The 230,686-nt window shown below is 49.1% G+C and carries 170 protein-coding genes, 1 tRNA gene and 7 pseudogenes (2 of these 178 only partly in view); 55 read left to right on the forward strand and 123 right to left on the reverse strand.

Annotated elements, in window-relative coordinates; genetic code table 11:
• The 4 genes from PKOR_RS01465 to PKOR_RS01480 form a co-directional block, all read right to left on the reverse strand.
• On the reverse strand, nt 1-763 hold the 5' portion of the coding sequence (locus PKOR_RS01465) for a serine hydrolase (RefSeq protein WP_046308756.1). The gene continues 113 nt to the left of window position 1, outside the view; the window shows 763 of its 876 coding nt (coding positions 1-763); it begins with the start codon at nt 761-763; its stop codon lies off the left edge, out of view.
• Nucleotides 764-877: 114 nt separating this feature from the next.
• A complete protein-coding gene (locus tag PKOR_RS01470; RefSeq protein ID WP_046308757.1) occupies nt 878-2,446 on the reverse strand; it encodes a SusD/RagB family nutrient-binding outer membrane lipoprotein in 1,569 nt (522 codons plus the stop codon).
• A 12-nt stretch (nt 2,447-2,458) separates the two neighbouring features.
• The gene (locus PKOR_RS01475; RefSeq protein ID WP_046308758.1) at nt 2,459-5,503 is read right to left on the reverse strand and encodes a SusC/RagA family TonB-linked outer membrane protein; all 3,045 of its coding nucleotides are present in this window, start codon (nt 5,501-5,503) and stop codon (nt 2,459-2,461) included.
• Nucleotides 5,504-5,837: 334 nt separating this feature from the next.
• Nucleotides 5,838-6,836, reverse strand: coding sequence for a quinone oxidoreductase family protein (locus PKOR_RS01480; RefSeq protein WP_046313913.1), 999 nt, complete (start codon nt 6,834-6,836; stop codon nt 5,838-5,840).
• A 131-nt stretch (nt 6,837-6,967) separates the two neighbouring features.
• Between PKOR_RS01480 and PKOR_RS01485 the strand changes: the two genes are divergently transcribed.
• A complete protein-coding gene (locus PKOR_RS01485) occupies nt 6,968-7,474 on the forward strand; it encodes a GNAT family N-acetyltransferase (protein ID WP_046308759.1) in 507 nt (168 codons plus the stop codon).
• A gap of 54 nt (nt 7,475-7,528) precedes the next feature.
• Here PKOR_RS01485 and PKOR_RS01490 read toward each other — a convergent pair whose 3' ends face one another.
• Entirely contained in the window at nt 7,529-8,755 is a 1,227-nt protein-coding gene (locus PKOR_RS01490) for a S8 family peptidase (protein WP_046308760.1), read from the reverse strand.
• A 393-nt stretch (nt 8,756-9,148) separates the two neighbouring features.
• On the opposite strand from PKOR_RS01490, the gene PKOR_RS01495 reads away from it, so the two are divergent.
• Nucleotides 9,149-9,919 carry a peptidylprolyl isomerase gene (locus tag PKOR_RS01495; RefSeq protein ID WP_052738664.1) on the forward strand — a complete coding sequence of 257 codons (771 nt, stop codon included), beginning with the start codon at nt 9,149-9,151 and terminating at the stop codon, nt 9,917-9,919.
• A gap of 82 nt (nt 9,920-10,001) precedes the next feature.
• Here the strand turns inward: PKOR_RS01495 and PKOR_RS01500 are convergent, their stop codons facing one another.
• Nucleotides 10,002-12,071, reverse strand: coding sequence for a M13 family metallopeptidase (locus PKOR_RS01500; protein ID WP_046308761.1), 2,070 nt, complete (start codon nt 12,069-12,071; stop codon nt 10,002-10,004).
• Between the two features lie 155 nt (nt 12,072-12,226).
• Between PKOR_RS01500 and PKOR_RS01505 the strand changes: the two genes are divergently transcribed.
• A complete protein-coding gene (locus PKOR_RS01505) occupies nt 12,227-12,670 on the forward strand; it encodes a hypothetical protein (RefSeq protein ID WP_046308762.1) in 444 nt (147 codons plus the stop codon).
• On the opposite strand, the gene PKOR_RS01510 is transcribed toward PKOR_RS01505, so the two are convergent.
• Both PKOR_RS01510 and PKOR_RS01515 read right to left on the reverse strand, forming a co-directional pair.
• Nucleotides 12,659-13,345: a TIGR04283 family arsenosugar biosynthesis glycosyltransferase gene (locus PKOR_RS01510; protein ID WP_052738665.1), complete on the reverse strand. Its 687-nt coding sequence runs from the start codon at nt 13,343-13,345 to the stop codon at nt 12,659-12,661. The two genes, PKOR_RS01505 and PKOR_RS01510, sit on opposite strands and share 12 nt — an antisense overlap.
• A gap of 152 nt (nt 13,346-13,497) precedes the next feature.
• Nucleotides 13,498-15,960, reverse strand: a complete 2,463-nt coding sequence (locus PKOR_RS01515) for a S9 family peptidase (RefSeq protein ID WP_046308764.1) — start codon at nt 15,958-15,960, stop codon at nt 13,498-13,500.
• Between the two features lie 330 nt (nt 15,961-16,290).
• Here PKOR_RS01515 and PKOR_RS01520 point away from each other — a divergent pair, with 330 nt between their 5' ends.
• The 3 genes from PKOR_RS01520 (at nt 16,291) to PKOR_RS01530 (ending at nt 19,423) form a co-directional block, all read left to right on the forward strand.
• The gene (locus tag PKOR_RS01520; RefSeq protein WP_046308765.1) at nt 16,291-17,031 is read left to right on the forward strand and encodes a hypothetical protein; all 741 of its coding nucleotides are present in this window, start codon (nt 16,291-16,293) and stop codon (nt 17,029-17,031) included.
• A 1,203-nt stretch (nt 17,032-18,234) separates the two neighbouring features.
• Nucleotides 18,235-19,011 (forward strand): hypothetical protein, encoded by a 777-nt coding sequence (locus tag PKOR_RS01525; protein ID WP_046308766.1) that lies wholly within the window; start codon nt 18,235-18,237, stop codon nt 19,009-19,011.
• Nucleotides 19,012-19,087: 76 nt separating this feature from the next.
• Entirely contained in the window at nt 19,088-19,423 is a 336-nt protein-coding gene (locus tag PKOR_RS01530) for a (2Fe-2S) ferredoxin domain-containing protein (protein ID WP_235337117.1), read from the forward strand.
• Nucleotides 19,424-19,434: 11 nt separating this feature from the next.
• Here the strand turns inward: PKOR_RS01530 and PKOR_RS01535 are convergent, their stop codons facing one another.
• The 3 genes from PKOR_RS01535 to PKOR_RS01545 form a co-directional block, all read right to left on the reverse strand.
• A complete protein-coding gene (locus PKOR_RS01535) occupies nt 19,435-20,700 on the reverse strand; it encodes an RNA-guided endonuclease InsQ/TnpB family protein (RefSeq protein WP_084694687.1) in 1,266 nt (421 codons plus the stop codon).
• Nucleotides 20,701-20,846: 146 nt separating this feature from the next.
• A complete protein-coding gene (locus PKOR_RS01540; protein WP_046308767.1) occupies nt 20,847-21,383 on the reverse strand; it encodes a ferritin in 537 nt (178 codons plus the stop codon).
• A 187-nt stretch (nt 21,384-21,570) separates the two neighbouring features.
• Nucleotides 21,571-21,921: a hypothetical protein gene (locus PKOR_RS01545; RefSeq protein ID WP_046313922.1), complete on the reverse strand. Its 351-nt coding sequence runs from the start codon at nt 21,919-21,921 to the stop codon at nt 21,571-21,573.
• Nucleotides 21,922-22,039: 118 nt separating this feature from the next.
• Between PKOR_RS01545 and PKOR_RS01550 the strand changes: the two genes are divergently transcribed.
• Nucleotides 22,040-22,414, forward strand: coding sequence for a cupin domain-containing protein (locus PKOR_RS01550; protein ID WP_046308768.1), 375 nt, complete (start codon nt 22,040-22,042; stop codon nt 22,412-22,414).
• Nucleotides 22,415-22,512: 98 nt separating this feature from the next.
• On the opposite strand, the gene PKOR_RS01555 is transcribed toward PKOR_RS01550, so the two are convergent.
• On the reverse strand, nt 22,513-23,268 hold the full coding sequence (locus tag PKOR_RS01555; protein ID WP_046308769.1) for a LytR/AlgR family response regulator transcription factor: 756 nt from the start codon (nt 23,266-23,268) through the stop codon (nt 22,513-22,515).
• A 134-nt stretch (nt 23,269-23,402) separates the two neighbouring features.
• Nucleotides 23,403-24,509 (reverse strand): sensor histidine kinase, encoded by a 1,107-nt coding sequence (locus tag PKOR_RS01560; RefSeq protein ID WP_046308770.1) that lies wholly within the window; start codon nt 24,507-24,509, stop codon nt 23,403-23,405.
• A 482-nt stretch (nt 24,510-24,991) separates the two neighbouring features.
• On the opposite strand from PKOR_RS01560, the gene PKOR_RS01570 reads away from it, so the two are divergent.
• Nucleotides 24,992-25,561, forward strand: coding sequence for a DUF1579 family protein (locus PKOR_RS01570; RefSeq protein WP_046308772.1), 570 nt, complete (start codon nt 24,992-24,994; stop codon nt 25,559-25,561).
• 68 nt (nt 25,562-25,629) lie between these two features.
• Here the strand turns inward: PKOR_RS01570 and PKOR_RS01575 are convergent, their stop codons facing one another.
• On the reverse strand, nt 25,630-25,977 hold the full coding sequence (locus PKOR_RS01575; RefSeq protein ID WP_046308773.1) for an MGMT family protein: 348 nt from the start codon (nt 25,975-25,977) through the stop codon (nt 25,630-25,632).
• Between the two features lie 195 nt (nt 25,978-26,172).
• Between PKOR_RS01575 and PKOR_RS01580 the strand changes: the two genes are divergently transcribed.
• The 6 genes from PKOR_RS01580 (at nt 26,173) to PKOR_RS01605 (ending at nt 35,536) form a co-directional block, all read left to right on the forward strand.
• Nucleotides 26,173-27,306 carry an efflux RND transporter periplasmic adaptor subunit gene (locus tag PKOR_RS01580; protein WP_046308774.1) on the forward strand — a complete coding sequence of 378 codons (1,134 nt, stop codon included), beginning with the start codon at nt 26,173-26,175 and terminating at the stop codon, nt 27,304-27,306.
• A gap of 265 nt (nt 27,307-27,571) precedes the next feature.
• Nucleotides 27,572-30,673, forward strand: a complete 3,102-nt coding sequence (locus PKOR_RS01585) for an efflux RND transporter permease subunit (protein WP_046308775.1) — start codon at nt 27,572-27,574, stop codon at nt 30,671-30,673.
• Nucleotides 30,674-30,795: 122 nt separating this feature from the next.
• Nucleotides 30,796-32,067, forward strand: coding sequence for a TolC family protein (locus tag PKOR_RS01590; RefSeq protein ID WP_235337121.1), 1,272 nt, complete (start codon nt 30,796-30,798; stop codon nt 32,065-32,067).
• A 93-nt stretch (nt 32,068-32,160) separates the two neighbouring features.
• Nucleotides 32,161-33,438 (forward strand): MgtC/SapB family protein, encoded by a 1,278-nt coding sequence (locus PKOR_RS01595; RefSeq protein WP_046308777.1) that lies wholly within the window; start codon nt 32,161-32,163, stop codon nt 33,436-33,438.
• Nucleotides 33,439-33,631: 193 nt separating this feature from the next.
• Nucleotides 33,632-34,933, forward strand: coding sequence for a sugar MFS transporter (locus PKOR_RS01600; protein ID WP_046308778.1), 1,302 nt, complete (start codon nt 33,632-33,634; stop codon nt 34,931-34,933).
• 156 nt (nt 34,934-35,089) lie between these two features.
• A complete protein-coding gene (locus PKOR_RS01605; RefSeq protein WP_046308779.1) occupies nt 35,090-35,536 on the forward strand; it encodes a DUF2892 domain-containing protein in 447 nt (148 codons plus the stop codon).
• Between the two features lie 95 nt (nt 35,537-35,631).
• On the opposite strand, the gene PKOR_RS01610 is transcribed toward PKOR_RS01605, so the two are convergent.
• The 17 genes and pseudogenes from PKOR_RS01610 to PKOR_RS01690 all read right to left on the reverse strand — a co-directional run bounded on the left by PKOR_RS01610 (nt 35,632) and on the right by PKOR_RS01690 (nt 58,727).
• The gene (locus PKOR_RS01610; RefSeq protein ID WP_046308780.1) at nt 35,632-36,498 is read right to left on the reverse strand and encodes a sugar phosphate isomerase/epimerase family protein; all 867 of its coding nucleotides are present in this window, start codon (nt 36,496-36,498) and stop codon (nt 35,632-35,634) included.
• Between the two features lie 66 nt (nt 36,499-36,564).
• Nucleotides 36,565-37,458: a hydroxypyruvate isomerase family protein gene (locus PKOR_RS01615; RefSeq protein ID WP_046308781.1), complete on the reverse strand. Its 894-nt coding sequence runs from the start codon at nt 37,456-37,458 to the stop codon at nt 36,565-36,567.
• A 17-nt stretch (nt 37,459-37,475) separates the two neighbouring features.
• Complete coding sequence (locus tag PKOR_RS01620) at nt 37,476-38,735, reverse strand: nucleoside permease (RefSeq protein WP_046308782.1); 1,260 nt, start codon at nt 38,733-38,735, stop codon at nt 37,476-37,478.
• 34 nt (nt 38,736-38,769) lie between these two features.
• Nucleotides 38,770-39,522 carry a 3-keto-disaccharide hydrolase gene (locus PKOR_RS01625; RefSeq protein ID WP_046308783.1) on the reverse strand — a complete coding sequence of 251 codons (753 nt, stop codon included), beginning with the start codon at nt 39,520-39,522 and terminating at the stop codon, nt 38,770-38,772.
• Between the two features lie 2 nt (nt 39,523-39,524).
• Entirely contained in the window at nt 39,525-40,010 is a 486-nt protein-coding gene (locus tag PKOR_RS01630; RefSeq protein WP_046308784.1) for a c-type cytochrome, read from the reverse strand.
• Between the two features lie 34 nt (nt 40,011-40,044).
• Entirely contained in the window at nt 40,045-41,100 is a 1,056-nt protein-coding gene (locus PKOR_RS01635) for a sugar phosphate isomerase/epimerase family protein (protein WP_046308785.1), read from the reverse strand.
• A gap of 10 nt (nt 41,101-41,110) precedes the next feature.
• The gene (locus tag PKOR_RS01640) at nt 41,111-42,268 is read right to left on the reverse strand and encodes a Gfo/Idh/MocA family protein (RefSeq protein WP_046308786.1); all 1,158 of its coding nucleotides are present in this window, start codon (nt 42,266-42,268) and stop codon (nt 41,111-41,113) included.
• 177 nt (nt 42,269-42,445) lie between these two features.
• Nucleotides 42,446-43,009, reverse strand: a complete 564-nt coding sequence (locus tag PKOR_RS01645; protein ID WP_046308787.1) for a gluconate 2-dehydrogenase subunit 3 family protein — start codon at nt 43,007-43,009, stop codon at nt 42,446-42,448.
• 61 nt (nt 43,010-43,070) lie between these two features.
• On the reverse strand, nt 43,071-44,537 hold the full coding sequence (locus PKOR_RS01650; RefSeq protein WP_046308788.1) for a Gfo/Idh/MocA family protein: 1,467 nt from the start codon (nt 44,535-44,537) through the stop codon (nt 43,071-43,073).
• A 158-nt stretch (nt 44,538-44,695) separates the two neighbouring features.
• The gene (locus tag PKOR_RS01655) at nt 44,696-46,375 is read right to left on the reverse strand and encodes a GMC oxidoreductase (protein WP_046308789.1); all 1,680 of its coding nucleotides are present in this window, start codon (nt 46,373-46,375) and stop codon (nt 44,696-44,698) included.
• A 317-nt stretch (nt 46,376-46,692) separates the two neighbouring features.
• Nucleotides 46,693-47,457 carry a hypothetical protein gene (locus PKOR_RS01660; RefSeq protein WP_148561606.1) on the reverse strand — a complete coding sequence of 255 codons (765 nt, stop codon included), beginning with the start codon at nt 47,455-47,457 and terminating at the stop codon, nt 46,693-46,695.
• A gap of 165 nt (nt 47,458-47,622) precedes the next feature.
• Nucleotides 47,623-50,322, reverse strand: a complete 2,700-nt coding sequence (locus PKOR_RS01665; RefSeq protein WP_046308791.1) for an alpha-L-rhamnosidase-related protein — start codon at nt 50,320-50,322, stop codon at nt 47,623-47,625.
• A gap of 450 nt (nt 50,323-50,772) precedes the next feature.
• Nucleotides 50,773-52,296, reverse strand: a pseudogene (locus PKOR_RS01670) (IS1182 family transposase); the annotation flags it as partial.
• A gap of 114 nt (nt 52,297-52,410) precedes the next feature.
• Nucleotides 52,411-54,414 (reverse strand): tetratricopeptide repeat-containing sensor histidine kinase, encoded by a 2,004-nt coding sequence (locus PKOR_RS01675; RefSeq protein WP_046308792.1) that lies wholly within the window; start codon nt 54,412-54,414, stop codon nt 52,411-52,413.
• Between the two features lie 360 nt (nt 54,415-54,774).
• Entirely contained in the window at nt 54,775-56,433 is a 1,659-nt protein-coding gene (locus tag PKOR_RS01680) for a glycoside hydrolase family 32 protein (protein ID WP_046308793.1), read from the reverse strand.
• 44 nt (nt 56,434-56,477) lie between these two features.
• Nucleotides 56,478-57,365, reverse strand: coding sequence for a carbohydrate kinase family protein (locus PKOR_RS01685; protein WP_046308794.1), 888 nt, complete (start codon nt 57,363-57,365; stop codon nt 56,478-56,480).
• Between the two features lie 21 nt (nt 57,366-57,386).
• On the reverse strand, nt 57,387-58,727 hold the full coding sequence (locus PKOR_RS01690; protein ID WP_046308795.1) for a sugar porter family MFS transporter: 1,341 nt from the start codon (nt 58,725-58,727) through the stop codon (nt 57,387-57,389).
• A gap of 625 nt (nt 58,728-59,352) precedes the next feature.
• On the opposite strand from PKOR_RS01690, the gene thrA reads away from it, so the two are divergent.
• From thrA to PKOR_RS01725, 6 genes are all read left to right on the forward strand, one after another.
• A complete protein-coding gene (gene thrA / locus PKOR_RS01695; protein WP_046308796.1) occupies nt 59,353-61,803 on the forward strand; it encodes a bifunctional aspartate kinase/homoserine dehydrogenase I in 2,451 nt (816 codons plus the stop codon).
• Between the two features lie 23 nt (nt 61,804-61,826).
• The gene (locus PKOR_RS01700; RefSeq protein ID WP_046308797.1) at nt 61,827-62,786 is read left to right on the forward strand and encodes a homoserine kinase; all 960 of its coding nucleotides are present in this window, start codon (nt 61,827-61,829) and stop codon (nt 62,784-62,786) included.
• Between the two features lies 1 nt (nt 62,787).
• A complete protein-coding gene (thrC, locus tag PKOR_RS01705) occupies nt 62,788-64,083 on the forward strand; it encodes a threonine synthase (protein ID WP_046308798.1) in 1,296 nt (431 codons plus the stop codon).
• A 156-nt stretch (nt 64,084-64,239) separates the two neighbouring features.
• The gene (locus tag PKOR_RS01710) at nt 64,240-65,307 is read left to right on the forward strand and encodes a phosphatase PAP2 family protein (protein ID WP_046308799.1); all 1,068 of its coding nucleotides are present in this window, start codon (nt 64,240-64,242) and stop codon (nt 65,305-65,307) included.
• Between the two features lie 33 nt (nt 65,308-65,340).
• Nucleotides 65,341-65,835: a GNAT family N-acetyltransferase gene (locus tag PKOR_RS01715; RefSeq protein ID WP_046308800.1), complete on the forward strand. Its 495-nt coding sequence runs from the start codon at nt 65,341-65,343 to the stop codon at nt 65,833-65,835.
• 556 nt (nt 65,836-66,391) lie between these two features.
• On the forward strand, nt 66,392-68,941 hold the full coding sequence (locus PKOR_RS01725) for a PAS domain-containing sensor histidine kinase (RefSeq protein ID WP_071843101.1): 2,550 nt from the start codon (nt 66,392-66,394) through the stop codon (nt 68,939-68,941).
• 67 nt (nt 68,942-69,008) lie between these two features.
• On the opposite strand, the gene PKOR_RS01730 is transcribed toward PKOR_RS01725, so the two are convergent.
• The 12 genes from PKOR_RS01730 to PKOR_RS01785 all read right to left on the reverse strand — a co-directional run bounded on the left by PKOR_RS01730 (nt 69,009) and on the right by PKOR_RS01785 (nt 94,716).
• Nucleotides 69,009-71,441, reverse strand: a complete 2,433-nt coding sequence (locus PKOR_RS01730; protein ID WP_052738667.1) for a glycosyl hydrolase family 95 catalytic domain-containing protein — start codon at nt 71,439-71,441, stop codon at nt 69,009-69,011.
• 67 nt (nt 71,442-71,508) lie between these two features.
• Nucleotides 71,509-72,195: a GDSL-type esterase/lipase family protein gene (locus PKOR_RS01735; RefSeq protein WP_046308803.1), complete on the reverse strand. Its 687-nt coding sequence runs from the start codon at nt 72,193-72,195 to the stop codon at nt 71,509-71,511.
• A gap of 42 nt (nt 72,196-72,237) precedes the next feature.
• Entirely contained in the window at nt 72,238-72,954 is a 717-nt protein-coding gene (locus PKOR_RS01740) for a 3-keto-disaccharide hydrolase (protein ID WP_046313928.1), read from the reverse strand.
• A gap of 121 nt (nt 72,955-73,075) precedes the next feature.
• Nucleotides 73,076-75,049: a c-type cytochrome gene (locus tag PKOR_RS01745; RefSeq protein ID WP_046308804.1), complete on the reverse strand. Its 1,974-nt coding sequence runs from the start codon at nt 75,047-75,049 to the stop codon at nt 73,076-73,078.
• 18 nt (nt 75,050-75,067) lie between these two features.
• On the reverse strand, nt 75,068-76,891 hold the full coding sequence (locus tag PKOR_RS01750) for a 3-keto-disaccharide hydrolase (RefSeq protein ID WP_158453729.1): 1,824 nt from the start codon (nt 76,889-76,891) through the stop codon (nt 75,068-75,070).
• Between the two features lie 84 nt (nt 76,892-76,975).
• The gene (gene galB / locus PKOR_RS01755) at nt 76,976-79,447 is read right to left on the reverse strand and encodes a beta-galactosidase GalB (RefSeq protein WP_046308805.1); all 2,472 of its coding nucleotides are present in this window, start codon (nt 79,445-79,447) and stop codon (nt 76,976-76,978) included.
• 158 nt (nt 79,448-79,605) lie between these two features.
• Complete coding sequence (locus tag PKOR_RS01760; RefSeq protein ID WP_046308806.1) at nt 79,606-80,991, reverse strand: hypothetical protein; 1,386 nt, start codon at nt 80,989-80,991, stop codon at nt 79,606-79,608.
• A 91-nt stretch (nt 80,992-81,082) separates the two neighbouring features.
• Nucleotides 81,083-82,675, reverse strand: coding sequence for a RagB/SusD family nutrient uptake outer membrane protein (locus tag PKOR_RS01765; protein WP_046308807.1), 1,593 nt, complete (start codon nt 82,673-82,675; stop codon nt 81,083-81,085).
• 18 nt (nt 82,676-82,693) lie between these two features.
• Nucleotides 82,694-85,747: a SusC/RagA family TonB-linked outer membrane protein gene (locus PKOR_RS01770; RefSeq protein ID WP_235337123.1), complete on the reverse strand. Its 3,054-nt coding sequence runs from the start codon at nt 85,745-85,747 to the stop codon at nt 82,694-82,696.
• A gap of 100 nt (nt 85,748-85,847) precedes the next feature.
• The gene (locus PKOR_RS01775) at nt 85,848-88,709 is read right to left on the reverse strand and encodes a TIM-barrel domain-containing protein (RefSeq protein ID WP_084694689.1); all 2,862 of its coding nucleotides are present in this window, start codon (nt 88,707-88,709) and stop codon (nt 85,848-85,850) included.
• A gap of 357 nt (nt 88,710-89,066) precedes the next feature.
• Nucleotides 89,067-93,260 (reverse strand): hybrid sensor histidine kinase/response regulator transcription factor, encoded by a 4,194-nt coding sequence (locus tag PKOR_RS01780; protein ID WP_071843102.1) that lies wholly within the window; start codon nt 93,258-93,260, stop codon nt 89,067-89,069.
• Between the two features lie 265 nt (nt 93,261-93,525).
• Complete coding sequence (locus PKOR_RS01785) at nt 93,526-94,716, reverse strand: hypothetical protein (protein WP_148561607.1); 1,191 nt, start codon at nt 94,714-94,716, stop codon at nt 93,526-93,528.
• A 225-nt stretch (nt 94,717-94,941) separates the two neighbouring features.
• Between PKOR_RS01785 and PKOR_RS24950 the strand changes: the two genes are divergently transcribed.
• On the forward strand, nt 94,942-95,127 hold the full coding sequence (locus PKOR_RS24950) for a hypothetical protein (RefSeq protein WP_046308811.1): 186 nt from the start codon (nt 94,942-94,944) through the stop codon (nt 95,125-95,127).
• Between the two features lie 111 nt (nt 95,128-95,238).
• On the opposite strand, the gene PKOR_RS01795 is transcribed toward PKOR_RS24950, so the two are convergent.
• From PKOR_RS01795 to PKOR_RS01830, 7 genes and pseudogenes are all read right to left on the reverse strand, one after another.
• Nucleotides 95,239-95,709, reverse strand: a complete 471-nt coding sequence (locus PKOR_RS01795; protein WP_046308812.1) for a hypothetical protein — start codon at nt 95,707-95,709, stop codon at nt 95,239-95,241.
• Nucleotides 95,699-96,511: pseudogene (locus PKOR_RS01800) on the reverse strand (RHS repeat-associated core domain-containing protein); the annotation flags it as partial. The pseudogene PKOR_RS01800 and the gene PKOR_RS01795, both read right to left, overlap by 11 nt.
• A 440-nt stretch (nt 96,512-96,951) precedes the next feature.
• Nucleotides 96,952-97,818: a tyrosine-type recombinase/integrase gene (locus PKOR_RS01805; protein WP_071843103.1), complete on the reverse strand. Its 867-nt coding sequence runs from the start codon at nt 97,816-97,818 to the stop codon at nt 96,952-96,954.
• Entirely contained in the window at nt 97,811-98,728 is a 918-nt protein-coding gene (locus tag PKOR_RS01810) for a tyrosine-type recombinase/integrase (RefSeq protein WP_046308814.1), read from the reverse strand. The genes PKOR_RS01805 and PKOR_RS01810 overlap by 8 nt, the downstream gene beginning before the upstream one ends.
• 146 nt (nt 98,729-98,874) lie before the next feature.
• Nucleotides 98,875-101,469: a hypothetical protein gene (locus tag PKOR_RS24315; protein ID WP_052738670.1), complete on the reverse strand. Its 2,595-nt coding sequence runs from the start codon at nt 101,467-101,469 to the stop codon at nt 98,875-98,877.
• Between the two features lie 55 nt (nt 101,470-101,524).
• Nucleotides 101,525-102,355, reverse strand: coding sequence for a HEPN domain-containing protein (locus PKOR_RS01825; RefSeq protein WP_046308815.1), 831 nt, complete (start codon nt 102,353-102,355; stop codon nt 101,525-101,527).
• On the reverse strand, nt 102,352-103,032 hold the full coding sequence (locus tag PKOR_RS01830; protein ID WP_046308816.1) for a hypothetical protein: 681 nt from the start codon (nt 103,030-103,032) through the stop codon (nt 102,352-102,354). Before PKOR_RS01830 ends, PKOR_RS01825 begins: the two co-directional genes overlap by 4 nt.
• A 134-nt stretch (nt 103,033-103,166) precedes the next feature.
• Here PKOR_RS01830 and PKOR_RS01835 point away from each other — a divergent pair, with 134 nt between their 5' ends.
• Nucleotides 103,167-103,568, forward strand: coding sequence for a helix-turn-helix domain-containing protein (locus tag PKOR_RS01835; RefSeq protein WP_235337126.1), 402 nt, complete (start codon nt 103,167-103,169; stop codon nt 103,566-103,568).
• Between the two features lie 170 nt (nt 103,569-103,738).
• Entirely contained in the window at nt 103,739-104,134 is a 396-nt protein-coding gene (locus tag PKOR_RS01840) for a hypothetical protein (RefSeq protein ID WP_046308818.1), read from the forward strand.
• Nucleotides 104,135-104,267: 133 nt separating this feature from the next.
• On the opposite strand, the gene PKOR_RS23280 is transcribed toward PKOR_RS01840, so the two are convergent.
• On the reverse strand, nt 104,268-104,678 hold the full coding sequence (locus PKOR_RS23280; RefSeq protein ID WP_052738671.1) for a hypothetical protein: 411 nt from the start codon (nt 104,676-104,678) through the stop codon (nt 104,268-104,270).
• Nucleotides 104,679-104,715: 37 nt separating this feature from the next.
• Nucleotides 104,716-105,552: pseudogene (locus PKOR_RS01850) on the reverse strand (RHS repeat-associated core domain-containing protein); the annotation flags it as partial.
• Between the two features lie 566 nt (nt 105,553-106,118).
• On the opposite strand from PKOR_RS01850, the gene PKOR_RS01855 reads away from it, so the two are divergent.
• Both PKOR_RS01855 and PKOR_RS01865 read left to right on the forward strand, forming a co-directional pair.
• A complete protein-coding gene (locus PKOR_RS01855) occupies nt 106,119-106,529 on the forward strand; it encodes a helix-turn-helix domain-containing protein (RefSeq protein ID WP_235337130.1) in 411 nt (136 codons plus the stop codon).
• Between the two features lie 795 nt (nt 106,530-107,324).
• Nucleotides 107,325-108,589, forward strand: a protein-coding gene (locus PKOR_RS01865) for an IS3 family transposase (RefSeq protein WP_415837351.1) whose coding sequence is annotated in 2 segments (ribosomal slippage) — nt 107,325-107,694 and nt 107,694-108,589 — 1,266 coding nt in all. Because the reading frame shifts where the segments join, the coding sequence is not laid out codon by codon here.
• Nucleotides 108,590-108,817: 228 nt separating this feature from the next.
• On the opposite strand, the gene PKOR_RS01870 is transcribed toward PKOR_RS01865, so the two are convergent.
• The 5 genes from PKOR_RS01870 to PKOR_RS01885 form a co-directional block, all read right to left on the reverse strand.
• Nucleotides 108,818-109,402 carry an SMI1/KNR4 family protein gene (locus PKOR_RS01870; RefSeq protein WP_046308821.1) on the reverse strand — a complete coding sequence of 195 codons (585 nt, stop codon included), beginning with the start codon at nt 109,400-109,402 and terminating at the stop codon, nt 108,818-108,820.
• A 15-nt stretch (nt 109,403-109,417) separates the two neighbouring features.
• Nucleotides 109,418-115,654 (reverse strand): DUF6443 domain-containing protein, encoded by a 6,237-nt coding sequence (locus tag PKOR_RS01875; protein WP_046308822.1) that lies wholly within the window; start codon nt 115,652-115,654, stop codon nt 109,418-109,420.
• A 61-nt stretch (nt 115,655-115,715) separates the two neighbouring features.
• Nucleotides 115,716-118,949, reverse strand: coding sequence for a hypothetical protein (locus PKOR_RS01880; RefSeq protein WP_148561608.1), 3,234 nt, complete (start codon nt 118,947-118,949; stop codon nt 115,716-115,718).
• A 247-nt stretch (nt 118,950-119,196) separates the two neighbouring features.
• Nucleotides 119,197-119,325: a hypothetical protein gene (locus PKOR_RS25815; protein ID WP_262501847.1), complete on the reverse strand. Its 129-nt coding sequence runs from the start codon at nt 119,323-119,325 to the stop codon at nt 119,197-119,199.
• Between the two features lie 904 nt (nt 119,326-120,229).
• Nucleotides 120,230-120,694 (reverse strand): JAB domain-containing protein, encoded by a 465-nt coding sequence (locus PKOR_RS01885; protein ID WP_046313944.1) that lies wholly within the window; start codon nt 120,692-120,694, stop codon nt 120,230-120,232.
• A gap of 437 nt (nt 120,695-121,131) precedes the next feature.
• Between PKOR_RS01885 and PKOR_RS01895 the strand changes: the two genes are divergently transcribed.
• Nucleotides 121,132-121,422 carry a transposase gene (locus PKOR_RS01895; RefSeq protein ID WP_046308825.1) on the forward strand — a complete coding sequence of 97 codons (291 nt, stop codon included), beginning with the start codon at nt 121,132-121,134 and terminating at the stop codon, nt 121,420-121,422.
• A pseudogene (locus PKOR_RS01900) lies at nt 121,422-122,285 on the forward strand (IS3 family transposase); the annotation flags it as partial. The gene PKOR_RS01895 and the pseudogene PKOR_RS01900, both read left to right, overlap by 1 nt.
• Here PKOR_RS01900 and PKOR_RS01905 read toward each other — a convergent pair.
• On the reverse strand, nt 122,282-123,796 hold the full coding sequence (locus tag PKOR_RS01905; RefSeq protein WP_200897413.1) for a type IIL restriction-modification enzyme MmeI: 1,515 nt from the start codon (nt 123,794-123,796) through the stop codon (nt 122,282-122,284). The pseudogene PKOR_RS01900 and the gene PKOR_RS01905 sit on opposite strands and share 4 nt — an antisense overlap.
• A gap of 334 nt (nt 123,797-124,130) precedes the next feature.
• On the opposite strand from PKOR_RS01905, the gene PKOR_RS01910 reads away from it, so the two are divergent.
• The gene (locus tag PKOR_RS01910) at nt 124,131-125,447 is read left to right on the forward strand and encodes an ATP-binding protein (RefSeq protein WP_046308827.1); all 1,317 of its coding nucleotides are present in this window, start codon (nt 124,131-124,133) and stop codon (nt 125,445-125,447) included.
• 50 nt (nt 125,448-125,497) lie between these two features.
• Here the strand turns inward: PKOR_RS01910 and PKOR_RS01915 are convergent, their stop codons facing one another.
• The 23 genes and pseudogenes from PKOR_RS01915 to mltG form a co-directional block, all read right to left on the reverse strand.
• Nucleotides 125,498-126,304: an NARF domain-containing protein gene (locus PKOR_RS01915; RefSeq protein WP_046308828.1), complete on the reverse strand. Its 807-nt coding sequence runs from the start codon at nt 126,302-126,304 to the stop codon at nt 125,498-125,500.
• Between the two features lie 29 nt (nt 126,305-126,333).
• Nucleotides 126,334-128,469 (reverse strand): ThiF family adenylyltransferase, encoded by a 2,136-nt coding sequence (locus PKOR_RS01920; protein ID WP_046308829.1) that lies wholly within the window; start codon nt 128,467-128,469, stop codon nt 126,334-126,336.
• Nucleotides 128,462-129,421, reverse strand: a complete 960-nt coding sequence (locus PKOR_RS01925; RefSeq protein ID WP_046308830.1) for a nucleotidyltransferase domain-containing protein — start codon at nt 129,419-129,421, stop codon at nt 128,462-128,464. Before PKOR_RS01925 ends, PKOR_RS01920 begins: the two co-directional genes overlap by 8 nt.
• Nucleotides 129,422-129,510: 89 nt before the next feature.
• Nucleotides 129,511-129,648 (reverse strand): hypothetical protein, encoded by a 138-nt coding sequence (locus PKOR_RS25185; protein ID WP_179223094.1) that lies wholly within the window; start codon nt 129,646-129,648, stop codon nt 129,511-129,513.
• A gap of 1,057 nt (nt 129,649-130,705) precedes the next feature.
• Nucleotides 130,706-130,963, reverse strand: a complete 258-nt coding sequence (locus PKOR_RS25450) for a tyrosine-type recombinase/integrase (protein WP_235337140.1) — start codon at nt 130,961-130,963, stop codon at nt 130,706-130,708.
• A 33-nt stretch (nt 130,964-130,996) separates the two neighbouring features.
• Nucleotides 130,997-131,854, reverse strand: a complete 858-nt coding sequence (locus PKOR_RS01930) for a site-specific integrase (RefSeq protein ID WP_235337142.1) — start codon at nt 131,852-131,854, stop codon at nt 130,997-130,999.
• A gap of 521 nt (nt 131,855-132,375) precedes the next feature.
• Complete coding sequence (locus PKOR_RS01935) at nt 132,376-132,873, reverse strand: DinB family protein (RefSeq protein WP_046308831.1); 498 nt, start codon at nt 132,871-132,873, stop codon at nt 132,376-132,378.
• A gap of 448 nt (nt 132,874-133,321) precedes the next feature.
• Nucleotides 133,322-133,909, reverse strand: a complete 588-nt coding sequence (locus PKOR_RS24650; protein ID WP_052738672.1) for a transposase — start codon at nt 133,907-133,909, stop codon at nt 133,322-133,324.
• Nucleotides 133,910-134,305: 396 nt separating this feature from the next.
• Complete coding sequence (locus PKOR_RS24655) at nt 134,306-134,614, reverse strand: transposase (RefSeq protein WP_071843104.1); 309 nt, start codon at nt 134,612-134,614, stop codon at nt 134,306-134,308.
• A 180-nt stretch (nt 134,615-134,794) separates the two neighbouring features.
• A complete protein-coding gene (locus PKOR_RS01945; RefSeq protein ID WP_046308832.1) occupies nt 134,795-135,433 on the reverse strand; it encodes a hypothetical protein in 639 nt (212 codons plus the stop codon).
• Nucleotides 135,434-135,770: 337 nt separating this feature from the next.
• The gene (locus PKOR_RS01950) at nt 135,771-136,805 is read right to left on the reverse strand and encodes an IS3 family transposase (RefSeq protein WP_148561611.1); all 1,035 of its coding nucleotides are present in this window, start codon (nt 136,803-136,805) and stop codon (nt 135,771-135,773) included.
• A pseudogene (locus PKOR_RS01955) lies at nt 136,727-136,924 on the reverse strand (transposase); the annotation flags it as partial. The gene PKOR_RS01950 and the pseudogene PKOR_RS01955, both read right to left, overlap by 79 nt.
• 377 nt (nt 136,925-137,301) lie before the next feature.
• On the reverse strand, nt 137,302-137,703 hold the full coding sequence (locus tag PKOR_RS01960) for a hypothetical protein (protein ID WP_148561612.1): 402 nt from the start codon (nt 137,701-137,703) through the stop codon (nt 137,302-137,304).
• Entirely contained in the window at nt 137,700-143,771 is a 6,072-nt protein-coding gene (locus PKOR_RS01965; protein ID WP_046308835.1) for a DUF6443 domain-containing protein, read from the reverse strand. Before PKOR_RS01965 ends, PKOR_RS01960 begins: the two co-directional genes overlap by 4 nt.
• Nucleotides 143,772-143,792: 21 nt before the next feature.
• The gene (locus PKOR_RS01970) at nt 143,793-147,170 is read right to left on the reverse strand and encodes an RHS repeat protein (RefSeq protein WP_046308836.1); all 3,378 of its coding nucleotides are present in this window, start codon (nt 147,168-147,170) and stop codon (nt 143,793-143,795) included.
• A 63-nt stretch (nt 147,171-147,233) separates the two neighbouring features.
• Nucleotides 147,234-147,434: a hypothetical protein gene (locus tag PKOR_RS01975; protein WP_046308837.1), complete on the reverse strand. Its 201-nt coding sequence runs from the start codon at nt 147,432-147,434 to the stop codon at nt 147,234-147,236.
• A 460-nt stretch (nt 147,435-147,894) separates the two neighbouring features.
• Nucleotides 147,895-148,092, reverse strand: a complete 198-nt coding sequence (locus tag PKOR_RS25960) for a tyrosine-type recombinase/integrase (RefSeq protein ID WP_338047509.1) — start codon at nt 148,090-148,092, stop codon at nt 147,895-147,897.
• Nucleotides 148,093-148,098: 6 nt separating this feature from the next.
• Nucleotides 148,099-148,941: a site-specific integrase gene (locus PKOR_RS01980; protein WP_338047510.1), complete on the reverse strand. Its 843-nt coding sequence runs from the start codon at nt 148,939-148,941 to the stop codon at nt 148,099-148,101.
• Nucleotides 148,942-149,167: 226 nt separating this feature from the next.
• Nucleotides 149,168-149,252: transfer RNA gene (locus PKOR_RS01985), tRNA-Ser, on the reverse strand.
• A gap of 116 nt (nt 149,253-149,368) precedes the next feature.
• Nucleotides 149,369-151,207: a DUF4153 domain-containing protein gene (locus PKOR_RS01990; protein WP_052738675.1), complete on the reverse strand. Its 1,839-nt coding sequence runs from the start codon at nt 151,205-151,207 to the stop codon at nt 149,369-149,371.
• 97 nt (nt 151,208-151,304) lie between these two features.
• The gene (locus tag PKOR_RS01995) at nt 151,305-152,282 is read right to left on the reverse strand and encodes a YihY/virulence factor BrkB family protein (protein WP_046308838.1); all 978 of its coding nucleotides are present in this window, start codon (nt 152,280-152,282) and stop codon (nt 151,305-151,307) included.
• Entirely contained in the window at nt 152,282-152,692 is a 411-nt protein-coding gene (locus PKOR_RS02000; RefSeq protein ID WP_046308839.1) for an acyl-CoA thioesterase, read from the reverse strand. Before PKOR_RS02000 ends, PKOR_RS01995 begins: the two co-directional genes overlap by 1 nt.
• 98 nt (nt 152,693-152,790) lie before the next feature.
• Nucleotides 152,791-153,867: an endolytic transglycosylase MltG gene (gene mltG / locus PKOR_RS02005; protein ID WP_046308841.1), complete on the reverse strand. Its 1,077-nt coding sequence runs from the start codon at nt 153,865-153,867 to the stop codon at nt 152,791-152,793.
• Between the two features lie 348 nt (nt 153,868-154,215).
• On the opposite strand from mltG, the gene PKOR_RS02010 reads away from it, so the two are divergent.
• The 3 genes from PKOR_RS02010 to PKOR_RS02020 all read left to right on the forward strand — a co-directional run bounded on the left by PKOR_RS02010 (nt 154,216) and on the right by PKOR_RS02020 (nt 157,832).
• A complete protein-coding gene (locus PKOR_RS02010; protein WP_046308842.1) occupies nt 154,216-155,775 on the forward strand; it encodes an acyl-CoA carboxylase subunit beta in 1,560 nt (519 codons plus the stop codon).
• A 91-nt stretch (nt 155,776-155,866) separates the two neighbouring features.
• On the forward strand, nt 155,867-156,937 hold the full coding sequence (locus tag PKOR_RS02015) for a M42 family metallopeptidase (protein WP_046308843.1): 1,071 nt from the start codon (nt 155,867-155,869) through the stop codon (nt 156,935-156,937).
• A gap of 127 nt (nt 156,938-157,064) precedes the next feature.
• A complete protein-coding gene (locus PKOR_RS02020) occupies nt 157,065-157,832 on the forward strand; it encodes a helical backbone metal receptor (protein ID WP_046308844.1) in 768 nt (255 codons plus the stop codon).
• Between the two features lie 8 nt (nt 157,833-157,840).
• On the opposite strand, the gene PKOR_RS02025 is transcribed toward PKOR_RS02020, so the two are convergent.
• From PKOR_RS02025 to PKOR_RS02040, 4 genes are all read right to left on the reverse strand, one after another.
• On the reverse strand, nt 157,841-158,365 hold the full coding sequence (locus PKOR_RS02025) for an Imm27 family immunity protein (protein WP_046308846.1): 525 nt from the start codon (nt 158,363-158,365) through the stop codon (nt 157,841-157,843).
• A gap of 6 nt (nt 158,366-158,371) precedes the next feature.
• Nucleotides 158,372-159,601: a 3-phosphoshikimate 1-carboxyvinyltransferase gene (locus PKOR_RS02030; protein WP_046308848.1), complete on the reverse strand. Its 1,230-nt coding sequence runs from the start codon at nt 159,599-159,601 to the stop codon at nt 158,372-158,374.
• Entirely contained in the window at nt 159,598-160,635 is a 1,038-nt protein-coding gene (gene aroB / locus PKOR_RS02035; RefSeq protein ID WP_046308850.1) for a 3-dehydroquinate synthase, read from the reverse strand. The genes PKOR_RS02030 and aroB overlap by 4 nt, the downstream gene beginning before the upstream one ends.
• Before the next feature lie 122 nt (nt 160,636-160,757).
• The gene (locus PKOR_RS02040; protein WP_046308851.1) at nt 160,758-161,846 is read right to left on the reverse strand and encodes a bifunctional 3-deoxy-7-phosphoheptulonate synthase/chorismate mutase type II; all 1,089 of its coding nucleotides are present in this window, start codon (nt 161,844-161,846) and stop codon (nt 160,758-160,760) included.
• 223 nt (nt 161,847-162,069) lie between these two features.
• Between PKOR_RS02040 and PKOR_RS02045 the strand changes: the two genes are divergently transcribed.
• Nucleotides 162,070-163,257 carry a proline dehydrogenase family protein gene (locus tag PKOR_RS02045; protein ID WP_046308852.1) on the forward strand — a complete coding sequence of 396 codons (1,188 nt, stop codon included), beginning with the start codon at nt 162,070-162,072 and terminating at the stop codon, nt 163,255-163,257.
• A 195-nt stretch (nt 163,258-163,452) separates the two neighbouring features.
• Here the strand turns inward: PKOR_RS02045 and PKOR_RS02050 are convergent, their stop codons facing one another.
• The gene (locus PKOR_RS02050) at nt 163,453-163,647 is read right to left on the reverse strand and encodes a hypothetical protein (protein WP_046308853.1); all 195 of its coding nucleotides are present in this window, start codon (nt 163,645-163,647) and stop codon (nt 163,453-163,455) included.
• A 147-nt stretch (nt 163,648-163,794) separates the two neighbouring features.
• Between PKOR_RS02050 and PKOR_RS02055 the strand changes: the two genes are divergently transcribed.
• The 8 genes from PKOR_RS02055 to PKOR_RS02090 all read left to right on the forward strand — a co-directional run bounded on the left by PKOR_RS02055 (nt 163,795) and on the right by PKOR_RS02090 (nt 170,048).
• On the forward strand, nt 163,795-164,367 hold the full coding sequence (locus PKOR_RS02055; protein ID WP_046308854.1) for an RNA polymerase sigma factor: 573 nt from the start codon (nt 163,795-163,797) through the stop codon (nt 164,365-164,367).
• A 46-nt stretch (nt 164,368-164,413) separates the two neighbouring features.
• The gene (locus tag PKOR_RS02060; RefSeq protein ID WP_046308855.1) at nt 164,414-165,505 is read left to right on the forward strand and encodes a S1C family serine protease; all 1,092 of its coding nucleotides are present in this window, start codon (nt 164,414-164,416) and stop codon (nt 165,503-165,505) included.
• 157 nt (nt 165,506-165,662) lie between these two features.
• Nucleotides 165,663-166,394: a fasciclin domain-containing protein gene (locus PKOR_RS02065; RefSeq protein WP_084694693.1), complete on the forward strand. Its 732-nt coding sequence runs from the start codon at nt 165,663-165,665 to the stop codon at nt 166,392-166,394.
• 114 nt (nt 166,395-166,508) lie between these two features.
• Nucleotides 166,509-167,120, forward strand: a complete 612-nt coding sequence (locus PKOR_RS23300) for a fasciclin domain-containing protein (protein WP_158453730.1) — start codon at nt 166,509-166,511, stop codon at nt 167,118-167,120.
• Between the two features lie 123 nt (nt 167,121-167,243).
• A complete protein-coding gene (locus tag PKOR_RS23305; protein WP_158453731.1) occupies nt 167,244-167,897 on the forward strand; it encodes a fasciclin domain-containing protein in 654 nt (217 codons plus the stop codon).
• A gap of 155 nt (nt 167,898-168,052) precedes the next feature.
• Nucleotides 168,053-168,589, forward strand: a complete 537-nt coding sequence (locus PKOR_RS02080; RefSeq protein ID WP_046308856.1) for a hypothetical protein — start codon at nt 168,053-168,055, stop codon at nt 168,587-168,589.
• A gap of 367 nt (nt 168,590-168,956) precedes the next feature.
• Nucleotides 168,957-169,388 (forward strand): response regulator, encoded by a 432-nt coding sequence (locus PKOR_RS02085; protein ID WP_052738679.1) that lies wholly within the window; start codon nt 168,957-168,959, stop codon nt 169,386-169,388.
• Nucleotides 169,389-169,439: 51 nt separating this feature from the next.
• Nucleotides 169,440-170,048, forward strand: coding sequence for a DUF4142 domain-containing protein (locus PKOR_RS02090; RefSeq protein ID WP_046308860.1), 609 nt, complete (start codon nt 169,440-169,442; stop codon nt 170,046-170,048).
• Nucleotides 170,049-170,109: 61 nt separating this feature from the next.
• On the opposite strand, the gene PKOR_RS02095 is transcribed toward PKOR_RS02090, so the two are convergent.
• The 4 genes and pseudogenes from PKOR_RS02095 to PKOR_RS25820 form a co-directional block, all read right to left on the reverse strand.
• On the reverse strand, nt 170,110-170,670 hold the full coding sequence (locus tag PKOR_RS02095; RefSeq protein ID WP_046308862.1) for an arylesterase: 561 nt from the start codon (nt 170,668-170,670) through the stop codon (nt 170,110-170,112).
• A gap of 114 nt (nt 170,671-170,784) precedes the next feature.
• Nucleotides 170,785-171,036 (reverse strand): annotated as a pseudogene (locus tag PKOR_RS02100) (ferritin family protein); the annotation flags it as partial.
• A 368-nt stretch (nt 171,037-171,404) separates the two neighbouring features.
• On the reverse strand, nt 171,405-172,199 hold the full coding sequence (locus tag PKOR_RS02105) for an RNA-guided endonuclease InsQ/TnpB family protein (RefSeq protein ID WP_338047522.1): 795 nt from the start codon (nt 172,197-172,199) through the stop codon (nt 171,405-171,407).
• A gap of 262 nt (nt 172,200-172,461) precedes the next feature.
• Nucleotides 172,462-172,590 (reverse strand): hypothetical protein, encoded by a 129-nt coding sequence (locus PKOR_RS25820; RefSeq protein WP_262501848.1) that lies wholly within the window; start codon nt 172,588-172,590, stop codon nt 172,462-172,464.
• 229 nt (nt 172,591-172,819) lie between these two features.
• On the opposite strand from PKOR_RS25820, the gene PKOR_RS02110 reads away from it, so the two are divergent.
• Nucleotides 172,820-174,928 carry a carboxy terminal-processing peptidase gene (locus PKOR_RS02110; RefSeq protein ID WP_052738681.1) on the forward strand — a complete coding sequence of 703 codons (2,109 nt, stop codon included), beginning with the start codon at nt 172,820-172,822 and terminating at the stop codon, nt 174,926-174,928.
• Between the two features lie 95 nt (nt 174,929-175,023).
• Complete coding sequence (gene ggt / locus PKOR_RS02115) at nt 175,024-176,757, forward strand: gamma-glutamyltransferase (protein ID WP_200897414.1); 1,734 nt, start codon at nt 175,024-175,026, stop codon at nt 176,755-176,757.
• Here ggt and PKOR_RS02120 read toward each other — a convergent pair.
• A complete protein-coding gene (locus PKOR_RS02120; protein WP_235337144.1) occupies nt 176,754-177,158 on the reverse strand; it encodes a hypothetical protein in 405 nt (134 codons plus the stop codon). The genes ggt and PKOR_RS02120 overlap by 4 nt on opposite strands.
• 364 nt (nt 177,159-177,522) lie before the next feature.
• Nucleotides 177,523-177,825 carry a hypothetical protein gene (locus tag PKOR_RS02125; protein WP_046308864.1) on the reverse strand — a complete coding sequence of 101 codons (303 nt, stop codon included), beginning with the start codon at nt 177,823-177,825 and terminating at the stop codon, nt 177,523-177,525.
• A 420-nt stretch (nt 177,826-178,245) separates the two neighbouring features.
• Between PKOR_RS02125 and PKOR_RS02130 the strand changes: the two genes are divergently transcribed.
• Both PKOR_RS02130 and lysS read left to right on the forward strand, forming a co-directional pair.
• On the forward strand, nt 178,246-179,274 hold the full coding sequence (locus PKOR_RS02130; protein ID WP_052738682.1) for a hypothetical protein: 1,029 nt from the start codon (nt 178,246-178,248) through the stop codon (nt 179,272-179,274).
• 262 nt (nt 179,275-179,536) lie between these two features.
• Entirely contained in the window at nt 179,537-181,081 is a 1,545-nt protein-coding gene (gene lysS, locus PKOR_RS02135) for a lysine--tRNA ligase (protein WP_046308865.1), read from the forward strand.
• A gap of 70 nt (nt 181,082-181,151) precedes the next feature.
• On the opposite strand, the gene PKOR_RS23310 is transcribed toward lysS, so the two are convergent.
• The 3 genes from PKOR_RS23310 to PKOR_RS02150 form a co-directional block, all read right to left on the reverse strand.
• A complete protein-coding gene (locus PKOR_RS23310; RefSeq protein WP_084694696.1) occupies nt 181,152-181,613 on the reverse strand; it encodes a YtxH domain-containing protein in 462 nt (153 codons plus the stop codon).
• A gap of 227 nt (nt 181,614-181,840) precedes the next feature.
• The gene (locus PKOR_RS02145) at nt 181,841-182,236 is read right to left on the reverse strand and encodes a YtxH domain-containing protein (protein WP_046308866.1); all 396 of its coding nucleotides are present in this window, start codon (nt 182,234-182,236) and stop codon (nt 181,841-181,843) included.
• 238 nt (nt 182,237-182,474) lie between these two features.
• On the reverse strand, nt 182,475-182,813 hold the full coding sequence (locus tag PKOR_RS02150; protein WP_046308868.1) for a YtxH domain-containing protein: 339 nt from the start codon (nt 182,811-182,813) through the stop codon (nt 182,475-182,477).
• 187 nt (nt 182,814-183,000) lie between these two features.
• Here PKOR_RS02150 and PKOR_RS02155 point away from each other — a divergent pair, with 187 nt between their 5' ends.
• The 3 genes from PKOR_RS02155 (at nt 183,001) to PKOR_RS02165 (ending at nt 185,205) form a co-directional block, all read left to right on the forward strand.
• Nucleotides 183,001-183,237 (forward strand): Kazal-type serine protease inhibitor domain-containing protein, encoded by a 237-nt coding sequence (locus PKOR_RS02155; protein WP_046308869.1) that lies wholly within the window; start codon nt 183,001-183,003, stop codon nt 183,235-183,237.
• 22 nt (nt 183,238-183,259) lie between these two features.
• Nucleotides 183,260-183,631: a cupin domain-containing protein gene (locus PKOR_RS02160; protein ID WP_046308870.1), complete on the forward strand. Its 372-nt coding sequence runs from the start codon at nt 183,260-183,262 to the stop codon at nt 183,629-183,631.
• Nucleotides 183,632-183,714: 83 nt separating this feature from the next.
• The gene (locus PKOR_RS02165) at nt 183,715-185,205 is read left to right on the forward strand and encodes a M28 family peptidase (RefSeq protein WP_148561615.1); all 1,491 of its coding nucleotides are present in this window, start codon (nt 183,715-183,717) and stop codon (nt 185,203-185,205) included.
• Nucleotides 185,206-185,302: 97 nt separating this feature from the next.
• On the opposite strand, the gene PKOR_RS02170 is transcribed toward PKOR_RS02165, so the two are convergent.
• From PKOR_RS02170 to PKOR_RS02210, 9 genes are all read right to left on the reverse strand, one after another.
• Nucleotides 185,303-186,118 (reverse strand): enoyl-ACP reductase FabI, encoded by an 816-nt coding sequence (locus PKOR_RS02170; protein ID WP_046308873.1) that lies wholly within the window; start codon nt 186,116-186,118, stop codon nt 185,303-185,305.
• Between the two features lie 81 nt (nt 186,119-186,199).
• Nucleotides 186,200-187,897, reverse strand: a complete 1,698-nt coding sequence (gene recN, locus PKOR_RS02175; RefSeq protein ID WP_046308875.1) for a DNA repair protein RecN — start codon at nt 187,895-187,897, stop codon at nt 186,200-186,202.
• Nucleotides 187,898-188,036: 139 nt separating this feature from the next.
• Complete coding sequence (locus PKOR_RS02180; RefSeq protein WP_046308876.1) at nt 188,037-188,267, reverse strand: hypothetical protein; 231 nt, start codon at nt 188,265-188,267, stop codon at nt 188,037-188,039.
• Nucleotides 188,268-188,339: 72 nt separating this feature from the next.
• On the reverse strand, nt 188,340-189,245 hold the full coding sequence (porD, locus tag PKOR_RS02185) for a type IX secretion system protein PorD (protein ID WP_046308877.1): 906 nt from the start codon (nt 189,243-189,245) through the stop codon (nt 188,340-188,342).
• On the reverse strand, nt 189,238-189,900 hold the full coding sequence (gene coaBC, locus PKOR_RS25965) for a bifunctional phosphopantothenoylcysteine decarboxylase/phosphopantothenate--cysteine ligase CoaBC (RefSeq protein ID WP_046308878.1): 663 nt from the start codon (nt 189,898-189,900) through the stop codon (nt 189,238-189,240). Before coaBC ends, porD begins: the two co-directional genes overlap by 8 nt.
• Entirely contained in the window at nt 189,881-190,441 is a 561-nt protein-coding gene (locus tag PKOR_RS25970; protein ID WP_046308879.1) for a flavoprotein, read from the reverse strand. Before PKOR_RS25970 ends, coaBC begins: the two co-directional genes overlap by 20 nt.
• A 9-nt stretch (nt 190,442-190,450) precedes the next feature.
• On the reverse strand, nt 190,451-190,780 hold the full coding sequence (locus PKOR_RS02200; RefSeq protein WP_046308881.1) for a DNA-directed RNA polymerase subunit omega: 330 nt from the start codon (nt 190,778-190,780) through the stop codon (nt 190,451-190,453).
• Between the two features lie 11 nt (nt 190,781-190,791).
• Entirely contained in the window at nt 190,792-191,616 is an 825-nt protein-coding gene (locus PKOR_RS02205; RefSeq protein ID WP_046308883.1) for an outer membrane protein assembly factor BamD, read from the reverse strand.
• 70 nt (nt 191,617-191,686) lie between these two features.
• Nucleotides 191,687-193,387: an OstA-like protein gene (locus PKOR_RS02210; protein ID WP_046308886.1), complete on the reverse strand. Its 1,701-nt coding sequence runs from the start codon at nt 193,385-193,387 to the stop codon at nt 191,687-191,689.
• Between the two features lie 124 nt (nt 193,388-193,511).
• On the opposite strand from PKOR_RS02210, the gene tilS reads away from it, so the two are divergent.
• Nucleotides 193,512-194,849, forward strand: coding sequence for a tRNA lysidine(34) synthetase TilS (gene tilS, locus PKOR_RS02215; RefSeq protein ID WP_046308887.1), 1,338 nt, complete (start codon nt 193,512-193,514; stop codon nt 194,847-194,849).
• A 181-nt stretch (nt 194,850-195,030) separates the two neighbouring features.
• The gene (gene mdh, locus PKOR_RS02220; protein WP_046308888.1) at nt 195,031-195,972 is read left to right on the forward strand and encodes a malate dehydrogenase; all 942 of its coding nucleotides are present in this window, start codon (nt 195,031-195,033) and stop codon (nt 195,970-195,972) included.
• 147 nt (nt 195,973-196,119) lie between these two features.
• Here mdh and PKOR_RS02225 read toward each other — a convergent pair whose 3' ends face one another.
• The 5 genes from PKOR_RS02225 to mutL form a co-directional block, all read right to left on the reverse strand.
• Nucleotides 196,120-197,127, reverse strand: a complete 1,008-nt coding sequence (locus PKOR_RS02225; RefSeq protein ID WP_262501880.1) for an RNA-guided endonuclease InsQ/TnpB family protein — start codon at nt 197,125-197,127, stop codon at nt 196,120-196,122.
• A gap of 827 nt (nt 197,128-197,954) precedes the next feature.
• On the reverse strand, nt 197,955-200,546 hold the full coding sequence (locus PKOR_RS02230) for a BamA/TamA family outer membrane protein (protein WP_046308890.1): 2,592 nt from the start codon (nt 200,544-200,546) through the stop codon (nt 197,955-197,957).
• Between the two features lie 161 nt (nt 200,547-200,707).
• A complete protein-coding gene (locus PKOR_RS02235; protein ID WP_046308892.1) occupies nt 200,708-201,613 on the reverse strand; it encodes a rhomboid family protein in 906 nt (301 codons plus the stop codon).
• 6 nt (nt 201,614-201,619) lie between these two features.
• A complete protein-coding gene (locus PKOR_RS02240; RefSeq protein WP_046313964.1) occupies nt 201,620-202,399 on the reverse strand; it encodes a rhomboid family intramembrane serine protease in 780 nt (259 codons plus the stop codon).
• 121 nt (nt 202,400-202,520) lie between these two features.
• On the reverse strand, nt 202,521-204,395 hold the full coding sequence (mutL, locus tag PKOR_RS02245) for a DNA mismatch repair endonuclease MutL (protein WP_046308893.1): 1,875 nt from the start codon (nt 204,393-204,395) through the stop codon (nt 202,521-202,523).
• A 422-nt stretch (nt 204,396-204,817) separates the two neighbouring features.
• Here mutL and PKOR_RS02250 point away from each other — a divergent pair, with 422 nt between their 5' ends.
• From PKOR_RS02250 to PKOR_RS02265, 4 genes are all read left to right on the forward strand, one after another.
• Nucleotides 204,818-207,766, forward strand: coding sequence for a serine hydrolase domain-containing protein (locus PKOR_RS02250; RefSeq protein WP_046308895.1), 2,949 nt, complete (start codon nt 204,818-204,820; stop codon nt 207,764-207,766).
• A 75-nt stretch (nt 207,767-207,841) separates the two neighbouring features.
• The gene (bshA, locus tag PKOR_RS02255) at nt 207,842-208,978 is read left to right on the forward strand and encodes an N-acetyl-alpha-D-glucosaminyl L-malate synthase BshA (RefSeq protein WP_046308896.1); all 1,137 of its coding nucleotides are present in this window, start codon (nt 207,842-207,844) and stop codon (nt 208,976-208,978) included.
• Between the two features lie 431 nt (nt 208,979-209,409).
• The gene (gene serA, locus PKOR_RS02260; protein ID WP_046308898.1) at nt 209,410-211,302 is read left to right on the forward strand and encodes a phosphoglycerate dehydrogenase; all 1,893 of its coding nucleotides are present in this window, start codon (nt 209,410-209,412) and stop codon (nt 211,300-211,302) included.
• 17 nt (nt 211,303-211,319) lie between these two features.
• On the forward strand, nt 211,320-212,408 hold the full coding sequence (locus PKOR_RS02265) for an aminotransferase class V-fold PLP-dependent enzyme (protein WP_046308899.1): 1,089 nt from the start codon (nt 211,320-211,322) through the stop codon (nt 212,406-212,408).
• 264 nt (nt 212,409-212,672) lie between these two features.
• Here PKOR_RS02265 and PKOR_RS02275 read toward each other — a convergent pair whose 3' ends face one another.
• Nucleotides 212,673-213,215 carry a DUF7935 family protein gene (locus PKOR_RS02275; protein WP_046308902.1) on the reverse strand — a complete coding sequence of 181 codons (543 nt, stop codon included), beginning with the start codon at nt 213,213-213,215 and terminating at the stop codon, nt 212,673-212,675.
• Nucleotides 213,216-213,374: 159 nt separating this feature from the next.
• Between PKOR_RS02275 and PKOR_RS02280 the strand changes: the two genes are divergently transcribed.
• Nucleotides 213,375-213,722, forward strand: coding sequence for a HesB/IscA family protein (locus PKOR_RS02280; protein ID WP_046308904.1), 348 nt, complete (start codon nt 213,375-213,377; stop codon nt 213,720-213,722).
• Nucleotides 213,723-214,001: 279 nt separating this feature from the next.
• Here the strand turns inward: PKOR_RS02280 and PKOR_RS02290 are convergent, their stop codons facing one another.
• The 10 genes from PKOR_RS02290 to PKOR_RS02335 all read right to left on the reverse strand — a co-directional run bounded on the left by PKOR_RS02290 (nt 214,002) and on the right by PKOR_RS02335 (nt 225,728).
• Nucleotides 214,002-214,883: a ChaN family lipoprotein gene (locus PKOR_RS02290; RefSeq protein WP_046308906.1), complete on the reverse strand. Its 882-nt coding sequence runs from the start codon at nt 214,881-214,883 to the stop codon at nt 214,002-214,004.
• A 91-nt stretch (nt 214,884-214,974) separates the two neighbouring features.
• Nucleotides 214,975-216,333, reverse strand: coding sequence for an ABC transporter permease (locus PKOR_RS02295; protein ID WP_046308908.1), 1,359 nt, complete (start codon nt 216,331-216,333; stop codon nt 214,975-214,977).
• Nucleotides 216,326-217,261 carry an ABC transporter ATP-binding protein gene (locus PKOR_RS02300; RefSeq protein ID WP_476704245.1) on the reverse strand — a complete coding sequence of 312 codons (936 nt, stop codon included), beginning with the start codon at nt 217,259-217,261 and terminating at the stop codon, nt 216,326-216,328. The genes PKOR_RS02295 and PKOR_RS02300 overlap by 8 nt, the downstream gene beginning before the upstream one ends.
• 250 nt (nt 217,262-217,511) lie before the next feature.
• A complete protein-coding gene (gene dnaJ, locus PKOR_RS02305) occupies nt 217,512-218,657 on the reverse strand; it encodes a molecular chaperone DnaJ (protein ID WP_046308910.1) in 1,146 nt (381 codons plus the stop codon).
• Nucleotides 218,658-218,660: 3 nt separating this feature from the next.
• Nucleotides 218,661-219,236 (reverse strand): nucleotide exchange factor GrpE, encoded by a 576-nt coding sequence (locus tag PKOR_RS02310; RefSeq protein WP_046308911.1) that lies wholly within the window; start codon nt 219,234-219,236, stop codon nt 218,661-218,663.
• A gap of 227 nt (nt 219,237-219,463) precedes the next feature.
• Nucleotides 219,464-220,456, reverse strand: coding sequence for a GTPase ObgE (gene obgE, locus PKOR_RS02315; protein WP_046308913.1), 993 nt, complete (start codon nt 220,454-220,456; stop codon nt 219,464-219,466).
• 24 nt (nt 220,457-220,480) lie between these two features.
• On the reverse strand, nt 220,481-221,074 hold the full coding sequence (locus PKOR_RS02320) for an adenylate kinase (RefSeq protein WP_046308915.1): 594 nt from the start codon (nt 221,072-221,074) through the stop codon (nt 220,481-220,483).
• Between the two features lie 125 nt (nt 221,075-221,199).
• Nucleotides 221,200-221,742, reverse strand: a complete 543-nt coding sequence (hpt, locus tag PKOR_RS02325) for a hypoxanthine phosphoribosyltransferase (protein WP_046308917.1) — start codon at nt 221,740-221,742, stop codon at nt 221,200-221,202.
• A 99-nt stretch (nt 221,743-221,841) separates the two neighbouring features.
• A complete protein-coding gene (locus tag PKOR_RS02330) occupies nt 221,842-224,100 on the reverse strand; it encodes a sodium-translocating pyrophosphatase (protein ID WP_046308918.1) in 2,259 nt (752 codons plus the stop codon).
• A gap of 713 nt (nt 224,101-224,813) precedes the next feature.
• Nucleotides 224,814-225,728 (reverse strand): M20/M25/M40 family metallo-hydrolase, encoded by a 915-nt coding sequence (locus tag PKOR_RS02335; RefSeq protein ID WP_046308920.1) that lies wholly within the window; start codon nt 225,726-225,728, stop codon nt 224,814-224,816.
• Between the two features lie 110 nt (nt 225,729-225,838).
• Here PKOR_RS02335 and PKOR_RS02340 point away from each other — a divergent pair, with 110 nt between their 5' ends.
• Nucleotides 225,839-227,086 carry a tetratricopeptide repeat protein gene (locus tag PKOR_RS02340; protein WP_046308921.1) on the forward strand — a complete coding sequence of 416 codons (1,248 nt, stop codon included), beginning with the start codon at nt 225,839-225,841 and terminating at the stop codon, nt 227,084-227,086.
• 141 nt (nt 227,087-227,227) lie between these two features.
• Here the strand turns inward: PKOR_RS02340 and PKOR_RS02345 are convergent.
• From PKOR_RS02345 to PKOR_RS02355, 3 genes and pseudogenes are all read right to left on the reverse strand, one after another.
• A pseudogene (locus PKOR_RS02345) lies at nt 227,228-228,184 on the reverse strand (RNA-guided endonuclease InsQ/TnpB family protein); the annotation flags it as partial.
• 342 nt (nt 228,185-228,526) lie between these two features.
• Complete coding sequence (locus PKOR_RS02350; RefSeq protein ID WP_046308923.1) at nt 228,527-229,489, reverse strand: UDP-glucuronic acid decarboxylase family protein; 963 nt, start codon at nt 229,487-229,489, stop codon at nt 228,527-228,529.
• 7 nt (nt 229,490-229,496) lie between these two features.
• A protein-coding gene (locus PKOR_RS02355) for a UDP-glucose dehydrogenase family protein (protein WP_046308924.1) crosses the window boundary here: on the reverse strand, nt 229,497-230,686 show its 3' portion. It continues 166 nt past the right edge of the window; 1,190 of the gene's 1,356 nt are visible here — the last part of the coding sequence; its start codon lies off the right edge, out of view; it ends in the stop codon at nt 229,497-229,499.

The following is a 230,686-nucleotide window of genomic DNA, read 5'->3' on the forward strand; positions in this document are numbered from 1 at the left end:
CCTCTACTTTATAACTTTCCATCACGGCCACGGCATAAGGTCGCTCGGGCAGCAAGATAATAGCCCACTCCGTCGAAACGCCATTCAAAACACCTGGTTTGAAGGCTATCGGCACATGGCCTGGCAACCTTGTTGCTAACCGGCTTGTCTGGCGATCCGTTTTCTTCAGGATAGAAATGATTTCATCTGAAGTAGTCTTGTTGATAAACTCTCCTTTATAAAGTAGCTGCAGGATTTTAGCCGCATCAGCCGGAGTAGAAAGGTTCTCCTCTCCCCTACCAGAAGCTGCTGAATTGATCATTTTGCGCTGAACCAGCGTTTGCTTTGCACCTAATGACCGTAGCATAGAATTAATTTCTTGCATGCTCACCAGATCAATAAGCGAATTGGTAGCAGTATTGTCGCTCAGCGTAATCATTAGCACACCCAGGTTCCGGATGCTCACCGAAGGCAGGTCCACCAGGTCCTTCAGAATGCCGGTTCCGCCTACTACATCCGTGGCAGCCACTTCACGCTTATCAGAAAGAGTGAACTTTCCCTCATGTGCCTGTTTGTATACGCTCATCAGGATGGGAACCTTGATGGCACTGGCCTGCGGAAACACCACATCAGCGTTGAAAGAGAAGGTATCCCCTGTGGTAAGATCAACAGCCACCAGCCCAGTAATCGCCGGTGATCGGCTGATTAACTCACCCAGCTGTCTCTCTGTTTGCTGCCGCAGCACTTTATGGGCAGAAGTCTGTGCAGTAGCATGTAAATTCATACAAAACAAAATCAACCCGAGGAAAATAGCTGAAATACTCTTCATACTTAAATATAATAAAAAAAGAAAGTCCTCCTTTTCAGGAGGACCTCTAAATCTAACTACAGCTTCAATTTATTCAGGAATGTTCCACCAAAGCGGAGTCAGCAAGCGGTACTGCTCTGAATTATCTCCGATCTGAGCACCATTTCGGTTCTGCTCGTTGGTTTCGTAAACCATGGCCTGTATCCATTGATTCGGATCATTGGCATTGAACACAACCGTGTTGATGTTTGCCGGACGCTGCAGGTAAGGTCCGTAAATCTCTTGGCTGTAGTCCATACGGCGCATATCTACCCATGTCTCAGGGTTCAGGCATTGTGTAATGTACTTCTGACGCATGATATGGCTCAGGCCTTGTGTCAGGTTATTAAAGTGCTGTTCTACACCATTAGCAAGCTGCGCACTCCAATAAGCATTGATTTCATCAGCCGACACGCCCAGTTTGCGCATGTTGGCTTTCACGCCTTCTTCGTAAGCGGCCAATGCTCCAGATGCATCATTAGAGCGTAAACGAGCTTCAGCCTCTATCAGCTTTACTTCAGAATATGTAATGAAAGGGAATGGAGAAGTTGCTCTTGTATAGAACCCGCTGTTTTTAAACTGTCCATAATCATCAACGTCTGTAAACTGACCGGTACCTCCCTGGCCTCCTGCTAAACCTAAGCCTGACTTCAGGCCGCGGTATTGCCCATCAGACGGAGCCGGTTCCATGATACGGCTTATGCGTGGATCCTGGTAATCGGTTTCTGTAACGGGCAGGTTTTGTAACAGGTCCACAAAGAACTGAGTCCAGGTGAAGTAGCGGTTGTTCACCGGATCGGCAGCAGTAAAGCCACCCCAGCTGTACCACGGGTTTTCGTCAGTCTGTTGCCCGCCTTCCAAGTAGGCAAACTCTGCGTCCATACCATCTGCATTAAAGCCATTCTGGGTAGCCTCGATAATCTTCTGGGCATCGTACAGGCTGCTCTTTTTAGACAGATGGTTCAGGTACCGGGCCTTCAATGACCATGCAAAGCGACGCCACTTGTCCACATCCCCTTGATACATGATATCTCCCCCACTGAAGTTCAACGGAGTCTTGTTGTTTGGATTGTCAAAAGCAACAATGGCCTCATCCAGCAGTTGCTGAATGCGCTGGTATACTTCTTCCTGAGAGTTGAAGGTGGGCGTAAGGTTGATCTGAGAATTCCCGTCATAGTAGTCATCTACCACAATTGCTCCGTACTGATCCGTCAGCATACCCAGATTGAGCGCCAGAAGGGTTTTGCCGGCTCCCACAAAATGAGGGTTACCTTCTTTCTCGCCCAGCACAATAAGGTCTACACAGTTAGGCATGGTGAATACGTAGGCGTTTTGCCAGAAGAAATAACTGGCTGTAAACCTCCACGTTTCAGCATTCCTGTTCGAACCTGTTGTAAGGGCTGTAGAGGCGTACTGCGTAACAGCGGCAACTTCTCGGGAGGCCCGCCACATAGACGACCCATTGGAAGTGGTAATGGCACCTACCAATCGGCTATGAGCCGGCACAGAGGTTGGCAGGTTGGGGTCATCATTTATATCCAGATAACTTTCACAAGAAGTATTGAACAGTAAGGTTGTAGCAACTAAAAGCAGCTTTATATTTAAAAATCTCCTTTTCATGAGAAAACAAATTTACAGGGTTAATTTCAATCCAATGTCAAAACCACGGGTCGCAGGAACACCCAGGTTGTCAAAGCCAAACGAACCGGAGCCTCCCACACCGGCACCGCTTCCTGATACTTCAGGATCAACGCCAGAGTAATCTGTGATAAGGACCAGGTTACGGCCGGTAGCAAAAACCTGCAGGTTGCTGATTGGTGTTTTTTCTAGTATTTGCGACGGCAAATTGTAAGTTAAGGTGATGTAGCGCATTCTTAGCCAGCTGCCATCTTCCACAAAATCGTATCCCTGAAAAGGGTAGATTGTTTGGTAGTAGTTCTGATCCAGCACCACACTCTTAGTGTTAGGCTCACCAGTTGACTCTATCACTCCTTCAAATACCCTGGTTTGGCCTCTATCAAGCGTCTTGGTGCTCAGGCCGGAGCGCACCAGCGTGTTTTCCGTAGCGTTGTAAATATCACCACCCACACGAATATCCCACAGGAAGGAGAGTGACAGGTTTTTGTAGCTAAATGTATTTGTGATACCGCCTGTCCAGTCAGGGTTACGGTCACCGATGTACTGCAGCGTAGACTGTACCTGCGGATACCCCTCGTCGTTGAGCAGTAACTGCCCCTGCTCATTTCGCTTCCAAACGTTACCGTTGATGCCAAACAAAGAACCTCCTAAGAAGGCAGCGCCCTGCGCCACAGAGCCAGCTACCCATGCATCTGATAACTCAACACGGTCAAGGGTACCAGGCAGTTCTTTTACAGTGGCTGTGTTTTTAGCAATGTTAAAGTCTAGCTGCCAGGTGAAGTTCTCATTTGTAACCGGCTGCGTGTTCAGCATTAATTCTACTCCTTCATTGTCGATGCGGCCACCATTCATGTAGGCCAAGAAAGCTCCGGAAGATGGAGGTGTTCGGGTTCCAAGTATCTGTTCGTCGGTACTGGTTTTATAGTATGTGAAGTCCAGACCTAACCTGTTGCGGAAGAAGCGAACATCAGCACCTAACTCGATAGAATTTGTGAACTCCGGCTTCAGTGCAGGGTTACCGTAGTAATCATTCGCATTGGAGATAAAACCACGCGGAGCGATGGTAAAGCTGTTGGTAGCAGTAGCAAGCGTTGTTGCCAACACATGCGGAGGAGCGTCCTTGCCTACTCTAGCCCATGACGCTCTTATCTTAGCAAACGAGAGCACACTGCTTCCTGAGATGGCACCCATATCTTCCAGCAGATCTGTTATAACCAGTGATGTGCTTACCGATGGGTAAAAGAAAGAACGAGAGCTGACTGGCAAGGTAGAGGACCAATCGTTTCGCCCGCGGAAGCTCAGGAAGGCAATTCCTTTCCAGTCCAGGTTTAAGTCCCCGAATACACCCACTATCCTGCGTTGTGAGATAGCCTGTGAGATGGTTCTGTCGGTTTGTACCACGTTGTTTATACTTGCAAAACCTGGATCGATGAAGTTACGGCCGTACCAAGTAGCAGTCTGGCGACGGGAATCCTCAGCATTGTGCCCCAAGGTGAGACTTGTATTAAAATCGCCAAATGATTTCTTACCTGTTACCAGCAAGGTAGAGGTTGTGATGCGGTTATTAGTGGTAGACTCCGATATGGCACCTCTTTCCTCACCAACCGTTGTCGTACCAGGCATACGGACACTCTTGAAATTATCCGTATAGTAATCTGTACCTAAACGGTAAGTCACATTCAGGAACTCAAATGGATCATAAATAACCGTACCAACAGCCATAATCCGGTCCACGTCGCTGGTAATTGGCTTGTTTCGGACACTCCAGTGCGGGTTGTCATTAACGCCAATGGTGCGCTGCGTTCCATCCGGGTTCAGGTAAAGACCCATATCATCGTTCAGAGGCCAGTACACAGCACCCATCACACCACTGGCACTACCCTGCGACACATACGTTCTTCCGGTTTTAATGTAGTTGGCCGTACCGCCGATTTTTAGTTTCTCTCCGACTTTGGTATCAGCTGACAGGCGGAAAGAGTTACGTTCCAACGCTGTGTTTTCAACAATACCCCCCTGGTCGAAGTGAGAGGCAGAGGCATAGAATGTGGAGCGGTCATTTCCTCCGCTTACAGATAAGTCATGTTTCTGTGTGAAAGCTGACTTGAACATGCTCTCCAGGTTATTGTACCTGGTTTCATTCGCACTGAAGGCTGGCCCCCAGGATCCCATAGCTGCCGGATCAAAGTCGCCCTGCTCTCCTTGCTTATACACAGACTGGAAGTCCGGAAGCTTGTTCACTTTATCAAAAGAGAAGGTGTTGGAATAGTTGATTTTTGCTTTGCCAGCCGTTCCTTTTTTGGTCGTGATAACCACTACACCTTCCGCTGCCCTTAGGCCATAAAGCGCAGCCGCAGAAGGTCCTTTTAGTACTGTAATACTAGCGATGTCCTCTGGGTTGATATCAATAGCCCGGTTAGAAGCAGGTGCTGTTCCTGCCGAAAGCCCCCCCTGCCCCACTGGCGTGGTATTGTCTATCGGAATACCGTCCACCACGTATAGCGGCTGGTTGTTGCCACTCAGCGAGGTACCACCCCGAATCATCATGATAGCTGATGCTCCCGGAGCTCCTCCTGAGTTTGTTATCTGTACGCCGGCTACCTTGCCTTGCATAGCATTTACAATGTTAGCTTGCTGGGTTTCTGTGATGTCTCTGGTTTGTAGTTCCTGCACAGAGTACCCGAGAGCTCTTTTCTCCTGCTCCACACCAAAGGCTGTTACCACCACCTCTCCTAAGTTCTGCGAACTTTCCTGCAAGGCTACATTGATGGTGGAAGCGTTGCCCACCTTCACCTCTTTTGTCAGAAAGCCAATGTATCGAAACACAAGACTGCTGCCTGCAGGAGCCTGGAGCGTAAACTGCCCGTCTGCATCGGTATGGGTGCCGGTTGTTGTTCCTTTAACCGCCACACTGACACCAGGTAAGGGGTTGTTATCTGCTGCCGAGGTTACCTGGCCGGAGATTGAAACGCTTTGTGCCCACCCTTGCCATGGCATGAAGCTGACATAGGCAAGGAAGAAAAGTAGTAATAGTTTCCTCATAAGTTCTACGTTATAACTTTAACTTTCTAATACTCAGAAATCTATATTACTTAATATTTCAGAACAATGCAGTATATCAGAGGTATTATTTTGAGCTAAAGTGCTCAAAACCTTCACTATTTATATCTGGAATCATGCAGCACGCACCTTAACTCCATAAGTAAACCCGACGCAGGATCTTTGCGTTTACAGCGGCTTTAAAAAACAAAAAGCGGGAGTGCTAGCAGGGCAACTCCCCTGCTGGCATTCCCGCTTCAATGGTGAGTATACTGTTTGTCAAACCCTGCCAGGTAGGCTAGTGTTCATACAGCTCCTACAGGCAATCAATATTTTCTTACTGTACCTTCAGCACAATTTTACCAAACTGTTTACCAGCCTCCATGTAGCGCATAGCCTCTTCGGCTTTCTCCAGCGGATATACTATATCCACCACAGGGTGTATCTCCTTCTCCTCTACAAGTCGTACCATCTGGGCAAAGTCTTGGGCTGTGCCCATGGTGCTACCGTAAATAGATAGCTGCTTCCAGAAAATTTCTGCCGGGTTTAGCTGCCCGATCATTCCCGTAGTGCCACCATACATGCTAATACGACCACCTGGCTTTGCCAGCTTCACTAACTGCACAAAACCCTCGCCGGCCGCGCTGTCAATAATCACATCAAAGCCTCCTGTCTGGGCTTTCAGATCCTTACCCCAGTTCTCCTGCTTATAGTTTATACCTCCGGCAGCACCCAGATCCTGGGCCAGGCCTATTTTTTCATCTGCACCGGAGGTAACCCATACTTCAGCTCCGGCAGCCAAGGCAAACTGTAGGGCAAACAGTGCCACACCACCACCAGCGCCTGTTACCAGCACCCGCTCCCCAGCCTGTAACTGGCACTTTGTAAACAGGGCACGGTAAGCAGTTACTCCAGCCAACGGTAAGGCCGAGGCTTCTTCAAAACTCAGGTGCAGCGGCTTCTGATATAGATTATCGGCAGGTACTTTCACATATTCGGCAAAGGCTCCATCGGCAGGCATACCCAGTATCTTAAACTTCTCAGCATGTGCCCGCGGGTTGTCTCCCCAGTCAGTAGAGGGGTCTACCATCACCTCCTGGTTTAGCCAGATCTTATCAACACCCTCTCCTAGCTCAGTTACTACTCCGGCACAATCAGAGCCAAGTATAGCCGGATACTTCTTTATAAAGTATTTTCCTTTCTGAATCCACACATCCCGACGGTTTAGGGCAGCCGCTTTTACCTGTACTACTACCTCTCCGGGGCCAGCAGCTGGTTTCTCTTTCTCTATGATGGTGAAGGGAGTGTTGATATCGTCTAAGTATAATGCTTTCATAAAATCCGTTTTAGAAATAATACGCACTTATATAGACAAAGATAAGGTTTACAGGCTGAGTTGAAAGGCTACCCTTGGTTGGCATTTGTGCTGACAGCACTTAACTTGCGGGCAACGCCAACATATACCACATGAGCACAAGCAAGCACATACGCCAAGCCACAACTGCCGACATTCCACTAATCATGCAACTGGCAGAAGCCACCTGGGAGCCAACTTACCGCAGCATCCTTACAAAGGAGCAGCTAGATTTCATGTTTGGAGTAATCTACACGGAAGAAGCTTTGCATAAACAGATGCAGCAGGGACAGACATTCTTACTCTTCCATGAGGAGGAAGGCCAGCCAGTAGGATTCGCTTCTTACTCGCTAAAAGACGAAGCAGAGAAAGTATACAAGCTGAATAAAATCTACCTGCTGCCCCAGACCCAAGGCAAAGGCTACGGCAAAGTACTTATACAAGCTGTGGAACAGGAAGTGAGGGAACTTGGCGGAGCTGTACTCGACCTGAACGTAAACCGGTATAACGCAGCTAAAAGCTTTTATGAACGCTGTGGCTATCATGTACACCAGCAGGAGGATATACCAATAGGCCCTTATTGGATGAACGATTTTGTAATGCGCAAAAGCCTGAAATAAAAAAGGGCAGCCATTGGCTGCCCTTTATAACTCACTTTAAACTATGCTCAGAACCTAGCGGTGTGCTATTGGGTCTGCGCTACCGTCTGGATCACCGTTTACATAACCGTCCGTTACTGGTTTACCTCCAGTAAGCAACAGTACACCTGCAACGTGCGGAGAGGCCATAGAAGTACCACTAATAGTATTATATCCACCATCTTTCCAGGTCGATTTGATACTTACACCCGGCGCACAATAATCTACAGGAGGGTTACCAAAATTAGAGAAGCTGGCAAATGTATCTGTAGAGTTCATGGCAGATACAGTAAAGATGTTTGTGTGATTTGCACGAGCCGGAGATGAATTATTGGCATCAGCACCATCATTACCGGCTGCTAGAGCAAAGAAAACACCCTTAGAGGCTGCACTTATCACTGCATCATCCAAAGCCTGTGACACAGGTCCTCCTAAGCTCATATTAGCCACATCACCAGCTTTTGCATTAGCAGCAACATAGTCTACTCCAGCGATAACACCTGAGTACGAACCACTTCCTCTGGAGTCAAGAACTTTTACAGCTACTACAGTGGCATCATATGCTACACCGATCACACCTGTTGTATTGTTTTTAGCAGCAATGGTACCAGCTACGTGAGAGCCATGTCCGTTACCATCATCAGCAGAGTTCGCATCTCTACCGGTTGTAAACACTGTTATACTACGGGCAGCATCTACATTCAAATCTGGGTGGTCAAGGTCGATACCCGTGTCAATTACCCAGGCAGTTTTACCAGCGCCGCTTGCATAGCCTACCCGATCAATTCCGTAAGGAACTTCCTGGGCACCACCGCCACTGCCGCCTGTGCCAGGCTTGGCTAGCATTACTACTCTGTCTGGCTCCACGTATGCTACACGCGGATCTTTGCGAAGCTGCTCAGCCTCTTCTGCAGAAAGCTTTACGGCAATACCCTTCACGGCCTGGCCAAAAGTCTGCTCTACTTTAAAGTCACTGATACCGTTATCAGCCAAGATACTCTTGCTGACTTCGCGTACTGTTTCAATGCGTTGCTGATAGGAAGCGCCATTGCCAAGACGAAGGTTAGCGCCATCTTTATATACAACAATATACTGCCCTGCTATAATTGCACCATTTTGACTTTCTGCCTGAAATTCAGCCATTGGTTCAGCCACATCGCCAGACTCATTATCGCAGGCGGTGAAGGTGCATGAGAACGTTACTGCTGCAGCTCCTAACATAAGTGAGCGCATCACATTTTTGAAATGTAATCTGTTTTTCATGGGGGAAATTTTAAGGTGAATAAAAAGTTATTTATAGGAACAATAATTCCAAACTATTGATATTGGACAACATACACAAATAATTTTATCTAAATATTTATCCACACTATATAGAAATCCCTCCTGTGTTACGCATTAGGTGATTTTACCAGAACAACAGTTGCACGTGTTTTTGATGACTTTGATGTGAGAGCCAATTAGATGGTTAGCTTCCATTTTGAAGAGGACAAACACATTAATACGTGTTTGTATTTAAGCCGGACAACATCAAATCCAACTCATTAGAAAATTACAAATTTTCTAATGCCTTATTTTACCTAATGCACGTTAACAATAGTAGCTATATAGCTAAAAAGAATTATCTTTAACTACAAAGAGAAAAGTAAAAGCACTATGAAGAAACTGTTCTTATCTCCTCTTAGCCGGCCAATGCTATTTGCAGCGTGCCTGCTGCCCCTGTTCAGCTGCAACAAAGGATCTTCTAACGAGACGGATGGTGAGCAAACTGAGGCTGTAGCTGAAGATGAGCAAACACTGGAGCCTTTGACTACTGAGACCGCTGTTGCCAAGTTGGAGGCATATGGCCAAAACAACCAGGATAGCCTTGCAGTGATCAGTACCCGCCATGGCGACATAAAAGTGCGCCTTTATAAGGATACACCATTGCACCGGGCCAATTTTGTGCGCCTTACCAAGGCTGGCTTCTATAACGAGGGTGAGTTTTACCGTGTCGTGGAGGGCTTTGCCATACAGGGCGGCGATTCCGACGAGCGGCAGATGAGTCAGGGCGCTTATAAAATTCCTCAGGAGTTCAACCCTAAGTACATTCACAAGCGTGGTGCACTGGCCATGGCACGCTATGGCGATGACCGAAACCCGGATAAGGAGTCGTCTTCCCATAACTTCTATATTGTTACCGGTAAACCAGTAAGCAAGGACGAGCTACTGGCGTTTGAGCAAAAGCATGGTATCGACTACACGCCTGAGCAAGAGAAAACCTACTTATCAGTAGGCGGTGAGCCTGGCCTGGATACAGAGTATACTGTTTTTGGGGAAGTGGTAGAAGGCATGGATGTAGTAGAGAAGATTGAGAAGGAGCCTGTAGATGCTTCTGACTGGCCACGCCAGGTTGTACCGCACACCATTAAGATCGTAAACGAATAGGAGATCAATTCTTCTGCTAGGCAAAAAAGCAAGAGGCGCTGCAAAACTGCAGCGCCTCTTGCTTTTTTGCTTTATCTTATACTTACCAGATTTTGATTCGCTCCTCTTCGCCACGAACCATAGGCTCACCTTGGTTGCACCCAAACGCCTCGTAAAACTGTGGCATGTTGGCCACCGGCCCGTTGGTACGGAAACGTCCTGGAGCGTGTGGGTCCGTCAGGATCTGTTGGTTTTGTGCCTCATCGCGCATGTTCACGCGCCAGATCTGAGCCCAGGCCAGGAAGAAGCGCTGCTCTGGCGTAAGCCCATCGATGTTACCAGGGTGTGTCTCTACCAGTGCCTTTTGGAGCGCTGTGTAGGCAATGTTTAAGCCACCGATATCGGCGATGTTCTCCCCTAGCGTCAGCTTTCCATTTACATGCAGGTTATCCAGTACAGTGTACTGGCTATACTGATCTACCACGGCGTTGGCTCTGGCATTAAACTTCTCCAGGTCCTCTTCGGTCCACCAGTCTTTCAGGTTGCCCTCAAAATCATACTTGGCTCCCTGGTCATCAAAGCCGTGGGTTAGTTCATGCCCGATCACTGCACCCATACCACCATAGTTCACGGCATCATCGGCGTTCGGATCGAAGAACGGAGGCTGCAGGATACCGGCCGGGAAAACGATCTCGTTCATACTTGGGTTATAGTATGCATTAACCGTAGGAGGCGACATAAACCATTCCTCACGGTCTACCGGCTGGCCGATCTTCCCGATGTTATCACGGAAGGCAAACTGGCTGGCACGCATCACATTGGCCGCATAAGAGTCACGTTTTATCTCAAGGCCTCTGTAGTCTTCCCACTTGTCTGGGTAACCGATTTTAACGGCAAAGGACTCCAGCTTCTGCAGCGCACGCTGCTTGGTCTCTTCTCCCATCCAATCCAAGTCGCGGACGTGCTCCTTAAACGCCTCCTGCAGGTTATGTACCATCTCCAGGGCCTTTTGCTTAGCCTCCGGCGAGAACGTCTTCTGTACGTACAGCTGCCCTAGTGCCTCACCCAGCGCACTGTCTGTAGCACGCAGCACTCGCTTCCAGCGCGGCTGCATCTCCTGCGCGCCGCTCAGCACTTTGCCATAGAAGTTGAAGTTCTCCTGCACAAAATCCTGGCTCAGGTATGGAGCTGTAGTGCGAGTCAAGTGCCAGGTAGTATAGGTTTTCCAGTCTTCCAGGGGCATACTTTTCAGCATCGTGTTTAGCTCTTTGAAGAATGCTGGCTGGCCCACGATGATCTCTTTGGCAGCTGTAGCACCCATACCGCCGAGCAACTGGCTAACCTTCAGGTTAGGATTTTGGCTGGTGAACTCCTGGACAGTCATCTTATTGTAGTTGGCATATGGGTCGCGCAGCTCCACGCGTGCCTTAGAGGCCTTCGCCAACCTTGTCTCGATATGCATCACGGTCTGCGCTTTCTTCTGAGCCGCAGCGGCATCATCACCCAGCAACTGGAAGATGTTCTGAAGGTGCTTTACATACTCTGTACGGATGGTCTTTGACCGCTCATCATCCTTTAAATAATAGTCTCGGTCTGGTAGACCGAGGCCGCCTTGCCCAGCCTGCAGCGCATACTGTGTACTTACCTTGTCATCCTGGGATACATACATACTGAAGTAGCCGCTAATGCCTTTGGTCTTCAGGTCAGCCACCGCTTTGATCAGGTCATCAGCAGTTTTCACAGACAGAATCCTGTCCAGCTCCGGCTTTATCGGGTTAACTCCGGCCTTGTTAACAGCTACTGAGTCCATGCCTGACGCATAAAAATCGCCTACCAGTTGTGTAGCAGAACCTTTGGCAGCCGTTGTGTTAGATGATGCTTCTGTTAGCAGCTCACGCAGCACAGCATTGTTTTTTTCTGCCAGCTCGTTAAAAGATCCCCAACGGCTTTCTGAAGCTGGGATAGGGTTGTTTTTTATCCAACCTCCGTTGGCATATTGATAAAAGTCTACGCAAGGGCTTACGGTGGTATCCATGTTGGCCAGGTCCAGGCCGCGCCCCTCTACAGTTTCTGTCGTGTCAGCTGTACCTCCATCCGTGGTAGAGGAGCTACAACCTCCTAACAGCACACCTACAAGCGCAGCAGAAAACGGCAACAAGTATGTTTTTCTCATAATCTGACAGTTTGGTTAGATAAGCATTTAAGGTACAAACTTTTTGTACTAGTTTCAAAAGTGATACAGCTTATAGATGATCTGTATTCTCATATATCCGAAAAAAGGTTTATCTTAACAGGCACTAAGCAAGTATCCTTGCTGGCAAGCAGAAAATGTTGACCGAGAAACCCAATTATAAAGTTTTAAATAACAGCGACTACTGTGAGTTTGGCTACGATGCTGACCTGCAGGCCTTAGTGCTGACCTATAAGCGCAGTGGTTCCTCGAAGGAGTTCCGGAACAACCATTATGAGCTACTAAAGGTGATGGAGAAGGTACGTGTAAGCCGTATGCTGGTAAACACCCTAGACCTTGGTGCTGTAGCTCCTGAAGACCAGCGTTGGCTAGGTGAAAACATTATTCCTAAAATGGTAAAGTTTGCTCTTGATGGCTACCTATATATTGCTGTGCTAGCACCCGAGAAGAAAATCTTCACTCAGCTAGCTGTAGAAATGATAGAGCAACTCTCTGAAAAAACAGGTATGTACACCAACAAACATTTCCATAGCCTGAGCGCGGCCAAAACCTGGCTTCGGGAGCAGCAGCTACAGTCGTAGCAGCCTTTTACATACCTTAACCAGCCGCTCCTGCGATAAGCCAAGCCTGTACAAAGTATAAATCAAGAAATAACTGCACTGCAGCCTATATACCCCGAGCTGCCTATACTTGCGTGCTGAGGTTATTACCTTTGCTGGCAACACAACAAACGGGGCACACCTGCGCACACGCTCCACAATTTCCTGGTCCTCGAGCAAAAGCAACTGCTCATTAAAACCACCTGCTTTTTCGAACACATCGCGCCGCACAAACAGGCTTTGGTCGCCAAAGCGAACGGCATCTACATCAAACCTGGTGAACCAGGCATTCAGGCGCAGGAACCAGTGCTGAAAGTCGAACTTCAGGCGGTAGCAGCCACTACCGTATCCCTGCATTACCGCCCGTGTCAGTTGCTCCTCAAAATCTGGTGGAGGAAACGTGTCGGCATGCAGGAAGTATAAAATGTCTCCCGCGGCTATACGTGCACCAGCGTTCATCTGCGTGGCGCGTCCTTTCCGCTCACACCCTAGCACTCTTGCTCCTGCCGCTGTGGCTATACGTTGTGTGATGTCTGTACTTCCACCATCGGCCACAATTACTTCTGTTACTGCACTAGTGTGGCTCCGTAAATAGCCTACCAACTCGCCTATTACAGCCTCTTCGTTGTAAGTTGGTATGATGATGCTAAGCTTCAAGGGCAGGAAAGTATAGGTATTGAGGGAAGTACGGTAAATACGTATGAGAGGTACAGCTCAACTCAACTGCTGTAGGCAGCTATGTACATAATCAAAGCAAAACGCCCCGACTGCAGGGCAGCCGAGGCGTTTTATAAGTAGAGATCTGATGCTTATTGCACCGGACGGTTCTTCACGTATTTATCCAACCACTGGTCCATCTCCCACAGCATGTGCAGGATAGACTCTTTGGCGCGGTAGCCGTGGCTCTCGGCTGGCAGGAACACCAGTCGGGTGGTGGCACCGTGGCCTTTCAGGGCATTATAAAAACGCTCACTCTGGATCGGGAAGGTACCAGAGTTATTGTCAGCCTCGCCGTGGATAAGCAGGATTGGCTCATTTACCTTGTTGGCAAAAGAGAAAGGCGACATCTGGAAGTATACTTCCGGGGCATCCCAATACGTACGCTCCTCAGCCTGGAAACCAAATGGCGTCAGGGTACGGTTATAAGCTCCACTACGCGCAATACCAGCAGCAAAAAGGTCGGAGTGCGCCAACAGGTTACCTGTCATGAAAGCACCGTAAGAGTGACCGCCCACGGCCACACGCTTCGGATCGGCCACGCCCATTTTCACCACCTCGTCGATAGCTGCCTTGGCGCTGGACACCAGCTGCTGCACATAGGTATCGTTTGGCTGCGCGTCGCCTTCGCCTACAATCGGAATATCGGTTCTGTCGAGCACAGCGTATCCTTGCGTTACCCAGAACAGTGGAGAGCCCCAGCTGATGCGGGTAAACTCGTAAGGCGAGCTTTTTACCTGGCCAGCAGCAGAAGCATTCTTGAACTCACGTGGGTAAGCCCACAGCAGCATCGGCAGTGGCGCATCTCCTTTTTTATAGTCTTTCGGCAAGTATAAAATGGCAGTCAGGTTCACTCCGTCCTCACGCTTATACTTCAGCATTTGCTTCTGCACACCTTCCAGCTGTGGGTTAGGGTGCGGGAACGTTGTTACCTGCGTCAGCTTCTTGTCGTCAATGTCGCGCACGAAGTAGTTAGGTGGATCATTCTCAGACTCTCTCCTGGTAATAATCTTTTTGTCGTTCAGGTCGATGATATCTACCGGACGCTCATAATATGGCGCCTCTGATCTCCAGAGAATGTTACCCTTCTTTGATTTCAGGCTAAACTCACTCACGAACGGACGGTTACCTTCCGGCGAGCCGCCTTCTGAAATCATGTAAATGTTCTGCTTCTTCTTATCAGTAAGCAATACACTGCGCCCGTACTTGTTCTTGGTGAATACCGGAGAGCCTGGGTCGTTGTAGTTGTCCTCGTAAGAACGCTCGATCAGCACCGTTGCCTTGGCAGGTTTAGATGGGTCAACCAAGATGCTGCGCTCAGTACGCGTTTTCCACCAACGCTCGTTTACGATCGCCATACCTTCGCCCCACATCACGCCACGGTAGCGGTACTTGGTAGCTGCCAGTTTAGCTGGCTTGCCATTGAATGGAGCATCCAGCATATACACATGGTCGCGCACGGCAGCCTCTTTGTTGGCATCTCCGCCATCCTGCGCCTCAGCCCAATACAATGTAGCAGGCTTGTCCGGGCGCCAGCTGTAGCTGCGTGGTCCTTTCGCTACGGCATCAAACGCGATGGGAATATCCTCGGCTAAGGGCAGCTTTGCCAGCTCTTTTACCACTTGGCCGTTGCGGTTCCATACTTCAACTTTGTACGGGAAGTAGTAATGCGGCACCAGGTAAGAGTATGGCTTCTGCATGGTCTCTACCAACAGGTATTGCCCGTCTGGCGATGTCTCCACACTTTTGATGATACCCGCCTGTCCTATCGGCTCCTGCTTTCCGTCCACGCTCACCAGCTTAAGCTGCGTCTGCATATAATAGTCGAACAGCTGCTCATCGTTGCGGTTCTTCAGCAGGTCCTGATACGTGCGCGATGGCTTTGCCTTACCAATGTTCTGCTGCACGGTTGGTCCGGCAGGCACAGTAGAAGCCTTCGGCATTTCGCCACGATTCTCGTCCACAAACTTTACCACCAGCCCTTTGCTGTCAGAAAGCCACTCAAACGGACGACCGCTGTAGGCATCGTTCACCACCGCCTCCGTCAGCTTTTTAGCTTCTCTTGTACCCAGGTCGGCTATCCACAGTTCAATGCCGTTTGCCTTGGTGTTGGTGAAAGCGATATACTTCTCGTCCGGCGACCAGGTAACGTTTGAAAGCTGTGCGTTCTGTGGCAGACCCTTGATCTGAAATTCGTCCGCATTGCTCACCTTCTTCAGCTTTAAGCCATTATAGTAGTAACCACGGCTTGGCCCATTGGTGGCAGGGTTAATGCGCATGCCAGCCAAACGGCTCTCCGGTGCCGACACTTCTTCTATACTTGGGTAGCCCGGGCTTTCGAGCAGCAGCATCCATTCGCCTTTGGCGCTTATACTTACAGATGGTGTGTTAGGCGCTTCAATAATAGATGCAATAGCCTCTGGCGGCCGCTGGTAGCCAATGTTTGTGTCCTGCCCGCCTTGCGCCAGTGCCACAGGCGCGGCTCCGGTTAGAAGCAACGCGCACAGTAGCCGAGAGGCCACACGCTTGGCAGCTTTGCTGTTTGTAAAGTTCATGTTATAGATGATTGGTTAAGGTTAGTTTATGAGTAGACTACAGAGAAAGAAGAGGGTTTAATGCATAATATTAACATTTCTAAATATATTATTCTTTCTATTTATTATCTTAGTGTTATACCATAAATTATTTAACAACCACATACTCCACCACCTACTGTTATTAAAATAAAGATGGAGCTCTACTATAATTCTAAAGTAAGGCTAAGCTACAATTGGGAAATAGCATCAATAAACAGAGGCCAGTAACAGCTGTAGTGCAACTACTAAACTCAATTGATACAAGGGAAATTTTACACTATACAAACTACCATTCTAACCTACTAAGCTATGCTAAACAAAATGCACTCTCTCCTTTGCGGAGCTATCCTCAGCCTCCTCTTTCAGACCAATACCTCTGCCCAGCAACTTTCCAAACTTGAAGTCGGCCAAAAGGAGACCTATGTAGTCGCAGGCAACGTGCTGCAAGTGGATACACTCATCCTGCATGACAAAGCCACCCTGAAGTTTCCCTCAGGGCAGCAAAGCAGCTTGAAGGTAGCTCATGCTGTAATCGGGCAGCAGTGCACGATTACGGCCGCTGGCCAGGATGGCTCACCCGGTCGCCTTAACAACAACGGAGGGGACGGGCAGGATGCAGGCCACCTGCACCTAGAAATGCACCTGGCTAAACTAGGCAGCCTCACCATTGACACCAGAGGCGGCAAAGGCGGGAACGGCTACGTCGGCAAAAACGGCATGAAAGCATCCGCCCCACTGAACGCCCCCAGGACGCGCACCTCAGGAGAAATAGGAACAGCACCAGGAGTGGGCGGCAACGGAGGCAACGTTACGCTTTACTACAGTACTAGCGGCTTCACTCCTATTTTCAACCATAAGGTTGCGCCACAACGCATTAACATATTTTATCAGGCAGGTGTAGTAGGGGCAAATGGTCGTGACGGAACATCTTACTATAAAGATGATAGGGGCAGACCCGGCTTGTCATACTCTCCTCGTAGTAAGGACCACATAGATGGTAAAGTCCAGATCGAGCGTGTAGATGCAAGCGTTAATTCAGGTCCATTCTAATAAGCACATCAGCGACTCAAAGAATGGCATTTGAAGATGCAAATTCCCTTTGGAGAAGCTTTCAAAGTCACTTTATACTTTCGTGAACAGCAATGATGGCCAACTATAGATCCGGAAGACACTCATCGTCCGGACTGAGTAGAGGTAAAAGATGTGGTAGATGGTAAATTACCTTCAAATCCGCTCTCAAATGACTGTAAATAGAAATCCTTGGCCTTACCTGATCGTTTGCATGATTGCTATTACAATTATCCTGCTCCCCGTGCTAACGGGGGTTATCAGAGCCATGATTGAGCGTTTGTATCAGCAATTAGTTTCTACGGATGCGACTATGTACGATACCTCAACGCATATCTATTTAACATGGGCTATACCCTTTTCTATTTTACCTGGTCCTTTTTCCTGTGCGTACTTGTTCCCTACAACTTTATTTACTATAAGGGATATATAGAAAAGAATATATTTAAAAAGCTTCTACTGTTTTATGGGCTGCAGGTACTGATGGGGATTCTACTTCCTTATGCGTCTCTTGTAGACCTTTACCCGGCAAGTGCATATCCTAAAGTGTTGTTTGTACACCTGCTGTTAACTATCACGCTTTGTCCTTTGTTTGACACTCCCATGCCTAAAGGCAGTAGGATTCTTGGGCTACCGAACCATTGTCCTTGTATATCTCCCAAGCTGAAACGGTCTGCCCGACCGCCTTGTTTCTTATATTACTAGCTGCGTTCACAGCCCGGTGCAGGGCATGTTTGCTGCAGCAAAGGTAACAGCCGGCAAGTGCAGGCGGTAGAACATAGGGTAAGACCGAGCCCAACAACAGTAAAGGGATGCTGCACCACATCGAGTGGTTCAAAAAGAAAACCAAATTCATCCCTTGGCTAAAGACCCAAGTGTTAGGGCTTTCTTTGGCATTTTCTCGTAATCTGATTCTAAACAAGATGTTAGCGAAAAGGGAAGCCAGTCCTCCTAATGCAGAAGGCCACTAAATACTCCACAGCACCAATAGTATACTTTCATATCAGCTAATTGTCTGAATCATACCTTTGATACCAATTAGCCAATACCTGCAGGTCAGTTGTTAATGAATTAGTATGATTGCACTTCTTTCTAAGACCAAGCACAACCTGCTGTCGATTTTATGTCACTGCTCCTTAGCATAAGAACATAAACTACTAAACAACAAGAAACCAATGTAATACTATGAAAATCAAGCTACTTCCATTTATACCACTGCTTCTGACTTCGGCTTACACCCATGCACAGAACCTTTCTAAACTTGAGGTTGGTAAAAAGGATATTCATGTTGTAACGAGTAATATCCTACAGATAGATACACTCATCATGCACGACAAGTCTACCCTGCTTTTTCCTAGTGGGCAGCATAATACACTTAAGGTGAAGTACGCTTCTATTGCCGACAACTGTACCATTTCATCAGCTGGCACAAACGGGAAGGCAGGGAAACTAGGCGTAGATGGAGAAAACGGCACAGACGCCGGAGGCCTCGACATTGATGTTCACCTGGTACAGCTAGGTAGCCTAACCGTAGACACACGTGGAGGTAGTGGAGGAAATGGTTACAGAGGTAAAAATGGTAGGAAACCCCGTACAGAAATACATACAAACAAGGTAGATGATGGCAAAGGTGGCGTTACTACCGTAACAACCGAACATATAGTAGACGGAACAGCAGGCGAGCAAGGAACTGCCCCCGGCGTTGGAGGAAACGGCGGCGATATAACATTTCGCTACAGCACAGGCGGGTTTATACCCAACTTTAACCGCAGTGATGCTAAGCGCAGCATATTCCTACTTTACCAGGCAGGAAAGACAGGGAAACCTGGGCGCGATGGCATTTCTTACGGGCGGGGCGAAGGGCGGTATGGTACAGTGCATCAAACACCGGACAAAGAGCGCAAAGACGGCAAACTGCTGATAGAGAAACGAGACTCAAGCGCACCTGCTGCAGCACAATAGCTTAGGCTTTTAAATGTACATCAGTTATGAATATCTACTGATATTACCCTCCCTTTGCTCCCGGCCGAAACTTATCATGCCTGTTTTAGCTTTAACAGGTAGCAACACCGTAACTTTGTACATGAGCAAGCGTTTTGACACACCCGATAAGGTTATTTATGTATGCACTGGCAGTAAGTGCAAGAAGAAAGGCGGCAAAGATTTAGGCAAGCTTTTCAGGAGTATGATCAAGGAAATGGGACTGAAAGGCCAGGTGGAAGTGGTAAAAACAGACTGCACCGACCGCTGCGACTTCGCCCCGGTTACCTGCATACAACCCGATAATCTTTGGACTCCCTACACTGATGAGCTGAAGGCCAAGGCCGCATTTCAGGAACATATATTACAGGCATCGCCCAAAGAAAACCATTGACACTCCCACGCCTAAAGGCAGTAGGATTCTTGGGCTACCTCGCTACTGCGACCGTATATCTCCCAAGCTGAAACGGTCTGCCCGACCGCCTTGTTTCTTATATTTCTAGCTGCGTTCACATCCCTGTCCAAAACATGTCCGTTAGAACAAGTCCAATACCTGTCCGATAGTTTCAGGTCGGTGTTGCGCCAGCCACAAACCCAGCAGTCCTGGGAGGTATGGTTTGGGGCTACCTTCACAAGCTCCCGACCATACCATTTGGACTTGTATTCCAGCATCTGCACGAACCCATGCCACCCAGCATCGCTGATGCTTTTAGCAAGCTTATGGTTCTTGAGCATATGCTGCACTTGCAGGTTCTCTACAACAATCGCTTGGCTCTCGCGAATGAGTTGCGTGGTCAGCTGGTGGTGGAAATCCTTACGTGTATTCCTGACTTTCAGGTGTATTCTGGCAAGCTTTGCGACAGCCTTTCGCCTGTTGCTGCCACCTTTCTTCTTCCTGCTGACCGAACGTTGCGCTTTCCTTAGCTGGTATTGATACTTGTACAGGTGCCTGGGGTTGTCCACCACCTGACCGTCTGAGGTGACCACAAAGGACTTGATACCCATGTCTAGCCCCAACACGTTTGTCACTGGTGGAAGCGGTGCTATCTCCACCTCACAGCACAGGGTCACATACCATCCATCTGCTTCCCTGATCACGCTGGCTGTCTTGATAACCCCCTGCACGTTCTGTGACTTGTGGTATTTGACCTTGCCGATTTTCGGTAGCTGGACTGTACAGGTATTCTCGTGCAGCTTCACCCCCTGCTTGTAGGTGAAGGAGCGATACTGGCCTCGCCTGGCGAACCTGGGGAAGCCTTTGCCTTGCTTGAAGAAGCCATCGTAGGACCTGAACAATCTATCTGTCACCTCCTGTAAAGTTTGTGAGTGCACGCACCCGATCCATTCCACGTCCCTGGCGATAGCAGAGAGCTCTTGCTGCATCTGGTTTTTGCCGATGGAAAGCTGGTGGTTCGAGTAGAGTTGCCTCTTGTAGTCCAGGCAGAGGTTATAGACATACCGGCACGAGCCAAGCCACTGTGCAAAAACCTGTGCCTGCGCCCTGGTGGGTTTGAGTCGGAAGCGGTATGTCTTGATCTGGTTCACTGGTTCTTTTGGCGCCTTGCCCGGTGCAAAGCATGTTTGCTGCAGCAAAGGTAACAGCCGGCAAGTGCAGGCGGTAGAACATAGGGTAAGATCGAACCCAACAAAAGTGAAGGAATGTCGCACCACATCGAGTGGTTCAAAAAGAAAACCAAATTCATCCCTTGGCTAAAGCCCCAAGTGTTAGGGCTTTCTTTGGCATTTTCTCGTAAAGCAACAAAGGCCCCGGAGCATTTCCGGGGCCTTTGTTATGAACGCTTTGTAGCTGAGAGGAATTAATCCTCATATGTATCCTCATACTTGATCTTAGGTACGCGCTTATCTATCTCATAACGGCCAGTGCCTTCTTCGCCAATGACCTCAAACAGCTCGAGTGCACGGCGGGCCACATACTCTTCTTCTATCTGCTCCTTCAGGAACCACTGCAGAAACGAAAAGGTCACGTAATCTTTTTCCTTCTGGCACTTATCGGCAATACGGTTAAACGACTGCGTTACTACAATCTCCTGCTGTAGTGCCTGCTCAAATACGCCTCTGAACGTCTCAAACTCTACCTGGATGTTTGTTACCTCCGGTGATACAGCTCTGCCGCCCATATCAGAGACAAACTTGAACAGGCGCAGCATGTGCTCACGCTCTTCATCTGATTGCTTCTTAAAGTAGCCGGCACTGCAGTCGTAACCATTGCGGTCGCACCAGCTGCTCATGGCCAGGTACATAGCAGAGGCCTCTGCCTCCATTTTGATCTGTTCGTTTAGTACTTGTTCTATAGACTCGCTCAGCGAGGTTCTTAGTCTTAGTAAGTCTTTCATTGGTTTCGGGTGTTTAGGAATAATTGGTGTACACAATGCCCGTAGGCACCTCCTCTTTAATACCATAAGATAAGTGCTTTGGTTGTGTATGTGCAACCAAGCGAAGAAATTCGGAAGAAGTCTAAATAAAAAAAGCACAGCTGAGCCAGCTGTGCTTTGTATTGTATAAAACTCTAAACACTATAGCCTAAACCAGGTCAGCATTCAGGCACTCGTGCAGCATACTGTTTAACTCCAGTATAAAACGAGCACCAGCCAACAGTTCTTTCAGCGCAGACAACTCTGTAAGCGTCAGCACAAAACACCGATCACAGCCACACACCGTCACAATATCAAAATCAGATGCGCGGGAAGGGCTGTTGGCCATGGCATCCAGATCAATACTATCTACTGCATACTTGAGCCTCAGAAAAGCATCTACCTTTAGTACAGAAAGTTCACCTGCAAAATGAAGCAGGATACGGTTTTGGCGATCACACTGGTAAACGGTGCCAGCTTCTGAAGTATAAATCTCGGTTAAATGAGTGGCTGTATGCATGCTGTAGCGTATCTTAGCTGTATCGGCTGAAAGAATGTACTGCAAATCTAACCACTATTTAGAACCAGTCCAAATAAAAGTCAGCTTATTTAGAATTTGTATATATAAGTTAATAAGTATGGAAAACAGCCCCCAAAAAGTAAACCTAGCAGAGAAGTTTAGCCAGTTCTCAGACTATTGGAGCCCGCGTATTGTGGGTGAGCTAAATGGGCAGCAGGTAAAACTGGCAAAATTCATGGGCCCTTTTGAATGGCACCACCACCAGCACGAGGATGAGTTCTTCCTGGTAGTTAAAGGGGAATTTGAGATGCACCTGCGGGATAAGGTAGTAGTGTTACAACCCGGGGAGTTTATGATTGTGCCACGCGGTGTGGAGCACAGGCCAGTTGCAAACCAGGAGGCGGAGGTATTGATGTTTGAGCCTGCCAGCACTGTAAACACAGGCAACCTGCGGGACAGCAAACGCACCAAAACTAACCTGGAGCACCTGTAACTTCTTACTCCTCAAGTTTTACGATAAAGCCACAGCGCTATACGTTGGGTAAAAGCATAGCGCTGTGGCTCTGTAATTTTTGCTCACCTATTTTCTACTCAGTTTTCCAACAGGTTATTTTGGTTGAGCACCTGCAGCACTTCATTTTTATAGAAGCGGCCAATAGGAATCTCATTCTTACCCACATCTACAGCTGTGGCAGAGAAAGCCTGTATCTTATCCAGCGCCACTATAAACGAACGATGGATGCGCAGGAATTTATCGGTTGGCAGTTTCTCTTCCAGGAAAGAGATTTTTTGATAGGAGATAATTTCTTTTGCTTCGGTTTTTACCCGGATGTAGTCCTTTAAGCTCTCTATGTAGAGAATATCGGTCAGCATAACCTTCACCATCTTCTTGTCTGCCTTCAGGTAGATGAAAGCTTCTTTATAGTCAGGTGTAGCAGCTGGTTGGGCTGAGGTAACTACCGGTGTAGGCACTACCGCCGGCACTGCATGTGCCTCTGCTGCCGACACCTTAGAGACAGCTTTCAGGAAACGCTCAAAGGCGATAGGCTTGAGCAGGTAGTCAACCACATTTAATTCGTAGCCCTCTACAGCATAATCCCGGTAGGCAGTAGTGAAGATAACTTTCGGAGGGTTTGCAAGGGATTTCAGGAAATCTATGCCGGTTAACTTTGGCATCTGGATATCCAGAAAAAGCAGGTCGATGTGCTCGCTTTGCAGGCAACTGTAGGCCTCCATAGCATTATTGCAGCGGCATACTAACTCCAGGTTATCCAGCCTCTGGACGAAAGTCTCCAGCACATCCAGTGCCAGCGGCTCATCATCCACAATCATGCAGCGTAATTTCATAGTTAAGTATTGGGTGTCTCTACAAAAGAAGTATGGCAAAGGCCTTAACACCAGTAAATATAAACGCTGCCACCATACAGCACTTACAAATAAGCCGGATTTAAATGCCTTTAGGCTTAGAGCAATTGGATGTGCTATTCAAAAATGATTTCTAACCTGGCTGCATAGCTATCCGGCTCGTCCTCCACCTCTAGCTCGTAACGGCCCTCATATAGCAGCTCCAGGCGGCGCTGCAGGTTCTTAAGGCCAATACCAGAAGCCAGATCGCGGGAAGATTTACTGGCTCTCTCTGCACATTTGCAATTCTCTACGAGAAGTACCAGTTTCTCATCTGTCACCTTCACATCTATCCGTATCCAGGCATCATGCGTTTCGGTGCTTACGCCGTGTTTGAAAGCATTTTCCACAAATGGCAGCAGCATCATAGGAGCGATCTGCTTACCCGCTATACTTCCGGTGGCAGAAAATTGCACCTCCACGCGCTCCCCATACCTTACCTGCTCCAGGGCGATGTAATTTTTAATATACTCCAGCTCCTTGTCCAGTGGTACCATGGCCGCATTGGCATCATGAAGCATGTAGTCCATCAGGCCCGACAGCTTCAGCACTACCTCCGGAGCTTTGTCAGACTTCTTCAGCGTAAGCGAGTAAAGGCTGTTAAGTGTGTTAAACAGGAAGTGTGGATGCACCTGTCCTTTCAGGAATTTTAGCTCTGCTTCCAGCTTGTCCTGTGTCAGGTTGCGTGCCGCCTGCTGATGGCTGTACCAATGCTTCAGGAGCGCAATAACCGCCGTAATGGCCACCACATAGTTGATGTTAACGATGTTCTTCACGAAACGCACCATGGTCAGGCTGTCTTCGGTACAGGTGGTAGGGCAGAAAATCGGATGGATAAGGAAGGGCAGCAGCACAAACTGCATCAAACCGGCAATTGCCCCCATCAGCAGCAGCAAGTACACAAAAAACTCCAGGTAACGCTTCTGCAGCAGATAACGAGGCATCAGGTAATACATGTTAAAGTATACCAGCCCCATTTTAAAAGGAAGCTCCACCAACTCCACCATAAACGCATTATAGTAGTCGTCGATGTAACTGCCATACAGCAGGCCGAAGAATACAACATACACCGTCCAGAAGGCCAGATGCAGCAGCATACGGTTCTGCGTAACGTTACGCACCTCAGGTAAACTCCAGGTGGCGCCGGTTTCAAACGTACTGACGGTACTCAACTTTACTTCCATGATACAAAGGTATACTTTCTGTTACAGCCCACTGCTTAACGTCCTATTGTTTTAGACCGATGGCGAGCTGCTGATGCTTAGCGGCAATTTATACCACCTCAACAGCTATCATCAACAGAATAGTTTATTTTCGAATCTGTTCTGTATTGAGCATTATATCAGAAAAAGTGGCAAACACATACAACTCTCTAGTGGAGCGGAACTTATTGATATTTAACCTCCCTTTCTAGCTGGCGCACAGCAACTTTCCATTCAACAACCACTATATCTACGCTTATTATCAAGTATTTAACTACGTTCATCGGCACTTTCACCAGCGCAAACTCCGCTAATACCAACAAAACAAGCTTAAGTATAATCGTTTTTCCAGTTTGTCTATAACACAAGCAACCTTCCTGCCTTCTTCTTTATCTTTATACTGCTACTCAGACACAAAAAAGTTATGGGCAGCAATGCATTACTACACCAAATCACATAAAACTATGAAAAAATTTATTGTTTCTGTACTGGCAGCGGTGCTGCTGGCAGTAGCCGCACCTGTCACCATGGCCCAAGAGCAGGGAGCAATTACCTCAGCTGAAGCAAATCTACTTCTCCGCAAAATTGCCGGTAACTGGCTGGTAAGCCACTATGCCTGGCAACCCGAAAGCAAAACCTACTACCAGGCTACGGGCAAGGCCAGCGTTAGCAACGCTCATCAAGGCAGCTACTTGCATGAGAAGACAGATGTCATGCAGCCAGATGGTTCTTACCGCCACCGCGAATGCTTCCTGGGGTATTCCCAAGCCAAATCCAGATTTGAGCTGATACAGGCAGATGAGCTTAGCAACAACACCACTTTACTGGTTGGGCAGTGGCACCCAGAGTACAACGCCATTACTTTAGCACCTGTAGACGGCCTGAAGAAAGGCGATGTGAACAGCCAAGAGTATGTGTACCTGTTCCTGCCAGAAGGAATGCTGCTCAAAATTGTCCGCACCATGGATGAGGAAGGCAATTATTTAATCCATAGCCAGGACTACTACGCACCGCAGCGCACAGCTGGCCTATAATTTAAAACAACAACCCTACTCTCCCCTGCCAGCAGTTATGAAACACTGTACTGGCAGGGGATTTCTTTTTAAAGCAGCTCCTTTTGAGGATCCCAGAAAAGCTTATCAAAGTTTACGACCTTATCATTCTCCACGCGTACTCCCTCCTGCTCCAGCCGCTCCTGCATGGCATTTGCACCCTCAAAGTGCTGCTTTCCCGTTAGCATGCCGTTTCGGTTCACAACCCGGTGTGTAGGCACCTGCGAAGCAGAAAAAGGGTGTGCTGCTATCAACGCCCATCCTACCATCCTGGCCGAGCCTTTTGCCCCCAAGTAGCTGGCAATGGCACCGTAAGAAGTAACTCGTCCCCGGGGTATCAGCTGCACCACCTCATATACATTCTGGAAGAAATTCTCCTTGCTATCTTTTTTTGCCATTTTAGGTCTTTACTGTTTAAACCTTCACTATTGTTTTCTGTCTTTTAAATAAGCCTGTTTGTAGCGTTTAATTTACGGTAACTTTTACAGTAGGCAATATTGGCTGTATATTTAAAGCTGCATCCTACTTCCGCCCCGTTACCACCAAGCTAATGTAACGGGTACTTTGAAATTTTAACCTGTGTTAAAACACAAATGAACAAAACCTTAAAAACTATTCTGATTCTTGTAGCCGTTACGGCCATAGGCTACTTTGTTTACAAGCAATTCCCGGCTGAACCAGAGAAGATCGCTAGAGCCGATGGTGGCGGAGGCCCAATGGCGCAGCAGGTAGCCGTGGATGTATACGTTGTTTCACCGAGTGCTTTCCAGAACAGGATTACCACTACAGGCACAGTATTGCCTAACGAGGACGTAGAGCTTCGCAGTGAGATTGCAGGACGAGTAACAGGTATAAATTTCGAGGAAGGTAGCCGTGTGCGTAAGGGCCAGTTGCTTTTAACCGTGAACGATGCCGATCTGCGCGCGCAGCTGCAAAAGCTGGAATCTAACCAAAAGTTGTACCGCGAGATGGAAGAACGCCAGCGCACCCTCCTGGAGAAGGAGTATATCAGTGCGCAGGAGTACGACCAGGTAAGCAATCAACTGGCTACCGCCACTGCCGACATACAGGCCCTGAAGGCTACAATGGCCAAAGCCTATGTTAGAGCTCCTTTTGACGGTGTAATTGGCCTGCGACAAGTGAGTGAAGGTAGCTATGTATCAGCCACCACGCCTATTGCCCGTATTGTGGACGTAAGCCCTGTAAAAATAGACTTTGCCATTCCGGGCCGTCACAGCCAGCAGGTAAAGCAAGGCGACAAAATCAGTTTCACGGTAGAAGGTAACCCGGAAACGTACCAGGCCTCCATCTACGCTATACAACCGAACATCGACCCTACTACCCGCACCCTTCAGATTCGTGCCCTCTTTGATAACAAAAACCAGGAGGTAAAACCAGGAGCCTTTGTTAACGTGAGCCTTGCCCTGAAAGAGTCTGACGATGCCATACTTATCCCGACAGAAGCCATCATCCCAGAGGCTACTGGTCATAAGATATACCTGGCCAAAAACGGGAAAGCAGTGCCAAAGATGGTTAAAATAGGGCAACGCTCAGAGACCCTGATCCAGATTATGGAGGGTGTCACACCAGGCGATACAATCATCCGCTCCGGTATCCTGCAAGTGCGGGATGGTTCTAAACTGAACATCCGTAAAGTGCAGTCTGCCGAGGAAGTATTGGCGACACCAAACACGACACAATCAGGAACAGAGGAAACAGCAGGATAAGAACGCTAACCAAGCGCTAAAAACGTTTATACCTTTGGCTAACAAGCTATTGCAGCAAAATACACAGGAGTAGCCAAATGGAACAGAGGACCAACATGAAGTAACCTACTGCACCTGCAGCATCAGATTAGAGGATAAGCAGGGGAAGACTGAAGCGATGCAGAAAACAAACTTACACACGCTCAACAAGAGGTCAGGAAACGGCTAAAAGAGTTTAGCACTTTTAAACCACATAGCTCCTGCACCAGAACACAGTAAAGACTATATGGCAAGTTTATCAAATATAAGTATCAGACGCCCCGTGCTGGCCATCGTGATGAGTATCACGATTATAGTTTTCGGCTTCATCGGCATTACGTACCTGGGCGTGCGGGAGTATCCAAGCGTAGACCCTCCTATTGTTAGTGTCCGGACTACCTACACGGGCGCCAATGCCGAAACCATTGAATCTGAAATTACAGAGCCGCTGGAGGAGTCCATAAACGGTATTGCAGGTATCAGAACCCTTACCTCTAGCAGTAGCGAGGGCAACAGTAACATTACCGTAGAGTTTAACCTGGATGTAGACCTGGAAACAGCTGCCAACGACGTGCGCGACCGTGTATCCAGAGCACAGCGCAGGCTGCCAGAGGATGCTGAGCCACCTACCGTGGAAAAGGCCGACGCCGACGCCAACCCTATCCTCTTCCTGGGTATCCGAAGTGAGGTGCGCTCGCTGCTGGAGCTCTCAGACATAGGCCTGAACGTGTTTAAGGAGCAGTTGCAGACTATTCCGGGCGTAAGTGAAATCATGATCTGGGGTGATAAGCGCTACGCAATGCGCCTGTGGATGGACCCGGTAAAACTTGCTGCCCTTCGTGTTACGCCCCTTGAGGTGCAAACTGCCCTGCAGCGACAGAACGTAGAGCTCCCATCAGGAAGTATAGAGGGTGCTACGACAGAGCTTTCTGTTAGAACCATGGGCCGTATCTCTACCCCTGAAGAATTCAACAACCTGATAATCAGACAGGATGCAGATCGCCTGATCCGCTTCCGCGACATTGGCCATGCTCAGCTATCTCCGGAAAACGAGAAAACTGTGCTACGCTACAATGGCATCCCCATGATCGGTGTGGTACTCGTTCCGCAGCCTGGCTCTAATCAGATTGAGATTGCAGATGAGTTTTATAGACGCCTCGAGCACATAAAGAAGGATATTCCGGAAGACCTTCAACTGACCATTGGCTTCGATAACTCACAGTACATTCGCGCCTCTATTGCCGAAGTACAGGAGACTATTTTTGTGGCCTTCGGCCTGGTGGTAGTAATAATCTTCCTGTTCCTGCGCGACTGGCGCTCTACACTGATTCCGGTTGTAGCCATTCCGGTGTCCCTGATCGGTGCCTTCTTTATCATGTACGTGATGGACTTCTCCATTAACGTACTGACACTGCTGGGTATCGTTCTGGCCATTGGTCTTGTGGTGGACGACGCCATCGTCATGCTGGAGAATATCTACACCCGTATAGAGGATGGCCAGGAGCCGATGAAGGCAGCAAAGAAAGGATCCGCCGAAATCTATTTCGCTATTATTTCCACCACGGTAGCACTGGCAGCAGTATTTATGCCGGTAGCTTTCCTGGAAGACACCACAGGTCGCCTTTTCCGTGAGTTTGGTATCGTAGTGGCTGGCTCAGTTATTATATCATCTTTTGTCTCTCTCACGCTGACACCTATGATGTCGTCGCGTATCCTGAAGCGCAGAGAAAGACCAAACTGGTTCTACCGTAAAACAGAACCGTTCTTCACCTCTCTTACCAACAGCTATCGCAGCAGCCTTGAGAGCTTTATGCGTGTGCGTTGGGTAGCGTTTATACTTATTGTGGTAGCAGGGGGCACCATCTGGTGGCAGATGTCTACGCTGCAATCTGAGCTGACACCTGAAGAGGACAGAAGCGGACTTCGTATTAACGCCACTGGTCCTGAGGGCGCCTCTTTCGAGTTTATGGATCAGTACATGAATGAGCTGACAGCACTAGTGAACGACTCGGTACAAGGCATCTCGAGCATCACTTCCATGACACGAAACTCGAACTCAGGCTTTATTCGCCTGCGTTTGGTATCTCCAGAGGAGCGTGATAAAACGCAGCAGCAGATTGTAGAGGGTTTACCTGCCCTGATCAACCAGATTCCGGGAGCCCGTGCCTTTGCCTCCGGCGATAAAGGCTTGGGTGGTGGTCGTGGTTCTGGCCAGCCTGTGCAGTTTGTGGTGCAGTCGCAAAATATGGAGAAGCTGCGCGAGATTATTCCGCCTTTCCTGGAGGCTGCACAGCAAGATCCGACCTTCAACTTTGTAGACGTAAACCTGAAGTTTAACAAACCGGAGCTGCGCGTTGAGATTGACCGTGAAAAAGCACAGTCGCTGGGTGTGAGCGTGCGCGATATTGCTCAGACCATGCAGCTGGGCCTGAGTGGCCAACGCTTCGGCTACTTTGTAAAAGGTGGTAAGCAGTACCAGATCCTTGGCCAGGTAGCGCGCGAAAACCGAAGTGAGCCGCTAGACCTGCGCAGCCTGTACGTTAAAAACAGTGCTGGGGAGCTAATTCAGCTAGATAACCTGATCGAGCTGAAAGAGGAAAGTGCATCGCCGCAAGTATACCGCTTTAACCGATTTGCCGCTGCCACTTTTAGTGCCTCACTAGCAAAAGGTAAAACCATAGGCGACGGTATAGAAGCAATGGATGCTATTGCCGATAAGGTGCTGGATGAGACTTTCCAGACTTCCCTTACTGGCCAGTCTAGAGACTTTTCTGAAAGCTCAGGCAGTTTGATGTTTGCCTTCCTGCTAGCCTTAGGTTTGATTTACCTGGCACTATCTGCCCAGTTCGAAAGCTTCCGCGACCCGGTCATCATCATGTTCACCGTACCGCTTGCCCTTTCTGGTGCATTGCTCAGTCTCTGGTTCTTCGACCAAACACTGAATATCTTTAGCCAGATTGGTATGATCATGCTGGTGGGTCTGGTAACGAAGAATGGTATCCTGCTGGTAGAGTTTGCCAACCAGCGCAAGGAAGAGGGCCTTACCAAGCTGGAGGCGGCCACTGATGCTGCTGTATCACGCTTCCGCCCCATCCTGATGACATCGCTCTCCACGATCCTGGGTACCCTGCCAATTGCCCTTGCACTAGGTACAGGTGCTGAGAGCCGTGTGCCAATGGGTATAGCCGTGGTAGGCGGTCTGATTCTGGCAACCGGACTTACACTTTACGTGATTCCGGCGGTGTACTCATATTTCTCATCTGCCGAAGCCAACGTGATACCAGGCAGCAACGACGATGAGCAGGAAGAGCAGCCTAAGAAGCAGCCAGCAGCCTATGCTCAGGTATAGTCTGCACCAGTAAAGGATTTTAGCCAAAGGATTTTAACGCGATAGAACAAGTATAAATGTTTTCATATAGAGCCGCGGCGCTTTTTATTATAGGACTAGCATTATTAATGCCGGGTAAGGCCTTGAGCCAGGAAAAGCTTTCATTGGAACAGGCCATCCGCATAGGTCTACAAAACAACTTCGACATACAGATTGCCACCAAACAGGAGGCTGTTGCGGAAAACAACGTTACCCTGGGTAATGCTGGGTTTTTGCCAGCTATAGATGGTAATGCCCGCCGCAACTTTAGCGAAAACAACTCAAGGCAAGAGTTTCAGACAGGGCCAGACCGAGTGCGCTCAGGGGCTAGCTCTAACAACATAGGTTACGGCGTAAACCTGAACTGGGTGGTTTTTGATGGTTTAGGAATGTTTATTAACCTGGAGCGCCTGAAAACACTGGAGAAATCAGGAGAGCTTTTCACAAAGCAGACGGTAGAAAACACCCTGGCCGATATAACAGCCAGCTACTATGAAGTGGCACGCCAGTCTTTTAAGATACGGGCCCTGCAGGATGCCATTGCCATTTCTGAAGCCCGCGTGGAGATTGCGCAGGCACAGTATGAGGTAGGCGTGAGTGCCAAAGTAGAGATTCTGCGGGCACAGGTAGATTACAATGCCGACAGATCGGAGCTACTGCTGCAGCAGGAATTGCTGCAAAATGCTAAAATCAACCTGAACCAGTTGCTTGGCCGCAGCCCCAATATCGACTTTGAGGTAACAGACAGTATTGTAGTAGACCCTTCGCTTAACTACAGTATAGCCAACAGCAATCTTTACGCTGCAAACCCTCTGTTGCAGCGCCTGCAGCTAGATCGCCAGCTGGCTCATCTTGACATCAGGGCCGTTCGCGCCAGCCGCTTCCCTACTGTTGGCTTTTCAAGTGCCTATAACTTTAGCCGCTCTGAGGCGGAGCCATTGAACGAGTTCCAGGCGCGCTTTAACCAGAACAGAGGATACAACTATGGCCTGACGTTAAGCGTGCCTATTTTTAACGGCTTTAACATCAACCGCCAGGCGCAGAACGCCCGCATAAACCTGGAGGCAGCTGACCTGGAGCTGAAGCGTGAAGAAAACCGCCTGCAGTCCGATCTTGCCCGTGCTTATAGCCAATACGCTAACCGCCTGCAGCTTCTGGAGCTGGAGGAAGTGAACGTGAAGCTAGCACAAGAAAACGCCGAGATCGCACTGGAACGATACAAGCTTGGACTTTTAACAGCCATTGAACTTAGAGAGGCACAGCGTAATGAGCTGGTAGCCTCGAACCGCCTGATCGATATCCAATACCAGGCTAAAACAGCAGAAGTAGAGCTAAAGCGCCTCACCAGCTCACTGGTACAGGAAGGCCAACTATAAGATAACTGACTTCATGTATTTAAGTATAAAAGTATAGCTACGGCTATACTTTTATACTTTTAGGCGGTACCTTCAGTACCCAACCAAAATACGATGGAGTTAGAGCTATTCCAGACACTCGGGATTTCGCTTGGCTTAGGACTGCTGGTGGGGCTGCAACGACAGCATGACCAATCAGAACTGGCAGGGATACGCACGTTTCCGCTCATCACCATGTTTGGCACTATCTCAGCCTATCTGGCACAGGACTTTGGTGGCTGGGTGGTTGCTGCCGGACTACTGAGCTTGGCAGGCCTGGTAGTAGTGGCTAACTTGATGAGAAGCAAAGGGCCTTATGTAGATGTTGGCTTAACCACCGAGGCGGCGGCCCTACTCATGTACGCCATAGGAGCTTACCTGGCACTAGGCAGCGGGACTGTAGCCGTGGCTGTTGGTGCCACAGTTGCTGTGCTGCTTCACCTGAAAGACACCCTCCACAACCTCATCTCAAGGATTGGGCAGAGGGACCTAAAGGCAATCATGCAGTTTGTGGTGATCTCGCTCGTGATCCTGCCGGTTCTTCCAGATGACACCTACGGCCCTTATAATGTACTGAACCCTTACAACATCTGGCTAATGGTGGTACTGATTGTAGGAATTGGCCTCTCAGGTTATTTTGCCTACAAAATCTTTGGCCAGAAAGCCGGAACGCTCTTGGGCGGTATTCTAGGTGGTTTGATTTCCAGCACGGCCACCACGGTAAGTTATGCCCGCCGCACCAAAGACAGCAGCAACACGAGTAGCAACCTGGCTACCCTTGTGATCTTTACAGCCTCAGCTGTATCGTTTGCACGCATCATAACTGAAGTAGCAGTAGTGGCACCAGGTACTGTTGCCACAGTGGCTCCCCCACTTGCAGCTGTACTGCTGCTGATGCTGCTGCTGGGGGCTGTTATGTACTTTTTTAAAAGAGATGAAACAGACAAGATGCCCGAGCAGGAAAACCCTGCGCAACTAAAGATGGCATTAGTTTTCGGAGCTATTTATGCTGCTGTTATCCTTGCTACCTCTTTTGCTAAAGAACAACTCGGTAGTAGTGGCCTGTACATGGTGGCCATCGTTTCCGGGTTAACGGATGTGGATGCTATTACTTTATCTACCTCGCGCCTTATGCAAACGGGCAACCTGGAACTAAACAATGGCTGGCGCCTTATTCTGGTAGCTGCACTTTCAAATTTAGTCTTCAAAGCTGTTTTGGTCGGCCTGCTGGGGAACCGATCTGCCTTTAGCAGAATAGCAGTTCTGTTTGGTATTGTGCTGGTTGCCGGCCTGCTGGTACTTTGGCTGTGGCCAGAAGAGTTTAGCCTCCTTTCCAGCTTAACTGCCCAATAACTCACTAAACCATCACACAGTTAAATCAACCAGCCTGAGCAGTGGGAAAGAATCAATAGAAAGCCGCTAAAGGCATAAAATTTCTCATAAATAAAAGTATATTGCATTCAGAAGCTTAGCTAGTAAAGCTGACCTTTTTCAGGCTTCACACGGTTTATAGAAAGCAAATTACTTTAACCCAATTTCCCACACCATGTCTAACACCTCCCTTAAGTCAAAGCCGACTGCCTCGCCGGAGCTTAATCGCTCGGGCAGTACCAGTGCCATGGCCATTATTGGTGCCTTGTTCTTCATTTTTGGCTTCGTTACCTGGCTAAACTCCCTGCTGATTCCTTACCTGGAGATCGCCTGCCAGCTAACTAAGTTTCAGTCATTCTTCGTGACTTTCGCCTTCTACATTGCTTACCTGGTGATGGCACCTCTCTCCACCCGTACTTTAAAGAAGTTTGGGTTCAAGAATGGTATGTCGGTGGCTTTGATCTTGATGGCAGCAGGCGCCCTGCTTTTCATCCCGGCCGCCATGACACGTATTTATGGTCTGTTTCTGCTTGGCTTGTTTATCATGGGTAGCGGCTTGGCTATTCTACAAACGGCTTCCAACCCGTACATCACGATTGTAGGACCAGCAGAGAGTGCTGCCAAACGCATCAGCATTATGGGTATCTGTAATAAAATTGCCGGTGCACTTGCCCCAATTATCCTGGGCTTGTTCCTGCACCTTGATAATGCAGATAACCTTCGCTCCGATTTAGCAGGTATGACTGAGGTGGACAGAGTAGCCGCCTTGAATGAGATGGCACTTCGCGTAATCCCACCTTATATTGGCATTATAGCTGTGCTTTTGATCCTGGCTTTCTGGGTGTACAAGTCTAGCCTACCAGAAATTGACACAGATGAAGAGGATGAAGCAGTAGCATCATCGAACGTTGGTAAGAATAGCGTATTTGACTTCCCGCACGTACTGCTTGGCGTATTTACACTGTTCCTGTATGTAGGTGTAGAGGTAATTGCTGGCGACTCAATTATCAGCTACGGTGTCTCACAAGGCATACCTCTTACGACTGCCAAGTTCTTTACCAGTGCCACTATGGTGTCGATGGTAATTGGCTACGTCATCGGCATTGTCACTATACCCAAGTATATTAAGCAAGAGAATGCCTTGAAGCTTTGTGCTATTGTGGGCGTTCTTTTCTCTCTAGGTGCCATCTTCACTTCAGGCTATGTCTCTGTTTCTTTTATTGCACTGCTTGGTTTTGCTAACTCGCTCATGTGGCCAGCCATTTGGCCACTGGCTTTGGCCGGTGTAGGCCGCTTTACAAAGGCAGCTTCATCCTTACTGGTGATGGGCATTGCAGGTGGAGCGGTAGTACCGCTTATCTATGGAGCCCTGGCCGATGTTTGGAACTCGCAGCAGGCTTATTGGATCATGGTGCCATGCTACCTGTTCATCTGGTTCTACTCTACTGCAGGACATAAAGTGGGCCGTAAGGTTTAAAAGCTTTAACATTTCTAAAACATACTAGCAATGCCCCGCCTACAAGCGGGGCATTGCCTTTTTATAGCTGGCCCCAAACATGTCCTGGCAGAGCTCTTACCTCCACTATCCATCCCTATCAAACTCATGCCGTATAGTTTAAGAAAAACGAATAGCATGAACAAAATTCAACTAGGACGTACCAAGCAGAGCACTACAGATGCCGTGAACCAAGAGACAGACAGGCAAACCTTAGACAACTTAGACCGCTATGGATATGACGGCCCCGAAGCCATAGAGTACCGGCTAAAGGAGCTGGATAAAGAGTGGGATATGGAGCGGGTAATGGCAGTGAAGGCATCTGTACTTAGTTTAACCGGCCTGGCACTGGGAGCAAAAAAAGACAAGCGATGGTTTGTTTTGCCAGGCCTTGTAGCTTCTTTCCTCCTGCAACATGGGTTACAAGGGTGGTGCCCACCATTGCCTATACTGCGGAGGCTTGGGTTTAGGACAAGAAAGGAGATTGAGGAAGAACGTTATGCCTTGAAGGCCCTAAGAGGAGATTTTAACAGGGTGCTTGGTGCTACAATGCCGGAAGGCGTACTAAACGTCATCAGGTCTTGATGCCTGACACATGCCCCCTTTCCTGTTTAAAATAAAAACGAGGCTGGCCATCACGAACTTTCGTAATAACCAGCCTCGCAAATTTTTAAGAAATTCTACAGCAGATTTTCTTTTACATAAGTATAACTCTGGGTTATACTCTGGAAAGGATCTTTGGAGAAGTTTTCCTGCTCCACCAGTATATGTTTCACTCCTGCTACTTTAGCGTTATTGAAAATCTCTTTGAAGTTGATGGAGCCTGAGCCTACTTCTGTATTGATGGTAGGAGTAGACTTGTCCATGTCTTTCACGTGCCACAGCTCAAATCTACCTTCGTTTTCCTTAAACAGCTTTACCGGATCCAGACCAGCGCGAACTACCCAGTAAAGGTCCAGCTCAAACTTGACAAGATTAGGATCGGTCTCTGATAGCAGGATATCGTATCCAGTCGTATCGCCCAGGTTCTTAAACTCAAAGTCGTGGTTGTGGTAAGCCAAAGTTAAACCAGCCGCATTACACTCCTCTGCTGCCTTAGAAAGGCGCTGAGCCACGTGGCGGTAATCACCGGCCGTCTGACGCAGGTTCTCGCCCAGATAAGGCACTATAATATACTTCATATCCACAGCCTTAGCCGCTTCTATGTAAGACTGCAGGTCCTCATCTTTACCGCTTATGTAGGCATCAAAACCAAAGTGGCCACTAGGTGTGGTTAGTTTATTCTTCTTAAGCAGCTGAGAGAACTCTTTGGGAGTTAAACCCCAGAAACCATTTTCTTTAGAATAGCCATAGGTTTCGACCTCTTTGTATCCGGCCTTAGCAACTTTACCAATAACCCCTTGCACATCCTTAGGCAGTTGCTCGCGCAAAGTGTAAAGCTGTATACCTACGTTCTGATTTGCCTTAGCCATTACGCAGCTTGGTACCAGAAGTACACCTGCTGTCAGTAAGCTTGCCTGCTGCAGAAAATTTCTTCTTGTTGTCATCTATGGTTTTCTTGAGGTTAATTTATTTAGAGAGAAAACTGTTACTGGTTTAAAATTCAAGTTTGACTATACGTCGCATAGCTGGACTGCTTCTTTGAGAGAGGCTATCTTGTCTGGCTGCACAGGTATAAACTCCTGGGCAACATACCCTTTGAACCCTGTCTCTACGATGGCCTTCATGATAGCAGGATAGTAAAGCTCTTGTGTCTCGTCTATCTCGTGCCTACCTGGTACACCAGCTGTATGGTAGTGTGCGATGTAGGGGTGGTTGTTACGAATAGTGCGGATCACGTCGCCTTCGTCAATCTGCATGTGGTAAATGTCGTAGAGCAGCTTGAAGTTCTCAGAACCTAACCGCTTAGCCAGTTCTACTCCCCAGGCAGTGGTGTCGGCTTGGTAATCTTTGTGATCTACCTTGCTGTTTAACAGCTCCATCACCAAAGTTACCTTATGCTTCTCGGCCAGAGGCATTATCTTCTTCAGCCCTTCTACACAGTTGTTCCAGCCTGTCTCATCACTCTTGCCACGCTTGTTTCCACTGAAGCAGATCAGGTTCTTGTAGCCTGCCTTCGCCACCTGCGGAATCATGTCTGAGTAGTTTTTGATGAGCTGGGCATGAAACTGCTTATCGTTCCAGCCATCTTCCAGGTTTATTTCGGCACCGTTGCACATGGTAGACTCCAGCCCATGCTTTTTAAGCACAGGCCAGTCTTTCGGACCTACCAAGTCAATGCCTTTTATTCCTATCTTTTTGGCCTCCACGCACAGCTCCTCTACCGACAGGTCATTAAAGCACCAGCGACACACGGAGTGGTTCACATTTCCCTTCAGTGGCACTGCAGCAGTGGCTTTATCCTGTGCGCAGGCTGCCAAAGAAGGAAGCATACCTGCAGTAGTAAGCGCAGCGGTTCCAGCCAGCAGGCCTTTTAAAGTAGTCCGACGTTTGTTTGAGGGCGCCATAAGCAATACGTTATTAATTAAGATACACTACCAACCTGGCGCTGCTCAGGCGTCTGATTGTAAGCTGTGTTATCAGCTGGTTTTGTCGTGTTTCTGTCACGGAAAACAAGCAGGAAGATGAGCAATACAGCTCCTGCGATACCAGCAGGAATCAACCAAATAGTCTGCCAGTCATGGCCATCGGTCAAAGTATAGGCATCCACAATCATACCTGAAAGCAAAGAGCCTATAAGCATACCAACACCATAAGTTGCCAGTGTGATCATACCCTGAGCAGCACTTTTGAAGCGCTCACCAGCTAGGTTATCTGTATAAATCTGGCCTGTTACAAAGAAGAAGTCGTAGCAGATACCATGTAGTATGATACCACCAATAAGCATCCAGTAGCTTGTATCCACATCGCCGAAGGCAAAGAAAGTATAGCGAAGCACCCAGGCAAACATACCTATGGCCAGCATTTTCTTAACACCCAGGCGCACGAAGAAGAATGGCATCAGCAACATAAACAGCAATTCAGACATTTGTCCCATTGACTGCTTACCTGCGGCAGACTCCATACCCAGTTCGTTGAGGAATGGATTAGTAAAGTTGTAATAGAAAGCCAACGGCACACAGATGGCAACTGAGGAAAGGAAGAACGTCAGGTAAGAGCGGTTTTTCAGAAGCCCGATCGCCTCCAGCCCCAGGATATCACCAAGAGAGGTTGTACCACCGGCTTTTACAGGAGGTGTGTTAGGCAGCGTAAAGCTGAACACACCAAGAATAGCAGAAGCAATAGCGGCCATACGGAAAGTAAGGTCCAGGCTACCGTTTTGCTCCCAGTTCAGCCACCCGATGGTAAGGCCAGCGATAATCCAGCCCAGCGTACCAAGCACACGAATTGGCGGAAACTCTTTGCTTGGGTTCTGCATTTGGCGGAACGACACAGAGTTAACCAATGCCAGTGTTGGCATGTACAAGATCATGTACACCAAAATAGCCGGATAAAAGCTATCGAAGTCTGGTGCCGTAGAGGCATACCACAGCAAAGCAGCACCTAACAGGTGCAGCACACCAAGAATACGCTGTGCCGGAAAGAAGCGGTCCGCTATCAAGCCAATGATAAATGGTGCTACAATAGCTCCAATAGACTGTGTAAGAAAGGCTACACCTACCTGTGTGGCAGAAGTCTCCAGATTAGTAAGCAGGTAGGTACCTAGCGTTACAAACCATGCGCCCCAGATAAAGAACTCCAGGAACATCATGATAGAAAGTTTAATGCGGATCACCGAATTCATGTTTGCTGTGTTTAAGGTTGTGCGATAATAAGGCTTAGAGTCGTTTTATGCGAATGTTGCGGTACCACACGTTGTCACCGTGGTCCTGCAGAGCGATCTTTCCGGAACGGAAAGTGCCCCAGTTAGGCATGTCGGCAAACTTGCTGTTGGCTACTAACTCACGCCAGTTGTCGTCCCACAGGGTAGTTTCCAGCACTTTCTGGCCGTTCTGGTGGAACACCAATTGTCCATTGTTGCTGATGATCTCCACCTGGTTCCACTCTCCTGCCGGTTTCACGGTTTCAGGGCTGCTGGCTATCAGGTCGTAAAGGTCGCCGGCACGGTGCTTGTGTATTTTAGCGTCAGGGTGGCCTTCATTGTCAAGCACCTGCATTTCCAGACCTGTGTTCCAGGTGTAGTCATACTGTGCTGTGTCTTCCTGCACATAAAATATAATGCCGCTGTTCCCGTTCTTGGCTACCTTCCACTCTAGCTGCAGGTGGAAGTTATCATATGTTTCTTCTGTTACAATGTCTCCACCGTCACTGGTTTGCCAGTCTTTCTTGTTAGAAGCATCCAGGTGCAGGGCTCCATCGTCTACCACCCAGGCTCTGCCAACAGAATCTTTGCCATAGGTGTGCCAGCCATTGGTCGTCTCCCCGTCGAAAAGAGAAACCCATTCCTCATTGTCTGTGGCACTGTTTTCAGTAGTTTCAGCTTCTGTCGCCGCAGCCTCGTTTTCTGTATTACCCGACTGGCAGGAAAACAAAGCTGCCAGGGCTAAAACAGAGAGAATATGTTTCTTCATGCTTACTTCTTTAGAGATAGTACATACTTGGCCATTTCTTTGGCGTCGTCCTGGCTAAGGTCTGGGTGAGACGTCATTGGAATCTGCCCCCATACACCGGCACCTCCCTTGATGATTTTCTCTGCCAGGTAATCCACGTTCTTATCGTTGAACTCGTACTTCTCAGCGACCTCTACATAAGAAGGCCCTACCAGTTTCTTGTCTTCCTGGTGGCAGCTAAGGCAGTCTGACATAGCGATCAGCTTAGCGCCTTTCTCATAGTTACCCTGCCCGCCAACAGCTTCGGCTCCTCCGGCGGTGCGGTCGTTGCCAATGTCCATGCGGTTGGTGTCTACCTCCGACTGCCTGGTAGAAGCACTTACAGCAGCACCAGATGTTGAGTCCATTTCACTATCAGCGCTGTACGCACCATCTTCTGTTGTTTCTGATGCATTGTTACAGGCCATTACAAAGGCCAGGCAGCTTAGTAGCAGTAAATTCTTTTTCATTAGTTTAAGAGTAATTCGTGTATTGTGTAGTCTTTTATGATAATCCAAGTACGTTTCGGTTTTTGCTTTCATCAATACCGGAAGCGGCAAAGTCGTCGAAAGCTCTTTCTGTTACCCGGATAATATGATCTTTAATGAAAGGGGCTCCTTCACGGGCACCGTCTTCTGGGTGCTTCAGAGCGCACTCCCACTCCAACACAGCCCAGCCTTTAAAGTCGTACTGCGTAAGCTTGCTGAAAACTGCTTTGAAGTCTACCTGTCCGTCTCCTAGAGAGCGGAAACGGCCGGCGCGGTTTACCCAACCCTGGTAACCGCCATAGACGCCCTGTCTGCCCGATGGGTTAAACTCGGCGTCTTTAACATGGAACATCTTGATGCGCTCGTGGTAGATGTCTATGTGCTCCAGGTAGTCCAGCGACTGAAGTATAAAGTGCGACGGGTCGTAAAGCAGACAAGCGCTTGGGTGCTGGTTCACCTGGTCGAGGAACATCTCGTAAGAGATCCCGTCGTGTAGGTCCTCGCCCGCGTGTATCTCATAGCACAGGTCCACGCCGCAATTCTGGTACTCATTCAGAATAGGAAGCCAACGGTCGCCCAGCTCCTTGAAGCCAGCCTCTACCAGGCCCGCCGGGCGCTGTGGCCACGGGTACACGTAAGGCCAAAGCAGGGACCCACTGAAGGTGACACTGGCGCTTAGCCCCAGGTTCTGAGAGGCTTTGGCTGCATACTTAAGCTGCTGCACCGCCCACTCCTGTCTTGCTTTAGGGTTGTTGCGGTAAGCCTCCGGTGCAAATCCGTCGAACAGTGTGTCATAAGCCGGGTGCACGGCCACCAGCTGCCCCTGCAGGTGTGTGGATAGCTCTGTAATCTGTAGCCCAGCCTCCTGCACCACGCCCTTAATCTCGTCGGCGTATGTTTTGCTCTCGGCTGCTTTCTGCAGGTCTATAAAGCGGGAATCAGTTGTTGGGAGCTGTACACCTTCATAGCCCAGGCCCTTAGCCCATTTACATATTGACTCCAGGCTGTTGAACGGTGCCTGATCCTGAATGAATTGTGCGATGAATATTGCTGGTCCTTTGATCGTATTCATAGTATATGGTTTATAGGCTAAAGTTGATCCATTTCTGCTCAGACCGTCCGGAGGCTATCACGTTCTCAATGAAGGCCATACCACGTACACCTTCTTCCACGCCTGGGTAATCCAGCCACTCTGCCTTAGGCTCCTCTCCTGCCAGATCTGCCTTAACACATAGAGCGAAGTTGCGGTATAGGTTTGCAAATGCCTCCAGGTAGCCTTCTGGATGACCTGCAGGAGTGCGGGTATTGTGTTGTGCGTAAGAACTCACATAGCCGCCTCCGGTGCGCCAGATCTCGGCTGGTTTGTCGAGCCATTTCACCAAAAGAGTGTTCTCGTCGCTCTGCTGCCACTCAACTCCGCCATGCTCACCGTAAACTCGTATCTTCACATTGTTCTCTTCGCCTGCAGCAATCTGTGTAGCCATCAAAACGCCGCTGGCACCGTTGTCAAACTTTAGTAGCACTGCGCCATCATCATCTAGTTGGCGACCTTCCACCACAATGTTAAGATCGGCACACAGCTTAGTTACTGACAGGCCGCTCACATATTCAGCTAAGTTGAAGGCATGCGTCCCAATATCGCCCATGGCACCTGCTTTACCGCTTTTGCTAGGGTCAGTTCGCCAGGAGGCCTGCTTGTTATCGCCTCCCTCCTCAAACTTGCTCAGCCACCCTTGTGGGTACTCTACATATACTTTTCTGATTTTGCCCAGCTTACCTGAGGCTACTACCTGCCGCGCCTCTTTCACCATAGGATAGCCTGTGTAGGTATGCGTCAGGCAAAAGCGCTTACCAGAGGCTTCTGCTACTTTGCGCAGCTCAAGAGCTTCTTCCAGTGTAAAGGTCATTGGCTTGTCCAGCACCACATGAAACCCCTTTTCCAGCGCTAATTTGGCTGGCTCGAAGTGCACGTGGTTTGGAGTTACAATACTGATAACCTGTACTCTTTCATTCTCTGGCAACTGCAGCTCCTTCTCAAACAACTCGTTGTAGGAAGTATACACCCGCTCCGGCTGCAGCCCCAGCTCAAGGCCACTGGCTTTAGACTTTTCGGGATTACTGCTAAAAGCGCCACAAACAAGTTCATAGGCGCCGTCTACTTGCGCTGCAATTCGGTGAACGGCCCCAATAAAGGCTCCTTGTCCACCGCCAATCATACCTAAACGTAATTTATCAGACATGCTATAGTTATATAGTTCAACTCCCGGCAGGAGTACGTTCAATAGTCAATTCAAATATAAAAATACCTCTATGGTTTTAATACTTAAACCTCCTAAAGGTTAATTTAAATTTTGACAGCTGCACCCCTTCCTCTGTATCTGGAAGAAAAGCACAGGTGCAGCCGGTGTGGTAAAGGCTTAGGTTGCCCAGGCTCTGTCTCCTTTTTTGTAAGGCATACAGCCATCATACCTGCCTGGTACCTCTACATAGCGCAAGGCTTGTGTTGCACCTACCTCAGATGTGAAGAAACCGAACATTGTCAGTTCTTTCATCATGCGGAAATAATGGTTAGGCTCTTCCGGCTTTTTAGTGGCCATGTACTCTCTCTGCTCTTTATCTATAGCGGTAAGCAGGGCAGTACGCTGCTTTGCATCCAGCTTCAGAAACTTCTTGCCGAACATCTCCTCGCTTTCCTCATCAATTTTGGAGATACCTTCAATAAAAATATCCTGATCCTCTTTGGTATAGCAATCCTGTACCATGACAGCCATCAGGCTACCCACATCAGCTGCCTTGGCACCTGGCGTGCTGGTGGCAGGCAGGATGGTATCCCCTACCTCGTTCAGGAAAGCTACCTGGTCCTGGTTGAAAAGATCGTTTACCTTAGGTGATTTGGACGTGCAGGATACCAACAGGTCGGCGCTTACCAGGGCACCTCCCAGTATCCAGCTTACAGCACTTAATGCTTCTCTTCTGTTCATAATCTATACTTAACAGCGGTTTTTATCTTGATTATACTTTGCGGCAGGTAAGATGCTCAGGCTATACGCCTAAGGTCCAGCCTGCACGGTAATCCCGTTTTACAAATTTGTTTACTTCGTCAAAGTTGGTCACGCGCATCTGCTCGTTATCCCAAAGCAGTTTAATATCGCGGCCAGGATAATTATAGCCTTCGCCGTTTGTCTTTGGTACACGAATATCAATGCCGCGAATAGCAAGGTTAGCCATAAGCAGAGCCTCTGTTAATGGACCAGCAACCTCGAAAGGTGAGCTAACCTCTTTGTTACCGTGCCCTGCCATACAGGCCTCCACCCACTGGTTGTAGTGGCCTTTCGCACTACCCGGAACACGTGCAAGCTTATGCTTGTCTTTTACCTGAAAACTGTTTGTGCGGCTTGTTGGCAAGAGCTGAGGGTTTTCTGCATAGCAGCCTGCCATCATTTTACCTTTTGTGCCCACAAAGAGAACACCGTTTTCACCGTCACCAAACACCTCACCGGGTTCCAGCTCTTCAGGTCGCGCAGGCTGTATGCCGCCGTCCATCCAATGTACAGTTACCGGACCTTTGGTTTTATCTGTTTTAGGGAAGGTTAGTGTAACGTGGCTGGAAGGAGGACAGCTTTCCGGGAAATATCCCCGCTTAAACTCATCTACATACACGCTGCCTACACTCGCCTGCACATCCTGGGCATACTTCAGGTTAAGCACGCTGAAAGGCGCTTCCACAATATGACAGCCCATATCGCCTAAAGCACCTGTACCGTAGTCCCACCAACCGCGCCAGTTAAATGGCACAAGTTTCTCCACGTAATCGGTGTAGGGAGCAGTTCCAAGCCACAGGTTCCAGTCCAGCTCCTTGGGCACCTCTGCCTTTGCTGCGGGCCATGGTATGCCCTGCGGCCACACCGGTCGGTTAGTCCAGCAGTATACCGTATGCACATCGCCAATAGCTTTGGAATCATACCACTCGCGCAGCTGCCGCACACCATCTCCGGATGCCCCCTGGTTGCCCATTTGGGTAACTACCTTGTAGCGCTTGGCAGCATCGGTAAGCATACGGGCCTCATAAATATCGTGCGTTAGCGGTTTCTGCACATACACGTGTTTGCCCAGCTGCATGGCAGCCATGGCTACCACTGCATGGTTGTGGTCTGGTGTTGATACCGTTACAGCGTCGAAGTTCTTTGCCTCTTTTTCGAAAAGCTCACGCCAGTCTTTATAATATTTGGCGTTAGTAAATTTTTGCCTTGCTTTCTCTGCCCTTCTATCGTCTACATCGCAGAGAAAGCCGATATCAGCTTTACCGCTGTTGAAGACACCGTTCACGTCGTTGCCTCCCATCCCACCGACACCTATACCTGCCACTACCAATCTATCGCTTGGAGCAACATACCCTTTGCCTAGCACATGGCGTGGTACAATAAAGAAACCTGCCGCAGCCAGGGCACCCATTTTCATGAAATTCCTTCTGGAATCTCTAAGAGAAGATTGGTTTTCTTTTTCAGACATAGCTTTCTGTGATAATATGGGTAAAGGAAAGAATGACTTTAAGCAGCATAAAGTATAGAAGGCCCTGCAGCAGCATGTACTCCCACAGAAAGCCTTTCTATACTTTAAGTTGTGTTTATGGTTGCCTGCACTCTTTTAGGGAAGCACCGGCAGCATACTTATATATTCTGACGCTTCAGCTCGCCAACAGCGTGATCTACTGCTCTGGCAGTAAGTGCCATGTAAGTAAGCGACGGGTTCTGGCAACCTGCTGAGGTCATGGCTGCACCATCGGTGATGTACACGTTTGGAGCATCCCACACCTGGTTATTCGCGTTCAGTACCGACGATTTAGGATCACGTCCCATACGTGCCGTACCCATTTCGTGGATACCTTGCCCCATAGCATAGCCTGCGTCGAAGGTGTTCACGTTCTTCAGACCTGACTGCTCCAGCATTTCCTTGGCATCCTCCATCATGTCAATACGCATCTTCTTCTCGTTCTCCTTGATCTCGGCATCGATGGCAAGTACAGGCAAGCCCCACTTGTCTTTCGTGTTTTTATCGAGCGTAACCTTGTTTTCGTGGTAAGGCAGGGTTTCTCCAAAGGCAGTGATACCCATTGTCCATTTTCCTGGTTCGCTAAGCGCATCCTTCAGTTCACCGCCAATGTTCATCTCAGCAATCTCACGGCTCCAGCCTTCGCGGCCAGCGCTACCCTGGTAGCCAAAGCCTCGGATGTAGTCACGCTTTTCGCCGTTGATATTGCGGAAACGAGGAATATAGATACCGTTCGGACGACGGCCGTAATAGTATTTATCTTCGTAGCCCTCTACCTCTCCGGAGGCGCCCACACGGAAATGGTGGTCCATCAGGTTATGGCCAAGCACGCCGCTGCTGCTACCTAAGCCGCCATCCCATACATCGGTGGCAGAGTTCATCAGTATCCAGGTCGTGTTTAGTGTAGAGGCATTCAGGAAGATTACCTTAGCAAAGTACTCGTAGGTTTGGTTGGTTTCAGCATCCAATACCTCCACCCCTTTTGCACGCTTGGTGTCTTTGTCGTAGATTACTTTTGTAACGATGGAGAAAGGACGAAGCGTCAGGTTACCAGTAGCCATTGCTGCAGGCAATGTCGCAGACTGTGTACTGAAGTATCCACCAAACGGACAGCCTAACCAACATTTGTTACGGTATTGGCAGTTTACGCGGTTATGATGTGGCTGCGTGATATTGGCTACACGGCCAATAATCATGTGGCGATTGCCTTTGTAGTGGTCCTGTATGCGCTTGGCAACATCTTTCTCCACACAGTTCATGTCCATCGGAGGCATGAAGTCACCATCTGGCAGGTGTGGAATGCCATCCTTAGAGCCACTGATGCCAGAGAACTTCTCTACATAGCTGTACCAAGGTGCCAGATCTTTGTAGCGGATAGGCCAGTCAACAGCTATACCATCCTTGGCGTTGGCCTCAAAGTCCAGATCGCTCAGGCGGTAGCTTTGGCGCCCCCACATAAGTGAGCGGCCACCAACGTGATAGCCACGGAACCAGTCAAAGCGTTTCACCTCTGTATAAGGACTTTCCTTTTCGTTTACCCAGTACTCGAGGTTTGTTTCCTGTAGCGGGTAATCGCGTCTCAGAACAGGATAGTCCTCAATCATCTGCTGTGTACGACGTCCGCGGTGCGGGAAATCCCAGGGGTGCTTGTTTGCATTTACATAATCTTTCACGTGCTCTATGTTTCGACCACGCTCCAGCATGATGGTTTTTAAACCTTTTTCTGAAAGCTCTTTTGCCGCCCAGCCACCAGATATACCTGAGCCTACAACAATCGCGTCATATACGTTTTCCGCCATAAAATAAGGGTGAATTCTTAACTAAAGTATCTATTGAATAAAGCGCATTACCGCTGGGCAAGCTATCTGGAGATTCAAAACTGTCTCCGTGAACAAGGCCCAACTGTGGGTACATAATTTATCAGAAATCAATATATCTGATCGCTTACATAAAACCAAGTGAGCGATCAGTTTTTCAGGTAATTTATTATCAATTTCTTCTAAAAGATTACTAATAGGTGGGTAAACATCAATTTAACCTTAGTGAATGCAGTAACACATCCTACTAAAACATGTAGGTGTAGCTGATGAGGGACAACGGTTATACTTGTAAAACCTTATAGCTGGAACAGCAGATTGACCTGTAGGATAGACTCGTTCACGTCGCGCAGTCCCACAACGTTATGCCAGTAGCGCCACTCAGTACCGGCGTATACTCTACCGGGCTTGCCCTTCAGGTTACCTAAATCCAGGAAGAGCTGAGGCTGGGTGAGGTATTGTGCGGCACCCGGGCCGCGGTCTCCTATAAAGTCCATAAAGCCCCGGAACCGCAGATGAATTATCTCCGATGCCGGCAGCTTTACATCCCAGCTAGGGGTTATCTGGAACGTGCCGTTATACTCAGAGCCATGCTGCTTGTAGTAATATGTTTCAAGCTGTAGTAAGCCTTGCCCAGGCAGCGCAAATTTAAAAGCTGGCCCCAGCAGGTACACAAAAAAGTCTTCGGTGCCACCAAAGAGTACGTTCACACCTCCTCCCAATAGCACATCGTTTACAGGCCCAAGTCTTACCTCACTACCCGTGGCACGACTCAGGCTCACCTTAGGGTACCACTCAGCATAGAGTGCGGGGCTCTGCAGACTTACATTATTGGAGAGATCGGCAAAGCCAAAGTGCTCAAAAGCCCCTCTCATGCCGAAGTGCTCAAAGGTTATAGTAGCCATGTCACCAGACTGGTTCAGGTGACGGCCATACAGTAACTGCAGGTTAGAGCCGCCTGTGTACATTACCTGTGCCTGTGCGGTACGGCAAAATATCAGCAGCAAAAGCACGGAGAAAAACACCAGCCTTCTGATACCGAGTTGAGTAAAATGTAGGTGCATACAGATGCTTTTTTTGTGAAGGTCCAGAAAATTCTCCTTATACGAAACCATCTGAAAATTGGCACCCTTTGCCATGTCTTCTAATGTCAGGCAGTGCCTACAAATAAATAAGGGTCTGCAAACTAAGCTTGCAGACCCTCTTCTAAATACTGGTGTCTATTTCCCCTACTTGATTTTCACCACACGCATATAATCTACCATCGCCTGGTTTATCTCGCCGTTCATGTTCTCGTTGTGTGGCTCAAAGGTTAGTGACAGGGTGTGCTTTCCTTTCTTCAGAGACACCTCCACGGCATTCGTAAAGCCCCAGTTGTTCCACTCGTCGGTGCCACGCTGAGGCAGCACAATGGTGCCAATAAATTCGCTACCTTTCTTCAGGGTACGGATAGCAGCTTTGTTTTCTGTGTTTATCGGTCCGTTGCCGTTGGCATAGCGGAAGTCTATGGCATACACCCCATCCTCAGGTACAGCAACTTCCACTTTTATACTTGTGTTTTGCTTTTTACTGATCTCGACAAAGCCTGTTCCGGAAAAATCGCGGTACGGAAGGCGAGCTTTGGGAGCAGATTTCTCCAGTTCATACACAAGCTTATACTTGTCTGGCACGACTACCACTGGTTCGCTTCCGAAAGAGGTTACGCCGTTTGCATCAATTGCCAGCACCATATACTCTGCATAACTGTTGGCCTCAACCGCCAGGCTGGTGCTTTCTGTTTTCTCCAGTTCTTCACCGTTCCTGATGACCTGGTAAGCAACAGCACCCTCTACGGCTGGCCAGGTGAGTTTACCAGCAGCATAGGTTACCTTAGGCATATCCGGAGAAGTATAGTATGCAGTGTGGTTATACTTTCCTCCAGTTTCATTGTTAGCCAGTTCAATCTTGATGGTGTGGCTGCCTGTCAGGTCACCTGGAATTTCGGCTCTTTCCAATGACTTGCCATCCATAGTGATAGACTTTATCTCATTACCAAAGCCGCTCATTTCCAAGTTCAGGATTGCGTTTCTGTACTTAACGTTGGAGAGCTTGCGCTCTCCTGCAAAAGCTTTTGGCACAAACGGCTTCAACACCATCTTGTCTACCTGCATATCCATGCCAAAGAACACTTTGTACACCATGCTTAGGTTACCAGCTACGCTCCAAAGCTGCCTGTCGGAGTTGATTTGTGTTCCGGCATAGTCGCCATTGCTAGAGACAAAGTTCTCTTTGTTTGTCAGGAAAAGTGCGGCCGGGCGATAAATGGCACTTATACTTTCGGCAAGTGCCTCTCCGTTGCCAGCTTTAGCTGCTGCCAGGCTCCAGTAGGCTTGCACAAAAGGCCAGATGCCGTTGTTATGGTAAGGCGGTATGCCCGGAATCTGTGGATAGATGCTCGGTGTGCCATAGTCTGTTACAGGTGTGCTGGCTACCACTGTTTTACGACGCGCTTCATCAGCCACACCATACAGTACGCTCAGTGCCTCACCCAAAGCCTCTGCTCTAAGCGACAGAATTTTATAGTTGCGGCCGTACAGGTACTGTCCGTAGTAGCCTTTCTCTGCCTGCCACAGGAGCTTGTTCATGCCTTCTTTTATACCTTCGGCTACCTTTCTGAACTTGGCTGCTCCTTCGCTGTCGTTTAGCAGCTCTGCCATTTGTGCTGCCGCTATATTTGCCTGGTAATGCACAGCGTTTGTGCCCAGGTTCTCCGACTCATAGATATCAGCAGGCTGCATCCAGAGTGGGTAGGTTTGCTCGCGCCAATCCAGGAAGGATGACTCCCCACGCACCATACCAGTTTCTGTATTGTAGGCGTTCTTATAATCCTCTTCCAGCGATTTCTTAATGATGGCATAGGTTTCACGAAGCCACTTCTGATCTCCGGTGGCTTTGTATACTTCCCAGGCAGCCACTGCCCACACCATGCGGTCTGTAGAAACCGGGTAAGCGCCGCCTGTACCTGTATCTTGTACAATGCGGCCATCTTTTACCTTCCGCATCAGGCTGTACATAGACACTTTCGGCTGAAGCTGGGCCATGCCAAGTATAATGCTATAGCTAATGTCACGTGTCCAAACGCCAGCCCATTCCTTTCCAGTTCTGAAAGTACTGTCCGGCTCAATGTCCATCTGCATCTCCTCCAGGGCCATATTGTAGAGGGCATCTACGATCGGGTAATTTGAGGTATACTGCGGAAAAGCGGATATATCCTTTGTTAGCTTCCAGTGCGTAGCAGTGGACTTATCGTCTCCAGGGGCATTAAGCGTGAGGGTAATTTCATAGATGCCGTCACCGTCCGGGTCCTTTAGTTTAAAGCTCTCATTACCGCCCAGGTTGCTAAAGTCCCAGTTAAGTGGCGCGGTGCCTCCGGCAATGTATATCCCTTTAAAGTCTTCCTTGTAGATCCTATCACCGGTAGGTGTAGTATAAGCCCCCTCCTTTTCAAAGGCCCGCAGCATCGGGCGCATATCCAGGCGAACGGTCATCTTGGTGTTCGGAGCCAGGTATACATCGTTTGGTATTTGAGTCTGATCGTTGAACTGTTGCCCAAACGTGATAACAGGTGTCTGGCAGTCACCGCCAAGGCAATTGAAGTGATGGTCTACGCCAGACTTCATTTCGTTGTCGCGGCCGTTGATAGCAAACTTAAACTTGATGCGTGGGCTCTGAAATGCATTAGCAGGGCTTTTGTAATCAGTTATTAGCTCTGTGCGGGAAACTACCCGTGCCACATGCTCGCCCTGCACTACACTATCAGGGTAAATGGCGTAGGCCTCCGACTGCCAAATGGCACCACTGTTAACTTCTGCTCCAGGTTGCTGCGATCTACAGGCTCCCAGTGCGAGTAATGAAAAGAGTATACTTGACTTAAGGGTGATACGATTCATGAGGTGTGGTTTCTAAACAAATGCACCATATACGATACTTCAAAGTATAGGAAGCTTAAAATTACAGCTTAAATAAAAAAATCAAGGCAGTACTACTTTTTGTGGGTGAACATACAACACTGTCCCTAAGCCGAACAGTCTGGTACAGATGCCTCTAAGGTAGAACGAGCGGCTGCATGTTTGAAAATAAATTTACGCTACAAGTTTCCTGTATGATGCAATACACCACACCTATCTTCAAACAGAAGAGGGTGTCCTAAAAGGGCGCCCTCTTTGCGTTTATCCGGTTGCTATTGTTTTTCAGGCGGCCATGTAGAGAACGGCTCGTCTCGGGCTGAAAAAGGCGGAAAAGTGGTCCAGCAAGCAAGCATGAGCCGCGGTCGGCTGTTTCAGCGCGCCAGAGAGGCCGGAGGCGGCCCTTTCCAGCGCCTCTTCGAAGGCTTTTACTCCCTTTCGGGCTACTTTGCGCAGGTTATGGGCCACAGCGGCCAGGCCAAAGTCCACCTCGGCTTTGGCCAGCGTGCGCAACCTAAAGCGGGTGAAGCGGTTGTTGCTCTTGACCTGCCCAAACACGGCCTCGGGCTCAATGGCCCTTTGCCTGCGGTGGCGCACCCCCTCCTCGCTCAACAGTAGCTCCCGGGCCTTTGCCTTCAGGCGCTGGAGCCGGTGGTTGACCTCGATGACTCTGTTGCCCTTGCCCCTGAAGCACTGCCCTCTTAAGGGGCAACTCTCGCACCGGCGGGCCTGGTAGCGGCTCACCTGCGAGACATAACCCAAGTCAGATGTACGCTCGTACTGGCCCACCTGCTCCAGCCGCTGGCCCATGGGGCAGACGAAGAAGTCCTCCTGCTGGTTATAGTACAGGTTAAGCGGATGGAAGATGTCATTTCGGAACTTGCGCTTCTGCTCTTGATGGAAGTAGTTGTACTTGACATAGGCCTGGATCTGCTTATCCTCGAGCCAGGCGTAGTTCTGCTCCGAGCCGTAGCCGGCGTCGGCCACCACTTCTTTTGACTGCTGCTGGTAATGCTCCTGGAACTGCTGTAGGTGGGCAATCAGGGTGGCCGTGTCGCCCGGCCGCTGGTGCAAAGAGAAGTTGGTGATCAGCTGGTTCTCCGAGCTGATCTGCACGTTGTAGGCCGGCTTCAGCTGCCCGTTCTTCATGTGGTCTTCTTTCATCCGCATGAAGGTGGCGTCCTCGTCTGTTTTGCTATAGCTGTTCCTGTCACCGAGCTTCTCTAACTGCTCCTCGTATTTTTGTAGTCGCGGCAGGTGCTCTTTTTCCAGTTTGGCCACCTGCTTGCGGGCTTTCTTGTCCAGCTCAGCCACGTGCTCGTTGAGCTTTTGAATCTCCTCTTTGAGCCGGTGGGCGTCCACCTTCTCGGGCAGCCGCTCCTGGGGCGCTTTCCTGTCTTCTTTGATGGCCTGGCCGATGTCACAGAGCACGCTGCGGATCTTCCGCTCCAGCTTTTCTTTGTTCTTCTCCACTGAGCCCCGCCACACGAAAGTATAGCGATTGGCGGCTGCCTCTATCTTGGTGCCGTCCACGTACTGGGTCTCGAGGCTCACATACTCCAACCGGTGCATCAGGCGCACCACCTGGGCGAAGAGCTCCTGGACCTGGTTTTTGAGGCGACGGCTTCTAAAGTCATTGATGGTGCGGAAGTCGGGGGTGCTGCCGCCCGAGAGCCACATGAAGTGGATGTTCTCTTCCAGGGCCCGGGCAATGCGGCGGCAGGAATAGATGTTGTTCAGGTAAGCGTAGAAGAGCACTTTCAAGAGCATCCGTGGGTGGTAGCTGCTCGTGCCCCCGCCTTTATAGGTGGCTATGATGCGGTCGATGTTGAGCTCATCGACCACCCGGTCCACGAGCCGCACCGGGTGGCCTTCCGGGATGCGGTCTCCGATGCTTTGGGGGAACAGGACCACCTGGTGGCCCGGCTGCTCCTTGAAAACAACGTTGCGCCTTTTCATGCCTACTAAAATAGCAAAAGGCGAATAAATGAAAAAGGGACTGCCCTTTTTGGACAGCCCCTTCCCGCTATCTTAAAGGGACCTGGTTTTTCTTACAAGAAGGTGCAGGGACTGCTAAGCCAACTCCGGCTCCAACTGCACTTCCTCATGGGAGACTTCAATACTAGTTCTTGGCAACGATACAGCAAACACACTTCCCTTACCGTCTTCACTTTGCACACTAATCTGGCCTGAAAAGCTTTCTAAGAGCTCCCTGCACAGCATCAACCCTAAGCCTGTACCTTTCTCACCTGAAGTACCGAGAGTGGTAAAACGCCTCTCTGAAAACAGGTTGGCCACATTAGCCGGCGACATACCTTTACCATTATCACTTACCAGCACCACTACCTTATCGGCTTGCTCTTCTACTTTGAAACTTACCTGGCCCCCCGGGTAGGAGAACTTTACAGCGTTCGTGAGCAGGTTACGCAGCACAAAATTGAGTCTTTCTTTATCTGCAAGCGCTGTGGCACCCGGTGTTACATAATTCAGAAGCTTTACACCTTTATCATTGGCCTGAGACCTGACAAGCTCCATGTTTTCCTCTGCAATCCGGTGCAGGTTAACAGGCTCTACCTTTATACAGGACTCTTCAAGCTGCGCCTTTGCCCAAATCAGCACATTATCAAGCATCGCCATAGCTACATCCATATCTCTGCCTAGCAGGTTAAATATTCGCTTTACATCAGCCTCGGGCAGGGTTCTGGCCTGTGCCAGCCCCAGAATGCTTTTGATTGAGTAAAATGGCCCCCTCAGGTCGTGAGAAATAATAGTAAATACTTTGTTCTTAAAGGCATCATGCCTGCCCAAACGCTCATTTTGCTCCTGTAAAACCTTAGCCTGAGTTGATATCTCATTCCTCTGAGCCGTGATTTCTGCATTTTGTGTCTGCATCAGGTAATGTGCATCCTGCAGTTTTGCATAAGCAGCCCTTTGCCGTTGCCAGCCAAGGAAAAGAACTATCAGCAGTACCAGCATCAAAAGAATGATCGTGCCCTCCAGGATCAACGTATAATGCTGGTACTGTATCTCTGCTGCCTGTTTCTCCTGCTCAGCTTTCAGGCGCTGATTTTCTTGCTCCTTTTGGGCTATTTCATACTTAGCTGTTATCTCCGCCTCTACTCTGGCTCTGCTTTCGTTATCCAGCTCCTCTTTATGCTTTGTGTAGATAGACAGATATTCATAAGACTGCTTGTAGTTATTTAAGGCAGCATAGACCTTCTGCATCAGCAGGGATGCTTCCACTATTTTCTTAGTGGATTCAGTCTTTTTGGCCATGTCAAAGCTCTGCTGAGCATACCTCAGCGCTTTGGCCTTATTGCCCGTTGCCAGGTAGATCTCGGCAATTTTCCCCAGCGCTGCCATTTTGATCATGTCATTCTGAATCTCCTCATTTAAGCTTACTGACTTAAACAAGTAAGGCAACCCATGCTCGGCTTGTCCCAGATGCAGGTGAATGTTTCCGATGTTAAGAAGGCTAATAGCCCATCCTTTTTTATCGCCAGCACCTTCTTGCAGCTTTGTTGCCTGCTTATAGTAATTCAGAGCTGTACTATACTTCCCCTGATCCTCATAAATGTCACCAAGGTTGTTATAGGCACTGCCTAACCTTATTGTATCATTGGCTTTCTGCGCCAACGCTGTTGCCAAAAGATAATGGTTAATAGCCCTTTTAGAATCCTGGATTTTATTGTAGACGTTGCCCAGGTTGATATAAGACGAGATGAGGGTGGCAGTATCATTCAACTGCTTCCCGAGAGCAAGTGCCTGAAAGTAATGTTCCATTGCCTTGCCGTAGTCGCCCATGACCAAGGCAGAATTACCTAAGAGTGTTAAGGCTTTGGCTCTTCCAACTTCGAAGCCAGCGGCGGTTGCCAGGTCATAGGCTGCCTGCCCATACTCTTTGGATTTTACAGCATCGGTAAGTGCATATTGTTTGCTTAAACTACAATTAAGCATCACTCTGGCAGAGTCTGTCTCAGCTTTGGAAAGCTCACCCAGCAAGCTATCTATTAGCTTACTTTGTGCATACAGGCTACCTGAAAAAAGGAGCACTAGCAACAGTAAAGTTATTCTCATACAGTAAAAAAAGAGCGGTACTGCTGCTCACCAAGCTAGCACAAGCACCTAACAGCAAAAAGGCGTAAGAGACAACTCAGGCTAGAACTGCTTATCTAACAAACAACCGGGTACAAATTTAATAAATGGCAGAACAGTTTTCACCCTCTGTTATATTATTTTATACTCTGATAATCAAAAGCATATTAACTAAACAACCCTATAGCACCTTTATACTTGAAGCGGGACAGCCTTTCTTTTACTTCTCCAGCGCTATAGCTTCTAACACTAAAAACGAAAGACCAGGTAAGCTCCTTTTGTATCAAAGAGATTACCTGGTCTTATACATTATTACCCTGCGCTTTACAAAAGGGAAAATTATCACTCCTGTTGGTTCCCTGAAGCGTAGATGGATTTCAGTTCTGTAAGTTTTCCAGAGCTCAGTTTCAACTGTCCTTTATCAGCAATCAGTCTTATTTTAGTAAATTCCTCATCAGGGAAGAATATACTCGTCATTACGGTTCTTCCTTCATCAGCGAAAAGCTCCACGGAGGCTACATCTACCACTAATCGCAAACTAAAAAGTTTGTCTTTAGAGAAGCGAGGAGCATACTGAATGCCTGAGAACTTATCTGAAAAACTATGCTCGCCTGCCTTTTTTCTGTTTATGTAGTACTGCCCTCGGTCCGCATCGTAGCCTATTAGTACTTGCTGATTTCTGCTGTTAGAAAGCTCTACGGCAAATGACTTCTGACTGGCATCTGGCTCCACTTCCAGGCTTAGGTCATAGCTTGAAGATTTGACAGAAAGCTGCTCAGAAATATCTATAGCACCTGATACTGTCTGCGCTTCCAAAACATGAGTTTTGTGATAGATATTTTGTAACTCCTGTACTGGCTTGGAGGCTACACGCAAACCAGCAGGAGTGTTTACCAGCTCCAGGGAACGAGCAACTGTCATGGCGCTTCTCCATTTTTCTGTCGGCACTACATTGGCATAGTCCCAGTTACTCATCCATCCTATAAACAGATGGCGCCCATCCTCTTTGGGTACATTAGCCCAGGTAATGCCCGCATACTGGTCACGTCCGTAGTCCAGCCAAATGCCTTCCTGCCCGTTTACAGTAGCCGCAATGCTCGGTTTTGCACTCAAGTTTGCTTTGAAATCAGGGTCAAGTATAAACTTGCTCCCATTAAAATCACCTACGAAATACTGGGTACCAGACCCTCCGTTTGGTGCACCAGGGTTGATATTTACAATCAGAACCCATTTCTCTTCATTAGTACCCTTTACAGGCATCTTGATTAGGTCCGGACACTCCCAAACGCCACCATGCGCTCCAACATCAGCACCAAAATCACTTCTCAGCTTCCAGTCGAGCAGGTTTTTAGAAGCGTAAAAACTGATATGGTCTTTTACTGCCAGCGTCATAATCCACTCCTGCCCTTTTTCATACCACATCACCTTCGGATCCCGGAAATCCCGTATGCCCGGGTTCTTCAGCACAGGGTTGTTCCTATACTTGGTCCATGTCCGTCCATTATTTAGGCTATAGGCGATACCCTGCGTTTGGTAGTCGTTTCTTCCCGCCTTTTCCGCTTCAGCATCATGATAGGTAAAGATGGCTATAAGGGGAGGATTTTCTGCTGTACCTAAACCAGAGGTATTCTTGGTATCTACCACCGCACTCCCAGAAAAGATCATGCCCAGGCTATCCGGGTAGAGGGCAATTGGCAGGTGCTCCCACCTTACCATGTCTTTACTGACAGCATGCCCCCAATGCATTGGCCCCCACACCGTGCTGTCTGGGTTGTGTTGGTAAAACAAGTGGTACTCGCCGTTATGGTACACCATACCATTAGGATCATTCATCCAACCGGTAGGTGGAGTAAAATGAAACTGCGGCCGGTGAGGCTCATTAAAAGCAACTGAAGCAGTTATGTTATTCATTGCTTCGTCCTGGTTTTCAACTGTTGCCTGATTTGTACCACAGCTGCTTAATACAGCTCCTAAGGCTATCATTACAGATAGTTTATTCATACTCTACTTTCTACTTTAAGCTAGCAGCGCCTGCCCTACTTAAGCTATGATTTAATGAAGGATTTTTCTATTTGTGTCAAATCAATGCGCGGTGTAGCCCCCTTCTGTGTAGCCACGAATGCTCCCGCCATACATGCTTTATCCAAAGCTTTCGAAACAGGCTCACCTTCTAGGTAGAACTTCAGGAAGGTTGCCAGAAAAGCATCGCCGCTGCCTATGGTATCCTCCACTTCCACCTGGTATCCTTGATGCTCCTCATACCCTCTTTCTGACAGCACGGCAGCTCCCTTGTCGCCGCGGGTTACGATAAGCAGTTGAAGGTTAAAATGCTGCTTTAGGGCCTGCATCTGCTCCTGTTCATTGCCTGACCAGCCTAGCCATCCAGTTACCTCGTTCAGTTCCTGGTGGTTCATCTTGGCTACGTCTGCAGCATCCAGCAAGTCCTGTGTGAGCTCCGGAGAGTAGTAGGGCGGCCGCAGGTTTACGTCAAGTACCTTATACTTGGCGAGCTTCAGGTACTGCTGCAGTGTTTTGCGCGAAGTAGAATTTCTGGCAGCCAGGCTACCGAAAATAAATACATCACTTGCCTTTATGAGCTTTGCCGCCTGCTCATCATACTGTACATAATCCCAGGCAACAGGCTCCACAATCTCATAAGTCACTTCCTGCTTGTTGCTGGTATTTGCCTTCACAACCCCGGTTTGGTATAGCTGGCTAGTCTGTATCCATTGTGTGGAGAGGTGTTTCCCTTGCAGGAAGGCGTTTAGCTCCCTTGCTAAATCGTCCTTACCTACACAGCTGATAACTACAGGAGAGTAACCGTAGTAGGTTAGGTGTATGGCAACATTCATGGGTGCACCACCAGGCATCTTTCCACTTGGAAGAATATCCCACAGCACTTCTCCAAAGCATATTATCTGAGGCTGCTTCATGATTGATGTGTATTTGTTAGACTAAATTACCACTCCCTGCGACTCAACTTTCTTTCCGATCTCCTCGAGCGATACACCTTTCGTTTCCGGCATTATTTTCCAGACAAACAGCAGCTGCAGTACCATCATAATGGTAAAAATAAGGAAGGTATTTCCTCCTCCCAGACTGGCTGTAATATAAGGGAACACAAAAGCGATCACAGCGGCCATAAACCAGTGGGTAAAGCTACCCAAGGCTTGTCCGCTTGCCCTTACGCTGTTAGGAAAAATCTCTGAAATGAACACCCATATGACTGCGCCTTGAGAGAAGGCAAAGAATGCAATATAGGCAAACAGGCTTACAGGCACCACCATACCGAAACTCTCGGTGTAGAAGGCCCACGATACCATGCCCAAAGTCAGGATTAAACCAAAAGACCCAACAAGCATCAAAACCCTCCGCCCCACACGGTCAATAAAATTGAGTGCCAACAAGGTAAATATAAAGTTGACCAAGCCCACCCCAGCTGAAGAAAGCAAGGCAGCATCTTTGCCTAGGCCTGTCATCTCGAAAATTCTGGGGGCATAGTAAATAATGGCGTTAATACCAGATACCTGGTTGAACACAGCAAACAAAACAGCCAGCATAACAGGAACACTGTGCTGTTTAGAGAAAAGTCTCTCTTCGGAGGTTCTGTTCTTTCTTTTGTTCCCGGATTCGATGATCGCAGCTAACTCTGCATCCGCTGTGGATGGATCTATCTGGTTTAATACAGCCCTGGCCTCTTCTACAGCCCCTTTTTTAACAGCAAGCCAACGCGGGCTTTCGGGCACCAGCAACACAAGCCCAACAAAGATGGCAGCAGGAAAGCCCTCTACTCCCAGCATCCAACGCCAAGCTGCACTACCTGCATCCTGCAACAGGTAGTTCGACAGAAAAGCTATCAATATGCCAAAGACTATATTAAACTGAAATAAGGCTACCATCCGGCCTCTCTTATTGGCAGGCGCTATCTCGCTGATGTACATGGGGGCGGCCACAGAAGAGGCCCCTACTCCCAGGCCGCCTATAAACCGGAAAAACAGAAATGAGTACCAGTCTGTAGCCAAGGCTGACCCTACTGCTGAAGCAAGGTAGAGCACCCCAATCCAGAACAAGGTGCGCTTGCGGCCAAGCCTATCAGAGGGGTATCCCCCAACCAGGGCACCTATCACTGTACCGATCAGGGCAATCGAAACAGTAAGGCCATGCTGGAAAACATCTAACTGCCATACTTCCTGAATGGATTGTTCTGCGCCTGAAATCACGGCTGTGTCAAAGCCGAACAAAAAGCCTCCCAACGCTACAGCTATGGACCAAAAAAAGACTCTCCTGTTATTCATTGATTGTTTTTCTATGAGTATAGTTTAAGATAAGTACCTGCTCGGGGGAAATACAAAGTTAGAATTATAAACCATTCTTCACTAAGCCTGGGCTACGAAGCCAGTAGAGCAGCTGGCCTTTAAACTGCTACTACATGATGATACGGAAACGAACTTATGTTACTTGTTATAGCAGGTGATAACTTGTATAAGTTACATTATTCAGAACTCTTTTCATAGCTGGCTGTAGCCTTTCGTAAAGTATAAACAGATGAGAAACTGTTTTCAATAATTAGCCACACCGGCACCATGTAATCAGCTACTTTTGGTCCGCATTAATACTGTCATCAGCTTCCCTCAAAATCACTTTTGCATCAAAAAGCTGATAGTTAGATAAAAAAATTAAAAATTACTCTTCTATATTAGAAAAAAGTTACATATTGCACCCATGCAACCTATGAGCAGCAACCTGTTTACAACAATTACAATTATGACGACCGGGATCATTACGATTACCGGAACGACAGGCCATTGCCCATGGGGAACGGAAATTTTTAGTAGAATGAGTTAGAAAAATACTTCATAAACTACAAAAAGGCCTTCCTCAGAACAGAGGAAGGCCTTTTTGTTTTAACCCCTTTACAACATGAAAGTCCTGAAATTCGGAGGTACCTCAGTAGGATCAGCAGAGTCTATAAACTCGTTGGTTAAAATCGTAAAAGAACAGCAGCAAACAAATCAGGCTGTTGCTTTAGTGTGTTCGGCTCTGAGCGGGGTTACAAACACACTGCTACAGCTTGTAACAGAAGCTGCGGAAGGAAAAGAGTTCAGCATTGGACTCAAAACGATTGAGGACCGCCATTTTGAGATTGTGAAGGCATTGCTGGAGGTAAAGTATCAAAATCAGGCTTTACTCGGCCTTAAGCTATACTTTAATGAACTAGAAGAACTGTTAACAGGCGTAAAAGCTCTAGGAGAGGCATCGGCAAGAATACGCGACAGAGTCGTTGCCTATGGCGAGCTATGCTCTAACTATACGTTAACGCATGTACTCAAGCAACATGGGGTAAATGCTGTTTTTGCCGATGCGCGCCAGTTCATCAAGACCGACAGCAACTATGGCAAAGCTGCCGTAAACGAAGCGCTTACCAACCAACTGCTCAGCACGTTTTTTGAGCAGCACCAAGGAGCTACCCCTGTCATTACAGGCTTTATTGCCTCTGACCAGTGCGGCAACACCACTACGCTAGGCCGTGGAGGCTCTGATTATACAGCTGCCCTGGTGGGAGCAGCCATGAGTGCAGCAGAAGTGCAGATATGGACCGATGTGGATGGTTTCATGACAGCCGATCCACGTTTGGTGAAAAAAGCATTCCCGCTCAAGCACTTGTCTTACAATGAGGCTATCGAGCTTTCCTTCTTCGGAGCTAAGGTCGTTCACCCGCCTACCATGCTGCCGGCTATTGCCAAAAATATCCCCCTTGTTGTAAGAAATACCTTTAACCCTACTTTCCCGGGCACAGCCATAGGTGCTCAGCCATCTGTAAACGGATCGCTGGTAAAGGGAATAAGCTCAATACCGGCAGTTAGCATGCTCAGCATACAAGGTGGCGGCATGGTAGGGCACAAAGGCTTTAGTGGCCGCCTGTTCAGTGCATTGGCCCATGCCAGTGTAAATGTGATACTGATCACACAGGCCAGTTCCGAGTATAGCATCACTTTAGCTGTTTCACCAGAGGATGTACCTGCCGCTGTTAAGGCTATAGAAGCTGAGTTTGAGTATGAGCTGCTGACCCAGAAACTGTCCAAGCCTCTAGTAGAGGAAGGCTTTAGTGTAATGGCCGTAGTTGGGGAGAACATGAAGCAGGCCATTGGCCTGTCTGGCAAGTTGTTTAGCGCGCTTGGCCGTAGCGGCGTAAACGTCAGCGCCATTGCGCAGGGCTCTTCTGAGCTTAACATATCTGTTGTGGTAGACAGCGAAGATTTATCCAAGGCTCTGAACTCTGTACACGATGCACTGTTCCTCTCGCCAGTAAGAACACTGAATGTGTTTTGCTGTGGCACCGGCAACATAGGTGCTACCCTGCTGAAACAGCTGGAGCAGCACCAGGAACACCTGCAGTCTAGCCGCCACCTGAAGGTTAATTTAGTGGGAGTAAGCAACAGCAGAAAAATGGTCTGGAACCGGGAAGGCATCAGCCTGACTAGCTGGCAGGAAGAGCTGCTGGAGCAAGGCGAGCAGAGTGAGCTTAGCCGCTTTATCGAGCAGGCTGTAGCGCTCAATTTGCCGAATTCTGTTTTTATAGATAACACTGGCAGCGCAGACGTAGCCAAAACTTACAGGCACCTGTTTGAACAGAGCTTTTCAGTTGTTACCTGCAACAAGATACGTAACTGCGGCTCTTTCTCAGACTATTACAAGGACAAGCAGGTAGTACGAAAGTATGGCGTGGACTACTTCTTTGAGACAAATGTGGGGGCAGGTTTACCCATCATCAACACCCTGCACGACCTGCTCATTAGCGGAGACCGGGTACTGAAGATAGAGGCTATACTTTCCGGCACTATCTCCTTCATATTTAACGAGTATAAGGGTGCCCGAACATTTGCTGAGGTAGTGCGTGAGGCGCAGCAAAAAGGCTTTACCGAACCTGACCCACGCGACGACCTGAGTGGGCTTGACTTTGCCAGAAAGATGCTCATACTTGCCCGCGAAACAGGGTTGCCGGTAGAACTTCAAGACGTACAGATTCATCCTATACTTCCTGAAAACTGCGTTTCTGCCCCTACCGTGGAGGCATTTTACCAGGAGCTTGAAAAGTCTGAGCCGTACTTTGCCAAACTCAAAGACCAGGCCGCTGCAGCTAACAAAGTGCTTCGCTACATAGGCACCCTGGAAGCAGGAAGGGTTAAGGTAGAGCTGCTGAATGCAGGTCCAGAGCACCCGTTCTACAACCTCTCTGGCAGCGATAACATTATCTCCTTCACTACCGACAGGTACCGCCTCAACCCAATGGTAATTAAGGGACCGGGCGCCGGAGCAGAAGTAACCGCCGCAGGTGTTCTCGCTGATCTTGTAAGGGTTGCAGCCCAGTAAAACCACACTAGAAAGTATACTTTATGAAAGGAATAAAAGTATTTGCCCCGGCCACTGTAGCAAATGTTAGCTGCGGATACGATGTGCTAGGCTTTGCCGTAAACACACCCGGAGACGAGGTGGTAATGCACCTGAATGACAGTGGGGAAGTAAGCTTGGACGTTATTGAGGGAGATGAGGGACGTTTGCCTCGTGATCCTGCCAAGAACACCGTTAGTGCTGTAGTTATCAATTACCTAAATCACTTAGGCATAAAACAAGGTGTAAGTATAGCGCTTTACAAAAAGATGCCTTTCGGAAGCGGGCTTGGCTCCAGCTCTGCCAGTGCCGTGGCAGGCTTGGTTGGCATTAATGAACTGATGGGGAAGCCGCTAACGCAAGAGCAGTTATTACCTTTTGCCATGGAGGGCGAACGGTTAGCCTGTGGCAATGCCCATGCGGACAACGTTGCCCCTGCCCTTTTGGGTGGTTTGGTATTGATCAGGAGCTATAACCCGCTGGACGTGGTAAAATTGCCGGTACCTGCAGGCCTGGCCTGCGCATTGGTGTACCCGCATGTGGAGATACCTACCAAAGAGGCAAGGCAGATTTTGAGAACGCATGTTCCGCTACAAGATGCGGTAACCCAATGGGGCAATGTGGCGGGGCTGGTAGCCGGTTTCTGCACAAACAACCTGGACCTAATCAGCCGAAGCATGCAGGATGTTATCATCGAGCCTGTGCGTGCCATGCTTATTCCCTGCTTCAGCGAAATGCGCCAGCTAGCCATGGAACAAAAGGCACTTGGTTTCGGCATATCAGGCTCAGGCCCTTCTGTTTTTTCGCTTTGCAGTAACTTAGATGTAGCCCGCAATGTAACGGCGGCTCTAACCGCTAAACTTTCCGAGGCTGGCATCGACAGCACCGCCTATGTATCTGAAATAAACCTTCAGGGGCCGCAAGTAAAGCATTTACAACCTGCCCTTAGCAAACAGCACCCATAACATGCATTATACCAGCACAAATAAACAGGCTGCGCACGCGCCTCTGCAACAGGCCGTATTAAAGGGCTTGGCCGATGATGGAGGCTTATACATGCCAGCACACATACCTACGCTGCCTGCTTCCTTTTTTGAGCAGCTTCCAAACCTGTCTTTGCAGGAGATTTCTTATACAGTAGCCTCTGCTTTTCTAAATGGTGATGTGCCTGCGGGGGCATTGAAACCCCTGGTCGAGGAGGTTATGAGCTTTGACACACCTCTTGTGGAAGTAGAGCCGGATATCTACAGTTTGGAGCTGTTTCACGGGCCTACAATGGCCTTTAAGGATGTGGGAGCGCGTTTTATGTCGCGCCTGATGGCCTACTTTACAAAAGATAAGCAGGACAAGCTGAAGGTGATTGTAGCTACCTCCGGCGATACGGGTAGTGCAGTGGCAGCAGGCTTCTTCAATGTAGCGGGCATAGAAGTATACATTCTTTTTCCAAAAGGAAAAGTGAGTCCCTTGCAACAAAAGCAGCTTACCACTTGGGGGGGCAATATCACAGCCATAGAAGTAGAAGGCACTTTCGACGACTGTCAGCGATTAGCGAAGCAAGCTCTGGCCGACAAAGCGTTAAACAAGCAGCATGTGCTTACTTCAGCCAACAGCATCAACATTGCGCGGCTTATCCCGCAGTCTTTCTACTATTTCTATGCGTTTGGCCAGGTGCAGCAGCGGGATAAACCTGTAGTTTTCAGCGTACCAAGCGGGAACTTCGGCAACCTTACTGGTGGCCTGCTGGCTGCAGCCATGGGCCTGCCTGTGCATCGTTTTGTTGCCGCCACGAACCAAAACAAGGTCGTGCCCGATTACCTCATGTCAGGAGTCTATGAACCTAAACCGTCGGTGCAGACCATCAGCAACGCAATGGATGTAGGCAATCCAAGCAATTATGCTAGAATGAGTGCTTTATTTGGCGGTGAGCTGGAGCAGTTTCAGCAGCAGATAACAGGCTGTACTTTCACAGATGAGCAAACCAGAAAAGCCATCGGCGATGTGTATCAGCAGCACGGGTATCTGTTAGACCCCCACGGAGCCGTTGCCTACAGTGGCGCCAAGCAGTTCTTGGCTGATAGTGGCGTTCCCGCTACGGCTATATTTTTGGAAACAGCACACCCTGCCAAGTTCAGGGAGGTTATGAACGACACACTGGGAGAAACCATTGCTGTACCAACCAGGCTACAGGAGTTTGCGGAAAAAGAAGAGTACATCGTGCCAATGCCGAACAGTTATGAGGCACTGAAAGAAGTTTTGGTGTAACCAAAGCCTCTAGCATACTAGTCGAAAGGCAGGGGAACCATGCATCAGCAAAAGGTTCTTCTGCCTTTTCTTTTGCTTAAAATTCTGTAGTGCCTTGCGTCTTTTGGAAAAGTGGCCCGTCATCAGGGTGTAAAACAAATAAACACACAAAAGACAATGGAACCTTTAGACATTTTCGCATCTCCACGCCAGGTAAGACAATGGAGACAAGACCGAGAGAAAAGATTAACCACCGAAAGATCAGCCGGCGCTGCGTATTCCAGCCACTGCTGCAATAGGAAAGAAAGACAAGCGGGCAGCAGTTTAGGCAAGCTTTACGCTTTACTACTGCTTCTAACACTGCTCCTGCACCTTCCTGGTGTTGCCCAGACAAGCCAGCAGAAAAGTAGTGTCTACAAATCACTTTCCCCTGCCACAGATCATTACAAATACATTGGTGCAACTGATGCCACGCCCACAGGTGAGCACCTGGACAGCATAAGCTTTCCAGCTAAAGACTTCCGCAGAGGTGCTTATCTAAAACTACGCACGGTGTACCTGGACGTCCCGGTGAAGACTTTCAAGATTAAGCCATACCCGGCAAACAGCTCCGCACAAACCAGAGCAGAATTAGATTTTTTACTAGATCTGCAGCAAAAACGTACCGCTACCGACATAGCCAGAACTGACACCATGGCTGTTGTATACTATGATCCTTTTACTGTGAACCTGCTCGACCCTGACTACAGCCGCAACGTGAATAGCTTGTTCTACATAGGGCGTCCTCTTGGGCCGTGGTTTAATCCTGAGCAGCTACCGGTTACAAAGCAAGTGTTACAGAATGTGATGCAAGATGCGACCTTCTACTTTTTTAGCTTAAAGGCACAGTTTAACAGGCCAAGGCCTTACCATATAGAGCCCCACTTACACAACTTAGAGGCTCCTGGACATGCATCTTATCCGAGTGGTCATTCCTCAGCTTCTTATGTGCATGCCTACCTGCTCAGCCATGTTTTGCCAGCGTATAAGGAGCAGTTTCTGAGCAATGCCTACGACATGGCCTTTTCCCGCGAAATTAGGGGCGTGCACTATCCAAGCGATTCAGAGGCAGGAAAAGAATTTGCTGCGCAATTTGTAGCACAGCTGATGAAGCGTAAAAAGTTTAAAGCTGATTACCTCGCTATGGAAGCAGAAATCAACAAGGCCATGAACGAGTATAAAATTACCTCAACAAAAACTTTTTAAGATCTGTAAACATCACATACTCTATAAAAAGGTATGATACAGATAACATCAATGCTAGCAGAGCATGCAGAGGCTGTTTTAGATATTTATGGAGAGGGTTTACTAACAAGACAAGCCACCTTCAACACCCAGGTGCCATCCTGGGACGAATGGAACAAAGGGCATCATACGTTCAGCAGACTTGTAGCGCTGGAGGCTGGTAAAGTAGTTGGCTGGGCGGCCCTCTCCCCTGTATCAAGCCGGCACTGCTACCGCGGGGTAGCAGAACTTAGTATATACATACGTGCAGCCAGCCGAGGCAAAGGAGTAGGGAACAAGCTTTTGCAGCACCTGATCAGCGATAGCGAAGCTAATGGTATCTGGACTCTCTACTCCGCTACTTTTCCTGAAAATAAAGCCAGCATGAACCTGCAGAAAAAGCATGGGTTCAGGGAAATTGGGTACCGCGAGAAAATTGCTATGCTACATGGGCTGTGGCGCGATACAGTGCTGCTGGAGCGCAGAAGCTGTGCGGTTGGGGTGTCGTGATTTACCTTTTTAAAATCAACTAGAGCTACATACCAAAGCAACTCAAAAGAACACAGCCACTAGTTTGCTCAAGCAACAAAGCATTACCCTATATCACAAAAGATACGCAAGAGCTTTGTCTCCTTCTTACCATATATAAAAAATCAAGAGCCACCCTTAAAAAGTCTTGCCAAGAAACACAGCATTAAAATGAAGTAGTAACACAGGCTAGCCAAACTTGTTAAGTATTAATAACATAGGAAATCAAACCTTAATCTGTTTTAAAACGTTATGCTTAGGTTGCAATAAAAAACACCTAAACCTTATGCGTATTCCCTGTTACAGTAACAGCTGTCTATACTAAGACCTTTGTTCCCACATTGTTTTGCTAGGCAGACAAAATGATCGGCTGAGCACAAAGCACCACATTCTCAACGGAAAATAAATTTTTGTTTACAGAAAATATCGTTCATTTTTGTAGCTGACCCACCACATAACTGCGGTATATTTTAGTTACACATACACGTTCAAGGCCCAATGATTAATTGAGCTAGCGCAAACTTAATTTTACCTTTACATGACTCCTGAGCAGCAACTCAGACTACTAGATAAAATAACAAAGCATTCGCTCGATATTATCTGTTCTATCGATCGGGATTTGTGTTTTACGTATGTGAGCGATGCTTGTCGCGACATACTGGGCTATGAGAGCAAAGAACTTATTGGTCGAAAGATCACAGACATTCTTCTCCCCCAGGATTTCCTCTCCGTAGAGCAAATCGCTCGTGAGTTGATTGGGAGCGGGAAGAAGAATAACATTCCCAAGGTTAATATCCATAAGGAAGGGCATCATGTACACATGCTGTGGTCCGGCGTGTGGTCTGACGAAGACCAGATGTACGTATGCGTTGGCCGCGATATAACAGAGGAAGTACTTACACGGCAGAAACTACAACAGAAGGAAGAGCTGCACCAGGCGTTAATGGAGCACGGGGCCAATGTGACCAAGATGGTTGATGAAGAAGGAAAATTTCTTTACACCAGCGGCTCTGCTCTGTATGAGTTCGGTTATTCTCCTGAACAGTTGGTCGGTAAGAGTGCGTTCTCGCTCATCCACCCAAACGATGTAAGCAAAGTACAGACTTCTCTTTCAGAGCTTCTAACAGGTAAGGACCATGTTACTATCTCTGAGTTTCAATTTAAAGCGGCGGATGGTAGCTATAGATGGCTTGAGGGAGTCTTGAGTAATCAGTTGCATAACCCTAGTGTGAAGGCAATCATCACCACTACAAGGGATATAACAGAGCGTATCGAGACAAGGCAGCGGCTGCAGGAAAGTGAGCAGCGCTACAAATCCCTTTTCGAGAATCACGCTGATGCAATCCTTTTCCAGAACAGAGAGGGACTCATTATTGATGCCAATCCTATAACCCTGACCTTACTAAAGCTGACGGAGCAGGAAATCCTCGGCCGTCCACTTTCAGATTTTCTTCCCGATGAAACCATTCCTATCTGTAACCTGACACTTCAGCAGGCACTGCGCGGTAAGGCTGTAAGGTATGAGTTACCTATACCCTTCGGAGGAAAGGATGTGCCATACTTCGACGTCATTAAGATACCGGTAAATGTTGATGGTGAAATTATAGGAGTATATAGCATACTTCGGGACGTAACCAAAACATACAACTCTAACAGAATAATTGAGCAGCAAGCCTATAAGCTGGATAATATTCTGGAGAGCATTACAGACGCTTTTATTACACTAGACAAAGACTGGCGCTTTAGCTATGTGAATACTGTTTTTGCAAACCAGGAGGGTTATACTCAGGATGAGTTAATGGGCAAAAACATTTGGGAAACCTTCCCGAGTATGATTTCTACTGATTTTCAGAGAAACTGTAAAGAAGCCTTGGAGAGTGGGCAAGCCCGGCATTTTGAGGAAAGCTATCACCATACTGGCAAAGCCTTCAGGTACAGTGTATATCCTTCTGGTGAAGGTCTTTCCATTTACTTTACAGATATAACTGAAGCGCTGCAGACAAAAGAAGAGCTTGAGAAGCTGTCGCTAGTGGCTAGCAGAACAACCAACAGCGTCATAATTACCGACAGGGAGCGCAAGGTTGAGTGGGTGAATGATGGCTTCACCAGGCTGACTGGTTATACTTTAGACGAAGCACTTGGTCATACTCCCAATGAGTTGCTTCAGTATACAGATGGCCTGGATGAGGAAGCCAATAAGGTGATAAACGCAAAACTACTGAAAGGCACTCCTGCTTCGTTTGAGGTCCTGAGTCACAAGAAAAATGGAGAGAAGGTATGGGTATCTGTTGAGGCAACTCCAATACATGATGAGAGCGGAAATCTTGTGCGTATTATCAGTATCCAAACCGATATTACAGCGCTTAAAAAGTCGGAGCTATCGCTGGCACGGTTAACAGAAGACCTGTACCGCCAGAACAGCGATTTACAGCAGTTCACTTACATTGTTTCCCACAACCTCCGCTCGCCCATTGCCAATGCTTTAGGATTATCCACCATCCTGCAGAAAGCTGACAGAAGCTCTGCTACCTATGATACAGCGCTGAAGAACCTGCAGGAAAGTGCCTTGAAGCTAGATACGGTGGTGCGCGACGTAAACACCATTTTATCTATAAGGGATAACAAGCACACGCAGCCCAAGGAACTGGTAGAAATTACAGAGGTATGCCAGCAGGCCTTTTTAAACCTGCAGGAGTCGCTAGAACATTGCGATGGTAAAGTGACTTTTGATATACAGGAAGGATTGAGCGTGAAAGCCAATAAAGCTTACCTGCACAGTATCTTCTACAACCTGATGTCTAATGCCATCAAGTATCGCTCAAGCGAGCGCGCCCTGAACCTACAAGTGAAGTGCTACACATGTCCGGAGAAAGGCGCAGTTATCACTATTTCGGATAATGGCCTTGGATTTGATATGGAGAAGGTAGGAAATGACCTGTTCAAACTTTATAAGCGCTTCCACCCGGATAAGAAAGGCAGAGGCATTGGGTTATACCTGGTAAAAACCCATGTGGAAGCCATGGAGGGACGCATTGAGGTAAGCAGCCAGGTAGATGTTGGCACCAGCTTCTCTATCTACCTGAGCTAACCAACCTATTTTAAAAAGCCGTACTTGGGGCAGGAGTAACTCTGCCATAAGTACGGCTTTCACTATTCTATTTCATACTTATACTCAACTGTACTTCTCGGTTAGCAGGTAGCATTAAGGTAGCGCTTCTGCCTTTTGTTCCGACCTTTCCTGCGTTACCTGCCACTGTTTTTACACTGGCAATTTCCTTTGGCAGCATCATTTCCACCTGTTGCTTTTTACCCGATTGCAGTGTTACGTTTACCTGATTGCCATCCCAGGCCAAGCTCTTCAACTCTACCTGACCGCGCAGCAGCAGCCCCTCAATCTTGCCCTTTTTCCAATCAGGAGGCAAGGCTGGCAAAAGTTTGATAAGACCAGGCTCTGCGTAAGCCAGCGCCCGCATGATAGCCGATGGGTAGCCCCCGCTCAGGTCCATGTTAAACAAGGAGCCGGGATTGTGGTAGGTGGCCATTCCGCTGGTCCAGTAATAGCGGGCCAGCCAGTTAATGAGCTCGGCTGTGGTAGCGGCATCCTCAAGATTTGCTGTTACAAAAGCCATTTGAGCAAGGCCAAATACCATCTCGCCACCATTCTCTTCGCGCCTGAACTTCATGTGTTCCTCCACTACCATGGCTGCGGCTTTCATCAACTCCGGGTTCTGCTTAAAGTCAGGGTCCACTATGTCATAAAGGGCGTAGAGATGCGATATGTGGCGGTGCTGGTGGTTGTCTTTCAGCACCGGCGTGAGCCACTCTTTCAGGGCACCGTCTTCTGCTACCTGGTAATCCGGCATCTTAGTGAGCATAGTCTTCCACACCTTTACCTGCTCCTTGTCAATTTTCAGCTCCTGCGCGGCAGCAATGCAATTACGCAGCAGCTGCTTGGCAATCATCACATCCATGGTGGCGTTAAGAGATGCCTGTGAGCTAGAATTGGAAGGTGTGTTTTCTGGCGAGTAAGATGGATTGAAGACGTACTTTCCGTCCTGGCCTATGGTCACAAAGTCTTCATAAAAAAGAGCTGCTTCCTTCATAAAAGGATAGGCGCGCTCCTTCAAGAACTTGCGGTCTCCTGTATGAAGCCAATAGTCGTAGTAATAGCTGGCCGTCCAGCCTGCGCCACCTGTCCAGAGGCTGAGGCACCAGATAGGGTCGAAGTGATTGTCCCAGCCATGGGTACTGGTATGCGAGGGCACATGGATGCCCCTGGTTCCAAACATGCGCTTGGCGTTGTCGCGGTAGTAGTGCAAGCGTTTGTCGTGGTAATCGAAGTAAGCCAGCAGCAGCTCCGGTGTATTACTCGTCAGCAAAGAGGATATGGCCACCTCCACGTTGCCATCATGGGTAAAGTCGGAGGACCATGGCGGCGTCCAGGAGCCACCCCAGATGCCCTGCAAATTAGGCGGGTTCGTACCGGTAGCACTTATAATGTTATAGCGGGCAGCATCGAACTGCTTTTCTATAGTGGCTGCACTTGCGTTAGCCTGTGCTGTGCGTAGGTTAATGGTTTCGCTGTAAAGGCCTGATCCGGTGCTACCTCCTAAGTCTAGCCGAACGCTTCTGAACAGGTCGCCGTGTACTTTGCTGTGTTTGCTCAACAGCGTCTCGTAATTCTGCGGCATGCTTTCCAGGTACTGCTGCAGCGCCTCTACCTGCGAGTTAGCATAATTATAGTTCGGGCTTATTTTGATCAACAACAGTACCTGGTCGGCATCCTGCACCTGCACCTGGCTGCCTACGGCCTTGGCGCTTCCTCCTTTTGTTATGACACGACCAACGCCTTCGTAGCCTTGCAGACTGCCCTTCCAGCGCTTCTTGTACTCGCTCCTGTATGTAAGCCAGTTGTCTTTAGCTGCTGCTTGAGCGCTTGCAATATTGTTGTTGATGTGCTCCCACTGCGACCACTCCACCGGGCGACGGGCAAAAGACAAGCTGCCGTTGATTTTGCCTGTACCCTTGATAGAGATCACCACCACGCTGTCGGGGCGCGATACAAATACCTTTCGTACATAGGTCCCCTGTCCGTCGGTCCAGGCTACTTTTGCTTCACCAGTTTCAAAATCCACCATCCGCTTATACTTCTCCACATTGGAGGCTGCCATCTGCAGGTTTACATCAAAAGCTGGCACATAAGGGTCAGACCATAGGTGTCCACCATAGCCTTCCTTCAGGCTCTGCTCCACCGGAATCTTCGCCGCTTCCTCATATTTTCCCTCCATAATCAGCTGCCTGATTTCCGGCAGGCGGCTTGCCTGGTCTATAGGGAATTTCGGCTCAGTAGCTGGCAGGTAGAGCAGCGCGTGGTTCAGTATGACGGTCTCATCGTGTGGATGTCCCATCACCATGGCGCCCATGGTTCCGTTACCGCTCAGCAGGGCATGCTCCCAGTTGGGTGCGGGCAACCAGCTTGAGAAACCTCTTTCCGGTTGCTGAAACGGGTCTGTTTGGGCCCATACTGCCTGATGGGCCATACTGCATAAAATCAGGAAAGCAGAAAAGTACTTCTGGAATCGGGTCATCAAATAGGGTGATTATTTCCGGAAGCGGTGCTTCAGGAGTTTGGTTTGGTCTCTTGTTTCAGCTTGCTTAATGGGAGCTTTGGCTTTGATATGCCTCAGCCTTCTTCTTGTTGTTGCTTACCGGGAGCGCTTTGTATACTTCATTGGCTATGAGTGCCGCCCCCGCCTCATTCGGGTGAATGGCATCATATGTCAGGTCTGCCTTGCCCAGAAATGCAGTATACAAGTCAATGGTTTTCACCTTCGTCTTTTTGGCTACTTTTTTTACAGCCGGAAGAATCTCATTTTTCATTGTCTCCTCATTGATGCCCCACTTATCCTCAAACACAGGCAACGGGTAGCACAAGTATACTTTCGGTTTGGAAGGCAGATCCTTGAACGACGCTACCAGCTCAATGTAATTGGGAATAAACTCCTCCTTGAACTGCCAATGTTGCGGTTTTGTATCGTTAGTGCCTAATTTGATGATCACCATATCCGGGTTCCAGGACAGGGCATCCTGGTACTTATGGTCATCCCAGTAGGAGTAGCCACCCTTCTTTAGAAGCGTACGGGCACTGGCACCAAAGTTACGCACCTCATACCCATCGCCCAACAGCTCCTGTAAAGCCTCGGGATATGTTGTCTCCAGTCCGACTCCCTCTGTTATACTGTTACCAATGCAAGCTACTTTTATAGTTGACTGTGCCTGCGCTCCAACAGCTAAAAGCAGTATAAAGCCGAGGGTAAGCAGGGTCTGAATTGATCTTCTCATTTCGTGATGATTGAAGTATAGAATGTCGCCGTAAATGTATGGTTAGAGTTCCCGGATCCAGATATTGCGGAAGGCAACGGGGTTGCCGTGATCCTGTAGGGTAATAGGTGCCTTACCATGAGCCTTATACGCTGGTAAACCAATGTACTCGGTCGGTCCCTTTACCTCCACGTTATTTTGCACCAGCACACCATTATGCAGCACAGTTACACGAGCAGGAGTAAATACAGAACCGTCTTCTTTGAAACGGGGTGCTGTGTAGATAACATCGTACACATTCCACTCGGTTGGTTTGCGCATGGCATTGACCAGCGGGCGGTGCTGCTTGTAAACACTCGCCGCCTGACCGTTAGAGTACGTGCGGTTGTTGTAGGAATCCAGTACCTGCACCTCGTAGCGATCCTGCAAAAAGATACCGCTGTTGCCCCTGCCCTGCCCCTGGCCTTCTACCTTGTCTGGCGCACTCCACTCAATGTGCAGCTGAAAATCACCGAACTCACGCTTGGTAGAGATATCTCCTTTCCCTACCGTAAACTCCCCGTTTTTTACCGGCCAGGTAGCCTCGGTGCCTCCGCTCTTAGCTTTCCACTCAGAAAGGTTTTTACCATCAAAAAGCACAATGGCATCGGAAGGAGGCGCTGTAATATTGGTGCCGGGCGTCACTACGCGAGGCTCAGGCTCCCAAAACTCTGTCATTTCAGGCACCATTTTAGGTGGAGTAGGTACTTTCTGTGCATGTACATCAGAAAAAGATAACATACCTACTGTCGCAACAGCAATGGCGGCTCCTTTGAAGATCGTGTGTTTCATATGAAGGGCAGTGTGAGTACCTTATTTATACTTCCTTTGAGATTAGAATAAGTCTTATACTATACTTTGATTAATCCAGCGAATTGATCCAGGCAGCAATTTTCAGGGCTTCAGCTTCCGGCACCTGCGGCATTGGAGGCATTGGCGTGGCATAGTCTGGCCAGTTCTCAGGTTTCGGGTTATAGATCAGCTCTACAATTTGCTTATTGGTATACTTGCGTTTGGCTATCTCTTTAAATGCCGGACCAACCTGTTTCTTATCGGCATTATGGCAGGCAAGGCAAGTGTTCTTCGCTAGCAGAGGCTTCATGTCATTAAACGTAAGCGCCTCCTTAGCCGCAGCTTCCTTAGGTTTGGCAGGTGTTTTTTTTGCCGCTGTACTTGCCTTTGTATTTGAGGTTGTGGTTTTAGAGGCCACAGCGCTCTGCGACGCAGTGGCGGCTGAACTACGCGTACTTACTTCCTTCAATGCCAGCTTCTCCCCTGCCGGTATGCTGTTAAGGGTATAGTAACCGAATGGATGCACCAAAGTATAGTAATTATTTCTAGCACGTACGCCATCCAGCCTTAGCATGTGAATATAGCCTTCTCGCAAGCCATCTACTACCAGGCGGGCTCTCATGCCATCATCTGACACCTTTACGCCTCTCACGGCTAACTTTTTCTGGTTAACCGGTGGGCTGCCGTATACCGCATGATACTTATAGGTAAAGCTCTCGACAGCATAAGAAGCCAAATCCTCTGCCGACTTTTTGTCTACCGGCGTCGTGAATTCTATCTCAAAACCATCAGGCATGGCCCGTACCATTCTCATCTCGAAAGGCACTTTGCTGTTCCACACCAGGCGCTGCAGCCCCTGATTGGCATCACCCGCCGAACCCCAGCCACGGTTTGTCTCCCCTACAAACAAGGACCCATCGTTAGCCCAGGCCATACGCAGTACACCAGACTGGAAGCTACTGCGAAAATCGAAAGCCATCCCCTGGTACTCCCCGTTCACTTTCTCCAGCACCACCCGCATGATTTTACTTTGCCCCTGGTCGCCGACCAGTAGCTGTCCCTCAAAAGGGCCGAAGTGCCCTTCAGGTATTTTTACAATCTCCGAGTTAGAGATACCATAGATACCATGCGGTAGCCACACGGCAGGCAGCTGCAACTCGGGGAACTGCTTTTTCATGTCGGCCATGGTCACAAACTCTTCGTTTTGCCTGTTCTCCGGCTTCACCGGTTCCCCTCTTTCATTAACCTCGTTGCGAGGGTCCAGTAGTGAAAAGAAGGGCTCCTGCTTGAGCTTTACAGGCGACTGTGGCTGGTCCGTCCAGCGAAGGCCGGCCGGGTGAACAGTAAAGGCACCTTTCTTCACATGCCAGATACCGCCTGAACCTACCCAGTCACCCTGGTTTTCGGCATAGAACAGCTCCCCGTCGATCATACCCAAACCCGCTGGTGAGCGCAATCCTGTAGCCCATGGCTCCATTTTACCGTCTGGTGTAATGCGCAGCATCCAGCCACGCCAAGGCACTAGGCTTTTGGCATGCCACCACGGGTCCGGGAAGCCCAGATTGGTCGACACAAAAAATGAACCGTCGGGAGCTATTTTAGGGCCAAAGCTATACTCGTGGTAGTTGCCTGACAGCGGCCAGGCATATACTGTTTCGAACAGATCGGCTTTTCCATCATTATCGGTGTCGGTAAGTTTAGTCAACTCGCCACGCTGAGCACAGTACAAGGCCCCGTCTTTGAACGCCAGCCCCAACACCTCATGCAAGCCAAAAGCAAACTTGCGGAAGAAAGGCCTTGCGCTGGTCGGGTTTTCTATAATATAAATGTCTCCCCTGCGGGTGGATACTCCCAGGTCACCATTAGGCAAAACAGTTAAACCGCCAACTTCCAGGAGCACACCCTCAGGTGTACTCACACGCATCATCCTAAAGAAATCCTCCTCCATCGGAGACTCCTGCGCCTTTGCTCCTGTGCCCAAGCCTGCTAGCAAGGCGCCAGTCAGCAGCACGTTTCTCAGAAATTTTCTACCTAGATTTTTCATGTGCGATGCGCTTCAGTCTTAGTACAGAATAGAGTAAACCAGCCTCTCACGCACAGGTACCAGCAACTCCTGACGGCCACCGGCATTACGCACAAGTGGCTTGGCTCCGCCTGCATCGTCTATGCGTATATAATATGCCTTCCCATCCACTAGGTACATGCCTTTGCCTGCCTCCTCAATTTTACCTCCCTCCGCCAGCCGGGCATAAAGGTTCGCTGTAGGGTTTTGCACCCTTAGCTCTCGCCGCAGCCCCTTACCGTTCTCCATCACACGAATAGCATCTTGCACCGTGGCACCGTAGGCCTGGTAACTAAAGGTAGGCTCTGCGTTTTGGTCTAAGCGATAGTTCTTATGATGAAAAGTGCTTCCGGTGGTATCTGTCGTCCAGGCCGCCTGCTCTGATGCGAGTTTGGCTATGGTCAGGGTTGGTTTGCCAAAATGATATACAGTGCCCATTGCCTTGGAGGACCCGTCGCCACGCTCATACCACATAGGCGTCGCATCCAGAAAGCCGCCCCGCCACAGCTGTACCAGCGCACCATGATCCATGTCATAGGTGTAGTGCAAGCCGGCTTGGCTGCCTACCGACATGGCATGCGTTACCCTGTAACTGCCCGTATCAACAGGTAGATCAATGAAGCTACGAAGCACAGGCCTTTCGCTTACATCCACTAGTATCGGGTCTACCGCCTCTGTTAAACCAGCATCTTTGTCGCTGATCAGAAACTCCCGAAGGCCAGGGCCAGACACCCTTAGCGCCAGAGCAGGCTGTGCCCAATCCAGGTACTTGGAGTAGAGCAACTCAAACGCTGTTTCGCCTGCAGGCAAGGTGATGGTGCCTTGCCCTTGCTGACCCGTCATAGGCACTACCACCTTATTGTTGATCCGCACCAAGCCCGATCCGCCGGGCGTGGCAACGGTAAAGGTGTAATCGCCAGCTTCCTTAGCCACAAACGTGCCTCGGTAGCGGATCAGGAACTGCTTAGCGATGGCGTCCAAGTTAGAGGTCAGAATACCGGTTGGTCCCTCAGCCTCAGGAGGAATGCTGTCATATTGCGGCTCCTGCTCATACCTGCCGCCATAAATGGTGAAGGTAAGATCCTTTAGCGCTGGCCGCTGTCTGCTGTAAAGGGTTAGGTTAATATTTCGGAAGGCTACGGCGCCATGGTCTCCCTGGAAGCGCAACGGTCCCATGGCCACTTCGTTATTGCCAACGGCGCCACGTGTCGGGCCGAACAGCTCCACGTTCTCATGGATGGCTACTCCGTTCAGTTCCACCCGCAGCAGTTTAGCGTTTTCTGTTTTGTTACCGCTTGCGTCAAAGCGCGGTGCCTGAAAGGATATTTTAAGGTGCTGCCACAGACCGGGTGCGCGCCCAACATTCTGCCGTGGCGCATAGCCCTGAAAACCTTGCTGCCCTCTCGGGCGGCTTTCGTCCCAGCGCTCATATACACCACCATTGCTGCCAGCCGAGCGGTCTGTCGTGCCCCAGTTATCGGCCAGCTGAATTTCATAACGCCCTTGCAGGTATACACCGGAGTTGGAGCCCTTAGCCATCATGTAGTCCAGTTCCAGGTCTATATCGCCATGCTCAAAGCTGGTAAACAAATCCTGCCCCGAGCTTTTTCTGCGCGGCGAGTTTACCAACACACCATCCCCCTCGCGTGTAATTAACTTGTTGTCTTTGTCCAGATCAGCGCGCACGTCACCAGCTATCTGCCAGCTTTTGCCTGGGTTCTGAAACGATGACAGGTCCTTAAGCGGAAGGGTAACTACCTGTCTGGCAGCATCTGCTAGTGCCAGACAGGCTACAAAAGCACATGCCACCATTAAGAAGATCATTTTTTTATACATGACTTAGACCATAAAAGGTGGTAATACCAAAAAGGCACCAGGAGTTTACCTTCGTTACCCCCCTGTGCTCTTTTACTCCTTCAATGTTATAGTTACAGATTCCGACTCAAGACCTTTGGATGTCGCAGTTAGTTTTACCTCACCTGCTTCTTCCTTGGCCTGAAGAATCACCAGGGCTAAACCATTGAACGCAGCGCGTTGATTTGTTTTGAAAGGCTCCATACTGGTTTGTAGACCATTATCTACACCAGCTATAAATGCATTTCCTTCTACGTTAAATCTAACTAAATTGTCAGCTTTAGGCACTACATTTCCTTCTTTATCTACGATTTTAACTGTTACAAAAGAAAGATCTTTGCCATCTGCGTTGATGTTACGACGGTCAGCCTCCAGCACAATTTTGGCTGGTGCTCCGGTTGTTTTAACCTCACGCGTCAGCACCTCCTGGCCTCCTTTTCTGGACACGGCTTTCAGGGTACCTGGCTGGTAAGGGATACGCCACATTACATGCAGGTCATTTCCTTCTTTCTTCTTTGTGCCTAGTGACTTCCCGTTCAGGAACAGCTCCACCTCATCCGCGTTATTGTAGTAAGCCCACACATCTACTGTTTTGCCTGGCTCCCAGTTCCAGTGCGGAAACACGTGCAGCACCGGCTCATCAGTCCACTCACTCTTGTACATGTAGTAAGCATCTTTCGGGAAGCCTGCCAGATCTACCACACCAAAGTATGAACTGCGGGCAGGCCAGCCATAAGGCGTTGGCTCTCCCAGGTAATCGAAGCCGGTCCAGATGAACATACCCGACAGGAAATCATGCTTCTTCATCACCTTCCATGTTTCCTCATGGGTAGAACCCCAAGGCGTACTCACGTTATCATAGGCTGAAACAGTCAGGTCTTTGTTACCATCGGTAAACGGCTCATCCCATTTGTAGGGCCAGCGGCGTATACTATCTGATGGCATATCGTAGTGCCCTCGTGTTGCAAGGGCAGAGGTAGTTTCAGTAGCAATAAATTTTTGCCCCGGGAAAGTCTCCGGAAACTTCTCAAAGTCCTGGTGGTGATAGTTAAACCCCACCAGATCAAGCACACCCGATTGATAAATTGAGTTGTGCGGGTAGGGCTCGTTCAAGCCAGCCGTTATCGGACGCGTCCTATCCAGGCTCTTCACAATGCCAGCTAACTCTTTGGCTATCGGCGTGCCTTCCAGCCCCCACTGCTCTGGAATCTCATTGCCGATGCTCCAGATAAATACGCTTGGGTGGTTACGGTCACGACGTATAAAATCCTTCAGGTCCTGCTCATGCCACTCATCCCACGCAAGGCTGTAGTCATACTTGCTCTTAGACTTCTTCCACATGTCAAACACCTCATCCATCACAATAAAGCCCATTTTATCGCACAGCTCCAGCAACTCAGGGGCAGGAGGGTTATGCGCTGTGCGGATGCCATTCACGCCCATGCCTTTCATTATTTCCAGCTGACGCTCCAATGCGCGGGTATTGATAGCTGCGCCTAAGGCACCAAGGTCGTGGTGGTTGCAAACCCCCAGTATCTTCATTGGCTTGCCGTTCAGCGTGAAGCCTTTCTCCACATCAAAGTTGAAGTAGCGAATGCCTAAAGGCGTCTCATAGTTATCTACTACTTCGCCCTTTTGCTCTACCAGCGTTACCACTCTGTATAAGTATGGATCCTCCACCGACCAGAGCTTCGGGTTATTTACAGTAAGCTCCTGGTTAATTTCGTTTTCAACGCTTTGCAGCTGTACATCCTCTGAAGTTACACGGGCTACCTCGGCACCTGTAGTGTCGTAGACAATGTTGGTCAGCGAGTATGTACCTGGCTGCTGCCCCCGGTTATTAACTTTGGTGCTGATGGTAACTTTAGCCGACTGCTCGCTTACCTCTGGAGTGGTTACGTAGGTACCCCAATGCGCCACATGCACCGGGTTTACCTTGGTGAGCCATACATTACGGTAGATGCCTGAACCTGAGTACCAGCGGGAGTTCGGCTGCTGCGCGTTGTCCACCTTCACGGCAATTACGTTTTGTTCGTTTCCATACTTCAGGTGCGGCGTAAGGTCATAACGGAATGATATGTAACCATTCGGGCGCTTGCCCAGGCTCTGCCCGTTAATCCATACTTCGCTGTTGCTGTATACCCCATCAAAGTCAATGTAGAAGACCTTGCCTTTGTCTGCCTCATCAACTGTAAAGGCTTTCCGGTACCAGCCAATGCCACCCGGCAAAGCGCCACCGCCTGTACCAGCCGGATGCTTTTCGCTAAATTCTCCTTCTATGCTCCAGTCGTGCGGCAGGTTAAGCGTGCGCCACTGCGAGCTATTGAAATTTGGGTCTTGCGCGTTCTGCTGGTCACCTAAATGGAAGGACCAGCCTTTGTTAAAATCAGATTTTTCTCTCACCTGCATCTTTTCCTCTTCGGAAGTATTCAGAACAGATTTACAGGCATAAGCTCCAACAAGGGCTATAAGTATAAGGGCAAACTTAGAGCTATAGGTTAAAACTCTTTCAATTGATTTATTCATTCTCAAAAAGGCTTAATAGCCTCAAGTATAATTGCAGAATAAAGTAGTGGAAGTATAAAATATCACCTACCACTCTTTAAAGACACATGGCATAAGGCATGAAAAAACGCAGGCAGTTCCAAAATTTGAGGAGCTGCCTGCGTTTACCTAACTACACCTTACTCAATTACATAATGAAACGCCAGCCACTCGTCTTTACCGGCATCGTAGCTTGTTCCGAACCAGATTCCCTTCGTCTCATGCTCCCCAGGAAATGCCTTCACGACTTTGATGGTGTTGGAAGTTGGGTTCATCCAGCTTTCCGGGTTCTGAATCAAGGTATTATTGTTTAATGTGATAGTATTGTCTGCCTCGTTGATGGTGAAGGTACCTGTTGTGGTAGTTCCATTCTGGGAGCGCGTATAGTTTTGCGTTCCTCCGAAGCGGTCAAAGCGTATCCACGATCCTGCAGCTGCTGCATCCCAGGAAGCGTTCCAGCCCCAGTCTGCTGAAGAGGCACTGGACTCTGTCCAGCCTTTGCCTGCTGCAATCCAGTCTACCGGATTTCCTGCTGCATCCAGCTTCCATACTCTGCCTGAAGATGGTCCTCCGGTTAGCATGGTCAGTAGCTCACCTGGAGCGAACTCCGGATCAAAACCTTCATCTGGACCAGTTTCTACCGGCTCTTCCGGCACCCAATTATCAGCATACTCCTTAGACACATAATTGTACACCAATAGCGCAGCGCCTTCGCAACTGTTCTTGCGCAGCACCGCAAACTGCATGGAGTTTTCTGTTAGAGACAACAGGCGGATATTACCCCAGTCATCCACACAGCCGTCACGGCTTGCATCATGCAGTGGTGCGGCATCGGTCAGCGACAGGGTTTTAGAGTTTACGTCCAGGAAGTAAGTACCTGTCTCAGTACCTCTGCTTGTAAGCATGGCATGGTTTACAGTAACAAATGGTCCGCCCTTCAGGCTAAAGGTCATGGTGCCATAGTCTCCGGCAGGCATTAGCCAAGTGTTGTCTGCATAAACAGGATTCCAGTTCCAGCAGTCTCCTCCTTCTTCCATACAAGCTCCTTCCCAGCCGTTATCGGTGCCGTAGAAGTATAATGGGCCGTCAAAGTATTTTGCCTCAATGTCCAGTATCCAGGTTTTCTCTTCTCCCACACCTCCAGTCAGAGCTGTCCAAAGTGGGTCGTCCACGTAGTTCAGGTTATCTTCTGTAACCTCAATCGTTACCGGATCCATTTCTACTACTCCACCAGCTGTCATGGCAGAAAACTTAATCACGTACTCTCCCTGGAAGGCAAAGCGAACAGTATCTACGGCACGGTTAGAGCGGCCAGTGCCGTAGTCCCACATTGACACGGTGCCTGGAGTCTCGTTTATCAGGATGACGGTGTTGCCTCCCTCATCAATAGACCTGTCCTGTACTACCCTGAAGTGAATTTCATCCTTGCTGAGCATCCTGCCCAACTCGGGACTGTCGTCCTCGCACGATGTTATCAGGAACACCGGCAAAAGCAGTAGGTACCAAAGTATTTTAAAGCTTTTCATCTGTTATCTTTTTATGTTCAGACAGTACCTCCTGGTTTAGGCAAGCCTATGCCTAAAGCATAGAGGTTTCAATCTCTTTTCAGCACTTCTGTTACCAACCCATGTTCTGGGTTAAGACACCATCAGACAAAGTGATCTCGTTATAAGGTATCTGCTGCAGCCCTTGTGTCTGGCTTATGTTGCTGGCAGAAATAGTCTTTGTCACTTCAGTTCCGCCGTTCAGCAGCGTAGTGGTTTCGGCTATGGTAGCTGCGGCCGTCTCTACTCCCTGGCGCAACAGGTCCCAGTAGCGGTGGCCCTCGAAGGCAAATTCCAGGCGTCGCTCTGTCATTATGTTTTGCTGCGTTACAGCTAATGGCGTGAAGTTATCCTGGTAAGCACGCTTCCGCACCATATCGAAGTATGTCTGCGCATGAGGGCTACCCAACTCGGCTGCCATCAGCAGCACATCAGCATATCGGATAGAGAAGTAGTCCTGGTACTGCCCGATCATGAAGTTGGTAGCACCACTACTCACCGGAACGCTGTTTCCGTTTTCGTCTACCATTGGCGTATACTTCTTATTGTAGTAGCCAGTATACTCCCTTTGCTTCTCCTGATTCACGAAAGGAATTTCTTCTTCCTCAATGGCAATGATGGAGGCTGTTCTGCGCGTATCGTTTTCGCTGTAGGCATTCCACAGCCTTGGGTTCACGGTACCACCACCCCAACCGTTGCCATACGGGAAGTAAGCTTGTTCGCGCATACCCAGCATTACCATCCAATGGTTGCCGTCGGTGTTGCCATCGTAGTCGCTGGTGTAAGTATACCTAACTGAGAAGATGATCTCCTTATTTGTCTCTCCTGCAAAATTTTGCAGAGAAGCTGCTGGCCAAAGTCTGGCAAAGTCCTCTACCAGTCCGTGTCCGCTGCTGGCAATCACATCCTCCAGGTAAGCCAGTGCCTGATCTTTTGTGATAACGCCTGCAAGATCACCTCTTCCGTAATAGCCAGTATAGTATAGGAAAACACGCCCGATTAAAGACTCAGCCGCCCATTTAGTTACACGACCGTAAGTGGCAGGTGACTGTGCCGGGTAAGACACCGATGCAAGGTTCTCAGCAGCAAACTTCAGGTCCTCAGCAATTACGGCGTATACTTCCTCTGGCGCTACCTGTGGTAGATTTTCACGCGATGGCTCGGTCAGCAAAGGAATATTTCCCCACAGCCTTACCATGTCAAAGTATAAGTACGCGCGCAGGAACCTTGCTTCTGCCTCATATGTGGTTCTCAGTTCCTCATTACCTGTCCAATCAATCTGGTCCATCTTGTTGAGGAGCACATTACAGCGATAAACGGCACGGTAGTAGGCTGTCCAGTTAGCACCGAACAGGTTTTGATCTGATGGAGAACGTTGCCTGTCAAACTCGTCGAGCATCTGATAACCAAAGCCATCAGAGTTACCTGTGCCTCCAAAGGTGTTGTCAGACATCACCTCAGATGCTACCGGAAAGCTTACGCCATCGGCCCAGACTACCTGCAGGCCATCGTAGCAACCAACCAGTGCCTTGAAGGCATCGTCAGGTGTTCTGTAAAAGTTTTCTTCAGTGGCTGTTATTATTGGTTCTGCATCGAGAAAATCATCGCCACAGCTCCCCAGGGTAAGAAGTCCTAAAGACAGTACCAGTATATTTAACTTTTTCATACTTCTGTTTTCTAGATGTTAGAATCTGATGTTTGCACCGATCATGGTTGTTCTTGGGCGTGGGTAATACCCCAGGTCTACCCCTTGAGCAAAGCCAATAGAGTAACCAATCTCAGGATCCATGCCGTTGTAGCGGGTAAAGGTGTACAGGTTCTGCACTGATGCATACAGCCTCACTTGCTTGATAAAGCCTTTGTTTAGCAGCTTACCGAAGTCATAGCCCAGCGTTACGTTGCTTATTCTCAGGAAGTCACCGTCGTGGATGTACAGGTCTGAGAAGTTGGTCCAGTTGCGGTTGTCTTCTGTTACACGTGGCATGGTGTTAGATGAACCCGGCCCGTGCCAGCGATCCAGGATGGATGCTGAGTAATTGGCAAACTGGTTGGCCTGGTTACGGTAAGATTGCACGATGTCGTTTCCGGCAACACCTGAGGCTAATACCGATATATCGAAGCCCTTGTAGTTAGCCGACAAAGTCGCGCCAAAAGTATACTCTGGGTTCGGGTTACCGATCATCACTCTATCCTGATCGTTAATGATGCCATCACCATTCTGATCGACAAACTTAACATCCCCTGGTCTTGCATTTGGCTGTATTACCCTGCCCTCGCCTGAGCGGTAAGAGCCAACCTCTTCTTCTGTCTGGAAGATACCTGCTGTCTCAAGACCCCAGAAGTACCCGATTGGGTAGCCGTTCTGTGCTCTGTAGAATTCTAAAGAGTTATCGTAAAGCTGATTGATTTCACCGTGGATGATACCGTCCGTGGTAGGAATCTGGCCTACCTTGTTTTTGTTGTAGGCTCCGTTTACGCCGACAGAGTAGTTAAACTCCCCAATCTTGTCGCTGTAGTTAAGGGCTAATTCCACACCTGTGTTGCGCACATCGCCACCGTTAACATATGGCGGCAGGCCACCTGCTGTGGCAGGCACGCGTGCCTCAATCAGCCAGTCTTTTGTGATCTTACTGTACCAGTCGAATGTAACGCTGATCTTGTTGTTCAGCAGGTAAGCATCAAAACCGAAGTTGGTCTGCTCCGACGTTTCCCACTGCAAGTCCAGGTTGCTCAGGCGGCTTGGGAAAGCACCAGGTGTCAGCAGTGCATCGCCAGGTACCAGGGCACCTTCTCCTGGGCCAAAAGTATAGTTTGTGTTGTTGAAGTTAACCTGAGCCATGTATCTGAACGCAGGAATGTTTTGGCTACCTACCTGCCCCCAGCTACCGCGCAGCTTAAAGTAATCCAGCCACTCTGCTGAGTTTTGCAGGAATGCCTCCTCAGACACTACCCAACCGGCTGAAACGGATGGGAAGTAACCCCAACGGTTATTTGGAGCAAATCTGGAAGAACCATCTGCACGAAAAGTGGTATTCAGCAAATACTTCTCTTTATAGTTGTAGTTGAGCCTTCCGAAGTACGACATTCTTCTGTCCTGATCGTATGGTGCACCTGTCAGGCTGATGTTAACTCCGTCGGCATTAGTGGCATTGCTTAGCCATGCGTGCTCCAGATCGTTGAAGATGAGGTTCGTGTTGCTGCCGTAGATACTGGAGCCGTCGTTCTGGAAAGCAGAAGAACCAATCATCGCCTCAAAACCGTGGTCCTGGCCTAACGTGAAGTTGTAGCTCAGCAAGTTGTCCCACAGCAAGGTTCTACCCTTGTTCAGGGACTGGCTGGCTCTGGTAAAGTCGTTAAAGTTGTAAATCGACAATCTGTAGGTCGGGGTAAAGGAACGGCTTTCGCCTGCCGAATAATCCACCCCTAAACTTGTTCTGAACTTAAGGTTCTTGATCGGCTCAATAGACAAGTAAACATCGCCGAGCAACCTTTGGCTGTTTCTTCTGTTCTGGTTGCTGTACACCATCTGGGCGTAAGGGTTAGCCTCCCCACCACCTGTCCATGCTGCGCCTGAGTTATCCCAGAAGTTGCCCTCCTCATCATACATCGGTACAAAAGGGCTTGTGTTGAAGGCACCTCTTAAGGAGTTGTTATACTGGTTGCCTACACCAATACCGTTGTTGTTGATGTAGGCGAAAGTCAGGTGCTCCCCTATCTTTACCACATCCTTGTACAGGTTGTGTTCAGTGTTGATTCTGAAGTTGTAGCGCTCATAGAAAGAGAGATCCTTGCCACCTACAATACCCTCCTGCGAAGTATAAGAAAGGCCTGTGGAGAAGGAAGAACCTTCAGAAGCGCCCTGGGCACCAAACGAGTAGTTTTGGGTTACAGCGTTATCTACAAACATTTCATCAAGCCAGTTTGTACCCTCGCCCATAGCCGCAATTTCTTCATTCGTAAAGCGCGGCAGCTTGCCTGAGTTAATCATCGCCTCGTTCATGATAGAGGCATACTCACGCGCATTTAGCATGTCGTGCTTCTTGGCCACATTCTGTACGCCGTAGTAAGTATCAAACGTGATCTGTGTTGGCTGGCCGGCCTTACCTGATCTGGTGGTGATGAGTACCACACCGTTGGCCGCCTGCGATCCGTAAATAGCGGCGGAAGCAGCATCTTTCAACACATCGATAGACTGAATATCAGCCGGGTTCAGGAAAGAGATGTCGCTGGTTAGTACACCGTCCACGACATACAGAGGACCGGAGTTACCGATGGTACCCAAGCCACGCACTAATACTCTCATTCCCTCACCAGGCTGACCTGAAGTAGAAGAAATCTGCACACCAGGAGCCTGGCCTTGTAAAGCCTGCAGTGCGTTTGTGGTACTCTGCTTCTGGATTTCCTCACCAGATACCTGCGTGGTAGCACCAGTTACCAGCTTCTTCTGCTGTGTACCGTAGCCAACTACCACTACCTCTTCCAGTGCCTTCACATCCTCACCGAGCGCCACATTTATTTGGCTCCGGTTATTTACGGCTACCTCTTGCGGTACAAAGCCAGTAAAGGAGAAGATCAGAGTGGCATTACCGGAAGGAATCTGCAGCTGATAGTTACCTTCTGCATCAGAAACAGTTCCTTTTGTTGGGTCACTTTTCATGCGCACACTTACACCAGGCAGGCCCATTCCATCTGCACCAGATGTTACCCGCCCGCTGACAGTATGCTGAGCGTAGGCCATACTGCATAGGCAGCATAGCCAGACTAATAGTAAGACTTTCCTCATGGAATTTTACTTTAGGTTAAGTTTTAAAAGTTCATCAATACAGCAGCAGTATTTATCACTGTAGTTTTACAGTCTTAGCCTTACCGGTGTATTTTACTGTTCTCACAGGCTTGGCATCAAACTGAAGCGCTTTAGGGTTGTTTCGGTCTACAAACACCACGTTGAAAGCTCTCTTTTTCAGCATTCCGTCAAACTCACCCTGGCGCTTGCCTATCGTTAATGTTTTAGAGGCTTCGTTATAGGTGATTGGAATGGTCGCAAACTTTCCGTTCTCGTAGTTGTAGTTGGTGTTCTCGTCTTCGTAAAGCTCGAACTTGCCGTCTTTGCCACCATATACATACAGCGTAATAAGGTCGGCAGGCTTCTCGGTGGTGTATTCAATCTCAGGCCCGTATGGAAGTATGGCGCCTTCTTTCACAAAGATTGGCATGCGCTCATAAGGGGCATCGGCATTAACTTCCTGTCCTCCCTGCACATACTTGCCGTCGTACAGGTTGTACCACCCGGTGTTGGCTGGCAAGTATACTTTTCTGGAAGTGGCATGTCGCTCGTATACAGGGTTAATGAGCAGGCTCGGACCGAACATGAACTGATCGCCTATGTTCTGCACTTTCTTATCAGCTCCGAAATCCATGACCAGGGCACGCATAATGGTGTAGTCGTTATGATACACATGACCTGCCAGAGAGTAGATGTATGGCATCAGACGGTAACGCAGCTTGTTATAGTAGACAATAGACTGGTAAGCCTTGTGGTCTTCAGGTGCGATGTTAAACACCTCGCGGTAAGGGTACTGCCCGTGGGCACGGTATAGCGGTGTGAAGGTACCAAACTGATACCAACGGGTATTCAGCTCTCTCCACTCTTCCAGTGCATCTCCTTGTGGCTCTGGTCTATCATACTTATTCTCCACAAAAAAGCCGCCGATATCGGTTGTCCAGTAAGGCAGGCCAGACATAGAGAAGTTTAGACCAGCAGGAATCTGGCGCGCCATCTCCGGGAAAGTAGAGGCAATGTCTCCGCTCCAGGTGGCGGCACCGTAGCGCTGCAACCCGGCAAAAGCCGAGCGTGTCAGGATAAACACGCGCTCGTTCGGGTTCACGCTTCGCTGCCCTTCGTATATGCCTTTGTTATGTACCAACACATAAGCGTTGAAGTACTTATCGGCAGCCCCTAGGTAAGTCGGGTTCATGAGCGTTTTCCGGTGCTCAATAGAAGAGTTGGAAAGAATGTCTGGCTCGGTAGCATCCTGCCACCAGGCATCCACGCCAAGGCTATACAGTTTCTCGCTAAGCAGCTCCCAGAACATCTTTCTACCTTCCGGATTGAAGGCATCGTAAAAAGTAGAAACATATCCCTTCCCGATCCAGTCACGGATACCTTCATTTATACTTGTTTTATAGAGTAGGCCCTTCTCGTCAAACTTCTTATAGGCGTCTATGCCCTCGTAAAACTTAGGCCAGGTAGAAATCATGAAGTGCACATTATACTTGTTATGCAGCTCATCAATCATACCCTTTGGATCAGGAAAGCGCTTCTCATCAAACTCCTGGCTACCCCACTGATCCTCTTCCCAGTAAGACCAGTCCTGCACGATATTATCGATCGGGATGTGGCGCTCACGAAACTCTTTTACCACGTTCATGAGCTCTTCTTGGGTCTTGTAGCGCTCACGGCTTTGCCAGAAGCCCATCGCCCACTTAGGCATTACCTGGGCGTCTCCTGTAAGGGTACGGTAGCCGCTGATCACCTCGTCCATGTTGTTGCCATACACGAAGTAGTAGTCTATCTCATCTCCGGCCTCAGAGGCAAAAGAGAACTTATCTTTATTCTGCTGGCTGATCGGCGTTAAGTAACGCAGCGCGAGGTAAGACTGTCCGCCATCTGGCTTCCACTCTATTCTGAAAGCGTGTTTCTGGCCCTTCTTCAGTTCATGGGCAAAAACCGATAGGCCCGGGTTCCAGGCTTCGCGCCAGTTATCCAGCAACACCTTATTATCAATCCACACTTTTACATAGCCTGAAGAAGGCATGGTAAAATGATGCTCACCTGTTTCATCGCTTTCAATAAAGCCTTCCCAGGTGATGGTGCCTCCCTCCAGAGAGTATCCCTCCGGAAAGTCATCCTGCTGTTGCAGGAACTCGTAGTTGATCTCCTTCTCCTGGCGCACGATAGGCGCTTTACCTGATTTTGGATCAGATATATAAGTAGCGGTCAGAGCGCCCGGCTTCTGATCTTTGGTGTAAAGTTTCAGCTTAGAAATCTCCTGGTACGGCCTTACATCACCAAACTTAGTGATAGAGGTGTTGTCCCAGAGAACACCGTAGTTCCTGCTGGATACCATAAAGGGAACCACTGCCACAGAGTTATACTGCGTTAGGTCTACCTGCCAGCCTCTGTAGTTAAGCAGCCCTGCCTGGTGCTGACCTAAACCATACCAGGCTTCATCGCTGCTCGTGTCAAATGTTTTATGCAGGCTGTAGCTTTTCTCATTGTTCAGGAGCTGCACAGGCTTAAAAGTGTCCTCACCACCATAGTTCTCCTTTAGCACCACCTTACCGTTCTTGTCGTAAAAGGTCACTTCTCCTGTGTTGGCTGCTACTTCTACTTTAAGAGCATCCGTGGTTAACACCAGGTCCTTTCCGTTTTCCTGTATGCGCCACTGCGGTTTGGCTTTTTGCCCATCTACCACCACTAAACTTGGCAGGTCCTCAAACGCACTCTTTGGACTAGACACAACCTGGATAATCTTGTCCGATACAACGCGAAGCTTCACAAACTGAGGATCCCCGGCTGCCTTTTTCTCCAGTTGAACCAGCACTCCGTCGTCCAGCTTCTTAAAGCTCTTAACAGTAGGGCCGCTGAATGAAGAAAGTGAAGCCAATAAGAGTAGGTAAAACGTATTCCTTATTCTCATATGTAAATTGTACTGGTTAAAGTTTGATGGAATATTACCTGTGAGCAGTCACTTAAAATCTATAAGGAAGTAAGTGATTACGCATCTAAGGTAACAGAATGTTAATATCAGGAGGGGTATCAAATGTTTCATAGATGAGAACAACATGTTAACACCCGCTTATACTGGCAATAAAAGCACATTTATCCAGCACAACATGTTACACCAGGAAACATACAGGCAAAAAAGGGTGTGCCCATGATCTTGTCAATAGACCATGGGCACACCCTTTTACAAGTACAAAAGTAAATTATAACGGCTACTTAAAATTGCTGGGCATGAAGCACATCAGGCATAAAAGGACTAAATATTTTGTACTTAACTAATTTCCTCTTCGTACTGCCGCACACTTTCTGCATAAGCCGAAGGCAGCACCTGATACTCCTCCTTAAAATATTTTGTAAAGTATTTCCGGTTATTAAACCCAACCTTATAAGCAACTTCCGACACGGTCAGCTGGCTCTTCTCCAGTAGCCGGGCAGCATGCTGCAGCCTTATCTTTCGGATAAACTCCACAGGGGAGGTTCCGGTGAGTGACACCATCTTTTTATATAGATGAACCCTGCTTATAGCAAGTTCTTTACTCATGTACTCGACTGAGAAGTCTGGGTTTGACAGATTCTCCTCCACTAGCTTGATGGCTCTTTGTATCAGCTTGTCATCTAACGACACAATCTCTTCCTGACTGGTTTGCACACTTATCTTCTTCTCAAGCGCTTTGTGCAGCAACTGGTTCTGTGTAACCAGGTTGTTAACCCGCGAAAGCAAGAGCTCGAAGCTGAAAGGCTTCGTAATATAGTCGTTAGCACCAATGTTAAGGCCTCTAAGCTTTTGCTCCTCTGCAGTATGAGCTGAAAGCAGCAGGAACGGAATATGAGAGGTTCTGGAATCGCCTTTAACCTTTTTGCAGAACTCTAAACCGTCTAATACCGGCATCATCAGATCGCTGATAATAAGGTCAGGCATGTTTGCCAAGGCTTTCTGCCAACCCTCCTTACCATTTGGAGCCTCCAGCACATCAAAGTGTACTTCAAGATTATCCTTTAGGTAAGCCAGAAAATCCTCATTGTCTTCTACAAGCAACAGAACCGGCTTTTCTTTAACAGGCTTCTTCAGAACCTTTTCTTTTACGCTTAACTCTACTTCCTCTAAGCAGGCTACATCCTCTACAGGTACAACACTTTCTGTAACATGCGCTTCCACCACAGCAACTGGTGCTATTTCTTTCATCGGTATCCGGACAGTAAAGCAGCTACCAATGCCCAATTCGCTTTCCAAGCTAATTTGCCCTCCATGAATTTTAACGAACTCGCTCGTAATGGCTAACCCGATTCCGCTACCCTGATTTACCAGGCTAGTGGGCAGATCGCTCCTAAAGAAGCGTTCAAAAACCTTCTCCTGTTCGTCTTTGGCAATTCCTATACCTGTATCCTGCACCTTCAGCTCAAGCATCTTCATTCCCTCTGCCACAGCTTCAGTTTGCAGCACTTTTACTGTTACATCTACCTTGCCACCTTCATTAGTAAACTTAAATGCGTTACTCAATAGGTTAAACAGTACTTTCTCCAGCTTATCCATGTCAAACGAAGTATACCACGAATTGGCATCTGCTTGAAAAGACAGGGAGATGTTTTTTTTCTCGGACAGATCAGAAAAGGACTGCACAGAAGTTTGCAAAAACTTAATCACGTTGCCCTCCGATAGGTGCAGCTGCGCTTCTTCAACCTCCAGCTTCCGGAAATCCAGCAACTGGTTTACCAGGTTCAGAAGCCTTTTAGAGTTGCGGTTCATCATCTCGAACTGCTTTAGCTGTTCGGCATCGGAGGTTGATTTAAGCAGTTTCTCTAACGGAGCCAGTATTAATGCTAGAGGAGTCCTGAACTCGTGACTGATATTTGTAAAGAACCGTATCTTAACTTGATTAAGCTCCTGCATTTGCTGTACTTCCCGCTTCTCCTGCTCACGCAGAAATTTTCGCCTGTTTCGCCTAAGCTCAAACTCCCGTACAGAGTAAAGCAGGCCAAGGCTTAGCAGCACATATAACACATAGGCAGTGGTTGTTCTCCAGAACGGCGCCAGTACGGTTAATTTCATACTGATACCTTCCTCACTCCAGACGCCATCGCTGTTGGAAGCCACAACTCTAAACTCATAATCCCCCGGGTCCAGGTTTGTATAAGTAGCTTGGCGGGTGCCTGGGCTGGTTTCATGCCAGTCTTTGTCAAATCCCTCCAGCTTATATTTGTACCTGATCCTGTCAGGGTGAATAAAGCTAAGCGCGGCAAAGCCTATCGTCAGCACATCTTCGTCATGCTTCAGCTCGATATGAGGCCCCTCTGATAGCGCCTTCGCCAGTACTACACGATCATCCCTCACCTCACCTACCTTCAGGCTTTTATTGAAAAGCTGAAAGTCTGTAAATATTAGCTGAGGCTTCGTGTTGTCTTTACCCAAATCTTCAGGGCTAAAGACATTGAACCCGTTTGGCCCTCCAAAAATGAGTTCGCCTTTAGCTGTCTTAAAGGCCGCATTCTCATTGAAGACTTTACCCTGCAGGCCATCAGTTATATCATAGTTTCGGAAGCTTACCTGCAGCTTACCCGCTGCATCCAGCTGTGGTACTACAGTAGAGACTCCGTTCGGCGTGCTCACCCACAAATTGTGCTCATCATCTTCCAGAATGGTAAGAACTATATTGTGCGGCAACCCATCTTTCTGGGTAAATAGTCTAAAAGATTTGTCCTTTGGCTGGTACAGGTGCAGCCCTTCTGAGGTGGCTATCCATGTATTTTTACGGCTGTCGGTGTGGATGTACAGGATGTTATTACTAGCCAGGGTCTTGCTATCTTTTGGGTTGCTCCGGTAACGCATTGTTTTGCCCGTACGCTTGTCCAGTACGGCTATACCATTATTCCCTCCTACCCAGATGTTCTTGTTGGCATCCTCGGCAATGGCAGAAATATAGCTTAGCTGACTACCTGCCTCGTTTTCACCTAGCTTATACTGCCGAAATGTGCCACTAACTCTATCATACTGGTACAAACCCTGTCCCAGCGTACCTACCCACAGTACACCATCCGAGTCCTCAAAGATCTCCCAGATGTTATCATCTGCCAGACCTTCAGAATTAGCTCCGTTACCTTTAATCCGGGTAAACTTCTCCCCATCAAACTTACTTAAGCCACCAGTATAGGTACCTATCCACAGGTCTTTATTCCTATCCAGCAATAGGCTCACAATAACATCGCTCCCGATACTGTTTGGGTTGTTGGGATCGGACGCATAGCGCGTATACTTGCCGGTTTTACGGTCGAGGTATAACAATCCTCCACCATTGGTACCAATCCAAAGATTACCCTTTTCATCCTCTGCAAAGCGGTTTACATCATCATAAGGCAAACTACCGGCAACTGCAGGCTGGTGCTTGTAATGGTTAAACCGGAACATGTCTTTGTGGTAGATATTCACACCTTTTTTGTAGGTGCCTAGCCAGATGATACCCTCACGGTCTTTGTAAACAGCTTTCAGGCTATTATCTACCAGCGCATTCTCCTCGACAGAGCTGCTTAGCACATAACTTACCTGCATGGTTGACTTATGGATGATATTAATCCCACCATGATCGGTAATCACCCACACCTGCCCCGGCTCTGCCTCTACTACGCCACCCACCACATTGGATTTCAGCCTAAGGTCGGGCGTACTCTTATTGAAATTCGATAAAATTTTAGAAGCCGTTCTGTAGAGGTAAACGCCGTTATTCCGATTAAAAGTGGAGATCCAGAGGTCGTTGTCGCTATCAATGGTTAAGGTAAAGTTCTCTGCCGTTTTCTGATGAGCGTCAACCAAGGCATTAACCCGCTCCACCACCTTCAGGCTACTTGCACTTAACTTCTCCAATAAGCCATTCTGGTGCAGCACCCAATAGTCTCCTTGCCCGTTCTGCCCCATCACAGAAACAGAATTACTACTTAGGCTGCTATTTATGCCAACAGTGTGGCGAAGCTTTGTTACTTTTCTTGATTTGGGACTATACCGCACAAGCCCCTGCCCCGCCTGAATAAACCAGAAGTGTCCTTGTTTGTCCTTAAATATACTCTGTACAGTTCCCTCCTGCAGGCCATACTGCTTTAAGAAGGCAGCAAGGTTACCGGAGGTAAATGTTTCTGTTTTGGGATTGTAGATACTGAGGCCTTTGTAGGTGCTCACCCAAATATAGCCATCAGGGCCTTCATAGAGGTTCTGTACCTCATTATCGTGAATAGATGTGGAATCTTTAGAGTCGTGCCGGAAAGTCGTTATTTGATACCCGTCATAGCGGTTAAGCCCACCTTGCGTCCCGATCCACACATAACCTTTACTATCCTTCAGAAAGCAGGTTATCTGGTTATGCGAAAGCCCGCTGTTTATATCCAGCAGGGAAAATTTGTAACGATCTGGCAGGGCAGCCCTTGTAGCAACATAAGGCACCAGAAACATTATAGCAGCAAAAAGTATTCTAAGGAGACTCATCTTCAGGGCACATACAGCACGTCATTCTAAATATAACCCTAAAAAATGAAATATAGAATATCTTTTACCCTAATCTGCAGAAATCACGCGCAGCCCGAGTTTGATTAGCACCGACACTATGTTAAATGGGTAGTAAAGAACTTAAACCCTCCACTCACATGATGATAATTATAAAGTTAAACTACACATCCAGAGCTATTCATTGAAGCTGTAATGGTTTTACATTGTATATTAAAACCTTAAACATCCTGCTAATTATAGACTGTTACTCCTTTTTCGCCTTCCGCTGTAGATCACTGCCGTAGAGGAAGAAGCCGATCTTGGTCTGCAGGGGCTGCAGGTAAGGCGTCTCGCCACGCTCGTGCAGCAGGTTATACTGCACCAGCCCGTAGCCCTTGACGCGCTTGTAGAAGGTGTAGGTCTTGCCAACGCCCACCGACAAGCCCCTCACCCACTCCTGCCCCACCTCCTCGGTTTGCGTGGCTAGGTTCTGGCGCGGGACCGGGGCGTTGAGATCCTCGTAGTGCGCCCGCACGAAAAAGCCCTTGTACACCTCCACGTCCGTAAAGGCGAAGTAGCCTAGCACTTGATCTGATCCGCTTACATAGGGTTTCTCTTCCACGCTCACTGATAAGCGGTACTGTGCACCCGCCCCTATCGAGAACTTATCGGTGAAGCGCCAGGCGGCATAGGGCCCCAGGTCCACCGTGAAGCGCTCCTGCTTGCCAAACTGCCACTGCGTGCCCACCACCACGCGCTCTTGCCAAGGCTTGCCCTTGAGCGGGTTGAGCTTCAAAAAGCCCTTGGGCATGTCCTTGACGCTCTCCACTTTCTCAAAGCGGCCCTTGTACTTGTCCAGTTCGGCGCGTGCCTTTCGCAGCTCCGCCTCATGGCCGGCGAAGTGGTCACCGGCCGCCTTCAGCGCGCGTGCCTTGGCCACCCCCTGCAGCTCCTCGGGCTTGGGCAGCCCCTGCGCCTGCGGGAGCTGTGGGTTGGCGGCCGCGCTAGAGGCCTGCTCCAGGCGCCCGAGCAGTTTCTCGGCCTCCTCCGGCACCAGCCCCCGCGTCAGTTCCTCCTTGGCACTAGCGATCTGCTTTCGCAGCTGCGCCTCCGTCTCTTTCAGCTCCTGAGGCACCTGCGGGGGGAGCGTGTAGGCCTGCGCCAGACTATCCGCCTTCCGGGCCAGCTCCTTTGGCTCCAGGAGCTGCTGTTTTAGGCTGTCGAGCGCGGCCTCCAGACGGGCCGTGTCTTGAGCTCCTGCCTGCAGGGAGGCGAGGCTATCCTGCCAAAACTTTATATCCGAGAACAATTGCTCCCGTGAGGGGATGGTGGTAGGTAGGCTAGGCTTGACGACTTGCTGGGCTATGGACGAAAGAGGGAGTAAAAGAGTTAGGATAAAAAGGGACCTTCCACAGGTGATGAAGGCCTGGAGCAGGAAAGGGTAAAGGTGTTTCATTTGTTTTCAGTTGAATCCGTTGTTGCAGTAGGATACAGCGACCTATCCGCTTAAGCTTTTAGTGCTTAGCAAGATAAAGAGAATCAAATAGCTTTTCCTCACTTGATGCGCACTTATAAGCAAAAAGCCCTCGGTTAATCCCGGGGGTTGGGGGTAAGATATTCAAGCGCGAAGCCGCTGCGAGCGGAAGTCAAAGCTAGCCAAGGGGGAGAACACCCGGGAGCCATGACTACAAGCCGTCATGCTTCAAACAGAAGCAAGACTGTGGCAAAAGAAGGTTATGTAACCTCCTTTTGCCACAGCGAAATCCATAAGATGACATGGATGAACACTCTCTATCACGATAATGGCTCTTACTATGGTAGTGGCCATTCCTCTGCAAATGAAAACAAGAATGCCCCCTTCCAGTAGTGGATGTTTTTTATTTATTAACCATACTGTCGCCTACTACAATTTCTTATTGAGAAATCATTACTAAAGCTGTGCTAAATAATAGTTTAATCCATACGAAAAGAGAGGTAATTATAAATTTAAGTAGTCCAATATCTTGTCAGTTAAGAAGTCAGAATACTTTTTATTTCTTTTGAATACAAATGAAATAGCCTTGTATGATAGATCGTAAAAAATATACTTTCTTCCATCCTTAAGTTTAAATTGATAATATGGAGGTGATACGAATGGGTAGATTAAAGGAATAAAGTAGCCTACATTTTGAATTGAATCAAACTCTGAGGAATCAACGATTTTATTACCATAATACAAGTTATCGATATGTATCTTTCCTCCTTCTATTGATATGTCAAATGTTCTCGATACAATCCAATTTATCACAAAAGCAATCAAACAGAATAATAGTAGGATGTATAAGTAATTTTCGTTCTCAGTTACGAAATAAGCCACAGCTACTCCTAAACTGAATACCACAGATATTGAAAGAAAGAAAAGTTGCTTTACCTTATTGCTTTCACTCAAAATATATTTACTAATCATCATTATTCGTTTTACTTGTAATCTTAATACCAAATCCTATATTGTATCCAAATCCAGCACCAATTGCAATAGTAGCACCATGGGCAACGCCAACTCTTAAAGTGCTACTTCTTGTTGTTGCGGTTTCCTCTCTCGAAATTTTAGATTCAGCAACGACTCCTGGAACTCCTACTGCTGCTCCACCCTCTTTCTTCGTGCTAACAACTTCTCCTGATTTTGAATTAGTAACCGTTTCCTCTTGATAAGAACCTTCTACACCAAGACCATATACAGGAACACCAACTTTCCCACCTGAGGTAGTCTTAGAAGTGGAAGTTTTATTTAAACGATAACCCTCGTAATTAACTCCATCTTTATCAATCTCAATAGAGAGAGTTGCATGATCTACACTTTCAACATTTATGTCTGCCCCATATCCTTTAATTTCGCCAGCCATTCTTTTACCTACTGTTGTCCCTCCATTTACCTCTACATAAGGAGATGTTTCCAAGTTACTAATAAACTCTCTTGTAGACTCCACTGTTGCTCTAACCACTGCTGTTGCAGCCTCTGTTGCTTTCTTTACAGCATAATTTGTGGCTGTACTAACTAGCTTTCCAATAATGTCATCCCCCCACATGCCATCCGGATCGATAAACCTTATCGGGTTATCAAAGGCATAGTTGTAAGGGCTCCACCTGCGGCCTTTCTCGCCCAGCGGATCCACCACATGCCACCTGCCGATCTGCGCGTCGTACATCCTAGCGCCGTAGTCCATCCAGTTCAGGCCAAGCTCCGCCTGCTTCTCCTTGCCGTTGTACTGGAAGAACTGTGCACCTGCATCAGTTTTTCCCTATGGTGCAACTTCCATTATAGCACACTTTTCCCAAAGAACGTCAGGCCCCTAAAGCCATACTATAAATATAGCACATTTAATATTCATTTGAAAGTAGACCTATATCCCCAAGAATCGGTTAATTTTTCCTGGCCGTTCCAGTACCTGTAGTTCTAAATTCAGCTGATTTAGATCAAGTAATAGATCTTTGTCGCTTGGATACTTCGTTAGTAAATGTTTAACATAATTAATCTCTAGCTGCTTTTCCCTTATTAAATCGTCTTGGCTCATATTCATTATCTGTTTTATACTTTATATCACAGATTCTGGAAAAGTTGGCTCCACAAATAAAATAAAGGCACCCTTCTTTCGAGATATGCCTTTATCTGCCCCAAAACAACATTTTTAAACTTCCAGCTTTCTAATCATCCCTACCCCAACGGGTGATATTTGGCTACAACAGCCTTCAGCTCCTCCAACCCCGCCTGCCTGTACTTCTCGGTGGTACTAGCCTTGCGATGTCCGGCAAACGCCTGCACCACACGCAGGTTCTTCCCTGCTTGGAGCATGTTGGCAATTACGCTTTGCCGAATAGTCTTGGTATTGAGGTTCCGCTCCGGGAAAAGCGGCTTGAAGGTCTCGACCAAATAACTGACGCCTTCCCCGCTCTCCGGCTGGCCCCGCAGGTTGACAAGCAGGCTAGCAGTTTTTGATTTCAGGAGCTTTGGCCGCACTTCCTCCAGATACTCCTGCAACAGTGCTAACTGGCTGGGTTTTAGGGGAAGTACCCGGCTGTTGCTTTTGGGTGTCTCTCCTACGTAAACTGTACTTTTCTGCAGGTCGATATCTGACACATCCAACATCACGAGTTCGCCCAGCTTCAGGGCCTGGTAAATAAGCAGGCTGATGATCACCTTGTTTTTCACCTTCGCGGCTTTATACCTTTCCTCCCGTTGCAGGAGCAGTTCCAGTTCTTCAGAGGTGAAAAGATCCTGAAGCTGAACAGGCAAATCCTGTGCATCCTTCAGGTTCAGATAACGGCAAGGGTGGTCGTGTCTTTGCCCGGTGGCAAGCAGCCAGAAGTAATAGGCTTTCACACTGCAAAGCGCCCGACTGGCTGTTTTGGGATTGCTGTACTTCCTCCGCAGGTAATCTACATAAGGAAGTATCTCCCGGTACGTGGCTGTCCGGGCCCGCTCTTCCGATAGGTATAGCAGGTATAGCTCAATGTCGTGCAGGTAGATCTTAACGGTGGAAGGGGCATGCTGCCCCAGCAGGTAATCCTTAAGCTCAAGCATGTGTTTGTGTGGCTAGGTAAGATTGACTGATGCGGGTATAAAGCTGGGTGGTTTCAATGCTGTTATGGCCCAGGAAATCCCGCACCTGTTCCAGGCTCAACCCGCCTTCCAGCAGGTGCGTGGCGATCGAGTGCCGCAGGTGGTGCAGGCTGAAGTGCTGCGGTAAATTCACCTTTCGCAAGAGGAGCTTTAACTTGCGCCCGTAATCTCCGCCCCGCATCCGGTGGCCGTTAACATTTAACAGGAAAGCCTGGCGGCTGTCTTCGTCCTGCTTCTTTTCATACTGGCTCCGCTCCCGGTAGAAATACTCCTGCAGATCGCGCGCCACCTGCCCGCTCATCGGCACCACGCGCCGCTTTTTGCCTTTGCCCTGCCTCACGTACAGGAGCTGGTTTCGGAACTGCACATCGGAAATGTTCAGCTGCTCGGCCTCCGAGCGCCGCAGGCCGCAGCCGTAGAAGATGGCAAGCATGGCTTTCTCCCGCAAGGTTTCACAGGCACTGTACAGCTGCTTTACCTGCTCCACCGTCAGAACAGTACGCTCCGGTGAGACGGGGCGGGGGAAAATAAGGCCGCTGATCGGATTGGCTGTGATTGTACCCAGCGTTTCCTGATAATGGAAGAACAGCTTGAGCGTATAGAGGTGCTGCACAACAGTGCTGGTGCTCAAACAGCCCACCCGCTGCTGGTTGGGCCGTTCCAACAGGTACTGGTAGTGCTCCTTGATGTGCTTCGGCCTGACACTCTCCACGTCGGTTATGCCCTGCTGTTCCAGCCAGTGCAGGAACTCCCGCAGGCTGGAAGGTTGGGATTTGCAGCTGGATGGATTATACCCCAGGCGGCGTAAATGTCGGGAGAATTCCCGCACCAGCCTTTGAAATCCAGGTGTATGAAGCGGTAAGTTTTTCATAGGCTATCTCGTTTTTTTGGAACACGGAACACCAGCAACAAAAACAGGGCTGCTTTGCCATACTGGCGCTTTTTGTTACTTTCTGGCGTTCCATCTGGTGTTCCCTGGCGTTCCATCTCTTCTGTTTATGGTCGTAGCTGTATCTGCTAAAGGTTTTCCAGCTGTCTTGATAGGCTGCTCTTAACCCGCTCCCTGATAACTTCCATGTCGTCCCAGTAGGTTATCCTGTACTTGTAGCCACGGTTAGCAAAACCGAACTGCTGCACGTATTCCAGCCTGATCAGCTGATGCAGGTAACGGTGCTGCTGTGTCTTGCTCACACCTGTGGCTGCACGTACCTCGAAGCGGTTGAACTCATAGTCGCTGCCTTTCATTTGCACGAACTCCTTCAGCTGCTCAAAGAACTGCCGCAGGCTTCCGTCCAGCTCGTCCACCTTCAACACGATGCTCTCAAAGAGTATCTCGCAGGCCGCTCGCATGTCTTCTTTCTCAGTAATAAGCCTCCCCTGTCCGTCCTTCTTCCGACGGTACTGGTTGAGCAGGGTCACCTGCCGCACGATGCTCTGATACATTTCATTCAGCCTCCTGATTTTGTGGGCCTCCTCCGGCAGCTCCACTTTAGTGGCGTATGGGTTGATCACCTGGCTGGGCTGCAACAAACGCACGCAGTTCTGTATGAATTCAATTGCCCCCTGCTCCTGCTTTTCGTCCATTTCCCCGGCAGCCCTGCTGTTCTGGTAGCCAATCACTCGCCGGGTCTGCTCCCGACTCTCGTCCACCGCCACCAGAAAGCAGCGGCTGATGTTGTCCTCATAGTACTCGCCCTTCGTGGTGCAGGCCAGGCTGGCGATGGGGCCTTTCACCATCCGCTCGGTGGAGCGGATATAGCCGTCCTCGGATTTTGTGGAGGTTGAGCTGATCAACACGTCATTGCTCTGCAGCTCCCGGAGCGCCAGCTGTGCCTCTTCCTTCAGCCCGTCCACGTCCTCAAAGCAAAGCAGCTTATTTTGCAGGTCATATTCCCCGTAGTTGTAGAAGCTGGTCTGCGTTACCCTCGTGAACCGCTTTACATCCTCAGGCGGCATCAGCGTGCTGATGATCTTGAGCAGCCTGGTTTTGCCCGAGCCGCTGCTGCCCTGGATCAGGCCGTGCAGCGGCTCGGGCATTTTATAGGAGGTGGCAAGCACAAATAAGAAAAGGCGGTTCTCTTCCTCTCCTACCACACCAGCCCCACCTATTAACTCGTTGAATCGGTTCAGAAGATCTTGCTGCTGCATGAACCGGATACACTCCTTTGCCCTTGCTTCCGGCACGCGCACGACTGGCTGCGCCTGTTTGGTTTGCCCCTTCTGCAGGTACTGGTCGCGGTAGCTTTCCAGCAGGCTGGCAAGCAGCATCAGGTCCTGCTCGGTTTGATCGCGGCTGTGGCCCAAAGCTTCCATTACAGTATCAGCCGTGCTGGAAAGCTGCTTGTACTCGTACAGGTCCAGTTTACAACGGTAGTCCCGGTGCCCGCTGATAACCTGCAGCGAGATCTTCAGGCTGTCGAGCTGGGACTTTACGCCACCCTTCACAGCGTAGATAGCGGCAAGTCCGGTAAAGAGGATGTTATGGGGGTTTTCGGTATTGAGCTGACAGCCTTCTCCTTCTTTTGCGGCAGCAGTTGGCGTAAGGTTTAGCTTTTCCCTTACAGGCTCTGAAGTAAGTACAGACTTGTTTTTAATCAGGTGAACCAACGCATCTGGGCCCTGCCCGTTTACCACGTACTTTACATTCTCTTTAGCGGATATACCTGTTGTGCTGAACTTTATACCTGGCTGCAGCTCTTGCAGCAGGGTCCTACACCTGGCAATTTCTTCTTCCCCTGACTCACCGTCACAAGAGAAAAAGATGATTTCCTCCAACTGCGGAAGGTTGTTTATTGTCTCCCGGAGTTCTTCCGTGATGCGGTCGCAGGCAAGTATACTATAGCTGGCGATGATCTCCTCGCTCATCAGCAGCCTGGCAGCGTCCGGTATTGAAGTAGCAAGTATAAGATGTTTGGCTTCTGAATCAGGATAGTGCGGGTAAAGCCCCTGCGGGTCCTTCAGGTATAATTCTTTAGGTCCTGCTTCATTGGCTATACTGTGAAAGTACAGGCCGCTGATCTGGTTGTGCTTGTCCCGGAGCGCAAAGGCCAGGCATTGCTTACCAAAGGGGCTGTAAGCTTTCTCCCCCGTTCGGCTATTGGTCTGCCCCTTATCGAGTAAAAGCCCCACTTGCAGACAGTTTTCGATCAGTGTTTTTTCCTTCCGGCTGCCGTGGTGGAATTGTCCCGAGTTATACCCTATCTCTAACTTCGTGTGATCCAGGCCGTGGTGCTTCAGGTATGCTTTGGCGGGAGCGCTGTTATGCACCGCGTTTCTAAAGTAGGTGAACATCTCCAAAAGAAATTCCTCCCTGCTCAGCTTTGTGGCACCCTTTGCTTCTCCGTTGATCATAGCTTTGGCTTTCTCTATCGCCTTGTTTCGGGAACAGTTCTCCATGTGAAGTATAAAGTCAATCCCGTCCAGCTTTTTACCCTTCGTCTGACAGTCGGGGAAAAGGCAGCAGGCTGTTTGGGTTTTATAGTGGAGCTGCAAGCTGAAAGACGAATCTTCGTGGAAAGGGCAGTGAAGCCGCTGCTGTTTGTCGGGTTTAAGTCCGTAGTGGTGCAGCACCCTGGAAAGGGTGAGGTGGGATCTGGTTTCGTCTGTTTCCATGATAATCTCGCTTGTAGTTATAATATGCTGTAAGAGAAGGAAGCACAGAGTTAAGCTATTCGAATAGCCTTACCTTCTCCTCAAAAATCTGCTTTACCATTTCCTGCAGCTGCTTCACACGCTTAAAGAGCTCGTCTATCGTGACTGTGTAAAACCTGTATTCCGGTTCGTAGCGGGATTTCAGGTAGGCCTCATCCAATAGGTGCACCAGTTGCTTTTCTTCAGGTGTGTCGCGCGGAAAGACGGAGCTTAACTGCGGGGCAACACGGCGACTGTACCGGATAAGAGCCTTGATCGAATGGGTGCGCGTATCCTTTTCCATCAGCGAAATCAGGATTGCCCTGTAGGTGAGTTCTGCTGCCTGATGCAGCAGGAACGGTATTATTGCAGCATTGTCACAGCTGCGGGCACAGTCATAAAAAGCTTGCCCTCTGCCGTATCTCACCCTGAAGGTTTTCAAGGCAGTCTCCCTTATTATCGGGTACAGCTCCAAAGGCGTGGAGGGAAGTGGCTCGCTACCGTCGTCATAGACCAGGTTACATGGAGTGCAGGAAAGCGAATAGAAGATATGCCCCTGCTCCAATGCTTCCCGCACAGCGTCCGAGCGGTGCAGTGAGCAACTCACGTGCCTGCCGCGCAGGTTGGCAAACTCCACCAGTTCCTGATGCTCCCTGAAAAGGATATGGCTCCTGTAGGGCATCACCACCAGTAATTCCACGTAGGCCGCATCACCCGCCATGTCCGGCACGGGGCTGTTTAGCAGGAAAATCTTCTCGGGCCGGACCGCTTCGGCAAGGAAGTTCACAAGCTGGCGTACATCCGCTGACGTGTCCGTATGGGTACAGCGGTTTTCTATACCTGAATTCATTCCTATTCCTGATTTCATGTGGCTGAGGTTTCAGTCTCTGTGCTCTCTTCGTCCTGTTCAGACACATCACTCAGGATGTCTTCCCCGGCAACCAGCAAAAGTTTGAAGTAATAAGCCACTTCCAGCAGACGTTCCAGTTGCTCGTAGTGCAAAAGCAGATCATAATTCTCCGTGTCCTGGAAAAGGCTGGTGGAAGAGAGTGCGTACTCGGTCCACTCGTTAAACAGGCTCTTCCAGCCTTCGAGCGGCAGCGTGTTGAAGAAATTTTTTAGCACCAAGACAGGGTAATTTAACTCCCGCTGTCTCAGCCGCTGGATACTGGCCCCATACTCTAACTCGATATCGTCATATTCCAAGTGCATATGCCTGTCGTCCTCCATCCACTCCGCTGTACCTGGTGAAAAGTATGGTATGTTCACCTCACCGTCCCGCGCCTCTTTCTCCTGGAGCAGGAGCCAACAGCCTTCCATGAGCTTCTCCAAACGCTGTTGCAGTACCACAGCGTCCAGCGGCTGGCGCATCTGGTGCCAGCCGATCGGGCTGGCGGTAGCCTTCAGGTAACGCCACAGGTATATCCGCAGGTGGTATAAAGAGCTATAGTCAAACAGCTCATAAATTACCTTTACTGGCTCTTTTTGCTCCTCTTCCGAGAGGTGATTAATCCTGCTTTCTAAGTTAGTTTTCACGAATTCCATAGGTATACGCTCTTGTAATACCCTAATTTGGTACTTTACTCACGCATACCGAACCCATAGCCTGGGTACTTTACTCACAAGCATGTTTTTCTTACTCATGTAAAAACACTATATTTGGTTTTATGGAAACAACGATGAAACCAGCACATATTGGAAGAAAGATCAGCCGCATACGCGAACTGCGCGGCATAAAGCAGGAAACCCTGGCGCAGGAGTTGGGTGTGAGCCAGCAAACTGTTTCAAGAATAGAAACAAGCGAAAGTGTGGAAGAGGACATTCTGGCTAAAGTTGCCAAGATCTTAGGCGTGACCACAGACACGATCAAGAACTTCAGCGACGAGGCTGTGTTCAATTACTTCAACAATTTCAGCGACAACAGCATCAACCAAGGACCGATCGGTGCGCACAACACCTGCAATTTTAATCCCCTGGATAAGCTGATGGAAGTCTTGGAAGAAAATAAGAAACTGTATGAGCGCCTGCTCGAAAGCGAACGTGCGCAAAACGAGCTCCTGAAAAAGATGATTAAGGAGTAACAGATCCAAATGTATAAAGTACAAAGCCCGGCCCCAAAGGTCGGGCTTCTTTGTTTCTATACTTTCTGAAAAAGGACGTATAACCTTGCCGCGTTCAGTCGGGCCAGCGGCACGGCTGAACGCGGCAAGGCTCCTGGGGTAGAAGGGGCCGGAATAGCCCCTGGCCTTTTGTGCGGCTGGCTGATCAGGAGGCTCTAAGGTATAGCACCAACTATAAAGCAAAAAGCCCCCGGCTGATTCCGGGGGTTGGGGGTAAGATTTCAAGCGCGAAGCCGCTGCGAGCGGAAGCCATAGCCAGCCAGGAAGAGCACGAGGAACGAGGGCGGCTGGCTGTGCGGCGGCTGACCCGCAGGCGAGCAAAACGCGGGCTGTGGGTTTTGTTTTGGGCTTTCCTGCCGGAGGCATTTTACAACATCAAAAACAAAATAGAAACAGCCGTGAGGAGTACCGCAGCGAGCCGACCGAAAGGCAAAGCCATGGTGGAACGCAGCGCAGCGAGTAGACCATGGTGTGCCGAAGGGAGCGTGAGCGAGGAAACGGACGAACCCCGCTGTACCTGCCAATAGCTTTTTAAGTGGTAGTGGCTGTGGTTCTCTAGATGAACCGTTGAAAAGCAAAAGCCCAGTCCAAAGAGGAAAGGGCTGTCACTTCTATATTGGGGCGAAGACATTAGTTATGAACTTTTACTAGAGCAATAGCCTACTCCCAGAATGGAGCTTGTTTAAAATTTTGTTCTTCTTCCAACAAATTTTTTATTTCCTCAAATCCTTTTACTACTTCCTCTACTGCCTCTGATAAGTCATCATGAAAATAGTCTTGGTAGAAAATTGCAGGCCATAAAGTTACATCATTGCTACTCCAAATTTTCAATTGCCAATACTTTGATACCTTTCCATCTATTACATCAAAAAATTCTAAAGGCGCCTGTGCCAAATTTCCTGAATCAGAAAAATAGTCTATATATCTGGAGCCATCAGCATTAATCTGAACTCCATATACTAAATATAATTTCCCAATAGTCACATGATAATCTTGATTAATTGATTGAATCAGATCAGAACTATTAAGTAAAGAATCATTCTTGATATTAGAAATACATCGTACTATCATTTCTGCTTAATTATTAATCTTTTTAAATACTTTTCCTCTACTTTTTCCATTTTTCATTCACTATACTTTTCATATTGAATCTTTGTCCTGTAACTATATTTTCTTCCCAATGTGTAGAGAGTTTAACACCATCGCCTGCAGGATAAGCTGAACTTGACTTTTTGACATATTGATGTGGCTCCCCTCCATGTTGTTTAGCCAATTCTTCTGCTTTTCTTAATGGTTTCTTACTACTACCTCCTGCAATTACTTCACCAGCTTCACCCATTTGTTGCTGACTGGCAACTTTTTTATTTAATCTAACAAGCTCAGGTGAACCACTCTTGGATACATTAACTACCCCATCTGCAGCGGCCTCTACAACATCTACACCGGCTTTTTTTACCCCAGCAGTCCTCGCTAGCAAACCTGCCGGACCTGCTCCGGGAGCCGCTGTGGCAACAGTTAGTGCGCTTATGAGCACGGCTTTTCCCACTTCACCATCACCAATCTCGACTACATTAGCTTGCCTTCCATTTTCCCCGTAGGTATAGTTAACTGCCTTTACGGAAATATTATCGCTAAACTGTGAGCCAACCGCTGTTGCTAAAGTCACTAGGCTGGAAGCCATATTGTCCCTAAAATCCCAATAGACATTTTCAACGGTTGTACCTAAGCCTCCCGAGCCATCCCCGGGCCCATTTGGCCACATCCCATCTGGATCAGTAAATCTAATCGGATTGTTGAAAGTATAATTGTACGGGCTCCACCTTCTGCCTTGCTCCGCCAGCGGGTCCACCACATGCCACCTTCCGATCTGGGCGTCATACATCCTAGCCCCGTAGTCCATCCAGTTGAGCCCCAGCTCTGTCTGCTTCTCCTTACCGTTGTACTGGAAGAACTGTGCACCTGCACCAGTTTTTCCCTATGGAGCAACTTCCCCTATGGCACACTTTTGTAAAAGAACGTTTGGCTGCTTATACCTTCCATAAGTATAGTGAATTCTGTATCTATTCCTATACCTGTCGAACAAGGTATACCTATGCCCTATACCTTAACTGGTATTCCGAACACCAACTTATATGTAGCTCTATGACGAGATGTAGCAAGGGGGTATCATGATTTTTGGGAACACGGAACACCAGCGGCCAAAACCTGCCTGATTGGTTGCATTCGCACTTTCACCCCCTTTCTGGCGTTCCAACTGGTGTTCCTTGGCGTACCATACCTTCCTTTGCGGGTCGTAGCTATACCTTGCGTTCCTAATTTATGCTCAGGTATACAGGTGATTGTTCACACTGCTATACCTAATTATACCTGCCTGCCACAGGTATACCTGGCTGCTTTTTCCTAAGATGGTGTTTTACCCGCGCGTACCGTACCCAAAACGCTAGTAATTTACTTGCTTGCTGTTTTTCTTACTCGGCTGAAAATGCTATATTTGGTACTATGGAAGCAACTATGAAACCTTCGCACATCGGCCGCAAGATCAGCCGTATTCGTGAACTCCGCGGCATTAAGCAAGAAGCATTAGCCTTTGAACTAGGTGTGAGCCAGCAAAGTGTCTCACGGATGGAGCAAAGCGAGAATGTGGAAGAGGAAACGCTGCAGAAGGTGGCAAAAATTCTGGGTGTATCCACCGAAGCTATTAAGAATTATAATGATGAGGCTGTACTCAACATTATTTCCAATACCTTCAACAACCATGACAACTCAGCTACCCTACAGGGGCATATCATTCACTATAGCCCATCATTCAATCCCATAGATAAGCTAATGGAAGTTATCGAGGAGAATAAGAAACTGTATGAGCGCCTGCTAGAAAGCGAACGAGCGCAAAACGAGCTCCTGAAAAAGATGATCAAGGACTAACATGTCCTAAAGTGCAAGGTATAGAGCCCGGCCCAAAAGGTCGGGCTTTTTTGTTTCTATACCTAAGCTGAACGAGCAAGGTATAAGTCTAACCTTGCCGCGTTCAGTCGGACCATCGGCACGGCTGGACGTGGCAAGGCTCCTGGGGTGGAAGGGGCGGGAATAGCCCCTTGGCCTGGTGCGGCTGGCGGATCAGCTGGCCCTCAGGTATACCACCAACTACAAGGTATAGGTATAGCGCCTGCCACAAGGTATAGCACTAACAATAAACAAAAAGCCCCCGGTTGATGCCCGGGGGTTGGGGGTAAGATTTCAAGCGCGAAGCCGCTGCGAGCGGAAGCCAAAGCCAGCCAGGAGAAGAACACCCGTGAGAGTGGGCGGCTGGCTGTGCGGCGGCTGACCCGCAGGCGAGCATAACGTGGGATGCGGCTGGGCTGGCCGTGGCTGAACGATAGTGAAGCGGCGGACAGCACAGAGAGAGCAGCCGTGAGGAGCAGCACAGCGTGTGGAAGTAGGCAGAGCAGACGAGCCACGGCTGACGAAGGAAGCGGTGGAACGGCTGCGGTGGTGCAAGGGCGGCGAGGCACGAGCAGGCGAAGCGAACCCTTGAACCACTGCCTGCTGGAACTAAGTGAGCAGCACACGAACCCCGCTGGACCTGCTTAGGCCTTTGTCTTGGCAGGAGTTCTAACATTCTGAATGTGACAGAAAGTAGAAGCCATTACCTGAGCAGAAAGGGCTTCTATTATAGCATTGTCCCGTCCTAAAATAGGTTGACAGAAAAATCAACCTTATATGGAAAAAGCAGCAGAGAAAAAAAGCAAGCGCACCCAGCGTGACTATACCTTGGGCTTTAAATTGGCCGTAGTGGCTGAGGTCGAGCAGGGCGATCTGACCTACAAACAAGCCCAGAAAAAGTACGGTATCCAGGGCAGAAGCACCGTTTTGGTTTGGCTTCGTAAGCACGGCAGATTAACTTGGGACTTCAATCCAAGCGCTATGCCCCAGACACCCAACCAACGCATCAAAGAACTAGAGGCCCAACTGGCCGCAGCTGAGAAAAGAGCCAAGGAAGCCGAGCTCAAGGCCAAATTGCTGGACACCATCATTGACGTGGCCGAGGGGCAGATGGGGATCCAGATCCGAAAAAAGCCACTGGCCAAGCCGTCGAACACCTCCGCCAGGAAGGGCAAATAAGCCTTTCCCTGGCCTGTAGACTGCTTGGCCACAGCAGACAAGCCTACTATCAGCGGCAGGCAAGAGTTCTGGAACAAAAGCAGATCGCCGATCAGCTCGTGGAGCTGGCGGGCCAGATCCGCCTGCAGATGCCGCGCCTGGGCACCCGTAAGCTCTATCACCTGCTGAAAGAGCAGCTCGAGGTGGGACGAGACAAGCTCTTTGCAATTCTAAGAGAAAGGGGCCTGCTGGTGAGGCCCCGCAAGAGCTACCATAAAACGACTGATTCAAAGCACTGGATGAAAAAGCACAGGAACCTGGTGGAGGGGCTCAAAATAGAGCGCCCCGAGCAGGTGTGGGTCTCTGACATCACCTACATCCCCACCAGAGAAGGCCACAGCTACCTTTCGCTGGTCACTGATGCCTACTCCAAGAAGATCATGGGCTACCACCTCTCGGAGGACCTGCGGGCAGAGGGGCCTCTGCAGGCCCTGAGGATGGCCATCGAGCAGAAGAAGTACGGCTACGGGCTAATTCACCACTCCGACCGGGGGCTGCAGTACTGCTCTGCAGACTACCAGCAGCTGCTGGAGAAGGCGCAGATAAAACCGAGCATGACCGAGCAATACGACCCTTACCAGAATGCGGTGGCCGAGCGCGTGAACGGCATTTTGAAGGACGAGTTCGCCCTGGCGCGGGGCTTTGCCCACCACCTGGAGGCCGTGGCAGTGATCGCTGAGTCTGTGGACATCTATAACAGGCAGAGGCCCCACCTCTCGTGCCACCTGCTCACACCCGAGCAGATGCACCGGCAGGATAAATTAGAGGTAAAGCAGTGGAAAAAGAAAACCTCCAACACAAACGCATGGGAGGTCTCAAATTAAAAAGTAATTTCGTCTCAAACCCGTCAACTTATTTCAGGACGAGACACATTGAATTATGTCGCGGTTTTGTAGCCCATGCCAGCGGAGCTTTTAATTTAATGCAAAAACGAGATCTAGGTTTACTATAATATTTCTATTAGATTCTGGTAGTAACTGCAGAAAGCCATAAATAAACGAGATACACTAACCATTTTGGGTTTACTCCCTGATATCACAATTTTAACTTATCTAATATGGAATTGTAGCATTATCTTCATCAAATTCTCTTCCTTTTTCATCAAACAGTAGATACAATCGGCTAATTTCTGATATTACCATTTCTTCAAAAGATGTCCATTGTATTTTCGACTCAGCATTCCATCTTTCACAACAATGAACGATATTGGTTTTCTTATCTATATATAGGTGGGAACCATCCCAATTATACCCGCCAATGAAGAAGTAACTTTCACTTGCACCCTCTGGTCTTTCATGAAGGTTGGGTGTCAATAGAGAATAAGGTTGTCTGATATTTCCATCAACATTGCGGTTAATTTGTCTTCTTAAACCATACAGACTAAATGTTGAGGATAACACATTTAAGCCATTTGCATAATTCATTAAAAACTCTCTGTATTCTTTTGGAATACTAGTCTTTAGCTCGTTCTCTAAATCACTTATTTCTTCTTTGCTTAATGAAGGGTATATAATATTTAGCCAAGCTTTCGGACCAAGATGTGGAGCTCTTCCTAATAGTATAGCCCTATTTGGTGTTACCTCTTTCCCAAGGCTTTCAAATTTATACACGAGTTCATCAATTTTGCTTTTATCCATATCAAGTTTATTAAATCACTGACGTTTCTTTAAATCTCCGTTAGTTTCATTTTTAAAGTTTCCTTTATGCCTTTCAAGGTGCTCTTTCTGAGTGACAAATTCAATGTTATTAGGATCTCCAGCTTTATCAGGATGGTGTTTCACGTTGTTTATATGATGTCCTTTATAACCTTTTACCTTTCCATTTGCTTTTAATTCCTTTAACTCTGATTTAGTCCAGTTCCTAGTTCCTTCTGCTCCACTTTCAACAAGTGCCTTTTCTTCTTTCCAAGCTTTTCTTACAGCACCTTGCCGAGCGTTCTTAAGACTTTTTGCATCTTGTACGGCATCAATAGCATTGGTAATTGTGTCGAAATGTTTACCAGCTTTTCCAAGCTTCAAAACATCTCCTCCTGGTGCTACAGAAATGCCGCTGATAATTGCATTTCCCCAGTCTCCCTTTTTGCCGTAATACAGAGATGCGGCTCCATCAACAATTCCAGTTTGGTCAACTAGGCCGCCTATATCCAATGCCGCTTCAACTATTGCGTCACCTTCTAACACATGGTTGCCGCCAAAATCAACTCCCAGAGAACTTGCATTTACGGAAATATCAACTAAATCAGTCTTAACAGTAATACTTGAATTGTTTTTCCCATAAATAGTAATATCTGGCACTCTCCCGTCTGGATCGGTGTAGATAATCGGATTGTTAAAGGTATAGTTGTAGGGTGACCACTCCTGCATTAGGTCAGCGGCAGGATCCACAACATGCCAGCGCCCGATCTGAGGGTCGTAAAAACGTGCTCCATAATCCAACCAGTTCAGTCCCAGCTCCGTCTGCTTTTCCTTTCCGTTGTACTGGAACTTGTGGTCAGGAGCCCCCTGCTTTTCAATGCCGGCTAAGTTGAGGCCCCAGGGGTCGTAGTGGTTCTCCTGCACCAGCATCGGCCCTGCTACCGCCACACTCATATCGTCAAACCAAGCCTCTTCCGCGCTCTCATTCGCCAGGTACACCTCCGCAAAGCCGTCCTGCTCTGCCGTGTACGCTAGCTCCAGCTCTTCCCATCCTTTGTTGGCCTTGCCGGAAAGGGCTTGGTAGCCACTGTCCACGTAGTTGGAGTCAGCATCGTAGACAATATAGCGAAGATAGGCCTTCGGTGCACGCTTTTCCTTCTGCAACACCTGCGGGGCCAGGGCCAGTCCCGCCCCTAGGTATGGCAGCGCCCTATTCTTCTTGCTTGTGCCAGCCTGCTCACCTGCGGCCATGTTGCCCGCTGTCACTACCGCGCTCGAGGCCAGCCAGGAGGCCAGGCTGAACACCAGGTCCTTCTTCCTCTCCGTCTCGTAAAGGCCGAAGGCTTTTACCTTCAGCGTATCACCCTTGTGCAGCTCCACCCGCTTGGCCGGACCCAGAGGCCTGTTACGCCCGGCTGAGAGCAGCGCCGCGTGGCTGCCCGTGCGGGAACGCATGCGGTCCAGGTGCCTGGTCTCCTCCACCCTATCGAACTCAGCTTCCTCGGTAGAGGCCATCATCGGCTCCATTGTCAGCTCATTGGTCGAAGTCACTGGCTCAGCAACGCTCACCCTGAGGTTACCCAGGTGGTCCTTGAGGTGGTACTCGTAGCGCCACTGCTGGTCCGTGCCCGGCTCATAGAGCGCCCGCCCCTCCGAAGTGTGCATATACACCGGCTCGCCCTGCTCATAGACAAAGCCCGCCGCGTAGTCGGTTGTCTTCAGCACACCGCTCTCAAATACCCGCTTCTGCAGCTTCTCCCCAGTGGCCGTGTAGGTGTACTCGATCCAGTTAGCACCGCCATCAAACTCAATGCGGCTGGGCAGGCTCAGACGGTTGTACTCCACCTTGGTGATGCCCTTGTTGTCGTCACGGGTCATATTACCGTTTTCATCGTAGCCGTACTCCGGCGCGGCGGCAGAGTACTTGCGGTCGTTCTTGTCCTCAAAGTCGTGCTCGGAGGCTGTTGTTCTCGTATCATCCACGCCCAGCAGCAGGTTTCCCTTTTCGGGATTGTAATGGTAGCTGAGCGCATCGATCTGACCGAAGGTCTTCGCGCTGCCCGGCACGGAGATGAGGCCCGCCCGGTTCATCGAGAGGATGTTGCCGTTGGCATCGTAGCCCACGCTCCACATCCTGTAGTCGTCCCCCTCCGTACCCTGGGTGTGATAGTTGGCATCAGTAAGGCGGCTGGCTCGGTCGTAGTCGTAGCTGTAGCCCCGCTGCACTTTATCCGACGCACTCTTCCACACCATCTCGGAGATGTTACCGTTATAGAAGCCCCTCGCCGCGCTCACACTGCCCGCGCCGTTCTTGTAGCTCAGCGAGGTGGGGTTATCGTAGGTGAGTTCCATGCCAAACACGTCATCGCTGTCGTCATTCTTCACATCCATGGTGAGCGAGGCGTTGTTAATCGAGGTGAGCCAGCCGCGGACATTGTAGCGGTAGTCCACCGACTGCAGGAAGGAGCCCTGCGCGGTCACCGGGTCGTAATCCGTAGAATGCAGTCCCTTATCCACCAGCTGCCCCAACTCGTTATAGGTATTTCTGGACAGCAGCACGCTGGGCTTTGAGTCAGTGCTCTGCCAGATGGCCTTAAGCCTACCTGCATGGTCATAGGTGTAGGAGACCTTCACCGTGCGCACGGCCGAGCTCCCCTCCCGGTGGGTGAGCAGCGTCTCCTCGACCAGGCCCGACAGGTCGTCTTTATATGTGGTGGCCAAGCGGTCCACACTGCCTAGGTGGCTGTCGGACACGCTTTCAAGCGGGCGGTACTCCTTATCATAATAGTTGACTGCGGTGAGCCAAGCACCCTTAGTGAGCCCCTCCATGCGCCTGGCGCGCGTGCCTGTCACCTGCCCGCGTACTGAGAGTGCTTTTTTATTAGGATCGCCCTTAAAGGCATAAGTACTGCTCTTAATAGGGAGATAGTCGTACTTGTCGTAGTAGGTAACCGTCAAGAGGTCCGTGGGGCTGATTCCCTTGGGATAGGCATTACCTAGAGTGTAGCCCACCTCCGCGTCGGAGAAGTTATCCTCCTCATGATGCACCGTCTCCAGGTCCAGCTCTGCCTGCACCGAGGACAGCCCTTTGCCCGGGAAAATCACCGTGCCTGTCATCACAGGGCGGCTTAGCGCGTCGTACTTGGTGAAGGTCCACTCATCCCGCTGCCGCTGCACCGCGTCCTGCGTGAGCACGGGCAGGTCCAGCTTGTTGTAGGCCATCCGCACCTCCCCTGAGCCCGGTACCTGTTTCCGGATCATCCTCCTGCGGCCATCATACTCATAGCGGAAGCACCAGTTGGCAAGGAATTCTTCCCCTGATGACAGAGCTGTAGACAGCGTGATTTTACCGGTAGCTGCGTCAGGAGCAGGCAAGCGGCGCACGCCCTCAGGCTGGATCACCAGGCGCAGGTTGCCCAGATCATCGTAGACGTACTGCGTGACCATAAAGCCTGTCTCGGACTCTGAATCAGAGATATTATCACCCTCCTGCACTTTCTTTGCCACCACGCGGCCCTGCAGGTCCTTGTATTCCACTGTCATGGAATTATGCTCATCTCTGGTTTCAGCGACAAATAATGTACCAGGGGCGTAGAAGCCTTGCAGGCGCCACTGGGCGTTCATCAGAGTGCCGTTATTGCCTAACTCTGAGGCATCCGCCACCGTGTTCCCCTCCCCTTCGGACATGCGCCAATTTCCAACGAGCACGCCCTCTGATTCTGGCAGCACGCGGTGCATGTTATCTTGGATTTCTACCTCTGACCTTACCTCTTTCCACACGCGCACCTCGTCAATGGCCCCTTTGAAGAACTGAGAGGAGCCTTGGCGCCCGCCGATGCGGAAGTCGTTCTGTGTAGCGACCTTGTCTCCTACGACACCAGTTACAGCCCGGCTGTGGGCGAACTGGCCGTTAAGGTATGTCGTCACATAGCCCGCACCGTATACCACGGCCACATGGGACCAAGTATTCAGGGGAGCAACTGCCGTCGTCTTTACCCAATTCCAGCCTGGGGAGGAGTTGGCAAAGGCCCAACCAATGGAGCCGTCGGGGTAGCGACCGATTTCGTACTCCCCTTCCCTATTGACTATAATGCCACCATAGGTAGCGTTGCTGCCTGTGCCTGTCGGGTATATCCACGCCTCCACTGTCAGCACATCCGACATTTTAAGATAGGTTGTGTTGCCAACTTGAACGTAACTACTGGTTCCATTGAAAAGAGCAGCATTGCCCATAGGGTTGTCGTTCACAGATGTCTCATAGGTCCCGGTGTTTGTCACTTGCCACTGGCGCACCTCACCCGCAGCGTTCGTACGTGGTATGGACTTGAGGGTGTGATCTGAGCTGGCCTCTGCCGGTACATCATCCGGCTGCCATGCCTCTCCCGGAGCGCCTTGCTTGAGCACCCGGCTCAATGGGGAAGGCTCGTATACCGGCACCGCCCACGGCGTAGTAGTTTTCGCAATCATTTGGTTCAACGGCGTCACCGGGTTTGTGGGGCTATAGAAGCTCTCCAGCTCTTTACTTCCCTCCAGGGCGTCGGGTCTATAAGCCCCGCCCTGTCCTGCCACATAAGGCAGATATGTCTTCTCCACCCGGCCGTAGACGTCGTAGCTCACCGGCGTCACAATGTCATTCCCCTCCGGGCTGGCCTGCATGAGCACCGTCTGCAGTTTCCGCCCAAGCCCGTCAAAATAAACGGTACTAACATTCTTCTCCCCCACTTCCATGCCCTGTAACTGGGCAGGGTCCGTCACGCCCTTTACCAGCACGTCCGTCTCCAGGATATAGTTCATGTCCCATCCATAGACTGACAGGCTTTGGGTGCGGCTCGAGCCGCATAAGCTGCCCACGACGGCCACAGACCCAAGCTGGTCTCCGAACAGCACCTCTATGCTGCTTGTGCCCTGCCCGGAGACAACGGTGGCCCCCGGCGGAACAGACCAGGTATACACGTCAGCATTGCCAGACACAGCGTAAGTATAAGGTTCCCGGTGCCCCCGGGCCACCTTCTCGGGGCCGCTAATGACGCTCAGGACCAGCTCATCGCTTTTGACCTGCACCTCAAATGTGCTGACGGATTCGAAGTTAACGCCACAGTTCTCACTGGATGCGTGTGACTTAACCACCCATCTGCCCGGCACATCGAAATTCAGGCTGAACTGGTTTCCTAGGTCCGCCTGGCTGTAGACGTTCCAGTCCCCCCCCCCGTTGCTGGAAACCCACACGTAAGGCTTCCCCTCACTGGAGGTGATGGTAAAGTCGGCTTGGCTTCCCCTGCAGACAGTCGAGCCAGAGGAACCTAGGGAAGAGGCGATCACACCGGACATCGCCGGTTTGGTGTCGACGTATATGGACTTAGAGCCACTTCTCGTACATCCTCCCTGCGTTACTGTGTACTCCAGCTGAAGCCTGTAACCCTCACTGTACTCATAGGTATAGTCAGAGTCGTACATGTAATCCGCCGGGACAAAGTTTGCTGCACTCTGGCTATCCAAGGTAAGTGTCCTGGCACCGACCAGCCTCCACTGGCTGCCGGCCGCATTAAGGGCATCAGGCAGATTGATCGGGAGGGTAGCACTGTTGTTCCCCCCGCCATAGCAAAGGTACACATCACCTCCATCTTCCAGTTGCTCCCCTACTACATCCACATATATGCTTGAAGAAGAGGCACTCCAACCGGATGCATTCTTAGCCCTTAGATAGACGCTCTGGCTTTCCGACACCCTTAGGTATTGACTTGAGCTGGCTGTGCTTGTCCCAGAGGGACTGGTTTGCCAATAGTAGGTAACTTCACTGTCCATCGGCGCGGCCCGTTGCACAACGGCCGCGCCAAAACAGTTCTGGAAGATCGTGGGAGCTGGAGGAGTTGATGGTTCTGACGGTGGTGCTCCCTCAATTGTGACCGTTTTCGTCACCCCCCAGTACCTTTCGGCCTCGAGGCAGTAGAACTCGGCGTAAATAGTAGCGTTACCGTTCTTTAGACCGAAGGTTATGGTTAAGTTTTCACTCGTCACATAGTCGTATCTTGTCTGCCCGGTATGGTCGTCCACCCACCAGTATCGAAGCTCTATCATTTCGCCGCACTCACTGGGGGTGTTCTGAAAGTAGTACATGTCCAGGGTGTAGGTATAGGTCTGACCGGCGGTGACCACGCTGGGCCCGATGATACTTTGGCACAGGCTTGGGAGTGTCAGCAGGCACAGCAAGGCACTAAAGGCCAGGCGCTTTATATTTTCCTTTGTGAAGGCTATCATGAGCATAGAAAGGGAATTATAAGGAGGATGCATGGAGGAAGTAAAATACGGACGAAGGGCATCAGATGCCCTCACCCTGGTAATGGTAGTCGTACATATTTGTAATGTTGCCCGCGTTGTCTTTTATGTGCGCAAGGCGACCAAAGCTATCATAGATAAAGTAGGTTCTGACATTGTTCGGGTCAGCAGCCGAGCTCATCCCCACCAAGGGGTCGTAGGTGAAGGTTGTAACCATGGCTTCCGCTAAGGAGGTGGCTGTTCGCAGGGGTGCGAGAAAGCTTTCAACCTCTGCGTCCGTTGGATGAAGCCTGTCCCTGAAGGCGCGAATACTAGCCTCTCCGCCCAAAACGGATGCCAGCGTGGCATAGGGTATATTGTCCACCTTGGCTATCAGCTTCTGCCCCCCGTACCCCCACACGTAGCACGTTGTGGGCCCGTCCGCCGCGGAGGCACTTAAAACGTTCCCCTGTTCATCGTAGCCATGGTAACGGAATCTGATTTCAGCCGGGTGCTGCTCGACTTGGGTCTCCACGTACGCAGGGGCGTAGATTCCCGTGTGCGGTGAATAGTAGTTTGTTCGTGTCAAGGAGAGCTGACGGTTATTGTTCAGGTGAATCTCCTCTACAACCGGAGTCAGCATATTCTTGCCGACCATGGCTTGGTAGACCCCCTGAGGATCCAAGCCTGCGTCTATCATATACCTAGGCCTGCGCAGGCGCTTTGTCAAACTTTCTCCACGGCTGCTAGTTGTCTCCTCCTCGGCCAACAGTTTGTCTTTCTCATTGTAACTGTAGCTGGTTGTGCTGCTAACTGTACTGGTGGTCTGTCCGTCCGCAAAGTAATGTTTCTCACTGACAGAGGTCAGCTGATACCACCTGCTGTACAAGGGGTAGAGGTATACTGTATAAGGAGCATAATTCATCTCCATATCATTGTATGTTGCCGAGGGCTTAAAGGCCCTATGAACAACATAGTTGTTGATGGTTTGGGGGGAGGTTATCCAACCGGAGTAAAACCATGCCTGTTCCTTGGCAATAGAATACTCCCCGTCTGTAAGGCTGCCATGGTATCTTTTGCTTTCCAGTCCGTTTGTCCACCCGATGTTTGTCATTGGCACTGAAGGGGTGAAGTCCCCGATTATCCTTGTGGTGGCCTCATTGGATTCAACCGTGTACTCACTGGCAATGAAAGAAGTACTGCCTTGGTCCTGGAACTCAGTCACGCAGGAATAAATGATATGGAATCCCCCATAGGGACTTATGTCAAACCGGCTCTTGGAGCTGAGCCGGTAGCGCTTGATGATTCTTGGGCTAGGCAGACAGTCGGATCCCTGACCGCAGGGCTCATATATCTCTGTATAATAGTATGACCCGAAACCGCTCCTTTCATTGCTGATGTGACTGGAAGTCTTTTCGCTGTAGACCAAATTATGCTCTACCTGGTCAAAGGACTTATAGCTGTAGGCCTTGACTATCGGAGGGGAGTAGAGCGAGTTGGTGGTTACCTGTTTTACCCGCTGCCCATAATAAGGCTCATCCACCAGAACCTGTCTTACCTCACTGCTGTAGTTAAGGATATACTCCAAGGTAGTGCCTTCCCCGTACAGTGAGGCGCGCAGCTCATAGTCCGTATCAGGGGACAGGGAAATGCTCTCGATGTACTGCTCGTACAACTTCCTGGTCACGATCCCACTACTGTTATTGCCAGGTATCCAGACTACACGGTTGTTGGTGACATCCCAGAGCTGGAACTCGACCCTATGCAAGGACCCGTCGTTGTCATAGGGGTACTCCCCGTTGGCGTACCCTGTGTAGACGCTTAGCCTGACCTCTTGCCCATAGGGCACCCTGATGGCTTCTGAAGTTATCTCCGTTAGGTTAGGGTTGTTGTTTACAAAGAACTCTTCCTGCGTTGCCGGCTCCAGAACTTCCTTTGTTGTAGTATAGGTGTTTTGCTCGTACACTATGGACTCGGTTCCGCCAGTCGGGTAGACAACCTCGTTTAGCATCCCAAAACGGGAAGCCGCTCCAGGCGTGCGATCCGAGGTTTTGACATAGCTTTTCCAGTGAAGAAGGGATCCTCCCGATTCATACTGCAAGAAGTAATCTGCCTCCTTGGCGGGAGTAAAGCCCTGCCCTCCTTTTGCATTGTAGTAGCCAACCAGGTCTTGGGAAAACGAAAAGCGGTGCGGCAGCTCCTCAGGGCTTATGTAACTGAACCCGTACTTCTGAACGGGCAGACCGTCTGAACCACCGATTTCGAGAGAGGTCAAGAAATACCTTGTTTTCAGGGTTCCTAGATCCTCACTGGCGCTGATTGTGGCGGCTAACTGTGGCTCCATGGCTTTGGTGGAAACCACTTTATCATAACCGAGGCTAGCCTGCTTTTTGAGTAAGCCGCCGCTGCCATAGAGGCTGACTGTTTTGAGCAGCTTCGCTCCGTAAAGGTCCTGCCTGTCATCATAATTGAACGCAAGTGAGAATCCCAATCCAGTCACTGCCACGAGGTACTTGGTGGTGGTGACCTTATAGCGGGAGCAGTTCATGCTGGCAAAGTAAGTATAGTGTGAGTTATCGTTTAAGAATCCGTCTCCCGCCTCTATCCCGTTCTTCATGTCATAGAACTCATTATAGTCATACATATAGCTGTAGGAGACGGTGTTGTAGGTAAAATGAACCACATCGTTATAGGGAGACTCCACTTTGCTCAGGAACCAGGCCGTTGGCAGGCTGGGATTGGGATTGGCCCCATCATCACACGCATTGTCGTTGTCGTACTGGGTGTATTCGATGTCGGAGTTGATGCCAAATGAATACTTTGTACCATCGGAGTTAGTCAGCGTGAACGTGTAGGGGAAAGTGCTGAGCACCTCAATAGATACCCCTTGCTGGTGGTTCAGCAGCAGAGCCTCCCCATCCTTTATAATGAAGTCTCCGCTCTGGCCAAAGACATTGAACGAGAACACATCGTATTCACTGTCGTGGCCTGCAGAGTTCTCGAGCCCCACGTAGACCTCCTCTAGGTAATCTAGGCCCTCCTGGGTGTACCCGGTCAACCTGTCTGGCGTCACCGCACCTCTTTGGGATGCGTACTCGTCAGGTACCCCCCGCACGGTCCGTTGTATCACCCCGGTAAAGCTGTCTGTCCAACCTATGCCAAGCTGGCCACCCCAGTCGTTTACCCTGGTTCCGGTGGAGAAATACTCTAAAGTGGGCGCATAGGAGATAGCGCCTTGCTGGAGCTGAAAGAGGGGAATACTCTTCCCAATCCCCCCGGTTGACTTCTTAACGTTCATTCCCCCATAGCTACCTAAGGAGGCGGCGGTTGGGGAAGGGGTGAGCCTCTTCTCGGCGTTGAAGACATCGAAGCTCTGGGCTGCTCCCCTTTCACTTGTGAGCAACGCAAACCAGCAGCACAAGGAAAAGAGCATCAAGTTTTTCTTCATGATGAAATAGGACTTTAAATTCGAAAGTTTATTTTTTTTTGAAGGCGTTCTGACTTGACTGCAGAACGCAACTCGTTTTAGGTCGTGCGAAACGACCTCAGTTGAACTTGCCGATGTTGCTCAGGTTGAGCGTAACGATGATTTGTTTTGGGAAGTGGTGCAAACTCACCTTTGCAGGAATAGCTGTAATGTAGGCAGGCATAAGTGTAAGATTGTTTGTTTTCACGTAATAAGCACAGGCAATTATATTACAATATTCATATATATTAAATTGCTTGTTGTTATGCTATTGTTAATTTTAAGCCGCGACAGTAGAGGATGCAGGAAGGATTACTGCAGACAGGTTATCAACTGCTGTCTGAGCAAGCGTGCTTTACATGACAATGTTAGGATGTTGCCGGGAAGCAAGGCTACGCCAGACAATCAGTAAAAAAATCCTTCAACTTGATCGTTAGACCAAGTTGGTCGGGCAAGTTGCCCCGTTAGTGCGATTAGCATTTGGATGTCTAGGAAGGTGAACTAAAGAGAGAAAGTAAAAGCAGAAGGTACTTAAATGATAATTAATAGACGGGCGTTCTTAGGGATTATTAACAGATCTTCAAGGCTATTACTCACCCAAAGAAGAATTATTTACTTTCAGGTACAAGCCATAAATTTAGATCCTGCTCTGGCAGTAATTAGAAATTTAATCATCCATTTCATAAAAGATGCTTTCCCTTACTCTATAACAAACGTTATGATGAGCTAAATGCAACTCGAATCATAAACCCAATTGATAGCGGGATTATAGTATCGCTTAAGATCTTACAGTTGTATGCTGGCTGCATGTCCGATGCAGCCAGCATACAGCCTACAGCTAACCTCACCTGCTGGTAATACTCCTACATTACCCTCTGGAGGGCCTGACTGCAGGAATCCGCAGTGACTTCCTTAGAACATGGAATTGGGCGGTTCTGAAACGGTGCCCTCCCACGACCCGGTAAAGCAGCTTGCGGGGAATTTCAAAATTCGCTTGCCCTGATCCAGTTCCTCGACCACCAGGTATGCCTTAGGCTTGATTGCCTGCGGGTCCCCACAGGATCACCTATGTGCAGGACGCACATGGGTGACAAGATGTTGAAACGAGGGGGCTACAGGAGTCCCTCGTCTGCTAAAGAGTAGTAGCTCTCGCTGGTGAGGATGAGGTGGTCCAGCACGGCGATATCCAGCAGCTCGCCCCCTTGCTTGATCTTCTTGGTGAGCTGCAGGTCCGCCTGGCTGGGTTTAAGGTTGCCCGAGGGGTGGTTGTGCGAGAGGATGATGGCCGAAGCGCAGGCTTTCAAGGCGGCCACGAAGACGAGCTTGGGATCCGCCACGGTGCCGGCCACGCCCCCGGTGGAGAGCTCGTAGACACCCAGCACCCGGTTTGCGCGGTTCAACAGCAGCACCTTGAACTGCTCGACGAACTCTATTTTGCTCTTGTCCCAGCTCTCCTTCAGCACCCTGTAGGAGTCGGCAGAGCAGGTGACCTGCGGGCGCTCTGATGGTTTCACCTTGTTGCGGTAAGAGAGCTTGACTTCGGCTACTTTGGCGGAGGCTTTAACGGTCTTTTCCATAATCATCTGGTTTTTTAGTTAGAGGAATTGATTATGGTGCCCCCTCAGGCCCCGGGCAACCAAGCCCAGAAGGAAACGGAATAAATGGGCCGCGGGCGGGCCCAGCGGGTTTATGCCGTAGTCTTTTGGGCGCCCCGGCAGCCCGGGGCCTACCTTTGCGCCAACAACAATGACCCTGGACTTTTGCTTTGAAGTGGCTTTGGGCCCGCGCTCCTTCCAGACTCCACCGCTCCCTTCCCAGCTATGATCCGCTATGACTACCACTACCGTGCTGTTGGTATGTGGGAAACCCCGCAGGGTGTTTTCCACATACCAACAGCCTTTTAGGCGGCTCCTGTCACGCGTCTTTTTTGGAGGGAGCGTGCGCGTGAACTTGCTACCTTTGACTGGAGGCTTATTGAAAGGCAGCTTCACAGAAAGTGTTATATTTAGCTGTTATGGAAAAAAGAGAATATGACGCCTCCTTCAAGCGGATGGCCATTGATCTGACCTACGCCAGGGGATCGGTAAAGGAAGTGGCTCTGGAGCTGGGCATTGACCCCGGCAGACTTAGCAAGTGGCGCCAGAAGGAGGGCACACCCATAAGGTCGGCCGAAGGTTTAACGGACGAGCAAAAAGAGATCAAAAGGTTGCAGAAAGAGCTAAAGGAGGCGCAGCTGGAGCGAGATATCCTAAAAAAGGCCATCAGCATCTTCTCCAAGGGAGACGGGCGGTATACGGATTCGTAGAAGAGCACCGGAACCAATTTCCCGTAGAGAAGATGTGCAAAGTCCTGAGGGTGAGCAGCAGCGGATTCTACTACTGGCTCAAGCACCCGGTGGGGCTAAGGGAGCTCAGAGAAGAGCGCCTGGTGGCCCAGATCAGGCAGGTGCATGAGCAGAGCAGGGGCCGCTACGGCAGCCCCCGCATCAGCTTTGAGCTAAAGGAGCAGGGCATCCAGGCCTCCCGTCCCCGCATCGCCAGGTTGATGCGAAAACATCAGATTCAGAGCATTGTACGGAAGAAATACAGGATCAATACCACTGACTCCAACCACAGCCTCACAGTGGCAGAGAACTATCTCAACCGGGACTTTACCGCAGCCAGACCGGCCGAAAAGTGGGTGTCGGACATCACCTACATCAGAACAGAAGAGGGCTGGCTCTACCTGACGGCTGTGCTGGACCTGGCCGACCGGAAGGCGGTGGGCTGGGCGTTGAGCCAGACCATGGAGGCGGAGGCCACCACGGTGGCCGCCTTCCAGATGGCTCTCAGCAACAGGCCCTTGAGCGGGGAGTTGCTCTTCCACTCTGACCGGGGCGTGCAGTATTCCTGCAGCGCCTTCAGGGAGCAGCTGGAGGGGATGCCCGTGCTGCAGAGCATGAGCCGCAAGGGCAACTGTTGGGACAACGCCGTGGCAGAGAGCTTCTTTAAGACGATGAAGACCGAAATGGTTTACCACCACAGGTTCGCCACCAGACAAGAGGCCGGGCTGGCCGTGTTCGAATACATCGAGGGCTTCTACAACCGCAAGCGGAGGCATTCGGCACTGGGCTACCTGACCCCTAGCCAGGTTGAGGAAGAATTATATCAACAAAGAAGGGCTGCCTAAGAAAAAGCCTCCAGTAAAACATTGCAATTCCATTGCAGGTATCCGATCCAGAGCACTACGTCGGCGATGGCCGCTGCCCGAGGGTTTACCTCCAGGCCCAGCAGCTGCGCCGGCGTTACGGTATAGCCGCCCGTCATGTCGAGCGTTTTCTGCCCCGGGAAGTGGTTGAGGTACTCGGTTACCTCGCCCTCCAGCCTTTTGAGGTGCTCCAGGGTAACGTACAGGAAGTTGCCGCTCCCGCAGGCCGGGTCCAGCACGCGCACCGAGCACAAACGGCGGTGGAAGCTCTCGATCTCTTTGCGGGCTCCGGCTTCGTCGCCGCTGTCTTCGAGTATGGCCGAGGCGGTGCGGGCTGCTTCCCACTCTTCGCGCAGCGGCTCAATCACGGTGGGCATCACCAAGCGCTCTACGTAGGCGCGGGGGGTGTAGTGGGCACCCAGCTTGTGGCGCTCGCGCGGCTGCAAAGCTCGCTCCAGCAGCGTACCGAAAATGGCAGGCTCCACATCGGCCCAGTTGGCCTCAGCAGCAAGTATAAGCAAATCTAATTGGGCTTCGGTAATAGGCAGCGCCTCGGGGTCTTTAAACAAGTAGCCGTTAAACTGAGGTATTTCTCTGTGTAACGCAGGTGCAAAACCACCTTTATCCATACTCTCCCATAGGGCTTTTAGTGCACTAGGAAAGTACTGGATGTTCTGACGGTACAACTTCAAAAGCTCCTTAAAAGAGTCCTTTGGCAAAAGCTCTACGTCTTCGGCAAACATTGTGAACAGGCAACGCATCAGAAAGCCTGATACTTGTTCCGGTGTGTAGCCAGTCTGCTCCAGCGATGTCGCCAGCTTTGCCAGCCGCTCAGCCAGCTGCCTAGTTACACGCGCGGCACGTCGGCTTGGATCTAGTTCTAGCGGTTCGGTAAAGAGCAGGCGCAGGCGTTCGCGCACTTCCTCATTTTCAAAGTCGGCTAAGGTAATCCGGTAGTTCTGCGGATCGGGGAACGGCACATAGGTCTTTCCCTGCCGCGCAAAGTCGGCATAAAGATCGATGCAGTAGCCCACATCCACCACCGCCAGAAAGGGCGGCCAGCCTTCGGTAGTCGGCAGAGAGCGTGCATAACGCAGGGCCTGCTCTTTTGCCTTTTTCATTTCACGCTCCCAGGTGCGGGTGTCGCGGGTGGCAGTGCCGGTCTTTGTTTTTACACGCTCCGCGCCCAGCTTTTCCGCCTCGCTTATATCTGCCTTGTCGGAGCCCTGCTTGGCCTCCAGCACAAAGCAGTCCTTTTTGTAGAGGTCGATAAAGTTGGTGCTGGTCTTGCCCTCACCGTCGTCGAACACCACCGGCCGCTCAAAAGTATAAGTCGCCTCATGTACCTTATCGGTGGCCGGCATCGGCTTCTCCACGCCCAGCAGTTCGCACAGCTCCGTTAAAAACAGCTGATAGTTGGCTCTTTCCGAAGCGCCAGAGGCTTTCCAGCGGCTGATGAATTGTTCAACGGCAGCGGTAGAGATTTGGCTCATATTAAAAGGTAAGGTTTGTTTTCTGGGATGTCATTTTATAAGTGCAGTTTATAAAAAAAGAAGGAGAATATATAGTACTACTTCTATTATGACTGCAAACCAGTGGCTTCTTCAATATGCCCTATAACTCAGCCTCCATTCTAAAGCCAAGAACAAAACTCACTCACACTGCCTTGTCAAGTTTTTCTGTTATAAAACTTGACAATTACTGAGATTAAGATTTCACAACCTTAACTTATTTACCAGCAGAAGCCATCTGTTTGATTTATAAAGAGCACATTGGCGCTTATAGATGTAAACCACTATTTTTGAAGTTCACAAAACAGATAGTTGAATGCCCGAGAGTCAAAATATCGAGTGGAAGGTTAGTTGGCGCGACGAGTACCTGAAGTGGATCTGCGGCTTTGCCAACGCCAAGGGCGGCAGGATCTACATTGGCAAGGACGATGACGGCCATGTCACCGGCCTCTCTGACTATAAAAAGCTGATGGAGGACATTCCTAATAAGGTGTTGAATCATCTTGGCATCCTCTGTGACGTGAACCTTCATGAAGAGAGTGGCAGGCACTTTATCGAAATTGTGGTGCATCCCTATGATGTGCCGATCTCTTACCACGGGAAGTACCATTTCAGGAGCGGCAGCACGAAGCAGGAGTTAAACGGAGCCGCTCTAAACGAGTTCCTGCTCCGCAAGGCGGGCAAAACCTGGGACGACGTAGTAGAACCCAGCGCTACGTTGCAGGACATAGGCGAAACCGGCATCGAGGCTTTCAAGAGGGGAGCCAGCAACAGCAGGCGTCTACCTTCCGCGGCGGATGACAGCACGCAGGAGCTCCTGAGAAACCTGAGGCTGCTGAAGGGAGATGACCTGAAGCGAGCGGCTCTGCTGCTATTCGGGAAAGATGTGCGGGCATTCTTCCCCACGGCTTATGTGAAGATTGGCCGGTTCGGAAGTTCTGACGCTGACTTGCTCTTCCAAGACTTAGTGGAGGGAAATGCCTTTCAGCTGGCTGACCTTACCTTGGAACTGCTACAGAAGAAGTACCTCACGGCCCCTGTTTCCTACCAGGGGCTTCACCGCATAGAGGGTTCTGAGTATCCGTTTGAGGCACTCCGCGAGATCCTGCTCAACGCCATTGTGCACCGCACGTACATGACAGCTCCCATCCAGGTGAGTGTCTATAGCGACCGGCTCACCGTCTGGAACGAGGGAACACTGCCGGATAACCTGTCGATAGAAGACCTGAAGCGGAAGCACCCGTCTCTTCCCAAGAACCCCGTGCTGGCGGATGTCTGCTTCAAGGGTGGCCTGATCGAAGCTTGGGGTAGGGGCACTGTGAAAGTCATGGAGGAGTGCCGACGCCACGGACTTCCTGAGCCCCGCATAGAGACCATCGCCGGCGGTATTTCTGTCACGCTTTTCAAGGACATCTACACAGAGGAGCTTCTGAAGGAATTCCATTTGAATGAAAGGCAGGAGGATGCTTTACTGCACTGGAAGGGTGAGGGAAGGATTCGGAGCAGCAGGTACAAGGAGAGATTCGCCGTGACGGACAGAACCGCTCTAAGGGACCTGACCGAATTGGTGGAAAAGGGGCTGCTTACTAAAGAAGGGGAAAAGAAGGCCACTCTCTATGTTTACAGAAGCTAGTATGTCGGATAAAAGTCCTTAATGTCGGTTAAATGTCGGATAAAAATGCATCAAGCATCTAGTGCCTGCTCCTGCAAAATATCCTTAAATATGAGTGTGTTTACTATTTGATGATAAACAGTGAATCTGCTGTTAGCGTAATTAAGCCTCTCGCTAAAGTGAGACTTATCTTGAGGAAGTTCTAGCCTTCCTCCGTAGTAAACAAACACATCTTCTGCATTGCTTTCTTCCAGGTAACTTACAATTGTTTCTGTGTCTAAGTTTTTCCTAATGTTACAGAATATAAGCAGATCAGACGGAGGAAAAGGTATATAGATGTCAACGGTGGTGCACTCTATATTTTTAAAGCCCATTCGTTTAAGCAAGGTTTTCATGAGATTCGTTTCATCATCAGATCCACTAACGACCCTCACGAGCTTCTCTTTCTTTACTTTGCTTTCTACCCTATGACTGTTCACCAACTCCATCATTGATTGAGTGTTTTCAAACAGGTACGTCTGAAGTTTTTCCTTTAGAGTGTTTTCGGCGAGCTTTTTCATACCCCAAAAGAACTGGTAAATTAAGCCTCCTATTCCAAGAGCTAACAGGAGACCACCAACTACGGCTACTGTGTTTAGGAGCGTAAGCTTATCGTCTATCTCATTCTTTTTTTCCGTCAGCTGTATATCGATCTCTTGTTGGTTCTCCTGTAGCTTCAGGTGTACTTCTTTCTCCAGGTTGTCTACTTTCTTTTGAATTATTTCTTGGTTGTAAGTTTCTAACTGTTGAACTCGGTTTTCAATGGAAGTATTAGGTTCTTTAGCATGGACAGAGAAACACATCATGACTAGAACAACAAAAAGAACTAAATTTTTCATTTTATTTTAACTTTTGATAGCCGAAAGTATCAGTTATAAGGTGAAAATTTATACAATTTATTTTTAGAGAAAACATAGAAGCTAAGCTGCATCTCTCCTTTGTACCCTGACGCGATTAGTAAAAGGGGATTAGCTACCGCCACACTTCCAGCCTCCGCTACCTTTTTCAAAGAAGCAAAGTCTTGAGGTGAGTACTGACCACTGCCTTTAGGGTGAGAGTGCCACTCACCCAAATATTCAACCCCTGAATCATGCTCTTTCCCGTATTTATTCAGCTTCTTATTAAGCTCATCTGTATCAGGGACAAAAGATGTGGGTGAGCTTTTAAATTTGGAAGGTAATATTACATCAAAAACTAATGCCTCCGAAAAATCATCTGAGTAGGAGCCCATCAAAAGACCTCCATATTCATTTGGAAAGAAGGAATCAGAATTAGCTAGAACTGTTTCTACAGTGGCTGAAGATACCTTAAGTTTAAGCCCAAGTTCTGGTTGCTGATATTTTATGAAAGACAACTTGCTGATAGATGAATTGGTTTCGGCAGAAAGAATAAATGTTTCAGGTTTCTGTCCGTTCAAAGTTGACGTGTTGATATTATTTAGTGCTTTATTAAGCAGCGCGTTAATTTCAGGATAGCTAGCCTCGAATGTAAAGTGCCAGCATCCAGTGCCAGGCTTAAATGTTGGATAATGATCCGCTTTAAGCCAATCTAGAAGTCTAGACTTCATCTCAATAAGCCGAGGGCTGTCCCATGAAGATAAGCACAGCAGGTGTCTTGCTTTATTTGTAATGGAAAGACTAACGATGGGAGAAATTACATTTCCGTAGGACAGCATTTGTAGCACCTGATTATCGGCAGAGCAATCGAATATCAGGTCAAACTGGTTTAATACAGATGCTGTGTTCTCGTAATATCTGCCTTTGGGACTCGTCGGCTGTATCGCTGCGATTGTCTCTATATCGACGAAGGGAGAAATATCCAGTAAGCTTAGACGCAAATTCAGCACCTTAGCTATATTCGTGTGCTTAAAGGTTAATTTACTCCTGCAAACATTACCAGGCTCAACTGTATCACTGTCAGATAAAGTCAGTTTTGTTAGACCTCCTCGCACAAGCAGTTCTGACAACGAACTGCCTATAGCTCCCGCACCTATTATTAGAATGTTCTTGGACACCAAAGCCTTACTGAGCATTCCACGGCCAAAGAATCTTTGGTAACTACTGTTCGTTGTCCCATCCCAGAGCAGGGGCTCAGTGAGGTTCTTGATATACTTGGGGCGCCGCTTTAACTCTCTCCTCCTAAAGTCTTTGACTGGAACCAACAGGAGATCCCAATGGACTTCTTGCTTATTGTCTAAGGTTGGGATTGCATAGCCCAAAGCCAAAAGAAAATACTCTCGTAACCCATCAGGACCAAGCATATACCTGGCACTCTTTTTACAGAAGTCTAAGAAGAAGTCAGAGAATGACGATGGAAGTAAGTCTCGGAGCTGTTCCCAAGAATCCATCTTCAACCGGTGCCTTACGACCGGCTCCTTTGCCACAAATACCCAAACACCCTGATAGAGATCACCGCCCTTGTAAGCTTTAGACCAAGAGGATTCCTTTCCTCCTAACTGTTGAGCCAGCAGAGTATAAGTTTCCGCTTTTCCGTTAGATGTTAGCCTTTGGTTAAGAACCGTATAGGTCATGGTCCCATACAGGTTCTCTCTAAATCTGTCTGGTGTTAAATCATTTGCTGTCTCGGAGAAAAGCAGGTGAGCCTTGCCCTGTGTTTTGAAGGCAGGGTATTCATACTCTTGGCGGGTTTCATTGATATATAAATCCTCTATCCACTGGTATAGCTTTTCAACATCCAAAGAGAGCCTGGTATGTAGGTGGTCTACAAACGGAGTATTAAGGCAAGCATTTCCTCCAAGCGTTTCTGTGGCAGTAAGATTTTGATGGTTGTACCCTTTTATCGTTCTGCAGTAAAAGTGTGCTTCGCCAAAAGGGTAATCTTCGGGCAGAAGCACTTCAAAGTCTAACGGGCCTTTGGCCGTATCGATACAGATTCGGCCGTGGTAAAAAGGCTCTTCATCAAGAAGCCTAAAATTTTGTTCAAGTCGACATCTTTCCAACCCCGCAAAATAGCTGTTATAGAATTCAATGTCACTTTTATGCATAAGATGTAGGGGGTAACTTCGTAGTAGCTTCACTTTTTCTCTCGTACTGGGAGTTGCTACTGCTCTTTTTCTCTTCCTCTTTTGGGTATTTAGGGTTAGCCGGGAAGTAATATTCTATTTTCTTTTCATCCTTCTCGATCTTCTCCAGCATTTCCTCAATCTCTTCGTGCAGCTCATCTTTTCTCTCTGAAGTTAAGCTATCTGCCACATTATTGTTGCTGTTACCAGGATCCTTAAGCGAGATTGTTTTGATATTGTCCCTAATGAATTCTAAGGACATTTTTAGCCTGGCCCAGAGCCCTCTTGGCACATCTTCCGCCTGATCGAAAGCTTCCATGGTCAATAGCTCCACCAGGAAGGATTTTAGGTCATGGTCGTGGTTGAACTTCCACACCTTGATTAGTTTTATAGTCTCCCTTTCATTAGTCCTACCTCTGATTTTTTCCAGTTGCTTATGAATGTTTGTTTTTTTGGAAGTTGGGTCATCCTCTTTGTTCAAATAGAGTTTTATGTCATTTTCATCAGAATTGGAGTCTGAAGCCAGCTTCCGCCCAGGTGTGACATCAAAAAGCACATCATCTCCATCTACGTTAAACTTTAACCCAACCGATACTTTTTGCTTTCTGACCTTTACTAGGTCATCATCGGTTTTCTTGTACTCTTTCTTTAGGAACTCATATACTGAATCGTGCATCTCTTTGAGGGTTTTAAACTTTTCTCTCTTAAAATGCACACACAGATCCAGATCAAACTTTGTGTTTATTGCTGTGAACTTACTGTAAGACCCAGAATTGATGATCTTCACTATATCACTGCCATACTCTTCACAAAGAGCATCTTTAACTTTGTCCCGCTTAGTTTTATATTTATCTAAGAGGTCTTTCTCTTCTTCTCGGTTAATGTTGTGCGTGTCGAGCACGAACTGGAGGTGGTTGTTCTTGAATGTGGACATGGAATAATCAATAAGGTAATAAAAGATAACTGGGCAGAATTTTGCTCTGCCCAGTTATTTACATTCTCATAAGTGCACTAATGTGCTACTTACTTCTTCTTGCCGCCTTTGCTCTCTCTTTGAGAAAGAGCGCTTCCTGCAGCTGTCTTGCTTGCCGCACTAGTACGTCCGTCTCTCAAAACTTTAGATGCAGCAGAAGCAGCTTTTCTGCTTGTTTCTTTACTCATGGCTAAAAGTTTACCTCATCTCAACAAAGCAGGTGAGCTGATTTCCTGCCGAAAGCATTTGCAGATTAATATATTTTACTACCTTTGCACTCGGGAAAAAGAAGATAATAATATTATATAACCTAATGGTATGCTTTACGTATCTACCATTTAGATTAGTGGAATCAATTATTTGACCAGATTTTTATGGTACACTTTGCCATCTTGTATAATATTAAATATTTACCATCTTTTATTTGTATAATAAAAGAAAAAGCATATATTAAATATAAATCACGCCTTTCTGTCAGTTCTTGGCAGGCTCCATTCCTCAATTGTTAGTACCTGTCAGCAGTACATGACAATTTACCTTATTTAACATAAGGTAAATTTATAAGACATCAATGAGTACTAGATGAAGCTTGCTTTATCATCCTTATTTTGGAAGTCATTATTTAATCCCAAATTATAGAATTTGCTAAAAAGTAGAAGTTAACTTTTCTCGTTTTATACTTGAGGTTAGTATAGAAATGAAGTAAATATTATAATAATATACACAAAGAATCTCGGTGAGGAGGTAAATTCGGGTGCCCGCTGTATTTAAGAGTAATACACACTTGATAGTGAACGGGTTATGCAGTAACTTCGAATCCCTGCATCGCATTGTTAATGTACAATAGTCAGGATGTAAGTGACATTCTCTGGTAATGTAAGAATAGGGTTACTACTTACTATAGCTTTCTTCACACCTAGTGCAAACTAATTAAACAATCAGTTTGCCGTATCCGCTGCGGCAGATCCCGCTCAGTCCAATTCATCAATCTAATTACCTCATAATACCTAAAGTTCCTGCAGATAGGCTCATTATGAGTTATAAGACTATGCAGGTTCCCTGCTAATGCAGTCCCGGTCCTTCCTTTCCCAGACAAAAATGCTGTTGAAGAAGCCGGCTTCTTTCTTTTATAGGCATTCTTCAAATCGACTTCGCGAGCTAACCATCCCTTGCTGTTGATCACTGCTTAAATCGCTCTCTGAGCAGGCGCATATCCTCCCCTACTTTCACATCCAGAATCTTGGCTTACTGCTGGGTAGTCCTTAGGCTGGTGTGGCCAAGCATTTTAGAGACACTTTCCATTGACACCCCGTTTAGAAGCGTCACAGTGGTGGCAAAGGTATGTCGGACAATATGAAAGGTAATAGGTTTTTCAATCCCGCACACGTCAGCTATTTCCTTCAGGTAGGCATTCATCTTTTGGTTGCTGAGCACAGGTAGCAATCTGCCGTCATACAGGCATTGTGGGTGATCCTGGTAACGCTCCAGAATCTGCAGTGCCAACGGCAGCAGGGGGATGCGGGACGGTGTGTCCGTCTACTGCCTGTTCTTGAAGATCCACTGCTCCCCGTCAACTCCCTTCCCAATATCCGCTCGCTTCAGCTGCTGCACGTCCACGTAGGCAAGGCCGGTATAGCAGCTGAACAGGAAGATGTCCCGCACCTGCATCAGGCGCTCGCTTACGAACTTCTTTTCCGCCATCGCGTTTAACTCCTCCTCTGTGAGGAACACCCGGTCCACCTTCCGTGTCTTGGCTTTATAATTCCGAAAGGGATCAACTTTCAGCCAGCCGCTCGAAAGGCAGATGCGGATTACTTTGCCAAAGTTCTTGATGTATTTAACAGCTGAATTGTTGTTGCACTTGCGAACGCTCCTGAGGTAGAAGTCATAGTCAGCGACGAAGGCATGGTCCACTTTCCCGATATCAATATCCTCCACCACATATTTCCAGCGCAGAAAGTTAGCCGTATGCTTTAGCGAGGTTTTGTAACGCTTTGACGTACCTTCTGAATATTCAGAGCCTATAAGAGCCTCAACCTTCCGGTTATGCTCCTTAAAGATCTCGATGAGCATTCTGGGCTTGTCCTCCTTGCCCAAAAATTTCATCTTAATTCTATCTGCCGTTATTGACTCGCCAGCCTCTATCAGCTGTCGGTGCGCCTCATACACCTTTGCCTGAAGTTTATCCAGGTACATGTTCAGGGATTTTATTTCCTCCCTGTTGCCGGAGGCACGGCCTGCGGCAACATTCCACCGGCCAGGTTGGCACTCTCTTCCCGTAGTAAGCTCAGCGCGCTTTCCCGTAACGGTAATCCGGATATAGATCGGAACAGGCCCGGAGGTATAGTTCTTGGGCTTCTTGAGATAGAACAGGAGACTGAAATTGATGCTCATAAAAGTGACTTTTAAGGTTGAACAAAGTTAGCTTTGCAGTCACTTCCAGACAAGATGCACATCAATTGAACATCCTGTATATCAATATCTTAAAACTACGTTGGTGAGTTAGTCCTGTCGTCTAAGTTACTCACCGAATCACTCACTTAAAATGTATGAAAAGGTGTGAAAACTTAGTGTGTCCAAAACAAAAACAGCCTGTAAACTTTTGATTTACAGGCTGTTTGCAAGTTATGATAAAAAAAATTGTGGAGATGCAGGGATTTTCTTTATCCGCACTACCAACTGATTATCATCAGTTTAAAACTTGCAATTTGAGTAACTCACCGAATCACTCACCGCCTGATATGCTGCAAACTAACTGCAAACACTATGGCTTAAAAATACTCAGAAGTTTAAGAAATAGCAATTAGGTTCTTGCTTTATACCCTGATGTTGAGATAGACCTTATCTACTCCTAGGTAGTCTAAAATTGTGGAGCTGACAATTGCGGGGAGCTGACACTGTGTTGCTACTGTTATTTATAAGCCTTGCTCGTCGGCACTTGGTCCATAGCTACCTGGAATAGGAATTCCCAACAGCCGCAGGTACAGACCAAGCTGTGCCCTGTGATGGATTGTTTGCGCCAGCGCATGGCGGATGGTTTCATACTTCGACAGGGTCATGTACACAGCATCACCGCTGCGCAACGTCCAAGGCTCTTCCAGCTGCTCTTCTGTTGCCTGCTCCATATCTGCTTTCGCCTTTGCCAGGTTCTTCTCGAACAGCGTCAAGAGCCCCTCTGTGTTGGTTACATTACCGGGATTATAGGGACTGGCAGCAAAGTCGAGTTCATCGGTTGTAACAGCCAGGGTTATCCAGGTGGGCAAATCGGCAATGTGCAGTGCCAGGTCTTTAACAGGCATGCTCTTGGGGTGAGGCTGCCAGTCGTATTTGTCGTCAGGCACGATGGCCAGCATTTTGCGGGTTTTCTGCCCTTCTTCCTCGATTTCCTTCAGAAGCTTCTCGATGAGTTTCATAGGTTTATTTTGTTAGTTTATACAAAACAATACTACTAAATAAATTAGTCTGCACCTATATGTTTAGCGATATGTTGCTACCAACCTTTGTCGATCAAGGAAAAGGCATGCTAACCATGGCACCGGCATGATAGGCTCCGGCCACCATTTCCTGGTGGCCTCCTTCCATCTCAAAATTCCGGGGTGCATGTTGCACAACTCAGGTATTAACTTACCTAGTTTGGGTCTTAGTTCAAATTTGATACTTCAAGTCCCGCATCAATTTTCCATCTGAAGAAATGATGGTAGAAACACAAGAAATGATGGTAGAAACACATCAAAAAACTGCTGGGAAAAGGCTGTTGGCGCTCCTTCACCTGGGCTATGGCCACGCTTATAGACCCAGTTGGCTTGAATTTCTGGTATTTCTTAAGGTTGAAGGCAACCGCTGACTTTACGCGCACTGGACTTACCCAGCATGTTGATCTTGCTCGAGGCCATAGTGCTGCACCGGGCTGCCGAAGACCGGCTCCACCGTGCTCTGACGAAGTTTTTTCATCTGCTTGCCGCGCTTACTGTGCTGCCTGGCGTAGGCCCGCTGGTACGGCTCGTCATAGGCGGTGCGGGTGATCTTGCGGCATCGAGCTTTCGGAGCACAGGTGGATTTGTTGGAACACTGCCGGCAGTCACTCGGGGCTGCCCAGTAGTTTCTCAGCAGCCTACCGTCTTGCGTTCGGTCAAAGCCCTTGAAGGGAAGTGGCTTGCCCATTGGGCAGATGTAGCGGTCATTCTCCTTCTCATAAGGAAAGCCCTCTATCTCTGGCTTGTACATCCCAAACACCGGGATCCAAGCAGTGATGCCCCGCTGCTCGAGAAAATAGTAGTTGGAACCGTTGGAGTAGCCGGCATCGGCCAGCAGCTCCTGCATGAGCAGGCCATTGGCTTTGAGCCTGTCTTGTACCTGCATCACAAGGGAAGGCAGGTGCTGACTGTCCCGGCCGTCGGCAAAGTCCGCCCGCACATGAGAGATAACACCCATGGCCGTGTCCACGGCCATGCTGCAGTGGTAGCCAGAGCTTCCTGGCCTTGCCGGGCTTGACAGAAATGCGGGCGTCGGGATCGTGCGGGGAGTAGTGCGCCAGAGTTGCTCAGCAACTGGGCTTTCTCATTGGATGCCCCGATGGCTCCTGCGGGGCGCTCGTTTAGCCGCTGCCAGCGCCTCTCAAGCCGCTTGAGTTGGTGTTCGGGGGCCGTGACATACTGCCTGGAAGACGGATTCTCTTCTTTGTTCACATCCTGATGCTCTGCACCTGTCTTTTGTAAGCGGTTTTCTGCAGACACTTGCTTCGGAACCAGGCTCTCCATGGAAGCATTGGCCTTGATTGGGGCTGAGTCTATGGCTTGTGTACTGCCTGATACCATGCCCTTTTCCACGCACAGGCTGAAGACTCTGTCAAACAGCGATTCGAACAAGGCCTCGGGGTACAGCTGGCGGGTGCTCAGAAAGGGTGGAATGCCAAGGCAGCGGCTCGTCGAGCTGGTAATTCAGAAAGTAGAGCAGATCCAGCCGCAGGCTGCAGTGTTCAATAAGTTTTCTATCTGATGTAATGTTCTCTAGGTAGCCCACCAGGCAGAGCTTGAAGAACACCACCGGGTCGATCGACTGTTGACCGCAACGTCCGTAGAACTGCTCCATCTGCTCGTAGAGAAAGTCTATATTTAGATGCTGCTTGAGTTGTCGGTAATAGTTGTGCTCCGGCACCTAGAGCCGAGAGCGAGAAGTGCAGCTCCTTCTCATCCGTGAAAGTCTTCCTGCCCTGCATAGCACCAAAGGTTTAACCTATATGCTAACGGCTGGATTAGGGTAGTTGTGCAACAGTCACGGCGGATTTATGGGACAGGAGCAACAGTCACAGGCTTTGTTGTTGTTGCTGTCTAACCTTTACTCCTTCTTCTCCTTCCGCCCCAAATCACTACCGTAGAGGAAGAAGCCTATTTTGGTTTGCAGGGGCTGCAGGTAAGGCGTCTTTCCGCGCTGGTGCAGCAGGTTGTACTGCACCAGCCCGTAGCCCTTGACGCGTTTGTAGAAGGTGTAGGTCTTGCCCACGCCCACCGACAGGCCTTTCACCCACTCCTGCCCCACTTCCTCAGCCTGTGTGATGGAATTCTGGCGCGGCACCCGGGCGTTGAGGTCCTCGTAGTGCGCCCGCGCGAAAAAGCCCTTGTACACCTCCACGTCGGTGAAGGCGAAGTAGCCCAGCACCTTGTCTGACCCGGTCACATAGGGTTTGTCCTCCACGCTCACCGAGAGGCGGTACTGGGCGCCAGCCCCTAGCGAGAACTTATCGGTGAAGCGCCAGGCGGCGTAGGGCCCCAAGTCCACCGTAAAACGCTCCTGCTTGCCCAGCTGCCACTGCGTGCCCACCACCACGCGCTCCTGCCATGGCCTGCCTTTAAGCGGGTTGAGCTTCAAAAAGCCCTTGGGCATGTCCTTGACGCTCTCCACCTTCTCGAAGCGGCCCTTGTACTTGTCCAGATCGGCGCGTGCCTTCCGTAGCAGGAAGGGGTAAAAATGACTCATTTGTTCTCAATAGAATATGTAGTTAAGGTATGATGCAGTGCGCGCTGTCGCTTAGGCTGTTAAAGCCTAGCAAGATAAGGAGAAACATGTGACTTTCATTCAGTTGATGGCTCTTTTTGTAGTTCTACAGCCTGGCTTTTGCTACCCCACGTGCAGCTGGCGGATCAGCTGGCCCTAAGGTATAGCGCCAACTATAAGGTATGGCACCAGTTATTATCTAAAAGCCCTCGGTTGATGCCGGGGGTTGGGGGTAAGATTTCCAAGCGCGAAGCCGCTGCGAGCGGAAGCCAGAGCCAGCCAGGAAGTGGAATTGCAATGTTTTACTGGAGGCTTTTTCTTAGGCAGCCCTTCTTTGTTGATATAATTCTTCCTCAACCTGGCTAGGGGTCAGGTAGCCCAGTGCCGAATGCCTCCGCTTGCGGTTGTAGAAGCCCTCGATGTATTCGAACACGGCCAGCCTGGCCTCTTGTCTGGTGGCGAACCTGTGGTGGTAAACCATTTCGGTCTTCATCGTCTTAAAGAAGCTCTCTGCCACGGCGTTGTCCCAACAGTTGCCCTTGCGGCTCATGCTCTGCAGCACGGGCATCCCCTCCAGCTGCTCCCTGAAGGCGCTGCAGGAATACTGCACGCCCCGGTCAGAGTGGAAGAGCAACTCCCCGCTCAAGGGCCTGTTGCTGAGAGCCATCTGGAAGGCGGCCACCGTGGTGGCCTCCGCCTCCATGGTCTGGCTCAACGCCCAGCCCACCGCCTTCCGGTCGGCCAGGTCCAGCACAGCCGTCAGGTAGAGCCAGCCCTCTTCTGTTCTGATGTAGGTGATGTCCGACACCCACTTTTCGGCCGGTCTGGCTGCGGTAAAGTCCCGGTTGAGATAGTTCTCTGCCACTGTGAGGCTGTGGTTGGAGTCAGTGGTATTGATCCTGTATTTCTTCCGTACAATGCTCTGAATCTGATGTTTTCGCATCAACCTGGCGATGCGGGGACGGGAGGCCTGGATGCCCTGCTCCTTTAGCTCAAAGCTGATGCGGGGGCTGCCGTAGCGGCCCCTGCTCTGCTCATGCACCTGCCTGATCTGGGCCACCAGGCGCTCTTCTCTGAGCTCCCTTAGCCCCACCGGGTGCTTGAGCCAGTAGTAGAATCCGCTGCTGCTCACCCTCAGGACTTTGCACATCTTCTCTACGGGAAATTGGTTCCGGTGCTCTTCTACGAATCCGTATACCGCCCGTCTCCCTTGGAGAAGATGCTGATGGCCTTTTTTAGGATATCTCGCTCCAGCTGCGCCTCCTTTAGCTCTTTCTGCAACCTTTTGATCTCTTTTTGCTCGTCCGTTAAACCTTCGGCCGACCTTATGGGTGTGCCCTCCTTCTGGCGCCACTTGCTAAGTCTGCCGGGGTCAATGCCCAGCTCCAGAGCCACTTCCTTTACCGATCCCCTGGCGTAGGTCAGATCAATGGCCATCCGCTTGAAGGAGGCGTCATATTCTCTTTTTTCCATAACAGCTAAATATAACACTTTCTGTGAAGCTGCCTTTCAATAAGCCTCCAGTCAAAGGTAGCAAGTTCAGTTTCTATATGCCATAGTGTACCGGAGGCACGAAGGCGGCTGGCTGTGCGGCAGCTGGCCCGCAGGCGAGCATAACATGGGCTGCGGCTGGGCTGGCCGTGGCTGAACGGAGTGAGGCGGCGGACAGCCCAGAGAGCAGCCGTTATACTATGGAACAGGCGGCGGAAAAGCAAAAGCCCATCCTACTTGGACAGGCTTCTGTAGTTTATAATCTAAATATAGACATGGGACACAAACTCGCGTCAGCAAGATGCTTCTTTGTGATTAGCTAGACGTAAAAACGGAATAAAGACTAGTACCAGTTTAGCCTAACAACCAGCACCTGTTGGTCCCATCACATACATGACTGTGCAAGTCAGTATTATACATGTTACTGAACAAATAATAACTATATTTATCCCTTTACTGTATTCATCGGCTCTTAACTCTATATCAGCAAGTGTAGAGTATTTGATTGTCCTTAAATGCAAAAGAGCAACCATCGCTCCCCACACCAGAAAAACTAACACAATTAAATAGTCATCAAAAAAACATTGCCAGTGTAAAGGAGCTCGTTCAATCAATATCCTGATAGGAACAAAGATGAAACAAGTAGCTAAGAAAGCTAAAAATAACTTTGCCCAGAATGCACTTAGAAGGTGTTCTTCCTTCTTCCGGTATTTTAAATAAAGAGATGTAATCATTAGATTTACTATGTTTAGCTCTCTCATCTTTTATTAAATTTAGAAATAAATGAATTATATTCAACATATTCGTCAATACCAGTAGCTACAGCATCTTTAACTCCAGTAGCCTCGGCCACACCTCCAACTAACCCTCCTAAGGGTCCTGTTCCCATTAAGGCAATATCAACAGCGAAAATAAGTCCGTTTCCTATAGTTGGCTTATTCATTAATTTTACTAATGATATTCCCGCACTAGTAGCTCCTAAAACTTTTCCGGTTACACTAGCATATCTCATGTAACCTTTATAAGGGCTCATATCCCCCCCTAAATGCGTTGCTACCACTCCTAGCCCTCCTTTTACATCATTGTTCATTCCTAGGTAATTAACTACAGTATTCATTTTGTCAAGCACTACATTTTCTTTAACTGGAGTTAGATCATTTTGCACTTCCTTCCATGCACTGAAAGCGGACTTCCCATCAGGAACCCATTCCCTATGAGTGCCTCTATCATAACTATCAATGTTGATTGTGCTCACTAGCTTAGATCCATTACTTAGGCGTCCTAATCCACCTTCCATTTCACCTTCAACAAAGGAGTTTGCCTGATCTATAGAAGGAGAATTTCCTAGAGCATTTCTTTCTATATCTAGATAAGTCATAAAGCGTTCTATCTCCTCCTTCTTATCTGTTTTATATCCTCCATTCGTTGCCTCCCAAAGACCCAGAAGATCAATATATCTTACTGGGTTATTTAAACCGTATCGGTATGGGCTTAGGCTCTCGGCCCAATGTGCAACAGCATCTGGAGAATGCCATCTGCCTATCTGTGGATCATAGTTTCTAAAACCATAGTTAATCCAGTTCAGCCCCAACTCCGTCTGCCTCTCCTTTCCGTTGTACTGGAAGAGGTGGTCCGGCGTTCCCTGCCTTTCGATGCCGGCCAGGTTGAGGCCCCAAGGGTCGTAGTGGTTCTCCTGCACCAGGATGCCGTGGCGGTGCTCCACCTCCAGGTCATCAAAGTACACGTCCACGTCCTCCACGGCGTCATGGCGCACCTCCACCCGCAGGTAGCCGGCCTTCTGGATCACCGGCACCGTAAGCTCCAGCATCTGGTGCGCCCCATTGAGCGAGGCCAGGTCCGTCACCGCCGCCTGGCCGTTGAGCCTAATATAGCCTGCCTCTAGGGTATCGCCGCTGAACTCCTCATCAAAGAGTATCCAGTGCAGGGAAGCCGTCGGAGCCGCCCCGGCGTCCGCGCCGCCAAGGGTGGCCACCACCGAGCCGGTGCTGTTCTTCACCTGCGTCAGGCCGCCGGCGTCGGTCACGGCCGTGTAGCCGGTGGCCGTGCCCAACAGGGCCCCGGCGATCACCGAGGCGTCCACCTGGCTGCGCCGCAAATCTACGTATTTGGCGTAAACTTTCGCCGTCACCGTGTCGCCCGGCAGCACCCTCAGGCTCAGCCCCGGCGTGGCCACGGCCCCGCGGTAGCTGTTGAGGCGCACCGCCTCGGTGGATGCCCCCACTGGGTAGGCCGTCTTGTGGGTATGGTCCAACCCCTCGTTGACACCGATCTTCGTGTTCTCAAAGCCGGTGAACTGCCTCTCCAGGCTGTCCCGCTCGGTCTCCATCGTGGCCAGGTGCACGTCCACAGCCCCCGGCTCGGCAAAGGTCACGCGCAGGTTGCCCAGGTGGTCCTTGAGGTGGTACTCGTAGCGCCAGCCGTCGCCCACGCCCGGCTCCTGCACCACGCGGCCCTCGGCCGTGTGCGCGAAGAGCGTGTCGCCCTGGTGCACGAACATGCCCACGTAGTCGGTCACCACTGAGTCCTTGCCCGTGGCGTACACGGTCTTGCGCAGCTTCTGGCCCCCGGCCGTGTAGTAGAAGCGCACGCTGCCCTGGTTGGTGATGGTCACCTTCGCAGGCAGGTTGAGCTGGTTGTAGGTCACCTTCGTGATCTTCTTGTTCTGGTCGGCCGTCATGTTGCCGTTGGCATCGTAGCCGTACTCCCAGGTGCTGGCCGTGCCCTCCGAGTAGGTGCGCGTCACGCCGTTAACAAAGTCGCCGGCCGGCCCCACCGTCTTCACCGCGTCGTTCACCGTGGCCAGACGGTTGCCCTCGTACCTGTAAGTGAGGTTATCCACCAGCCCCCAAGTGCGGGCCGCGGCAGGGTCATAGGCCTTGCCCGCGGTCATGCCGCGGCGCTGCAGCGAGAGGATGTTGCCGTTGTGGTCGTAGGTCAGCCCCGAGACGTTGTAGCGGTCCGTCTCAGCCGTCCAGCCCGAGCCGGTGTTAGCCTTGTACAAGCCGGACTTCAGGCGGCTGGCCTGGTCATAGCCGTAGCCGTAGCCGCGCTGCACTCCGTCTCCGATCGATGCCCAGAGCACCTCGGAGATGTTGCCGTTGAACTGCCCGGCAGTGCCCAGCTGCATACTCTCGTTGTAGGTGAGCTCCAGGCCGAACAGGTCCTTCCGCGGGTCACCCTCCTGCCCGACAAGCTGGCGGTCGTTGATCGAGGCAAGCCAGCCGCGGATGTTGTAGCGGTAGTCCACCTTCTGCAGGTAGTCCTTGCTGCCCTGCTTGTGCAGGCGCTTTTCCACCAGCTGGCCCAGCTCGTTGTAGCTGTTCTCTGAGAGCGTGACGGCCGGGAGCGAAGTAATAGTAGCCGCGTCTTGGCCCGTGCGCTGCAGGGTCTTGAGCGAGCGTCCCATGTGGTCGTAGGTGAAGGCGTTGTGCACAGCATAAGTGGCAGTTGTCCCCTTCTCATGCGTGGTGAGCGTCTCCAACACCTTGCCCGTGAAGTCGTATCGCGTGGTGGTGCGGTCTACCCCGCCCAGGTGGTTCTGTGCCACCGTCTGCACCGGGCGGTACTTCTCGTCGTAGAAGGTCGCCGTGGTCAGCCACAGCGGCACTTTGATTGACGGGTCGTTAGGGTCAGCCTTCTTGAGGTGGAGCGACTTGACGTAGGTGCCCGTCACCTGGCCGCGCACCCTGCTATTACTTGCTGTCACACCCGCCAAATGATCAGGCTTAAAGGCATAGCCGGAGAGGTAGCCGTAGTTGTAGTCGTCGTAGTAGGTCACCGAGAGCAGGTTCGCCTCCGTCACCGACGGGTAGGTGTTGGCTAGTGTGTAGCCCAGGCCGGTCGGGCCGGTTCTGGACTCAAATTGCGCGCGGCCCGCTCCAGCGTTATAAGCATCAACGGCTTTCTGCATGGCGTCTTGGCTGTTATTAGCCGTAGTGGTCACAAGCTCCCCTGTCATGATCGGGCGGCCCAGCACTTCATACTTGGTGAAGGACCACTTCCTCAGACCTCGCTGGTTAGCATCCTGCGTGAGGACCACCTCGTCGCGCTTGTTGTAGACCATCTGCACCGCGCCGGAGCCCGGCACCTGCTTCTCGATCAGTCTTCTTCGGCCGTCGTACTCGTATCGGAAGCACCAGCGGTCCTGGAAGGTGGGCGTGAGCGAGATCCGCCCCACCCCGTCCGGGGCAGGCAGCTCCTTGCGGTAGCCCTCAGGCTGGATCACCAGGCGCAGGTTGCCCAGGTCGTCGTAGAGGTACTGCGTGATCATGAAGCCTGCCTCTGTTTTGCTGTCCACCGTGGCCGCCTCCTGCACCTTCTTCATCACCACCCGGCCCTGCAGGTCCTTATACTCCACCGTCAGGGCACCCTGCTCATCGCGCGTCTCGGTCACGTACAGCATGCCTTTTTCATAAAAGCCTTGAGAGGTATAGGTTGCACTACGCGGGTAAAGTCCCTTGGTCGCCCAAGCAGCGCCATTCGCCAAAGTTGCTGTGTTACCATTTACCGATGCATCCGCAGCCGTTGTTCCTGTTCCCTCAGACATTCGCCAGTAGCCGGCAAGCCCTACTGCCGAAGAAGCAGCCACTTTTCGCATGCCACCAGCGATCTCGGCCTCTGTCTTTACAGTGCTCCACACCCGCAACTCATCAATGGCACCATTGAAGTACTGTGACCCGGACTGCCGCCCACCTATTCTGAAGTCGTTCTGAGTTGTGTTTGCATCCCCGATGGCTCCAGAAGCTGAATATGTGTGGGCTAGCCTGCCATTCAGGTAAGTCCTAACATAGCCTCCACCGTACGCCACGGCCACGTGACTCCAGGTGTAGAGCGGTGCCTTGGCGGTAGATTTAATCGCTTTCCAACCTGGTGAGGTATTGGCCAAAGCCCAGCCAACGCTGCCGTCAGGGTAGCGCGCAACCCAATACTCTCCCTCCTTGGAGGCAATGATTCCGCCGGAAGTAGCATTGCTCCCATTGCCTGTAGGGTAAATCCATGCCTCCACAGTCACCGACTCAGTCATCTTCAGTGGGGCCTTGTCGCCCACAAGCAGGTAGTCGTTCACGCCGTCAAAGCGCATAGCCGTGCCCATGGGGTTGTCGCTCTCAGACGGTGTGTAGGCGTTCACCTGCCACAGGCGCACCTCGCCCGCGACGTTCGCGCGCTGGATAAGCTTAATCGTGTGGTCCGTGCTTGTCTCTGCCGGCAGGCCATCCGGCTGCCAGGCCTCCCCCGGGGCGCCCTGCTTAAGCACCCGGTTCAGCGGGGATGCCTCATACACCGGAACGGCCCAAGGTTCCGAGGTCTTGGCAATCGTCGGGTTTGCCTGATTTGTAAGGCTGTAGAAGCCTGCCTGCTCAGCGGTGGCATCGGGCCTGTAGGCCCCGCCCTGCCCCATCACGTAGGGGAGGTAAGTCTTCTCTACCCGTCCCAAGGCGTCGTAGCTCACCGGAGTAACGATATCCTTCTTAAAGGGGCTACCTTGAGTCTGCACCGTCTGCAGCTCCCGTCCCAGCCCGTCGAAGTAGGTGATCTTCTGCACCACCTCGCCCACCGGCAGGCGGTCGGCATCGGCCGCGCTCTGTACACCAGCCTTCATCACAGTGTTCTCCACGATGTAGTTCATGTTCTGTGCGTCTCGTGCCAGCCTTACGGCCTTCCCCGGAGAGGTAGCCGTGTTTATCGCTCCGCTGTTGGCTACCCGGACGCTATAGATTCCTGAATCTTTGACCACCACGGTTCTACTCGTTGCGCCTGTAATAGCTACTCCGTCCCTCAGCCACTGATAAGTGGTGTAGGTGTAATTAGTAGAAAATGTCACACTAGCACCGGGAACAAGGTCTGTCGAACCACTTTGTACAGTCACTACCGGGGACGGGTAAATGGTCGCCGTTACAGCTCTGCGTCCACTCTCGCACCCTTGGCTGTTTCTGACAGACACATAGTAGGTTTTGGAGGAGGATAGATTAGGGGAATAGCTTGTGCCGGTGTGAAAATGCGTTCCCCCAGAGGATACGCTGTACCAATGGTAGGTGTAACCTGTGACAGGAGAGGAAACGTTCAACGTCACTGTACCTGCCCCGATGCGGGAGGAAGAGGATACAGTTGGTGTGGCTGGCGCCGGGTTCACCGTAACCACCGCACTGCCGCTCATGGTGGTGGCACAGCCGGAGGAGTTGGTGCCCACTACTGTGTAAGTACCCCCTACGGTCTGGTTGCCAAAGCTCAGAGCCGAGCCCGTGCCTGATATAGCTGATCCTACGTTTATCCCATCACGGCGCAATTGGTAACTTACACCGCCCTGGCTGCCGGAAAGCCCTACGGCCGCACTGCCGCCCGCACAGAAACTGCCACCACCAGTCATGCTGTAGACTGCCGGCTGGATGCTTGAAACGGAAACAGTATTGCTGGTAAACTCGCCATTGGGATTCCTGGCTTTCAGATAATAATTGCCATTCTGAGATACCGTGAAGTTAACTGTCTCACCGTTCCCTGTCGTTACTAGGCCGTTGGGGCCATACAAGTAATAACTGAATACGCAGTCTGCAGGAGGATAAGCCTGCAGCGTTGCACTGGAGCAGCCTTGGCTCACAAGTCTGAGAGATATGCTGTTACAGTATGTTCCGCCACCGCCACCACCGCCAGGAGGAGGCAAAGCATTGATTGAGACATCCTCCTTTTTTGTTTCATCCTTTTTTTTTGTTTCCTTCTCCTTTTTATCGTTCTGCGCAAAAGCAAGGATCGGCGCAAGGAGTAAAAGCATCAGTGCAAGTGAGGCTACTTGCTTGATTTTGTATAAGCTTGTCATATATAAGGGTGAATTCGGTGGTTATTTCCTGTAGTTGTACTCGTAGCTTTTCAATACATTACCCGCATCATCCTTCACCGCTTGAAGGCGACCAATACCGTCGTACTCATAATGGGTCGTGCGCCCGTTAGGATCGGTCTGGGTGGTCATGCCCACTAAAGGCACATAAGTGTAGGTGGTGACCATAGCGCCAGGCAGCTGGGAGCGCAACCCGTTGAGCTGGTCCAACTGCGCCTGGGAGGGTGTGGTACTGGTAGCCAAGGCCTCAACGGCCGCCATGCCCCCTAGCGCAGCCTCAACTTCTGCGTAGGAGGCATTGACTATCTGGGCGACAGGGTGCACCCTGCGGTAGGACCAGAGGTAGGTAACGTGAGGGCCTTTATCCTTGGAGACATCCAGCGGGTTGCCTTCCCTATCGTAGCCGTGGAAGCGAAGTAGTGGCTGGGGCGGTGTCCCATTAATAATCCGCTCTGTCAAGGCCGGCGCGAAGACACCCTCTCCCCAGCTTCCATAGACGGTTTTGTTCGCCTCTAACAGCACCCCGTCCCGGTAGCTTGCCTCCTCAACCACAGGCGAGAGCATCCCCTGCTGCTGCATCGCATCGTAAGGAGCCGTTCCGGTGAAGTCTACCGGATACTTGAGCCTGCTCTCTAGAATACCCCCTTTGCTGTCCGTCGTCTCTTGGCGGGTCAGCTGGTGAAGCTTCGGGGTGCGCTCATAGAAGTACTCCTCCCTCTCCGTCACGCTGTTGCCAGCATCATCGTAGGTTGTAACCGTCCTGCTTCTTGGCTTATCGAAACCGGTGTAACGCTTGTAGTAAGGAAGCTGCTTGGGGTAATAAATGTAATGTCCTTCAGGATTAGCCCTGCTTACCTGATAATTATCAACCCCATAATACCATCCAACATAGCCGGTATTATTAACACCATCAAAAAAGTCAGCGGGGGAGCTATCAATACGAATTTGATCCTCCTGATGGCTGATCATGTCCGTATTGATTTCCTCAACATAATCCTCATCTGACGAAATGGCAAGGTGGGGAGAGTTATCATAGTAAGTATATGTTTCTTCTTGCACTACATCCTCCCCCTTAAATAACTTTTTCCTTAATAACTTGCCCCTTAACCATTCCTGTGGCTCATACAGTCCTCTCTGTTGTCCCCGGTAGTATTCACTAAAGAAAGGCCGGGCAAATGAGTAGACGTAAGAAGTCCTTAGCAAGGGCTTGTTGGGAGAAAGAAAGTCTATGTCCTTCTCGTCAACGTACTCATACACACTATAAGCACCCGCTGTCGTCTCCAGAGGCAAAATGGAATTTGACTGCACAGTGAACCCCCAGTAGGCAAAGTCAGGATCCCATCCTGGAGTTACTACTTTTATATGTCTATGATGGTACTTTGGCAAAGCAGTCACACGGCCTGAAGAACTTGATGTGCCTGGAGTAATGTAACTAAATGCCTTTTGCCTAGCCAAAGCCCCGTCATAGTTGTAGTAGTTTATACTATCCACACGCAAGCCTCCTACGTGTATGAAATCTTCCTTAAGCTCCCTCCAGCGGATTGTGAAATTAGTACTGTGCCGCTGGTCATTTACTGGTGTTCCTGAGGCGTCATACTGGGTCATCTTAATGATCATTTCATACTCGCCGTTGTAGAGCATAATCGGGTCTGAGTTTGACCCGGTGCGCTTGTAAGGGTAGCTGCGGTCAGTGATAAAGAAATTCTTTATCAACTCCCTACTGTTGTCAGTTGGGTTTATGCGCTCGAGACGGAACTCAACATCGTTCTGCAGGTAGGAAAGCTCTTCATCATTGATGCCGAAGTCTGTATAACAAGACCATCCTAGTCCTATGTATTTATATCCATTGGAGATCGTAAAGCGTTTCCTAAAGTACCTCGTGTTGCCCTGTACTTCATTGGGCTCAGGATAGAAGTTATCCCTGGAATGGCCGCTGATGTACATGGATGCAAGTGTGTCCTTAAAACTATTGTCCTGGTAATCATCCAACAACTCTCTGGGAAACTCATGCAGAAGCCCCGCAAGGTTACTCCCGTACACAAACTCAGTTTTTCCTCCCTCCGGGTATTGGATGCTTTTCAGCACAAAGGCCTTGCTCTTCTCAGGTTGAACCCTCCTGTCACCTCCACTAAGCATCTCCGGAGCAACATTGGGAATGAAAGTTTGATTGTTGATTCCGTTGAAGTAGCCCCAGTGGTCTTGTGCATAGGAGTATTTACTCGGCAGAGGGCCCTCGTTATGGTAATCGAACCTGTATACGAGAGGAGCAGCGCCAGTACCGGTGACGGAGACAGAATCCAGGCGAAGTCTCTTATGCCTGTAGTCTGCGTTCGTGTTCATGTGTGGCCCCTCAAAAGCACTGCCTTGAAAATAGCTATAGTTAAAAACAACCTTGCGTACTAACACCCCATTCTTATCCCTAACCTCGATATCACTTAGCGCTTGGGTGGGCATATCTTCGCGAGGAACGGTTATGAAGCTGACTGTACCACTGGGAAAAGTAATAGTCTTTATTCTTGAGTCATAGTATTTAAGGTTTGAGTGGAAAACCTCCTCGCTATACCCATTACTCTCCAAATACGTGTACTTTTGCCCTGAAAGCTTTGAGGAGACATAGTCAAACCGGTCATAGGCAAAGTCAATGCTCTGATTGAAGGAGTTTGACACTCTCACAATCTGCCAACCATTATCCACTGTCTCGGAAGCCGTAGCCATATCCATTAGAGATATCTTACCGTCTTTCCCAAGTTCAACGAGTGCCCCACTTGGAAGCCTTAAGGCAAACTGGTCAATTTTGCCGTTCACTTTGTCATAAGCAATATCGACGTCTTCCTTGGGAAAGGTAATGAACTTATTCATGTGCTGACTATACATAAACTTTCCTGAGGTGCCCGGGACAGAATAGTAAAATTCATCAGGCATATAGTCTCTATTTCCGTACTTAGCTGATCTTATGTAATCTTTCCGAAGATTTAGGTAAGGGTCTTCATTGATATTAGGCAGGCTCAAATAGTAGGAAACAGTGTTTCCATAATTCGTCTCCGATAGGTAATATTCCTCATCAGGCTCTCCTTTTACCACCCGGGTAACCTGCCCGCCATAGGAGAGGCTCCATCCAAGACCAACCCAGGTGGCCTCTTGGTCTACACGGATACCGCCGGCATGGTAGTTCAGGGAGATGGGCACTGTCACGTCCTTAATGGATATCTCATAGAGCGGTATGCTGATGTTAGGCACTCCAGTGAAAGTCGAGACTGGAGTTTCTACGAATCGATTCAAAGCACTGACTTCCGGGGTTTTTACATTTACAACATTTGGTACTGTCTGTGCGTGGGACTGTCCGATGAGGAGCAGCAGGCAGAACAGGATTAGCGTTCTCATGCATGCAGCTTTAGAAAGCTTTATTCGGTATAAGTTCGTCATATGTAAGGGTGTATCGGGTGGTTATTTTCTGTAGTAGTACTCATAGCTCTGCAGCACACCGCCCGCCTCGTCCTTCGCCGCCTGAAGGCGGCGAAGGACGAGGCGGGCGTATTTGAAATGGGGCGTGTGCCCGTCGGGGTCGGTGTGGAACATTATGCCTACCAAAGGCTGATAGGTGTAGTTGGTGACCTTGGCTACAGGATGGTCAAAGACGGTGTCCATAGAGGCCGGAGCGCATGGAGCAGATAGACTAAAGGCGTGGCAGAGGGCAGGAACTCTGCACTGGTACAACATTTTAAACATAAGTTCGTTTATAGCTTGGGTCGTATGGCGCTTTTCAGCAATGGCGCTAATTTAGACACCCGCCTTCTTCCCAAAAAAGGAAGACTCTGCTCTTCTTATCACTATTCAATAATAAACAATAACTTATCTTTTAAGATGATTAGCCCACAGGGGAAGTATTTGTTGCAGACAGAGGCTATACGCTACTGCTTAAAAGTAACGTAAGAGGAATGGTTGAAATTAGTGAACAGAGTGCTTAATATCGTAGGATTTAGGCAACTATAACACATGTTATGTAAACCAAATGAAGTTTCAAGGTCGCAAATCCTACTGCCTATGGGTAGAGGATGTGTGTACAGTTATAACTTTACCCGATTTGTAATGAAGCAATAATATTTTGCTACTTTTCCTCCTTCGACATCAATCTGTCCCTTAGCCGCTGCATGTCCTCCCCCACCTTCACATCGAGTATCTTGGCGTAGTGCTGAGTAATCCTCAGGTTGGTATGGCCCAGCATCTTCGAGACTCTCTCCATCGGCACCCCGTTGAGCAGCTTGACGGCGGTGGCGAAGGTGTGGCGGGCGGTGTGGAAGGTCATCTGCTTTTAAATCCCGCAAAGGGCGGCGATCTCCTTCAAGTAAGCGTTCATCTTCTGGTTGCTCGGCACCGGCAGCACCCTCCCTTCATGAAGGCACTGCGGGTGCAGTCTGTACTTATTGATGATACTGAGCGCTGTTGGCAGCAGGGGAATCCGGGAGGGCGTGTCCGTTTTCTGTCTCTGCTTGAATATCCACTGCTCCCCGTCAATACCCTTTTGTATGTCCGTGTGCCTCAGCTTCTGCACGTCCACATAGGCAAGGCCCGTGAAGCAGCTGAACAGGAAGATGTCCCGCACCTGCGCCAGGCGTTCTGTAGGAAACTCCTTTTCCGCCAGCCGCTGCAGCTCGTCCTCTGAGAGGAACACCCGCTCCACTGTCTTTACCTTGGATTTATAGTTTGCGAAGGGATCTGAGGAAATCCACCCGTTGGCCAGGCAGATGCGGATGATCTTGCCGAAGTTCTTGATGTACTTGACGGCAGTGTTGTTGGAGCACTTGCGTACGCTGCGCAGGTAGAATTCATAGTCGGAGACAAAGGCATGGTTTATCTCACTGATCTCCATGTCCTCCACCCCGTACTTCCACTTCATAAACTCCTGCGTGTGCTTGAGTGAAGTGGTGTAGCGCTCCAGGGTGCCGGGGGCAAACCCATCCCCGACCAGGGCCGCTGCCTTGGTGCCTATGGCGCGACCCGCGGAGGAAATCCACCTCTCTGGCTCAACAGACCTGCTTGTGGTTAACTCAGCCCGCTTGCCGGCCACAGTGACACGCAGGTAGATCGGCACGGGGCCTGTTTGGTAGTTCTTCGGTTTCTTCAGGTAAAAGAGGAGACTGAAATTGATGCTCATAACGGTGACTTAAAAGGTTAAACAAAAGTAGCCTTGCAGTCAACCGCAGTCAAGATGCACAGTTTCCGTACACCTTGTTTATCAACCAGTTACACCTCTATTCGGTGAGAAAATTGTGGATTTTAAGGAACTCACCGGACAACTCACCTAAAGTATAGGAAAAGGTACAAAATTTAGGAGCCTGGTAAAAACAAAAAAGCCTGCAAATAAAAATTTGCAGGCTTTGCAGAGAGTGAGGGATTCGAACCCCCGGACCTGTTACAGTCAACGGTTTTCAAGACCGCCGCGTTCGACCACTCCGCCAACTCTCTGTCTTAATTCGTGTACAAAAGTATGGGCTCTGATTGATTTTACCAAACGATACGGCAAAATTTTTCTTCACTTTTTAGATCATCACACACAACCTCCTGATCATCAAATACAAAAATTACTCCTGCAGCTTCACAAAAATATTCGCCTGCATGCTCTGTATACGGTACCCCTCTTTTTCAAAGCCACTCAGTTCCGTCAAGGCTACTTTTAGCTGCACTTTTTTCCCCTGCACAATGTAGGTTATTTCCTCTGGCTTATACTTTTCCTGTTGCCTTCGCTCCAGCTTCTTGATGATAGGCAAAAGGTCGAGTGACAGTGTTTCCTGCTCAAACTGGAAGTATAGTATGGTGGTTCCTTCTTTCAAGTACACAATAAAAGGTGAGCTGCCCAACTTGTACGATCTCTTATCCACACCTCCCTCGTATGTTCGAAGGCTGAATTGTACGGCATAAGCATACCCATTGATAGTATAAACGGCCTCCCCACCCCCAAACGGCTGCGAGGTAAAATAAAAATGGCGCTCCAGTGCAGGTGCAAGACGAGTTTTAAACTCCAGCCTCATCAGTTCCAACACCTTATCGCGGGCGGCAAAGCTCCGTTGCCAATGGTTGGTAAGCGAGTCTGTGGCAGCGGAAAGGGAGTCGCTTAGGTTTACCTCAAACCAAGGCTGCAGCACCTCCAGGTTGTGGTAGCGGGCCAGGTAATCTGTAATAGAACTTACCTCCTGCTCTACTTCCTCGCTTACTTGTGGGTGCTGCCGCTGTACTTGCCCGTTTACCAGCACTCCGCTCTCTTGCAGCAATTTTTCCAGCCTGTTTACCTGGCTCCACTCCGACACCTGAAAGGCACTAAATGGTCCGTAGGCGGCCATTAGGGCTACGACGCTAAGCGTAACGGGTACAAACTTGATGTTCTTCTGCCGGCTGAAAAGGAAGTACAGTGCTGTCATAAACAGCCACAGTGCCAGGGCCATCACGATGTATCGCTCTTCGGTTACGCCATACTCCGACACACGCCTCCAAATGGCCAGCGCTAAAAGTATAATCAACGGGAAAAGCGCACGGTAAAACCATCTGGAGAAAGTACGCATCCAGGTGTTGCTCTCCTCCAAACGGATTGGGTGAATAAGCAACAGCGAGAGTATGCCCGCAATGGAGAAGCACAGCACCAGGACCGAGACCCAACCTTCCGGCCACTCCCACTGCACTACTATTTTACCGAAGTAAGTATACAGGATAACCAGGTACAGCGTAACCAGTGGTAAGAGAACAAACTGGGTAAACACCTTTAGCCCTCTTGGGTAAGTATGTGCCTCCTCCAGCTCCTGCACATTAGTAGGTACCCCAGCCAGGAAAAACCAGGTGTTAAACACGCCCACCATAAACAGCCAGAGCTGGGAGTAAAACTCATTATCTACATCAACTGAAAAGAGGTTCTCTACAGCCGCTACAGCTATAACCAACCCCAGAAAAAGTGCCCCTGAGTAAAGTACGGAGGTTAAGATGCGAAGGAAAAGCACCTTATTGAACTGCCAGAAAGCATTTTCTTCGCGCCTGTTCAAAAACATAGCATAGGAGGCGGCAAGGTGCAGTGCCACTACCAGCATGAGATAACGAAGCCACTGCCTGGGTTCTACATCAACGGGCAAAGACCAATAGTAAAACAGCAGCAGTACCAGCCCTGTTAGCCACAGTATTGCCCGCCATTTCAGGTCCAGCTTATACTTGCTTACCAGCAGCTCCAGTGTAAAGAACAGGATCAGGCCTAGGGAGCTTACCTGCACCAGTCTTTCCAGGTGCAGATGCTCCTGCCTCTGATCATAGTCTAACTCGGTAAGGGTAATAGCTGCCGCCGTGCCTATAAAGGCAGATAGCAGCACCAGCGGGTAGTTTAGAAAGGAAGCAGACGCTCCACGTAAGAGCTGCTGTAACGACAGGTTTTTGAAAAGGCCCATACCCGTTTTGTTTTATAGCTTTTATCCAGCAAACGCAGCACCACAAGTACTGCACCAGAGCAAGTTAAGTATAAAACAGGTGAGTATAGTAAATGGCTTATACTTTGGCGGCACTCGCCATTTTCCCAGAATGGCTGGTTGGGGTACGTACCAGGCGTTTGGTCACGGTATCTATACTTACATTTATTTCGAAGCCCAGAATAAGTATCATGGAGACAAAATCTAGCCAGATCATCAGACCGATCAAAGCGCCGATAGAGCCATAGAATTTATTATAAGTATCGAAAGCGCTTATGTAGAGCGAGAAGCCCATTGTCACCACAAATATGAGCCCTGTAGCCACCACAGCACCCGCCGAGAAGAAAGGCCACTTATCCTCAATAGCCGGCACAAAGTAATAAATGAGCGACGTAGCCAGCAGGAAGAGCAGGATAACAGCAATATACTTTAGGATTACCAGCAAAGTGTAGGTGTAGCTCTCGGTAACAACCTCATAAAACACCAGTACATCTATTATCCACTGGCCAAAGAATATCGCTGATACCGCCAGCAGCAGAATCATACTTAACACAATTGTTAGTGCAGTAGCAATCAGTCGTTTCCGGATATAGCCGCGCTTGTAGAAGGTGTGGTACTTCTTATCAAAAGCGTCCATTAGCGACATAATGCCGTTGGTGGAGAGCACCCATGCAAACAGGAAACCGAAGGAAAGCAGTCCCCCTCGTGGCTTGTTCACAATATCCTCAATAGTACCATAGGCCGCCGAATACATCTCCTCGGGCATGAAATCGGCCAAAAAGTCGAGTATACTCTCGCCCAGGTCCAAAGAAAGTATACTTGGGATGTAAGGGATGAGCGTAAACAGGAAGATGATGGACGGAAATGTAGCCAGCGTAAAGTTGAAAGCCATATAGGAGGCTCGCTTGGTGATGGAATCCAGCCTTAGCTCCCCTATCAACACATCAGCCACATCATACACCGAAGACCTGCCATCATTAAAGCGCCACCGTTTCAGGAAAACGATGAACTTTCGGTAGGCACGACGGCGCTTCAGGTATTGCTGATTCAGCCTCATTAACTAAAATATGGGTCTAACTTTTCGTGTATGAGTGCGGGTACCTCTGTTGGGCGGCCGGTTTTCATGTTCACGAACACCATCATGGTTTCGCCAATGGTAAGCAGTGTTTCCTTCTCATTATACACTTCATACTCAAATTTTATACGAGAGCCATGGGGTTTGCTTTTAACAAACAACTTGATGGTAAGCAGGTCATCATACTTGGCAGGGCGAATAAACTTGGTCTTCAGCTCCAGCACCGGCATCATGGTACCGGTAGCTTCCATCTCCTTATACTCTATTCCCAGGCGTCGGAACACTTCGGTGCGGGTTACCTCAAAGTAGGCAGCATAATTACCATGGTACACATAGCCCATCTGGTCTGTTTCGGCATAACGCACTCGTAGCTGTATTTCTGATTCAAACACTGCAGCGTAGTTTTATGGTTTGAGAAGATTATACGAAAGTATAAAAAAAGAGCCTGCCACACTAATTACAGTACAGCAGGCTCTTCTCTTGTAAGTCTTTACTTCATGATATTGCGCGCATTCAGAGCACGGTGGAAACGGCGTGCATTGGCCTGGTGCTCGGCTACAGTTGTAGCAAAAGCGTGGTAACCTGAGAAATCTTCCTTGGCGCAAAAGTAAATATAGTTATGCTCTTCCGGGTTCAACACAGCATCAATGCTGGAGATAACCGGCACGTTGATAGGCCCCGGAGGCAATCCTTTATACTTGTAAGTGTTGTATGGTGAGTCGTGCGTAAGGTGCCTGTTTAGTACCCGGCGTATAGTAAAATCCCCTACAGCAAACACCACAGTTGGGTCAGCCTGCAGGAGCATTCCTTTTTCAAGGCGGTTCAGGTAAACACCGGCCACACGAGGTTTCTCGTCGCTTTTCAGTGTTTCAGCCTGTACGATAGAAGCCAGCGTAGACACCTGCTGCTGCGTAAGCCCTAACTTCTCAGCCTTCGCCTTACGCTCCGGGGTCCAGAACTTGTCATACTCAGCCTTCATGCGCTCCATCAGTTCAGGAGCTGTAGTGGTCCAGTATACTTCGTAGGTGTTCGGGATAAACATGCTCACGATGTTGGTCGTATCGAAGCCAAAGGTCTTCAGGTACTCCTGGTCGTTCAGCAAGCTGTCCAGTTCTTCCTCGCTTGCTTCTACCTCAGAGGCCAGTTTTGCTGCTAGTTGGCTACGCAGGCGCACGTTGCTAAAAGTTAAGCTCACCGGGGTTTGCTCTCCCAGGCGCAGCACTCCAATCAACTGGCGGTTATTCCAGCCATTCTCTAGCTTGTAACGGCCTGGCTTCACCAGCTTATCATAGTCCATCAGCTTTGACATAAAGCGCAGGGACAGCTTGTCTATAATCACGCCGCTTGCTTCCACAGAATCCATGGCTTGCTCGTAGGTAGCACCTGTCGGGATAAGCACATACACGTCCTGCTCCTTGGTATCCACGTTTGCGGTGTACATAATTTGGTAAGCGTAGTAGGAGAAGCTCACAAACAGGAACATCCCCAGCGCAATCAGGCTCGGCACCAGTTTGCTCTTCTCTTTCCGCTTTCTTTTAGATCTTGGGTTATTGACTTCGTTGGCCATAATGTAAGTAAAGGCAGGGATAAGAGTTTAGGTTCCGCTGCCAGCTTTTAAGGATCCAAAAATAACACATCTGCAGCTAATTAAGAACGGCCACAGGATAATTTGACAAACACAATACCCACACCATAGCCTCCGCTGTACCTAAATACACAAGACTCCAGGCTTTACTTGGCAGGCACAATCCAACCATGGCAACAGGAAACCTGTTATTTTTCTATCCTGTGCCGCCATGGCACCTGCTTAGTCTCATATTCAAAAAATGCTACAATCGTACCGTTTTTAGCAGCAGACTTCATAAATTTGAGGAAACTAATCATTTAGAACTGTAGATATTTTTATACCCTAAATATGGCAGGAGAAATCAGACAGGCCCAGATCGAAACCCTAGAGCGCAAAAATGCCGAAGCCTTACTTGGCGGTGGCCAGGATAGAATTGAGGCTCAGCACAAAAAAGGAAAACTGACCGCCCGCGAGCGAATTCACCTGCTGATTGATGAAGGCTCCTTTGAAGAGATAGGTAAGTTTGTAATGCACCGCTCCAAGGATTTCGGACTGGACAAGCAGTACTACCTGGGTGACGGCGTGGTGACAGGTTATGGCACCATCAATGGCCGCCTGGTCTATGTTTTCTCACAGGACTTTACTGTACTTGGGGGCTCCCTGTCTGAAACACATGCTGAGAAGATCGTGAAGATCATGGAGCTGGCCATGAAAAACGGCGCTCCGGTAATTGGCCTGAATGACTCTGGCGGTGCCCGTATCCAGGAGGGTGTGGTGTCGCTTGGTGGTTATGCAGATATCTTCTACCGTAACACACTTGCCTCAGGCGTAATACCACAAATATCGGCCATTATGGGCCCATGTGCCGGTGGTGCAGTATACTCTCCGGCCATTACAGATTTTATCATGATGGTGGAAGATACTTCTTATATGTTTGTTACTGGCCCTAACGTGGTAAAAACGGTAACTCACGAAGAGGTGACTTCCGAGGAATTGGGCGGTGCCAGCACCCACAGCACCAAGAGCGGTGTGACACACTTCTCCTGCGCCAATGAGGTGGAGTGCATCACCTACATCAAAAAGCTTTTAAGCTATATTCCGCAGAACTGCGAAGAGCTGCCACCATCGCTGCCATATGAAGCTCAGGCTGACGAAACCCGTGAAGTACTCGATACGATCGTACCGGAGAACCCGAACCAGCCTTACGATATCCGTGAGGTGATTGAGGGAATTATTGACCAGGACTCTTTCTTTGAAGTGCACAAGAACTTTGGGGAGAACATTGTAGTCGGCTTTGCCCGGCTAGGTGGCCGCAGCATTGGTATTGTGGGTAACCAGCCTGCCGTACTTGCTGGTGTACTCGATATTAACGCCAGCACCAAGGCAGCCCGCTTCGTGCGCTTCTGCGACAGCTTTAATGTACCGCTTCTTGTTCTGGAAGACGTACCAGGCTTTCTGCCAGGCACTGACCAGGAGTGGCGTGGCATTATCACGAACGGGGCTAAGCTACTTTATGCTTTCTGTGAGGCCACTGTTCCGCGCATTACAGTAATTACACGCAAAGCCTACGGAGGTGCTTACGATGTAATGAACTCCAAACACATTGGTGCCGACATGAACTATGCCTGGCCAACAGCAGAGATTGCCGTGATGGGTGCCCAAGGCGCTGCCGAGATTATTTTCAAACGCGAGATTGCCGCTGCCGAAGATCCGGAGGCTAAACTGGCTGAGAAAGTACAAGAGTACAAGGAGAAATTCGCCACGCCTTACCGCGCTGCTCACCGTGGCTTTATCGACGAGGTAATTATGCCTTCAGAAACGCGCGCTAAATTGATCAAAGCCTTTAAGATGCTGGAGAACAAGGCTGTAACGCTGCCGCGCAAGAAGCACGGTAACATTCCGCTTTAAATTTACATAAACAGTACCTGCAACCTTGTACCAAAATGGGGGAGTATATGGCACAGGGTTGCTTCCTATCTAACCAAACACCTAACAAACAATGAGACAAGAATCATTTGACTTCCTTCAGAAGTACTTGAATAATTCCTCTCCTACTGGTTTTGAATCAGAGGGGCAGAAGCTGTGGCTGGAGTATATAAAACCATACATAGACGAATATTTTGTAGATACATACGGCAGTGTAGTAGGCGTTGTAAACCCGCAGGCAGAGTACAAAGTGGTGATAGAAGCACATGCCGATGAGATCAGCTGGTTTGTGAACTACATCACTCCGGAGGGATACATTTACCTGAGACGCAACGGTGGCTCTGACGCCCTGATAGCACCATCCAAGCGCGTAAACATCTATACAGCCAAGGGAATTGTAAAGGCTGTTTTTGGCTGGCCAGCCATACACGTGCGCAAGGTAGAGAACGACAAAGCACCAACTATCGACACCGTATTCCTGGACTGCGGTGCCAGCAACCGCGAGGAAGTAGAAGCCATGGGTATACACGTAGGCTGCGTGGCTACCTTTGAGGATGAGTTTACCGTTTTGAACGACCGCTACTATGTTGGCCGTGCACTGGACAACCGCATCGGTGGCTTCATGATAGCTGAGGTGGCGCGTATGCTGAAGGAAAACGGTAACCAACTGCCGTTCGGCTTGTACATCGTAAACGCTGTGCAGGAAGAGATTGGTCTGCGTGGTGCCGAGATGATCGCTCACCGCATTAAGCCAGATGTTGCCATCATCACCGACGTAACCCACGACACCCAGTCGCCGATGTACGATAAGAAGTCCAGCGGCGACATTCACTGTGGCAAAGGCCCTGTTATCGCCTATGGTCCGGCAGTACAGAACAATGTGCGCGACCTGATCATCCGTACGGCTCAGGAGAAGGAAATCCCGTTCCAACGTGCTGCTGTTTCACGTGCAACAGGTACTGACACTGACGCTTTTGCCTACTCTAATGCTGGTGTGGCCTCCGCACTTATCTCGCTTCCACTTAAATATATGCACACTACTGTAGAGACTGTGCACAAGGACGACGTGGAAAACGTGATTAAGATGATTTACGAAACTATACTCAAAATTCAGGACAAGCAGGATTTCCGTTACCTGAGCTAAAGCATAACTTTTAGCCGAGTTAAAACCTCGCAGCGCCAAAGGCCTGTGAGGTTTTTTGTTTTTAGACTGATACTGCGTATGTTCAGGTAGCTTAAAACCAAAACATAAAGTGACTTTTACCGACCAGATGGGCCACAGCATAGAACTGGAGCAAAGCCCTCAACGCATCATATCATTAGTACCCTCACAAACCGAGCTCCTATTCAACTTAGGCTTAGCCGATCGTGTAGTGGGCGTTACAAAGTTTTGCATTCACCCTAAGGAGCAGGTAAAGCAGAAGACCAAGGTTGGCGGCACCAAGAATTTCAAGTTTGATGTGATAGATGCCTTGCAGCCTGACCTGATCATCGGCAACAAGGAAGAGAACTACAAAGAAGGTATAGCGCAACTGCAACAGAAGTATAAGGTGTGGATGAGCGACATTTATACTTTAGAAGATGCGTTGGAGATGCTTCGGCAGGTGGGTCAACTCACAGCAACAGAGGCAAAAGCAGCAGAACTCACAGCAAGTATAAAGTCTGGCTTTGCGCAGCTACAACCGGTGCAGCCAAGTATAAAAACGGCCTACTTCATCTGGCGCAAGCCTTACATGGCTGTGGGTAGCCACAACATCATCGACCATATGCTGCAGCGTTGCGGCTTTGTTAATGCTTTTGCCAACCTGGAGCGCTATCCCGAGGTTTCTCCAGAGCAACTGCAGCAAGCCAATCCGCAGCTCATACTTTTATCGTCGGAGCCCTACCCTTTCAAGGAGAGGCACATCCAGGAGTTTCAGGAAATATGCCCTCAGGCAACAATCAAAGTGGTAGACGGGGAAATGTTCAGCTGGTACGGCAGCAGGCTATTATATGGGCCAGCTTATTTGCAGCAGGTTGTAGAAGAAGTAAAGTTGTAGGAAGCTGGTTACAACTTATCTGACAAAATCAGCGCCCTCTTCGAGACATTCTCAAAATAGGCAGCATCCTCTTTTAGCTGCTCTATTGTTTTGCCTTTTACTTCCCGTTTGTTTGTTGGGTCCAGAAGAGAGGTTAAGGTAAAGACCTTTCGTATCCGCTGCTTTTGCTCTGTCGGTAAGCTTTCCAAGTTCATTTCCTCCAGCCGGTTTACAAGCACATGCCGGAAATCTTTCTTTTCCAGCGCCTCTTCTTCGAGCAAACGCATAACGGCGGCTACAGCTTCATCCTCAAAAGGAGATTCTATTGCAACTGCAACCAACTTTTGTGTGGTTGGAAGTGGAAGCCGGATCAGCAGTTCATACCCCCCGCCGCTTTGCTCGCCAGCAGTAGTGTGGTACTTCATCCAGAACCTGCCAGAGGAAGCATCTTTGTAGACAGTTGCCCATCCACCTTCTGCCTCCTCTACCAGTTGCATCTTGCCCAGAAGCTCTTTTATGAGCTTAGCGTCACCATATAGCTTCCGGTTACTCATGTTTTCTTACTCTTTATACTTTATTTCAAACCCTACTTTTTCCAGGTCCTCCCAATACCTTGGGTAAGACTTGCGCACTACGCTTGGCTCCTGAATCTCCACCGGCTCCAGCAGTGCAAGTGGCGCGAAAGCCATGGCCATACGGTGGTCCTGGTACGTGCGGAACGATAGCTCTTTCTTATGAAGTATTCCCGGCTCCAGGCGGAACACCTCTGGCGTTACTTCCTGCAAGGAGGAGTTCATACTCAACACCTCAATCTGTAGCGCCTGAATACGGTCTGTCTCCTTAATACGTAGGCTTTCCAGCCCAGTCATGTCTACTGTTACACCTATGCCGGCACATAGTGCTACCACAGTTTGCGCCAGGTCAGGGCAGTCGGAGAAGTCAAGAGAAATATGGCGCTCATGCTCTTTTTTCAGTAGCCTTACACCATCGGCCTTGAACTCTGTGTACACACCCAGGCGGTACATGATATCTGCAACAGCACGGTCACCCTGGAACGAAGCTTCTTTCAGGCCCAACAGCATAATATCAGCCTCATTGGCCAAGGCCACCATACTATACCAGTAACTTGCCGCCGACCAATCCGACTCTACCGTAAATTCAGCAGCTTTATACTTCTGTGGCTTTACAGTGATGGTATTGCCAGTAAAGTCCGCTGTTACACCAAAGTGCTTCATTAATGAGAGCGTCATCTCAATATATGGTCTGGACCCGATCTTTCCCTCCAGCTCCAGCTCAAGCCCTTCTGGCAATAGTGGCGCAATCATCAGCAAGGCAGAAATATACTGGCTGCTGATGTCGCTGCGCACTTTCAGGTGCTTTTGTCCGCTGCCCTTAAAGCCGCTGATCTTTAGAGGTGGGTAACCTTCCTCCCTCACATACTCGATACTGGCGCCTAACTCGCGTAGTGCCTCCACCAACACTTTTATAGGGCGTTGGCACATACGATCGGTACCTGTTAGCGTCTTTTGCTGGCCTGTTATAGCGTAGTACGCTGTTAAAAAGCGCATAACGGTACCGGCATCCTCCGCGTCAATCGTTTCGGCATCGCTTTTTAAAAGGCGCTGCAGCAGCTGTGTATCGTTGGCTTCGGATAAATTATGAAGCTGCGATTCCTGCCCAGACAATGCCGCAATAATAAGGGCACGGTTGGCTTCGCTTTTAGAGGCAGGTAATTTTATACTTCCGGTCAGTTTGCCGGTTGGGTGGCTAAGGGTGAGACTCTTGCTCATAGTAAGGTATAGTAGCGTAATGATTCAACAATTTCCTGCACTGTAATCGGTTGGTCGTAAACAGCTTTACCGATACGCTCCAATAAAGTGCAGTTGATAGTAGAGCGGGTATTCTTCTTATCCTGAAGGGCAAACTGAGCTATACTTTGAATGTCCTGCTCCGAGAGGCTTACCTTCTCATAAACCGACACCAGGAAAGTTTCTATCCGACTGAGCTCTTCTTCTGAGAGCAGTTCATGCTTTTTGCTGATCCATGCCTCACAAAGCATTCCTACAGCCACAGCCTCGCCGTGCAGCAAAGCCCTCTCTGGCTTATCAAGCAGATAAGTTTCTACGGCATGCCCAACTGTATGCCCAAAATTCAGGATCTTGCGCAAACCTCCTTCTAAGGGATCTGCCTCCACTACTCTGGATTTTATACCCACAGAGTGGCGAATCAGGCCTTCCCAATCTTCAGTAAACAGGCCGATGTGGCGCTGCTCCATAAAAGCATCGGCATCAGAGATAAACCAGTGTTTAACAATCTCAGCATAGCCTGATTTAACCTCGCGTTGCGGCAGTGTTTTCAGAAAGTCGGGGTTGATAAATACTGCCTGCGGCTCCTGGTACACGCCAATGTGGTTCTTCAGGCCTTGGAAGTCTATACCGGTTTTGCCGCCTACACTGGCATCTACCTGCGCCAACAGTGTGGTAGGAACCTGCACAAAGTATAAGCCTCGTTTAAACAAAGCTGCACAGAAACCACCCATATCGCCAATAACGCCTCCGCCCAGGTTCACCAGTACCGACCAACGGTCCAGGTGCAGGTCAGTCATGCGTTGCCAGATGTATTCACAGGTCTGCAGCGTTTTGCGCTCTTCGCCGCTCTGTATCTGTATCAGGTCATGCTCTGGCAGATAAGGCTTTAGCTGCGGGTAGCAGTGGTGCAGGGTATTCTCATCAACCAGCACTGCCACTTTGCTAAAAGCCCTGTTTTTCAACAGCTCTGGTAGTTCCTGCAGTGCATCCCGACCTATATGTATGGTTTCCGTCATTGTTGGTAATTAGAGAGTTCAAGAGCTAAAGCGTTGGAAGTACAGGTATTTGCAGTCCTATTCTCCAAGTGAGGAATTCAGCCCTTCAGCTATAACAAGCCAACAATATAGCAACTGAGGCCTTAAACCCCATCTAAAATTTGTGTTTGTTTGCGGATTGACTCTACATGGATCAGTTTATAGAGCTCTTCAACAAAGGCAGCATTCACACCAGCATCCTCTGCCCAGTCGGCACGGGTACGGAAAATCTCCTTCCAACGCTCCAGTTGTAACACCTGCACGTTATTCAATTTTTTATACTCGCCGATTTGCTCTACCAGCGCCATACGCCGGGCAAGTGCCGCAATAATGTCATGGTCGGCAGCATCTATCTGAAGACGCAACTGTTCGCTACGGTTCTCCAGCTCAGCATCGTCGTAATTGGTTTTACGCACCTGCAGCTGCCCCAGTACTTCTGCTAACCTTGCAGGGGTTACCTGTTGTGTTGCATCGCTTAGGGCTTCGTCAGGTCTTGGGTGCGTTTCAATCATCACGCCATCATATCCTAAGTCCAGCGCTTTCTGCGATATCGGGAAGAGCAAATCACGGCTGCCTCCTATGTGGCTGGGGTCTACAATTACCGGCAGATCCTGGTACTGCGCCTTCAGCTCTATGGGAATTTGCCATAAAGGCACATTCCTGTACTTTGATTTCTGATATGATGAGAAACCACGGTGTATGGCCGCCAAATTCGTTACTCCCGCACGGTAGATACGCTCAAGGGCTCCAATCCATAAGGCTAGGTCGGGATTAACAGGGTTCTTCACCAGTACCGGCACATTCACACCCTGCAGCGCATCGGCTATCTCCTGCACAGCAAAGGGGTTAACCGTGGTGCGGGCCCCAATCCAGAGCACATCAATTCCATGCTTCAAGGCCTCCTCTACGTGTTTGGCTGTGGCAACTTCCGTCGAAACTTTCAGCCCCAACTCCTGCTTTACACGCGCTAACCAGGCTAATCCTTTGGTACCTACGCCTTCAAAGCTTCCGGGCCGTGTACGTGGTTTCCAGATACCGGCGCGAAACAAGTGAACATGCTGCTGCTTTAGTGCCTCTGCCGTCTGCATAACCTGCTCCTCACTCTCGGCACTGCACGGACCTGCTATTACCAGCGGTTGCCCCTGGTCAGCCTGCAGGCCCTTGAAAAAAGATTCTCTGCTATTAAACTTCATCAATTGTATCTATTGTTACAAAGGTAGCTTATGCAGCAACAAAAGGACAGAAGAGGTATAATTTTTGCCTGAACTGATTGCTCCGTTAGCCACCATAACAGAACAGCAAAGTAGCTGACGGAGTTTATACTTTCTGCAAAGTATAAAATAAGCAGAGGCCCCCGTATGAGATGGTTGCGTACTGTGCCCGAAGCACTATCTTTGCACCGCTAATTTTACTTACATGAACCCGATTACCAAAGTCTCTTTCGACGATACAGCCGTTGCCTTCTCATCAAAGTCTGACGCTGAATTATACAAAATGTATGCGCTGTTTAAAGCCATGAACAGCAATACTTTCGTGAAGGTTGGAGGCACTCTGTTGAACACAGCCCTGAGCCTTCATCTTCCAGTAAAGTTTATTATAAAGCCTACTATTTTCAACCACTTCTGCGGCGGCGAAACCATTGAGGAATCGGAGCGTGCTATAAAAGAGCTGGGAGCATATAACATCGGTACAATTCTGGACTACTCGGTAGAGGGCGAAGGCGATGAGAAAAGCTTTAACGCTACCCGCGATGAGCTGCTGAAGTGTATCGAAAAGGCACATGGAAATAAACATATTCCTTTCGCAGTTTTTAAGATAACTGGTCTTATTGACATCAAACTGCTGGAGAAAGTGCAGGAGAGGCAGGAGCTTACTGCCGACGAGCGTGCAGCCTTTGAGCGTGGTCGTGATCGTGTAAATACCATCTGCAAACGCTGCTATGAACGTGATGTACGCGTGTTTATAGATGCTGAAGAGAGCTGGATACAGGATACTATCGACAACCTGACCTATGAGATGATGGAGCTTTACAATAAAGAGAAAGCCAACATCTACAATACCTACCAACTCTACCGCCACGATCGTCTGGACGTAATCAAGCGTGATTATGAGAATGCTATCAAGGGCGGCTACTACCTTGGTGCCAAGCTGGTGAGAGGTGCCTATATGGAAAAGGAACGCAAGCGTGCTCAACTCGAAGGCTACCCAAGCCCAATCAACCCAACAAAAGAAGCTACAGACAAGCTGTTTAATGAGGCCCTGCGTTACTGTGTGGAGCGCCTAGATCGTATTGCTTTCTGCAACGGCACACATAACGAAGATAGCTGCTATTTGCTAGTAGAGCTGATGGAGGAGTTTGAGATGGAGCCTAACGACCCGCGCGTGCACTTTGCCCAGCTGTACGGCATGAGCGATAACCTCTCCTATAACCTTGCCCATGCAGGTTATAATGTAGCCAAGTATGTGCCTTACGGCCCAGTGGTGGAGGTAATGCCATACCTGTTGCGCCGTGCTAATGAGAACACGGCCATTGCTGGCCAGAGCAGCCGCGAGTTCACCCTTATCCAGAGCGAAATTGAGCGCCGCAAGAAGGCGAAGCAATAAAGTTTAAAGTAACATATGCCATCAAAAACAGCAGCAAGGCCGGCTACAATATAAAGCCGGCCTTGCTGTTTACCACTTACGAGTCGAATAAGCGGTGGCAAGTACTTATAAAAGCAATGGGCCTCGCGCGTATGCACGAGGCCCATTGCTGTGTTTCGGAACTATAAGCTATTCGCTGTATTCCTCTTTTTTTGATTACTCAACTACAGTAGCAGAGTCAGCAGCTACGTCAGCAGCAGCAGTATCTTCAGCTGGAGCTTCTTCAACAACTGGAGTTTCTTCTACAACTTCAGTCTCAGTAGCTTCAGTTTCAGTAGTAGCAGCTTCTTCGTTGCAAGCTGTGAAAGAAAGAGCAAGAGCTACGATAGCGAAAGTGAATAAATTTTTCATTTTTGTGTTTGTGATTAAGTGTTTTGGTTTCGATTTTGACCTTCATACCGAAATCAGGCAGAGGTAACCCTGCTTTCCGAAAATTTTTAAAAATATTTTTTTTTGTGGGTTACAAAGCGCCCGCACGCGTATTAAATTTTGACTGGAATGAAGAAGAGTTTGTATGAGACGGATGAGGCGGTAATACAGGGTATCCGGCGCAGTGACGACAGGGCGCTCGCCCACCTATACAAACTGTACTTCCCGATGATTTCTCACTTTATCTTGAGTAACAGCGGAACCGATGACGAGGCAAAGGACATTTACCAGGAGGGCGTTATTGTGTTCTATGAGAAGATAAGGGATAATAGTCTGGAGTTAAGCTGTCAGATCAAGACCTATCTGTACTCTGTGTGCAGAAGGCTTTGGCTAAAGCGCCTGGCAGAGAAAGGCCGCTTTGCTTCCAAGCTTGACGAGACCGACAGCTTTGTGCCCGTTGATGAGGACACGCTACAGTACGAAGAGCAGGAAAGGCAGTTTGGCATAATGGGCGAAGCACTGGAGCAGCTTGGTGAGCCCTGCCGCAGCCTGATCGAAGACTTCTACATCCGGATGCAAAACATGCAGGATATCACGGACAAGTTTGGCTACACCAATACCGATACAGCCAAAAACCAGAAGTATAAGTGCCTGCAGCGCCTGAAGAAGATATTTTTTGCCACCTATAAACCTGAGGTATAAACAGGTTACATATTTGATGGCCTCATAGGCCAAGAAGAAGACTAGCATGTTAGAGTACCGCGCATACGAAGAGATAGAACGCTACCTGGACGGCCGCATGGCCCCCGAAGAAAGGATTGGTTTTGAGGCATTGCTTCGCACCGATGCCCGCCTGGCAGAGCAAGTGCAGGAGCATAAGCAACTTCTGCAAACCATGAAAAGCTTTGGAAAGCGGCAGGACCTGCGCCAGAAGCTAAACCTGATACACGGCGAAATGGAGGCAGAGCAAGAGTCTGTTGCAGCTACTCCAAACGGCTGGAAAATATTCTGGAACCGACACAAGCAAACAGTTGCAGTGGCCGCCAGTGTGTCGCTTTTATCTGTGTTCGGTACCCTCTGGAGTGTGCAACAGCTAAAAGCACCGGTACGGCAGCAGACAGCACGCTATGTAGAACTTCGCCGTGAGGTGGAGCGCCTGAAAAAAGCCCAGACTGCTATCATCAATGGTATCAACGATGCCAGTAAGCCAGCTCCTCGCCCGGCTACATTTAGCGGCACCGGCTTTGCCATCTCTTCAGACGGTTATATAGTTACCAGCTCACACGTAGTGGAAGGCGCTGACTCCATTATGATCGAAAACAAGTCTGGCTACAAGTATAAAGTAAGCGAAGTATATCGCGACGAAATTCACGACCTATCTATATTAAAGGTATCTGAAGAGAATTTTGATGGCTTCGGCAAGCTGCCTTATACCTTCAAGAAAACTGAATCTGACCTTGGCGAAAGGGTCTTTACACTCGGCTATCCGCGCGAGGATATTGTTTTCGGGGAAGGCTCTCTTAGCTCCTCTTCCGGTTTTGAAGGAGATACCACAGCGTACCAGATATCTATTCCGCTTAACCCGGGTAACAGCGGTGGCCCACTTCTCGACGATAAGGGCAACCTGATAGGTGTGATTAGTGGCAAGCAAGCTGGGCAGGAAGGTGCTGCTTTTGCTATCAAGTCTGCTTACCTGCTGCAGCTGATCGATGAACTAGCCGTTACAGGTCAGGTTCTGCCACTAGATCTACCAAAAAATAATGCACTTTCTTCCCAAAGCAGGCCACAGCAACTCAAAAAGCTGCAGGAGTACGTTTTTGTAGTGAAGGTGTACAATTGATAAGTGAAAGGCCGTAACCTTGAGGTTTAAGTATCCGGACCACTCCTTAATACAGGTATAAAGCAACATCTAAACTCAACATTTTCAGCAGTTTTCAGTTATAATATAGTTGTAAGTATTACTCAAATATTGAGCAACTATTTAAAAACTGAAAGCTATGAAAAAGAGAATGATGATACCTATGGCTCTAGCAGCAACTATGATGTTTGGATGCGCGAGCTCAAACGATAGTATGAATGATACCACTGCCATGGACGATAACGTGACCATGAGCGAAACCCAGACTATGGCTGGTACTGATGATATGTCTTCTGAAAGCAGCATGTCTACCACTGCAAGTATGGAAGCGAGTGCTAATATACTCACCTATAATGATATCATCAGCGCAGGCGAAGGCACGATAGACTACGATGACATGTTCAGCAACATCAGCGACACGAAGCAACATGATGCTCTAGCGCTGATTAAGATGGACCCAAACCTATCTACTTTTGCCAAGCTACTGGAGCAGGCAGAGCTAGAGGATGACCTGCAGCGACTTGATGAGTACACTCTTTTTGTGCCTACAAATCAAGCGTTTGCCCAGCTAGATCAAGAGAAACTGCAATCTCTATTGTTGCCAGAAAACAAAGCTAAGCTAATGCATGTACTACAGGCACACGTACTTCCAGGGGAAGTTTCTTCTCTGCAACTTGAAAACAATACCCGAATTCAGATGTCAGAAAACTCTCATATTCCAGTAGAGGTAGGTGTGAACAATACAAACATTACTGTTGGCGGTGCCCAGTTGGTACGCTCCAATATCGAAGCTTCTAATGGTACAATCCATGTGATTGATGGTGTTATACTTCCAGAAAATGCCCGTGAAGACGATGCAACTGGATACTAATCCCTTAGATTGACATAAGTTGAAACAAAGCCCTCCTAAGAGGGCTTTGTTTTTATTATAGACCATCTTAAAGTGATGAGGCATATCCTAACCCTACAGAAAGTACCCCTACATATGAAAATAACGAAACCCTTGATTATGGCGGCACTTGCCTCCACAACTTTATTTGGATGTACCACCTCCGAGGAAAGCGTGAATGAGAGCGTAGCAATGGAAAGGCCGGATGGGCTAAATGATAATACTACAGTAGCAGACTCAACCGACTACAGCCAGATGTTCGCTGATGTGGGTAACACAGCACAGTATGATTTAATATCGCTCATGCAGAAAGATCCCAATTTATCGACCTTTGCAATGATGCTGGAGCAGGCAGGGCTGACAAATGACTTAGCACAGGGAGAATCTATAACTGTCTTTGTTCCTGTTAACGCTGCCTTTGCCTCATGGCCCCCAGACTCACTGAACATGCTAATGTTACCAGAGAACAAGGCCCAGGCTATTCGGCTCCTGCAAGCCCATGTGCTGCCTAACAAGGTATACTTTAACGAGTTTGACAGTAGCCAACGCATAGAAACCGGCGGCGGCGAGTATGTAACTGTTGAAGTTAGTGGAAATGGATCTCGTGCATCCATAGGTGGAGCCACCATAGTAAAACCAGACATTGAGGCCTCGAACGGAATAATCCATATAGTAGATAACCTTATATCCCCAATAGATGCCCCTTAAACTACTGTTTGCCGATTGAGGCAAAACACTGCGCTTTACATAGAGTACTTGGGTGTAGCTAAGATGATCTTCAACATTTTGCAACAGAATCAGGTAGAATCAATAGAACCAAACAATAAGGCTATGAAAACTATAAATATATTGGCAGCCGCACTGATCTCTGCATCTGTGCTAGGCGGCTGCGCTAATTCTGATACCAGTGCGAGCATGGATAGTACAGTGAGTTCTGGTGGTAATGCTGCAAAAACATCTACAATTGGTGGAGCAGCAGAGTCACAGGCGCCAATGGATCCGGACACAGACATGACAAAAGAGGGTACTTCTAATAGTGTGGTTTCGGCAGATAACCCACTTGGCCGCAGACCAAGTATAGTAGCGCTGGCGCAGCAAACACCGGAGCTTTCCATATTTCTGCAGCTTATCAAAGCCGCCGACATGGTTACTATACTAGAGAGCCCAGCCCCTTATACTGTGCTTGCTCCTACCAACAAGGCTTTTGATGCTTTGCCAGACGGAACCGTAGATGCCCTTATGCAGGCTGGTAGTGAGCTGGAATTACAGCGAATCATACAAGCACATGTGCTTCCGAACCGCATCACAACCGATGAAATGAAAAACAACATGCCTATGATGACAGCCTATGGTGAGGAGGTAATTGCCACACGCAAGGGCGGAACCTTGAAAGTGGGCAATGCTACTGTCCTCAAGTCAGACATACAGGCTTCTAACGGGATAGTACATATTATTGATAGGGTACTGGCCCCACCTTCAAAGTAAACTGCTGAAAAACACATAAAAGTGCCTAAATCCTTGCTACAAGCTAATTCTCGTAACTATAGGTTGGGCTTTTCGTTAAAAAATGAGTTGGTAAATTTTTAATTAAGCTTACCAGCTTACAAGAGATACATACACAAACCAAAACTAAAAAAGCTATGGTAAACAGAACTGATAATGCTGGAATGATGACCGCAATGTTTAGAGACAGAGCGAGTGCAGAGCGTGCCTACGATGAACTTCGCGCCCGCGGATATGATAAAGATGATATAAACGTAGTCATGTCTGACGATGCGAGAAAGCGCCATTTTGGGGATGACGACAAAGATCACACAACAGAGTTGGGCAACAAATCACTTGAGGGAACAGGTGCTGGCTCAGCTATTGGTGGTACATTGGGTGCTATAGTTGGCGCTGTGGCTGCCATTGGTACTTCTGTAGCCATTCCAGGTCTTGGCCTAATAGTAGCTGGCCCATTGGCAGCTGGTTTAGCAGGTGCCGGTGCCGGTGGCCTAACAGGTGGCCTTATAGGTGCGCTGGTTGGTGCCGGTATTCCTGAGGAGCGCGCCAAAGTATATGAGTCAGGCGTGAAGGAAGGTAATATTGTACTGGGCTTTAAGCCACATAATCCTGAGGATGCTCGTTACTTCGAATCTCACTTCCAGCAAAACAGAGGTGAGCATATCTACTACTAGCAGCAGTAGTTAAACACTGAACTGTAAATAGTATTTCCCCTGGTACTGCGTCTTTAAGCACAGTGTCAGGGGATTTTTGTTTCCCTTCCCCACGCTACATCGAAATCCTAGAAATACGCCCTAAGGTTGCAGCGCTAATTACACGTTGGTCTTTCAACAAAAAATAGCTATTATTGAACATGAATAGGACAATAAACAGGTTGCACTATCTGTTATTTATACGATTGCACGTTATTCCATCGTTGTAACACTAACAATAGTACACCTAGTTAATTTTCTATAAATCTGTGCAATTCGCACTCATTGCTGGCATGGCATTTAATTTAGGAATCCGTGCGCAGATAAAAGCTACAGCATAAAAGCAACCATGTATAAACTGAAACACATCCTGATTATTGATGATGATCAAATAAATACTCTGTTTTCCCAGATCATTCTTGAGGATGCTGATGTTAGCAGCCTGGTTTCTATATGCCATAGTGTACCGGAGGCACTTGACTTTCTACGTGCCACTGAAACTACGGAAGACACAGCTTTTCCGGACCTGATCCTGCTAGATATCAGTATGCCCTCTATGGATGGATTTGATTTTCTGGACCGCTACTACTCTTTGGGTTATAACAAACGTCATAAGACGTTTATCTCCATGTTTACCTCTTCTGAGGAGCAGGAGCATGTTAACCGAGTGCAGAAGTACGAGGTAGTGGTCGGATTTATCAAAAAACCATTGTCCATTCCAACGCTCCATAACATACTTGCACTGCAGGATAACAGCCGTGCAGAAAACAATTTGTCATAGTTTCGTATGCATTAGGGTATAACAATTAGTATCCTACTATAACAATAGACTATGAAGAACACGATGATAGCCATCTGGTGTATGGCAGGGGCTCTACTGTTTTCCTCCTGCGGCTCCGGATCCGGCAACGAGACCACTGATGCTACGGACTCTCAGACAGCTACTATAGCTGGTACAGACTCCACAATTACTGATGAAAACAAGGAGCTTCTGGCTTTTGCAGCTCGTAACAACATGCTCCAGATTGAGCTTGGAAAACTGGCTGCTGACAAAGGAGTTACAAACCAAGTAGAGTCTTATGGTCAGAGCCTGGTAGACTGGTACACCACAAAGCAAGAAGAACTGCAGAAACTGGCACAGCAGTACAATGTTTCCCTACCACAACAGATGGAAAGTGAGCAAACAGACCACCTGAAAGAACTGCAGGAAGCTGAGGCAGGGAAGTTCGACACAGAGTACTGGGAAAATGTAACGGAAGCGCAGAAAGCAGCCATTGATAAGCTTGAAGGCAACCTAAAGGATGTGGATGAGGCTAGCGCTACGGCTTTTACACTTTGGGCCCGCAATACGCTAAAAGAGCTTCGTGCACAATATGAGCAAGCAAGAGGATTTGAGGTTGAACTGAAAAACGAAGAAAGCGGTATTTCTGAGGCTATTTAACTTTGATCTTCCACATAATGTAACGCAACAGGGCGAGAGTAACCTCTCGCCCTGTTGCGTTTTAGCTTCTCTCAAGTACCTCTTTCAGTTTACTCCAGGTATGCTGAAAGAGCAGCTTCTGCCCCTCAGCATTTGGGTGCACACCGTCTGGCAGGTTTAGGTGACGGTTACCAACCACTCCCTCCAATAGAAAAGGAATAAAGTGTATGTTATTTTGCAGCGCCAGCTCCCGGAACAATTTCCTGAATTCAGCAGCGTAGCGGCCAGGCACAATATCCGGTATTTCCATACCTGAAAGTATAATTTTAACCTCCGGATACTTGTGCTTTACTTTATTGATAATCTCCTGCAGGTTTTGGCTTGTTTCACGAGCAGGTATGCCGCGGAGCCCATCATTGGCACCCAAAGCAAGTATAAAGATGTCTATTGGTTCGTTCAACCATCTGTCTATACGGTGTGTGCCACCTGCTGTAGTATCACCGCTCAAACCGCCATTCAACACTTTATAGTCAGTATACCCCTCCTCACGCAGCCGTTCCTGTATCAGGCTGGGGTACGCTTGCGGAGCAGGCAAGCCATAACCAGCTGTCAGGCTGTCGCCAAATATTAGTATATTCTTCATTAACCTCTTTTCGATTTTACACGCTCAACCACAGGGCAAGCTCTGTGCCATACTTTGGAAAATAAAAAGGCTGCCTTTTACTGGCAACCCTCCTGATTTTGAACAATTTGTTTCTTAGTCAGCCGCCTTTTCCATTTGGCGTAAGCGCTCGCAGGTAGTAAGCGAAGCTTGCTTCTGCTTCTCTACCATTTGCATCACGTTTTCCGGCAGTTCACTTTTATGTTCCAGCGCATCGTTATAAGCTTTCTGCGCCCATTCTTCTCCATACAGGTTAGACTTGATCAGATCCTCCTCGTCACTGCCTGTCACAGTTGTTTTCACATCCATCCAGCCGCGGAAAATCTTGCCTTTTGCAGTAGTGCTGCTTTGGGTGCTGCCCCTACGCTACTAATGGTTCTATTTATCTCGTTTGAGAATTCGCGGCTTTGGTTTACCAGGTCTTTGTAGTACGACTGGTGTGCAGGATCTTTTTTGACACTCCCACGCCTAAAGGCAGTAGGATTCTTGGGCTACCGAACCATTGTCCTTGTATATCTCCCAAGCTGAAACGGTCTGCCCGACCGCCTTATTTCTTATATTACTAGCTGCGTTCACATCCCTGTCCAGGACGTGTCCGTTGGCTCTGGGTCCAATACCTGTCTGATAGCTGCAGGTCGGTGTTGCGCCAACCACAAACCCAGCAGTCCTGAGAGGTATGGTTGGGGGCTACTCTGTGAAACTCCCGACCATACCACTCAGGACTTGTATTCCAGCATCTGCACGAACTGATACCACCCAGCATCGTTGATGCTTTTGGCAAGTTTACGGTTCTTGAGCATATGCTGCACTTGCAGGTTCTCAACAACAATCGCTTGGCTCTCGCGAGTGAGTTGCGTGCTGAGTTTATGGTGGAAGTCCTTGCGGGTGTTCCTGACTTTCTGGTGCAGCCTGGCCAGCTTTGCGGCAGCCTTTCGCCTGTTGCTGCCACCTTTCTTCTTCCTCGATACAGCACGTTGCGCTCTCCTTAACTGGTGCTGATAGCGGTATAGGTGTTTAGGATTGTCTACAACAACACCATCAGACGTGACAACAAAGGACCTGATACCAACATCCAAGCCTACCACTTTGCTTATCTGTGGTAGTCGCTCAATATCCACCTCACAACACAGCGTCACATACCACCCATCTGCTTCCTTGACAACGCTGCCTGTCCTGATAACCCCCTGCACATCCTGTGACTTGCGGTACTTGACCTTGCCGATTTTCGGTAGCTGGACTGTACAGGTATTCTCGTGCAGCTTCACCCCCTGCTTGTAGGTGAAGGAGCGATACTGGCCTCGCCTGGCGAACCTGGGGAATCCCTTGCCCTGCTTGAAGAAGCCATCGTAGGACCTGAACAATCTATCTGTCACCTCCTGTAAAGTTTGTGAGTGTACGCACCCGATCCATTCCACGTCCCTGGCGATAGCAGAGAGCTCTTGCTGCATCTGGTTCTTGCCGATGGAAAGCCGGTGGTTTGTGTACAACTGCTTCTTATAGTCCAGACACAGGTTGTAGACATACCGGCACGAACCGAGCCACTGTGCGAGGAGCCTGAGCTTGCGCCCTGGTGGGTTTGAGCCGGAAGCGGTATGTCTTGATCTGGTTCACGGCTGCTTTTGGCGCCTTGCCCGGTGCAGGGCATGTTTGCTGCAGCAAAGGTAACAGCCGGCAAGTGCAGGCGGTAGAACATAGGGTAAGATCGAACCCAGCAAAAGTGAAGGGATGCACCACATCGAGTGGTTCAAAAAGAAAACCAAATTCATCCCTTGGCTAAAGACCCAAGGGCTTTCTTTGGCATTTTCTCGTAAGCTTGGCTGCATGCTCGTAGCCTTGTATACGGTCGTTTACAAACTGATTTAACTCCTGCAAAACATCTACTACTCTTTCGTTGTTATTCATAGCTTTAAGGTTAGGAGTATAGCATCGGAAACGAAAAAAGTAGGAAGTGAGTTATAATATTAGCCGCTCCGTCACGTATGTATACTTTATGAGCTTGTGCTGTAGGAGCCTATCATAGACTACTATGATAAGAGGATTTTTTCTCCTACATTACATTTTAAAATTTCGCTCTGGCCCATAAGCGGCATCACTTTTGCAATCTAACCTATAGTTCAACTTATTTAAATAGATGATATCATTGACAACTCGCTTTAAAATCATACTGTCGGTATTGGCTGTAGTCTTGGTTACTGGCTCATTCATACTCTACAAAAACGGCTCTACGCCGGAGGGGAAGAATGAAATCCTGATCAAAGCTTTGATGCAAGGTTTGAGCACCGGTCATTACCAGCCAGAAAAAGTTGACGACAGTTTTTCTAAAAAAGTATTCAACCTATACCTGGAGCGGCTCGACTACAACAAGAAGTTCTTGCTTACCTCTGATGTTGAGAAGCTGCGCAAGTATGAAACAGCTATAGATGATGAGCTGCGCCAAGGCTCGTTCCAGTTTTTCGACATGTCTGCCGACCTGATTGAGCAGCGCATTAAAGATTCTGAAGCATTTTACAAGGAGATTCTGGCCAAGCCGTTCGACTTTACAAAGAAAGAGCAGATTGAGCTGGATGGCGAGAAGCTGGCCTACGCTAAAAACACAGCTGAGCTGAAAGAAGCGTGGCGCAAGCAGCTGAAATACCAGACGCTTGTTCGCCTGGTAGATATGCAGGAAGAGCAGAAGAAGAAACTGGAGAAAGATCCTAAGGCAGAGCAAAAGTCTTTCGAGGATCTAGAGAAAGAGGCTCGTGAGAAGGTACAGAAAACGTACGATGACCTGTACAACCGCTTAGCCAAGGTAAACCGCGATGATCGCCGCGCTACCTATATCAATGCTGTTACAAACGTATATGACCCTCATACAGGCTATTTCCCTCCAAAAGCCAAGGCTGATTTCGACATCAACTTTACAGGTCGTTTGGAAGGTATTGGAGCCTCGCTTCAGGAAAAAGACGGACAGATCCGTGTAATGGAGATTGTACCAGGTAGCCCGTCTTACCTGCAGGGCGAACTTAAGCCTGGCGACATTATCCAGAAAGTTGGCCAAGCTGCTGAAGAGCCTATTCTGGTTGAAGGCATGCGCCTGGACGACGCTATCCAGTATATCCGTGGTAAGAAAGGCACTGAGGTACGCCTTACAGTGAAAAAGCCAGACGGCTCTACAAAGGTTATCCCGATCATCCGCGATGTGATTGTATTTGAGGAAACTTATGCACAATCCGCTCTGATAGAAGACAAAGACAAGATCGGTTATATCAAGCTGCCAGGCTTCTATGCTGACTTTGAGAATAAGAACGGTCGATTCAGTGGTGCCGATGTGAAGCAGGAAATCGAGAAACTGAAGACTGTCGGCATGAAAGGCCTGATCCTAGACCTGCGTAACAATGGTGGTGGCTCCTTAGCTGACGCTGTGGAGATGGCTGGTCTGTTTATCGAGCAAGGCCCAATTGTACAGGTAAAAACAGCCTCTGGCAAAGCCGTGGTACTTGATGACCGTGACACTCAGGTGCAGTACGGTGGCCCACTGGTGATTTTGGTAAACTCTAACAGCGCTTCGGCTTCAGAGATTTTGGCAGCTGCGATGCAGGACTATAAGCGTGCTGTAATTGTGGGTAGCTCTACTTTTGGTAAAGGTACCGTGCAGCAGTTCTTCGAGTTAGATGAGGCCCTACCTGCGCAGTTTAACCCATACAAGCCGTTTGGCGCCCTGAAACTGACAACGCAGAAGTTCTACCGCATTAACGGTGGTACTACTCAGTTGCGTGGTGTAACGCCGGATGTTGTGTTACCAGATGCTTATGCCTACTTAGAGTTTGGCGAGAAAGAGCAGGATTACCCGCTTCCGTTCGATGAGATTGCCCCAGCCAAGTATAAGCCTTGGAACAACGGTAAACTTAACCTGGCACAGATAAAAACACACAGCCAGCAGCGTGTAGCACAGAACAATAGCTTTGGGCTGATCAAGCAAAGTGCGGAGCGCCTGAAGAAGCAGTCCGACAATACAACCCGCTCACTGCAGTTGGAAGAGTATTTGGCAGAAGAGCGCAAGGCAGAAGCAGAAGCTAAGCGCCTGGAGGAAGCTCAGAAAGAGGTACCAGTGCTTAATGTTAAGCGCCTTCAGCAGGACTTACAGGCTCTTGGTGGTGACACAGCTAAGCTCGCCCGTAACAAGGAGTTCATCAAAGGATTGCAGCAGGACGTGTATGTGGAAGAGGCAGTTGCCATCATCCAGGAAGACCTGAAGTAAGCCCAGAACATACAAGCAAAAGGAAACGCCAGCTATAGGTATATAGCTGGCGTTTTTTATATATTAAGCATTCAAATCAGAATCAAACCTTGAACATGCACTCATCTTCACCTAAAACTGCCACTCTAAAAGTATGGCTACTGCTTTTAGCGCTTTTACCCACACTTTTAAGTGGCTGTGCCACCAAAACAACAGAAGAGGCCACAGGCGCTGCCAGAGGCTATACTGCGGAGAAAGCAATGGTAGTTTCTGCACACCCCGATGCCTCACGCATAGGCATGGAAATTATGCGAAAGGGCGGCAACGCTTACGATGCAGCCATCGCTACACAATTTGCCTTAGCTGTTGCTTTTCCGGCAGCTGGTAACATTGGCGGCGGCGGTTTTATGGTTGCACGCAGTTCTTCGGGAGAGGTCGCAACCTTAGACTTCCGAGAAACTGCTCCCGGGTCGGCCATTGAAACCATGTACCAGGATAGTCTTGGCAATGTGGTGGCAGGTTTGAGCACCGACGGCCACTTGGCAGTGGGTGTACCAGGCGCCGTTGACGGTATGGTGAAAATACATGAGAAGTTTGGCTCCCTGCCTTGGGCGGACCTGGTACAGCCATCTGTAGACCTTGCCCGTAACGGCGTGGTGCTAACAGAGAAGGAGGCAAATGGCCTTAACAACAACAAAGAGAACTTCATAAAGAACAACAAGCACCTACCCTACCTGGTGCACGAGCAGGAATGGAAAGCAGGTGATACCCTGCGCCACCCCGATCTGGCCCGCACGCTGGAGCGCATCCGCGATAAAGGCCGTGATGGCTTTTATGCCGGCGAAACAGCAGATTTAGTGGTAAAGGAGATGCAACGCGGCAACGGCATTATAACACACGAGGATTTGGCTAACTATACCTCGGCTTGGCGCGAACCTATCATCGGCAACTACAAAGGCTACAAAGTGATTTCGATGGGGCCTCCATCCAGTGGCGGTGTAGCCCTTGTACAACTTTTGGAAATGGTAGAGCCTTATGACCTGCGCAAGCACGGCTGGCAAAGCACCAAAACTATACAGATCATGACAGAAGCGGAGCGCCGTGTATATGCAGACCGTGCCACCTACCTGGGCGACCCTGATTTTGTGCACGTACCCGTGGAGCAACTGCTGGACGAGGATTACCTGAAAAGCCGCATGAGCACGATGACGTTGGCGCAGGCCACTCCATCATCTGAAGTTAAGGCTGGAGCATTGCCTGTGTTTGAGAGCGAAGAAACGACGCACTTCAGCATCGTGGACCCCGCCGGTAATGCTGTTTCCATTACCACCACCATAAATGGCAGCTACGGCTCCTACGTGGTGGTAGAAGGAGCTGGTTTCCTGCTTAACAACGAGATGGATGACTTCAGCGCCAAGCCTGGTGTGCCTAACATGTATGGACTAGTGGGTGGCAAAGCCAACGCCATACAACCCAACAAACGCATGCTCAGTGCCATGACGCCCACCATACTAGAAAAAGACGGAAAGCTGTTTATGGTAGTCGGTACACCAGGCGGCTCCACTATTATCACTTCTGTTTTCCAAACAATCCTGAACGTGCTGGAGCACGACATGACAATGCAGCAGGCTGTAGCTGCACCACGCTTTCACCACCAGTGGCTGCCTGATGAGATACAGCATACTGCCGATGCCATACCTGCACAGGTGCGTGCCGAGCTGCAGCGCAAAGGCTATACTCTAAAACAGCGTGGCCAATATGGCCGTGTAGATGCCATTCTGGTATTGCCAAACGGCAAGCTGGAAGGAGGCGCTGATCCACGTGGCGACGATGTTGTTGCTGGCTTCTAAGCTATACTTTCAGCCTTTTTTCGCTTCTGTATAAAACCGGCTACATACACACCCACTGCCGCTAAACCTGTTAAAGTCATAAGCCCGAATACGCTGGCCCTGCGCTGCCGTACTTCGGGCTTAAATTTTTGTTTTGTGGCTTCAGATGGAGCAATAGCCTTAGAGAAAAGCACACCTGTCATTATGCTGAGCAAGGAAGTTACTCCTACCGCTGCATGTGCCACAGTTCTGTCGCCGGACTTAATGCCGGAACTTAGCAGCAGCAAAGAAGCTCCGGCTACAGGAGGTATAAGCGCAGTTTTAGGTCTGCTTTCGTTCAGGAAGTAGCTGGTTAGCCCTGCTGCAATCAGCACGCCAGCGTGGGTATTATTCGCTATGTCTGGTCTGTCTACGATGTTCATATCAAGTATAAAATTTATACTTGGTTTCCCCCCAATACCTTCTCTTGGTTATACCTTATTTGACATTCCCACCGCTAAAGCAGGTTGGATTCCTGGGCTACCTGGCTACTGCGACCGTATATCTCCCAAGCTGAAACGGTCTGCCCGACCGCCTTGTTTCTTATATTACTAGCTGCTGACGCATCCCGGTGCAGGGCATGTTTGCTGCAGCAAAGGTAACAGCCGGCAAGTGCAGGCGGTAGAACATAGGGTAAGATCGAACCCAACAAAAGTGAAGGAATGTCGCACCACATCGAGTGGTTCAAAAAGAAAACCAAATTCATCCCTTGGCTAAAGCCCCTAGTGCGAGGGCTTTCTTTGGCATTTACTCGTAAATCTGGCTGTTGCCCGACAGGCAGTGATGATAGATACTGCCACCACTTGTCTCCGTTCTTGACGTGCTTTTAACTGGCGCATCTGCACTCGGTACAGAGCTCTCAGCATTTGTTTTTGAATTGTTGTAGCTTACCAGCCACCCTGCTATTCCATCTGGCAAAGTTGTTCCGTCTTCGCCCATAGCTTCAAAGGTCTGCTCGTAAGGGAGGTTTTGCGGCGTAGGATTACTTTGCCCCATCGCTTCGTTTGCGCCAAGCATGGTAAAGCCTGCCACTACAACAGCTCCTAGCATTTGTAAATGTTTAATCACAAAGAAGGTATTGAATTGGATTAGTTACAAGTACAGCAACAAGCGCTTCTGCTGCTAAGAAGAGGTAAGTAGGATAAGCTGTAGGTGAAGCGCCTGACATATCACACACAATTAAAAACGATTCGGTTATGATGTGTTAATATCTTATTAAGAAAAGCCAGAGTACAACCTTTGGCGCCTCCTGAAGCTAATAAAGTACAACTTTATAATTCTCTTTCATAAGCCGCTATTTTGTTAATGCACCTGCTGCTTGACAGCCCTATTCATCCCTGTTAAAAGCAGGAGAAAAATATTTTAACCAACCTGTACAACAACCTTATTATCAAGGATATAACCCTATAAAACACCTCTTAAAATCTTGTTTTCTTGCAACTGATACTGCTTCGTATTTGTTGCATATATATGAAAGAGAGAGATGAAGAAAAGGTGCTTTCCCTGTATCCGGAGGAAACACAAAACACAGATACAGTATCGCAGAAATCCATTCCTGCTCAGGTATTTCTGAACTACTTTTTTGCCATCAGCTATCATATTCAGCATTCAGGAACAACAGAACTGGGGCAACTGCCGCTGCTGCACGAACAGAGGCCAGAAGTAGATGACAAGGATAGGGAGGCTATAAAACGCCTGCTGCTAAACAGCTGGAGTACAGAGTATGCGCTTCGTTCTACAGCTGAGCTGGGTGATGAAGCCTACATGCGCAATGCTTTGCACTGGACTTTCCCGCAGGCATATTATGCGGTATTTGCCAGCTTGCAGGCCTTTCTATATACCCGTGAAGTTAAAACCAGTAACGAGGCATTAATTCTTCGCGAAGCTGGACGCCTGATCGTTAAAAATAATTACCCTCGGGCTGTAGGCTTCTATGCTTCGGGTCACTATGATGACTATAAAATACACCGCCTACCGTTGGCGCACTATAAGCCAGGCCTGCAGATTGCTGGTAAGGAGCTGGAGGCACAGGCACAGATTGGCCAGTTTCTGCGTACTACACGCCGCCAGAAAGCAAAGGCAGTAAGGCAGCAGGTACAGGCTAACCCGGTAACGGCCATACGCAGCAGCAAAACTGGTGAGGTACTGCAGAAATTCGGTCCGCAGCACTGGCAGCAACTGACCTGGCGCGTTGGCTATACTACGCTGTTCGACCTGATGGCCCGCCTGCGCATCTCCTCCACTCACCGTGAGATTGAGCGGTTTGTACAGGCCGACATCGACTTTAAGCTGTTTCATGAGTCGCTGCTTCAGGTTGTAAGCTACCTGAATGGCATACATGAGAGCTTCGTAGCCCAAGCTGTTGGCTTGCAGAAGTACAATGAGTTTGTGCAGGAGCTGCCTAAGCACCTACAAGGCTCTTTTGTAGAGGCAAGGCTGCAACAGCAAATTAAACCACTGCTTGGCAACGAAGATTACGATTTGAATCAAGCGGCTTAATCATATTATACTTTCCTTCCTTCTATTGCTCCTGCGGGTTTATACTTGCAGGAGCTTTTTTTATATCCTTTCTGAGGCTCTTTCCCACATTTGTACTTTCACAAAACACCCGCCTATGTAGCTGCAAAGCACCATGCACTACTAGTCTGCAGCACTCTCAACATTTTAGCAATCAACAATAAACAATTAACTTTTTAAAGCTGCCGAATATTTCCGAATTTTGCATCTTGATTTTAACACTCACTTTTAGTACATAAATCGCATGCAACTGAGCGAACAGGAACTGCGCAGACGACACGAGCGCGAAGAGCTGGAGAAGATGGGTATAAACCCATATCCCTCTGAAACATTTGAAGTTACGGCTACTGCCAAGGAGATAAAGGAGAATTTCGATAAGGAACAGAACAACTATCAGGAAGTAAGCCTGGCAGGCCGCCTGATGAGCCGTCGTATTATGGGCAAGGCCTCTTTTGCTGAGTTAATGGACAGCACTGGCCGTATCCAGATCTACGTGTCGCGCGATGATATTGCACCGGGTGAGAACAAGGACATGTATAACACGGTGTTCAAGAAAATGCTTGACATCGGTGACTTTATTGGCATCAAAGGCTATGCTTTCGTAACACAGGTAGGCGAGATTTCGGTACACGTAACTGAGCTAAAAGTGCTTACCAAATCGCTGCGCCCACTGCCTATAGTAAAGCGCGAAGTAGATGAGAACGGTGTAGAGCATGTGTACGACGCTTTCAGCGATCCAGAACTGCGCTACCGTCAGCGTTACGTTGACCTTGTGGTAAACCCACACGTGCGTGAGACTTTTGTTAAGCGTACGCAGCTGGTAAACTCCATGCGCCAGTTCCTGGGAGGAAAAGGCTACTTAGAAGTAGAAACCCCAATCCTGCAGCCATTGTATGGTGGAGCAGCGGCACGTCCGTTCAAAACGCACCACAACACGCTGGATATGACGCTGTACCTGCGTATTGCAAACGAGCTGTACCTGAAGCGTCTGATTGTAGGTGGTTTTGACGGTGTATTCGAGTTTGCAAAGGACTTCCGTAACGAAGGTATGAGCCGCTTCCACAACCCTGAGTTCACACAGGTAGAGCTGTACGTTGCATACAAAGACTACAACTGGATGATGGACCTGGTGGAGGAGATGGTAGAGAAAGTTGCCCTTGACCTGCACGGTACCACTGAGGTGAAAGTTGGTGACAACATCATCAACTTCCAGCGTCCTTGGAAGCGTTTCACCATGTTCGAGGCTATCGAGCACTTCACTAAGATCGATATAGCTGAAATGGATGAGCCAGAGCTGCGCCAGACGGCAGAGAAGCTGGGTATCCATGTGGACCCAACTATGGGTAAAGGCAAATTGATCGATGAGATTTTTGGTGAGACTTGTGAGCCTTACCTGATCCAGCCAACCTTCATCACAGACTATCCAGTAGAGATGAGCCCACTGGCTAAGAAGCACCGCAGCAAACCAGGTTTGGTAGAGCGTTTCGAGGCTATCTGTAATGGTAAAGAGATATGCAACGCCTTCTCTGAGCTGAACGACCCAATCGATCAGCGTGCACGCTTTGAGGAGCAGCTGGAGCTAGGCAAACGTGGCGACACCGAAGCCATGGTATTGGACGAAGACTTCCTGCGTGCATTGGAGTACGGCATGCCGCCAACAGCAGGTCTGGGTATCGGCATAGACCGTCTGAGCATGATCATGACTAACTCACACTCTATTCAGGATGTACTGTTCTTCCCGCAGATGAAGCCGGAAAAACAAGAGAAGAAAGAAGAAGAGAAGAAGTAATTCTTTAAATCTATACGCATAAAAAAGCCGCCTGCTAAAGTATAGCAGGCGGCTTTTTTATACTTGCCACTTATACACCAGATGTATTCTTAGCGGTGTTCGTCATGTTGTTGTTTTCTTGGTCATCCCATTTGCCGGGGTCAGTATAAGGGCTCTTCTTTACATTGCTTCCTGCCTGGCTTTGGATATCTGATTTGCCGCTCCCCTTCTTGCTGGTCCAGCCGCTTAACTTACCTCTTGTGCTGCTGTAACCTTTGTTTACCTGCTCGCCCCATTTAGAAGCTTGGCTAGACACTTTTTTACGTATCACTTTACCATTATCAGGAGCAAGTAGCACACCAGCTATAGCACCGGCCGCAGCACCAGCTAACAGGCCTGCTGCCAAAGCTCCGGCCCCTACACCACCTGTTTTAGAGGATCTTTTAGAAGTTGTTGGTGCAGTTGGCTTCTGCTTCATTTGCCGCGCTGACTCGTATGAACTGTAATTTGACTTGTTCTCTCCAAGTGAGCGGCATTCCATATGCGTTCTCATAGTTTGTTTCAGTTTTATTATTGGCACATAACAGCCTACTACTTAGGCCTTCATTTTTATTAATAACGCGATCAAGCACGTTTGGTTAAGTTAGTATCAGCTAAAAACAAAGGCGCCTGCCCATTTAGGGCAGGCGCATCCGCGGTGTCACAGTCTGACCTCCTCAGCAAGCCACAGCATTGCTGCCACAGCTTTGGCCAGGCTGCAGTCTTATCTTATTCTGTTACTTAAGCGTTGCTGCCAGTAGTTCCGCCACCAGTAGTTGTAGAGCCTCCAGTTGAGCCTGTACCAGTAGAACCAGTACCTGTAGTAGAGCCAGATGTACTGCCGCCAGTGCTGCCAGAGGTTGTATTACCAGCTGTTTGTGAGCTGCCACCAGTGTTGTTACCGCCTGAAGAATCCTGCCCAGAGGACTTACCAAAAGTGTCGCCACTCATTTTCTTAATCTCCTCCAGACCATCCTGCAGGTTTTTCTCTAAGTCTTTGCTCATTTTGCCAGCCCACTTCTTGATGCTACTACGGGTAACTTCGCCTGTGTCTGGTGCCATCAGCAATCCAGCAATTACACCTGCACTAGCGCCAGCCAGCATAGCTAGCAAAACTTTTCCGCTATTGTCTTTCATAGTTCTTTTATTTCGATTAATTGTTTTTTTATCAGTAGGTTACCCATCTGTTTTATAACGGTTAACCACAGCATTAAGTTATCCCTATACTAAAAGATTCCTTTATAGTTGCCTTTAGTACATTTGACAAGTTGATAGGACCTTCTGCTACGCATTAACTTCCTGAGTTTAAGTACGCAATTAACTGCATTAACTCCTTTCTCATTTCGTTTAGCTGACGCTGCAGGGGCTTGCTTAGCTAACCTTTTCCTTGCTGGTCGTTTTGCTCTTCATCAGTCAGATCATCATAGTTCTGACGCATCTGTCTTTTTACATCCTCCCAAGAGCCTTGCATTACCACGTCAAACTCTTCGTCGTCCTCAGCACGGCCTTTGGTGCGTTTGTTCTTCAGGTTAGCAGTCCAGCGTTTTACGCTGCTGTTTACATCTTCACTAGCCCTGTTCAGTTGGCGGATCAGTTCCTCACGAGACTCACGGCCTGTTCTTGGGGCTAACAACACACCGGCAGCTATACCTGCTCCGATGCCAGCTAGGGTGGCTAACAAAATTCTGTCAGCTTCTTTGTCTATTTTAGTCATTATGTATGTGTTTATCTGGTAATGTTTGATGCATAGCTCTAAAAACAGAAAGTGCCACAAAAGGCGCTAAATCCGTTTTTAATTCTATATTTGTGTATTTCCAGATACATACGGCTAGCATTCATACAGGTTAATACCTGCACCAGCACGAGCCGTATACCACCATATCATAAATAACGAATAAACGATGAAAAAAGCAATCGCTGCTTCAGCATTTATGCTGGCCAGCCTGGTATCCTGCGTTAGCAACAAGCCGGAACAAGCCTCCTGCATCGACCCTGCCAAAATTAATCCTGATGGCATCTGCACCATGCAGTACGACCCTGTTTGCGGCTGTGACGGCAAGACCTACAGCAATGCCTGTGTGGCCGATAATGCCGGTGTTACGTCTTATACTAAAGGAGAATGCGCAGACAATCAGTAGCCTTACTTTAGAAAGCATTATTATGAGCGAAAAAAAATATTTCAAGCAGACAAAGCCGTTTCAGGTACCTACCACCGATGGTAAGCTGATAGAAGAGCACTTTGGTAATGCCTCTACCCAAACCAATGCCTTCAGCGTGGCACATATGGTAGCGCCTCCGCATTGGGGGGAGCCCCATCAAACACCCGAGTTTGATGAGATAACCATTGTAACCAAGGGTAAGAAGCTCATTGAAATTGATGGCGAGGAGGTGGAAGTGAACGCTGGCGAATCTATACTGATCAAAGCTGGTGCACGCATCCGCTATTCCAACCCCTACGACCACGAAACGGAGTACTGGTCTATCTGCATCCCAGCCTTCGATTTTAATGCGGTACACCGCGAAGAAGCATAGAATTACACTTAACCTAAGTCCTGCCACTCAAAGAGAGTGGCAGGATGTTTTATACCTTTACCCTCACCTTACGCCCTACTTACATGAAAAAATCACCTTTACTCTTACTAGCAGGCATGGCATTAGCTACTGCCTGCACAAGAGCACCTTCCACATCCACAGCAAATACTGGAGAGCCAGCACTGTCTGCTATAAGCGAGGCAGAACTACGGGAGGACCTGTTCACGCTGGCTAGTGACGAGATGCGTGGCAAGCGAGCAGGCACAGTAGATGAACTTAGAGCTGCAGCCTGGGTAGCAGAGCAAGCACGCGAGGCTGGTCTGGAGCCTGCAGGAGACGACGGAACCTACTTTCAGTTCTTTCCAATAAACCGCACGAAAGTAGCTGATAATAGTACTGTAGCAATTAATGGCAAACCGCTTAACCTTTGGCAAAATGCATGGCTTACTTCACCTGCTGAGGTTCGCGTAGATGCACCGGTCATATGGCTGAACTCTTTAGCTGATACTGCCAGACATAGTTTACAGGGTAAAGTAGTAGCCATGGCGCTTCAGGCTCCTGCTCCCCTGCCCGCAGCAGGTATGAGCCTTTGGAACTATCGCTACGTGGCTTCGGCCCTTCGCCAACAAACAAATGCCTTAAAGAACCAAAAAGCTGCAGCCATTCTGTTCGTAACAGACGCCCAAGCTGAGTCTGACTTTGGCTTTGTGGGCCATGTTTTCGAAGAGGGCACTTATCAGTTGGAGGGAGACCCAAAACGCCAGAACAGCTCTTCCCCTGTTTTACTAGTACATTCTACGGCTGCTTCAGAATTACAGCAAAAAGGAGCCAAACTAACTGCTAACATCGGAATCGACAGCTATACTTACCCATCCATGAATGTGGTAGCTAAAGTCCCGGGCACAGATCCTACTCTGAAAGACGAATACGTACTTTTCAGCGGCCATCACGACCACGATGGTATCGGTGCCCCTGTAGACGGCGACTCTATATACAACGGAGCTGATGATAACGCTTCTGTAACTGTTGCTCTTTTAGCCATAGGTAAAGCTTGGGTTCAGCAGCCGGGTAAGCGCTCAGCATTGTTTGTATGGCATGGTGCCGAAGAACGTGGCCTGCTGGGCTCTCGTTGGTATGCTGCACAGCCTACTGTACCTAAAGAGTCTATTGTAGCAGTGTTGAATGCTGATATGATTGGCCGTAACGCTCCCGACTCAGCTGCTCTGTTAGGCTCTATCCCGCCACACCGCAACTCCACAGCACTAGTTGACATGGCCTTAAATGCCAATAAGCAATATACTAACTTTGTTGTTGACACATCCTGGGACGAAGCGAGCCACCCGGAAGGCTGGTACTTCCGCAGCGACCACTTACCATATGCACGTGTTGGTATTCCTGCCCTCTTCTTCACTACGCTTCTCCACCCAGACTACCACACCCCGCGTGATGAAGCCGAACGAATCGACATGGCAAAGCTGACTCGAATGACACGCTGGATGTACGCCACGGGTTGGGCTGTTTCGGAATCTCCTGAGCGCCCTGCTGTTGATCCGAACGCGAAGCTGGAAAGATAAAAATACTTAAAAAACAGAAAGGCCCCTGCTCAACAGCAGGGGCCTTTTTTATACTTCTATCCTTCAAATAATGCTTCTCAGGATATATGATTCATGCTTACTTAGGCTGGATCATGTTGATAATGTCCTCAGAGATACCCATGCTGCTGAAGCCACCGTCGTGCATCAGGTTCTGCATTGTTACCATGCGGGTAAGGTCTGAGAACAGGGTGATGCAGTAGTTTGCGCAATCCTCAGCAGATGCGTTGCCTAGTGGCGACATCTTGTCTGCGTAATCGTAGAACACGTCGAAGCCACCTACACCAGTACCAGCTGTTGTTTTAGTTGGAGACTGTGAGATTGTGTTAACGCGTACATTCTTCGCTTTACCATAGCGGTAGCCATAGTTACGTGCAATAGACTCCAGCACAGCCTTAGCCTGTGACATATCTGTGTAATCAGGGAATACACGTTGTGCAGCAATGTAAGAAAGCGCCACAATAGAGCCCCAGTCATTGATGGCATCCTGCTTTTCAGCAACCTGCATCACTTTGTGGAAAGACAGAGCTGATACGTCCAGCGTCTTCAGGAACCAATCGTAGTTAAGGTCTCCGTAAGACTTACCTTTACGGATGTTCGGGCTCATACCAATTGAGTGCAGCACGAAATCGATCTTGCCACCCAATACTTCCTGAGCTTTTGTAAAAAGGTTCTCCAGGTCTTCTACAGAGGTAGCATCAGCTGGGATTACTTCTGCATTACACTCCTCCGCCAGCTTGTTGATCTCACCCATACGCATTGCCAATGGCGCGTTTGTCAGTACAAACTCAGCACCTTCTTCTTTCGCGATTTTGGCAACTTTCCAGGCTATCGACTTCTCGTCCAGCGCACCGAAAATGATTCCTTTCTTTCCTTTTAGCAGATTGTAGGCCATTTCTTTATAATTGTTTATTCGTTGCTATACATGCGCTTTCCGGCACTTCCGGAAAAGCAGCAGCAATATAGCAATTACAAATTACAAGGAAAGCAACTCTTTTGCACTTTGATAGGCATTGTCGCTTGGATTGGCCCCTGCAATCATGTGTGCGATCTCATTTACACGCTCCTGATCGTTCAGCTTTTTAACACGGCTGATGGTGCGGTCCTCTGTATCGTGCTTGTATACAAAGTAATGCGCATCACCTTGTGCTGCAATCTGTGGCAGGTGCGAAATAGCTATGATCTGGTGCTTCTGTGCCATCTGCTTCATCATCTTACCTACTTTCACAGCCACCTCTCCCGAGATACCAGTGTCAATCTCGTCGAATACAATGGTAGGCAATGCAGTTTTATCGGCTAGCATATATTTTATACTTAGCATCAAGCGGGAGAATTCACCACCAGAGGCAGCTTTAATCAGCGTTTGCGGCTGCGCACCTTTGTTTGCACTAAACAGGATGTTAATCTCATCAGTACCTGTTGCAGTAGGAGCCACCTCGTTATGCTGTATCACGATACGGGCATTTGGCATACCTAAATCTGCCACCAAAGTATAAAGCTCCTGCTCAAATGTATCGAAGGAAGCTCTGCGGCGCTCAGATAGTATAGCTGCGGTTTCCAGCACTTCCTTCTCTGCCTCTTTCATGGCTTTCTCGGTATTGGCAATAGCAGTATCCAGGTTCAACACGCTGCCGACCTTCTCCTCCAGATCCCGCTGAATTCCTAACAGCTCAGCATTGCTTTGCACCTGATGCTTGCGCTGCAAAGTATAAATCAGGTTCAAGCGTTCCTGTACCTCTAAAGTGCGCTCCGGATCAGCTTCGGTGTTGCGCTCGGCATCCTCCAGCTCTGCGGCAATGTCATTCAGTTCGATCATGCAGCTCTCGGTGCGGCTGCGTAGCTCCTCGTACTTATTTGAGAAAGCTGCCAGTTGGCCAATTACGTGCGCTGTATCCTTCAGGGCAGAGGTGATGTTAAACTCCGACTCTGTCAGGCTTTGCACAGCCTGCGTGAGCTTCACTTTGATATCCTCAGCATTCTCCAGCTGTTTCAGCTCTTCCTCCAGCTCCTCCTGCTCGTTCTCCTGCAGGCCTGCCTCCTCCAGCTCATTCAACAAGAAAGCATGATAATCGTGCTCCTTCTGCGCTTGCGCCAGCTGGTCAGTCAGTTTTTTGTAGTCGCTTTCAAGCTTTTTATACTTGCGGTAGCTTTCGTTATACTTGCGCAGGTGCGATAGATTTCCAGCGTAGATATCAAAAGTGGTGTTGCCCATAGAGGCCGTATTGCCCGCATAGATATCCAGGATGTTGAGCTGATAGCTAGTGTCTCCAAGCTGCAGTGTGTCGTGCTGCGAATGGATATCCATCAGGTTCTCCCCTATCTTTCTAATCACATCCAGCGTTACCGGCGTATCGTTCACAAAGGCACGACTCTTACCGCTTGGACTAATCTCCCGGCGCAGGATGCACTGATTGTCAAAATCCAGGTCCTCTTTAGAGAAAAGATCCTGCAGGTTGTAGCTCGATATATCGAAGACCCCCTCAATCACACACTTCTCCTCCTGGTTAAAGAGCAGCTTTGTATCAGCGCGGTTTCCCAGCAAAAGGCCAATAGCCCCCAGCATAATGGACTTACCGGCACCTGTCTCACCCGTAATAATATTGAGCACTGGCGACGGGTTCATCTCCAGCTTCTCTATCAAGGCGTAATTCTTTATTTTAAGATCTATCAGCATATACTATGACACAAGACTATAGACATAAGAAGACTTTTGGCCTATGCTAAAGTTCGTTAATTCTGTTCTTTTTTTGAAGTATGGGATTTACAGTAATTCTGTAGAATAAGTTGAGCAAGGCACAAGTGCACCTGCACTTTTAATACGGTGCCTCTATATCATAGATAATTTCCTCCACCTGCTCCAGCGGGAAAGTGTGGCGGTTAAAACGCAGGTCCTCCAGCTCTGCGCCTTTAGCATCCAGCTCTTTTAGCCTACCCGTTAAAACGACTTTAGTACGCAGCACCACCTGCACGGCGGGACTTTGCAGTAGTTCAAACCTGTGGTTTAGAAGGTCTTTTCTGAAAATACGTGTCTGGCGTTTACCCATGGGCGCAAGTATAAGTTCGGCTGCAAACTTTGCCCCGTGAAGTTACACGCTTTTAATGAAATTCTAAAAATTTTAGCGTTTTAGCAAAACTTCGTATTTGCTGTTATTGGTAGGATCTGCCTGCGATAAGATAGTGAATGCCTGTTGCTTCTGCGCTGGCGCAGCTGTCTTGAACATGTTCACCAGCTCATCAGCTTTAGCATCGAAGAAGGACCGAAGTATAGCAGAGTTGGGTTTTTGCTGCTGCAGGCGCTGTATGTTTGCCAGCATCGTTAGCACATTCTGCCTTGCCTCCTCTGGCTTTTCAGCCATTTGGTCCAGCCCCTGGCGGTGCATAGTATAGAGGCCTTCGCGGAATGGCAAAAATTGTGGGTCCTGCACGTTATCGATCAACCAGTAGCGGTTACGGTTGCTGTCGAAGGCTTTCCAGCCAGGATATCCGGCACCCTGGGAGGCAGCCAGATTAAGTATAGCTCTAGCTCTGTCGAAGGCTGGGGAGCCTGCCAAACGGCCAAAGCTGTCGTTATCCATCCCGATAATCATATAGGCATAAAATGCCAGCATGGAAGATAGGTTGGAAGTATAGTTGTTCTCGGCAAATTCCAGTGGCTGAGCGGCATTAAACTGGAAGGTCCAGTCTTTATCGATAAAAGAGAAGAGCACCGATTCGTAGCCTGTGCCATACGCCGGCCTTACTGACAACACCTGTACGTTTGCTCTAAAGGTGCCTATTTCCGGCATCTCCGTCAGGTTAATGAGTATACGGCACTTAATGCGTTCATCCGGGCTATAGGCCTGGCCTGTCCAACGGCGATTGTTCATAAACTCGAAGATGCGTGTTTGCATATCGGTGAACAATGTCCTGTCGGTATACTGTACTTGCTCACTGTTTACCACCACATCGCACTGTAGTTCCTGCGCCTTGGCAGCCCAGGCGGTAAAAACCAGCATCAGCAAAACAAGTACTTTCTTAGCCATATATCCGCTCCCAGATTAAGTTTACTATATCCTGTGCCACCTCCTTCTTCGACTTCAGCTCAAAGCTATGAGTGGCGTGCTCTTCAATTATCGTTATTTTATTTGTATCGTGCGCAAAGCCTGCCCCAGGATCGTTCAGAGAGTTTAGCACAATCATATCGAGGTTCTTTTTGCGCAGCTTTTCGCGGGCATTGGAATTTTCATTGTCTGTTTCCAGGGCAAAGCCTACCGAAAACTGCCATTCTTCTTTCTGCCTACCCAATGCCGCTGCAATATCAACGTTCTTCACTAACTCTATTGTTAGCTCGTCGCCGGCTTTTTTTATTTTCCTGTCGGCAACCGTTTTAGGCCTGTAATCGGCTACAGCGGCGGCAAATACCCACACATCAGCAGCTTCGGCATACTTTAGCACCGCCTTGTACATCTCCTCGGCGGTAAGTACATGCTTAACCTTAATGTTAGCGTGGTACGTCTGCAGGTTAGTTGGGCCAGAGACTAATTTCACTTTTGCTCCCATCGCTGCAAAACACTCTGCCAATGCGTAACCCATTTTACCTGTAGAGTGGTTCCCGATAAAGCGTACCGGGTCAATGGGTTCATGTGTCGGTCCTGCTGTGAGGAGTACTGTTTTACCGTTAAACGATTTTTGTGTCACCTGAAAAGAAATTCTGAAGCACCTGCACTATCTCCTCCGGCTCAGCCATACGCCCCTGCCCTACCAGGCCACTTGCCAGTTCGCCGTATCCGGCCTCAATAATGCGGTTGCCATACCCCTGCAGCCTGGTAAAATTATTTTGCACCGACGGGTGACGGTACATATCCAGATCCATGGCAGGGGCAATAAAAACAGGGCAACGCGCCGAGAGGTAGGTGGCGCTTAAAAGGTTGTCGCAGAAGCCATTTGCAAATTTTGCCACCGTGTTGGCACTTGCCGGAGCTACCACTATGGCATCAGCCCAAAGGCCAAGGTCCACGTGGTTGTTCCACACGCCGGTTTCGTCTTTTACAAACTGGCTGAGCACTGGCCGCTTAGAGAGAGTAGCCAATGTTAGAGGGGTTATAAACTCAGAAGCAGAAGTAGTCAAGATGACCTGTACTTCTGCTTCTGCTTTTATGAGCTGGCGGACCAACAGCGCTGCCTTATAGGCTGCTATACTTCCGCAAACTCCTACTATTATTTTTTTACCTTTCAGCATCCGCCTGTATTACAGGTTGATGTCCTCCTGAGTTTCCTCGTCTGGTTTTCTTACATACACCTTTCCTTCCAGGAACTCCTCGATTGCAAGGCTGGTAGGCTTAGGCAGACGCTCGTAGTACTTAGAGATCTCGATCTGCTCGCGGTTTTCGAATACCTCCTCCAGGTTGTCTACAGTAGTAGCAAACTCAGCCAACTTAGAGTTAAGCTCCTCTTTCAGTTTTACTGAAATCTGGTTCGCTCTTTTAGAGATAACAGCCACAGACATGTACATATTGCCGGTTTGCTCTGCAAAGTCGGCCATGTTGCGGGTAACGATTGATGATGGAACTGCTGCCATATATGTATACTTTATGAATTCTGTTGGTTTGATTTTCTAATGTTGGCCAGCGCTGACTGTACTGCGTCGAATACTCGCTCAGCATCACGCTTGTACCTGCTGTCCGGGTACATGTCCACGAAAGCCTGGAAGTAATCCAGCGCCAGGTCATACCGCTCTTCCTGCTTAGAGGGCACACTTTCCTGTGCAAAGCGGTATTGGGCATCGAGTCTTAGGAAAGCAGCTTCTTCTGCATAGGGAGAAGAGGCGTGTTCCTGTAAGAAATTGTTCAGGGCTACAGCTGCTGAGCGCCAGTAACGCAACTTATAGTAAAGCCTGGCTTGGTTAAAGTCTTTCTTGTCTAGCTTGGTATACAGCTCCTCCAGCACCTTGTTTGCCTCTGCAACTCGTTCGCTGGTCGGGTAGCGCACCAAAAATTCCTCGTACGCCTCTATGGCTGTTAGGGTTGGGGTCTGGTCTTCCTCAAAGCTAGGCGACTGCTCATACAGCGATCGCGCCTGCAGAAACATAGCTTCTTCGGCATACGGGCTACGCGGATAGGTAGTGTAGAAATTGCGGAAGTAGGCGTCACTCAGGATGTAGTTACCCTGCATAAAGTGAGCTTTAGCACGGAAGAACTGTGCTTTTTCAGCTTCCTCTGTACCAGCCATCAGGTCTGTTACCTGGTCCAGCAGTTGCGAAGCACGGTAATACTCCTCCTGCTCATAATACTCCAGTGCAGCCTGATACTTCTTGCTGACATCGTTGCTTTTCAGCAGTTGCTGAAAGTTACTACAGCCGGTGGCCAGCAGCAACAGGCAAAACAGTGCGATACTATGGAAAAAGCCTCTATTCATGAACAGGCAAAATTATAGAATATCCGTTTGATTTACAAAAGAGATTCGGTGATGGCGGCAGCTTTCTTCTTTACTGCCTGTTTTTCTTTCGGGGAGCCGCCTTTTTATTACCGGCAGGCTTTGCTGCAGGTTCTTTTTTTACCGGCGGCGCCTGTACTGCGGCAGGTTGCTGCGTACTCAGTACCTGCTGCTTGGTCGGCCTTAGTTGCGACAGCCATGCAAACCCCTCCAGCTGCTTACTTTCTTCGTTCAGCTCATGCGGTGGCACAAAACTGGCGTCCGGCTGCATCAGAAACGATATAGTCTTCAGTTTATTTTCCGCAAACTTAAGAATCATGTCGCTGCAGATGGCTTTGTTCATGCCTGTCAGTACCGTATCTCCCTCCAAGGCAAAATACAAACTCTCGCCGTTTCCGTTTACATTCACCCGCCTGATATCACCATCATGGAAAAAAGCCGTCATATCGCGCCCTTTCACCTGGTTATAGTTTTTCAGCGAATCCTCCGAAACAATAAAAGCATTGCTGTACATGTACATGCGGTCGATGGTCTGGTTGCGCAACTGTATGTGAATAGTGTCGGCCACCAGTTGGCTTTCTTCGTTCCAAAGCACCGGCTTTACGTTCATGTGCATGATAGAATCCGTGCGGTTATAGCTAAGGGAGTCAGCTTTACCCTGCAGGTCAGACTTAAAGATCTTCACGTTAGGGTATGCGAAAATCATACTTGCCGTGATGGCCCCTTTTGGTTCCCGAGAATACAGAGTGTCTGCCGAAAGGAACAATGTGTCCCCCTCCATTATAGTTTCCATTACCGGTTTACCGTATACTTTGGCTTCTCCCTTATCGCGCCAGTAGCGGCCAATCTGCCCTCGTATTGTCACGTCATCCTTCAGCGCACGCAACGATACATTTTTTTCGGCATAGCCATAGCCGGTGTTCTGGTTATAGAACAGCTTATCTCCCCCAAGGCGGTATTCGTCGGTTAAGATATAGGCATTACGGCCGAAGTTAGAGATTTTTGTAATGGTGTTGTAAGTACCTTCTTCGGCATAAAGGTCGCCCTGTTGCCCCTCTATAAACGTTGGCCCCTGGAAGTATACTACTTTGGTAAGCGTGTTATACCGCATGTTCTGCGCCTTGATGTCGTAATCAGCCGTTTTCACTTTCACGTCCTGCTGAAAATCGAACATCTTTGTTTTGGTGTTGTAGGCCCCACGGCGGCTTTCGAGGCGGTTCTCTGGATCCACGATAACACCACCTTCTGTATAATTAGCGGTACGGGTATCCAGGTTGTAATCAAGGCTTGGCGTGGTAAGGGTCATACGTGGGTCACGCATGACCACATCTCCTATAATATTAGCCGTGCGGGTGTCTCCGTTGTAGGTGGCACGCTGGCCGGTAATGTTCACGGTATCAGCCTGGTTAATGCGCACATTGCCGAAGGCCTCCAGCACGTTTTTCTCTTTGTACTGGTAAACTGAGTCAGCGTAAAGGGTACCGTCCTTCTGTTTAAAGATTACATTCCCTATCAGTTTATCTATTCGCTGGCCGTTAAAGTTACCACCAATTAGGCTGTCAGCTTGCTGCAGGTCTACAGGTACTTTCTCTGTCTGGCCCTGCCTCGGACGCTGCTGTGCCGGCTGCTGCGGGGCCGGCTGTTGCAGCACAGGCCGCGGCGGTGTAGGCTGCCCCTGGCGCCCGTTCTGCCCGAAAACGGCGAAGGCAACGAGGCTAAAGACAAGAGAAAACAGTAATTTTGTGTAGTTCATTTAATTCTTAGACAAAGGACTAAAGACATTATGACAAAGGATTCGGTTTCTTTTGTCCTTTGTCTAACAGTCTTTCGTCTAGTTTATACTTCAAAATTAGAAAAAAATTATCAGCCGCTGCTTTATGCTACAGAAAGTTTCAGGTTACATACAATCGCATGGCCTTTGCCAGCCAACAGATAAAATCTTAGCGGCCGTTAGCGGCGGCATCGACTCCGTGGTACTCTGTGAGGTACTGCACCAGCTTAAGTACGACTTCGCCCTGGCACACTGCAACTTTGGGTTGCGTGCCGAAGATGCCGAGGCCGACCAGTTGTTCATCAAAAAGCTGGCCAAAAAGTATAACGTGCCTTTCTTTACCGAAAACTTTAACACCCGCGCGTTTGCTGAACAGGAGAAGCTCTCGACACAGATGGCAGCCCGCACCCTCCGCTATAACTGGTTTGAGCAGATACGCCAGCAAGAGGGTTATGACTACATCGCCACGGCCCACCATAGCAACGATACCACCGAAACCATATTGCTGCACCTGACAAAAGGCACCGGCATTGCAGGGCTGCACGGCATTCCGCCAAAGAACGGGCACATCATCCGACCTATGCTTTCGGTTACCAAAGATGATATTTATGAGTATGTAACCGAGCGAAAGCTAATCTGGCGCGAAGACAGCTCCAATCAGACCACCAAGTATCAGCGAAATAAGATCAGGCATGAAGTAATACCAGTGCTGAAGGAGATAAACCCTAACCTGGAGGAGACGATGCTGCACACAGCCGAACGTGTTAGCCATGCTGAAAGTATTGTAGCCGCCTACATTGAGAACCTGCGCCAGCAAAGTATAAAAGAGGAGGAAGAGGCTGTGTATGCGAGTCTGACACCATTGCAAAATGCCACTGGCCTGCCTGTGGTGCTGCACGAGCTGCTCAGGCCTTACAACTTTAGCTATGCTGTTGTGCTAGAACTGGTCGAGGCGTTGGAAGGAATTTCAGGCAAGCAGTTCGACTCCCCTACCCACACACTGGTAAAAGATAGAGAGCAATTGGTTATTACAAGACGCAACCTTAGCAGCTTTGGGAGTATACTGATAAACGAAGGGGACACAGATGCAGAGGCCGCCAATACCAGGTTCAGCATAAAATATGTAGATGCTGATAAGTACAAGCTCAACACTAAGCCTCATGTAGCCGCCCTGGATGCCGATCAATTGAAGTTCCCGCTCAAGCTACGCAACTGGCAAGAGGGCGACTGGTTTGTACCGCTTGGCATGAACGGCAAAAAGAAAATCAGTGATTTCCTGATAGATAAGAAGGTACCCGCTAACCTAAAAGGGCAAACACTGGTATTAGTTTCTGACCAGTCTATTGCCTGGGTTGTAGGGCAGCGCCTGGATAACCGCTTTAAAGTAAGCGATAAAACGGAACGGGTGGTAGAGATAACCATGAGCTCCTCCCGTAGTTCGTAACACTTTTTACATACTCTGGCTTAGAAAACACAGCTGTTATTTTACCTGAAAAGCCTCTGCTTTTCAGGCTGATGCCACATATCAATAATTAACTATACATTACAGCCGATATGTAGCATATTTTTCTAAATTTACAGTAGAGTTAACCGAATCTCAAACTAAAATAAAACTATACCCGACCATGAAAGTAACCGTAGTTGGAGCAGGTAACGTTGGGGCAACATGCGCCGATGTGCTAGCTTACCGCGAAATCGCGAACGAAGTAGTACTAGTGGATATTAAAGAGGGTTTTGCCGAAGGCAAGGCACTTGATATCTGGCAGAAAGCACCAATCAACCTTTACGACACGCGCACTGTAGGCGTAACAAACGATTACAGCAGAACTGCTGACTCTGATGTAGTAGTTATTACATCGGGCCTACCGCGCAAACCAGGTATGACACGCGACGACCTGATTTCTACCAACGCCGGTATCGTGCAGTCGGTGACAGAGAATATTATCAAGCACTCCCCGAATGCCATCATCATTGTAGTTTCGAACCCGCTGGATGTAATGACCTATGCAGCGCACATTACCTCTAAGCTGCCACGCACACGCGTAATGGGTATGGCCGGTATCTTAGACACAGCCCGCTACCGTGCGTTTCTGGCTGAGGCACTGAATGTGTCTCCGAAAGATATTCAGGCAGTGCTGATGGGTGGCCACGGTGATACTATGGTTCCGCTTCCGCGCTACACTACTGTGGGCGGTATTCCGGTAACAGAACTAATTGACGAGGAAACGCTGAACGCCATTGTAGACCGCACAAAGAACGGTGGTGGTGAGCTGGTGAAACTGATGGGTACTTCTGCCTGGTATGCTCCGGGTTCGGCAGCTGCTCAAATGGTGGAGGCCATCGTACGCGACCAGCGCCGTGTGTTCCCGGTTTGTGTGAAGCTGGAAGGCGAGTACGGTATTGATGGTGTATACCTGGGTGTACCGGTTATTCTTGGCAAAAACGGTATCGAGAAAGTAATCGAGCTGCAGCTAAACGATGAGGAGAAGCAACTGCTGGAAACCTCACGCGGACACGTGAAAGAAGTAATGGAAGCGCTGGATAAAATTAACGCTGCCAACGCTTAAGTTTGACACTCCCACGCCTAAAGGCAGTAGGATTCTTGGGCTACCGAACCATTGTCCTTGTATATCTCCCAAGCTGAAACGGTCTGCCCGACCGCCTTATTTCTTATATTACTAGCTGCGTTCACATCCCTGTCCAAGACGTGTCCGTTAGCTCTGGGTCCAATACCTGTCCGATAGTTTCAGGTCGGTGTTGCGCCAGCCACATACCGAACAGTCCTGAGAAGTATGGTTGGGAGCTACTTTATGAAACTCCCGACCATACCACCTGGACTTGTATTCCAGCATCTGCACGAACTGATACCATCCAGCGTCCGATATTGATTTGGCTAACTTGTGGTTTTTGAGCATATGCTGCACTTGCAGGTTCTCAACGACAATCGCTTGGTTCTCGCGAATGAGTTGAGTAGTCAGCTGGTGGTGGAAGTCCTTGCGGGTGTTGCTCACTTTCAGGTGCAGCCTGGCCAGCTTTGCGGCAGCCTTTCGCCTGTTACTACCATCTTTCTTCTTCCTGCTGACCGAACGCTGTGCTTTCCTTAGCTGGTACTGGTAGCGATACAGGTGCTTTGGATTATCCACCACCTGACCGTCTGAGGTGACCACAAAGGACTTGATACCCATGTCCAGCCCCAACACGTTTGTCACTGGTGGAAGCGGTGCTATCTCCACCTCACAGCACAGGGCCACATGCCACCCATCAGCTTCCCTGACAACGCTGCCTGTCCTGATAACCCCCTGCACATCCTGTGACTTGCGGTACTTGACCTTGCCGATTTTCGGTAGCTGGACTGTACAGGTATTCTCGTGCAGCTTCACCCCCTGCTTGTAGGTGAAGGAGCGATACTGGCCTCGCCTGGCGAACCTGGGGAATCCCTTGCCCTGCTTGAAGAAGCCATCGTAGGACCTGAACAATCTATCTGTCACCTCCTGTAAAGTTTGTGAGTGTACGCACCCGATCCATTCCACGTCCCTGGCGATAGCAGAGAGCTCTTGCTGCATCTGGTTCTTGCCGATGGAAAGCCGGTGGTTTGTGTACAACTGCTTCTTATAGTCCAGGCAGAGGTTGTAGACATACCGGCACGAGCCGAGCCACTGTGCGAGGAGCCTGAGCTTGCGCCCTGGTGGGTTTGAGTCGGAAGCGGTATGTCTTGATCTGATTCACGGCTTCTTTTGGCGCCTTGCCCGGTGCAGGGCATGTTTGCTGCAGCAAAGGTAACAGCCGGCAAGTGCAGGCGGTAGAACATAGGGTAAAATCGAACCCAGCAAAAGTGAAGGGATGCTGCACCACATCGAGTGGTTCAAAAAGAAAACCAAATTCATCCCTTGGCTAAAGCCCCAAGTGTTAGGGCTTTCTTTGGCATTTTCTCGTAAAAAGTATACTTGTTGATACTAAAGGCGCCGCTTCTAATAAGAGCGGCGCTTTTGTTTTTATAAACTTCGCCATATAAGGTGTGCATGCGAGTGTCTCCTCTCGATAATGCTAAGAGTTGTAGCTCAGTTTACCTTTAGTAGTTTTGTTGGCGCACCGGCTCCTTATGTTTTATTTGCTTTAGCAATTGCTTTATCCAACTTGATACTAGCTATACTTTTTAGTTGCAGTACATCCATAGCCTTACCATTCTTGTTGTTTCATTTCAGATTTTGGTGCCCTCAAGGCCGGGTGGCCTCGTCCTGGGGGTAGGGGGCCTTGATAAGGGCATCGCGCTGTGTTCCCTCCTGCGCCTTGTGAGATCCAAGGACTGGAATCAGGTCCGATGGCCCCAACCTTTGCTACTCCTCCTTTAAAAGGGGCACAGGGGGATGTTTATCGTTCCCGAAAATTCCCTCCTCAAAGGAGTTAGGGGGTGGGTTCACCTGAATAGCTCTAACCACAGTACTTATACTTTAGAAGCAGCAGCTACAGTAAATCTTCCTCTTCTTAGCTGTAGGAAGATTGCCCATGCTATAGCATAGAAGACTGTTCACTGAAGTTGACTAGCAGAAGATTAAAACCTGAATCCAACGGAGAAGTATGGCAGTACGCCATCCTCAGAAAAACCGACTACTCCGTGCAAAAGTAGAAGCTGGGCAGGCAACACATAAAAGCCCGCACCAAAGCCGTCGTGCCAGCCACCTCCGTCGTCTCCACTTTCTGACCAAACACGGCCTATATCGTTAAAGCCTATCAAGCCCACAGAGCCTGGAAGCAGGTAGGAGGTAAAGTCAAATAGCTTGAGGCGCAGCTCGAGGTTGTGATAAAGCATCTGGTCGCCGGCAAACCTGAAATTGCGGTAGCCGCGCAGGTTGTTTGTGCCACCAAGGTACATTAGCTGGAAGAAAGCCGGATCACCGAAAGTTGTACCTCCGCCAATGCGGTTTGCTACCACCAACCTGTTACTTAGCCTGAAGTAAACACCCAACTCCGACTGTAGCTGCCCGTACTCTCGTTCCTCGTCATTGAACTGGCCAACCCCGCGCAGGTTAGTACTCCAGAATATACCTTTTGAAGGCTGTACTTCATCATCCCGGGTATCGAGAGTGAAGCCGCCTATCAAGCCACTATAGTACTTGCTTTCAAACAGGTTCTCTTCCGGGTTTTGCTGCTGGTACAAGTTAATAAAGCGTCCCTCATTGTCTTCAGGCCGCATACTGAAGAACTGCCCCGTAATACCACCAAACACGCTGAAGCGCTGCGTAAGCTGGCGTTTCAGCACCACTTGCGCCTCTATAAAGTCGTAACGGGTGCGGTAGTAGCGTATGGGTTTACTGCCTTCGTCTATAAATTCTGTGTTGTTACCTACCCCAAAGAAGTTGCTTGTGTTGTTAGGAGCTCTGGCATCAAGCTCTACTCCTACATCATACTTGCCTATCAGCTGTGGAAAGTCACCTTCGTACCTTCCGAAGAAAGCATTAGTTGCCAGGGCATGGCCTACCATAAACCTATGCTGTGCTGCATAAGGGTCTTTCCGGAAACCTTGCTTAGTATACCTAAACCCAGCCCCTAGCAGCACGCCATCATCTATGTTGTAGCCGGCAGTTACCAGTGGCATCAGCACGTCATACTCAAAACTACGCGGGTCATAGTTGTTCACAATAGTGTCCTCAGAAGTGCGCAGCTTAGCCAAACCTCTTTCTGGCAACCTATTTTCCTCGTCCGAGCGATCGTAAACCAGTAGCTTCTTCTTGTTCCTGAAATCGCTGGCAATGTCGAATGTATCGGCACTACCACCTCCTATAAGGCGCACCTTTATTTTAGATTTGCCAGTGCCTTGTACTCTAAACACATCCGTATCGCCACGGCCATACAAGCGCAGCTCTTTCGTTACTACCGGGGAAAACGTGCGGTCTAGCAACAGGCGATCCCTGTCCCCTTCTTTCTTGATCTTGTATACTTTCAGGTTTATACTTCCATCCGGCAAATAATCAAGGTTAAACTCTTCGTGCTTGTCTGAACCAGGAATGTCTACTGCCTCGGCTAAGAATCGGTAGTATTTCAATGCCTGCTCCTGCAGGTTATCCCGGCGGGCTTTCATGGTGCTGATGAGTTCGGCTCCACCCTGTTTAAAAATTGGCTCTGGCATACGACGCACCGCCTTTTCTAGCAGATCATCCGTTAGCCGATCTTGTACCACCTTTACCTCTTCCTGCCAATCCTGTTCGCTTAAGTGCGTCAGGAACATGCGGTCGAAGAAGCGCGCATTAAAGTTAAAGCCCTTAATGTCTCTAATGTCCTTATCAAAGCCTTGGAACTTAGGCATAATCCACTTGCGGGAGCCAATTTTAGGAATTACTCCTTCGTTTTTAAAAAATATCTGGTCTCTATCTCGGGGAATAGGGTCATAGTAATCGCCTGCCTGATCTTCCAATTCCCTCCACCGCCACTGGTCTTCATGCCTGTCCCAGTCACCAATAACGAAGTCCAGCAACCTTGCCCGTAATACAGATCTCTGGTTTACCCGCGTGTCGTTATCCTCCTCAAGCTTCTCCAGTACTGTTTCTGTATTATCTGTGTCAACGCCAGCTCTGATAGGCTCACGTTCTTCAAGAAGGTAAACCGCGTTGGCATAATCCTCCCGGTACTCCCCAAGCGCAGGATCGTCCGGCAGGTACACTATTTCAGGGTTAGTGTGCAGCACGTTCAGGGCCTCAGCCAGGGGTGGCACTACCAATGCTCCAAACGGGTGAGAGGATGATATCTGGTCCTGCACAATGTCTTTGGCAACCGTCTCGCGCAGGTTCTCGGGCAGGGCCATCTCCGGGTCTTTCTGTACAGTTCGCAGCACCCATTCTTTTCCTGTAGAGTCAGCCAGCCGCAGCGACTTTGTCTGCTGGCCTCCGCCACGCTTCAGTATCTTCATACCACCACGCTCCTCATTTAGCCTGAATACACGCAGCTTTACGGGTGTAGACCATAACTCCCGGTAGTTGTCTCCAAACCAGAAGCGGTGGCGCTTGCCCACCTCATCATATTCGGAAGCAATGGCTATAGTTATACTGTCCTGTTGTGGCGTAACGCTTTGTGCGTTAGCCGCAAGGCAGCTGAGCCAGCAGCAGAGTAACAAGCTCAGGAAATTATATTTATCTATACCTGGTATCATAAAATCAAAATGATTCCAAGATTATACTTACCTGTCGCTATAGGGTTTTACCTGGGAAGCAACTCCTGCTATAGCAACCTTGTAATATGCTTGTACTTCGATAATTACAAGTTTATGAAACAATACAGGCACCTCTTCTGCAGGTGCCTGTATATTTAAATTTACTCTTTCTGGCTTGCCTGGAAGAGCTTCTGTTTTTCTTCCTTGGAGAGGCTTTCGTAGCCAGAGCTGGAGATCTTGTCAAGTATACGATCTATTTCGCTCTGATCAGGAGATACAGGACCGCTGCTTCTGCCATTTGGCTTTGGGGTGCCACCTCCTGAAAAGCGGTTATGGCTAACTCTGAGCTTTGGCTTACGCTTGAACAGTCCTGCAAAAAAGTCGATGACTGTCAAAACCGGTCTTCCCAGATCGTTGCCACGCTGCAGCTGCCGAATAAAAAGCCAGCCTATAAAGGCTCCGCCGATGTGTGCAATGTTGCCACCGGCATTATCGCCTACAGCACCTGAAATTGAGAGCAGCACCAGGAACGCAGCAATGTACTTGATTCTGACAGGGCCTATCAGGATAAGGTTGAAGGCAAAATTAGGCAGTAAAGTAGCTGCTCCCACCACAATAGCCAATACGCTTGCCGAGGCACCAATCATAGTACCTATAATCATTCTGTCGGCAAAGTACGGGATAAAGTTATAGCAAAGCAGGTAGAGTATCGCACCCGCAATACCACCCAGCACATAGAGGCTCAGCAGTTTTCTGTCACCTAAGTATTCCCGCAAGAGCTGCCCAAACCAGTACAGGTTCAGCATGTTAAAGATAATGTGCAGAAAGCCTACATGGGTAAAGAAATACGTAATTAGCGTCCAGGGGTGCGTGATGAAGTAGAATGGTGAAGAGCTGATTGCAAGATTGTTGAAAATAGCCTCATACAACCATTCACCCCCAGTAAAGAACAGGATCGTGCGAAGAACGATCAGCACCACAAAAACGATTACGTTGATGAGGATTAGCTGTTTGAGAGTATTGTTAGGCTGCCGGAAATTATCTTTTATATCGTTTATTATACTCATTAGTCCTTAGTAGTTACTGTAATCGTTGCGTTGCCACATTCTTACCAGTATATACGCGAACAGCATACCTCCAAGGTGTGCAAAGTGCGCTACGTTGTCGCCGGGCACGCGGTTAAAGCCGGCGTAAAGTTCATACCCTCCATAGAGCAGCACAAAGTACTTAGCTTTTATAGGGATAGGCAGGAAGAGCAGGAAGAGCTCCAGGTTGGGGAACAGAAGTCCAAAGGCCATGAGGATACCGAAAACGGCACCAGATGCACCAAGCATAGGGCTATTGTATACCTGGTTGTACACATAACGCACAGCCTCCTTGCTTTCTTCTATGTAGGTAGGGTTATCAGGGTCACGGCGAAACTCCACGGCAAAATCCCTGTTGTACCTACCGCTAAAATGATCTTCCATATAGTTGTAGAACGACATAGGCTCTGGGTGCACCATATAAGTGGCGGTTTCATTTTCAAGCCCATTAAGTTCGTATGCACGCACACCTGAGTATAGCAAACTGGCGCCAAGGCCCGTAATCAGGTAAAAAGTCAGGAAGCGCTGTGGTCCCCAGAAACGCTCCAGCAAAGGTCCGAATATAAAAAGGCTGAACATGTTGCTGAACAGGTGCGACCAGCCTCCATGCATAAACATGTGTGTAAACAACTGTATTGGCCGGAACAGATCAGAGCCAAAATAGTGGAGGGCAAAGTCCTCCATGCTTACCACACCGCTGCTCTGCAGCAGAAAAACAACCACGTTGATGATCAGGAGATTCCTGACCATAGGGGTGATATTGAACATGCTTTTATCGTTCTTTAGTATAGTACAGGCACCGGTGAAGCCTAAAACGCAGTTGATCAAAATGTATGCGCAGCATAGCTTCTACGTGTGGCTAAGCAGACACAACTAATTACAACCAAAATTATGCCTTCAGAAACAGCTCATGCAGCTGACTGAGCTCCATGATCACCAGTGTTTTCTGGCCGCCCGGCGTATAGTTCGGTACCTGGCACGCAAAAAGCTTATCTACAAGCGAATTCATTTCCAGATCGCTCATACGTGCCTGCGACCGTGCGGCCAACCTTTTGGCCATAGCGCGGGCCAGGTTTTCTCTTTTATCAAGCTTTAACGTAGCCGAATTGTTTTTGTATTGTTCAATCAGCTCCTCCAGCAGTTCTTTTTCATTGGCAGCCTGTACATCGGCAGGAATACCATTGAGTATAATAGTGTTGCCACCAAAATCCTCAAACTGGAAGCCCATATCCTTGAACTCCGCTGACAGCTCCTTGATGAGTACAGCATCAGTAGCTGAGAGCTCAACCGTTTGCGGGAACAGCAAGGCCTGTGAGGCACCTGTTTTCTTCTGCAACGAGGCAATATACTTCTCATACAGGATGCGCTCCTGAGCTGCCTGCTGGTCAATTACCATCATTCCGGATTTAACCTGTACCAGCAGGTACTTCTGATGAATCTGTATGGCTTTCTTGGTAGAGGCAGGCGCTGTGTCAGGAGCGGCAAATGCATCGCTCAGCAGCCCCGTGCCCGATGAGGCAACAGTGCTTTCAAGCTCGTCTGGCTCTGCATTACGCATCGGTTCATACAGCTGCTCCCACCCTCTGGATGTTGCGCGCTTGGTAGCTGGGGCCGGAGGTGTAAAGCCCGGGAAAGAAGTACTGCCTCCACTACTGGTAGCTTTGCTTTCTGCCTTCTTCTCCGGCTCAAATTCGCTGTTAAAGCCGCCCTGCAGGCGTATGGGCTGCAGCGGGGCGTAATTTACATCCTGCTCAAAGTCCAGCGAGGGCGCAATATTGTAGGCACCAAGAGCACGTTTTACGGCTGCGTGTACAATCGCGTACACCGTTTTCTCATCCTCAAACTTTATCTCGGTCTTGGTTGGGTGTACGTTAATATCGATCTTCTCCGGATCTATCTCTATAAAGAGCACATAGAAAGGATGGTTCTCCTTTGCCACTAAACCTTCAAAAGCGGTCATTACAGCGTGGTTCAGGTAGCCACTCTTCACAAAGCGGTTATTTACATAGAAGAACTGCTCCCCACGCGTTTTCTTTGCGTGCTCTGGCTTACCCACATAACCTTTTACTACCAGAAAGCCCGTGTCTTCCTCGCAGTAGGCCATCTGGTTTTTATAGTTACTTCCAAAGATGCTTACAATCCGCTGGCTCAGTTTGGTAGCAGGCAGGTTAAACACCTCCATGTCGTTATGGTGCAGCGTGAAACTAACCTCTGGGTATGCCAGGGCCACCCGCTGGAACTCCTCCAGGATGTGGCGCATCTCTACCGCATTAGATTTAAGGAAATTGCGGCGTGCAGGCACATTGTAAAACAGGTTCTTTACAGCAATGGATGTACCCTCTGGTGTAACCACTGGCTCCTGCAGCACTACTTCTGATCCTTCTATTACCAGCTTTGTACCAGTCTCGGCTCCTTGTGGCTTTGTTTTAAGCTCTACCTGTGCTACTGCACCAATAGAGGCCATTGCCTCGCCCCGAAACCCCATCGTACGGATACGGAACAGGTCTTCGGTAGTGCGGATTTTGGAGGTAGCATGGCGCTCAAAGCACATGCGGGCATCAGTCTCCGACATACCTGCGCCGTTATCCACCACCTGCACCAGTTGTTTACCGGCCTCCTTCACAATAAGCTGTACACTAGTAGCCTGCGCATCAATAGCGTTCTCCAACAGCTCCTTCACCACAGAGGCTGGGCGCTGTACCACCTCACCGGCCGCAATTTGGTTGGCAAGGAAATCAGGCAGTAAATGTATGATGTCGGGCATCCGCTTTTCTAACTCCTTCTTACTATATAGTTTATTTTCTCTCTAAACCAGCTGATTTGGCCTTTGTGGCTAAATATTTGCTCTTACTTATTTGTAAATGCAGAACTAATTCAGAGTTAAATTTATTATTAAATTACAGAAGCCTCTGATCTGAGGCTGGAAATTCTGCCAACGAGTTCGCGTTGCTTTTCGTCTAAAAAAGTATAGCGATAAATTTATATCAGTGTCGGGGCTGGTGGCGTTAGCACAGTAAGGCTACTCTTGAGGCCACGTAAGCTGTTTTAGCCGGTAGGTCTTTCTCCTACCACACTAAGCTAATGGCAGTACCGATAAACGTGTTGGATAGTCTGTATTTCCGAACCGCCTTGTGCAAAATTAGGCTTAATTTTGACTTGTTCCAATTAATAAAATAGTAGCGTAGGATGTTGAAGAGTTTTAGTGTAGGTGTATTGATTCTTGTTTTTCTTGTAATGGGACCTCTGATGTCGTTTAATCCGTCAGAGGAGATTATCGCGCATCCGCAGGAACAGCAATGGGTCGACAGCGTGATGACCACACTAACTCCGACACAGCGCATTGGGCAGTTGTTTATGGTGGCTGCTTACTCCAATAAAGACCAGAAACACATTACCAAGATAGACTCGCTGGTGGGTCAGTATGGTGTTGGAGGCCTCATGTTTATGCAAGGTGGCCCTATGCGCCAGGCTATACTTACTAACCGCTTTCAGAGCAAGGCAAAAGTTCCGCTGTTGATCGCGATGGATGCTGAGTGGGGCCTGAACATGCGCCTGGACAGCAGCATGCACTTTGCCCGCCAGATGACGCTGGGTGCCATGAACGATGACCGTTATGTCTACCTGATGGCACGCGAGATAGCCCTGAAGATGAAGCGCCTGGGTGTAAATGTTAGCTTCTCCCCCGTGCTGGATGTAAATAACAACGCCAACAACCCAGTAATTGGCAACCGCTCTTTTGGTGAATCTAAGGAGGCTGTCAGCCGATATGGTGTGGCCTATATTCGAGGCTTGCAGGACCATGGCGTAATGGCCGTGGCCAAGCACTTCCCTGGCCACGGGGATACAGATAAAGACTCGCATTACGACCTTCCTGTTGTTCAGCATAACATGCAGCGCTTAACAGATGTGGAACTGTACCCTTTCAAGCAGTCTTTTGACGCTGGTGTGATGGGTGTAATGGTAGCGCACCTGTACCTGCCTAACATCGACTCAACCAAAAACCAGGCAGCAACACTTTCCAAGCCGATTGTTACCGGTCTTCTGAAAGAAAAGATGAAGTACAAAGGCCTTGTGTTTACAGATGCCCTGAACATGCAGGGCGTAAGTAAATACCATAAGCCTGGAGAGGTAGACCTGAAGGCCCTGCTTGCCGGTAACGACGTGCTGCTTTTCCCGGAGGATGTACCCACGGCTATCGACAAAATCACGAAGGCTGTTAAGAAGGGGCAGATCTCGCAGGCTGAGATAGACCAGCGAGTGCGCAAAATCCTGCATGCCAAGTACTGGACAGGACTGAACAGGTATAAACCTGTGAAGCTGGAGAACCTGCAGGAGGACATAGACCGCCCGGCCAGCCGCGTTATACAGGAGCAGTTATATGAGAATGCGGTAACGGTGGTGGAGAATGAGCGCAACTTTATTCCTTTCCGCAACCTGGATACCCTTAGCATTGCCTCTGTGGCGGTAGGTACTTCGGTAAATAATACGTTTCAGGAGACAATGAGTAACTACGCTCCTATCAACCGTTTTACCATTCCTGACCGTTACGCCCCTGATACTGCCTTTACCAATATCATCCCAAAACTGGAGGGTAATGATGTAGTGGTGGTAAGTATACATGGGATGAACAATACGGCCGCCAAGAACTTTGGTATTGGCACAGGTACGCTTGCCTTTATAGAATACCTGCGCGAGCGAACCAACAAAAAAGTAGTGGTAGCGGTAATGGGCAATGCCTACAGCTTAAAGCTGTTCGAAGGTAATAAATGGCTGGTAAACGGTTACGAAGACAACCCTGTATCGCAGTCGCTGGTACCTCAGGTGCTTTTTGGTGCACGCGCCGCACAAGGTAAATTGCCTGTTTCTGCCTCTAAAAAGTATACTGCTGGCACAGGGTTACCAACTGCTACGCTAGGTCGCCTGAAGTACGGTGTACCGGAGAGCGTAGGCATGGATTCCAGAGTACTGGAACAGATCGACAACATCGCTACCGAGGCGATTGCTTATGCTGCTACGCCAGGTATGCAGGTGCTGGTGGTAAAGGACGGTACTGTAGTGTATAACAAGGCCTATGGCCACTATACCTATGATGCCATGAAGCCGGTAACGAAGAACACCATTTACGACATTGCCTCCATCACGAAAGTGGCAGCCACACTGCAGGCTGTTATGTTTCTGAAAGATCAGGGCAAAATCAATCTGGATGAGAAGCTAGCAACGTACCTGCCGGAAGTAAAGGGCACGAACAAAGCTAATTTAGTAATACGCGATATCCTGGCGCACCAGGCGGGTCTAAAGCCAGGTATACCTACCTGGCAGAAAACTATCGATAAGCGCAAGCTGAAAGATACTTACTACGCCAGTACACAGAACGACACTTACATGAATGAGGTGATACCTGGAGTATACTCCATCAACTCCATGGAAGACTCTTTGTGGGCCTGGACTGTAAAAACACCGCTGCTGCCACAGCAGAAAACCGGAGGCTATGAGTATGCCTACAGCGATCTAGGCTTTTACATTATGAAACGTTTGGCTGAGACCATGCTAAACCAGCCTATTGAGGAGTTCCTGGAGCAGAACTTCTATGCTCCGCTTGGCCTCAGCACCATGACATATACGCCGCTTATCAAGCACCAGAGAGAAGAAATTGCTCCTACCGAGGATGATACTTATTTCCGGAAGAACCTGATACGAGGCACGGTGCACGACCAAGGCGCAGCCATGATGGGTGGTGTAGCAGGACATGCAGGTTTGTTCTCCAACGCCAATGACCTGGCTATACTCATGCAGATGAATATGAACAACGGCAACTATGGCGGACATAAATATTTTGGCACTGAAGTAGTGTCTGAGTTTGCAGAGCGCCAGTTCAAAAACAGCCGCCGTGGCTTAGGTTGGGATAAACCTGCTCAGGATGGTAATGGTCCTACCTCGGCTTTAGCTTCGGCCAGCACTTTTGGTCATACCGGATTTACCGGAACAGCCGCTTGGACAGACCCAGAAAACAAGCTGATCTATATCTTCCTGTCTAACAGAGTGTACCCGGATGCAAGCAATAATAAGCTGGTGAAATACAACATTCGCACAAGGATCCATGACGTGATCTATAAAGCCATGGTGCCTAAAACATAAAAATAAAATCAGTAGTTTAGCGGGTGCAGCAACAAAAATGGGCTGCACTTGTTGTATTGCCATACATCCTGAATAATGAGAATTGGTATAGTCTGTTATCCAACTTTTGGCGGCAGCGGCGTAGTAGCCACTGAACTTGGTAAAGCCTTGGCACTGAAGGGGCACCAGGTACATTTTATTACCTACAGCCAGCCTGCACGCCTTGATGTCTTCAACGAAAATCTTTTTTACCACGAAGTATACATCCCCACCTATCCGCTGTTTCAGTACCCGCCGTACGAGCTGGCCTTGGCTAGCAAAATGGTAGATATTGTAAAATTTGAGAAACTGGACGTGCTGCACGTGCACTATGCTATTCCGCATGCTTCGGCAGCCTATATGGCAAAGCAAATTCTGCGCACCAAGGGCATCAATATTCCGGTAATCACCACCCTGCATGGTACAGATATTACCCTGGTAGGTAAAGATGCCTCTTTTGAACCAGTGGTTACCTTCAGCATTAACCAATCTGATGGCGTAACGGCTGTTTCCGATAGCCTACGTGCTGAAACCTACGACTTCTTCCAGATAGAGAAAGAGATCGAGGTAATCCCCAACTTCATCGATCTTGAGAAGTTCAGCCGCCAGAAAAAAGAGCATTTCCGGATGGCTATTGCCCCAAACAACGAAAAGCTGCTGGTGCATACCTCTAACTTCAGGGGAGTGAAGCGCGTGGAAGATGTAATCCGCATCTTTGCTAAGGTGCGTGAGAAAATACCGAGCAGGTTGCTAATGGTAGGCGACGGACCTGACCGCCCTAAAATGGAAAAGCTGTGCCGTGAGCTAGGTATATGCCAGGATGTTCGCTTTTTAGGCAAACTGGAGGCTGTGGAGGAAGTACTTTCTATCGCCGACCTGTTCCTGATGCCGTCCGAAAAGGAAAGCTTTGGTTTAGCTGCGCTGGAGGCTATGTCGTGCCAGGTGCCCGTAATTTCATCTAATGCCGGCGGTATACCAGAGCTAAACATTAACGGCGTTACTGGCTTTGTTAGCCCGGTTGGCGCTGTGGATGAAATGGTGCAGAATGCACTTTACATACTCGATGATGAACACCTGCCACAGTTTAAGGCCAATGCCCTTAATCGTGCCAAGGATTTCGACATCGAAAAGATTGTGCCACTGTATGAGGAGTTCTACCAGCGCATTATAAAAGAGCAGCTGGCTTTGTTGTAGTACTCTACTTACGAGTAAATGCCAAAGAAAGCCCTCGCACTTGGGGATTTAGCCAAGGGATGAATTTGGTTTTCTTTTTGAACCACTCGATGTGGTGCGACATCCCTTCACTTTTGTTGGGTTTGATCTTACCCTATGTTCTACCGCCTGCACTTGCCGGCTGTTACCTTTGCTGCAGCAAACATGCCCTGCACCGGGATGTGAACGCAGCTAGTAATATAAGAAATAAGGCGGTCGGGCAGACCGTTTCAGCTTGGGAGATATACGGTCGCAGTAGCCAGGTAGCCCAAGAATCCAACCTGCTTTAGCGGTGGGAATGTCAAAGTAAAAGAATAATAGTAAAAAGAACCGGCCTGCTACTGCATGGCCGGTTCTTTTTTTATACCTTACAGGCTTATCTATGCTTAAGTCTTTAAGAGCCACACGTACCCATGAGCAAAGACAAGTACTTCATCATTGACTTCGACAGCACCTTTACACAGGTAGAGGCGCTGGATGAATTAGGAGCCATCTCCTTACAAAACCACCCCGAAAGAGAGCGCATACTAGAGCAGGTAAAACAGATTACCGACAGCGCCATGGCCGGAAAAAGTTCTTTTTCCGAAGGTCTGACGCAGCGCCTGAGCCTGTTGCAGGCACACCAAAATCACCTGCCGCAGCTTATCGATAAACTCAAAGACAAGGTCTCAGAGTCTGTCCGCCGAAACAGAGATTTTTTGCAGCAGTACGCAGACCACATTTATATCATTTCGAGCGGTTTCAAGGAGTTTATCACGCCGATTGTAACGGAGTATGGCATAAAGGAAGGAAACGTTTATGCCAACACATTTGAGCTTGATGAGCAAGGTAATTTGGTAGGTTTTGATACACAAAACCCGCTGAGCCTGGACAAGGGCAAGATAAAGCTGCTCGAGCAGTTGGCGCTGCCTGGCGATGTGTATGTACTGGGCGACGGCTACACAGATTACGAGATCAAGGAAGCTGGACTGGCTAACAAGTTCTATGCCTTTACAGAGAATGTAGTGCGCGATAGTGTAGTAGCCAAAGCCGAATTCATTGCCCCTACCCTTGATGAGTTCCTTTATCAAAACAAACTCCCTATGGCCATATCTTACCCTAAAAACCGCATCAGTGTACTACTGCTAGAGAACGTACACCCACAAGCCGTAGAGCTCTTCCGCAAAGAGGGGTATCAGGTGGAAACAGTAAGCGGAGCGCTAAGCGAGGAGGAGCTGTGTGAGAAGATTAAAAATGTATCTATACTTGGCATCCGTAGCAAAACGCAGGTCACCCGTAAGGTACTGGAGCATGCTAACCGCCTGATGTGTGTTGGTGCATTCTGTATTGGTACAAACCAAATTGATCTGGATGCATGCCTTGAGGCGGGTATAACTGTTTTCAACGCTCCTTATAGTAACACGCGTAGTGTGGTAGAGCTTGCCCTGGGCGAAATTATCATGCTAAGCCGTGGTGTAGTAGACAAGAGCAATAAGATGCACCAGGGTAACTGGGACAAGTCGGCAAAAGGCAGCTTTGAGGTGCGCGACAAAAAGCTGGGTATTGTTGGATACGGAAATATTGGTGCACAGCTGTCGGTGTTGGCAGAGGCCATGGGTATGGAAGTATACTACTACGATGTGGTGGAGAAGCTGCAGTTAGGCAACGCCCGCAAATGCAGTACACTTCGTGAACTGCTGGAGAAGGTAGACATCGTGACACTGCACGTAGACGGCCGCCCGGAAAACAGGAACATATTTGGAGCCGAGGAGTTTGCTGCCATGAAAGATGGTTCCATCTTCCTGAACCTGAGCCGTGGCCATGTGGTAGACATTGAAGCCCTGGTACAAAGTATAAAGTCTGGCAAAATACGAGGGGCAGGCGTAGATGTGTTCCCCGAGGAACCTGCTACTAACAGCGACCCATTCGAGAGCGAATTGTGCGGCTTACCAAACGTTATACTCACGCCACATGTAGGCGGCAGTACCTCTGAGGCACAGGAGAACATCGCCAACTTTGTGCCTAACCGCATCATGGATTATATTAACTCTGGTAACACCTACGGCAGCGTTAACTTCCCTAACCTGCAGTTACCGGAGCTTAAGAATGCACACCGCCTCATCCACATACATGCAAACGTGCCGGGTGTGTTGGCTAACATCAACCAGGTGCTTGCCAAAAACCATGTGAACATCCTGGGCCAGTACCTGAAAACGAACGAGCGTGTGGGCTATGTGATCACTGACATTGACAAAGCTTATGATAAGCAGGTAGTAAGCGACATGAAGCAGGTAGCTCACACAATCAAGTTCCGCATACTTTACTAGTCCGAATCAGCACGACCATGAACAACAAAGTATACTTTACACCCGGCCCATCTGAACTATACCCTACCGTTCCGCAGCACATGCAGGAGGCCATGGCGCAGAAAATTGGCAGCATCTCCCACCGCAGCAAGCAGTTTCAGGAGATTTACGCCAGTGTGGAAAGTAGTGTGAGAGAGCTGTTGCAGCTACCGGATGAGTATGAGGTGTTCTTTGTATCGTCGGCTACCGAGATCTGGGAGCGGGCCATACAGAACAATGTACGCCGTGAGAGCTTTCACCTGGTGAATGGCTCCTTCTCCAAGCGCTTTTACGAGACAGCTAAGGAGTTAGGGCGCGAGGCGCATGCGCATGAGGTGCCTTTTGGGCAGGGTTTTGATGTGGCAAGCATATCTGTACCGGAGACAGCAGAGTTAGTGGCACTTATTCAAAACGAAACCAGCTCAGGAGCTTGTATGCCGGTAGGGGAGCTCAATCAGTTTAGGGAGAAAGCTCCTGCTGAGGCACTCATTTACGTGGATGCCGTGTCTTCTTTACCTTACCCTGCCATCGATTTTGCCAAAGTAGACGCAGTATACTTTTCGGTGCAGAAATGTTTTGGGCTGCCAGCCGGGCTTGGCGTGTGGCTGGTAAATGATCGTTGTATGGCCAAAGCCAGGGAAATGCAGGATGAAGGTCTGTCCATAGGCTCTTACCACACGTTGCCCTCGCTTCTAGATAAGGCACTGGTGAGCCAGACAGTAGAGACGCCTAATGTGCTTAATATCTACCTGCTAGGCAAGGTAGTGCAGGATATGAACCAAAAAGGCGTTGATGCAATACGAAAAGAGACTGAAGCCAAGGCTGAACAGATTTATACTTTCCTGGAGGGCAGCAGCATCTTTTCTCCAGCCGTGGCTAACCCGCAGCACCGGTCTAGGACAACTATTGTAGCCAACACCACCATACCTGCCTCCGAGGTAAACAAGCTATTAGCTCCGTTTGACATGCAGGTAGGCAGTGGATATGGCAAGTATAAAGAGAGCCAGATTCGCATTGCCAACTTCCCGGCACATAGCCCAGAGCAGGTAGAGAGCTTGATTGAGAAGTTAAAGAGTATTTCTGCGTAGCACTTTAGGATCAGATTAACTACTTAAGGTAAAAGTACCCAAACTCTAAAGCTGTGAGCACTAGAATTAGGGTAAACACCGAGATAAGTACGATACCTGCAGGTCTTAATTTAGATCTGTCCTTCTTCACTATACTTGCTAACAAAAACCAAAAGATCAGAGACACACCTACAAGTGCGACTAACACTTTAAGGATTGTTAATGCTATCATAGATATCAAGCACCAGAGAGCTGAACAAGGTATTCCCTGTTCAGCTCTCTGGTTTAAAAAGTTTCTCTTACCTCCTGCTTAACAAAATTAATGGCGCGGGCAGTAGGATCCTGCTCATTTACCAACACCGTCTCAAGTACACGCTTTGCCAGATCGGTGCCACGGGCATTCTCGGGTAGTTCCTGGTAAGTTTTGTTGATGAGCGTTACCACATCCTCGCGGGCATGGTTTACCTGCTGCCAGGCCTGCTCACTCATGTACACCTGCTGCGACATGTTGTGGTTAAATTCATTCCTGATCTCAGAAAGCAGCAGCCTATGATACTCAGCCGCTGTTTGCCCTGCAGGGCTGACACGGAGCAGCAAGTTGCTAGGTGTAATACGCTCCAGTAGCAGCACTATACGCTCATAAGCCTGAAGGCGGATCGACGTAATGGTCTCTCCCCCTTTCCTGTCCTTTTGCTGCGCTTGCTCGGCACACAAACGATCCTCACGTTCATAGTGCTTTTGCAGCAGGTAGTACAAACCGCCAACCAACACCAAAGCCGGTAAGCAGAGCTTCAGCAATTCTATTAACAAAGCAAAAAAATCAGCCATTTTGTATCATTTATGAAAGTATAAATATCGCAAAAAATTAATTTAAGATACATGAATCATTTTCTAGCTTTACCTGTTTACTAAGTACAGCGCATCACCTGCAAGCATGTTTGTAGATAATTGCGTAAGTTTGTGGCTACAAATAAAGAATTTCATACAATGGCAACAGAAACTAAAACTGCACCTATAACCTTGACAGAAAGAGCCTTGGTAGAGGTTAGAAATATAATGAAGGATAAGAACGTACCAGCCGAGTATGGTCTGCGTGTAGGCGTGCAGGGTGGTGGCTGTTCAGGTCTTTCTTACCTGTTGGGCTTTGATAAAGCAAAAGATGCTGACGAAACTTATGACCTGGATGGTGTAACACTTATTATGGACAAGAAGCACGGCATGTATGTTATGGGCATGGAGGTTGACTTCCAGGATGGCCTGAATGCAAGAGGTTTTACATTTAACAACCCACAGGCTACCAGCACTTGTGGTTGCGGAAGCTCATTCTCTGCATAATCAAGAAACCTTCTTTCTCTTTAGGATAGGCAAAGCCCGGCTGTTTTAGCTGGGCTTTGCTGTTTTATGGTTGATTGTTCAACTAGATTAGGTCCTCTAAATATTTTGCAGCCAGCCAACACGTACTTTGCAAGTATGCCTGTAGCTACAAACCCCAGCACTGTAGCCAATACTTTCTCTACAAGAGTGTCAATTTGCAGCAACGGAAAGCCAAGCATCAAAATGACATGTAGTATGAACCCGTTGTCCATTTACTTCTTCGTAAACTAGCAGCAGTGGTTAATATGTTTTGGTCATGGTGGCGGGCACTACAAGTATAAAATCCGCCTTTTTCTTATGTTCGTTAGCTAGTGATTCCACGCTCTCCTGAGTTACAGTCGTGATGGTAAGGGTGTTTAGCTGTGGTTGCTCCTGCTTCAGGTACCAGCCAATTCCTTCAAAATTATCAGAGTGATAGGCACCATTCAGGTGAAGCACCTGCCTCCCCTGCCGTACTTGCCCAAGTATAAAATGCGCCATCGTAGCATCTTTCAATGCCTGCGCCTGCACAATGTTCAAGCTCTTAGTATTGCCATGCGTGCTGCTGCCAAACATCGATAGCATGTTCTTATACCCAGACAGCTTCATATCTACTGTAATCGGTAGCGGGGCTATGTACTTTTTTGCCTCCTCCGACAAGCTTTCCAAAGCAGCCAAGCTGCCGCCCGAAACCATGGCAGCATAGCGACGTGGTACATTTGTGGCGATAAATGGTAATTTCTGCTCTTGTGCATAACGCACTATGGGTCTGTAGTCGGTGGCGTAGTTTGGCCATGGCCGCGACTCCTGCTCAAAGTTTTTCTCTGGTACCTGCCCTGCCAGAAACTCATTTAGTACTAGCTGTACATCTGTTTCAAACATCTCAGCTCCAATGGCAAACTTACCAGTATTTGCCTGATGCAGGTCCTTGGCCAGTTCCAGTTGCAGCCAATGCGCAATAGGGTTGTTGTGCTGCTCACCAAACAGGACCACATCAGCCTTCTCCAGTTCATTCAGCATTTTACCATAGCTTATGCTTTTTCCCTCTGCGGTAAACAGGCGGTACGCAGGCTTGTCTTTTTTCTGAGCCATGGCAATGGTTGTTATGGCGATAAAGAGAAGTGTCAGAAAATTATACTTCATGTACTTTGAATCAATAATTATACTTTAAGATAACAACAATAGCCGGCACTTAGGGCACCGGCTATTGGTATAATGCACGAATCCTTGAAGGCTAAACCCTATAAAACAGCCACTTTGATAGCTCTTTGTAGTTTACTTTTTTGCCATACATCAGGATGCCTACACGATATATGCGGCTGGCAATCCAGGTGGTGAAGATAAAGCCTCCAACGAGCAGCCCCATCGACAGCAGTAACTCCCAGGCAGGCACCCCAAACGGTACACGCACCATCATCACGATCGGAGAGGTGATCGGTATGATAGACATCCAAAACGCTACAGGCCCATCAGGGTTTTTTAGCACAATAGAGTATGACATGATAAAGGCTATGACCAGCGGAATAGTAATCGGCATCATGAACTGCTGCGTGTCGGTTTCGTTATCTACAGCAGCTCCAATGGCTCCGAAAAGAGAGCCGTAAAGCAGGTATCCTCCCAAGAAGTAAAACAGGAAGCACCCAAAAATAAGCCCAACCGGAAGGTTAGCAAAGCTTGTTTTGATGTCTTTGAACGTACTGGCAAACTCGTCCTGGTCTTCCGGGTTATCAACTGCAGTTCCCGCATCGGCCTCCACGCTTTCGCCTTGCGCTGCCATCTGGCCAGCGGCGTATTGCGCGGCAGGCGACGGAGCAGCATCTATGCCGAAGGCAGCTGAAACAGCCGTTACTGCCAAAAACGAAAGTATAATCCAGAGCAGAAACTGGGTAAGCCCTACTGCCGCTATACCTACAATCTTGCCCATCATTAGCTGAAATGGCTTAACTGAGGAAATCATTACCTCCACAATGCGGTTTGTCTTTTCCTCAATCACGCCACGCATTATCTGTACTCCATACATAAAGATGAAGAAGTAGATAATCACAGCCCCTATCACACCGGCTACTGAGGTGATGATAGCGTTATTGTCCTTCTCTCCTTGGTTACTCAGGTTGATGGCTGTCAGCTTTACATTAGCCTGAATCTTATCAAGCGTTGCGCGGTCGAGGCCGGAAGCCAGGTAGCGCTGGCTTTCAATCTCGTTTTCCAGGATGTTCTCCAGGCGCACCTGGGTTTGTATGCTAATGTTTTTTTGACCATACACAGTAAAGCCTTGAGGGTCTTCCAGGCTCATTTTCGGAATGTAAAGCAGAGCTGTATTATCTGTTTCCTGGTAGAGCAGCTTTGCCTGCTCCAGCGAGCCCGCCAGTGGTATAAACTTCAGGTCTTGCTTGTTCTGCAGTTTTCCTTCAAACAGACCGCTCTCATCCAGCACCATCACCGTCTCTGTTTCGTCTGACATGCTGATGAGCAGGCCCGGCAGAATCATGAATGTAGCCAGCAACAGCGGTGTCAGTAGCGTCATGATGATGAAGCTCTTTTTACGAACACGCGTCAGGTACTCGCGCTGTACGATCAACCAGATTTTAGACATGGTGGGTTTCCTTTACTTTACGGATGAAGATTTCGTTTATACTAGGCACAAGCTCTACAAAAGAGTGTACCTCTACGCGCTGAATCAGGTAACGCAGCAAATCGTTTGGAGAAGTATTATTCAACAGCTTTATGTTCGCTCTGAAGATGCCATGGTTATCATGCTGCTCCAGCACCTCTAAATCGGGAGAGGTTACCATCAGGTGCCCTTTGCCAATTACCTGGTAAGTGTCTGTTTTGTAGGCATCCCTAATCTCCTTCACCGACCCATCCAGCACTTTTCTGGAGCGGTTAATCAGGGCAATGTTATCGCACAGCTCCTCTACTGATTCCATACGGTGCGTGGAGAAAATGATGGTAGCTCCTTTTTCCCGCAGGCTCAATATCTCATCTTTTATCAGGTTAGCATTGATTGGGTCGAAACCAGAGAAAGGCTCATCCAGAATAATCAGCGAGGGCTCGTGCAGCACCGTAGCAATAAACTGCACCTTTTGCTGCATTCCTTTCGAAAGATCCTCAATATTCTTACCCAGCCACTCGCGTATCTCAAAGCGATCTACCCATGCTTTGATGCGTGCTGTAGCCTCACTCTTGCTCAAGCCTTTCAGTTGAGCTAAGTATAGCAGCTGCTCCCCTACCTTCATCTTCTTATACAAGCCCCGCTCCTCTGGCAAATACCCCATGTCTTTGATGTGGTCCGGCCTGAGGCGCTCGCCTTTGAAATAAACTGCTCCGCTATCGGCACCAGTTATTTGAGTAATAATTCGGATAAGAGAAGTCTTTCCCGCACCATTTGGGCCCAGCAAGCCAAAAATGCAACCCTGCGGTATCTCAAAGCTTACATTATCAAGGGCTGTGTGGTTTGCGTAGGACTTGGTTACGCTGTCAATTTTCAGAATGCTCAAGGTGGTCTGATTTTGTTTACTCAAATATAAATAATATGTAGTAGAGTATACCAGAAGGACTATACTTAATCGACTAAGGCTACTTTCATGCAGATAAAACAGCGGATGAGGTGGTTTAGTGGGAATGTCTCTTAAGAATTTCCTCTAACGCGACAGGCTCAGCTTATAGGCAACACCTTGGTAGTAAACCTGTGCCTGCGGCAGGACAAAGAAAAAGCCCGGCCTTCCACTTATACGGGAAAACCGGGCTAAAACTATAGTTCAGGAAGGTCTTTTATTGGAAGTAGTCTTTTACCTTCTCAAAGAATCCTTTCTCATTCTTGCCTGGATTTGGCGTGAAGTTAGCAGAGTAACGCAGGCCTTCCAGCACTGCTTTCTCATCGCTTGTCAGTGACTTCGGAGTCCAAACGTTCACATGAATCAGCTGGTCGCCTTTGCCGTAGCCGTTTATGTCCTGAATACCTTTGCCACGCAGTCTGAAGATCTCGCCGCTTTGTGTACCTGGTTTGATAGTAATTTTCACCTTACCAGTAATAGTTGGCACCTCTACCTCTGCACCCAGGGCAGCATCAATAAAGCTGATGTACTGCTCGTAGATAACGTTATTACCTTCGCGCTTCAAGGTTGGGTGTGGCTCCTCCTCAATCTGGATTAGCAGGTCGCCTGGCACACCACCACGCTCTGGTACGTTACCCTTGCCGCTCATAGATAGCTGCATGCCATCCATTACACCGCCTGGTACGTTTATCGTAATCACCTCTTCCTGTAGCTGTCGGCCGCTGCCATGGCAAGTTTCGCAATTGCTGGTTACAATACGACCTTCGCCGTTACAGGTAGGGCATGTTGAGGTTGATACCATCTGACCCAGCATAGTATTTACTACCTTACGAACCTGACCTGAGCCCTGGCAGGTACCGCAGGTCTGCATATCAGTACCGTTCTTGGCGCCGTTACCCCCGCAGGTGCTACAAGCTACGTAACGTTTTACCTTTATCTTTTTCTCTACGCCGTTGGCTATCTCCTCCAGGTTAAGTTTCAGCTTGATGCGTAGGTTAGACCCTTTGCGCATACGGCGCCCTCCGCCAGAGCGTCCGGCGCCTCCAAAGAAGCTTTCAAAGCCGCCTCCGCCAAAGATATCGCCAAACTGCGAGAAGATATCGTCCATGTTCATACCACCGCCGCCGCCGAAGCCGCCGTTCATGCCCTGGTGACCGAACTGGTCATAACGCTGGCGCTTCTGCTGGTCGCTCAGCACCTCGTATGCCTCTGCTGCCTCTTTGAACTTGTCTTCGGCAGTAGGGTCGTCCGGGTTCTTATCGGGGTGGTACTTGATGGCGATTTTGCGGTAAGCTTTTTTTATCTCCTCCTGCGTGGCATTCTTGCTTACTCCCAAAACCTCATAATAATCTCTCTTAGCCATAGCTTACGCTCCTATTACTACTTTCGCGAATCGGATCACCTTCTCGTTCAGCGTGTATCCTTTTTCAATTACATCTACAATTTTGCCTTTCAGCTCTTCAGACGGAGCCGGAATCTGCGTTACCGCCTCGTGGAAGTCGCTGTCGAAGTCATCTCCAGCCTTTGTATCCATTGGCTTCAGCCCCTTTTGCACTGTTACATGCTTTAGTTTATGGAACACAAGCTCCAAACCCTGCAGCATGGTATCCACGTCTTTGGTTGTTTCCATCGACTGGCGCGCACGCTCCATGTCATCCAGTACTGGCAGGAGTTCACTCATCGTCTCCTGGTTAGCCGTTTTAATCAGCTCCAGGCGCTCTTTAGCAGTGCGGCGACGGAAGTTTTCAAACTCTGCCATCAGGCGCACAAATTTATCTTTCATCTCTGCCAACTCTACGGCCGTATTATCTCCCTGCGATTCAGCAGTAGTTTCTTCAGCTGTTTCGTCCACCTGATTCAGTTCCTCTTCAGTGGTTGCATTGGCAGTATTTTCCTGCAATTCCTCTTGTTCCTGCTCCTTTTTAATATCTTTATCTGACATAATGCCTTAAAAAAGTTGGGTTGATTGGTCTATATTGTCTTTTCAATTGTCTTGCCAAACAAAAGAGTGTGCCAGATTGACACAAGTTAATCGTTTCGCTGCAAGGTAGTTCAAAGTCTAATCTTTGATATAACCTAACAACCTGTGGCAGACGTTTTAAAAAAAATCGGTAGCAAGCTTTGCAGCCTCTACCGATCCTTTAGTTTATACTTTAAACTGGGCTGTTCTTAACTGTTGAGTGTATCCCAGATTATGTCCTTAAGCTTGGTGATGTTCTTACCCGTAATGCTGGAAATAAACACAGTTGGTAAATCCTCCGGCAAAGTTCTTCGCATTTCCTCCTCCAGCTCCTCATCCAGCATGTCGGATTTGGTGATGGCAAGTATGCGCTTTTTATCCAGCAGCTCTGGATTATAGGTCTCGAGCTCGTTTAACAGCACCTTGTACTCCTCGGCAATGTCTGCACTCTCACAGGAAACCATAAACAACAGTATGGAGTTCCGTTCGATGTGGCGCAAAAACCGCAGCCCCAGCCCTTTTCCTTCCGAAGCTCCTTCGATGATACCCGGAATATCGGCCATCACAAAGGATTTGTAGTCGCGGTAGGCTACTACACCCAGATTAGGCTCCAGTGTAGTAAAAGCGTAGTTCGCAATTTTAGGCTTAGCAGCCGAAACAACCGACAGCAGTGTAGATTTACCAGCATTCGGGAAACCTACCAGACCAACATCGGCCAAAAGCTTCAGTTCCAGAACTACCCATTCCTCTATACCTGGCTCGCCTGGCTGGGCATAGCGCGGTGTTTGGTTTGTTGGCGACTTAAAATGGGCGTTACCCAAGCCACCTCTACCCCCAGGGGTAAGTATAATTTCCTGCCCGTCTTCTGTGATTTCGCACATGATTTCGCCGGTTTCGGCATTTCGGGCAATTGTTCCAAGTGGAACCTCCAGCACTTCATCTTTGCCTTGTGCACCAGTCGAGTGGCTAGGGCCCCCGTTCTGTCCATTTTCAGCAATCACATGTTTTCGGTACTGCAGGTGCAGCAACGTCCATAACTGGGAGTTACCGCGAAGTATGACATGCCCACCACGGCCTCCGTCACCCCCATCAGGGCCACCTTTTGCCGTCTTCTTATCGCGATGCAAGTGTGCGGAACCTCCACCACCATGCCCGGAACGTGAGCAGACCTTAACGTAGTCTATAAAGTTACTTGATGCCAAATTTTTCTTTAAGCCTGTAGCTTATTATTTCTCTTCCTGCTTTTCTTTCAATGCATCAATATGCTGGCACAGCGCCTTGAAGATATCTTCAATATCGCCAATACCGTCTACTGCAAAATATTTGCCTTGGCCGGCATAATAGTCTGCCACCGGTGCTGTCTTAGTATTATACTCCTGCACACGTTTGCGGATCAACTCCTCGTTCTGATCATCTGGTCGGCCAGAGGTTTTACCACGCAGCAATAAGCGTGTTGTTAGCTCCTCATCATCTACACGCAGGGCAATCATGCAGGAAATCTCCGTACCGTTGTCTTGCAGCAGCTTATCCAGACCCTGCGCCTGAGGCACAGTGCGAGGAAAACCATCAAAGATGAAGCCTGGCGCCTGGCGGTGCTCTTTCACTTTGTTCTCAATCATCCCGATTACTACCTCATCCGGCACCAGTAGTCCGTTGTCCATCAGTTTTTTAGCTTCAAGACCAAGGGCTGTGCCTGCGGCAATCTCAGAACGAAGCAAATCGCCGGTAGAAAGGTGAATAAGATTGTATTTATCAATCAGTTTTTGACTTTGAGTACCTTTTCCGGCACCTGGAGGGCCAAACAAAACGATGTTAAGCATATCTTATAGCTAATTATAAAAAGCAAATATAGGTATAAATTCTGTGTACTTCCTGATTTTCTGAGGTTAGGAACGGCTGCTCCTGTAGTTTCTGAATGCCTGCTAACGCTTCCTATACCTCAGGGTTACGACACGATCTTGTAAATATCGCGCAGGTTTCTGCCGAGGCCGTTGTAGTCCAGGCCATAGCCAACCACGAAATCATTTGGGATGGATTTAGCCACATATTTTATGTCAAGCTGGTGCTGCAGGCAGTCAGGCTTCATCAACAAGGTAGCTACTTCTACAGAGGCAGGGCTACGCTCTTTCAGTTGCTTTAGCAGGCCATGCACAGTGTGGCCGGTATCTACAATATCCTCCAGCACTACCACATGGCGGCTATGGATATCTTCTGTCAGGCCCAGTATTTCTTTTACTTTACCCGTGCTATGCATGTCTTGGTAGCTCGACAGCCTAATAAAAGAAATTTCACAAGGTATAGAAACGCGCTTCAGCAGATCGGACGCAAACATGAACGAGCCATTCAGTACAGCCAGGAACAGGGGTTGCTTATTACCGTAATCTTTGTCTATCTGCTCAGCCAACATTGTAATGCGGGCTATAATCTCCTCTTCAAATATATAGGTACTAAATTCACAATCGTGAATCTGAATATTGCGCGGATCCATGTAGCGTTGGGTTGATACTTGAACAAAGGTAAGTATAAATTAAAAAATAAGCCCAACCGAAAGTTGGGCTTACCTTTATATTTCATACCAATAACTACTTTACTGCTTGGCTGGGGCTAGTGCCACTGGGGTTTGATCTGTAGCATTGGCAGTGCTTGTAGCTGGCTTTAGCTGTTCCTGGTTCAGGTTAATCGGCTCCACTTCAATTGGCGCCTCAGGTATGGCCGGCTCCTGATCCAGCCCAATATGAGGGGCAATAACCAGCGACACGATAGACATGAGCTTAATAAGAATATTCATACTTGGCCCAGAGGTGTCTTTGAATGGGTCACCTACGGTATCGCCGGTTACAGAAGCTTTATGAGGTTCAGAGCCTTTATACTCCATCACGCCGTTTATCTCAACACCCTTCTCGAAAGACTTTTTGGCATTATCCCAGGCACCGCCGGCATTAGACTGGAACATAGCCATCAGCACACCTGAGACTGTTACGCCTGCCAGGGTACCACCTAGCACCTCAGCTGAAGAAGTATCCGGAAATACATCCCTAAGTCCAAAACCAATAATAATCGGCACTAGAAGGGCAATGGCACCTGGCAACATCATTTCGCGGATAGCAGCCTGAGTGGAAATAGCCACACACTTTTCGTACTCCGGTTTACCAGTGCCTTCCATGATACCCGGTATCTCGCGGAACTGACGGCGCACCTCCTGCACCATCGCCATGGCGGCTCTGCCTACTGCAGAAATAGCCAGCGCAGAAAAGATGAACGGGATCATGGCTCCAATGAACAAGCCAGCGAGCACGGGCGCTTTATATAAATCTATGGTACGGATACCAGCAATACCTACGAAGGCGGCAAACAGTGCCAGCGAAGTAAGCGCAGCTGAAGCAATGGCAAAGCCTTTACCTGTGGCGGCAGTGGTATTACCCACGGCATCCAGTATATCAGTACGTCCACGTACTTCTTTAGGCAACTCACTCATCTCGGCTATACCACCTGCGTTGTCAGCAATCGGCCCGAAAGCGTCGATGGCCAATTGCATGGCTGTAGTAGCCATCATACCAGCTGCTGCTATTGCCACCCCATACAAACCAGCCGCCGCATAAGAGAGCACGATGCCACCAGCAAGCACAATAATAGGCAGCACTGTAGAATGCATGCCCACTGCCAAGCCGGCAATAATATTAGTTGCATGCCCTGTAGAGGACTGCTGCACGATGGAATTCACAGGCTTCTTTCCCATTGCCGTGTAGTACTCTGTGATGATACTCATCAGCGTACCTACCACCAAACCCACAATCACAGCCATGAAAACGCCAAGCTGAGTAAATTCAAAGTTGCGGAGGTTCAGATTTTCAGGTAAAATCCAGGTAATAACGAAGTAGGAAGCAATGGCTGTAAGTATAACGGAGATCCAGTTACCCCGGTTGAGCGCAGCCTGCACATCCCCGCCTTCACTCACACGCACAAACAGCATTCCGATAAAAGAGAAAACGATGCCTAAGCCAGCTATGAGCATGGGAAGTATGATGGGTGATAAACCGCCAAAATTATCTTCTACTGCTACCTCTCGGCCCAGAACCATGGTAGCCAATATTGTTGCCACATAAGAGCCGAAAAGGTCGGCACCCATACCTGCCACGTCGCCCACGTTATCGCCCACGTTATCGGCAATGGTGGCGGGGTTACGCGGGTCGTCCTCCGGGATACCAGCCTCTACCTTACCTACTAAGTCTGCACCTACGTCAGCGGCTTTAGTGTAGATCCCCCCACCCACACGGGCAAACAGCGCTATACTTTCGGCACCTAGCGAGAAACCCGTAAGCACCTCCAGCGCTATTTCCATTTCAATGCCATTCACGTCACCGCCTGTGCTTTGCACAAACATGTAGTAGAAGAGTATGAATAAGGAGCCTAAACCTAATACCGCTAAACCGGCCACTCCCATCCCCATCACAGAACCTCCTGCAAACGACACGTTAAGAGCTTTGGCAAGGCTGCTTCGGGCAGCCTCTGCTGTACGCACGTTGGCTTTGGTGGCAATACGCATTCCTATAAAACCAGCAAGGGCTGAAAATACCGCTCCAATAATGAATGCCCCCACAATAAGCGGATGAGAACGCTCACCGGTATACCCCAGGTAAGCCAGGAATATAGAAGCGATGATGACAAAGTAGGCTAACACTTTATACTCAGCTTTCAGAAAGGCCATGGCGCCATCAGCTATATAGCGGGCAATAGCGCTCATGTGCTCGTTGCCGCTTGGCTGCTTTGTCACCCAAGCTGACCTAATACCCGTGTATAGTAAGGCTGCCAAGCCAAAGGCAGGGATTGCGTATAAGATAGGTTCCATCTGGTGTTGTTAAGGGTTAATGAGATATTTATATATACCTATTTTAAATAAAAAAGATTCTTTAGAATTTTGCAAATGTTCCACAACCTTTTAATTCAGACCACTCCACAGCTATACGTCTACTGTTAAGAGCGTTACAACACCAATAGGTAAATATTTTTACGAAGTCTATAAATACATTATTTACGATGTTCCACACCAATAAAAAAGAGCTGACTCTACCATAGAATCAGCTCTTAAAAGCATATCTGCAACTTTGACTTGTAGTCCTAAGAATCGCGCTCCTGTAGCTCTAACGTATAGGTAGCTTTATAAGCACTCCGCTTTTCATATGCCCAGCGCCGTGTGCTGTTTAAATTACTCCTACCACCCCTGCCATTGCTATAAGTTGATATGCTGAACCAGTGCAGCGCAGCATTAGCCTTCTCCTCGTCCTAAACTTCATCTGTAGCATAGCCAGAAGTGCGCCATACTTCCACCGTGCCACCCGGTTGAACTGTAAAGTAGCGAAGTGGGTCTCCAACAACATGAACACTATTATTCTGCTTGACTTCTACCAATAGCGCTACTGCCGAAACAGTATTATTAATAACCTTGTAGCGGTAGCTAAGGTCTTCGTTCTACTTGCAAGAGGTGAGCAGCAGCATAAATATGCTGAGCAGTAAAAAGGAACGCAGGTTTGCTTGTATCAAACAGAAGTCTTATTTACTGCATTATAGCTTTTCCATCAGCACCTTGTACAACGCCACCATACTTTCTATATCCTTCTTGTGCACGATTTCATTAGGAGTATGCACATTATCTTCGGGTGCCCCCACAAAGCACCAGTCCCAAGGATAGGCACTATGCTGTAGCTCCTTGGCATCACTACCACCAGAGCCTTCCACTTCCAACTGGAAAGGTATAGCCGACTCCTTGGCTAAATTGATGATGCGCTGCACATAGGCTCTACGTGGAATAAGGCTATCACGCAGCGATATGACTACCCCCTCGCCAGCATGCACACCCTCCGTAACCCAGGTGATGTCAGAAATAAGGGCCTGCTTTACACCATACTGCTCATAAATATACTTAGCCAGATAAGCCACTGAGCCTCCGCCATGCTCCTCCCAACAGCCAAAGGCAATAATTCCGTTTTCCAGCGTCTCAGCCACCTGCAGCGCAGCCCATACCCCCAACCGGTTATCAAGGTAACAGCTCTGTACAGTATCATCCCTTTCCCGAAAATCACACTTGAACACTAACTCTGTACCTGGGTCTATCTCCCGCTCATACGCATAAGTTAGCTCGTGCTCCTGCTCATCATACTTTAGTGTACACTCGATCTCACCTTTTGAGTCCTCCCCAACCAAGGTATAACCGGTTTGCAGATCTGGCCCACCAATTCTTACCAGCTGATTTCCATATCGTACTGTAAAACCAATAGAGTCTATGTGAGCAAAAATTGCACTACTTGGCTTGCCGAACACCAGCACAATACAGTCCTGAAAACCTTCTCCGTGCAGCACTACCGGTTGCTGTTTCCAGTGAACTTTACGTTCCTCAATGTAGTTCAGCAGAAAATTTGTCAGTTTTTGCTCATTACCAGAAGGTGCGTGTATGCGGCAAAGGGTTTCGAGGAGTTTCATATTTATTTTGTCTTTATGGAATTCAAAGTAATCAGATTTGTTGTACTTTTATAATTAGCAACGCCAACAGCAATACAGGCACTCTCAAACATACTATTTTTAGGCCTTACATGAAGAAGTTAATTTCTGCCATCTTCACGCTTTTACTCCCGCTCCTAGCTGTAGCGCAGCAGTCGCCGTTACCTACCGATTCCACTGCCATGCGTCAGGTTACCATGAGCGAACTAGAGGTGCTGCCATCTGCTGCAAAGGTTAAGGGTATGCTGCTGCTTAACAAAGATGTGCAGTATGAGTTGGAGGGTGCGGTGGACAACATGTATAACTTTAAGTACGAGCGTGCCGAAAAACAATTTAAGTCTTTGCGCCGTCGCTACCCCGAGCACCCGCTTCCATACTTCCTGATGGGCCTTAGCCAATGGTGGAAGATTATGCCTACCAACATACAGACACTACAATACGATGACCTCTTCTTTGCTTATATGGACACCACCATACAGAAAGCAGAGGCCATGTACGATAAGAATGAAAACAATGTAGAAGCTGCCTTTTTCCTGGCTGCCTCCTACGGATTTACAGCACGCCTACATTCAGAGCGCAGTAACTGGCGCAAAGCTACAGTGGCCAGCAAGCGTTCCCTCGACTTCCTGGAGAAAGCCAAGGCTGGTAATGGCCTGAGCCCGGAATTCCTTTTTGGAGAAGCCTTATTCAACTATTATTCTGTCTGGATACCCGATAACTACCCTATGTTGCGCCCTGTGCTCCTCTTCTTTCCTGACGGAGATAAGAGGTTGGGCCTAAAGCAGCTGGCTTACGTTTCCAGAACAGGCTTTTACACAGGCACAGAATCTAAGCTCTTCCTGATGAAGATTCTGGCAAACGAAGAGAAGCAAATGCATGAGGCTCTTCAGGTGTCTGAGGAGTTAGCTCTAAAATATCCTGACAATGCTTACTTTCAGCGGTTCTATGCACGTTTGCTGTTTGTTAATGGCCATTTTACTAAAGCTGAGCGCGTATCACAGGATATCTTAACTAAGCTAGAGCAGCAAATGCCAGGCTACGAGTCGGTAAGTGGCCGTTACGCCTCCTACATTCTAGCGTATGTTAATCAGCACAAGTATCGCGATTTTGAGAAGGCCAAAGCACATTACAGAGATGCCATCATGTACGCCGAAATGACCAATGAACGTGACTCTGGCTATTTTATCAACTCATACCTTAACCTAGCCCGTATTGCCAAGCAGCAGAACGATATAGCTTCAGCAAAAACTTACTACAGTGTAGTACTTAAGGCTAGTGATAAAAAGTCTGCTAACTACAAGGAGGCAAAGAAATACCTGAAAGAGAACAAGAAAGGTTGACACTCCCACGCCTAAAGGCAGTAGGATTCTTGGGCTACCGAACCATTGTCCTTGTATATCTCCCAAGCTGAAACGGTCTGCCCGACCGCCTTATTTCTTATATTACTAGCTGCGTTCACATCCCTGTCCAGGACGTGTCCGTTAACTCTGGGTCCAATACCTGTCTGATAGCTGCAGGTCGGTGTTGCGCCAACCACAAACCCAGCAGTCCTGGGAGGTATGGTTGGGGGCTACTCTGTGAAACTCCCGACCATACCATTTGGACTTGTAGGCTAACATCTGCACAAACTGATACCACCCAGCATCGCTGATGCTTTTGGCAAGTTTATGGTTCTTGAGCATATGCTGCACTTGCAGGTTCTCAACTACAATCGCTTGGTTCTCGCGAATGAGTTGCGTGGTCAGCTTGTGGTGGAAATCCTTACGTGTGTTCCTGACTTTCAGGTGCAGCCTGGCCAGCTTTGCGACAGCCTTTCGCCTGTTGCTGCCACCTTTCTTCTTCCTGCTGACTGAACGCTGTGCTTTCCTTAGCTGGTATTGGTAGCGGAACAGGTGCCTGGGATTATCCACCACCTGACCGTCTGAGGTGACCACAAAGGACTTGATACCCATGTCCAGCCCCAACACGTTTGTCACTGGTGGAAGCGGTGCTATCTCCACCTCACAGCACAGGGCCACATGCCACCCATCAGCTTCCCTGACCACGCTGGCTGTCCTGATAACCCCCTGCACATCCTGTGACTTGCGGTACTTGACCTTGCCGATTTTCGGTAGCTGGACTGTACAGGTATTCTCGTGCAGCTTCACCCCCTGCTTGTAGGTGAAGGAGCGATACTGGCCTCGCCTGGCGAACCTGGGGAAGCCTTTGCCTTGCTTGAAGAAGCCTTCGTAGGACCTGAAGAGCCTGTCGGTCACCTCCTGTAAAATTTGTGAGTGTACGCACCCGATCCATTCCACGTCCCTGGCGATAGCAGAGAGCTCTTGCTGCATCTGGTTCTTCGATACGGAGATTTGATAGTTGGTCCAGAGTTGCCTCTTGTAGTCCAGACACAGGTTGTAGACATACCGGCACGAACCAAGCCACTGAGCGAGGAGCCTGTGCCTGCGCCCTGGTGGGTTTGAGTCGGAAGCGGTATGTCTTGATCTGGTTCACGGCTTCTTTTGGCGCCTTGCCCGGTGCAGGGCATGTTTGCTGCAGCAAAGGTAACAGCCGGCAAGTGCAGGCGGTAGAACATAGGGTAAAATCGAACCCAGCAAAAGTGAAGGGATGCTGCACCACATCGAGTGGTTCAAAAAGAAAACCAAATTCATCCCTTGGCTAAAGCCCCAAGTATTAGGGCTTTCTTTGGCATTTTCTCGTAAACTAACCCAAAGACATAAAATAAAAGGGCTGCCAGCAAACTGGCAGCCCTCTTATTTTATACTTGTGCAGTAACTCTGCTAAGCGTTCTGCTCGGCCGGTGTCAGGATCTTCTCCTTGAAGAACTCGAGCGTGCGTCTCAGTCCCTCCGCCCTGTCCACCTGCGGCTCCCAGCCCAGCACCTGCTTGGCCAAAGAGATGTCCGGCTGGCGCTTCTGCGGGTCGTCCTTCGGAAGCGGCTGGTAGTCCACCTTCAGCTCCACGCCTGTCAGGCGGCATATCTCCTCGGCAAACTCCCTGATGGTGATCTCCGAAGGGTTGCCGATGTTGACCGGCAGGTGGTAGTCGCTTAAGAGCAGGCGGTAAATGCCCTCCACCAGGTCGTCCACATAGCAGAACGAGCGCGTCTGGCTGCCGTCGCCGAAGATGCTCAGCGGCTCCCCCCTGAGTGCCTGGCTCAGGAAGGCTGGCAGCACACGGCCGTCATCGAGGCGCATCCTAGGGCCATAGGTGTTGAAGATACGCACTATGCGCGTCTCCAGCCCGTGGTGCATGTGGTAGGCCATGGTCATGGCCTCCTGAAAGCGCTTGGCCTCGTCGTAGCATCCTCTTGGCCCCACCGGGTTCACGTTGCCCCAGTAGTCCTCCTGCTGCGGGTGCACCAGCGGGTCGCCATACACCTCAGAAGTGGAAGCGATCAGCATACGCGCGCCCTTGGCCTTGGCCAGTCCCAAAAGGTTGTGCGTTCCCAGAGAACCCACCTTCAGCGTCTGGATCGGGATCTTCAGATAGTCGATCGGGCTCGCCGGAGAGGCGAAGTGCAGGATGTAGTCCAGGTGCCCTGGCACATGAACAAACTTAGACACATCGTGGTGGTAGAACTCGAAGCTCTCCAGCTTAAACAGGTGCTCGATGTTCTCCAGGTTGCCCGTGATCAGGTTGTCCATGGCTATTACATGGTAACCTTCTTTGATGAATCTGTCGCACAGGTGGGATCCGAGAAACCCGGCTCCCCCTGTGATGAGTACTCTCTTCTTGCTCATAGTTTGGTTACAGTGTTGCGTCTATTTGCTGTGGCACCTGCTGTTTGACGCCGATGCCGTAGTAGGCGAATCCCTTCTCGCGGAGCTCCGTGCCGTCGTAGATGTTCCTGCCGTCGAAGACGACCCTGTCGCGCATCAGCCTGGCCACCACGTTGAAGTTGGGCGAGCGGAACTCGGGCCACTCTGTGACCAGCAAGAGCGCGTCGGCGTCAATGAGCGCCTCGTACTCGTCCTTGCCGTACTCGATCGCCTCGCCCAGCGCGTGGCGGGCCTCCTCCATGGCCACCGGGTCGTAGGCCTTCACCCGGGCCCCCTGCTCCAGGAGCTTGCGGATGATCACCAGCGAGGGCGCCTCGCGCATGTCGTCGGTCTTGGGCTTGAACGAGAGGCCCCACACGGCAAAGGTCCTGCCCGAGAGCTCGCCGGAGAAGTGGGCGTGGATCTTGTTGTAGAGCACCGACTTCTGGCGCTCGTTCACCTCCTCCACACTCTCAAGCACGCGCATCTGGTAGCCGTTCTCCGAGGCCGTGCGGATCAGCGCCTTCACGTCCTTGGGAAAGCACGAGCCCCCGTAGCCGATGCCCGGGTAGATGAACTTGTTGCCGATCCTGGCGTCCGAGCCGATGCCCTTGCGGACCATGTTCACGTCGGCGCCCATGATCTCGCACAGGTTGGCGATGTCGTTCATGAAACTGATCTTGGTCGCCAGCATGGCGTTGGCCGCGTACTTGGTCATCTCGGCTGAGGGGATGTCCATGAAGATCAAGGGGTGGCCGTTCATCAAAAAGGGCTTGTAGAGCTTCTTCATCACCTTCTCGGCACGCTCCGAGGCCACGCCCACCACGATGCGGTCGGGCTTCAAAAAGTCCTCGATGGCGGCGCCTTCTTTGAGAAACTCCGGGTTGGAGGCCACGTCGAAGGGGATGTCCACCCCGCGGGCCTCCAGCTCCTCCTCGATGGCCTGCCTGACCTTCTGGGCCGTGCCCACCGGCACGGTGCTCTTGGTCACCACCACCAGGTACTCGGACATGTGGCGCCCGATCTGGCGGGCCACCGCCAGGACGTACTTCAGGTCGGCCGAGCCGTCCTCGCCAGGGGGCGTGCCCACGGCGATAAAGGCCGCCTCGCAGCCGCAGCCACGGATCACCGAGGCCAGGTCGGTGGAGAAGGAGAGGCGCTCCTTCTGCGCGTTCCTGG

The sequence above is a fragment of the Pontibacter korlensis genome (assembly GCF_000973725.1).
Taxonomy (GTDB): Bacteria; Bacteroidota; Bacteroidia; order Cytophagales; family Hymenobacteraceae; genus Pontibacter; species Pontibacter korlensis.

Excerpts from the sequence above, each read along its gene's own strand:
- PKOR_RS01470 (WP_046308757.1), bottom strand. The coding sequence starts at position 2,446 with ATGAAAAGGAGATTTTTAAATATAAAGCTGCTTTTAGTTGCTACAACC.
- PKOR_RS01475 (WP_046308758.1), bottom strand. The coding sequence starts at position 5,503 with ATGAGGAAACTATTACTACTTTTCTTCCTTGCCTATGTCAGCTTCATG.
- PKOR_RS01480 (WP_046313913.1), bottom strand. The coding sequence starts at position 6,836 with ATGAAAGCATTATACTTAGACGATATCAACACTCCCTTCACCATCATA.
- PKOR_RS01485 (WP_046308759.1), top strand. The coding sequence starts at position 6,968 with ATGAGCACAAGCAAGCACATACGCCAAGCCACAACTGCCGACATTCCA.
- PKOR_RS01490 (WP_046308760.1), bottom strand. The coding sequence starts at position 8,755 with ATGAAAAACAGATTACATTTCAAAAATGTGATGCGCTCACTTATGTTA.
- PKOR_RS01495 (WP_052738664.1), top strand. The coding sequence starts at position 9,149 with ATGAAGAAACTGTTCTTATCTCCTCTTAGCCGGCCAATGCTATTTGCA.
- PKOR_RS01500 (WP_046308761.1), bottom strand. The coding sequence starts at position 12,071 with ATGAGAAAAACATACTTGTTGCCGTTTTCTGCTGCGCTTGTAGGTGTG.
- PKOR_RS01505 (WP_046308762.1), top strand. The coding sequence starts at position 12,227 with ATGTTGACCGAGAAACCCAATTATAAAGTTTTAAATAACAGCGACTAC.
- PKOR_RS01515 (WP_046308764.1), bottom strand. The coding sequence starts at position 15,960 with ATGAACTTTACAAACAGCAAAGCTGCCAAGCGTGTGGCCTCTCGGCTA.
- PKOR_RS01520 (WP_046308765.1), top strand. The coding sequence starts at position 16,291 with ATGCTAAACAAAATGCACTCTCTCCTTTGCGGAGCTATCCTCAGCCTC.
- PKOR_RS01525 (WP_046308766.1), top strand. The coding sequence starts at position 18,235 with ATGAAAATCAAGCTACTTCCATTTATACCACTGCTTCTGACTTCGGCT.
- PKOR_RS01530 (WP_235337117.1), top strand. The coding sequence starts at position 19,088 with ATGCCTGTTTTAGCTTTAACAGGTAGCAACACCGTAACTTTGTACATG.
- PKOR_RS01540 (WP_046308767.1), bottom strand. The coding sequence starts at position 21,383 with ATGAAAGACTTACTAAGACTAAGAACCTCGCTGAGCGAGTCTATAGAA.
- PKOR_RS01545 (WP_046313922.1), bottom strand. The coding sequence starts at position 21,921 with ATGCATACAGCCACTCATTTAACCGAGATTTATACTTCAGAAGCTGGC.
- PKOR_RS01550 (WP_046308768.1), top strand. The coding sequence starts at position 22,040 with ATGGAAAACAGCCCCCAAAAAGTAAACCTAGCAGAGAAGTTTAGCCAG.
- PKOR_RS01555 (WP_046308769.1), bottom strand. The coding sequence starts at position 23,268 with ATGAAATTACGCTGCATGATTGTGGATGATGAGCCGCTGGCACTGGAT.
- PKOR_RS01560 (WP_046308770.1), bottom strand. The coding sequence starts at position 24,509 with ATGGAAGTAAAGTTGAGTACCGTCAGTACGTTTGAAACCGGCGCCACC.
- PKOR_RS01570 (WP_046308772.1), top strand. The coding sequence starts at position 24,992 with ATGAAAAAATTTATTGTTTCTGTACTGGCAGCGGTGCTGCTGGCAGTA.
- PKOR_RS01575 (WP_046308773.1), bottom strand. The coding sequence starts at position 25,977 with ATGGCAAAAAAAGATAGCAAGGAGAATTTCTTCCAGAATGTATATGAG.
- PKOR_RS01580 (WP_046308774.1), top strand. The coding sequence starts at position 26,173 with ATGAACAAAACCTTAAAAACTATTCTGATTCTTGTAGCCGTTACGGCC.
- PKOR_RS01585 (WP_046308775.1), top strand. The coding sequence starts at position 27,572 with ATGGCAAGTTTATCAAATATAAGTATCAGACGCCCCGTGCTGGCCATC.
- PKOR_RS01595 (WP_046308777.1), top strand. The coding sequence starts at position 32,161 with ATGGAGTTAGAGCTATTCCAGACACTCGGGATTTCGCTTGGCTTAGGA.
- PKOR_RS01600 (WP_046308778.1), top strand. The coding sequence starts at position 33,632 with ATGTCTAACACCTCCCTTAAGTCAAAGCCGACTGCCTCGCCGGAGCTT.
- PKOR_RS01605 (WP_046308779.1), top strand. The coding sequence starts at position 35,090 with ATGAACAAAATTCAACTAGGACGTACCAAGCAGAGCACTACAGATGCC.
- PKOR_RS01610 (WP_046308780.1), bottom strand. The coding sequence starts at position 36,498 with ATGACAACAAGAAGAAATTTTCTGCAGCAGGCAAGCTTACTGACAGCA.
- PKOR_RS01615 (WP_046308781.1), bottom strand. The coding sequence starts at position 37,458 with ATGGCGCCCTCAAACAAACGTCGGACTACTTTAAAAGGCCTGCTGGCT.
- PKOR_RS01620 (WP_046308782.1), bottom strand. The coding sequence starts at position 38,735 with ATGAATTCGGTGATCCGCATTAAACTTTCTATCATGATGTTCCTGGAG.
- PKOR_RS01625 (WP_046308783.1), bottom strand. The coding sequence starts at position 39,522 with ATGAAGAAACATATTCTCTCTGTTTTAGCCCTGGCAGCTTTGTTTTCC.
- PKOR_RS01630 (WP_046308784.1), bottom strand. The coding sequence starts at position 40,010 with ATGAAAAAGAATTTACTGCTACTAAGCTGCCTGGCCTTTGTAATGGCC.
- PKOR_RS01635 (WP_046308785.1), bottom strand. The coding sequence starts at position 41,100 with ATGAATACGATCAAAGGACCAGCAATATTCATCGCACAATTCATTCAG.
- PKOR_RS01640 (WP_046308786.1), bottom strand. The coding sequence starts at position 42,268 with ATGTCTGATAAATTACGTTTAGGTATGATTGGCGGTGGACAAGGAGCC.
- PKOR_RS01645 (WP_046308787.1), bottom strand. The coding sequence starts at position 43,009 with ATGAACAGAAGAGAAGCATTAAGTGCTGTAAGCTGGATACTGGGAGGT.
- PKOR_RS01650 (WP_046308788.1), bottom strand. The coding sequence starts at position 44,537 with ATGTCTGAAAAAGAAAACCAATCTTCTCTTAGAGATTCCAGAAGGAAT.
- PKOR_RS01655 (WP_046308789.1), bottom strand. The coding sequence starts at position 46,375 with ATGGCGGAAAACGTATATGACGCGATTGTTGTAGGCTCAGGTATATCT.
- PKOR_RS01660 (WP_148561606.1), bottom strand. The coding sequence starts at position 47,457 with ATGCACCTACATTTTACTCAACTCGGTATCAGAAGGCTGGTGTTTTTC.
- PKOR_RS01665 (WP_046308791.1), bottom strand. The coding sequence starts at position 50,322 with ATGAATCGTATCACCCTTAAGTCAAGTATACTCTTTTCATTACTCGCA.
- PKOR_RS01675 (WP_046308792.1), bottom strand. The coding sequence starts at position 54,414 with ATGAGAATAACTTTACTGTTGCTAGTGCTCCTTTTTTCAGGTAGCCTG.
- PKOR_RS01680 (WP_046308793.1), bottom strand. The coding sequence starts at position 56,433 with ATGAATAAACTATCTGTAATGATAGCCTTAGGAGCTGTATTAAGCAGC.
- PKOR_RS01685 (WP_046308794.1), bottom strand. The coding sequence starts at position 57,365 with ATGAAGCAGCCTCAGATAATATGCTTTGGAGAAGTGCTGTGGGATATT.
- PKOR_RS01690 (WP_046308795.1), bottom strand. The coding sequence starts at position 58,727 with ATGAATAACAGGAGAGTCTTTTTTTGGTCCATAGCTGTAGCGTTGGGA.
- thrA (WP_046308796.1), top strand. The coding sequence starts at position 59,353 with ATGAAAGTCCTGAAATTCGGAGGTACCTCAGTAGGATCAGCAGAGTCT.
- PKOR_RS01700 (WP_046308797.1), top strand. The coding sequence starts at position 61,827 with ATGAAAGGAATAAAAGTATTTGCCCCGGCCACTGTAGCAAATGTTAGC.
- thrC (WP_046308798.1), top strand. The coding sequence starts at position 62,788 with ATGCATTATACCAGCACAAATAAACAGGCTGCGCACGCGCCTCTGCAA.
- PKOR_RS01710 (WP_046308799.1), top strand. The coding sequence starts at position 64,240 with ATGGAACCTTTAGACATTTTCGCATCTCCACGCCAGGTAAGACAATGG.
- PKOR_RS01715 (WP_046308800.1), top strand. The coding sequence starts at position 65,341 with ATGATACAGATAACATCAATGCTAGCAGAGCATGCAGAGGCTGTTTTA.
- PKOR_RS01725 (WP_071843101.1), top strand. The coding sequence starts at position 66,392 with ATGACTCCTGAGCAGCAACTCAGACTACTAGATAAAATAACAAAGCAT.
- PKOR_RS01730 (WP_052738667.1), bottom strand. The coding sequence starts at position 71,441 with ATGACCCGATTCCAGAAGTACTTTTCTGCTTTCCTGATTTTATGCAGT.
- PKOR_RS01735 (WP_046308803.1), bottom strand. The coding sequence starts at position 72,195 with ATGAGAAGATCAATTCAGACCCTGCTTACCCTCGGCTTTATACTGCTT.
- PKOR_RS01740 (WP_046313928.1), bottom strand. The coding sequence starts at position 72,954 with ATGTTATCTTTTTCTGATGTACATGCACAGAAAGTACCTACTCCACCT.
- PKOR_RS01745 (WP_046308804.1), bottom strand. The coding sequence starts at position 75,049 with ATGAAAAATCTAGGTAGAAAATTTCTGAGAAACGTGCTGCTGACTGGC.
- PKOR_RS01750 (WP_158453729.1), bottom strand. The coding sequence starts at position 76,891 with ATGATCTTCTTAATGGTGGCATGTGCTTTTGTAGCCTGTCTGGCACTA.
- galB (WP_046308805.1), bottom strand. The coding sequence starts at position 79,447 with ATGAATAAATCAATTGAAAGAGTTTTAACCTATAGCTCTAAGTTTGCC.
- PKOR_RS01760 (WP_046308806.1), bottom strand. The coding sequence starts at position 80,991 with ATGAAAAGCTTTAAAATACTTTGGTACCTACTGCTTTTGCCGGTGTTC.
- PKOR_RS01765 (WP_046308807.1), bottom strand. The coding sequence starts at position 82,675 with ATGAAAAAGTTAAATATACTGGTACTGTCTTTAGGACTTCTTACCCTG.
- PKOR_RS01770 (WP_235337123.1), bottom strand. The coding sequence starts at position 85,747 with ATGGCCTACGCTCAGCATACTGTCAGCGGGCGGGTAACATCTGGTGCA.
- PKOR_RS01775 (WP_084694689.1), bottom strand. The coding sequence starts at position 88,709 with ATGAGAATAAGGAATACGTTTTACCTACTCTTATTGGCTTCACTTTCT.
- PKOR_RS01780 (WP_071843102.1), bottom strand. The coding sequence starts at position 93,260 with ATGAGTCTCCTTAGAATACTTTTTGCTGCTATAATGTTTCTGGTGCCT.
- PKOR_RS01785 (WP_148561607.1), bottom strand. The coding sequence starts at position 94,716 with ATGAAACACCTTTACCCTTTCCTGCTCCAGGCCTTCATCACCTGTGGA.
- PKOR_RS24950 (WP_046308811.1), top strand. The coding sequence starts at position 94,942 with ATGACTACAAGCCGTCATGCTTCAAACAGAAGCAAGACTGTGGCAAAA.
- PKOR_RS01795 (WP_046308812.1), bottom strand. The coding sequence starts at position 95,709 with ATGATGATTAGTAAATATATTTTGAGTGAAAGCAATAAGGTAAAGCAA.
- PKOR_RS01805 (WP_071843103.1), bottom strand. The coding sequence starts at position 97,818 with ATGCTTGAGCTTAAGGATTACCTGCTGGGGCAGCATGCCCCTTCCACC.
- PKOR_RS01810 (WP_046308814.1), bottom strand. The coding sequence starts at position 98,728 with ATGAAAAACTTACCGCTTCATACACCTGGATTTCAAAGGCTGGTGCGG.
- PKOR_RS24315 (WP_052738670.1), bottom strand. The coding sequence starts at position 101,469 with ATGGAAACAGACGAAACCAGATCCCACCTCACCCTTTCCAGGGTGCTG.
- PKOR_RS01825 (WP_046308815.1), bottom strand. The coding sequence starts at position 102,355 with ATGAAATCAGGAATAGGAATGAATTCAGGTATAGAAAACCGCTGTACC.
- PKOR_RS01830 (WP_046308816.1), bottom strand. The coding sequence starts at position 103,032 with ATGGAATTCGTGAAAACTAACTTAGAAAGCAGGATTAATCACCTCTCG.
- PKOR_RS01835 (WP_235337126.1), top strand. The coding sequence starts at position 103,167 with ATGAAACCAGCACATATTGGAAGAAAGATCAGCCGCATACGCGAACTG.
- PKOR_RS23280 (WP_052738671.1), bottom strand. The coding sequence starts at position 104,678 with ATGATAGTACGATGTATTTCTAATATCAAGAATGATTCTTTACTTAAT.
- PKOR_RS01855 (WP_235337130.1), top strand. The coding sequence starts at position 106,119 with ATGAAACCTTCGCACATCGGCCGCAAGATCAGCCGTATTCGTGAACTC.
- PKOR_RS01870 (WP_046308821.1), bottom strand. The coding sequence starts at position 109,402 with ATGGATAAAAGCAAAATTGATGAACTCGTGTATAAATTTGAAAGCCTT.
- PKOR_RS01875 (WP_046308822.1), bottom strand. The coding sequence starts at position 115,654 with ATGATAGCCTTCACAAAGGAAAATATAAAGCGCCTGGCCTTTAGTGCC.
- PKOR_RS01880 (WP_148561608.1), bottom strand. The coding sequence starts at position 118,949 with ATGAACGTTAAGAAGTCAACCGGGGGGATTGGGAAGAGTATTCCCCTC.
- PKOR_RS01885 (WP_046313944.1), bottom strand. The coding sequence starts at position 120,694 with ATGGAAAAGACCGTTAAAGCCTCCGCCAAAGTAGCCGAAGTCAAGCTC.
- PKOR_RS01895 (WP_046308825.1), top strand. The coding sequence starts at position 121,132 with ATGGAAAAAAGAGAATATGACGCCTCCTTCAAGCGGATGGCCATTGAT.
- PKOR_RS01905 (WP_200897413.1), bottom strand. The coding sequence starts at position 123,796 with ATGAGCCAAATCTCTACCGCTGCCGTTGAACAATTCATCAGCCGCTGG.
- PKOR_RS01910 (WP_046308827.1), top strand. The coding sequence starts at position 124,131 with ATGCCCGAGAGTCAAAATATCGAGTGGAAGGTTAGTTGGCGCGACGAG.
- PKOR_RS01915 (WP_046308828.1), bottom strand. The coding sequence starts at position 126,304 with ATGAAAAATTTAGTTCTTTTTGTTGTTCTAGTCATGATGTGTTTCTCT.
- PKOR_RS01920 (WP_046308829.1), bottom strand. The coding sequence starts at position 128,469 with ATGCATAAAAGTGACATTGAATTCTATAACAGCTATTTTGCGGGGTTG.
- PKOR_RS01925 (WP_046308830.1), bottom strand. The coding sequence starts at position 129,421 with ATGTCCACATTCAAGAACAACCACCTCCAGTTCGTGCTCGACACGCAC.
- PKOR_RS25185 (WP_179223094.1), bottom strand. The coding sequence starts at position 129,648 with ATGAGTAAAGAAACAAGCAGAAAAGCTGCTTCTGCTGCATCTAAAGTT.
- PKOR_RS01930 (WP_235337142.1), bottom strand. The coding sequence starts at position 131,854 with ATGAGCATCAATTTCAGTCTCCTGTTCTATCTCAAGAAGCCCAAGAAC.
- PKOR_RS01935 (WP_046308831.1), bottom strand. The coding sequence starts at position 132,873 with ATGAAACTCATCGAGAAGCTTCTGAAGGAAATCGAGGAAGAAGGGCAG.
- PKOR_RS24650 (WP_052738672.1), bottom strand. The coding sequence starts at position 133,909 with ATGGCCGTGGACACGGCCATGGGTGTTATCTCTCATGTGCGGGCGGAC.
- PKOR_RS01945 (WP_046308832.1), bottom strand. The coding sequence starts at position 135,433 with ATGAGTCATTTTTACCCCTTCCTGCTACGGAAGGCACGCGCCGATCTG.
- PKOR_RS01960 (WP_148561612.1), bottom strand. The coding sequence starts at position 137,703 with ATGAGAGAGCTAAACATAGTAAATCTAATGATTACATCTCTTTATTTA.
- PKOR_RS01965 (WP_046308835.1), bottom strand. The coding sequence starts at position 143,771 with ATGACAAGCTTATACAAAATCAAGCAAGTAGCCTCACTTGCACTGATG.
- PKOR_RS01970 (WP_046308836.1), bottom strand. The coding sequence starts at position 147,170 with ATGAGAACGCTAATCCTGTTCTGCCTGCTGCTCCTCATCGGACAGTCC.
- PKOR_RS01975 (WP_046308837.1), bottom strand. The coding sequence starts at position 147,434 with ATGGACACCGTCTTTGACCATCCTGTAGCCAAGGTCACCAACTACACC.
- PKOR_RS25960 (WP_338047509.1), bottom strand. The coding sequence starts at position 148,092 with ATGACCTTCCACACCGCCCGCCACACCTTCGCCACCGCCGTCAAGCTG.
- PKOR_RS01980 (WP_338047510.1), bottom strand. The coding sequence starts at position 148,941 with ATGAGCATCAATTTCAGTCTCCTCTTTTACCTGAAGAAACCGAAGAAC.
- PKOR_RS01990 (WP_052738675.1), bottom strand. The coding sequence starts at position 151,207 with ATGGGCCTTTTCAAAAACCTGTCGTTACAGCAGCTCTTACGTGGAGCG.
- PKOR_RS01995 (WP_046308838.1), bottom strand. The coding sequence starts at position 152,282 with ATGAGGCTGAATCAGCAATACCTGAAGCGCCGTCGTGCCTACCGAAAG.
- mltG (WP_046308841.1), bottom strand. The coding sequence starts at position 153,867 with ATGGCCAACGAAGTCAATAACCCAAGATCTAAAAGAAAGCGGAAAGAG.
- PKOR_RS02010 (WP_046308842.1), top strand. The coding sequence starts at position 154,216 with ATGGCAGGAGAAATCAGACAGGCCCAGATCGAAACCCTAGAGCGCAAA.
- PKOR_RS02015 (WP_046308843.1), top strand. The coding sequence starts at position 155,867 with ATGAGACAAGAATCATTTGACTTCCTTCAGAAGTACTTGAATAATTCC.
- PKOR_RS02020 (WP_046308844.1), top strand. The coding sequence starts at position 157,065 with ATGGGCCACAGCATAGAACTGGAGCAAAGCCCTCAACGCATCATATCA.
- PKOR_RS02025 (WP_046308846.1), bottom strand. The coding sequence starts at position 158,365 with ATGAGTAACCGGAAGCTATATGGTGACGCTAAGCTCATAAAAGAGCTT.
- PKOR_RS02030 (WP_046308848.1), bottom strand. The coding sequence starts at position 159,601 with ATGAGCAAGAGTCTCACCCTTAGCCACCCAACCGGCAAACTGACCGGA.
- aroB (WP_046308850.1), bottom strand. The coding sequence starts at position 160,635 with ATGACGGAAACCATACATATAGGTCGGGATGCACTGCAGGAACTACCA.
- PKOR_RS02040 (WP_046308851.1), bottom strand. The coding sequence starts at position 161,846 with ATGAAGTTTAATAGCAGAGAATCTTTTTTCAAGGGCCTGCAGGCTGAC.
- PKOR_RS02045 (WP_046308852.1), top strand. The coding sequence starts at position 162,070 with ATGAACCCGATTACCAAAGTCTCTTTCGACGATACAGCCGTTGCCTTC.
- PKOR_RS02050 (WP_046308853.1), bottom strand. The coding sequence starts at position 163,647 with ATGAAAAATTTATTCACTTTCGCTATCGTAGCTCTTGCTCTTTCTTTC.
- PKOR_RS02055 (WP_046308854.1), top strand. The coding sequence starts at position 163,795 with ATGAAGAAGAGTTTGTATGAGACGGATGAGGCGGTAATACAGGGTATC.
- PKOR_RS02060 (WP_046308855.1), top strand. The coding sequence starts at position 164,414 with ATGTTAGAGTACCGCGCATACGAAGAGATAGAACGCTACCTGGACGGC.
- PKOR_RS02065 (WP_084694693.1), top strand. The coding sequence starts at position 165,663 with ATGAAAAAGAGAATGATGATACCTATGGCTCTAGCAGCAACTATGATG.
- PKOR_RS23300 (WP_158453730.1), top strand. The coding sequence starts at position 166,509 with ATGAAAATAACGAAACCCTTGATTATGGCGGCACTTGCCTCCACAACT.
- PKOR_RS23305 (WP_158453731.1), top strand. The coding sequence starts at position 167,244 with ATGAAAACTATAAATATATTGGCAGCCGCACTGATCTCTGCATCTGTG.
- PKOR_RS02080 (WP_046308856.1), top strand. The coding sequence starts at position 168,053 with ATGGTAAACAGAACTGATAATGCTGGAATGATGACCGCAATGTTTAGA.
- PKOR_RS02085 (WP_052738679.1), top strand. The coding sequence starts at position 168,957 with ATGTATAAACTGAAACACATCCTGATTATTGATGATGATCAAATAAAT.
- PKOR_RS02090 (WP_046308860.1), top strand. The coding sequence starts at position 169,440 with ATGAAGAACACGATGATAGCCATCTGGTGTATGGCAGGGGCTCTACTG.
- PKOR_RS02095 (WP_046308862.1), bottom strand. The coding sequence starts at position 170,670 with ATGAAGAATATACTAATATTTGGCGACAGCCTGACAGCTGGTTATGGC.
- PKOR_RS25820 (WP_262501848.1), bottom strand. The coding sequence starts at position 172,590 with ATGAATAACAACGAAAGAGTAGTAGATGTTTTGCAGGAGTTAAATCAG.
- PKOR_RS02110 (WP_052738681.1), top strand. The coding sequence starts at position 172,820 with ATGATATCATTGACAACTCGCTTTAAAATCATACTGTCGGTATTGGCT.
- ggt (WP_200897414.1), top strand. The coding sequence starts at position 175,024 with ATGCACTCATCTTCACCTAAAACTGCCACTCTAAAAGTATGGCTACTG.
- PKOR_RS02120 (WP_235337144.1), bottom strand. The coding sequence starts at position 177,158 with ATGAACATCGTAGACAGACCAGACATAGCGAATAATACCCACGCTGGC.
- PKOR_RS02125 (WP_046308864.1), bottom strand. The coding sequence starts at position 177,825 with ATGCTAGGAGCTGTTGTAGTGGCAGGCTTTACCATGCTTGGCGCAAAC.
- PKOR_RS02130 (WP_052738682.1), top strand. The coding sequence starts at position 178,246 with ATGAAAGAGAGAGATGAAGAAAAGGTGCTTTCCCTGTATCCGGAGGAA.
- lysS (WP_046308865.1), top strand. The coding sequence starts at position 179,537 with ATGCAACTGAGCGAACAGGAACTGCGCAGACGACACGAGCGCGAAGAG.
- PKOR_RS23310 (WP_084694696.1), bottom strand. The coding sequence starts at position 181,613 with ATGAGAACGCATATGGAATGCCGCTCACTTGGAGAGAACAAGTCAAAT.
- PKOR_RS02145 (WP_046308866.1), bottom strand. The coding sequence starts at position 182,236 with ATGAAAGACAATAGCGGAAAAGTTTTGCTAGCTATGCTGGCTGGCGCT.
- PKOR_RS02150 (WP_046308868.1), bottom strand. The coding sequence starts at position 182,813 with ATGACTAAAATAGACAAAGAAGCTGACAGAATTTTGTTAGCCACCCTA.
- PKOR_RS02155 (WP_046308869.1), top strand. The coding sequence starts at position 183,001 with ATGAAAAAAGCAATCGCTGCTTCAGCATTTATGCTGGCCAGCCTGGTA.
- PKOR_RS02160 (WP_046308870.1), top strand. The coding sequence starts at position 183,260 with ATGAGCGAAAAAAAATATTTCAAGCAGACAAAGCCGTTTCAGGTACCT.
- PKOR_RS02165 (WP_148561615.1), top strand. The coding sequence starts at position 183,715 with ATGAAAAAATCACCTTTACTCTTACTAGCAGGCATGGCATTAGCTACT.
- PKOR_RS02170 (WP_046308873.1), bottom strand. The coding sequence starts at position 186,118 with ATGGCCTACAATCTGCTAAAAGGAAAGAAAGGAATCATTTTCGGTGCG.
- recN (WP_046308875.1), bottom strand. The coding sequence starts at position 187,897 with ATGCTGATAGATCTTAAAATAAAGAATTACGCCTTGATAGAGAAGCTG.
- PKOR_RS02180 (WP_046308876.1), bottom strand. The coding sequence starts at position 188,267 with ATGGGTAAACGCCAGACACGTATTTTCAGAAAAGACCTTCTAAACCAC.
- porD (WP_046308877.1), bottom strand. The coding sequence starts at position 189,245 with ATGGCTAAGAAAGTACTTGTTTTGCTGATGCTGGTTTTTACCGCCTGG.
- PKOR_RS25970 (WP_046308879.1), bottom strand. The coding sequence starts at position 190,441 with ATGCTGAAAGGTAAAAAAATAATAGTAGGAGTTTGCGGAAGTATAGCA.
- PKOR_RS02200 (WP_046308881.1), bottom strand. The coding sequence starts at position 190,780 with ATGGCAGCAGTTCCATCATCAATCGTTACCCGCAACATGGCCGACTTT.
- PKOR_RS02205 (WP_046308883.1), bottom strand. The coding sequence starts at position 191,616 with ATGAATAGAGGCTTTTTCCATAGTATCGCACTGTTTTGCCTGTTGCTG.
- PKOR_RS02210 (WP_046308886.1), bottom strand. The coding sequence starts at position 193,387 with ATGAACTACACAAAATTACTGTTTTCTCTTGTCTTTAGCCTCGTTGCC.
- tilS (WP_046308887.1), top strand. The coding sequence starts at position 193,512 with ATGCTACAGAAAGTTTCAGGTTACATACAATCGCATGGCCTTTGCCAG.
- mdh (WP_046308888.1), top strand. The coding sequence starts at position 195,031 with ATGAAAGTAACCGTAGTTGGAGCAGGTAACGTTGGGGCAACATGCGCC.
- PKOR_RS02230 (WP_046308890.1), bottom strand. The coding sequence starts at position 200,546 with ATGATACCAGGTATAGATAAATATAATTTCCTGAGCTTGTTACTCTGC.
- PKOR_RS02235 (WP_046308892.1), bottom strand. The coding sequence starts at position 201,613 with ATGAGTATAATAAACGATATAAAAGATAATTTCCGGCAGCCTAACAAT.
- PKOR_RS02240 (WP_046313964.1), bottom strand. The coding sequence starts at position 202,399 with ATGTTCAATATCACCCCTATGGTCAGGAATCTCCTGATCATCAACGTG.
- mutL (WP_046308893.1), bottom strand. The coding sequence starts at position 204,395 with ATGCCCGACATCATACATTTACTGCCTGATTTCCTTGCCAACCAAATT.
- PKOR_RS02250 (WP_046308895.1), top strand. The coding sequence starts at position 204,818 with ATGTTGAAGAGTTTTAGTGTAGGTGTATTGATTCTTGTTTTTCTTGTA.
- bshA (WP_046308896.1), top strand. The coding sequence starts at position 207,842 with ATGAGAATTGGTATAGTCTGTTATCCAACTTTTGGCGGCAGCGGCGTA.
- serA (WP_046308898.1), top strand. The coding sequence starts at position 209,410 with ATGAGCAAAGACAAGTACTTCATCATTGACTTCGACAGCACCTTTACA.
- PKOR_RS02265 (WP_046308899.1), top strand. The coding sequence starts at position 211,320 with ATGAACAACAAAGTATACTTTACACCCGGCCCATCTGAACTATACCCT.
- PKOR_RS02275 (WP_046308902.1), bottom strand. The coding sequence starts at position 213,215 with ATGGCTGATTTTTTTGCTTTGTTAATAGAATTGCTGAAGCTCTGCTTA.
- PKOR_RS02280 (WP_046308904.1), top strand. The coding sequence starts at position 213,375 with ATGGCAACAGAAACTAAAACTGCACCTATAACCTTGACAGAAAGAGCC.
- PKOR_RS02290 (WP_046308906.1), bottom strand. The coding sequence starts at position 214,883 with ATGAAGTATAATTTTCTGACACTTCTCTTTATCGCCATAACAACCATT.
- PKOR_RS02295 (WP_046308908.1), bottom strand. The coding sequence starts at position 216,333 with ATGTCTAAAATCTGGTTGATCGTACAGCGCGAGTACCTGACGCGTGTT.
- dnaJ (WP_046308910.1), bottom strand. The coding sequence starts at position 218,657 with ATGGCTAAGAGAGATTATTATGAGGTTTTGGGAGTAAGCAAGAATGCC.
- PKOR_RS02310 (WP_046308911.1), bottom strand. The coding sequence starts at position 219,236 with ATGTCAGATAAAGATATTAAAAAGGAGCAGGAACAAGAGGAATTGCAG.
- PKOR_RS02320 (WP_046308915.1), bottom strand. The coding sequence starts at position 221,074 with ATGCTTAACATCGTTTTGTTTGGCCCTCCAGGTGCCGGAAAAGGTACT.
- hpt (WP_046308917.1), bottom strand. The coding sequence starts at position 221,742 with ATGGATCCGCGCAATATTCAGATTCACGATTGTGAATTTAGTACCTAT.
- PKOR_RS02330 (WP_046308918.1), bottom strand. The coding sequence starts at position 224,100 with ATGGAACCTATCTTATACGCAATCCCTGCCTTTGGCTTGGCAGCCTTA.
- PKOR_RS02335 (WP_046308920.1), bottom strand. The coding sequence starts at position 225,728 with ATGAAACTCCTCGAAACCCTTTGCCGCATACACGCACCTTCTGGTAAT.
- PKOR_RS02340 (WP_046308921.1), top strand. The coding sequence starts at position 225,839 with ATGAAGAAGTTAATTTCTGCCATCTTCACGCTTTTACTCCCGCTCCTA.
- PKOR_RS02350 (WP_046308923.1), bottom strand. The coding sequence starts at position 229,489 with ATGAGCAAGAAGAGAGTACTCATCACAGGGGGAGCCGGGTTTCTCGGA.